Below are 226,971 nucleotides of genomic sequence, written 5' to 3'. Positions count from 1 at the left end.
CCGCTCGTGACGACGACCCGACCGCGCGGGGTCCCGGCCGCCGCGGTCACGACGACCACGATCCGCGGGCGGCGCGCGTGGGTCCGTTCCTTCGGAAGCCGGGCCCGGGTGCTGGTCGCGATCTTCGCGACGCGCAAGGATGCTGCTGGTCGCCTGGCCGGCGAGGTAGTCCTGGTGGTGCGCCGTGACCCGCACGGTGATCCGGCGGCCGGCGTCGTCCCGACCCAGCTCGTACGTCGGCGCGGTGGCCGCCGCGACGGGCCGGCCGTTGCGGAGCCACTGGTAGGAGACGTCGTCGGGTTCGGGCGACCAGGCGCCGGGCGTCGCCGTGAGCGTCTGGCCGACGTCCGGCGTACCGGTGATCTCCGGAGGTGCCTGGTTGTCGATGACGGGTGCCTGGCCCGCGTCCTCGCAGTTGGTGAGCAGCTGGTCGTGGACCGCGCGGCGCTTCGCGTCGTCGAGGGACTGGAAGGCGGCGAACTCCAGGTACCAGGCACCCATTCCCACGCCGGCGTCCGCGGCGGTCGCCATCGACCCGCCGTTGAGGGTGAACTGCCAGCCGTAGGCCGCGGGGGAGTCGTGCAGGCCGGACATGTAGCAGTACCAGCTGGCCGCGGTGTCCCGGGACTCTCCGGGGGTCGGGCACACCGGGTCGTCCGGGCCCAGGCCGTGATCCTCGAGGACGATGCGGGTCCCGTAGGTGCTGGTCAGCTCGTTGAGGAGGGTGCGCTCGTCCTCCCACGACGCCGCGTAGATGCCGTCGTCCGGGTCCCAGGGGCCTGGACGATGTACTGCCACCTCGTGTGACCGGCGATCGAGATCCGGGTGGTGTCGAAGAGGTCCATCATCGCGCTGGTCGAGCGGCGCAGGCAGGTCTCGTGGCCCGCCTTGGTGTAGTTCGCCGCCCAGAGGCGGTCGATGGACGCGGTGTCGGCGCCGAGGATGAACGGCTCGGAGTAGATGGTCGTGCACTCGCTGTTGGCGATCTCGACGACCTGCGGGTTGTCCTCGTACCTCGCCGCGACCGCCTCCATCAGGTTCACGTAGTGACCGTGGAAGGCATCGGTCCAGAAGCGCGGCGCGCAGCCGGTGTTGCCGTTCGGTGAGTTCGGCTCGATGAGGACACAGCCGCCCGACACGTCCTTGACCCACTGCGGGCTGTGGATGCCGGCCATGATCCGGAGCCGGAACTGGACGTCGTCGTGGGCAGCGAGCACCCCGTCGATCGACGAGAAGTTGAAGACGCCGGGCGCGGTCTCGATGCTGTTCCACGGCAACCGGAGGGAAGCGAAGTCGGCGTACGGCACCGTCGCCAGCGACCGCGGCTGGGTGACGACCAGGCCGCGCAGCGCCGGCTTGAGGACGGTCGCGGGGTCCGCGGAGTGGTCGCCGTCGTGCGCCTGGCTCGCGGGAAGGACAGTGCCGAGCAGGGCGACCTGGAGAACCAGCGCAACGGCCGAGCTCAGGGCGACGTGCAGCAACGGCAAGCGCCGCTCCGCTCGCGTAACACGCACCGTGACCCCCCCGCCACTGGCCGGCCAGACTCGCGCCTGGCATCTACTTGGTTCCCGGTCGGCGGCTGGAGCGGCGCCCACTGAGGTATCAGGTCCGGTACCGTCTCACAGCCGGGTGCCGAGGCCAACGGGTCGATCGGACATTTGGGCGTAGTCCGGCGCGGTGTCCGTCGTCAGGGAACAGGCCTGTGGTAGCAGCGTTTGTGCTGGTCAGACGCCGATCGGGTGCCAGACCGTCTTGATCTCGAGGAAGTCGGTGAGCCGGTCGATGCCGGGCGTGGCCAGCCAGTCGGGCTCGGTCGCAGGTGCCCGGCGGACGCGTTTGAGGTTGTCGGCGGCGGCGCGCTCGAGGTCGGTCGCGAGCTCGGGGTCGGTGACGCCGGTCAGGTCGATGGCGTTGACGTCCATGTGCGACGCCAGCCACGGGGCGACCTCGGACACCGTGCCGGTCAGGATGTTGACCACGCCGCCCGGCACGTCGGATGCGTCGAGGACCTCCGCCAGGGTGATCGCGGTGAGCGGGTGGGCCTCGCTGGCGAGCACCACGGCGGTGTTGCCGGTGACGATCACCGGCGCCAGCACGCTCACGAGCCCGAGCAACGGACCGCGCGGCGCGACGACGGCGACGACGCCGGTCGGCTCGGGCGAGGAGAGGTTGAAGAACGGGCCGGACACCGGGTTGGCGTTGCCGACGACCTGGCCGATCTTGTCGGCCCAGCCGGCGTACCAGACCAGTCGGTCGACGGCCGCCTCGACGTACGTCCGCGCCTTGGCGGCGGTGACGCCTTCGGTGCGGACGAGCTCGGCGACGAACTGGTCGCCTCGTGAGTCCAGCACCTCGGCGATCCGGTAGAGGATCTGGCCGCGGTTGTACGGCGTCCGCCCCGCCCAGCCCGGGACCGCCTTGCGCGCGGCGACGACCGCGTCGCGGGCGTCCTTCCGCGAGGCGAGCGACGCGTTGGCGAGGAACTTGCCCTTCGCGTCGTTGACCACGAACGAGCGACCGGACTCCGACCGCGGGAACGCTCCGCCGATGTAGAGCTTGTAGGTCTTGCGGACGTCGACCCTTGACGCAGCCATCACGCACCAGCCTTCAGGTAGGAGGCGAGGCCCTGGCGGCCACCCTCGCGGCCGTAGCCGGACTCCTTGTAGCCGCCGAACGGGCTGGCGGGGTCGAACTTGTTGAACGTGTTGGCCCACACGACGCCGGCCTTCAGCCGGTCGGCCATGAACAGGATCCGCGACCCCTTCTCGGTCCACACGCCGGCGGAGAGGCCGTACGGCGTGTTGTTGGCCTTCTCGACGGCCTCGGCCGGCGTGCGGAACGTCAGCACCGACAGCACCGGCCCGAAGATCTCCTCGCGCGCGATCCGGTGGGCCTGCGAGACGCCGGTGAAGACGGTCGGCGGGAACCAGAATCCCGACGACGGGAGCTCGCACGGCGGCGACCAGCGCTCGGCGCCCTCGTCCTCGCCGATCTCGGCCAGCGCACGGATCCGGGCCAGCTGCTCGGCGGAGTTGATGGCGCCGATGTCGGTGTTCTTGTCGAGCGGGTCGCCGATCCGCAGGGTCCCCATCCGGCGCTTCAGCTTCGCCATCACCTCGTCGGCGACCGACTCCTGCAGCAGCAGCCGCGAGCCCGCACAGCAGACGTGGCCCTGGTTGAAGAAGATGCCGCTGACGATGCCCTCGACCGCCTGGTCGATCGGCGCGTCGTCGAACAGGATGTTGGCGGCCTTGCCGCCGAGCTCGAGGGTGGCCTTCTTGTCGGTGCCGGCGATGGCCCGCGCGATCGCCTTGCCGACGTCGGTCGAGCCGGTGAAGGCGACCTTGTCGACGTCGGGGTGGGACACCAGCGCCTGGCCGGTGCCGCCGGCGCCGGTGACGATGTTGACGACACCCGGCGGCAGGTCTGCCTGCTGGCAGATCTCGGCGAACAGCAGCGCGGTCAGAGGCGTGGTCTCGGCCGGCTTGAGGACCACGGTGTTGCCGCAGGCCAGCGCGGGCGCGATCTTCCACGCGAGCATCAGCAGCGGGAAGTTCCAGGGGATCACCTGACCGGCGACGCCGTGCGGCTGCGGATTGGCGCCGAGGCCTGCGTGCTCCAGCTTGTCGGCCCAGCCTGCGTGGTAGAAGAAGTGCGCCGCCACGATGGGTACGTCGACGTCGCGGCTCTCCTTGATCGGCTTGCCGTTGTCGATCGACTCGAGGACCGCGAGCTCACGGCTGCGCTCCTGGATGATCCGGGCGATGCGGAAGAGGTACTTGGCGCGCTCCTTGCCAGGCATCCGGGACCAGCCGCGGAACGCCTTTCGGGCGGCCTTGACCGCGCGGTCGACGTCGGCGTCGTCGGCCTCGGCGATCTCGGCGAGGGTCTCCTCGGTCGCGGGGTTGACCGTCTTGAAGGAGTGGCCGTGACCGTCGACGAACTCTCCGTCGATGAAGAGGCCGTAGGACGGCTTGATGTCGACGATGGCCCGCGACTCGGGGGCCGGTGCGTACTCGAAGTTCATCGTCAGTCCAAGGTGAAGTAGTCGGGACCGCTGTAGCGGCCGGTGGCGATCTTGGTGCGCTGCATCAGCAGGTCGTTGAGCAGGGTCGATGCTCCGAACCGGAACCAGTCCGGCGTCAGCCAGTCCGGACCGGCCACCTCGTTGACCATCACGAGGTACTTGATCGCGTCCTTCGCCGTACGGATGCCGCCGGCGGGCTTGACGCCGATCTGGACGCCGGTCGCCTCGCGGAAGTCGCGGACGGCCTCCAGCATCACCAGCGTGACCGGCAGGGTCGCCGCGGGCTGGACCTTGCCGGTGGAGGTCTTGATGAAGTCGGTGCCCGCGAGCATCGCCAACCAGGAGGCGCGGCGCACGTTGTCGTAGGTCTGCAGCTCCCCGGTCTCGAAGATCACCTTGAGGTGGGCGTGGCTGCCGTCGGCGCGCTGGCAGGCTTCCTTGACCGCGACGATCTCGTCGTAGACCTGGAGGTAGTGGCCGGCCAGGAACGCGCCCCGGTCGATGACCATGTCGATCTCGTCGGCACCGGCCGCGACCGCGTCGCGGGTGTCGGCGAGCTTGATCTCCATCGAGGCCCGGCCGCTCGGGAAGGCCGTCGCCACAGCGGCGACGTTGACCTGGTGGCCGACGACCTCCTTGACGCTCCCGACCAGGTCGCCGTAGACGCAGACCGCGGCCACCGACGGGCAGGTCGGGTCGGCCGGGTCGGGCCGCAACGCCTTGTTGGCGAGCGCGCGGACCTTGCCCGGGGTGTCCTGGCCCTCGAGCGTCGTCAGGTCGACCATCGTGATCGCCAGCTCGAGCGCGTGCGCCTTCGCCGTGGTCTTGATCGAGCGGGTCCCGAGCGAGGCTGCCCGGGCCTCGGCGCCGACCTGGTCGACACCCGGGAGGCCGTGCAGGAAGCGGCGCAGCGAGGCCTCGCTGGCGGTGACGTCGGCGTACGCCCCGATCCCCGGGGACGACGCCGAACCCTGGGCCGTGGAGGCGGTGGCTGGCATTCCCCCAGCATAGGGTTGCGAGGTTGCACGGAACGAACCCGACGAGAAACCTTCAAGGAGCGACGTGGCCGAGCAGGAAGTTGAGCGGTTCACGGTCTGGGGCAGCCGGATCATCGGCGGCGTCGGGCTCGCCGTGGTCGCCGTGGTGCTCGTGCTCGGAGTGGCCGGGGTAGGCGATCCCTACCACCCCGCGGCGTACCCGGTCTGCGGACTGGTCGCCCTCCTGATCTGGGTCATGCTGATCCGGCCGGCGGTGTCCGTTGCCGACGGCCGACTGGTGCTCCGCAACCCGATCAGCTCGGTGCGGATCCCGCTCGCGTCCATCGAGCACCTCGTCGTCCGCCAGTGGCTCGCGGTCCGCGCGGGTGAACGTCGCTTCACCAGCTCCGGCATCGGCCGCAGCTACCGGCAGGGCATGCGGGACGATCAGCGCGGCAACGTCACCGGCGTCGAGATCGCCAGCCTGTCGTACGGCGCCATCGTCGAGCGCCGACTCCAGAAGCTGGCCGAGGACGCCCGGACCCGCGAAGGCGTCGAGCAGTACTCGGACGAGCAGATGGCGCTGGCGGCCGACGTACGACGCGAGTGGGCGTGGCCCGAGATCGGCCTGGGGGCCGCGCTCGTGCTCGCGCTCGTCGTCACGCTGCTCGTCTGAGCTAGAGGCCGGCGGCCGCCGCGAAGTCCGTCTTCATCGCGGCCAGCGTCGCCGCCGCGGTGGCCCGCGCCGCGTCCACGCCGCCGTCGCTGACCGGCACCACGACCTCGAGGTAGCACTTGAGCTTCGGCTCGGTGCCGCTCGGCCGGACGATCACCCGGGCGCCGTCGGCGAGGTAGTAGCGCAGGCCGTCGGTCGGGGGCAGGTCGCCGATGCCCTCGCTGAGGTCCTCAGCGCGCTCGATCGCGAGCCCGCCCAGCGATGCCGGCGGCGTCCCGCGCAGCCGGGCCATCGCAGCGGCGATCTCACCGAGGTCGGTCACCCGCACGGAGACCTGGTCGGTCGCGTGCAGGCCGTGCGCGATCGCGATGTCGTCGAGCAGGTCCGGCAGCGTCCGGCCGGCCGCCTTGGCCTCGGCGGCGAGCTCGCAGAGCAGCAGCAGTGCCGAGACGCCGTCCTTGTCGGCGACATGCTCCGGGTCGACGCAGTAGCCGAGGGCCTCCTCGTAGCCGAACGCCAGCCCCGGCAGCCGGCCGATCCACTTGAAGCCGGTGAGCGTCTCGACGTACGTCTGGCCGGCGGCGGCGGCCAGCTTGCCGAGCAGCGACGACGACACGATCGAGGTCGCGTAGGTGCCGCGCCTGCCGCGCTTGAGCAGGTGGGAGGCGAGCAGTGCGCCGACCTCGTCGCCGCGTAGCATCCGCCAGCCGTCCGGCCCGGGGACGGCCGCGGCACACCGGTCGGCGTCAGGGTCGTTGGCGACAACCAGGTCGGCGCCCGACCGCTCGGCGAGCGCGATCGCGAGGTCCATCGCCCCCGGCTCCTCCGGGTTGGGGAAGGAGACGGTCGGGAAGTCGGCGTCGGGCTGCTCCTGCGCCTCGACCACCTGCGGTGTGGTGAAGCCGGCCGTCTCCAGGACCTGGACGACCGAGGTGCCGCCGACGCCGTGCAGCGGTGTGTAGACGACGTCGAGGTCGCGAGGCCCGTCGTTCGCGAGCCCCGCCGCGGTGTCGAGGTAGGAGTCGATGATGTCCTCACCGAGCACCCGGCCCTTGGTGGTCCCGATCGGCTCCCGCGGCACCGACGCAAGGGTGCCGATGGCGGCGATCCGGGCCGCGATCTCCATGTCGGCCGGCGGCACGATCTGGCTGCCGTCGCCGAGGAAGACCTTGTAGCCGTTGTCCTGCGGCGGGTTGTGGCTGGCGGTGACCATCACGCCGGCGACGCAGCCGAGCTCCCGGATCGCGTAGGCGAGCAGCGGTGTCGGCAGCGGCCGGGGGAGCAGGAGTGGAGTGAGACCGGCGCCGCTCATCACCTCGGCGGTGTCCTGGGCGAACACGTCGGAGTTGTGGCGGGCGTCGTACCCGATCACGACCGTGCTGCCCGCGGGGACTCCCTTGTCGCAGAGGTACGACGCCAGCCCGGCCGCTGCCCTGATCACCACGATCCGGTTCATCCGGTTCGGTCCGGCGCCGAGCGCGCCGCGAAGGCCGGCGGTCCCGAACTCGAGGGTGCCGCGGAAGCGGTCAGCGAGGTCGGCGACCGCATTGGCGGGGGCTCCGTCCTCGACCCGGGCGACGAGCTCCATCAGCTCCACGCGGGTCCGGTCGTCGGGATCCTCGCCCAGCCAGCTGTGGGCGCGGGCGAGGAGGACGTCGACGTCAGGCGTGGCCATGCACGGCACGTTAGTGCCATCTTCTTTGGTCGATCGCACAGACATCGGCCGAAACCCTGCGGGACCGAGCCCGCCTGCCTAGATTGCAGGGTGAGGTGAGGACATTGTCGAGACGCAAGACGCTGGCCGCTGCCCTGTGCTGGCTACCGGTGGCGGGCATGATCGTGGCGCTCTTCGTCGCGCCGAGCAGCACCGGCGCAGCCAGCATCGCGTCGCTCAACGTGACGCCGGGCAGCGGCGTCTACGGGGGGCAGCAGCTGACCTTCTCCGGAGTGGTGGGCCCGGGCGGCCAGGCGATCTGGCTGCAACGGCGCGGTGAGGCAGGAGCGGCATGGGCCGACGTACCGGACTCCATCCCGCAGCCGTGGACGACCAGTTCCGACGGCAGGTTCCGGTTCACCTTCCACGCCCCGGCGATGAACACCGTCCAGTTCCGCGTCGTGAGCCGCACCGCGGAGACGCCGGCGCACACCTTCAGCGCGGAGCACCAGGAAGCGGACCTCCTCGTCCGCGAGCTCCAACCGCCCTCCGTGGTCTGGCCGACGCAGACAGTGATCGAGCCGCTCCCGCGGGGGTTCGCGGTCAAGGGCGAGCCTTACCAGGTCCGGGTCGACACGGTGAACCGGGCCAACGACGACAAGAAGCCGGTGCTGCTGGGTAGGGCAGTCCGGCTCGAGCTCCGGCAGCCGGACAACTCGTGGGCGGTGAAGGGACAGGGGTCCCTCGACCGGTCCGGATACGCAGACTTCGGCAGCGCCCTCGTGCCTGGCGATGGCGTCTACCGGGCCGTCCTCGGCGACTGGACGGCGAACGGCGACAACGTCGGCTGGTTCCCCTCGCTGCCGTTCTACTTCAGGATCGTCGACCGGCCGCTGGAGGTCACGGATCTCAGGGCAGTCCCGACGCCGAGCTCGGTGACGCTGACCTGGAAGCTGCCGCAGGACTCGAACCGCCAGGGGATCGTGGTCGTTCGCGGCGGCGGCGGTGACTACGTGCCGACGTGGGCGGCGCCCGGACGGTTCGTGATCAACACGCTCGGCGGCTCGAGGACGGGCTACGTCGACAGCTCCGGCATCTTGCCGAACAGGATCTACCGCTACGCGGTCTACACGGTGAGCGAGGACGGCGTGTACAGCAAGGTCGCAGCGCGCACCGACGTACGCACCCCGGACGCTCAGCGAGGTGCGCTGTGAAGACCCTTCTCACGACCGGCTTCGGCCTCCGCCTCGCCGCCCTCGCGACTGCGCTGCTGGTCGGGCCGGCCGCGCTCGCGCCCGGCACCGCCGAGGCACCAGCCACCAGCGCGCTGGCGGGTGAGGGCACGACGGCGGCCCAGCGCTACGGGTGGCGCGTCATGCAGTGGGACTACGCCTGGGAGTTCGGCGAGGACCTCGACAGTCCGGCCTACCGGGGCGCGAACATCCGCGGCGGCAAGTGGCTGGACTACAGCACCGGCACCGGGCGGGCGGTGAAGTCCGGTGGCGGCATCGAGTTCCACACCGGTGAGCGCTACGACCGCACGCCGGACTTCGGCGTCACCCGACTGACACTCAGCGGCAAGGCCGAGTCGCGCGGTCGCTGGGAGCTGAAGGAGCGCACCCGGCTGGCGGAGCGCGGCGGACCCGACTTCGAGTTCGTCGTCGAGCTCGTCCCCGAGGGCACCGCGCCGGACGAGTGCCCGGACTACCGGCTGACCGTCGGCCGCAGCGCGCTGGGTGGCGGCAGCGTCCGGATCGGCGTCAATGTCGGCGCGCGGGCCTGGACCAAGACCCTGACCGGCTACGGGCGGACCGGCGTCACGCCGCGGCTCTACGCCGTCCAGATCACGCGGGGGCGGATCACGTGGTTCCTCGACAGCCGCGCCGTGGCATCGACTACGGCCGCGGCCGCGATCCCGAAGGTTCCGCTGACCCTGCGGATGAGCGTCGTGGGCTCGGGCACCACCGACCGGGACAAGGCGGACGTCCTCATCGACTGGGTGCGCAACTACGACCTGACCAAGGGGTTGCGGGCCCCGACCGGACAGAGCCTCATCACGGGGTCGCCCGGCCCCTGCTGAGTCGCTGCGGCGGGCATCATGGGTGTGTGCTGGCGTCGTACTCCTTCTCCGCGTCGTGGTTGACCCCGGCGCCGGTCGCCGCGGTGGCCGACACCGTCCTCGACCTCGAGCGCTACCCGGAGTGGTGGCCGCAGGTGCGGGCGGTGGCGAAGCTGGGCCCGGACACCGCACGGGTGCTGTGCCGGTCGGCGCTCCCCTACACGCTCGACCTGGTCCTCGACGCGGTCTCGCGTGAGGCGCCGGTGCTCGAGGTGGCCGTGAGCGGCGACCTCGACGGATGGGTGCGGTGGACGCTGACGCCGGTCGACGGCGACACCCGCACCGACTTCGCCCAGGAGGTCGTCGTGACAGGCGCGCTCGCGGTGTCGTCGTACGTCGCCCGTCCGCTGCTGACCTGGAACCACCACCGGATGATGCGCGGCTGCGAGCAGGGCCTGCGCGACCGGCTCAGCGTGGGGCGTTAGCGCCGGCCCGGGCCCGCTGCTTCTCGACGAACCGGGTGCCGGACCGGAGGATGAACGCCGGCGACAGCCGGCCGAGGCGCCACGCGATCCGGGCCTGCACGGGCTCGACCACCATCGCCCGGTTCGCGGCGACCGCCGCCAGCACCTTGCGGGCCAGGTGGTCCGGGTCGACCGGCCGCTTGATGCCCTGGCCCTTGAGGAAGTAGTCGCGTCCCCTGACCGGTCCCAGCTCGCCCTTGTCGAGGATCGGCGTGTCGACCGCTGCCGGGCAGACGACGGTGACGCCCACGTGTCGGGAGGCAGCCTCGGTGCGCAGCGCGAGGGACAGCCCGACCACGGCGTGCTTGGTCATGACGTACGACGTCAGCAGCCCGGCCGCCATCAGACCACCCATCGATGCCGTGTTGACGATGTGCCCGCCGCCCTGGGCGATCATCTGCGGATACACCGCGTGCACCCCGTGCACGACGCCGCGGAGGTTGACGTCGATGATCGCGTTCCACTGGTCGAGGGTCAGGTCCTCGGTGTCGCCGAGCAGGCTGATCCCGGCGTTGTTGAACATCAGGTCGATCCGGCCGTGGTCGGCCACGACGTCGTCCACGGCTGCCCGCACCTCGGCGGCCGAGGTGACGTCCACCCGCCGCGCGACCGCCGTACCGGGGCCCACGGCCGCGGCCGCCACGGACGACGCCGCGTCGAGGTCGAGGTCGGCGCAGACGACGTACGCGCCCTCGGCGACCAGCGCCCGGACGAGGGCCGCTCCGATTCCCGACCCGCCGCCGGTGACGATGGCGGTCGTCACGCCGTCGGCGTCGAGGTCGGCCACCACCACGCGGTGCCCCGCCGCCGCGAGCACGGCGGCCGTCGCCGCCCCGATGCCGGACGCTCCGCCGACGACCACGCACACCTGGGGATCCGCCACGGTTTTCCTCCACTCGTTTGTTGACACCCGTCTGGGTCTGTTGACACGTGTCAAATGGGTCCCTAACGTGACGCCCATCACCGGGCGGTGTCAAGGAGGAATGTGATGAGCGGTCCCACCGTCGCCGTGATCGGCGCAGGCATCAGCGGTCTGACGATGAGCAAGATGCTGAGCGACTACGGCCTCGACTTCACGACGTACGAGGCGTCCGACCGGATCGGCGGCAACTGGGCCTTCGGCAACCCCAACGGCCACAGCAGCGCCTACCGCTCGCTGCACATCGACACCTCGAAGCACCAGCTGTCCTTCAAGGACTACCCCATGCCCGACGACTACCCGGACTTCCCGCACCACACCCAGGTCAAGGAGTACCTCGAGGGCTACGCCGCCGCGTTCGACCTCAACGCCCGCATCGAGTTCGAGAACGGGGTGCTGTCCGCCGAGCGGCTGCCCGACGGGGGGTGGCGGCTGGAGACCGGGCGCACCGGCACCCGGTACGCCGACGTCCTGGTCGTCGCCAACGGCCACCACTGGGACCCGCGCTTCGCCGACAAGCCCGGCGAGTTCACCGGCCTGACGATGCACTCGCACCACTACATCGACCCTCAGGACCCGCACGACCTCACCGGCAAGCGGATCCTGATCATCGGCATCGGCAACAGCGCCGCGGACATCGCGGTCGAGCTGTCCAGCCGGACCCTGCGGAACGAGGTCGTGCTCTCGACCCGCTCCAGCGCCTGGATCGTCCCGAAGTACTTCGGCGGCAAGCCGGCCGACAAGTACTACCGGACCTCGCCGTACGTCCCCTACGCGTGGCAGCGGAAGCTCGTGCAGATCATGCAGCCGCTCACCGCCGGCCGCCCCGAGGACTACGGGCTGCCGACGCCCAACCACAAGTTCTTCGAGGCGCACCCGACCCAGTCCGTCGAGCTGCCGCTCCGGCTCGGCTCCGGTGACCTCCGGGCGAAGGGCGACATCGAGCGGTTCGACGGCCGGACGGTCCACTTCGCCGACGGCACCGCGGAGGACTTCGACGTCGTCCTGCACGCGACGGGCTACAACATCACGTTCCCGTTCTTCGACCCCGCGTTCCTGAGCGCGCCGGAGAACCACCTCCGCCTCTTCAAGCGGATCTTCAAGCCCGGCCTCGACGACCTCGCGTTCGTCGGCTTCGCGCAGGCCACGCCGACGCTCTTCCCGTTCGTGGAGTGCCAGACCCGGCTGGTCGCGGCCTGGCTGGTCGGGCAGTACTCCCCGCCGGACGTCAGCCGGATGGAGGAGGTGATCACCGCCGACGAGCAGAAGTACACCGCGCACATGGTCCAACGGCCGCGGCACACCCAGCAGCTCGACTACTTCCTCTACGAGCACGACCTGCGGGCGCGGGAGATCCCGGCCGGCCGGAAGCGCGCAGCGGCCGGCGGCCCGACCGCGCCGAGCGGCCGGACGCCCGACTCCGTGCCGGCCGGAGCAATCCGGTGAGCGACGAGCGCCCATGGGCGCGCCTGGTCGACCGGCGCAGCGTCAATCGCGGCGACGTGCGGCGCGCGGGCCTGCTGCGCGCGTTCGACGAGCTGCTCCGCGAGCAGACGCTGGAGGAGGTCAACGTCGCCGAAGTCTCGCGGCGGGCGGGGGTCACCCGGTCGGCGTTCTACTTCTACTTCGAGAGCAAGGCCGCGGCGGTGATGGCCCTCATGGCCGAGCTGTACGACGACGCGTCCGATGCCACCGACCTGCTGGTCAAGGCGGAGGGTGATCGGGAGCCCCGGATCCGCCGCGTCATCACCACCCTGTTCGACTCCGTCGAGCGGACGCCGCACACCTACCGGGCGCTGCTGGAGGCGCGTGCCACCAGCACGAGCGTCCGGGAGATCTGGGAGGCGGGGCGTGCCGACTTCGCGGGGATGGTCGCGGAGATGATCACCCGGGAGCGGGCGGCCGGCAACGCGCCGGACGGTCCCGATCCCGCCGCACTGGCCGCGGTGCTGCTCGACCTCAACGACCACGCGGTCGAGCGCCACGCGCTCGGCACCGGCCCGGCGCGCGAGCGGCACATCGACGCGCTGACCCACGTCTGGCTGCAGAGCATCTACGGCACCGACGGGGGCACCCCTTGAGCACGACCTCGGCCTTCACCTTCCTCTCCGGCGGCGTCAGCTGCGCGGCCACGCACTACCGCGCGACGTCGGACGCGGGTCTCGACGGCGACGGTCGGGGGAGCGCCGGCCGCCCGGTCGTCGTACTCGCGCACGGCCTGGCGGGCACCCAGGACTCCGGCCTCGCGCCGTTCGCCGAGGCGTTCGCCGCGGCGGGCCTGGACGCCGTGACCTTCGACTACCGCGGGTTCGGCGCCAGCGCGGGCGAGCCCCGGCAGACCGTGTCGGTCGCCGGCCAGGTCGCCGACCTCGCAGCGGCCGTCGACGCGGCCAAGGCGCTCGACGGGGTCGACCCGGCACGGGTCGTGCTCTGGGGCATCTCGCTCGGCGGCGGGCACGTCGTCAGCGTGGCGGCCGATCGCGCGGACGTCGCCGCCGTGGTCTCGGTCGTGCCGCTCGTCGACGGGATCGCGGCGGCGCGGCTCGCCGTACGCCACCACCGGCCGGCCCAGCTGCTCGCCGCGACCGGCCGCGGCATGGTCAGCGCCGCCCGCCGTCGTACGGGCCGGGGTCAGGTCCTGGTGCCCGTGGTCGCCCGACCCGGGGAGGTCGGCGCCCTGACCCTGCCCGGCGCCTACGAGGACTACCTCTCGATCGCCGGGCCGACCTGGCGCAACGAGGTCGCTGCCGAGGTGACGATGGAGCTCGGCGGACGGGCCCCGGCCAAGGACGCAGCGCGGATCAGGGTGCCGTGGCTGGTGCAGATCGCCGACGCCGACCGGAGCGCGCCACCGCACGCCGCCGCCAAGGCGGCCTCCGCCGGCCGCGCGGAGGTCCGCCACTACCCGGCCGACCACTTCGACCTCTTCCCCGGCAAGCCGTGGCACGACGCCGCGGTGCGCCACGCCGTCGCGTTCCTCACCCGTCACCTGTCCCTGGAGCTCGCCCGTGCCTGAGTCCGCCAATCCGGAGACCGTCCGCGACCTGCTGCTCGCCCATGCGGCGAGCGGCGACGTCGGCCTCGCGTTCGAGGACCGCACCTGGACCTGGCAGGAGTACGTCGCCGCCGGTGCCGCACGGGCCCACGTGCTCCGCGGGCTGCTCGACGCGGACCGCCCGCCCCACGTGGGTGTCCTGATGGAGAACACGCCCGAGATGGCGATGGCCGTGGCGGCCGGCGCCATCGGGGGGCACGTCACGGCGGGGATCAACGCGACCCGTCGCGGGGCGGGCCTGGCCGCCGACATCGCCCGTGCGGACTGTCAGGTCCTGCTCACCGACAGCGAGCACCGGCCGCTGCTCGACGGCCTCGACCTCGGCATCCGGGTCATCGACACCGACGGCGACCAGTGGCGGGAGATGGTCGCCGCGGCACCGCGAGCCACGGACGGGTTCCCTGACGTCGGGACGTTCGACACGTTCATGCTGATCTTCACCTCGGGCACGAGCGGCGACCCGAAGGCGGTCCAGGTGTCGCACTTCATGGTGCTCGTCGCCGGCACCATGCTCGCCGAACGGTTCTCGCTCACGGCCGATGACGTCTGCTACTGCGCCATGCCGCTCTTCCACAGCAACGCGATCGCGGCGGGCTTCGGGCCGGCCGTGGCGGCGGGTGCCACCCTGGCGCTGGCCCGGCGGTTCAGCGCGAGCTCGTTCCTCGATGACGTGCGGAGGTTCGGCGCGACGTACCTCAACTACGTCGGCAAGCCGCTCGCCTACGTGCTGGCCACGCCCGAGCAGCCCGACGATGCGGACAACCCGCTCCGGGTCGCGTTCGGCAACGAGGCGTCCGACCGTGACATCGCTGAGTTCGGCCGCCGGTTCGGGTGCGTCGTGTGGGACGGCTTCGGGTCGACGGAGAACGCCGTCATCGTGACCCGGGTGCCGGAGACCCCGCCCGGGTCGATCGGTCAGCCGATGGACGGAGTCGCCGTCTACGACCGGGCGACGATGACCGAGTGCCCGCGCGCCGTCTTCGACGAGACCGGTCGCGTCGCGAACCTCGACGACTGCGTCGGCGAGCTGGTCAACACGACGGGAGGCGGGTTCTTCGCCGGCTACTACAACGACGAGGCGGCGACCCAGGAGCGGATGGCGGGTGGGCTGTACTGGTCCGGGGACCTCGCCTACCGGGACGACGACGGGTTCGTCTACCTCGCCGGCCGCACCTCCGACTGGCTCAGGGTGGACGGCGAGAACCTCGCCACCGCCCCGATCGAACGGTTGCTGCTGCGGCACGACGCGATCAGCCAGGTCGCCGTGTACGGCGTCCCCGACCCGCAGGTCGGCGACCAGGTCATGGCGGCGGTCGTGCTCCGGGACGACGCGTCGCTGGGACCCGAGGAGCTCGCGGACTTCCTGGCAGCACAACCGGACCTCGGGTCGAAGGCCTGGCCGCGGTTCGTGCGGATCGCCCGCGCGCTGCCGAGCACGGCGACGAACAAGGTGCTCAAGAGGGAGCTGGCCGCGGAGGCGACTGACACCACGGATCCGGTGTGGGTGCGCGGCGAGCGGGACCGCGGCTACGGGGTCATGACACCTTCCGTGCTGTGACGAACATTGCACCGAGGTAGCGATTGACGAGAACCGCCCGGAACGGCTGGGATCGTCGGATAACTTCAGCGCGTGGGAGGCGTCGGGAGGGTCGGAGGGACCAAGGGCGTCGTCATCTTGGCGACGCTCGTTGTCATCGCGGTGCTGACCACCGCTCTCGCCGGGGCCCGCGATCCGAGCGCGTCGGCGGCCCGGACAGGGTCCGAGGCACTCGGCCGGCCGAACGTCGTCCTCATCCTCACCGACGACATGCGGGCCGACGAGCTCCGCTACCTGCCGAAGACGCGGCGACTGCTCGTCGACCAGGGCGTCCGCTTCACCAACGCGCTCTCACCGCACCCGATGTGCTGCCCGGCGCGGGCCGAGCTGGTCACCGGGCAGTACGGCCAGAACAACGGGGTGCGGCACAACACCGGCCGTTGGGGCGGCGCCAAGCGGCTGCGCAACATCGACGACAACGTCGGTCGGTGGCTGCAGGTGGCGGGCTACCGGACGTCGTACCACGGGAAGTTCCTGAACGGCTACGAGCGCCTCCGCCCCCGGCGCAAGCCGGCGGGGTGGAACATCTGGGACACCCAGCTGGGCGGCATCTACTCGTACTCGTGGGCGCGCTTCTTCAACCGTGACCAGGTCCGCCACGAGTACCCCACGCTGACGATGACCAAGCGCACCAACGCCGCGCTCGACCGCTTCGCTGACACGCGGGCGCCGTTCTTCACGGTCGTCAACCACGTGGCGCCGCACGTGACGCTGTCCCGGCCGTGGAGGCCGCGGTGGCAGGCCAAGTACGACGACGCCTACCGCCGCGTGCGACCGCCCTCGTTCCGCTCCCCGTCGTTCAACGAGCAGCGGATCGGCGACCTCCCGCGTGGCCTCCGGGGCCCGAAGGTCGACCCGACCCGCGTCCGGAACCTGTTCCGCGCGCGGGTCCGGTCGCTCCGCTCGGTCGACGACGCGGTGGCCGCCACGGTGCGCCGGCTGCAGCGGCTCGGGGAGCTCGACAACACCTACGTGATCTTCACGTCCGACAACGGCTACGCCCTGGGCGAGCACCGGCTGTCGTCGAAGAACTACCTGTTCGACGAGATCCTCGAGGTGCCGATGGTGATCCGCGGCCCGGGCTTCGCGCCGGGCACGGTCGACAGGACCCCGGTCACGCTCGTCGACCTGATCGCGACGTTCGTGGACTGGGCGGGCGCGACGCCCGGCCACCCTCTCGACGGCACCAGCATCGAGCGGCTCCGTGACGACGGGCGGCGCCTGGCGCGCGACACGATCCTGATCCAGACGGGCGACCAGATCGCCGACTCCACCCCTGGGTGGGACTACCGCGGGGTCACCACCCCGCGCTACCTGTTCGGCTACCGCGCGGGCAAGACCGGCACCGGCATCCTGTTCGACCGTGAGCGCGACCCCCACGCCCTGCGCAACCGGTTCTGGGACCGCGACTACCGAGCGATCCGGCGCGAGCTGACCGCCCGAACCCGGATCCTGTCGCGCTGCGCCGGGGCCAGGTGCAACCGGGTCTCCGGCCCCCTTCCCCCGCCCCGCTGACCCGCGAAGTGTCAGCGTTGGTCGCGCGAAGTGTCAGGGTTGGTCGCGCGAAGTGTCCGTCTTGGCTGTTCGAGGTGTGACGCCTCGGCAGACCAACCGTGACACTTCGGCTGACCAACCCTGACACTTCGGCGGGATTCAGCTGGCGCGGTTCATGGCCCGGACGCCGATCCAGAGGCCGAGGACGCCGACGATGACGGAGCCGGCCAGACCGGCGGCGATGGTGTCCATCGGGTAGTCACCGGCGAAGAGTGCGCGCTCGGCGTCGACGATGTAGCGCAGCGGGTTGAGGTCGGCGGCGGTCTGCAGCCAGCCCGGGGCGCCGTCGAGGGGGAGCAGGACGCCGGCGAGCAGGAGGAGCGGGAAGATCGCCGTCTGCTGCACGGTCCAGAACACCCAGGCCTGGTCCTTCGCGGCCACGGCGAGCGCCAGGCTGAGCGCGCCGAGCCCGACGCTGAAGGGCACCAGCACCACGATGCCGCCCACGATGCCGACGACGTGCACGTCGAACGCGAAGGGCGCCACCGCGAGCACGATCACCAGGGTCTGGAGCACGAGCGGCACCATCTCCCGCAGCGACTTGCCGATCAGCAGCGCCGAGCGGCGGACCGGCGAGACGAGCAGTCGCTCGAACGAGCCGCTCACGATCTCCTCGCTGAGGTTCGCACCGGTGAAGGAGGCGCTCATCAACGCCGTCATCGACACGATCCCCGGTACGAACCACTGCAGCGCCGAGCCGGTCGGGGTCTCGGGAAGGAGCGGCGCGAACAGCGCGAGGAACACCAGCGGCTGGACCATCGCGAACAGGACCGAGGCCGGGTTGCGGAGCACCGGCATCAGCTCGCGGGCGAACACGTTGCCGATGTCGGCCACGATGCCGACCGGTGAGGCGGCGACCGCCGTACGACGAACCGACGCGGCGGGCGCTGCGTCGCGGACCTGGGTGATCTCGATGGTCATGCTGCTGCTCCTTCGTTCTGGTCGCCGGCGATGTCGGCGGCGTCGACCGCACTGGCGGTCTCGTTGGACTCACGCAGGCTGCGACCGGTGAGGTTGAGGAAGACGTCGTCGAGCGTCGGCCCGACGACCTCGAGTCGGGTGACCGGCGTCCCGGCCGCCGCGAGGTCCGCGACCAGGCCGGGAGCAGCGTCCCTGCCGAACGGCGCGCGGACGCTGACCACGGTGTCGGTGACCGTGACGTGCGCACCGGGGATCCGGTCGGCGCCGGCGGCCCCGGCCATCGCGTGGGCGGCGGAGCCGAACTCCAGCGACACCAGGTCGCCGAGCGAGGACTTCAGCGCAGCCGCGGTGTCGTCGGCGATCGTCCGGCCGTGGTCGATCACGATGACCCGACCCGCGAGCGCGTCCGCCTCCTCCAGGTAGTGCGTCGTCAGCACGATCGTGGTGCCGAGCTTGGCGTTGAGGCGCCGCACCTGCTCCTGCAGGTTCACCCGGTTCTGCGGGTCGAGCCCGGTGGACGGCTCGTCCAGGAACAGGATCGCCGGCTCCTGCACGAGGCCGATCGCCACGTCGAGCCGCCGCCGCTGGCCGCCGGACAGCCGGGACACGGGCCGGTCGGCGTGCTCGGTGAGGTCGAAGGCGTCGAGCAGCTCGTCGGTCCGGGACCGGGCGTCGCGCCGGGACAGGCCATGGGCGCGGGCCTGGCTGAAGAGCTCGTCGCGACCGCGGTACTGGTGACCGGCGGCGTTGCCCTGACCGACGTACCCGATCGAGCGCCGGACGGCAGCGCGGTCGCGGGTGACGTCGTACCCGGCGACCTCGGCGGTGCCGGCCGTCGGCGCGATCAGCGTCGTCAGCATCCGCAGGGTCGTGGACTTGCCGGCCCCGTTGGGACCGAGGAACGCGACCAGCTCGCCGGGCGCGATCTCGAGGTCGAGACCGCGCCCGGCCTCGATCGTCTGCTTGTTCCGCGTGTAGTGGCGGGTGAGTCCGACGGTCCGGATCACCGGCTTCTTCTCGTGGTTTCTCATGACCCCTACGCTAGGAATCATTGAGGTCAGTTATTGACCGCAATGAGAATCAAGGTGGAGACATGAGCACGAGTGCCCGGATGCTGCGGCTGCTGTCCCTCCTCCAGACCCACCGGTTCTGGTCGGGCGGGGAGCTGTCCGAGCGGCTCGAGGTGAGCCCGCGAACCTTGCGCCGCGACGTCGACCGGCTGCGCGACCTCGGGTACGACGTCGACGCGGTGCGCGGGGTCGCCGGCGGCTACCAGCTCCGGGCCGGGTCGAACCTGCCGCCGCTGCTCCTCGAGGACGAGGAGGCGGTGGCGATCGCCGTCGGGCTGCGCTCGACCGCGGGTGGCCACGTCGGCGGCCTCGAGGAGACGTCGGTCCAGGCGCTGACCAAGGTGATCGCACTCATGCCGCCGCGGCTGCGCCGCCGGATGGACGCCCTCAAGACCCAGACCGACGCGCTGCCCTGGTCGGGTGGTCCGGTCATCGACGCCGGCGTGCTGACGGGTCTCGCCCAGGCCTGCCGCGACGACGAGCTCGTGGCCTTCGACTACGCCGCAGCCGACGGTACGGCGACCGGCCGGCGGGTCGAGCCGCACCGCCTGGTCAACCTCGGCCGGCGCTGGTACCTCGTGGCGTACGACCGCGACCGGCAGGACTGGCGGACCTTCCGGGTCGACCGGGTCCGCGGCACCCCCCAGCTGACCGGGCAGCGCTTCCGGCAGCGGGAGCTGCACGGAGGCGACGCCATCGCCTTCGTCAAGACCGGCCTGCGGTCACAGCCGCAGCGGCACCAGGTGCGGGTCCGGCTGGCCGCCCCCGCCGACCAGGTCGAGGCGCTGATGGGCCGGTGGGGCAGCGTCGAGCCGATCTCCGACGGTGACGAAGGGGAGTGCCGGATGACGCTCAACACCGACACCCTCGACTGGCCGGTGATGATCCTGGCGAACCTCGACTGCGCCTTCACGGTCGAGGGACCCGCCGAGCTGGGGGAGCTCCTCGAGCGGGTCGGCCGGCGCTTCGTCAGATCCGCGGCACCACGCGGGTGAGCAGCTCGCCCATCCGGGTGGCGGCCGAGCGTCCCGCATCGAGGACCTCGGCGTGGTCGAGCGGCGCGCCGCTCATCCCGGCAGCCAGGTTGGTGACGAGGCTGATCCCGAGGATCTCCATCCCGGCCTCGCGGGCGGCGATCGCCTCGAGGGTGGTGCTCATCCCGGCGAGGTGACCGCCGATGGCGCGCACCATGCCGATCTCGGCCGGGGTCTCGTAGTGCGGTCCGGGGAACTGCACGTAGACGCCCTCGTCGAGGCTCGGGTCGATCTCCTTGCACACGGCGCGCAGCCGGGCGGAGTACAGGTCGGTGAGGTCGACGAAGTTCGCGCCGAAGAGCGGGGAGGCGCCGGTGAGGTTGATGTGGTCGCTGATCAGCACCGGCGTTCCCGGCGTCCACGTCTCCTTGAGGCCACCGCACCCGTTGGTGAGCACGATCGCGCGGCACCCGGCCGCGGCCGCCGTACGAACGCCGTGGACGACGGCGGCGACGCCACGCCCCTCGTAGTAGTGCGTGCGGCTGAGGAACACCAGAAGGCGGCACTCGCCCCCTGCGCTTGACGTGACGACCGAGCGGACCTTGCCGGAGTGGCCGGCGACCGCAGCCGCGCTGAAGCCGGGCAGGTCGGTCACGTCGATCTCGGCCGTCGTCTCGCCGAGCATGTCCGCCGCCGGGAGCCAACCCGATCCGAGGACCAGGGCGATGTCGTGCCGGGCGACGCCGGTCAGCTCCGCGAGGCGGACGGCCGCCTGTTGGGCGAGGTCGTACGGCGAGGGCTCGTCGGTCACGAACGGTGACTCTAGATGATCACCACTCGGCGATCAGCGCCAGCGGGACGTAGCCGTGCCGGACCCGCTGCGGGTGGTTGCCGACCTGCAGGAACGCGAGCTCCTCACCGGTCTCCGTGTCCAGCACCGCGACCGCGTCGCTCTCGCTCAGCGAGATCCAGCAGGTGTCCCGGAGACCCTCGGTCGTCCAGTACGGCTTCCCGTAGTCGTGGCCGGTCGTCGTCTCGTCGTAGTACGTCGCCTGCCCGGTGCCGATGTCGACGAGGGCGGCGTAGTCGTCCATCGTGCCGGCGACGCACAGCGTCTCGCCGTCGCGGTCGATCGACAGCCCGTGGTGGGCCGAGTCGTTGACGTAGAGGTCGCGCGGCATCGTCGGCACCCGGTTGTCCAGGTTGACGATCCCGAGCACCCGGCCGGTGGTCGGCTCGGGAACGCCCTGGAGCGTGTAGTCGGTCGTCCCGTTGATGTCGGGAGCCTGGGTGTCGAACTTGACGTAGCCGTGGAAGAACGAGACCTGGAAGTAGAGGAAGCGGGAGCCGGGTGCGATCGCCATCGGGCGCACCGCGCTGCTCATGTGCGGGAAGCCCGCCTCCTCGAGCTCGTGCCCGATCTCCCAGCGCTTGACGATCTTGAAGTCCGAGGAGCGCACGACCTGGAACCACCGGTCGCCCTTGATCGGGTCACCCAGCGGGTCGAACAGGGCGTCGAGCTCCTCCGTGCCGTCGCCAGGCGTGTAGACCCGGCCGATCGAGGCGTGGAAGATCTGGCCGCCCGACCGCGTGTAGTTGCTCTCGTGCGGGGTCTCGCCGGAGGGGAAGACCCGCAGTCGATCGCCCATCTTGACCGGGGTGCCGTCCGCCAGCGTCTGGTCGACCATGGCGTACTCGATGACCTGGCGGGACGTCGAGTCCGAGACCAGGAGCCGCAGCCCGTCGGGGGAGAGACCCATGTGGTCGGTGCGGAAGCCGTCCATCTGCTGCTCCCGGACGATGGCGCCGGGGAGGCCCAGGCTCGCCCGTCGGATGTTGACCCAGACGACGTCGGCGAAGCTGGGGCGGGACACGGCGAGGAACCGGCCGTCGCGCGTCGTGAACATGTCGTCGACGAACTGGTCGTGCCCTTCGCCCGGCCCGACCCGGATCGCGAGGAAGAGCGCGAGCTTGACCGGATTCAGCTGGATGTCCCTGATCTCCTGGGCCCGGTCCGGGATCAGGTTGATGCCACGTTTCAGCACCTTGAGCGAGCGAGCGTCGACGACGCTGGCGGTGCCGTCCCAGTTGTTGCCGACCCACATCACGTCGCGCAGGCCCGGGGCGCTCGCGGCGACGGCGCCACGGGGAGGAGCGAGGTCGGCGGTCGGTGCGGGCGCAGCAGGTGCGCTCTGCGCTGGTACGACGAACGCGGCGATCGCGGCGGCGAGGGCGCAACCGGCGGTGGCGAGGCGGTGGGTCAGGGGCACGCGTGCCCAACGATCCGCGACCGGTGAGGGTCACGGCCTTCAGGTCGGGTGACCTAGAGACCCGACGAGCGACACGGCCGGCGGCGGAGCGCAGCCACGTAGTCATCGGGCGCGTCGGCCGCCTCGGCAGCGTCGGCGAGCACTCCGAGGTACGACGCCGAGGGCAGGCCGCCCTCGTAGGCGTCGAGCACGTAGGTCCAGGCGACGACCGAGCCGGTGAGCGTCGCGACCCGGACCTTCGTCTTCCGGTAGAGCCCGGAGTCCGCCGACTCCCACTCGTCGAGGACGGGCTCGTCCTGCAGGCTCACGTCGTACAGCGCGACGAAGACCTGCTCGAGCGGGTCCTGCACGATCGTCGCGAGCGCGCCGTCCCAGCCGTGCTCCTCGCCGCCGAAGGTCAGCCGCCAGCCGGTGAGCCAGCCCGTTGTCTGGAGCGGGGAGTGGGGACACCGCTCGCCCATGCGGATCGGGTCGAGGTTCGTCCCGTAGGCGGCGTACGACGTCACGGGCACAGGCTAGAGCGGCACCCGTCAGTAGCTGAGCAGCAGGTCGTTGTTAGGGGTGGCGACCGAGCACAGGATCACGATGCAGGTCCGCTCGGTGCCGCTGATCTTGTCCTTCGTGGTGTTGGCGAGGACCGCCGCCGAGACGGCGCTCGGCGAGGCGCTCGGGTGGGTCGTGAGGTACTGAGCGGCGACCCCGACCACGTGGGGTGTGGCCATCGAGGTCCCGCTGATCGTGTTGGATCCGTTGTTCAGCCAGGCCGACGTGATGTCGACGCCGGGCGCGAACAGGTCGACGCAGCTGCCCTTGTTGGAGAACGAGGCGCGAGCGTCGTTCCGGTCGCTGGCCGCCACGGTGAGCGCCTCGGCCGTGCGGGCCGGGGACCGGCGGCAGGCGTCGGCGTTCTCGTTGCCCGCGGCAACTGCCATCGTCACGCCGTCAGCGATGACCCGACGGACCGCGCTGTCCAGCGTCGCCGAGGCGCTGCCGCCCAGGCTCATGTTCGCCACCGCGGGCGCGCCGGCCTGGTGGTGGCCGACGATCCAGTCGAGCCCCGCGATCACGCCGGCGGTGCTGCCGGAGCCGCCGCAGCCGAGGACGCGCACCGCGATCAGGTGAACGCTCTTGGCCACTCCGTACGCCGACCCGCCGATGGTGCCGGCCACGTGCGTGCCGTGTCCGTTGCAGTCCGTCGCGTTCGTGTCGCCGTCGACGGTGTCGATCCCGCTGGACGCGCGACTGCCGAAGTCCGGGTGGGTCGTCTGGATCCCCGTGTCGACCACGTAGGCGTCCACGCCCGCGCCGGTCGGCCCGTAGGTGTAGGAGTTGTCGAGCGGCAGGTTGCGCTGGTCGATCCGGTCGAGGCCCCAGCTCGGCGTCGGTGCCTGGGTGTCGCTGATGCGGACGCCGCGGTCGAGCTCGACACGCTGCACGCGGGCATCGCCGCGGAGCAGGGCGACGAGGGCCTCCGGCACGGAGGCGGCGAAGCCGTTGATGGCGTGCCGGTAGACGTGGGTGACCTCTCCGCGGCCGCCGAGGATGGCGCGCGCCGCCGATCCGGGGTCGGCCGACGGCGCCAGCGTGACGATCACGTTGACCGCCGGTGCGGCGTTGGCCGGCGGGGCGGGAGTGGCGACCAGGCCGGCGACCACGAGCGCGCAGGCGAGAAGCAGGGGACGAACTCGAGACACGGGAGCGCTCCTTCGAGAAGTGCCGGCGGCCCGGGGACGTCGCCGACTCTCCTGCGCACTCTGCCTCGCAACCGCGGGGAGCACAAGCGCCGGGGCGCCCACTACGCTGGCGCCCGTGACCCACTTCGATGTCCTCGTTCTCGGTGCCGGCCCTGGTGGCTACGTCGCCGCCATCCGCGCAGCCCAGCTCGGCAAGTCCGTCGCCGTGGTGGAGGAGAAGTACTGGGGCGGTGTCTGCCTCAACGTGGGCTGCATCCCCTCGAAGGCGCTGCTCCGCAATGCCGAGATCGCGCACATCATCACCCACGAGAAGGCCACGTTCGGCATCTCCGGTGACGCGACGATGGACTTCGGCACCACCCACGCGCGCAGCCGCAAGGTGGCCGATGCCAGCGCCAAGGGCGTGCACTACCTGATGAAGAAGAACAAGATCACCGAGATCGACGGCTGGGGCACGCTCACCGGCCCGAAGGCGATCGACGTGGCCAAGAACGGCCAGACCTCGTCGTACACCTTCGACAACCTGATCATCGGCACGGGCGCGACGGTGCGCCTGGTCCCGGGCGTCACGCTGAGCGAGAACGTGGTGACCTACGAGGAGCAGATCCTCACCGACCAGCTGCCGTCGTCGGTCATCATCGGCGGCTCCGGTGCGATCGGCGTCGAGTTCGCCTACGTGCTGAAGAACTTCGGGGTCGACGTCACCATCGTCGAGTTCCTCGACCGGATGGTCCCCACCGAGGACGCCGACGTCTCGAAGGAGCTCTCCCGCCAGTACAAGAAGCTCGGCGTCAACGTGCTCCTCTCGACCGCGGTCAAGAGCGTCGAGGACACCGGCTCGGGGGTGAAGGTCACCGTCGCGCCGGCCGGGGGTGGCGAGGAGGAGGTCCTGTCCGCCGACAAGTTCCTCGCTGCGTTCGGGTTCGCCCCGCGCGTCGAGGGCTACGGCCTCGAGGCCGCCGGCGTCAAGCTGACCGACCGGGGCGCGATCGAGGTCGACGCCCGCGGCCGCACCAACGTCGACGGCGTCTACGCGATCGGCGACTGCACCGGCAAGCTGATGCTGGCGCACACCGCCGAGGCGATGGGCGTGGTCGCCGCCGAGACGATCGCCGGCGCCGAGACCATGGAGATCAACTTCGACATGATCCCGCGGGCGACCTTCTGCCAGCCCCAGATCGCGTCGTTCGGCTACTCCGAGCAGCAGGCCAAGGACAAGGGCTACGACGTCAAGACGTCCTCGTTCCCCTTCTCCGCCAACGGCAAGGCCCGGGGCATGGCCGAGGGGGTCGGCTTCGTGAAGATCGTCGCCGACGCCGAGCACAACGAGATCCTCGGGGCGCACATGATCGGGCCCGAGGTCACCGAGCTGCTGCCGGCGCTCACCCTCGCGCAGCAGTGGGACCTCACGGCCGACGAGGTCGCGCGGAACGTCTTCGCGCACCCGACCCTGTCGGAGGCCATGAAGGAAGCGATCGAGGGCATCGCCGGCCACATGATCAACCTGTAGGCGGCCGCCGGGTGGCCGGCGCCCTCGGCCTCCGCCTGCTGCAACAATGACCGCCATGTCTCGCGTGGTGATCATCGGCGGCGGTCCCGGCGGCTACGAGTCGGCACTGGTCGCCGCACAGCTGGGGGCCGAGGTGACCGTCGTCGACACCGACGGCGTGGGTGGCTCGGCGGTGCTCACCGACTGCGTCCCGAGCAAGACCCTGATCGCGACCGCCGAGCTGATGACCGACATGGCGGAGGCCGCCGAGCTCGGCATCGAGTCGCGCGACCACCAGGGCGACCTCAGCACGACGCTCGAGGTCGACCTGGCGAAGGTCAACGCCCGGGTCAAGCGCCTCGCGGCCGACCAGTCCGCCGACATCGCGAGTCGGCTCGAGCGCGACGGGGTGCGCGTCGTCCGCGGGCGCGGGCGCCTCGACGGCTCCGGCGGCGTGACCGCGGAGCTCGCCGACGGCGGCACGGAGACACTGGCGGCTGACGCGGTCCTCGTCGCCACCGGCGCCGCTCCCCGCACGCTGCCGAGCGCCGTGCCGGACGGTGAGCGGATCCTGACCTGGGAGCAGGTCTACGACCTCACCGAGGTGCCCAGCGAGCTGATCGTGGTCGGCTCCGGCGTGACGGGCGCCGAGTTCGCCAGCGCCTACCTCGCCCTCGGGATCCCGGTGACCCTGGTGTCGTCCCGCGACCGGGTGCTGCCCGGCGAGGACGCCGACGCCGCCCAGGTGCTCGAGGACGTCCTCACCCGCCGAGGGATGAAGGTGTTGGGGCAGTCGCGGATGGAGTCGGTGACCCGCGCCGGCGACGTCGTGACCGTCCGGCTCACCGACGGCCGCGAGGTGCAGGGCTCGCACTGCATCCTGGCGCTCGGCTCGATCCCCAACACGGCCGGGCTCGGCCTGGAGGACGCCGGCGTGATCACCGACGACGGCGGCTTCGTCAAGGTCGACCGGGTGTCGCGTACGTCGGCCCGCGGCGTGTACGCCGCCGGCGACTGCACCGGCGTTCTCATGCTGGCCTCGGTCGCGGCGATGCAGGGGCGGATCGCCATGTGGCACTTCCTCGGGGATGCGGTGGCGCCCCTCGACCTCAAGCAGGTCTCGTCGAACGTCTTCACCGCCCCCGAGATCGCCACCGTCGGCTGGTCCCAGCGCGCCATCGACGCCGGCGAGATCCAGGCCGAGACGGTGATGCTCCCGCTGAGCGGCAACCCGCGCGCCAAGATGCAGGGCGTGCAGGACGGCTTCGTGAAGCTCTTCTGCCGGCCCGGCACCGGCATCGTCGTCGGTGGAGTCGTGGTCGGGCCGCGCGCCAGCGAGCTGATCCACCCGGTGTCGCTGGCCGTCGCGGAGTCGATCACGGCCGACCAGCTCGCCCAGGCCTTCACGGTGTACCCCTCGATGAGCGGCTCGGTCGCCGAGGCGGCGCGTCGGCTCCATCACTTCTAGAGCCCGCCGACTTTCTGAAAGGCTCGGTGAGTTGAAAGGATGGCAGCCATGCGCGTGCATCTCGGTTGCGACCACGCCGGTCTCGAGCTCAAGAGCCACCTCACGGGATGGCTCACCGAGCACGGGTACGAGCCGGTCGACCACGGACCCTTCGTGTACGACGCTGTCGACGACTACCCCGTCTTCTGCCTGCGGGCGGCCGAGGGGGTGGCGGCGGACCGCGCGGCGGGACTCGACAGCCTCGGCGTCGTGATCGGCGGCTCGGGCAACGGCGAGCAGATCGCCGCCAACAAGGTCAAGGGGATCCGGGCCGCGCTCGCCTGGTCGGAGGACACCGCGTCCCTGGCTCGCGAGCACAACGATGCCTGGGTCGTCGCGGTCGGTGGCCGGATGCACACCCTCGACGAGATGACCCGGCTGGTCGAGGTCTTCCTCACCACCCCGTTCCCCGGCGACGAGCGGCACGTGCGGCGGATCGGCCAGATGGCCGACTACGAGACCACCGGCGAGCTGCCACCGCTCCCCGCCTCGGCCCAGCTGGCCCCTTCCGGGCCGGCCGACGATGCCTGAGGGCCACACCCTCCACCGGTTGGCCAACGAGCTCACCGAGGTGTTCGGTGACCAGCAGGTGCGGGTCGGCAGCCCCCAGGGGCGGTTCGCGGACGCTGCAGCCCAGCTCGACGGCACCGAGCTCCGCGACGCCGAGGCCTGGGGCAAGCACCTCTTCATCGGCTTCGGCGACGACCGGTTCATCCACGTCCACCTGGGCCTCTACGGCACGTTCGACGTGCACGACCTGGTGACCGAGGTCCCGCCCCCGGTCGGGCAGGTCCGGTTGCGCCTGGTCCGGGCGGACGGCAAGGCGTACGCCGACCTCCGCGGCGCCACCACCTGCTCGCTCGTCACCGCGGCCGAGCGGGACGCCGTGGTCGCCCGGACCGGTCCCGACCCGCTCCGTCCGGACGCCGACCCCGCCGCGGCGTGGGCGCGCATCCGGCGCAGCTCCGCCCCGATCGGCACCCTGCTGATGGACCAGACCGTTCTTGCCGGTGTCGGCAACGTCTACCGCGCCGAGCTGCTGTTCCGGCACCGGATCCACCCCCTGCGCCCCGGCCGGACGCTCCGGCCGGGCCAGTGGCAGGCGATGTGGGACGACCTCGTCGTGCTGATGGCCGAGGGCGTGCGCACCGGCACCATCGACACCGTCCGCCCCGAGCACACGCCCGAGGAGATGGGCCGGCCCCCACGGGACGACGACCACGGGGGAGAGGTCTACGTCTATCGCCGTACCGGCCAGCCGTGCCACGTCTGCGGGCGCGCGGTCCGCACCACCGTCCTCGGCGGCCGCAACCTGTTCTGGTGCACCCGCTGCCAGCCGATCTTCCGCTCGAGGGCGTCACGATGAACACGCGGAGGACGTTCCGGACGCTGAACACCGAGCTTTGGATCCTGGTCGCGCTCGCGGCGGTCTCGGTGGCCATCGTCGTCGGGGTCGGCATGTATCCGATGAACGTGCCGTTCACCGCGCTCAGCGTGCCGCTGGTGCTCGGCGCCCTGCTCCTGGGGCCGCGGCCGATGGTGTGGCTGCTCGTCTTCCTCATCGTGCTGCTCGTCATCGCCCAGATGCAGCAGCCGACCAGCACCCCGCGCCTGATCGCGGCGATGGTCGTCCTGATCGCGTTGTGCTTCGTCGCGCTGATCATCAACCTCCGGCGCAGCTCGCTCGGCATCGGCCTGCGCCGGGGAGAGTCGATGCTGGTCGACCTGCGCGACCGGATCCTGGCGCAGGCCACGATCCCGAAGCTGCCGCACAGCTGGCTGGTGGAGTCGGCCCTGTCCTCCGCCGGCGGATCGCCGTTCGCCGGCGACTTCGTCGTCGCCACCAAGCGGGCCGACGGGCGGCGGCTCGAAGTCGCCGTCGTCGACGTGTCCGGCAAGGGCGAGGCGGCGGGCACCCGGGCGCTGCAGCTCTCGGGGGCGATGGGAGGCCTGATCGGTGCGCTGCCGCCGTCCGAGTTCCTCCCCGCCGCCAACGACTACCTCCTCCAGCGCGACTGGGAGGAGGGGTTCGCCACCGCCGTGCACCTCTCGCTCGACCTGGTCACCGGCGAGTACGAGGTTCGCACCGCCGGGCACCCGCCCCCGGTCCATCGTCTTGCCGGGTCCGGCCGCTGGCACGCGATCCGCAGCGAGGGACCGGTGCTCGGTCTCATCGACGGGGTCTCGTACGACCCGGTCCGGGGCCGGCTCACGTCGGGAGACGTGCTGCTCCTCTACACCGACGGCATGGTCGAGGAACCGCGCCGCGACATCGACCTCGGCATCGACGAGATGCTGGGCGTCGCCGAGCACCTCTTCCGCAACTCCTTCGACGGACTCGCGGAAAGGCTGGTCGCCAAGGTCGGCTCGCGCGACGACGACCGGGCGCTGCTGCTGGTCCACCGCCGCTGACCGCGTCCACGAGGCTCGCTCGGTTGGGGCCGGGGGACTGCCGTGTGGCACCATGACACCCGCGTTTGCACGCGTGCGGATGTAGCTCAATGGTAGAGCCCCAGTCTTCCAAACTGGCTACGCGGGTTCGATTCCCGTCATCCGCTCCAAGGAGCCTCCGACGACCCGTCGGATGCCTCTTGGCGGGGCGTAGCGTAGTGGCTAGCGCGCCTGCTTTGGGAGCAGGAGATCGCAGGTTCGAGTCCTGTCGCCCCGACGCATCAATAGACATCCATGAAGGAGAACAAGCCTGTGAAGAGCGCCGTCGAGACCTTGAGCCCGACCAGGGCCAAGCTGACCGTCGAGGTGCCCTTCGAGGAGCTCAAGCCGAGCCTCGACGCGGCGTACCAGAAGATCGCCCAGCAGATCAACATCCCCGGATTCCGCCGTGGCAAGGTGCCGCCCGCGATCATCGAGCGCCAGTTCCCCGGCGCCGCGCGTGAAGAGGCACTCAACGACATCCTCGGCACCAAGTACGTCGAGGCCCTGCAGGAGAACGACCTCGTGCCGCTGGCGCAGCCCGAGGTCGAGGTCGTCAAGTACGACGACGACGGCCCCCTCGAGTTCACGGCCGAGGTCGACATCAAGCCTGAGATCACGCTGCCCGACACCGACGGTCTCGAGGCGTCGGTCGACGACGTCGAGGTGACCGACGAGGACGTCACCGAGCAGGTCGACGCGCTGCGTGGCCGGTTCGCCACCCTCATCGACGTGGAGCGTCCCGCACAGGACGGCGACTTCGTCGTCATCGACCTCAAGGCGACCAAGGACGGCGAAGCCGTCGAGGGCGCCGAGATCTCCGGATTCTCCTACCAGGTCGGCCGCGGCGGCATGATCGACGGCCTCGACGACGCGCTGGTCGGCGTCTCCGCCGGCGAGGAGAAGGTCTTCACCACCCAGCTCGTCAATGGCGACCTGGTCGGCGAGGACGTCGAGGTGGCGGTGACCGTCAGCCAGGTCCAGGAGCAGGAGCTCCCGGAGCTCGACGACGACTTCGCCCAGATGGCCTCGGAGTTCGACACCTTCGCCGAGCTCGAGGCCGACGTCCGCGAGCGGCTCGGCCGTGGCAAGCGGCTCGAGCAGGCCGCGGCCGCCCGTGACGCCGTGCTCGAGGCGCTGCTGGAGAAGGTCGAGATCCCGCTGCCCGAGTCGATCGTCACCGAGGAGCTCAACGCTCGTCGCCAGAGCGTGGAGCAGCAGCTCTCCTACGCCGGGATGACCCTGGACGCCTACCTCGAGGAGGAGGGCCAGACCCAGGAGGAGTTCGAGGCCGACCTCGACCGCCGGGTCCGCGACTCGGTCGCTGCGCAGTTCCTGCTCGACGAGATCGCCGACAAGGGCGAGATCGGCGTCGACCAGGGCGAGCTCACCGAGCACATGGTGCGGCGCGCGCAGCAGTCCGGCCAGGACCCGCAGGAGTTCGTCAACCACATGCTCGAGCACAACCACGTGCCCGACATGGTGCAGGAGATCCGCCGCGGCAAGGCGCTCGCCCAGCTGGTCGAGAGCGCGGTCGTCAAGGACGCGTCCGGCAATGCCGTCGAGCTGAAGAACCTGCGCCCCGACGGCACGATCGGCGACCCCGAGGCCGAGGTCGAGGTCGACGTGACCGAGGTGCCCGCCGACGACGCGGAGCCCGCGAACCAGGAGTGACGCGCCGGCACCGGCGTCCTAGTGCACAGGTGTTCACTGACGTACTAGGATGCCGGCCATGCCGGACACCGCACCACCCCCCGCCCCGGGCGCCTCGGTCATCGACGCGCTCGCTCTCCTCACCGCGGTGACCGACGAGCTCGTCGTCGGCTCGGCCCGCGACACCCACGAGGCGATCGCACGCCGCGTGCACGCGGTCGCCCGGCTGGGTCTGGGCTCTGCCGCTGACCCGGTCGAGTCGATCCACCGCGGTGTCGCCGGAGCCGTCTACGGCGGGCTCGGGCTGGCCCTGCGCAAGAGCAGCTCCGGCCTCGACAAGCTGGCCGGCACCGGGGTCGGGCCGCGCCTCGAGGACGGCGCCCGCGGCCGATTCGTCTCCTCCGCGGTCAACGGTCTGATCGGCGACGAGCTGCTCCGCGAGCGACCGCAGCTCGCGATCCCGATGGCGGTGCGGGTCCACGGCCGTGACGTGGACCCGGCTCCTGCCGAGCTCGCTGCCGCCTTCCCGGAGGCGACCGGTCGCCTGGTGGTCTTCCTCCACGGCCTGTGCGAGAACGAGTCCTACTGGAACCTGCACCGCGAGCGCACCGGCACGACGTACGGCGAAGCGCTCGCCGCCCGCGGTTGGACACCGGTCTACCTCCGCGCCAACACCGGCCTGCCGATCCGCGAGAACGGCGTCGCGCTCGCGGCGCTGCTGAGCGCCGTGGTGGCGTCGTGGCCGGTCGAGGTCGACCGGATCGCCCTGGTGGGTCACTCGATGGGTGGCCTGATCATGCGGGCGGGCCTCAACGTGCTCGCGCTGCAGTCGGTCGCCGAGCCTGGGGAGACCCCCTGGGCCGACCGCGTCACCGACGTGGTCACGCTCTGCTCGCCCCACCGTGGCGCCCCCATCGCGTGGGGCATCGGCCACGGCAGCCGGCTGCTCGGCCTGCTCCCCGAGACCTCGGCGTTCGGCCGGATCCTCGACAAGCGCTCCGAGGGCGTCCGGGACCTCGTGGACGGGTACGTCGACGAGCTGCCGCCCCTGAAGGAGGCCCGCTACCGCCTGGTCGCGGCCACGGTGACCCAGTCGGCGCGGCACCCGGTCGGGTCCGTCGTCGGCGACTACCTGGTGCGACCGCGGTCAGCGGTGGGTCGCGACCGGCGGGGGTCCGAGCTCTTCCCCGACGCGGAGACGCTGCACGTCGGCCGGACGGACCACTTCGGGGTCCTCAACCACCCCGAGGTGCTGGCAGCCCTCGAGGGCTGGCTCGCCTGACGCCGCAGAACGACGCGCCGGCGGCCAGCGGCTGCCCGCAGCTCCCGCAGAATCTCGACGTCATCGGCCCCATCTCGAACGGTTCGAGCGCGAGGTTAACGGGTCTGCCACCATCGGGGGGTGACGGAAGCCAGCGCCGACCGCGAGCTGCGCGCGGAAGCAATCATCGGAGCAACGCCGGAGCGGGTCTGGGACCTCCTGACCGACTTCGCCCAGATGGCCGAGTGGAGTCCCGAGATGGTGCGGATGGTGCCGCTCAAGCGCGGTGGGCTCCGGGTCGGGCAGTGGTACCTCGGCATCAACCGCCGGAAGGCCGTGGTGTGGCCGACCCGGTCGGTCGTCGCCGCGGTCGACCCCGGCCGCCGGCTGGTGTGGGACACGAAGTCGAGCGGCGCGCAGTGGATCTGGGAGCTCGAGCCGGCCGAGGGCGGCACCCGGGTCGTGCACCGCCGGCCCGTGCCCGCCAAGATCACCTTGATGAGCAAGGCGTTCGCGCCGGCGTTCCTCGGCGGCAACGTCGAGCACGCCGACGAGCTCGAGCGGGGAATGGCGCGCACGGTCGCCGGCCTGCAGGCCGCCGCCGAGCGCTGAGGGGCGCTCGCCGCAGGAATCTGCTGTCGGCGAACAGGGCCTGAGATCCCGTGGCTCAGGGGCTCTCGTTGGCTAGTGTCGCCATCGTGACTCAGATTCCCAGCGGCCCCGCGATGAACGGCGCGCCCGGACTCAACCTGCTCGACGACAACATCTACAGCCGGCTGCTCCGCGAGCGGATCGTGTTCCTCGGCTCCGAGGTCCGCGACCAGAACGCCAACGCGATCTGCGCCCAGCTGCTCCTGCTGTCGGCAGAGGACCCCGAGGCGGACATCTTCCTCCACATCAACTCGCCCGGTGGCTCGGTCGACGCGGGGATGGCGATCTACGACACCATGAACTACATCCCCAACGACGTCGCCACCGTCGGCATGGGGCTGGCGGCGTCGATGGGCCAGTTCCTGCTCTGCGCGGGCACGAGGGGCAAGCGCTACGCGCTGCCGCACGCGCGGATCATGATGCACCAGCCGTCGTCCGGCATGGGCGGCTCGGCCTCGGACATCAAGATCCAGGCCCAGCAGTCGCTGCACATCAAGAAGGTGCTGCTCGAGCTGATCTCGCAGCACACCGGCCAGACCGTCGAGCAGGTGACCACGGACGCCGACCGCGACCGCTGGTTCACCGCCACCGAAGCGCTCGAGTACGGACTGGTCGACCAGGTGGTCAAGAGCGCTCGCGAGGCCGCCGACCAGGGACGCCCGGCCCACTCGACGAAGGACTGAAAGCTGATGAACTACTACATCCCGCAGTGGGAAGAGCGGACGTCCTACGGCTTCCGTCGGATCGACCCCTACGCGAAGCTGTTCGAGGACCGCATCATCTACCTCGGCACGCCGATCTCCGACGATGTCGCCAACGCGGTCATCGCGCAGCTGCTGTGCCTGCAGTCGATGAACCCCGACCAGGACATCAGCATCTACATCAACAGCCCCGGTGGCTCCTTCACCGCGCTGACCGCGATCTACGACACGATCCAGTTCATCAAGCCCGACGTGCAGACGGTCTGCATCGGCCAGGCGGCCTCGGCGGCGGCGATCCTGCTCGCGGCCGGCACCCGCGGCAAGCGCCTGGCGCTGCCCAACTGCCGGATCCTCATCCACCAGCCCTACACCGAGGGCACCTTCGGCCAGACCTCCGACATCGAGATCCAGGCCAACGAGATCCTGCGGATGCGGGAGCTGCTCGAGAAGATGATCAGCGACCACAGCAACAAGTCCGCCGAAGAAGTCAGCATCGACATCGAGCGCGACAAGATCCTCACTGCGGAGCAGGCGATCGAGTACGGTCTCATCGACTCGGTGCTCGCCTCGCTCAAGAGCACCCCTGCGATCACCTGAGGCCCACCATGACCTGTCCGACCCGCCCCACCGTGTCCACTCCCCTCGAGGGGGCACCAGGGAGTACGGTCGAGGAAGTTCGTATGACTGTGAGGAGTACCGCCCGTGGCACGCATCGGTGACGGAGGCGACCTGCTCAAGTGCTCTTTCTGCGGAAAGAGCCAGAAGCAGGTCAAGAAGCTGATCGCGGGGCCAGGCGTCTACATCTGCGACGAGTGCATCGACCTCTGCAACGAGATCATCGAGGAGGAGCTCAACGAGGGCACCGAGGTGGGCCTCGATGAGCTGCCGAAGCCGAAGGAGATCTTCGACTTCCTCAACTCCTACGTGATCGGCCAGGAGCAGGCGAAGAAGTCGCTCGCGGTCGCGGTCTACAACCACTACAAGCGGGTCCAGGCGGGCGTGCAGCCCGGCATCGGCTCCGACGGCAAGGGCAAGCACAGCAAGGACGAGGTGGTCGAGGTCGCCAAGTCCAACATCCTCGTCGTCGGCCCGACGGGCTGCGGCAAGACCTACCTTGCGCAGACGCTGGCGCGGATGCTCAACGTGCCGTTCGCGATCGCCGACGCCACCGCCCTGACCGAGGCCGGCTACGTCGGCGAGGACGTCGAGAACATCCTGCTCAAGCTGATCCAGGCCGCCGACTACGACGTCAAGAAGGCTGAGACCGGGATCATCTACATCGACGAGATCGACAAGGTGGCTCGCAAGGCGGAGAACCCGTCGATCACCCGCGACGTCTCCGGTGAGGGCGTGCAGCAGGCGCTGCTGAAGATCATCGAGGGCACCACCGCCTCGGTCCCGCCGCAGGGCGGCCGCAAGCACCCGCACCAGGAGTTCATCCAGATCGACACGACGAACATCCTGTTCGTCGTGGGCGGTGCCTTCGCCGGTCTCGAGCACATCATCGAGCAGCGGGTCGGCAAGAAGACCCTGGGCTTCACCGCCGACGTCCGGGGCAAGGAGGAGCGCGAGGCCGAGGACCTGCTCGCGCTGGTCCGGCCCGAGGACCTGACCAAGTTCGGTCTGATCCCCGAGTTCATCGGCCGGCTCCCGCTCATCGCGAGCGTCACCAAGCTCGACCGCGAGGCGCTGGTGCAGATCCTCACCGAGCCGCGCAACGCGCTGGTGAAGCAGTACCACAAGCTCTTCGAGCTCGACGGCGTCGACCTCGAGTTCACCCCGGACGCGATCGCCGGCATCGCCGACAAGGCCATGGAGCGCGGCACCGGCGCCCGCGGGCTGCGCGCCATCATCGAGGAGGTCCTCCTCCACGTGATGTACGACGTGCCCTCCCGCGGCGACGTCGAGAAGGTGATCGTGACCCGCGAGACCGTCGACGACGACGTGCCGCCGACGCTGGTGCTCCGCGAGTCCAAGCCGAAGAAGAAGTCCGCCTAGCCAGGCTGAGCAGCAGCGTCGGCGCAGGTCAGGCGCGCCGCGGGTTCGTCACGGCCAGGCGGGCGGCGACCACCGGGATGATGACGGCCGCGGCGACGAGGTGCCCCACGCCGAGCGCGAGCTCGGTGCTCACGGCCGCGTCGGCCACCGGCGCGACCGGGACCAAGGAGACGGCGACCAGCGTCCAGGTAGTCCGCTGCCACGTGCGCCGCGGGCTCTTCGCCCATCGGGCGAAGGCCGGCGCCAGCACGACGGCGACCGCGCCGAGCATCGCGACGGCGCCGACGAACCCGCCGCCCGGGATGTCCTCCCGCGGCGAGCTGCCGTCGCCGATCAGGAACTCGACGCCGGCCGCGCGCGCGACCCAGGCGTAGGCCTCGGTCACGACGGCTCCGGCGATCACGGCGCCGGCGGCGACGAGCCAGACCGGGACGCGGGAGAGGTACGGCGTCGCCGCGGGGCGGGTCGTGGCGGGACGGGCGATGGGGGTGGTGGTCATCTCGGTGCCTTTCGTGAAGGTTCACGAGCGGTCGATCGACCGCCCTTCACCCTCACCACGAACGCGCTCGGGCGATTTCGACAGCAAACGTCAGGTCGATGCTGCGCCGTCTTCCCGGGTTTCGCGTCGTGCCGGACGGCCGCCGCCGTACGCTCTCGGAACAGACGGCCGGAAGGCTCGGTAGCAGCGATGACAGGACTCGCGAACGACTCGGGGCTTTCGGTGGCTTCCGGCGTGCGTTCACGCCGCGACCTCGTCCGCTACCTCGTCGCCCTCGTCCTCGTCGCGGTCGCCTACTACGTGGGTGCGCGGGTGGGGCTGACCCTGTCGCTGGTCGAGCGCAACGTGACGCCGCTGTGGCCACCCACGGGCATCGCCGTGGCCGCGTTCCTGGTTCTGGGCCGGTCGTTGTGGCCCGGCGTCGCCGTGGCTGCCTTCGCGGTGAACCTGCCGATCAGCGAAGGAGCGCTTGCGGCCGCGGTCACGGCTGCCGGGAACACCCTCGCGCCCCTGGCGGCGGTCGTGCTTCTCAGCAGGGTCGGCTTCCGTCGGCAGCTGGACCGCCGGGAGGATGCTCTGGCCATCGTCTTCCTGGGCGCCTTGGCGAGCACCCTCATCAGCGCCACGATCGGCGCGGGAACGCTCGTGGTCTCCGGAGCGATCCACTCCGACCGGCTCGTCAACGCCTGGGCGGTGTGGTGGACCGGAGATGCGATGGGAGTCCTGACGGTCGCTCCGTTCCTGTTGTGCCTGCCTCTCTTCAAGGAGCTTCCGGCGTGGTCGCCCGCGCGTTGGCTCGAGGCGGTGACCATCCTCGCCGTGGCTGGAGCGACGATCACGTGGGCCGCGCAGTCCGACCTGCGTTCGCTCTACCTGCTCCCGCCGATCGTGGGCTGGGCCGCGTGGCGCCTCCAGCTGCGCGGGGCCGCTCCGACCGCCCTCGCGGTGTCCCTGGTCGCCACGTGGTCGGCGACCCAGGCCGACGGATGGTTCGCGAGCCAGTCGGTGTTCGAGCGGATGTTCACCCTCCAGACCTTCAATGCCTGCATCGCCCTCTCCTCGTTCTACCTCGCAGCCCTCGTCAGCGAGCGGAACCGGACGGCGGCCGAGCTGGAATCGGCAGCTGTCGAGCTCGAGGACAGGGTCGATCGGCGTACTGCCGAGCTGTCCGCCGCCAACGCGCGGCTCCTCGAGGAGATGCAGGAGCGATTCGAGGCAGAGAAGCAGCTGAGCCAGGAAGAGGCGCGGACCCGCCGCGGGCGCGAGATCGCCGAGATCCTGCAGAGGAGCCTGCTCCCGGACCGGCTGCCGCAGATCCCGGAGGTTGCCCTGGCGGCCCGGTACGAGCCGGCCACCGCCGACGTCGAGGTCGGAGGCGACTGGTACGACGTCATCCGGCTTCGCGACGGACTCGTCGGCCTTGCCATCGGTGACGTCGCCGGCCACGGCCTCACAGCGGCCGCGACGATGGGGCAGGTGCGGATGGCGCTGCGCGCGTACGCCGTACAGGACCCCTCGCCGGTCTCCGTGATGAGCGGCGTCAACCGGCTCGTCTCGCACCTCTCGATGCCGGAGATGGTGACGCTGGTCTACCTGGTGTTCGATCCGGCCACCCGGACCCTGTGCTTCACCAACGCCGGACATCCGCCTCCTCTGCTCTTCGGCGGCGGGGAGAGCAGGTACCTGGAGGACGGACTCGCGCCCCCGCTGGGGGTCATGGCGGAGGCGGAGTTCCAGGAGCACAAGCAGGACATGTGGGTCGGATCGACCTTGCTGCTCTACACCGACGGGCTCGTCGAGCGCCGCCACGAGTCGATCCAACGCGGACTCGATCGGCTGGCGACGGAGGCGATCGGGCACGAAGACGCGGACGTCGACGAACTGTGCGACGCCATCCTGTCGTCGCTCATCGAGACGGATCACGTCGGTGACGACATCGCGCTCCTCGCCATGCGTCCCTGACCCCAGGGCGCGCCCGTGCGGTCGCGTAGTCGTCAGGCCATCTCGGGGACGTGCAGGTGCGCGTAGGCGAGGTCGTACTCGTGCACCTCGACGATCGTGCCGCTCGCCTCGCTGGCCGCCCGGCTCCGCATCTCGTCGGCCGCCTCACGGCTTGCTTCCATCGCGGCGCGGCTCTCCCAGACCGTGGTGGCGCAGCCGAGGCCCGTCGACCGGTTCATCAGCAGGCTGGCGCTGCAGAATCCCGCGGTCTGCTCGAGCTGGGGGAGGAGCGCGGTCCGGAACGTCTCCGTCAGGGTGTCGAGGTCACCCTCCACCCAGCTGACGCGGCAGCACTCGCCGTGCTGGCTGCGGTGCATCAGGGCGATCTCCCACTCGTCGACCTGCATGGACGCGCCGAGGATGTCCCGGCCGCGGTCGCGGATCGGGCGGAGCGGCTCGTCGCTGGCGCGCATGGCCTCCTCGCTCTCCCACGAGCTGGTGGCGATGCAGTCCCCGGTCTCGCGGTCGACCAGCATCGACAGACCGCGACAACCCTCGATCTTGGCGAGCGCGGGCCCGGCCTCGTTCTCGACGTACTTGATGCCCGCGTCGATGTTGTCGGGCTTTCCGTGGAATGTGGTGGAACGTGCGTACACGGCCCACTCCTCTCTGGGATGGGGCAGTGCCCGGTCCGGCACCGCCGGTAGTTCCCTGCTTACTCCCCATCGCGCGAGGAAGCCATAGCTCCTGGTATCAACCTGCCCCGCCGCGGACTCCTCCTTGTGCAAGCCAAGGCGCAGCGAGCGAAGGGGCACGACCATGGGAGTCCGGAAGAACGCGAAATTCCTCGCGGCAGCGGAGCGGGAGGCGTTCGTCCAGGCATGCGTCCTGGTCAGGGCCGAGATCGTGAACCCGGGCGCGCCGCCCGCGGAGCAGTACAGCCGCTGGGACGAGATGACGGCGCTCCACCGGATGATCCAGAACGCCTTCTCACCGCTCGGGACCGGCATCAACTTCGGCCACGGCGGCCTCGGGTCCTACAGCTTCCTCAGCTGGCACCGGTACTTCCTGCTGCACGTCGAGCGCTTGCTCCAGTCCAAGGTGCCGGGCGTGATGATCCCGTACTGGGACTGGACGGACCCGTCGCCGCTGATGACCGACACGTTCCTCGGGCCGAACGGCGACACCACGGGCATCATCCGGCGGGGCTACTTCGCCGCGACGGCACCGGGAGTGGACGCGAACACGACGCCGGCCCCTTCCTGGTGGCCGGTCGGCCTCGACGGCTGGCACCTGCCGGCGACTTACGACATCAGCGGCGGCCACTGGGTCGGGCCCCTCCGGCGCCGGGTGAGCACCGTGCTCGGCGACCTGCCGTCGGCCGTCGACGTCCGGGACACGCTGGCCCGTACGACGTACTCGGCCTTCCAGCGCACGCTGGAGAACGGCAACGGGCTCGTCTCGGGCAACCAGATGCACAACGAGATGCACGGCTGGATCGGGGGCAGCGGCAGCGCGGGCACGGGCCACATGAGCCACCCGGACGCGTCGCCGCACGACCCGCTCTTCTACCTGCACCACTGCAACATCGACCGGCTCTGGGCGATGTGGCAGGCCGATGGTCACGCCAACGAGTACCCCACCTCGGGCGGGCGGGTCAGCCATCACCGCGACGACCTCATGTATCCGTGGACCGGCGGCGAGCCCGGGTTCGGCACCAACCTCACCATCGGCAGCATCGCGATGCCGGACTTCACGGCGCTCGGCCCGCAGCGCAACGTCGACACCCTCGACCACCGTGCCCTCGGCTACACCTACGACACGATGCCGATCGTCGGGATCGAGCTCGACCGCAGCGGCAGCATGGCTGGTGTCACGCCCGACCCGATGACGACCAGCGCGCCGCCCGTGACCAAGTGGGTGGCGGCGACCCGAGGTGTGTCCGCGTTCCTGCAGGACTGCGAGGTGGCGCGCGACAGCGGCGTCGCCTACGTGACGGCGGGCGTGCGGACCTTCCGCTCGCTGGCGGGCAACGCCTTCGAGCCGGTGTTCGCGCCGGCGCCGTACGGCCTGGTGAAGGGCGGTACGCCGATCAGCCGCTCCACGTTCGACGCGCAGGTGTCGCTGCTGAGCCCGGGTGGTGGCACCCCGCTGGCGGACGCGCTCACCGACGGCTCCGCCGAGCTCGTCGAGCCGCCGGCGCCGCGGGTGGCTGACGAGCGGCGCTACCTGAGCCTGCTCACCGACGGCATGCTGACGAGTGGGTCGCCGCTGGCGTCGATCCCGGACGGGAGCCTCGCGGGCACGGTGGTGTTCGCGATGGGCTTCGGCACCGGGCTGGACGTCGACTACCCGACGCTGGCCGAGCTCACCACGAAGGGCGACACGGCCGGCTTCGACCAGGTCTTCCACGGTGAGAACGCCGGCACGATCGACAAGTTCTACAGCAACTCGGTCGCCCGTGCGATCGGCTTCACGCCGATCATCGATCCCGTCCTCGAGCTGTTCGAGGGGGAGCACTCGCACTTCACCTTCGCGGTCACCTCGGCCGACGACGCGCTGCTGCTGACCGCGCAGGGCATGGACTTCGACGACGAGAGCTGGAGCTACCACGTGATCGGCCCCGACGGCGGCACGATCTACGGCGACGCTTCCCACCGGCACCACGGCGGCACCGGCCACGGTGGCCCGCGCCCCGACGCCGTGGCCGCGCGAAGCGACGGCCGGCTGACGCTCATGGTGCAGCGCGACAACGCGGCCCGCTCCGCTTGGGTGGGCACCTGGCAGGTGATGGTCGGCTACCGCGACCGCGACATGGACGGCATGGTCATGGTCGGCGTCGGCGACCTGATCCTGCCGGTGGCGGCCGGCCCGGTCCGTGGTCCGCGGTGGGCGCGGCTGCTCGAGGAGCGCGCGGTGGTCGGCACTCGACGGATCTCGACCGACGACCTCCGGGCGAACCTCGCGGTGCCCACCCTCAGCACCAACCGGTCCGAGGGCTCGGCCTGCTCGGTGGTGATCAACGTCTACGCCCAGACCCGGCTGGGGCTCGAGCTGGTCGCCGGTCGTCCGGTCGTGCCGGCGGGGGAGAAGGCCGTGTTCGAGCTGGGTGGTCCGGTCGGGTCGTTCACCGTGGACGCCGCGATCGGCCGGCTGGTGAGCCCGGTGGTCGACCTCGCCGCCGGGGTCCGTGACCTCGACCTGAGTGAGCTCGGCCGCGAGGTCCGGCTGTCGGAGAAGCTGCGCGACGGCGAGCTCGACTTCGGCCGGGTGCTGGCCGAGCTGGAGGGCAGGCACCCGGACCTGGCGGCCGTGCGCGACGAGCAGGTCAAGCTCGTGACGCACGACGGTGGCGCGCCGCACGTGCACGTCCACGGCACCGAGGTCCCCGGCGCCTACCACCTGGGCCTGTACATCACCGGGCGCTACTTCCCGGAGGGTGCGGCGGCCGACGAGGACGGACACGGCGGACACGGTGGTCACGGCGAGACGGCAGTGCTCCCGGACGCCGACGCCAGCGGCGGAGAGCCGTTCACCCGGGTCGTGACCTCGTCGCTGGCGGTGGTCTCGCCGTAGTCGAGGCGGGCGGCCCTACTGAGCCGCCTGCTCCGCGATCTCGGCGGCGACGGACAGCTCGGTCGCGTCCTCGTCGACCGTGAAGACCAGGTCGCCGGTGACCTTGCCGGCTGCCCGGAGGTCCGCTGTCGCCATCTCGGCGTTCGCCACGAGCCGCCCGGGGCCGGTGATCTCGACCCGGTCGAGCTCGGTCCGCATCGAGACCTTGGCCTGCGACTTCGCGCCCCGGATGCCGGCCAGCGCCGCGGCGATCGCGTCGACGGCGGTGCCGTCGGCCGCGGCGGCCGACCCCAGCTCGCCGGCCGTCGGCCACGCCGCCCGGTGCACCGAGCCCTCCTGCCACCACGACCAGACCTCCTCGGTCACGTAGGGCAGGAACGGCGCGAGCAGCCGCAGCTGGACGTGGAGGGCGAGCGCCAGTGTGGCCCGGGCCGATGCGGACGCGTCGCTGCCGCCGGCGTACGCCCGCTCCTTGACCAGCTCGAGGTAGTCGTCGCAGAACTCCCAGAAGAACTTCTCGGTGACCTCGAGCGCCGTCGTGTAGTCGTAGGCGTCGAACGCGTCGGTCGCTCTGCCGACCACGGTGGCGAGCCGCCCGAGCAGCGCGGCGTCGACCTGCTCGCCGACGAGCGCGGGACTGAACGTCGTTGCGCCGACGCTGCCGAGCACGAACTTCGACGCGTTGAGGACCTTCATCGCCAGCCGGCGGCCGACCTTCATCTGGGTCTCGTCGAACGGCGAGTCCAGGCCGGGGCGGGCGATGGCGGCACGCCAGCGGACCGCGTCGGCGCCGTACTTGTCGAGGATGTCGTTGGGGACCACGACGTTGCCCTTGGACTTCGACATCTTCTTGCGGTCCGGGTCGACGATGAAGCCGGAGATCATCGCGTGCGACCACGGCGCGGTGTCGTTCTCGAAGTGGGCGCGGACGACCCGGCTGAACAGCCAGGTGCGGATGATGTCGTGGGCGTGGGTGCAGAGGTCCATCGGGAACACCCGCTCCCAGAGGTCCTCGTCGTCGACCCACCCGCCGGCGATGTGCGGGGTGAGCGAGGACGTCGCCCAGGTGTCCATGATGTCGGGGTCGCCGATGAAGCCACCGGGCTTGCCGCGCTGGTCCTCGGTGTAGCCGGCCGGCACGTCGGTCGACGGGTCGACGGGCAGCTCCGCCTCGGTGGGGACCAGGAGCCCGGCGTAGTCGGGGTCGCCCTCACCGTCGAGCGGGTACCAGACCGGGAACGGGATGCCGAAGAACCGCTGCCGCGAGATCAGCCAGTCGCCGTTGAGGCCCCCGACCCAGTTGTCGAACCGGTGTCGCATGTGCGGCGGCAGCCACTCGATCTCCGCACCGCGCGCGATCATCTGCTCGCGGATCTTGGCGTCGCGGCCGCCGTTGCTGATGTACCACTGGCGGGTGGAGACGATCTCGAGCGGCTTGTCGCCCTTCTCGTAGAAGTTCGCCATCCGCTGCGTGGGAGTCGGGTCGCCGTCGAGGTCGCCGGACTCGCGCAGCTTGGTGACCATCGCCTCCCGGGCGGAGAAGACGGTCTTGCCGGCGAGATCGGCGTACGCCGTCGCGGCCTGCTCGCTCGACAGCCACTCGGGCGTGTCGCGGTGGAGGCGGCCGTCGCGGCCGATCACGGTGCGGACCGGCAGCTGCAGCTCGCGCCACCACTGGACGTCGGTGAGGTCACCGAAGGTGCAGCACATGGCGATGCCGGCGCCCTTGTCCATCTCGGCGGCGGCGTGGGCGAGCACGGGGATCTCGACGCCGAAGATCGGCGAGGTGACCGTGGTGCCGAACAGCCCCTGGTAGCGCTCGTCGTCGGGGTGGGCGATCAGCGCGACGGCGCTGGCGATCAGCTCGGGCCGGGTGGTCTCGATGTGGACCGGCGCCCCGTCAGGCTGGTGGAACGCGACCCGGTGGTAGTGCCCCGCATAGTCGCGCGCCTCGAGCTCGGCCTGCGCGACCGCGGTCTGGAAGGTGACGTCCCAGAGCGTCGGCGCCTCCTGCAGGTAGGCCTCGCCGCGGGCGAGGTTGCGCAGGAAGGCGCGCTGGCTCACGGCCTGCGCGCGGCTGCCGATCGTCGTGTAGGTCGTGTCCCAGTCGACGGAGAGCCCGAGCGTGCGCCAGAGCGACTCGAAGACCAGCTCGTCCTGCTCGACGAGCTGCTCGCACAGCGCGACGAAGTTGGGGCGGCTGATCGGGATCTGGCGCTTGGGGTCGGGCTTCTCCGGCGGGGTGAAGTCCGGGTCGTAGGGGAGCGACGGGTCACACCGGACGCCGAAGTAGTTCTGCACCCGGCGCTCGGTCGGCAGGCCGTTGTCGTCCCAGCCCATCGGGTAGAAGACGGACTTGCCGGTCATCCGCCGGTAGCGGGCGATCAGGTCGGTGTGGGTGTAGGAGAAGACGTGGCCGACGTGGAGGCTGCCGCTGACGGTCGGCGGCGGCGTGTCGATGGAGTAGACGTTGTCCCGCGGCTGGCTGCGGTCGAACGCGTACGTCGCGTCCGTCTTCCACCGCTCGGCCCACTTCTCCTCGAGGCCCTCGAGCGCGGGCCGGTCCGGTACCGCGACCGCACCGGGGTCGGTGCTGGTCGGTTCTGCGGCCTGCTCGTGGATCTCGGTCATAGCCCACAAGCCTAGGGTGACCTGGGGTTTTCGCTGAATTGAGTTCTCTGTGACGCGCGTCGCGAGGTTGGCGCGCGACGTAGGGTCGCCGGATGACCTCGACCCGGATCCGCGCGCTCCTCGCCGGCGCGCTCTCCCTCGCCGTCGTCACGTTCCCGACCCCGCCCTCGGCCCCGGCCGAGGCGGCGCTCGCCGGCCCGTCGTCGGTCACGCTCGAGGGTCGCGGCTACGGCCACGGCCGCGGGATGTCGCAGTACGGCGCCCAGGGTGCGGCGTCCGAGCACGACCGCACCCACCGCCAGATCCTGCGCTTCTACTACCCCGGGCTCGCGTTCGGTACCGCGCCCGGTGTGATCCGGGTGCAGATCTCGGGCGACACCTCCGACGACGTGGTCATCGACGACAGGCGGCGGCTGTCGGTCCGCCAGGTGGCGACGGGTGACTCCTGGGCACTGCGGCAGGACGGCGCGAAGAGGTGGCGGCTGACCGCCGCCGTCGGCGGTGCGACCCGCGTCTCCGTCCTCACCGACCGGTGGCGATCGGTGCGGACCGTGCCGGGCGAGGCCGAGCTCAGGGCCGCACGCGGTGCCCTCGCCCTGGTCACCCCGTCCGGGGTGACCCGCTACCAGGGTGCGCTCCGCTCGACGGTCGTCGACGGGGGACGGGACACGGTCAACGTGGTGCGCCTCGAGGCCTACCTGCGCGGCGTCGTACCGCGGGAGGTGCCGGCACTGTGGCCCCCGGAGGCGGTCAAGGCACAAGCGGTCGCGGCGCGGACCTACGCCGCTTTCCACCGGGCGGACTCGCAGGGAGATCCCTACGACCTGTGCGACACCACCTCCTGCCAGGTGTACGGCGGGCTCGACGACCGTCACCCGGCCAGCGACGCCGCGATCCGGGCCACCGCCGGCGAGGTGCTGCTGGCCGCCGGGACGCCGGCTTTCACCGAGTTCTCGTCCAGCAACGGCGGGTGGACCGTCGCAGGTTCCGTGCCCTACCAGGTCGCGAAGCAGGACGACTGGGATCCCGTGAACGCGTGGCGCACCACGCTCCGCGCGACCACGATCGAGAACGCCTACCCGGCGATCGGCGACTTCCAACGGCTCCGGATCCTGCGCCGCGACGGCAACGGCACGTGGAACGGCCGGGTGCTCAGGATCCGGATCGTCGGCAGCAACGCCACGCCAGCGGTCGACGGTGACGACTTCCGCAGCGTCTTCGGGCTCAGGTCGACCTGGTTCCGGGTGGTCTAGGCCGAATCCGGCGCTGTTCTCACAGTCTGGACGCCGGTGACGCGCTCCGACTCCGCTCGTTGGAGTGGTCATGCGGAAGATCTTTGCTCTCGCCCTGGCGGTCCCGGTGCTGGCGGCTCCCTCGACCCTGCTCGCGACCCCCGCAGCGGCGGTCGAGTCCTGCCAGGGCCGGACGGCGACGATCGTCGGCACGGACGGTGACGACGATCTCCGCGGCACGCTGCTCGCGGACGTGGTGGTCCTGGGGCCGGGCGACGACGTGTTCCACGCCCGCGGTGGCGACGACGTCGTCTGCGGCGGCGGTGGGAAGGACCGGGTCTTCGGCGGCGAGGGTGGGGACGCGCTCGACGGCGGTGGTGGAGCCGACAACCTCCGGGGCGAGGCCGGGGACGACCAGGTGCGGGGCGGACCCGGCGACGACATCCTGCGTGGAGGCGCCGACAACGACCTGGTGCGCGCCGCGGGTGGGGCCGACCTGGTGCTCGAGGCTGCCGGCGACGACCAGGTCACCGGCGGCACCGGCAAGGACACGCTCAGCTACCAGGAGTCGGCCACGGCGATCACCACCGACTGGGGGAGCGGCTTCGTCGACGGTGCCGGCCACGACTCGGTCGGTCACGTCGAGTCGCTGCTGGGCAGCACGCTCGCCGACGTCCTCCGCGGCTCCGCGGCCGCCGACAGGCTCGCCGGCGGTGGTGGGGCCGACCAGGTCTTCGGGTTCGGCGGCGCCGACCTCCTCCGGGTGTCCTCGGGCGAGGCACGGGGCGGCGTCGGCAACGACACCTTCGTGGTGGTCCGCACCGGCACCGCGCTCGGCGAGGGTGGCAACGACCGGTTCGTGATGCGCAGTGGCACCTCCCGCGGCGGAGTCGGCCGTGACCTGTTCCAGGTGTTGGCCAAGGGCGGTGGCACGGCCGACGGTGGACGTGCGGCCGACGTGCTGTCGTTCGAGGAGGTGCTGCGTGGCGTGACCGCCAGCCTCACCACCGGCACCGCGACCTGGGGTGATCGACTGGTGCGGTTCGATCGCGTCGAGGTGCTGTTCGGCTCACGCAGGGGCGACCGTCTGACCGGCACCGCCCGCGGCGACTACCTGAAGGGCCTGGGCGGCGACGACCTCCTCCGCGGGCTCGGCGGCAACGACCTGCTCGTGGGCGACCGAGGCTTCGACCGTGGCGAGGGCGGGCCGGGTGGCGACGTCTGCGTCACCGAGGTCCAGGTGGCCTGCGAGGCATAAGGTCTCGACCGCCGGAGACCTACTCCAGCACGAGCACCAGGTCGCCGCCCTCGACCGGGCGGGTGCCGGTGAACCCGAGCCGGGCGACCTTGCCGGCCCGCGGTGCGGTGATCGAGGCCTCCATCTTCATCGCCTCGATCGTCGCCACGGTGGCGCCGGCCTCGACCTCGTCGCCCTCGGCGACGACCACCGTGACCGCGCCCTGGTAGGGCGCCGCGACGTGGTCGGGGTTGCCCGGGTCGGCCTTCTCGGCGCCCGCCGCGTCGGCGGTGATGCTGAGGTCGCGAACGGGGATCGGGCGGAGCTGGCCGTTCATCCGGCACAGCACGGTCCGGTAGCCGCGCTCGTCGGGCTCGCCGATCGCCTCGAGCCCGAGCAGCAGCCGGCGTCCCTCCTCGAGGTCGAACGCGTGCTCCTCGCCGACCCGGAGGCCGTAGAGGTACTCGAGCGTGGGGAGGATGGAGACGTCGCCGTACGTCGTCTGCGCGGCGTCGAACTCCTTGGTCGGGCCCGGGAACAGCAGCCGGTTGAGGGTGTGCCGGCGGTCGCCCGAGGTCCCCGAGGACACAGTGAGGCTGTGGCGATCCTGTTCCGACAGCTCCGCCGCCGGCGGGGTCCACTCGCGGCCCTCGAGCGCCTTCGTGCGGAACGGCTCGGGCCAGCCGCCCGGCGGATCGCCGAGCTCGCCGTGGAGGAACCCGATGACCGAGGCCGGGATGTCGAAGCTGCCGGGGTCGTCGGCGAACTCGGCAGGGTCGGCTCCGAGCCCGACGAGGGCGAGCGCCAGGTCGCCGATCACCTTCGAGGACGGGGTGACCTTGGGGACGTTGCCGAGGATGTCGTTGGCGGCGGCGTACATGTCCTCGACCTGCTCGAAGCGCTCACCGAGCCCGAGCGCGATCGCCTGCTGCCGCAGGTTGGAGAGCTGGCCGCCGGGGATCTCGTGCCGGTAGACCCGGCCGGTGGGGGAGGCGAGGCCCGACTCGAAGGGCGCGTAGACCCGGCGCACGGCCTCCCAGTAGGGCTCCAGGGCGCTGACGGCGCCGATGTCGAGGCCGGTCTCGCGGTCGGAGTGGTCGGTCGCCGCGACCAGCGCGGTGAGTGAGGGCTGCGAGGTCGTGCCCGACATCGAGGCGGCGGCCGCGTCGACCGCGTCCACTCCGGCGTCGATCGCCGCGAGGAGGGTGGCGAGCTGGCCGCCGGGGGTGTCGTGGGTGTGCAGGTGGACGGGCAGGTCGAACCGCTCCCGCAGTGCGGTCACCAGTCGGCGGGCGGCGGGTGCGCGGAGCAGGCCGGCCATGTCCTTGATCGCCAGCACGTGGGCGCCGGCGTCGACGATCTGCTCGGCCAGCCGCAGGTAGTAGTCGAGGGTGTAGAGCTTCTCGCCGGGGTCGGAGAGGTCTCCGGTGTAGCACAGCGCGACCTCGGCGACCGCGGTCGTGGTCGAGCGGACCGCGTCGATCGCGGGCCGCATCTGCTCGACGTCGTTGAGGGCGTCGAAGATCCGGAACACGTCGATCCCGGTCGCGGCCGCCTCGTCGACGAAAGCGGTGGTCACCTCGGTCGGGTACGGCGTGTAGCCGACGGTGTTGCGCCCCCGCAGCAGCATCTGCAGGCAGATGTTCGGCATCGCCTGCCGCAGCCGCGCGAGCCGGTCCCACGGGTCCTCGGACAGGAACCGCAGCGCGACGTCGTAGGTCGCACCGCCCCAGCACTCGACCGACCACAGCTGCGGCGTCATCCGGGCGACGTGGCCGGCCGCGCCGAGCAGGTCGATCGTGCGGACCCGGGTGGCCAGCAGGCTCTGGTGGGCGTCGCGGAACGTCGTGTCGGTGACCGCGACCTCCTTCTGCTCCCTCAGCCGTCGTGCGAACTCCTCCGGTCCGAACCTGAGCAGCTGCTGCCGGGTGCCGTCGGGTGCGTGCGCCTCCAGCGACAGCGGCGGCAGCTTGGTGACCGGTTCGAGGGTGACGGGCGGCTCGCCGTACGGCTTGTTGACCGTCGTCTCGGCCAGGTAGCGCAGCAGCTGTCCGCCCTGGTCGACGGACTTGCGGGCCACCAGCAGCTGGGGGTGGGTGTCGATGAAGGACGTGGTCACCCCGCCGGCGGTGAAGTCGGGGTCGCGGAGCACCGCCTGCAGGAACCCGAGGTTCGTCCGGACGCCGCGGATCCGGAACTCCGCGACGGCGCGCTGCGCCTTCTGCACCGCCTCGTCGAAGGTCCGGCCGCGGCAGGTCAGCTTGGCCAGCATCGAGTCGAAGTGCGGGCTGACCTCCGCGCCGTTGTACGTCGTACCGCCGTCGAGCCGGACGCCCGGGCCGCCGGGTGAGCGGTACGTCGTGATCTTGCCGGTGTCCGGACGGAACCCGTTGGCGGGGTCCTCGGTGGTGATCCGGCACTGCAGGGCTGCGCCGCGGAGCCGGATCGAGTCCTGGGTGAGGCCGAGGTCGGCGAGCGTCTCGCCGGCCGCGATCCGCAGCTGGGACTGGACCAGGTCGACGTCGGTGACCTCCTCGGTCACCGTGTGCTCCACCTGGATCCGCGGGTTCATCTCGATGAAGACGTAGTTGCCCTGCGGGTCGAGCAGGAACTCCACCGTGCCGGCGTTGCGGTAGCCGATCGCGCGGGCGAACCGTACGGCGTCCGCGCAGATCCGCTCGCGCAGCTCCGGGTCGAGGTGCGGGGCGGGTGCGATCTCCACGACCTTCTGGTGGCGCCGCTGGACCGAGCAGTCACGCTCGAACAGGTGGATCACCTCACCGGTGTGATCGGCGAGGATCTGCACCTCGATGTGGCGCGGGTCGACGACGGCCTGCTCGACGAAGACGGTCGCGTCGCCGAACGCAGCCTCGCCCTCGCGCATGCAGGCCTCGATCGCCTCCCGCAGCTTCGCCTTGTCGTCGACCCGGCGCATGCCGCGCCCGCCGCCGCCCGCGACCGCCTTGACGAACACCGGGAACGGCAGTGCCGAGGCCGCCTCGACCAGTGAGTCGACGTCCGTCGAGGGGTCGACGCCGGCCAGCGTCGGCACACCCGCCTCCCTGGCGGCCGCGATCGCCCGCGCCTTGTTGCCGGTCAGCTCCAGCACGGTCGACGGCGGTCCGACGAACGTGATCCCCGCATTGACGCAGGCCTCGGCGAGGTTCGGGTTCTCCGAGAGGAACCCGTAGCCGGGGTAGACCGCGTCCGCGCCGGCCCGCACCGCGACCTCGACGATCGCCTCGGGGTCGAGGTAGTTGCGGACCGGGTGGCCGCGCTCGCCGATCTCGTACGCCTCGTCCGCGCGCAGCCGGTGCTCGGACCAGCGGTCCTCGTAGGGGAAGACGGCGACGGTGCCGGCGCCCATCTCGTAGGCCGCGCGAAAGGCCCGGATCGCGATCTCGCCCCGGTTGGCCACCAGCACCTTCGAGAACATGACGGCCAGCCTAGGGGCTCGCGACAGGCGCGTTCCGTGGGACAAGTCGTACCAATGGTGTCCGGCGTTGCGGTCGTTCCCCGCCCCACGGCCGCCGTAGGCTCAGATGCCGAGGAGGGACGATGCGCGGACGCGCGATGCTTGCGGCGGTGGTGGCACTGCTGGGACTGGCGGTGCTGGCCGCGCTGTTCGGCATCTCCCGCGACGGCGACGGGCCGGGCGCCGAGCTCGCGGTCGCCGGCGCCACCTGCGACGGCCGGCGCGCCACGATCGTCGGCACCGACCGCAACGACACCCTCGCCGGGACGTCCGGCGTCGACGTGATCGTCGCGAGGGGCGGGAACGACCTGGTGCGGGGCTACGGCGGGGACGACGTCGTGTGCGGTGGCCCGGGCAACGACCGGCTCCTGACCGGCGTGGGCGACGACGTCGCGATCGGCGGTCTCGGCGACGACGCCGTCACCAGCCCGTCCGGGGCGGACCGCGTCGTCGGCGGGGTGGGCGACGAGACCGTCGACGTGCGCACAGCTGCGGGTGCGCCCGTCACCCTGATCGGCGACGAGGGCCTCGACCTGCTGACCCTGACCGTCAGCGGCACCCAGCCGGTGCTGATGGACCAGGCCGAGCAGCTGCTGATCCTCGGCCCCGAGCCCGCGAACGAGCCCGGTGCGTTCGGTGGGTGGGAGCTGGTCTGGCTGAAGGGCGACCATTCCTGGACCTACGTCGGCACCGACGCCAGCGACAGCGTGATCGCGATCAACGGCAGCCTGAGCGCATCGACGTACGGCGGCAACGACGTCGTGTCGGCCGGCGACGGCGACGACATCATCAACGGCGGCGACGGCCGCCGTGACGTCGCCGCCGTGATCGGCGGTCTCAACAGCTGCGCCGAGACCGAGTGGGGCGACTGCGACCCGTCCGTCCCGCCGCCCGGGCTCTCCGCGGTGCGGCTTCAGCCGGGCAGCGCAGCCCGGGCGGCGAGAACCGCGGCGTAGATCCCGGGGTCGAGAGCGGCGCCCTCGCGTCGCCCGCGCTCAGAGCTCCTGCGTCCGCCACCAGTCGACGGTCGCCTGGACCGCGGTGTCGAAGGCCGTCGGCTTCAGCCCGAGTCGCTCCTCGCTGCGGCTGGAGTCGAGGTCGAAGGGTGCGGTGAGCTGAAAGCTCATCTCGGCCAGCTCCCGGGTGTCGCCGTGGACCAGCCCGATCAGGCGCAGCAGTCCCGCGGGGATGGTCCCGACCTTCGGCACCGGCACCCCGGCTGCGTGCGCGAACGCCTCGATCAGCTGGCGCTGGGTGACCGGCGCCGCGGTCGGCGCGTGCAGCACCGAGCCCCACAGCGCCGGGTCCGCCGCGGCTCGGATCATCGCAGCGGCGAGGTCGGGAACGTAGGTGAAGGAGTGCGGCTGGTCCAGGCTGCCCACGACCCGCATCGTCCGGCCGGCCAGGATCGTGGGCACCATCCGGTCGCCGGCGTGGGCGGTCCGGACCAGCGGCCCGAAGAAGTCGGACGCGGCGACGCTGACGGTCGGTGTTGTGGAGGCGGCCCGGCCACGGAGCAGCTCGGTCCGCACACCGGGCTTGCCGATGGTCGCGTTGCGGGGGAGGTCCTCCGTGATCGTGCCGTCGACGACGCCGTACGCGTAGAGGCTCTCGGGGAAGACGACGACCGCGCCGGCCCGGCCGGCGGCCTCGAGGATCGCCTGCTCGGCTGGCAGCAGCTCGGCCCGCCACGTGGCGGCGGCGTACCGCGAGCCGTGGATGCAGTGGTGGACGGCGACCGCGTCGGCGAACGCCTCGGCCAGGCTGTCGACCTTCGAGACGTCGGCCTTCCGGCGCTCGACCAGCGGGTGCTCGGGTCCGCTGCCGGAGCGGGTGAGGATCCGCACGCGGTGGCCCTGGTCGGCGAGCTGGAGAGCGACGGTGGTGCCGACGGGGCCGGCGCCGGTGACGACGTGGAGCTGGTTCATGGGGGTCCTTCCAGAGGTTCGAGTGAATGGAGAGCAGTGCTCTCGAATTGAGGAAAGCACCTCGGCGCACGGAGAGCAAGAGCAGTGCTCACTTTTGCGGCAACTGTTCACTCCTGTGGCATGATGCCGACATGGCAGGCACCCCGCGACAGCGCGCTCGCGCGCAGACCATGGACGACATCACCCGGATCGGCCGGCTGCACCTGGCCGCGTACGGCGCCGCGGCGCTGTCGCTCCGCGCGGTGGCCCGCGACCTGGGCGTCGTGTCGTCGGCGGTGTACCGCTACGTCAAGAGCCGGGACGAGCTGTTGACCCTCCTCGTCGTCAACGGGTACGACGAGCTCGGCGATGCTGTCGACGCCGCGCTGGCCGACGTTCCGGAGGATCGCTACTTCGACCGGTTCGCCACCTATGGCCGCGCGATCCGACGCTGGGCGTTGGCCGAGCCGGCGACGTACGCCCTGCTCTACGGTGCGCCGGTGCCGGGCTACCACGCGCCTGCTGAGCAGACGACCGACCCCGGCACCCGGCTGGTCCGACTGCTCCTCGGCATCGCTGCCGACGCGCTCGCGGCCGGCGCGCTGGTCGTCCCGGCCGAGGACGGGCCGATGACGGCCGGCCTCGCGGCCGGGATGGAGGGAGTGCGCGACCAGTTCGGGGTGGCCCTGCCCGACCCGGTGATCGCGCGCGGGGTGCTGGGCTGGGCGGGCGTGTTCGGCTGCGTCAGCTTCGAGGTGTTCGGTCAGTACGGGCCGGACGGGCTCGGTGACCCCGAGGCGCTCTTCGAGCGGCATCTTCTCGTGCTGGCCGACGATCTCGGTCTCGCTCCGCCACCAGCCGACGGCTAGGCGGTGAACTGGGCGACGAGCGCGGGTGTCACCTCGGCGGCGACTGCGACCGCACGTGACTGCGGGATGTCGAGGGCCTCGACCTTGCCGCGCCCGCCGGCCGTCGTCGCTGCGAGCGTGGTGAGGCCGGCCCGCCGCTGGAACCAGGTGTCCTGGAACGTCCAGCCGATCACGTGGGCGTCGGCGAGCGCGTCCCGGCTCCGGAGCAACGATCCCGAGCGGGTGACGACGTGGCCGTCGACGCGCGCGTGGCCGAGGGAGCGGGTGCGGTCGAAGGCGAGCGCCACCGCCACCCCGAGCACGACCGCAGGCACGGCCAGGACCCAGACCGGGGCCCCGGCCACGACGAGGCCGACAGGTACGGCGGCCAGCGCCGCCGCCGGCCCGAGCGCGCGGACCCAGCGGCGTCGTACGGCGGCCGGTCCGTGGCTGGTCAGCGGAGCCATGAGCGGCAGGTCCGACCCGAGGACGGCGGCACCCGCGCGCCGCACGACGTCGTCCGGCGCCGGCGGCACCAGCACCTGCGATCCGCGCTGGGCGCCGCCGAGCCCGGTGACGATCGCGGTGAGCCTCGCGCCCCGGGCCAACCGGAGCCCCGGGGGCTCGGCCACGGAGACGCCGGCCAGGCGGTCGACGTCGATCGAGGTCTCGCGGGTGGTGAGGAGGCCGCGGCTCACGTGCCAGGTGTCCGCCTGGCGGCGCAGCGTGAACCGCCAGTTGGTGACGAGGTAGCCGATCACGGTCAGGACGAGGACGAGGACGCCGATCCCGACGACGGCCGCGAGCACTGCCGTCGTCGCCTCGCCGGCGAGATCCTCGGCGACCACGTCCACCTGGATGTCGACCTCGTTGAGCAGCTGCGCTCCGGCACCCAGGAGACCGCCGAGGATCGCGATCCCCGCGCTGGTGAACGGCGCGAACCGGAGCCACCCCGGCTCGTACTGCGCGACCGGTGGCGCAACGTCGACCGCATCCTCGGGGGTGGGGGACCGCTCCGCGAGGAGCACCCGGCGGAGGTCCTGCCCCTGGGCGGCCGTCAGCCCGTCGAGCTTCAGCTCGTCGCTGTCGCCGCCGACGCCGCCGGTGCCGATCGTCAGGGTGGTCAGCCCGACCATGCGGTGGATGACCGGAGCGGCGATGTCGACGGTGCGCACCCGGTCGATCGGCGCGGAGAGTCGCTGCCGGTTGAGCAGACCGCGTCGCAGCTCGACCCGGCCCTCGGCGACGCGGTAGCTGGTCGTCAGGTAGCGGACCACGCCGAGCACGAGGGGAGCGAGGATCGCGACGACGGCAACGAACGGTCCGCCGCCCTGGGTCGCCCCGAAGATGGCGGTCGCGGCGAGAGGTACGACGTACTTGCGGAGCTCGTCGATCGGGTGCACGAGCAGCATCCGTGGATCCAGGCGCAGCCACGGCCCGTCGGTCACGTGGCGTCGCCTCCGGCGGCCTCGGCGCTCCGGGTGAGGCGCTCGGAGAGCTGGAGGGCGAGGTCGTGGTCGAGCCCCTCGACCTGGAGGGCACCGGCGGCCGACGCCGTCGTCACGGTCAGCGTGGCCAGCCCGAACAGCCGGTCCAGGGGGCCTTGCGCGAGGTCCACGGTCTGCACGCGGGACATCGGGGCGATCCGGCGCTCGCGTGCCCACCAGCCGCGCTGGGTGTAGACGGCCGTCTCGGTGATCTCCCAGCGGTGCACGAGGTAGCGCCACTGCGGTACGACGACGGTGTACGCCGCCGCCAGCAGGGCCGCGGCGAGCACGACCCACCAGCGGGCGTCGCACTCACGCCACGCGACAGCGGCCACGACCAGTCCGATCACGACGACGCCGCCGCTGATGGCGCACTGCAGGCGCCACAGGGTCCGAGCTTTCGGGCTGACCTGGTGCACGGGGTCGCGAAGCTCGGTCACGCGACCGAACCTAGACGACGGGTGGCTGGCTCAGCCCTTGAGCTCGCAGATGACTTCGCCGTTGCCGATGGTCTCGCCGACCGCGGCCTTGAGGCCGGTCACGGTGCCGGCCTTGTGGGCCTTGAGGGGCTGCTCCATCTTCATGGCCTCGATGACGACGACGACGTCGCCCTCGGCGACCTCCTGGCCCTCCTCGACCGCGATCTTGACGATGGTGCCCTGCATCGGGCTGGTGACGGAGTCTCCGGACGCGGCGGCTCCGGCCTTCTTGCCGCCGGCGCGCTTGGGCTTCTTCGCGGTCGCACCGCCGGCCGCGAGGCCACCGAGCCCGGCCGGGATGACGACCTCGAGCCGCCGGCCGCCGACCTCGACCACGACCGTCTGCCGCTCGTCGGGCTCCCCAAGAGCAGAGCCCTCGCCGCCCTTGTTGTCATACGGCGTGATCTGGTTGTCGAAGTCGGTCTCGATCCAGGTGGTGTAGACGGTGAAGTCGCCCTCGCCGGAGGGGTTGGAGGCGCCGACCCAGGCCGGGTCGTTGACGATGACCTCGTGGAACGTGATCGCGGTGGGCATGCCGTCGACCTCGAACTCCGACAGGGCGCGACGCGAGCGCTCGATGGCCTGCGTGCGGTCCTTGCCGGTGACGATCAGCTTGGCGACGAGGGAGTCGAAGGCGCCGGGAATGGTCTCGCCGTTCTCGTAGCCACCGTCGAGCCGGACGCCGGGGCCGGCCGGCGGGTTCCACCTGGTCAGCGTGCCGGGGGCCGGCATGAAGTTGTTGCCGCCGTCCTCGGCGTTGATGCGGAACTCGATGGAGTGGCCGCGGATCTCGGGGTCGTCGTAGCCGAGCTCCTCGCCGGCCGCGATCCGGAACATCTCGCGGACCAGGTCGATGCCGGTGACCTCCTCGGAGACACAGTGCTCGACCTGGAGCCGGGTGTTGACCTCGAGGAAGGAGATGGTGCCGTCGGCGGCGACCAGGAACTCGCAGGTGCCGGCGCCGACGTAGCCGGCCTCCTTGAGGATCGCCTTGGAGGAGTCGTAGAGGCGCTTGACCTGGTCGTCGGTGAGGAACGGCGCGGGCGCCTCCTCGACCAGCTTCTGGTGGCGGCGCTGAAGGGAGCAGTCGCGGGTGGAGACGACGACGACGTTGCCGTGCTGGTCGGCCAGGCACTGGGTCTCGACGTGGCGCGGGCGGTCCAGGAACTTCTCCACCAGGCACTCGCCGCGACCGAAGGCGCTGATCGCCTCACGGACGGCCGACTCGTAGAGGTCGGGGATCTCCTCGAGCGTGCGGGCGACCTTCAGACCGCGACCGCCGCCGCCGAAGACGGCCTTGATGGCGACGGGCAGGCCGTGCTCCTTGGCGAAGCCGACGATCTCGTCGGCGTCCTTGACCGCGTCCTTGAGGCCTGGGGCGAGCGGGGCGCCGGCCGCGAGGGCGATCTGCTTGGCCTTCGCCTTGTCGCCGAGGCCCTCGATGGCCTCGGGGGAGGGGCCGATCCAGATCAGCCCGGCGTCGATCACGGCCTGGGCGAACTCGGCGTTCTCGGCGAGGAAGCCGTAGCCCGGGTGCACCGAGTCGGCGCCGGACTCCTTGGCCGCGGCCAGGATCTTGTCGATCACCAGGTAGGAGTCGCCCGGGGTGGCGCCGTTGAGCGAGTAGGCCTCGTCGGCAAGCCGCACGAACAGCGCGTCCCGGTCGGGCTCGGCGTAGACCGCGACGGAGCCGATCCCGGCATCCTTGCAAGCGCGGATCACCCGGACCGCGATCTCACCACGGTTGGCGATCAGGACCTTCTGCAACGGCTTGGACTCGGGCACGCGACTCTCCTCGTCGTCTGGAACGTCCGGCAGTCTAGGGCGCGCCGGTCCGGCCGCCGCACGGGGCGTTCAGATCTGGGCAGGCGCGGGCCGGCGCGGTTCGGTTGTGGCAGCGCCCGGCGAGCAGTAGACACAGGCCATGGAGATCGCAGTCCTCGGCACCGGCATGGTCGGCCGGGCTCTCGCCGCCCGCTTCGCCGAACTGGCCCACGACGTCACGGTCGGCACCCGTGACCCTGCCACCACGAGCGTCAAGCCGGAGTACGCCGCCTGGGCGGTCGAGAACCCGGCCGTCCGGCTGGCGACCTTCGCCGACGCCGCCGCCACGGCCGATGTGGTGGTCAACGCCACCAGCGGCACGGTCACGCTCGAGGTGCTCGGTCAGGCCGGCGACGGGAAGGTCCTGCTCGACGTGTCGAACGGGCTGGACTTCTCCCGCGGGTTCCCGCCGCTGATCACCGCCCCGCAGGACGACTCGATCGCCGAGCAGGTCCAGCGTGCGTTCCCGGCTGCGCGAGTGGTGAAGTCGCTCAACACGATGACCGCCGAGCTGATGGCCCACCCCGACCGGCTGCCCGATCCCGGGACCGTCTTCGTCTCGGGTGATGACGCCGACGCCAAGGCGACCGTGACCTACCTGCTCACTGAGCTCGGCCACACCGACGTCCTCGACCTGGGCGACGTGTCGACGGCGCGCGGCGTCGAGTGGTTGATGCCGGCGTGGCTCCGGCTGATGGGGGCGGTGGGTTCGCCGATGTTCAACTGGAAGGTCGTCCGCTGACCTTCGGTGGTCGACGAGGTTGCGCAGCGACTGCCTCGAGACCGGTTAACAAACGTTAACCTCGCGGGTTACGATGCCCGCATGACGTCGTTCGAGCTGTCCCGTGAGCACGAGGAGTTCCGCCGTACCGTCCGCGACTTCGCGGAGGCCGCGATCGCGCCGTACGTCGCGCAGTGGGACAAGGACCACCACTTCCCCACGGAGGTCGTGCAGCAGATGGGCGACCTCGGCCTGTTCGGGCTCGTCGCGCCGGAGGAGTACGGCGGCGCCGGGCTCACGCCCGAGGACGGTCCCTTCACCTCGCTCTGCCTCGCCATCGAGGAGCTGGGCCGGGTCGACCAGTCGATGGGCATCACCCTCGAGGCGGGTGTCGGTCTCGGCATCAACCCGATCCTCAGCTACGGCACGCCTGCGCAGAAGCAGACCTGGCTGCCCGACCTGGTGAGCGGCCGGCGGCTCGCCGGGTTCGGCCTCACCGAGCCGGGCGCCGGATCCGACGCCGGCGCGACGCGCACCAAGGCCGTCCTCGACGATGACGAGTGGGTCGTCAACGGCAGCAAGCAGTTCATCACCAACTCCGGCTCGGAGCTGACCTCCCTGGTGACCGTGACCGCGCGGACCGGGGTCTCGACAAGCTCGACCGGCGAGCAGAGGCTCGAGATCTCGGCGATCATCGTCCCCGCCGGGACCCCCGGGTTCACCGCGGAGCCGGCCTACGACAAGCTCGGCTGGCACATCTCCGACACCCACCCGTTGACGTTCGCGGACTGTCGGGTGCCGGCCGACCACCTGCTGGGGGAGCGCGGCCGGGGCTTCGCCCAGTTCCTCGCGATCCTCGACGACGGCCGGGTCGCCATCGCCGCCCTCGCTGTCGGCCTGATCCAGGCCTGCGTCGACCTCTGCGTCGAGTACGCCGGCGAGCGCCAGACCTTCGGCGGCCCCATCGGCCGCAAGCAGGGGGTCGCCTTCCAGATCGCCGACCTCGAGGTGATGCTCCACGCCTCGCGGCTGCTGACCTACAAGGCGGCCGCGATGAAGGACGCCATGGACACCCCCGGTGGGCCGAGCACGAAGCAGTTCAAGCACGCGGCCGCGATCGCCAAGCTCTACTCGACCGAGTCCGCTGTCACGGCCACCCGGATCGCGACCCAGGTCTTCGGCGGCTACGGCTTCATGGAGGAGTACGCCGTCGCGCGCTTCTACCGCGACGCCAAGATCCTCGAGATCGGCGAGGGGACGTCCGAGGTGCAGCGGATGCTGATCGCCCGGGGCCTGGGCCTGCCCGTCGAGTAAAGACGGATTTCGGTCCGCGAACGAACCGGATCGCCCACCATCGCGTTGAGGGGTTACCACAACGCGGCAGGGGGTGACCGATGAGCAACGACGAGGACTTCGCCGAGTTCGTCGGTGCCCGCTGGACGTCGCTCTACCGGCTCGCCTACCTGTTGGCGGCGTCACCGACCGGTGCCGAGGACCTGCTGCAGACGACGCTCGAGAAGGCGTACGTGAGCTGGGGACGGATCGGCAGGATGGACCACCCCGAGGCCTACGTGCGTCGGATGCTGGCCAACACCCTGGTGTCGAGCCGGCGGAGGGCCTGGATCGGCGAGCAGCCGACCCGCGACCTGCCCGAGGTCCCGCGGGAGTCGGACGAGGGCTCGGTCCTCGACCGCTCCCTGCTCTGGCCGCTGGTGTGCGCCCTCCCTGCGCGCCAACGGGCCGTCATCGTCCTGCGCTACTACGAGGACCTGAGCGAGGCGGAGATCGCCGGCGCGCTCGGCTGCGCGCCGGGAACCGTGAAGTCACAGTCGTCGTCGGCGATGAAGGCGCTCCGACGGGCCTTGGCCGCGTCGGGCGTCGGGGAGGAAGTGGGCGAGTCATGGACCTAGAACACGAACTCAGAGCAGTGCTCAGCCAGGAGGCAGAGATGACCAACGCAACACGCCCCGACCTGGACGGCCTGATCAGCGGCGGGCAGGGCCGCCGTCGCCGCCGCAACCTCACCGTGCTCGGCGGAGCGGCCGCCGCGGTCGTGCTGGTGGGCGGTGGGATTTTCGGCATCACCCAGCTCGGCTCGGACGACGACGACATCCCGCCCGCGGAGGACCCGTCGGTGGCGGAGACGAGCGACGCCCCGGTCGACGAAGGGCCACCGCCGTACGTCGACCGGAACGGTCTTCCCCTCGAGCCCGGCACCTACCGCAAGACCGTCGGTTTCAACGACACTCGCGATATCCAGGCCGACCTGACCTTCGGCGACGGCTGGGACGCGAGCGGCGACCCGTTCACCGGGACGACCGACAGAGATTGGGCCGTGCTGGCGATCTACCAGCTCGAGTCCCTCCCCGGCGAGAGCGCGTGCGTGGCCGTTCGTTCCGGGGCCGAGCCGTGGGGCCAGCCCGGCCGCCCGGCCGGGGAGACCACCCAGGAGGTGGCGCGCCAGCTGACCACGCTGCCCGGCGCCACGGTCCTGGAGCCGCCGGAGCGGGGCGAGGCCTTCGGATACCCGGCCCACCACCTGCAGGTGCGGATCGTCGACTCCTGCGACGACGTCTACGTCGTGGCGAACGCGACCGACGGCGGCCACGGCATCTCCTACTACCAGAGCCTCAACCAGCGCGACCGGGTGGTCGTGATCGACTTCCAGGTCGTCGATGTCGACGGCACCCCGATCGTGGTCGAGCTGGTCCATCACCGCGAGGCAACGCAGGAAACCGTGGCCCGGGCGACTGCCGTCCGGGACTCGATCACCTTCGTCCTGGCGGAGTAGCCCGCGAGCGGAGCGTCGTACCTGAACTTCCGGCCCCTCTTTCGCGCGAAAGGGGGCCGGAAGTTCAGGTACGACGCGCGCCCGGCGACCAGAGCTCGGTCCAGGAGTGGCCGAGCTCGATCACCAGGTCGCGGAGCAACGGGAGGCTGACGCCGACCACGTTGTGGTGGTCGCCGTCGATGCCGGTGACGAACGCGCCGCCCAGGCCGTCGACGGTGAACGCGCCGGCGACGTGGAGCGGCTCGCCGGTCGCGACGTACGCGTCGATCTCCTCGTCGGTCACCTCGGCGAAGTAGACGGTGGTCGACGCGGTCGCGGCGGCGACCTGTCCCGTGGCGGTGTCGCGCAGGCAGTGTCCGGTGTAGAGGACGCCGGACCGCCCGCGCATCGATTGCCAGCGACGTACGGCGTCGGTCGCGTCGTCGGGCTTGCCGAGGGCCTCGCCGTCGAGCTCGAGCACGGAGTCACAACCGAGCACCAGCGCGCCCTCGGGCACGCCGTCGCGGCCCGCGACCGCGGCGCACTTGAGCTCGGCCAGCTGCAGCGCCATCTCGAACGGCGGCAGCCCGTCGGCCTGCGACTCGTCCACACCGGAGATGATCACCGTGGGGTCGAGGCCAGCGTTGCGGAGCGTGGTCAGCCGGGCGGGGGAGGCGGACGCGAGCACGAGGTTCGGCACGCCCCGAACATTAACCACCGACGGCATGCAACCCGACGGGGCACTCACGGGTCGTACGGGTGGAAAGCAGTCCGGAGGAGGTGCCATGGGCGGGGAGTCGGAAGATCCGATCCAGCGCTGTTTCGATGCGTCGTACCGGCGCCTCGTCGGCCAGCTGTACGGCGTCTGCGGCGACCTCTCGGAAGCCGAGGACGTCGTCGCCGAGGCGTTTGCGAAGGCAGTGAGCCGGCGTCGTACCTTCGAGCGCCTCGACAACCCCGAGGCCTGGCTGCGAACGGTCGCGGTGAACGTCGCCCGGTCCCGTCACCGCCGCCGGGTCGTCGGTGAGCGACTCCTCGGCCGCACCGCTCAACCCGACGCGGTGCACCAGCCGGACCTGAGCGACGACCGGATGCAGGTGGTCGCTGCGCTCAGAACGCTGCCGGACCACCAGCGCGAGACGCTCGCGCTCCACTACCTGGCCGACCTGCCGGTCGCCGAGGTCGCCGCCACGCTGGGGGTGCCCGAAGGCACAGTGAAAGCCCGGCTCAGCCGGGGGCGCACGGCCCTCGCGGCCGCACTCGGGCACGACGGCTCGGACGTACTGGGAGGTTCCCATGCATGACATCGCACAGGCAGCCGCCGACGCCGCGCAGGTGCCGAGCTTCGACGAGGTCCTGCGCAAGGGCCAGCGCCGCCGCAACGTCCGCAACGGCCTGACGGCCGGTGGGGCCGCCCTCGCCGTCGCCTCGATCATCGGGATCGGCCAGCTCGTCGGCACCGACGCCGACAAGGAGCCGGAGCCTGCGCCGAGCCCGCCATCGACGGTGATCGAGGACCCGCCGGCGGGCGAGGGGCCCGAGCGGATCGTCGACCACCCGAACGCCGTGGTCGGCGACGCGGCGGTCTCCGAGAGTGGTGCGACCGCGGTGTTCTGGCGGGTGGTCAATCGCGAGCAGTGGGGCTTGGCGGTCAGCGGCGACGGCTTCGTCACCCGCAGCCTGGCGCAGCTCCCGATCCCCGGGTACGTCGTCGCGGCCGGCGACCGGTTCGTCCTCAGCGACCAGACTCAGTCGAGGGTGTGGGTCGCCGGTCTGGACGGTGAGTGGACCCGGGTCGAGGTCTCCGGCTCAGACGCGCCCGTCGCCGACGGCGAGGTACCGGTGTCGACCAGCGACGGCTTGGTCGCCGTCGACCCTGACCGTGCTCGTGCGCACCCGGTCGACGCGCCGGAGCAGGCGTTCCGGATCGACGCCTACGGCGGGCGGCTGACCGCGATCACCAGCGTCCACCACGACTCCGGGACGCAGACCGCGACCTATCACTGGTCGGACGACGGCGGCGCGTCCTGGCACACGACGTCGTTCGACGCCGACTACATGTGGATCCCGCAGGTCGTCCCCTCGGCAGCCGGCACCGAGCACGCGATCGCGATGGTCTCGGACGGCGCGACCATCGGGCCGCTGGCGGGCGTCCTGACCATGCCCGCCGACGGCGGCAGCTTCGCCGAGACGGAGTACGACGGCGAGCTGGCCTCATTCTCCGGGGTGTGGACCGTGGATGGGGAGATCCGGTTCCTCGGCGACCTCTGGGGCGACGGCAGCGGCCCGCCGCGGGAGTCCGGTGTCTACCGCTGGGCCGACGGGCAGCTGGAGCGGATCCCCTCGTCCGCGCCCGAGGTGACGGATGTCGACGACTCGACGCTGATGGACGTGGTCGACACGGCCGGCGGGCCGACCCTGCTCATCGCGGTCGACAAGCGCCTCTTCGAGTCGACCGACGGCGGCGGGACGTGGGAGGAGCTCGCCGCCCGCTGACCCGGACGACTCAGCCGCGGACGACCTCGACCCCGAGCCAGGTCGCGAGCTGGTCGATCTCGGCGTCGACCGCGTCACCGATCGCGGGCTCCCAGGGGAAGTCCTCGTGCACGGCGAACACCCGCAGCACGTGGGCCTTGCGGTCGACCTTGGCGTCGAGCTTCCCGACGAGGCGGTCGCCGTGGAGGATCGGCAGCGCGAAGTAGCCCCACCGCCGCTTCGCTGCCGGCTTGTACATCTCCAGGACGTACTCGAAGTCGAAGAGGTCGAGTGCCCGCTCGCGGTCGTAGACGAGCCGGTCGTACGGCGACAGCAGCGCGGTCCGCGGCTCGAACGGCTCGTCCATCGCGGCCAGCGCGTCGGCGTCGACCCGCCACTCGCCGGCGATCCTGTCGACCACACAGCTCTCACCCAGCCCGGCGGCGCCGATCTCCTCGCCCTGGACCTTCGAGGTCGGCCGGGCGATCCCGAGCGAGGTGAGCCGTCGCGCGTCGAGCATGGCCCGGGCCTCGTCGTACGCCGGGACCTCCAGGTCCGCCGGGTAGACCCGCTCGGGGACGTCCCAGGTGCGGAACTTCCCGCGCCGGCCGCTGATCGCCACGTCGCCCGTGCGGCAGAGCAGCTCGAGCATCCGGTCGACGTTCTTGTCGTTGGTCCACCCCGAGGACTGCCACGGCACCTGCGACGTGTCGGGGATCTCGGCAGCGGTGAGCGGTCCCTCGGCCGCGAGCAGCCCGACGACGTCGGCGCGGAAGCCGGCGTTGGCGTCGAGCCAGTCGAACAAGCTGGAGTGCATCCGGTCCTCGGCGGTGGCCAGCACCAGCCCGATGTCGTCCATCGGTCGCACGTAGGAGGAGTGCTCGACGAGCGAACGCTCCTCCTCGATCGCGAACCGCAGGTCGGAGTGGTCGTAGGCGTCGCCGAGTCGCGACCAGGAGACGAGGTCGACGTTCGGCGCGATGGCCGCCGTCGGGTCGATCTGGAGCAGGGTGAGGTGGTCGACCGTCGCCACCAGCGACGCCGGCCGGTAGGCGTCGAGCAGCTGCGCGCGGACCGCGATCCGGCGCGCCTGCTCGCGATCGAGCGTGATCACGACCAGCTCACAGCCGGCCGAGGGCCGCCTTCAGCGGGTCGAGGCCGATCGAGCCGAGGTTGAGGGCCGCGGTGTGGAACTCCTTGAGGTCGAACGCGTCGCCCTTCCGCATCTTGACCTCGTCGCGCGCCTGCAGCCAGATCCGCTCGCCGACCTTGTACGACGGCGCCTGGCCTGGCCAGCCGAGGTAGCGGTTGACCTCGAAGCCGAGCTGCCCGTCCTCCATCCGCGAGTGGGCACGCATGAACTCGAAGACCTTCTCGCCGTCCCAGACCTCGCCCGGCCGCCAGCCGTACGGGTTGTCCGCGGGGATGGTCAGGCCGAGGTGGACGCCGATGTCGACGATCACCCGTGCCGCCCGGAAGCCCTGCATGTCGAGGAAGCCGAGCCGGTCGCCCGGATCCTCGAAGTAGCCGAGCTCGTCCATCAGCCGCTCGGAGTAGAGAGCCCAGCCCTCGCCGTGGCCGCTGATCCAGCACAGCAGCCGCTGCCAGCGGTTGAGCAGGTCGGCGCGGTGCACGACCTGGGCGCACTGGAGGTGGTGGCCCGGCACGCCCTCGTGGAAGACCGTGGTGGTCTCGCGCCACTTCGAGTAGATCTCGTGGTCGTCGGTGAACGAGAACCACATCGTGCCGGGTCGGGAGAAGTCCTCGGACGGCGGCGTGTACCAAGCCCCGCCGTCGTTGATCGGCGCCACCTTGCACGCGATCGTGCGGATCGGCTCGGCGATGTCGAAGTGGACGCCGTCGAAGCTGGCCAGGATGCCGTCGGCCCGCTCCTGCATCCACGCCTCGAACGCCTCGCGGCTACCGCAGTCGCGCGCCGGGTCGGCGTCGAGGGCCTTGACCGCGTCGTCGACGGATCCGCCGGCCACGATCCGCTGCGCGGTCGTGGCCATGTCGTCCTCGATCCGCTTGAGCTCCTCCCAGCCCCAGGCGTAGGTCTCCTCGAGGTCGACATCGGCGCCGAGGAAGTAGCGGGACTCGAGCGCGTACTGCTCACGGCCGACCCCGTCGACCTCGCGCCCCTGCGGCGCCAGCTCCGTCTCGGCGAACCGCCCGAAGTCGGCGTACGACGCCGTGGCCGCCGCCGCGACCGACGTCAGCCGGTCCCGCAGCCCGTCGGGGGCCTCGGCGACGAGGTTGCCGAAGTAGTCGCCGGACGCGCCCTCCTGGCCGGTCCAGCCGCGGATCTGGCTCGCCACCTCGACGTACTGCCGGCGCGCGGACACCCGGCCCGCGGCGGCCTCGGCCTCGAGCGTCTCGCGGTAGCCGGCGACGGCGTCCGGGATCGCGGCCAGCCGGTCGCCGATGGTCTGCCAGTCTTCCGTGGTGGCGGTCGGCATCAGGTCGAACACCTCGCGCACCGCGTGGATGCCGCTGCTGATCACCGAGAACGCCGAGCGCTCGAAGCCGGCGTCCGCCTTCTCCACCTCCAGCCCGACCCGCTCGAGGAACGCCTCCTGGGCGACCCGCTCGCGCTCGTCGCTGGGTTGGATCGCAGCCACGTCGGCCAGCGAACGGCGGTTCAGCTCCTCCCGCGCGTCGAAGCCGGCGGGCGACAGGTCGGGCAGCCGGTCGTCATGGCCGGCGATGCCCGCGAAGGTCGCGGTGAGCGGGTCGAGGGCGACGACATCCTCGACGTACTGATCGGTCCGAGCGTCGACAGGTCGGGTCATGGCGCGACCCTAGATCCCGGCACCGACGGCCCGCACCCGGGATGGGTGATGCAGGTGATGCGTCGTTGGTGATGCTAGAATCATCACATGCGCACGACGGTCAACATCCACGACGGTCTCCTCGAGACCATCAAGCAGCGCGCCAAGCGCGAGGGCAAGACGCTCGGCGACCTCATCGAGGAGGCGCTGCAGCGCTACCTGGCGTCTGCGGCACCGGATCCCGCGCCCGGTGTTCCCTTGGCGATCTACGACGGGCCGCTCGGGGTGAAGCCTGGGATCGACCTGCGGACCAACGCGGGCTTGTACGACGTGATGTACGACGAAGAGGACGATCTCGCGAGGAGGATGGCGCGCGGTGAATATCCCTGACGTCAATGTCCTGATCGCCATCTTTCGGCCAGACCATGCACACCATGATCGGGCGGTCGAATGGTGGGAGGATGCCGGGCTCGGCGATTCCCTCACCGTCCCGGACGTTGTCTGGAGCGGCTTCGTGAGGACGGCGACCAACCCGCGTGCGTGGGAATCGCCGGCGACGCACGAACAGGTCTGGGCCTTCGTCCGGTCCGTCATGGACCAGCCGACGTATGCCCGCTACCTCGACGCGTTCGACACCATGGGTCACTTCGAGCGCCTGTGCCGTGACGTCGGAGCAATCGGCAACCTGGTCAGTGACGCTTACATCGCGGCCTGTGCCACTTCGCTCGGGGCGCAGGTGGTGACGTTTGATCGCGACTACCGCAGGTTCGACGGAGTGCGCGTCCTCGAACTGTCCGCCTGAAGCCGACTCAGGCGGCGCGGTGCCGGCGGGCGCCGAGCAGCAGCGCCGCCGCGGTGGCGGCTTCGAGCGCGATGAAGCCGGCCATCTTCGGGCTCGGTGCGCCTTCGAAGACCGACGACGCCGCGCGCCCGGCCGCCATGCCGGCGGTGGCCAGCCCGATGGCGGTCCCGGAGGCGGGGGACGCGACCAGGCTCGCGGCGAACGCGAGCGGGAGGCCGCCGTACACGGCGCGGATCTCGGTGCGGGAGTCGGCGTTCGGTGCGGTGCTGCCGATCACCGCGGGCACGACTCCGGGCTTGAGGAACGAGACGAGACCGAGGCCGGCGTACCCGGCCGCTCCGATGGCGATGAGTCGGTTCATGACCCCATCGTGGCCGTCGGATGCGTCCACGGCATCCGACCGTGGGCGGAACCTGGAGCTACGCCGAGCCGGCGACCGCGCCGGCGTAGCGGTCGGCCAGCACCCGCAGGTGGTCGACCAGCGCCGACGGTGACTCGACGGTGAAGTCGATGCCGAGCATGCCGATCCAGACGGCCACCACCTCGAGGCTGTCGCCGCCGGTCACCAGGACGCTGCGGCCCTCGGGGAGTGCCTCGACGGTGCCGACAGCGGGGTTGATCCGCGCGATCACCTCCTCGGCCGGCGCGTCGATGACGAGCCGCGCGTGCACCGCCCAGCCGGTGCGCGCGACCTCGCGGACGACGAACTCGGTCAGGTCCCCGGGGAAGTCCGTCGGCCGGAACCCCCGGCCGCCGGGCGTGCGGAGGGTGAGCCAGTCGACCCGGTACGGCGCCCAGGTGGCGGTCGCCGGATCGCGGCCGACGACGTACCACCGCCGCTGCCACGCCACCAGCCGGTAGGGCTCGATCTCGACCCGCTCCTCGTCCCGGTAGAAGGCCCGGAGTCCGCGGTGGTCGCGGATCGCCGCGGCGATCTCGGTGAGCACCGCCGGATCGACCTCGGGGTCCTCGACGTTGGAGTCGGTGTTGACGGGGCCGGCGCTGGTGGCGTCCCGGAGGGCGGCGAGCTGGCGGCGCAACCGGTCGGGGAGCACGTGCTCGAGCTTGGCCAGCGCCCGGCCGCCGCTCTCCTCGAAGCCCGCGACCCCGGTGACGGTGCGCAGGCCGACCGCGACGGCGACGGCCTCCTCGTCGTCGAGCAGCAGCGGTGGGAGCTTGGCACCGACGCCGAGCCGGTAATGGCCGGTACGGCCCCGGGTCGCGTCGACCGGGTAGCCGAGCTCGCGGAGCCGGGCGATGTCGTTGCGCACCGTGCGGTCGGTGACGCCGAGCCGTCCGGCGAGCTCGGGACCGGTCCAGTCGACCCGTGCCTGCATCAGGCCCAGCAGCTCCAGCAGCCGTCCGGAAGTTTTCTTCACAGGGCTGTTTTATCAGGAACGAACCCTTCCGCAATGGCTCATAACGTCGTCCTCATCAGCAGGAACCACACCGAGAGGCAGAACGATGACCGAGCAGATCACCCCCTTCACCATCGACGTCCCGCAGGCCGACCTCGACGACCTGCGCGAGCGGCTGGAGCGCACCCGCTTCGCGCCGGCGGTCCCCGGCGACTCGTGGGACTACGGCACGCCGGAGTCCTACCTGCGCGAGATGGTCGAGCAGTGGAAGAGCTTCGACTGGCGCGCCGTCGAGGCCCGGGTCAACGAGCACCCCGGCTTCATCACCGAGGTCGACGGCCAGCGGATCCACTTCCTCCACGTCCGCTCGCAGGTCGAGGACGCCACCCCGCTGCTGCTGGCCCACACCTACCCGGGCTCGCTGCTCGACTTCCTCGAGATGATCGACCCGCTGGTGAACCCGGAGGCCCACGGCGGCAGCGCCGCCGACGCGTTCCATGTCGTCGTCCCGTCGATGCCCGGCTTCGGCTGGTCCACGCCGGTCGCCGACACCGGCTGGACGATGGCGCGGGTCGCCGCGGCGTACGACGTGCTCATGCGCCGGCTCGGCTACTCGTCGTACGGCATCCACGGCAGTGACGGCGGCGCCCTGGTCGGCCGTGAGCTGGCGGTCCTCAACCCGGAGGGCTTCCTCGGCGCCCACGTGCTGCACCTCTTCTCGTTCCCGTCGGGCGACCCGAGCGAGTTCGAGGGGTTCGGGCCGAAGGAGTACGCCGCGCTCGAGCACATGCAGTGGTTCCAGTCGGTCGGTGGCTACAACCAGATGAACGGCACCCGCCCGCAGACCGTCGCGGCCGGCCTCGCCGACTCGCCGGTCGGGGTGCTGGCCTACAGCGAGCTGTTCGAGAGCTTCGGCAACGGCACCAGCCTGGTGCGGCCCGAGCAGGTGCTGGCGCAGGCAACGCTCTACTGGCTGACCAACACCTACGGCTCCGCCGCCCGGTACCACTACGAGGAGCAGCACTCCGGCGCCGAGCCGGTCGTGAGCCAGGGGCGGCTCGGGGTGGCGGTCTTCAAGGACGACTTCCAGACGATCCGGTCCCTCGCCGAGCGCGACAACGCCAACATCGACCACTGGTCGGAGTTCCCGCGCGGCGGCCACTTCGCCGCGATGGAGGTTCCCCAGGACGTCGTGTCCGACCTGAGGGTGTTCTTCGCCTGATCTCGTCTGAGAATCGCCGAGTCGGCGCATCTGAGGATGCGCCGACTCGGCCTCGTCTGGCGTCCGAGATGCGTCGACTCGGGCGGGCCGCAGAAATGTCCGGCCGGCTATCTCGGTGTTGCCGCCACTACCTGGGTGCTGTGACCCGTCATAGCACCGTGGTTGCGGACGTGGTGCCGAGGGAGCGCCACGAACACTGAGTTACAGCACTGCTCAGCGGCCGCCGCGGGCGCTGGCCTGCCAGGCGCCGCGGTAGTGCACGTGGGTCCCACGCATCCGCCGCGCGGGGGAGGCCCACTCCGAGCGGGGCTTCTCCGGCGCCGGGGCGCCGCCGCCCATCGCGGCGAACACGGCGACCACGGCGGCGACCTGCTCGGGCGTCGCGTCCGGGGTGATCACGCGCAGCATCGGCGGGGCCGGGCTCTCGACGGGCTCGACCACCGAGTCGGCGGGCGTCTCGTCACTCACAGCGGGATGTTCCCGTGCTTCTTCGGCGGCAGCGTCTCGCGCTTGGTCTTCAGCAGCCGCAGGGCGCGGACGATCTCGACCCGGGTCTCGTGCGGCATGATCACGGCGTCGACGTACCCACGCTCGGCGGCGATGTAGGGGTTCGCCAGGTGGGTCTCGTACTCGTCGATCAGCTCGGCCCGACGCGCCTCCACGTCGCCGCCCTCGGCCTCGACGGCGGCCAGCGTGCGACGGTGGATGATGTTGGCCGCGCCCTGGGAGCCCATGACCGCGATCTGGCCGGTCGGCCAGGACAGGTTGAGGTCGGCGCCGAGGTGCTTGGAGCCCATCACGTCGTACGCGCCGCCGTAGGCCTTGCGGGTGATGATCGTGACCAGCGGGACGGTGGCCTCGGCGTAGGCGTAGATCAGCTTCGCGCCACGGCGGATGATGCCGTTCCACTCCTGGTCGGTGCCCGGCAGGAACCCGGGCACGTCGACGAAGGTGATCACCGGGACGTTGAACGCGTCGCAGGTGCGCACGAACCGCGCGGCCTTCTCCGAGGCGTCGATGTCGAGGGTGCCGGCGAACTGCATCGGCTGGTTGGCCACGATGCCCACCGAGCGGCCCTCGACCCGGCCGAAGCCGACGATGATGTTCGGCGCGAACAGCGGCTGCACCTCGAGGAACTCGTCGTCGTCGAGCACGGTCGTGATGACGTCGTGCATGTCGTAGGGCTGGTTCGGGCTGTCCGGGATCAGCGTGTCGAGCGCCAGGTCCTCCTCGGAGATTTCAACGGCGTCCGCGGCTGAGTAATCGGGGTCGTACGCCGGCGCCTCCTCCATGTTGTTCTGGGGGAGGTAGCCGATCAGCGCCTTGACGTACTCGAGCGCGTCCTCCTCGTCGGTGCCCATGTAGTGGGCGTTGCCCGACTTGGTGTTGTGCGTGCGCGCACCGCCGAGGTCCTCCATCGAGACGTCCTCGCCGGTGACCGTCTTGATGACGTCGGGTCCGGTGATGAACATCGCCGAGGTCTGGTCGACCATGACCGTGAAGTCGGTGACCGCGGGGGAGTAGACGTGGCCGCCCGCGCAGTTGCCCATGATCAGGCTGATCTGCGGGATCACGCCGGAGGCGTGGACGTTGCGGCGGAAGATCTCGCCGTACAGGCCCAGGGAGACGACGCCCTCCTGGATCCGCGCGCCGGCGCCCTCGTTGATGCCGATGATCGGGCAGCCGGTCTTGATGGCCAGGTCCATGACCTTGGTGATCTTCTCGCCGTAGACCTCGCCCAGCGAGCCGCCGAAGATGGTGAAGTCCTGGCTGAACACGCACACCTGGCGGCCGTCGATGGTGCCGTATCCGGTGATCACGCCGTCGCCGTACGGACGGTTCTTCTCCAGCCCGAACGCGACCGAGCGGTGGCGGGCCAGCTCGTCGAGCTCGACGAACGAGCCCTCGTCGAACAGCATCTCGATCCGCTCACGCGCGGTCTGACGACCCTTCGCGTGCTGCTTCTCGATCGCCTTCTCCCCGGCGGCGTGCACCGCCTCGTCGAGCCGGCGCTCGAGGTCGGCGAGCTTGCCCGCCGTCGTGTGGATGTCGGGCAGCTCTAGCCCTGAACTCGGAATGCTGGTGGGTTCGGCAGTCACGGTCGTTGGCCTCCTTGACGTTCGAGTGGAAGGGTAGTGGCCGTGACCGGTGACTCGGACCTGCGCCCACCCCTCGACGCTCACGTGCTCGCTGACGAGCTCGCGCTGACGCCCGATCTGGCTCTGGAGCTGCTCCCTGAGAGCCCGTCCACCAACCAGGTCGCCGCCGACCGTGCCCGCGCCGGCGCGGCCGACGGCCTGCTGGTGGTCGCCGACCACCAGACGGCCGGGCGCGGCCGCCTCGACCGCACCTGGGAGACGCCGGCCGGCGCGGCCATCACGTTCTCCCTGGTCCTGCGGCCGACGGTGCCGGCGACGTCCTGGCCGTGGCTCCCGCTGCTGACCGGGCACACCGTGTCGAAGGCGCTCGCGTCGTTCGGCTACGAGACCCGGGTGAAGTGGCCCAACGACGTGCTCATCGACGGACGGAAGGTCGCCGGCATCCTCGTCGAGCGGATCGAGACCGACAGCGGCCCGGCGGCGGTCGTCGGGGTCGGCATCAACGTGTCCACCGCGGCCGACGAGCTGCCCGTCCCCACGGCGACCTCGCTCGCCGTCGCCCACCCGGACCTGACCCCGACCCGGGAGGGCGTGCTGCTCGGCGTCGTGGCCGCCGTCCGCGAGGGCTACGACGCCTGGCAGTTCGGCGGCGCGGAGGCGGCGGCGCGGCTCGCGTCGTCGTACGTCGCCCACTGTGCGACTGTCGGCCAGGACGTGCGCGTCGACCTCCCCGGAGGTACGTCGATCTCCGGTCGCGCCGTGGACGTCGACATCGACGGCCGGCTGGTCGTGGAGACCGCCGACGGCGTCGAGAAGGTCGGCGCCGGCGACGTGGTGCACGTCGTTCCCGAATGACCGCCGCGGTGGGATGATCCTCCCGTGGCCATCTCAGAGAAGCTGCTCAACCCCGGCGAGAAGCTGTTCATCTCGTGCCGTCAGCACCCCAAGGCGCTGTTCGGCCCGATCCTGGCCCTCGTGGTGTTCCTCGCGATCGGCGTGGGGGCCCAGGTGGCCCTGGGCGATGGGGACGCGGCGACCTGGGGGAAGCGGATCGTCTGGGTGCTGTGCGCGATCGGGATCCTCTGGTTCACGGTCCGGCCGTTCCTCAACTGGTTCACGACCGTCCACGGCGTGACCGACCGGCGGCTGATCACCCGCCGCGGCATCATCACGCGGCGCGGCCACGACATCCCGCTCGCCCGGATCAGCGACCTGCAGATGGAGATCAACCTCATCGACCGCCCGTTCGGCTGCGGCACCCTGGTGATCACCGACGCGTCGACCTTCGGCGAGGTGCGCCTCAACGACATCCCGCACGTCGAGGCGACCCAGCGCCAGATCAACGAGCTGCTGCACGCCATCCACGGCGGCGCCGGTCACCGGCGCGCCGACGAAGGTGTCTGACCAGACGCTCCCGGGAGGCGCTGACCACGAGCGCACACTCCTCGGACACGACCTGACGCTGACCGCGGCCGACGTGGCCGCGCGCGCAGGTCTGTCCGTCCGACAGGCCCGGCGGCTGTGGCGCACCCTCGGCTTCCCCGAGCGCGGTGACGAGCGGGCCTTCAGCGAGGCCGACGTCGAGGCGATCTCTGCGGTCGCCGACATGGTGTCCGACGGGCTCGTCGACTTCGACCTGGCGCTCAACGTCGTGCGGGGCGCCGGGTTGAGCATGGCGCGGCTGGCGGACTGGGAGGTCGGGGCGCTGATCCAGCCGATCGAGGAGATGTTCGCAGACACGGTCGGTCCGGGAGCCACGCCGACCGAGGCCGCCCGCTGGGCGCTGGAGAAGTACGGCGACCGCTTCGAGACGGTGTTGCTCTACGCCTGGCGCAGCCACCTGGCCGCCGCGGTCGCCCGGATCGAGTCGATGCGCGCGATCGACGCCGATCCCCACACCACCGACCTGACCGTCGGCTTCGCCGACATCGTGGGATTCACGGCGCTGTCCAACGAGCTGACCCGCGAGAAGATCGGCGACCTGGTCGAGGTGTTCGAGGCCCGGTGCGGCGACGTCATCGCGGCCAACGGGGGCCGGCTCATCAAGAGCCTCGGCGACGCCGTGCTGTTCGTGAACGAGGACGCCCTCGGAGCGTTCGCGACCGCCGAGGGCATCATCAAGGTGATCGGCCGCGACAAGCGGATGCCCGACGTACGGATCGGGCTCGCGACCGGGTCCGTCGTGATGCGGCTCGGCGACGTCTTCGGACCTCCGGTCAACCTCGCCTCGCGGCTGACCCAGGTGGCCCGCCGCAACCGGGTGATCATCGACCACGACACCGCCGGCCGGCTGCCGTCCGACCAGGTCGAGACCCGGCCGCTGCCCGCGCGGCCGATGCGCGGATTCGGCGTGATGGAGCCGCTCACCGTCCGCCGCGTCTGACCTGGAACGCCTGTTACTGGGGTTGATTACGCAAGAAACCCGGATCCCAATTGCAAAAGTTTTCGGGATCCCCCACGCGCGGGTGCGCTGATTCCTACCTTGAGGCTGTGTTCGAGGTGCAGGATGTGCGGCTCGACCCGGCGAGTCGTCGCGCGTGGCGAGGGGGCCGGGAGATCCAGCTGTCCCGCAAGGAGTTCGACCTCGTCCACGCACTGATCGCCCGGGCGGGGTCGGTGGTGACCCGCGACGAGCTGATGCGGGAAGTCTGGAACGCCACCTTCTGGACCTCGTCCAAGACGATCGACGTCCACCTCGGGTGGGTACGCCGCAAGCTCGGCGACGACACCCGTCACCCCACCCTGATCACGACGGTGCGGGGCCAGGGCCTCCGGTTCGAGACCGGAGCGACCGTCAAGCTCTAGCGCGAACCGCGCTCGATAGGGTGCGGGCGTGCCCGATCCCGCTCCTCGCATCGCCGTCATCGGTGGCGGCCAGCTGGCCCGGATGATGGCGCAGCCGGCGATCGCCCTCGGCGTACCGCTCCGGCTCCTGGCCGAGGCCGACGGCGTCTCCGCGGCCCAGGTCATCCCCGACCAGCTCGTCGGCGACTACCGCGACCTGCCGACGCTCCAGCAGGTGACCGACGGCTGCGCCGTGGTCACGTTCGACCACGAGCACGTGCCGACCGAGCACCTGCACGCTCTCGAGGGCGCCGGGGTGGCCTGCCGGCCGGGCCCCGAGGCGCTGGTGCACGCGCAGGACAAGATCGTCATGCGCGAGGCGATGGAGCGGCTCGGTGCCCCGCAGCCGCGCTGGGCGGTCGTCTCGGCGGCGGCGGAGGTCGAGGAGTTCGGCCTGCCGTGCGTCCTCAAGGTCAGCCGCGGCGGGTACGACGGCAAGGGCGTCTGGGTCGTCCGCACCTCCGCCGACATCGCCGAGCCGCTCGCGGCCGCCGAGGGCGCCGGGGTCCGCGTCCTGGCCGAGGAGCTGGTCGACTTCCGGCGCGAGCTCGCAGCGCTGGTCGTGCGTGCGCCGAGCGGCCAGGCGGCGGCGTACCCCGTCGTCGCCTCGACCCAGCTCGACGGCATCTGCCACGAGGTGATCGCCCCCGCTCCCGACCTCGACCCGGCCCGCGCCGCGGAAGCCCAACAGCTCGCCCTCCGCGTCGCCGGGGAGCTCGGCGTCACCGGGATCCTTGCGGTGGAGCTGTTCGAGACCGGCGACGGCCGCATCCTGGTCAACGAGCTCGCGATGCGACCGCACAACACCGGCCACTGGTCGCAGGACGGCGCCGTCACCTCGCAGTTCGAGAACCACCTGCGCGCCGTCCTCGACCTCCCGCTCGGTTCGCCGGCGGCGCGCGCCCGGTGGACGGTGATGGTCAACATCCTCGGTTCGCCGCGTCCCGATGTCGGCCACCTGTACGACGGCTACCCCCACGCCCTCGCCCGCGACCCGCAGCTCCGCGTGCACCTCTACGGCAAGGAGCTGCGGCCCGGCCGCAAGGTCGGCCACGTCAACGCCTACGGCGACGACCTGGCCGACGTGCTCGAGCGGGCTCGCCATGCGGCAGCCTGGTTCCGCGGGGACCTGGGCAACGACAGCGACTGACTCCGCTCCCACTAGGCTCCTGCGGGTGAGTGCGCGCGTGGGCATCGTGATGGGTTCCGACTCCGACTGGCCGGTGATGCGGGCTGCGGCCGAGGCGCTGGCGGAGTTCGACATCGCCTACGAGGCCGACGTGGTCTCCGCGCACCGGATGCCCGAGGAGATGCTCGACTACGGCAAGACCGCCGCTGCTCGGGGCCTCGAGGTGATCATCGCCGGCGCCGGGGGAGCGGCCCACCTGCCCGGGATGCTGGCCTCGGTGACGCCTCTTCCGGTGATCGGCGTTCCGGTGCCCTTGAAGTACCTCGACGGCATGGACTCGCTCCTCTCGATCGTGCAGATGCCCGCGGGCGTGCCGGTCGCCGCGGTCGCGGTGGGTGGTGCCCGCAACGCCGGGCTGCTCGCCGTACGCATCCTCGCCGCAGGCGACTCGGCCCTGCAGGAGCGGATGACCGCCTTCCAGGCCTCCCTCAAGGCCGCCGCCCAGGCCAAGGGCGCCGCCGTCCGCGGCGCCACGCTGCCCCCGGTCATCGAGTAGGGAAGCAGCGCCGCCCTCCGGGCGTTGACCCGACATGAGCGAACCGTGGAAGGACCGGGCCACCATCGACCGGATGCTCGACGAGGGCGAGACCTGGGCGGTCGTCGGTCTCGGCGGCAACCCGTGGCGGACGGCGTACTCCATCGCGCAGGAGCTCCAGCAGCGCGGCAAGCGGATCGTCCCGATCCACCCGAGTGCCGACGGAAACCTCACGGTGCTCGGTGAGCTGGCCTACCAGACCCTCGCCGACGTCCCGTTCCCGATCGACGTGGTCGACGTCTTCCGGCGGTCCGAGGCGGCGGGGGAGTTCGCCGACCAGGCCGTGGCGGTCGGTGCCAAGGGCGTGTGGTTCCAGATGGGCGTCGTCGACGAGGCCGCGTTCCGCCGTACGACGGAGGCCGGTGTGCCGATGGTGATGGACGTCTGCCCGTCGCAGCAGTGGTTCTACCGGGAGCGCGCCGCCCGCGCGTGAGGTCCCTCACAGCCCCCGCCTAGCGGGCTCTCCCGGAATCGCCAGAAATCAGTAGGACTTCCTACTATCTCGGGCGTGGACAACCCCGACTTCGAGTACTACGGCCTCTCCGAGGAGCACCAGGCGATCCGCGAGGCAGTGCGCGCGATCTGCGACGCGAAGGTGGCGCCGTACGCCACGGACGTCGACGAGCACGCCCGCTACCCCCAGGAGGCGCACGACGCGCTGCTGGCGGCGGACTTCCACGCACCCCACGTCCCCGAGGAGTACGGCGGCGCCGGAGCCGACGCGCTGGCGACGGTGATCGTGATCGAGGAGATCGCGCGCGCCTGCGTGTCGTCGTCCCTGATCCCCGCGGTCAACAAGCTGGGCTCGCTGCCGGTGCAGATCGGCGGCTCGGAGGAGCTCAAGCAGAAGTACCTCGGTGCGCTGGCCCGCGGCGAGGGCGGGTTCTCGTACTGCCTCTCCGAGCCGGACGCCGGCTCCGACGCGGTCAACCAGAAGACCCGCGCCGTCCGCGACGGCGACGACTGGGTGCTCAACGGCGTCAAGCGGTGGATCTCCAACGCGGGCGTCTCGGAGTACTACACCGTGCTCGCGCAGACCGACCCGGAGAAGCGGTCGAAGGGCATCAGCGCGTTCGTCGTCGAGAGGTCCGACGAGGGCGTGTCCTTCGGAGCGCCGGAGAAGAAGCTCGGCATCAAGGGCTCCCCGACCCTCGAGGTCTACCTCGACAACGTCCGGATCCCCGGCGACCGGATCATCGGCGAGGTCGGCCAGGGGTTCGAGCTCGCGATGAAGACCCTCGACCACACCCGGGTCACGATCGCCGCGCAGGCCGTCGGTGTCGCCCAGGGCGCGCTCGACTACGCACTCGGCTACGCCAAGGAGCGCCAGCAGTTCGGCCGTCCGATCGCCGACAACCAGGGCCTGCAGTTCCTACTCGCCGACATGGGCATGAAGGTCGAGGCCGCGCGCCAGCTGACCTACGCCGCCGCCGGCCGCTCCGAGCGCGGCGACAAGGACCTGACCTTCTTCGGCGCCTCCGCCAAGTGCTTCGCCTCGGACGTCGCGATGCAGGTGACCACCGACGCGGTCCAGGTGCTCGGCGGCTACGGCTACACCCGCGACTACCCGGTCGAGCGGATGATGCGCGACGCCAAGATCACCCAGATCTACGAGGGCACCAACCAGGTCCAGCGGATCGTGATGGCGCGCCAGCTCCTGACCGGGATCCAGTCCGAGATCTGATCTGACAAGGTGGCGCGCATGACGCCGCTCGAACGGGTCCAGCGCCGGCTGGCCCGGCTCTCGCTCGACCCGCTGCCGGCCCCGGCGTCCCTCGTGCCGGGGCACGGCGTACCGATCAAGGGCAAGCGGATCCTCGTCACCGGCGCCTCGTCCGGCGTCGGCCGGGCCGCGGGCGTCATGCTCGCCCTCGAGGGCGCCAAGGTGCTCGCGGTCGCGAGGCGGGCCGACGAGCTCGAGGCGCTCGAGACGGAGATCGCCGCCAGGGGCGGGACGGCGTACTCCCTGCCCTGCGACCTCACCGACAGCGATGCCATCGACGCGCTCACCGACGACGTGATCGCCCGCTTCGGCGGCGTCGACGTGCTGGTCAACAACGCCGGCCACTCGATCCGCCGGTCGGCCGCGGACACGGTCGAGCGCCCGTCCGACCACGACCGGCTGATGCGGCTCAACTACCACGCGCCCGTGCGGCTCACCCTCAACCTGCTGGAGTCGATGCGCGCCCAAGGTGGCGGCCAGGTCATCAACTCCTCGACGTGGGGCGTCCCCGGCGGGCTGATGCCGATGTTCACCGCCTACCACGCGTCGAAGGCCGCGCTCGCCGCGTTCGCCCGCAGCCTGCAGGCGGAGGAGCGGCGGCACGGCATCGTGATCACGTCGCTGCACTTCCCGCTGATGCGGACGCCGATGATCGCGCCGACGGCGGCGTACGGCGTCCGCGCGGCGCTCGATCCCGACGACGCGGCGCGATGGGTGGTGCACGCCGTACGCCACCGCCCGACGGCGATGACGCCTGCCTACGCCACCCTGCTGGCTGCCGTCGGCCTGGTGTCCCCGAGACTTGTCGAGCGACTCGTGAACGCGGCACGCCCGTAAGAGGTACAAAGGAGAGGCGGCCGCGTGACCGAGCGCGGCTCGGAGCGTTGGGCCGGGCAGAGGCCGACAACGGAGGGCAGCACCATCACCCAGATCGAGGAAGCGGCGACGTCGGAACCCGACGTCGAGCGGCAGCGTGTCCGCCGCCGCCGACCGCAGAAGAAGAAGGCGCCCCGCTGGCTCACCCTGAGCGGCTACGGGATGGTCGTCGCCGGTCTCGCCGTGCTGGCATGGGTCGCCTGGCAGTTCTGGGGCACCAACTGGGTGTCCGACCGGCGCCAGGAAGCGGTCGCCGCGGACCTGCAGGACGGCTGGGCCGAGGGCAACGACTCCGTCACCACCGACTTCGGCCGTGCGGAGGCGATCCTCCACGTGCCGCGCTGGGGCAAGGACTACGCGGTCCCCGTGCTGGCCGGTTCGTCCGACGAGGTGCTGGCAGCCGGCATCGGCCACATGGAGGACACCGCCGACCCGGGAGAGCTGGGCAACTACGTCCTGGCCGGGCACCGCGTGACCCACGGCGAGCCCTTCGCCGACTTCCCGGAGCTCGAGGAGGGCGACCTCGTCCACGTCGAGACCCGGACGGCGACCTACACCTACAAGCTGGACTTCGACGGCACCGACCTCGAGGTGCCTTTCACCGAGGACTGGGTCATCCAGCCGTTCCCGAAGAACCCCGACGGCGGTGTGCAGCCGCCCGACGACGTCGGGCAACGGCTGATCACCCTCGTCAGCTGCGCCGAGATCTTCCACACCGACCTGCGGTCCGTCGTGTTCGGTCATCTCGTGGAGAAGGTGGAGGTCGACCGGTGATATCGCATCTGAAAACCAGGTCGGGGTCGGCCCCGGAGCCGGATGGGGAAGTCCCGCGCCTCGAGATGGGGACCGCGACTTTGCACCTTCCGTCGCGGGGATCCACCCCCCATGACTATGATTTGTTGAAATTCTCGATCGCCGGGGGTGACCTGTCCCGCATTGGGACGTTGAGCCGGGTGAACAAAGGGGCTGATATGCGCGGATCGGTTGTTCTCGCCGGTGCCATTCTCGGGGCCGTTTCTCTCGTTGGTGTGCCCGCTCACGCGGCCGCCACGGCTCCCGACCCCTACTCGGGGAAGATCGAGACGGACTGCAACATCGACGTTCCCGCAGTTGTCGAGCCCGGCAAGCGGGTCGTCATCAGGATCTCGGTCTCGGCGAACAGCCCGACCCCGCCCAAGGGCAAGGTCGACCTCGCGATCAAGACCAGGCCCGGCGGCAACGTCGTGTGGGACAAGACGGTCAAGTACAACGGCGGCACCAAGACCGTCGTCGGGCCGGTGCTCGAGACGGGCCAGGACTACACCGTCACCTCCCGCTTCCGCCCGAGCGACGACACCTTCGCCCGGTGTCACGCCAGCGCCGCGTTCGCGGTCGACTCGGCCGGCGGCAACAACCCCGACGGTGACGACGACAACGGGCCCGGTGGGCTGCTGCCCGACACGGGCGGCCCGGCACTGCTGTGGCTGCTGCTCGGTGTCGGTCTGGTCGGCGGCGGATCGGCGACGGTCGTCTACGCCCGTCGGCGCAGCGCACCGGCACCTGCCTGAGCGGACACCCGATGCCCTCGCTGCGCTGCCCATGTGACGTCACGATCCGTGGCGCGGACGACGACGAGCTGGTCGAGAAGGTTCAGGAGCACCTCGCGGCCGAGCACCCGGGTCGGGAGTACTCCCGCGAGGAGATCCTGTTCATGGCGATGTGAGCCTCCGGCTCCACATCACCAGGCTCACGCCGGATAGATCCGCGGCAGCTCGGTCGCCTTGCCCTTGAACTCCGGCGACCGCTTCTCCAGGAACGCCGCGACGCCTTCCTTGCCGTCGGCGATCGACGTGTAGAACATCGCGAGCGAGTCCGACAGGTGCGCCTCGAGCGGGTGCTCGGCAGCGCTGTTGCGGTAGAGCATCTGCTTGGCGAGGCCGAGCGCGGTGGGGGACCGGTCGACCACGAACGAGCGCGCCAGGTCGAGTGCCGCCGGCAGCAGCTCGTCGGGCTCGTGCAGGCTGCGGACCAGCCGTCCGGCGTGGGCCTGCTCGGCGGTGAGGATGTCGGCGGAGTAGACCCACTCGAGTGCCTGCTGGATGCCGACGATCCGGGGCAGGAACCACGTCGAGCACGCCTCCGGCACGATGCCGAGCCGGCCGAACACGAAGCCGATCCTCGCATTGGTCGAGGCCAGCCGGATGTCCATCGCCAGCGTCATCGTGGCGCCGATGCCGACAGCGGCGCCGTTGATCGCGCCGATGACCGGCTTGGGGAGGGCGTGGATCGCCAGCGTCACCTTGCCGCCGGTGTCGCGGACACCCTCGGCGTACGGCGGCTCGTCGTACTGCTGGCGGAAGTCCTCGGGCGTCGGTGCGAGCGACTCGTCCAGCCCGAACACGTTGCCCTCGGCCGACAGGTCCATCCCCGCGCAGAACGCGCGGCCGGAGCCGGTCACCACGACCGCGCGCACGGCGTCGTCACGCGCGTCGGTCAGGAAGACCTGCTCGAGCTCGCGGGCCATGGTGAGGTCGAACGCGTTGAGCGCGTCCGGCCGGTCGAGGGTGAGTACGGCGACGCCGTCCTCGTCGACATCCCAGTCGAGCGTCTCGTACGTCGTCATTCTGCTACTCCTGCCGCGGTGCACTGCTTCTTGGTGATGTCGTCGGTGCGATCCTCGATGATCGCGTCGAACAGCGGGTCGGCGCGGTCGCGGTCGATGGTGTTCGCGGAGCCGTCGGTGACCGGCATCGTGCAGGTCAGCCCGCCGTCGCCGATCCCGCCGATCGCCAGCGCCCACCGACCGACGTCGGTCTGGCCGGTGCCCTCGCCGAACGCGAAGAAGTCCGGGATCGCGCTGTTGAGCCGCCACCACCGGATCGGGTTGATGACCGACCAGGGTGACAGCACCTTGTCGCCGATCGCGGCGATCACCTCGCGCTGCCGGCCGACCCGGTCCAGGTCGCCCCGAGTGGTGGCTCGGGTCCGGGCGTAGGCGAGCGCGACCTCGCCGTCGGCCTCCTGGCAACCCTTCTTCTTCAGGTCGAGACCGGCCTTGGGGTCCTTGATCTTCTCCTTCGGGCAGATCTCGATGCCGCCGACGGCGTCGACCACGCCGGCCACGCCACCGAGCCCGATCTCGACGTACTCGTCGATCCGGATGCCGGTCTCCTGCTCCAGCGCCGCGACCAGCCTGGTCGGGTCGCCGGGGTCCCACAGGCCGTTGATCTTGTTGCCGTCGATGATCCAGTCGCGGGGGAAGGAGACCATCACGTCGGGGCCGCCGGAGCCGGTGTGCAGCATGATGATGGTGTCGGCCAGGGAGCTCTCCGGGTTGCCGGTGTTGTACTTCTTCCGCTCCTCCTCGGTGAGCCCGGCGCGGGAGTCGTTGCCGACCATGAGGTACGTCGTGCCGGGCTGGTCGTCCGGCCGGTCGCCGTCCGGCTCGAACGCGATCTTGTCGACCTTCGTCCAGGTGAAGAACGGCACCGCGACGACATAGACCAGCCAGAGCAGGATCAGGACGAGCACCAGCGTGATCCAGGTGCGCGGCCGCGACCACCGGCTGCGGCTGCCACCGCCGGACGTCGGCGGTCGACGGCCGGTCGAGGCCGCCGAGACCGGCGGCTGGTACGGCGGTGCGGGGGCGGCCGGCGAGGGCCGCTGGGCGGGTTCCGGGCGGGCGGCCGGTGGCCGGGGCTGGGCGGGCAGCATCCGGGTCGGCTCGGGCCTGTTCTCGGCGGGCGGCGGGGGCTGCCGCGGGGTCGGCCGGGTGGGCGGGGGTGTCCCCGCCGGACGGTCGCCGTACATCCAGTCGAAGTCGCGGTCGTCGCCGCCGGCTCCGGCCGGCGGGCCGCTTGGGCGCTCTGCCATGGGGCACGACGCTACCGTCCTGCTGTGACGACTACGTTCGAGGCCCGCACGCCCAGCTATTCGCGGATCGAGCTCGCGACCGTGAGCGCCCGTGCACAGGCCAACCTGCTCGGCAACATCCACGGCGGCGAGATCGTGAAGGTCGCCGACTCCGCGGCGGGTGTCGTCGCCCAGCGCCACAGCGGCGGCCCGGCGGTGACGGCGGCCCTGGACGAGATGGCGTTCCTGGAGCCGGTACGGGTCGGCGACATCGTCCGGACGTTCGCCCAGATCAACTGGGCCGGCCGCTCGTCGATGGAGATCGGGGTCCGGGTCGAGACCCAGCCCTGGGACGACGCAACCACCGAGAGCCGGCACGTGGCGTCGGCGTACTTCGTCTTCGTCGCGATCGACGCGGCCGGGTCCGCCCGGCCGGTTCCGCCCCTGCAGCCGGAGACGGAGGACGACGAGCGGCGGATGCGGGAGGCCGACATCCGGCGCGCGCACCGGCTGGCGAGCCGGGCCGCGATCGAGGCCGGCCGGTCAGGACTCTGACGCCCCGGCCACCTCGGTGAGCACCGCCGCGACCGCGTCGACGGAGGCGGGGTGCGGGGGAGCGCCGTACGTCGTCACCTGGATCCTGCGGGCCGCGCCCGGGACGGGAAGCCGGACGACGTCGGGGTTGCGGTGGGCGCGCAGGGCGAGGCCGGGGAGCACCGTGACGCCGAGGCCGCTGGCCACCAGTGACTGGACGGCGACGTAGTCGTCGCTGGCGTACGCGATCCGGGGCTCGAAGCCGGCCTTCGAGCACAGGGCGAGCAGCTCGCTGCGGCAGCGTTCGCAGCCGGTCACCCACCGGGTGTCGGCGAACCGCGCCAGGTCCACCGGTCCGGCGCCGGGGTCGAGGCTGCCCGGCGCGACCAGGTAGAGCGCGTCCTCGTGCACGGTCACCGCAGTGACGCCGTCCGGCTCGGCCTGGCCGGGGTAGGCGAAGGTCAGCGCGATGTCGGCGGTGCCGGCGCGCAGCATCGCCGCCGCTTCAGGGGGCTCGGCCTCGATCAGGTCGAGGCCGAGACCCGGGTGCCGCTCGACGAGGAGGGCGACCGCGGCCGGCACCAGCGTGGCTGCCGCGGAGGGGAACGCGGCCAGCCGGACCTGCCCGGCCTGCAGGCTGGTCGACGCCGTCAGCTCGGCCTCGGCACGGGCCAGGAGGGCCAGGATCTCCTCGCCACGGCGGGCGAGCCGCTCGCCATCGGGGGTGAGCCGCAGACCGCGGCCGACCCGCTGGAGCAGCACGCTGCCGGTCTCGACCTCGAGCCGGCGGAGGTGGTGGGAGATCGTCGGCTGGCCGTAGTGCAGCTGGGCTGCAGCCGCCGAGACGGTGCCGGTGCGGCGCAGGGCCACGAGGGCCTCGAGGCGGCGGACGTCGATCATGGCTCCACGGTAGCCGTTATATCGATGTTGTCGATGATTTAGCGTGAAACGAACTATTGGACCGATGACTGGTTCCCGGGCGAGACTGGAGCCATGGAGACCATCGAGGACCAGGCCCTGACGTTCGCGGGGATCGAGACGGCGGGCGAGATCGTCGCGCGCGAGCTCGGCACGACCCCGCTCGTCGGTCACCCGCTCCTCGACCGGTTCGCCGGCACCGAGATCCTCGTCAAGCACGAGCACGTGCTCCCGACCGGGTCGTTCAAGGTGCGCGGAGGTGTCTATCTCGCCGCCCGGCTGACCGACGACGAACGGGCAACCGGCCTGGTCACCTGCTCGACCGGCAACCACGCGCAGTCGGTGGCCTACGCCGCGCGGATCGCCCGATGCCACGCCACGGTCGTGATGCCGTCCTCGGCGCCCCAGGTCAAGCGCGACGCGGTCGCCGCGCTGGGTGCGACGGTCGTGAGCCACGGCGACTGTCTCGGCGACGCTGCCGCGCACGCGCGCTCGCTGGCGACCGGCCCCGGCGCGCCGTCGTACGTCGACACCACGGACCCGCGGATCGTCCTCGGCCACGCGACGGCGTACCTCGAGCTGTTCCGGCAGGCGCCCGGCCTCGATGCCGTCTTCGTCCCCATCGGCAGCGGCACGGGCGCCGTCGGCGCCTGCCTGGTGCGCGACGTGCTGGCGCCCGCGTGCCGGGTGATCGGCGTCCAGTCGGCCGCCGCGCCCGCGGCCTGGCGGTCGTGGCGCTCGGGCGCGGTCGAGACCGCCCCCTCCGCCACCCGGGCGTCCGGGCTCGCGACGTCGAGCGGCTATCCGGCCACGCTCCCGCACCTGCGCGCGGGGCTCCAGGACTTCGTGCTCGTGTCCGACGACGCGATCGACGCGGCCGCCCGGCTGCTCGCCTCCCACGCCCACACCCTCGCCGAGGGTGCCGGTGCCGCAGCCCTGGCCGGACTCCTCGCCACCGACGCCCGGCCCGGTCGCGTCGCGGTGATGTGCACCGGTGGCAACGCCTCTGCCGACGAGATCGCCCGCCTCGCAGCCGCCTGAGCTGCGTCGTACCTGAAGTTCCGGCCCTGAATTCGCCCCAGAAGGGGCCGGAAGTTCAGGTACGACGAGCGCGGCGCGTCGCGCACCGTGTGACAGGTGTGACTGGTGATACTGAGCGGGTCACTGCTCACTTCCCCGGCAGGAGAGACACCGCGCATGGCCGACCTCACCGCGCCGTCCCGGCTTCACGGCCAGACGAGCGTCGCCGAGCGTGCCGCTCGCGTCCGGTTCCGCCGGGCGCTGGCGCTGATGGCGATGACGCTCGTCGCCCCCGGGTCGGCCCAGCTGGTCGCGGGCAACCAGAAGATCGGCCGGATCGCGCTGCGGATCTGGCTGGCGTCGCTCGTGGTCGGGGGCGTCGTCCTCCTCGCGGTCCTGCTCGACCGGCGCATCGCGTTCCGCCTCGCGACCAATGCCGACCTGCTGCTCGTGCTCTGGGCGGCCCTGCTCGCCGGCGCGATCGGCTGGGCGGCGCTGTTCATCGACGCCTGGCGGATCGGCCGGCCGCTCAGCCTGCGCCTGCAGCACCGCCGCGCCGCTGTCGGCCTCAACGGCCTGCTGTGCTTCTCCGTCGCCGGCGTCATGCTCTTCAGCGCCCACCTCGTCTCCGTCCACCGCGACTGGGTGATCGCCGTCTTCGGTGACGGCGAGGTCACCGAGGCCCACGACGGGCGCTACAACGTCCTGCTGCTCGGCGGGGACTCCGGTGCCGGCCGCTGGGGCCTGCGACCGGACTCGATGACCGTCGCCTCCATCGACGCCGACACCGGGCGGACCGTGCTGATCGGGCTGCCGCGCAACATGGCGAGCTTCCCGTTCGAGGAGGGCTCGGTCATGGCCGACGAGTTCCCCGACGGGTTCGACTGCGACGGGTGCTACCTCAACGGGGTGAGCACCTGGGCCGAGGACCACACCGACCTGTTCGGCGACTCCAAGACCCCTGGCGTCGACGCCACCGTGATGGCGATCGAGGGCATCACCGGCCTGGAGATCAACTACTGGGCGATGGTCAACCTGTCGGGCTTCAAGCAGCTGGTCGACGCGGTCGGCGGCGTGACGGTCAACGTCCGCGAGGCGATCCCCGTCGGCGGCCTCGGTGACGACGTCACCGGCTACATCGACCCGGGTACCCAGAAGCTCAACGGCTTCGAGGCGCTCTGGTTCGCCCGTGCCCGCGAGGGCTCCGACGACTACTCGCGGATGGCGCGCCAGAAGTGCGTGATGAACGCGATGCTCCAGCAGCTCAGCCCCGAGACCGTGCTGCGGAACTTCGAGGACCTCACCAAGGCCTCGAGCGAGATGTTCTCGACGAACCTTCCTGCCTCCGAGGCCAGCCGCTTCATCGACCTCGCGCTCAAGGCGCGCGACCAGAAGATGTCGACGCTGTCGTTGGTGCCGCCGCTGGTCAACACCGGCGACCCCGACGTCGACCTGATCCACGACAAGGTCGCCGAGGCCATCGACCGGGCCGAGGGCGACGCCCCGCCGGCGAAGAAGCGCAAGAAGAATCCCGACTCCGTCACCGGCGGCTCGATCGGCTCCCTCAGCGAGGGCTACGCCGCCAACCAGGCCGACGACCTCGGCCAGGCCTGCTGATCGCCCGCGAAGGCCTGCGGAGGTTCGCTCGGGAGACCGTCACGAGCCCAGAGCGGCGACCACGGCGTCGTACGTCGCCCGGTCGGGTGCGCTGACCAGGCCGCCTCCGAGGCCCTGCGCCGCGAACGGCTGACCGTCGTTGCCGCCGATCCAGCCCCCGGACTCCTGCACGAGCAGGGAGCCGGGCAGGTGGTCCCACGGCTTGCTGTGGTTGTAGACCAGCGCCCGGGCGTCGCCCGCGATCAGGTGCGGGTAGTCGACGCCGCAGCACGCCCAGGTGAGCTCCAGCCTGCCGAGGCCGGGCAGCTCGCGGCCGACCCAGGCCCGGCGGGCGGTGCGGTACGGCGGCTGGTGGTTGTCGCTCGCCGGCACGGCCATGGTGAGGCGGCGCCCGTTGAGGTAGGCGCCCGCGCCGCGCTCCGCGACGTACGCCGCGTCGTGCTGCGGCTGCCAGATCCAGCCGCGCACCACCACGCCGTCCCGGACCTCGCCGATCATCACGGCGTGGTCGGGCGAGCCGTTCACGAAGTTCTTGGTGCCGTCGACAGGGTCGACGGTGAAGGCGTGCGGGGCCGCGTTGAAGCGGTCGAGCAGCGCCGGGTCCTGGGCGTGGGCCTCCTCACCGAGCACCACGGCGTCCGGGTAGGCCGCCCTCAGCGCGGCCGTGATCAGCACCTCGGACTCGTGGTCGGCGACGGTGACCAGGTCGCCCGGGTTCTTCTCCGTGATCTGGTGGTCCTGGAGCGCCCGGAACCGCGGATTGATGACCTGCTCCGCGACGTCCTGCATGAGGCTGAGCACGGAGTCGGTGTCCACACGGCCACGCTAGCGGTGGTGGTGGCAGAACCCGCAGTCACCGACACGTAGGGTTGCCGCCGTGCGGATCGTGGCGGTGGTGGTGACCTACAACCGCCTGCGGTTGCTGCAGCGCCTGGTCGCTCGCCTGCAGGACGTCGCCGGGCTGGCGGAGGTCCTGGTCGTCGACAACGCCTCCACCGACGGCACGGGGGAGTGGCTGACCGGCTCGGGTGTCGACCATCGGACGCTGGACCGCAACAGGGGTGGCGCCGGGGGCTTCCACAACGGCCTCAAGCTCGCGGTCGAGGAGCGCGGCGCCGACCTGGTCTGGCTGATGGACGACGACGGGCTCCCCGACCCCGGCTGTCTCGACCGGCTGCTGGCGGAGACCGATCTCGACTTCTGGGGGCCGCTCGTCGTCGACGAGGAGGAGCCCGGACGGCTGGTCTTCCCGATCCGGCTCCCGGGCGGCACCCGGGTCGTCCACGACGTGGCGTCAGCCCGGGCAGCCGCCGTCGCCGGCCGGCTCGCCGACATCGTCATCCCGTTCAACGGGGTGCTGGTCACCCGCGAGCTCGTCGAGCGGATCGGCTACCCCCGGGCGGAGTTCTTCATCTGGGGCGACGACCACGAGTACCGACTCCGTGCCGAGGCCGCCGGCGCCCGGATCGCGACCGTCGTCGACGCCGTCGTCCACCACCCGTCCGTCGGGGACCTGGGGACGCCGATGATGTTCGGGCGGACGACGTACAACCACACGCCGAGCGACCTCAAGCACTACTGCATGGCCCGCAACAACACGCTGAACCTCCGCGCCTACCGCGGCTGGGTGCACGTCCTGCTGTTCTGGCTGAAGACGATCTGGTTCTACCTCGTCACCAAGCCGCAGCCGCGCCGGATCGGGATGAGCGCCCGGGCGGCGTACGCCGGGCTCCGCGGGGACTTCTCAGGCCACGAGAGGTACCTGTCGTGACCGAGACCGTCGCCGTGGTCGTCGTGACCTACAACCGCGCCGACCTGCTCGAGCGGATGCTCGCCGGCCTCAACGCGATGGACCGCCGGCCCGACTGCGTCGTCGTGATCAACAACGCGAGCACCGACCACACCCGCGAGGTGCTGGAGCGCGCTGCCAATCCCGACCTGGTCGCGATCCACACCACCGACAACCTCGGCGGGGCCGGCGGCTTCCACCTGGGCCTGAGGACGGCGTACGACAAGGGCTTCGACGCGATGTGGCTGATGGACGACGACGTCGTCCCCGCGCCCGACTGCCTGCGCCGGCTGCTGGAGGTGGACAGCAGCTGCCTGACGGCGGTCCGGGAGGACCTGTCCGGCGCGCTGGTCGAGAAGGCGGCGGTGCGGTTCGACCTCCGTAACCCGCTGGCGATCCGCCCCAAGAAGGCCAGCGTCGACTCCACCTACCCGGACCGGGCGAGCATGCCGGCGACGGTCCCCGTCGACAACGTCTCGTTCGAGGGCTTCCTGGTCCGGCGCGAGGTGATCGACGCGATCGGGTTGCCGGACCCGTCGTACTTCATCTTCTACGACGACGTGGACTTCGCGATCCGCGCGCGACGCGCCGGCTACCAGATCCTCGCCGTCCGCGACGCCGTGCTCGTGCGCCAGCTCGCCTTCGACCAGCAGCACGACCTGGCCGGCTGGAAGGGCTACTACATGTACCGCAACCTGTTCGCGGTGCACTTCCGGTACGGCGAGAACGTGCTGGTCAGGCTCAAGCCGTGGCTGATCGCGCTCGCGGTGGTGCTGCTCAGTCCGCTGCGGGGTGGTCGGGCAGAGGCGCGGAACGTGTCACGAGCGCTTCGGGATGCGCGGGGGATGAGGACTCTTCCGGGTCCGCCGGGTTGAGCCGGACCCGCCAGCCGTCGCGGTTGCCGGTCGCGATGCCGGCGACCCACACGGCGAACGCGCCGAGTGCGATCCCGCCGATCACGTCGACCACGTAGTGCCAGCCGAGGTAGACCGTCGACAACACGGTCAGGCCCAGGAAGACCCACCCCACGACCTGGATCCAGCGGGGGAGGCCGATCAGCCTCACGACCAGGCAGATCGTCATCATGATGCCGACGTGGAGCGACGCGAACGCCGCGACCGTCTGCAGCGTGTCCGCGGCCCACGGATCGGCCATGACGGCCACCCGATCCGTCCACAGGCCCTCTTGGAGCGTGCTGTTGAAGGTGTGGGGCAGGTCGGCGAACTGGCTCGGCTGCGCGTAGATCGGGCCCAGCGACGGCAACAGCAGGTAGAGCACAGCGCCGAGGCACCAGTCCACGGCGACCGCGGTGACGTACCAGGAGCCGGCGCTCGTGTGCCGGGTCCACACCAGCGCGATCGCGATCGACGTCGGGATGAGCACGATCCAGATGACGTAGACCGCCGACATCAGGTGCGCCATCAGGTCGGTCCCGAACCAGGCGTGCAGGACCGCGGCGGGGTCGTGGCCGGCGAACAGGAAGCGGTCGACGTCGGCCATCGTGTCGTCCCAGTCGGCGCCGTTCACGAACGGCGCCATGCTCTTGATGTTCCGGAACGTCGCGTAGGTGAGGTACCACGCGATCACGCCGTTGATCGCGAACCACCAGTGCGAGGCCGGCCACCGCTCCGCGACGACCTCCCGCCACAGCCCGCCGAGGGCCCGGGGCGACCACGCCGACCGCAGCCGGGCGCGATGCGCGATCCTCGGCAGGATGTCGACCAGGATCGTGCCGAACACGATCAGCGGCATCCGGATGTAGCTGGGCAGGATGTCGTCGTCGGGATCGCGGAGGGGGAGGTCCTCGACCACGGCCAGAACGAGCATGACTGCGGCCATGGCCGCGCCGATCGCCCAGGCGAGCCAGAACTGGCGCGCCGCTTGGAGGGCACCGACGTACCGGTTGTTCACTCCGACAGGATAATTCGATCACGCCAGCGAATTCGGGAGGCCCTGCCTCCACGGTAGAGTCCGCGATCGTGTCCACCCCTGATCTGCTCGTCGTCGGCTCCGGTTTCTTCGGTCTCACCATCGCTGAGCGCTGTGCCACAGAGCTCGACCTCAAGGTGCTCGTGCTCGAGCGGCGCTACCACCTCGGCGGCAACGCCTACAGCGAGTTCGAGCCCGAGACGGGCATCGAGGTCCACAAGTACGGCACCCACCTGTTCCACACGTCGAACGAGCGGGTGTGGGAGTACGTCAACCGGTTCACCAAGTTCACGAGCTACCAGCACCGGGTCTTCGGCAAGTACCAGGGACAGGTCTACTCGCTGCCGATGAACCTGGCCCTGATCAACTCCTTCTTCGGCAAGAGCCACACCCCCGACGAGGCGCGTGCCCTCATCGCCGAGCAGGCGAGCGAGATCGACACCAAGGACGCCAAGAACCTCGAGGAGAAGGCGATCAGCCTGATCGGACGCCCGCTCTACGAGGCGTTCATCAAGGGCTACACCGCCAAGCAGTGGCAGACCGACCCGAAGGAGCTGAGCGCGGACATCATCACGCGCCTCCCGGTCCGCTACAACTTCGACAACCGCTACTTCAACGACAAGTACGAGGGCCTCCCGGTCGACGGCTACACCGCCTGGCTGGAGCGGATGGCGGACCACCCGAACATCGAGGTCCGGGTCGACACCGACTTCTTCGACGTGGCCGACGAGTACAAGGGCAAGGTCCCGATCGTCTACACCGGCCCGGTCGACGAGTACTTCGGCAACAGCGAGGGCCGCCTGTCCTGGCGCACCGTCGACCTCGAGGCCGAGGTCGTCGACGTCGACGACTACCAGGGCACCGGCGTCGTCAACGCCAACGACCCCGACGTCCCGTTCACCCGCGTGCTCGAGTTCAAGCACCTGCACCCCGAGCGCACCTACCTCCCGGGCAAGTCGGTCGTGGTCCACGAGTACAGCCGCTTCGCTGAGGACGACGACGAGCCGTACTACCCGATCAACACCGCCGAGGACCGCGAGAAGCTGCTGAAGTACCGCGACCTCGCCAAGAAGGAGCCGATGGTCCTCTTCGGCGGCCGGCTCGGCACCTACAAGTACCTCGACATGCACATGGCGATCGGCTCGGCCCTGTCGATGTACGACAACAAGATCAAGCCGCACTTCGCCGAGGGCGCACCGTTTGCCAGCGGTGGCGTCGACCCCGACAACGACTGAGTACGACGCGCGCTGCGCGCGGCGCGCGGCTGTGCAGCGCCGCTACTCCACGAAGGGCGCTTCGCCGGAGAGCGTCACGTCGGCGTAGATCATCGGGTGGTCGGACACCCGGTTGACCAGGCCACCGTCCATCCGGACGTAGTTGGAGAAACCCACGCCGGGGATGGACCCGAAGATCCAGTCGATGCCGTGGTTGGCGGGCAGCCGGCACGGGGAGCTGGTCCCGCCGTTGGCCGCCTGCGCGTTGGCCCCGGCGGTGACCCGGCAGAAGGCTTCCGCCTTCTCGTTGAAGTCACCCATCAGGAAGGTCGGGATGCCGAGCTGGTTCGTCGACTGCGGCTCCTGGAGATCGTTCATCAGCGCGATCTCCTTCTGGGTCGCGACGTCACGCCAGTGCTGCGCCGGCCCACGGGTGCTCGCGGGGTTGTGGATGTTGATGAACCAGGCGAGCCGGCCGGTCTCCTTGTGCTTCAGCAGCACGTAGGGCATCGGCACCAGGTTGCCGTGGAAGTAGGGGATCGGGATGGTGTGGCCCTCGACGAGCTCCCAGACACCGGCGTTCCAGGCGATGGAGTTGCGCACTCCCTTGCTGCCGACCTGCAGACCGGGGTAGACGCCCCAGCCGCCGCCGGTGATCCGGCCGAACGTGGCGTGCTGGGTCTTCTCGTACTCCTGGAGGCCGACCACGCTGACGTTGTTGCCGCGGATCAGCTGGACGGTCCAGCCCATGCGCGAGGTGCCGCCGGCGTACCCGGGCTTGTTGCCGCCGGGGCCGGTGTGCGAGGCGCCGAGCACGTTGAAGCTGGCGATCCGGAAGGAGGCCGGGTCGGCGGCGAGGCCGTCGGCGGCGAGCTGCACCCGGTTGCGCAGGTTGCGCGACCGGAGCCGGTCGCGCAGCTTGTCGTCCTTCTTGGGCTTGTCCTTGTTCTTGTGACGCGGCGAGGTCTCGGGGGGCGCCTCGCTGTCGTCGGACGCAGTGATCGACGGCGGCGCTGTCGGCGTGGTGTCGTCGGTGGCCGTCGTCTGGTTGTTGGCCACCGCGAACCGGCCGACGGTGAGCAGTGCCGCGACCAGCACGATGATGGCGAGAACGGGGAGCAGGCGTGCGCGACGCGGTAGTTCGTGCTTGCCCACTTCTCCCGGCTTCCCTCCCGTGACACCGCGTCCCGCGGCGTAGTGACCAACCTTACTCGACGCGATGGGCTACGGCTGGATGCCGCGCGTTCCCGGAACGTCGTGCGCCACGCCCGGCCCACCGACCCCACGAGTCCCAAGGTAAAGGGTTATCCTGCAACGCGAACGGGGTTCCGCGAACCCGACCTGCCTGCCGTCTAGCCCGGGGAGATCCGTGCGCCGCGTATCGCTGCTGCTGGTAACCGTTCTGTCAGTCTCGTTCCTTCTCGTCCCCGCGTCAGCGATGGGCCCCCGGGGTGGAGCGGTGTTCAACGTCCCGGAGCCGTACGGCGACGACGTCGCCAACTTCCGGATCGTGAAGAAGGTCGAGCACGCGATCCGCAACACCGTCCGGACCCGGCGGCACCGGCACCCGGTCATCCACATCTCGACGTACCTCTTGGACCGCCCGACGACCGTCAAGACGCTGATCGCGGCCTGCCGGCGCGGCGTCCAGGTCCGGGTGATCCTCGACGAGGACATCGAGAGCCGGCCGTCGCGAAAGCTGATCACGGCGCTCAACGCGGACAACGTCAGCGGGCCCCGCGACGACCCGCGTGCGGGCAAGTGCAACCGCCCGCTTCCCCCGAGCCACGGCGGCCTCCGGGTCGAGCCCGGGGCCACCGAGGACACCCAGCTCGAGGTCTTCACCCCCCGGGAGGCCTACCGGAGCGTCGAGGCGCCCAAGCGCGACTCGGTGACCTGGGGCCGGGACGGGAGCTACGTCAAGAGGTGCAACGGCAGCTGCCGCGGCAAGGGCGGCAACATGCACAGCAAGTTCTACCTCTTCTCACGCACGAAGAGCACCCACCACATGGTCATGGTCAGCTCGTCCAACCTCAACCGCGGCGGCGCCGAGCTCGGCTGGAACGACATGTACGTCGTCAAGGGCCGCCGGACGCTCTACCGCGGCTTCAAGGCGATGCACCGGCTGATGACGGACGACGTCCGGGCCGGCGGCGACAAGGTGCAGGTCAAGTCCGGGCCGTACATCGCCCGGTTCTTCCCGATGCGCAACGCCAGCAAGGCGACCGACCCGACGCTGCGCGACCTGAAGAAGATCCGGTGCCGCAGCGCGTTCGGCCGCACCCAGATCCACATCTCGATGTTCTACTGGAAGGGCAAGCGCGGCTCCTACCTCCTCGACAAGATCGCCGACCTGGCCCGCAACGGCTGTGAGGTCCGGATCGTCTACGGAGCGCCCTCGCGGCTGCTGGCGGAGCGGATGCGCAACCTCGCGCGTCGTCACGTGATCGACCTGTGGGACAGCCGTTGGGACTACAACGACGACGGCTGGAGCGAGGTCCGCACCCACGCCAAGTACGTCCTGGTGAAGGGCACGGTCGGGACCGACCGTCGCGCCTACCGGGTGTGGACGGGGTCGCAGAACTGGGTGGCCGGGTCGCTGTCGCGCAGCGACGAGACCACGCTCAACGTCGGCCTGCGGTCGGCGTACCGCAGCTATCTGAACAACTGGGACGCGATCCGCGACCACTCGCGCCGGCTGCCGTACAGCATGTACCGCTGAGCGGAGGGTCCGCCGGAACCTGCGTCCTGGGGCACTAGAGTTCGTGGGGAGATGAGCATGTCCGATTCCCCCGACTCGGCCCACCGGGTGGTGCTGCACGTCGGCACTCCGAAGAGCGGCACCACGTTCCTGCAGCGGGCGCTGTGGCGCCATCGCGAGGAGCTCGACGCGGTGGGTGTCACGTGTGCCGGCCAGCGGCACTTCGAGATGTTCCACGCGGCGATCGAGCTGCGGGAGTCGCACGCGTTCTGGGGCCGGACCGCCGAGGAGCTGGAGGGCACCTGGCAGCGGCTCTGCGACGGCGCCCGCGCCTATCCGGGGACCACGATCATGAGCCATGAGCTCCTCGGAGCCGCCAAGCGCGAGCAGGTCGACGCCGGGATGGCTGCGCTGGAGGGCCTCGACGTGCACCTGGTGGTCACGGCGCGCGATCTCGCCCGCCAGGTGGCGTCGGACTGGCAGGAGCGGGTCAAGAACGGCAACCCTGTGACGTTCGAGGCGTTCTGCGCCAACGTCGGCCTGGAGCGGCAGAACGGCTTCTGGCGCAACCAGCACCTGATCGGGATCTTCGACCGGTGGGCGCGCACGCTGCCGCCGGAGAACGTGCACCTGGTCGTCGGCCCCCCGCCGGGCTCGGGGCCCGACGTGCTCTGGCGGCGGTTCGGGGACGCCGTCGGGTTCGACGCCGGCGCCTTCGACCCGACGACCGAGGAGCCGACGGCCAACAAGACCCTGGGCGCGGTCCAGGTGGCGGTCCTGCGCCGCGTCAACGAGGTCCTCGACGGTCGCATCCAGCAGCCGGCCTACAGCCAGGTCGTCAAGCGGGTCTTCGCGCAGTCGATCCTGGCGGGCCAGTCGTCCGCCCCGGCACAGTGCCCGTCCGACCTCGTCGCCCGGCTGGCGGAGATCGCGACCCGCCAGAACGGCCGGATCACCGACCGCGGCTACCAGGTCCACGGCGACCTGGACGAGCTGGTGCCGCAGCCCGTCCCCGGACCGTGGACGGACCCGGACGCGGTCGACCCCGAGCTCGAGACCGCGGCGGCGGTCGCGGCGATCGCGGAGCTGCTCGTCGAGCGCGCCGAGCCGGCCCCCGACCCCGGTCTGGTGCCGACCGCCCGGCGCGTCGGTGGGCGGGTACGTCGTCGGCTCGCCCGGCTCCGCGACTAGTCTCGGCGAGTGATGGCGATCCACGACCCGCGGCCCCGGGTGTTCCTCCACGTCGGCAGCCCGAAGACGGGCACCACGTTCCTCCAGGACGTGCTGTGGTCACAGCGGGAGACCGCGCGGGAGCAGGGCCTGCTGCTGCCGGGCGAGCGGTTCCACGACCACTTCCTGGCCACGCTGGACGTCCGCGGGCTCGCGGAGGACCCGATCTATCCCGAGCGCGCCCGCGGCATGTGGGACCGGCTGGCCGAGGAGGCCGTCGCGTCGGACGGCAACGTGCTGATCTCCCACGAGCTGTTCGCCGGTGCGACCGCGGAGCAGGCGCGGCGCGCCGTCGCGGCGCTCGCCGACCGGGCCGAGGTGCACGTCGTCGTCACGGCGCGCGACCACGTCCGGCAGATCGCCGCCGAGTGGCAGGAGCACGTCAAGCACCGCTCGGCCGCGACGTTCGCGCGCTTCGTCCAGGAGGTCCGGGACGACCACGCCCGCACCAGCTGGTTCTGGCAGGTGCAGGACTATGCCGGCGTCCTCGAGCGGTGGGGTGTCGGGTTGCCACCGGAGCACCTGCACCTGGTGACCGTGCCTCCCTCCGGCGCGGACCCGACGACGCTGTGGGACCGCTTCGCGCGGGTCATCGGCGTCGATCCGGCTGCCTTCGACACCGAGCTGGAACGCTCGAACAGCTCGCTCGGCGCCGAGCAGGCGGAGCTGCTCCGCCGCGTCAACGTCGAGCTCGGCGATCGGCTGCCGCTCCCCGGTCCCTATCCGCTCGTCGTCAAGAACGTGCTCGCCCACCGGATCCTCGAGTCGCGCGGTGGCACCCGGCTGTCGCTGAGCGCGGAGGACCAGAAGTACGCCGCCGACGAGTCGCGCGCGATCGCGGACCGGCTGGCCGCTGCCGGCGTCGACGTCGTCGGGGACCTCGCGGACCTTGTCCCGACGCCGGTCACCGCCGAGGCGCCCGAGGAGGACCCGTACGCCGTACCTCCTGACGCTGCGTTGCTGGCAGAGAGTGTGGCGACGATCGCCGACCTGTTGGTGGTCCTCAACGAGCGCCGCGCCGCCGTGCAGCGGGCCGACGACCTGACCGCGACGGCGCAGGAGAAGCCGGTGCGGTTCGCGCTGGTGCACGCGAGCGAGCAGCGTCCGCTGCTGCGCAAGCTGCGCGGTGCCTACCGCGCCGCCAAGGAGCGCCGCTCCGACTCCTGAGACCGGTCCGATCCGGTCCGTTCGACCCGTCCCGCCTGGCCCGGACGGGCTACAGGCGTGCACCAAAGAGACCCCTGTGACGCCAGGGGGCTTGCGTGATCGGAGTAACTGGTGTGAAACTCGCAGCCTGACACAGATGTCGTCGCGAATCCGGTTGCGACACGCCGATCAGGAGGAAATCTCCCGTGTGGAATCCCCGACGTCCGCAATCCGCACGTCTCGGCGCCCTCGTCGCCATCGGCGCACTGGCTCTCGGGCTGGTGCCGTCCGCCGGAGCGAGCCCCGACCGCACCGCCTCGGCGGCGGCCGCTCCCACGGCGAGCACGGTGCGGATCGCGAGCTTCAACACCGCGGCCACCTCGACCACCCGCAAGGGGTTCCGGGACGTCAAGAACCTCCTCGCGGAGGGGGTGGACATCGTCGCGCTCCAGGAGATGTCGAGCTGGGCGCGGCGCGAGCGGGTGCGGAAGCGGCTCCTCGACTGCGAGACCTGTACGTGGGACGGGTGGATCCCCGTGCCGGCCGTGCCGGGTGGGCAGCCGATCCTGTGGCGCTCCGACAAGTTCACGTTCCTCGGCCGCGACTGGATCCAGGTCGCGCCGGAGACCTTCGTCGGTGACAAGGGCGCGGGCCCGGCGACGACGCACGCGAAGTACGTCGTCCGCCTGCGGCTGCTGGACAACGCCACCGGTCGCACGATCTGGGTCCTGAACAACCACTTCGTTCCCACCGTCCAGGGCGAGAACGGCGGTCGCAACGACAACCGTCGACGGATCCGGCTCTACGCCCGGCACATGGCGGGACTCCAGGCGGTCATCGACAAGATCCACGCCGAGGAGGGTGGCGGCCTGGTGTTCGTGACCGGCGACTTCAACGTGAACTACCGCAACGACAAGGTCGCCCAGGACCCGATCTTCCCGTACGCCGCGCTCGGCACCCGTGGGTTCCGGTCGAGCTTCTACGAGCTGGGGGAGCCCGGCACCGGCACCCACGTGCTCCACAACGGCTTCGACATGCGGCTCATCGACTACGTCAGCTTCAAGCCGACCCGGCGTGTGATCGCCACCGGGCAGCGGATCGTGACCGGGCTGAACTCCGACCACCGGCCGCTGATCGTCAGCTTCAAGGTCAACGGCCGCGGCTGCTGGGTGCGCGGCAGGCCGATCTGCTGATGCCTTAGCGGGTCGAGTGGTTCCGGACGGTGGTGAAGTACCGCACGTACCTGCGCCACAGGCGCGCGCTGCGGACGTTGAGCGTGTTCTCGTCACCCCTGGTCAGCGAGCCGTTGGACCAGTTCGCGGTGCCGGTCCAGACGCCGTGGTAGCGCCGGTTCGTGCCGTAGGTCCCGCGGACTGCGACCGCCTTCATGTGGGTGCGGGTGTTGACGTACCCGTCCATGTCGGTGTCGATGCGGCTGTCCCAGAACTCGATCAGGCCGGCGCGCCGCGCGTCGCGCATCCTTCGCCCGAGGCCACGATCGACGGCGCCGATGATGATCTTGACCTTGCAGCCGTCGCGGGCGAGGTTTCGGATCTTGTCCCAGAGGTAGTTGCCGCGGTGGCCGTTCCACCAGAACTGCTGGATGTGCAGTGAGGTCCGGCCGAGATCGCTGGAGCACCTGATCTTGCGCAGGTCCTGCAGGAGAGGGTCCCGGTCCTTGCCGCCGACGATCGGGAAGATCCGCGTCGTGTAGGGACCGTCCGTGAGCTCGAGCAGGTCGGGACCGGCGCGCTTCTGGGCGGTCATCAGCCGGTGGACCTGCACCAGGAAGTCGAAGGTCTTCGGCCGGCCCTTCATCACGACCAGGTCGTTCCACCCGAGCTTGGCGCCGCCGCCGTTCAGGTTGGACGACGACACCATGACGACGTTGTTCGCGGACCCGCTGCTCGACATGGCGTAGATCTTGGAGTGCATGTTCGCGTCGGATGCGCCGCGGCAGGAGCCTGAGCACTTCAGGACGTAACTGCCGTCGGCACCCCACGTGACCTGCTGGCCGGTCGGCCGGCGAAGGCTCCGCCGGGTCTGCCGGGCCGTCATCAGGGGGATCCCCTCGCCGCGCTGGCGAAGGCCGTCGTGCTGGGCGGGGAGCGCCCGGTTGCAGCGCCCGGCGCGGGGGTCGTTGTCGGCGATGCCGTCGCGGTCGCCGTCCCGGACGTTGTCGGCGTTGAGCGCAGTGACGAGCTTGCGGAGCGGTCGCGAGGCCACCTTGCGGTTGATGATCACGCGGACCGACACACCGCGGCGGCAGGCGTTGATCAAGGCGTTCGCGCTCACGTCGCGGTCGAAGAGGTAGCCGGTCACCAAGATGACGGGGTGGGGGTCCCGCCTCGTCCTCCGGACGTGCCGGAAGGCCTCCTCGACCTTCCGGACGATCCGGGTGTTCTCCGCGCTGGAGCCCCACGGGTTCGGCACGTTGAAGGTCACGCCGCCGCTGGGCTCGTAGCCGCTGGCAGACCACGGCGCCAGCGTCAACGCCGGCAGGATCACCAGCAGTGCTGCGGCTCGGCGCATGTGCGGCATGCTAGTCCGCTGGATCCTTCGGACTGGCCGCTTCGACGAGTTCTCCGCGCGAGCCGCGAACAGCCGATCTGCTGGTGAGGCCGACGACCCGCCCCTGCTAGGTTGGCTGACGTGTCGCAGGGGAGCGAGAACGACAAGCAACCGACCATCCATCTGGTGTCGACGGCCGGGCATCCTAACTTCGGCGACGAGTTCATCGCCGCCTCCTGGCTGAGGTTCCTGGCCGAACGGCAGCCGGACACCGACGTGGTGCTCGACTGCCCGGATCCCGGCATGGCGGCCTTCCTGTTCGAGGGCCTGCACCCCCGGTTGAAGCTCACCAACCTGCTGTGGCGGGTGAGCTGGCTGACGATGGACGCCGATCCCGACGAGGGTGATGCGACCGTCGACCGGGTGGTCCGCGACCTCGGCAGCCCGCTCTTCGACTACGGGCTGCTCGAGCTGCGCCGCGCCACCACCGTGCACCTCGTCGGTGGCGGCCACATCACCTCCAACTGGTTGCACCACGGCCGGCTGGTGCGCGCCGCGCGGCGCCTTGCCGAGGTGGCGGACGCCCAGTTCGTGGCGACCGGCCTCGGCCTGATGCCGGCGATCGATCCCGAGCGGATCCGTGACGACCTCGCGGCCGCCGACCACGCCACCGTCCGCGACAGCGCCAGCGCGGAGATGGCCGGCGTCGAGCTCGGCGTCAACGACGCGTTCCTCGGCCTGTCGTCGATCCCCGGCCACGGCGAGCGACCGGACCCGACCGGGCAGCCCGGCGACGTGTGGATCAGCCTGCAGTGCGACCTGGCCGAGCCCGAGGTCTTCGAGGCGACTGTCGCGGGTGTGCGGGCGATGATCGAGAGCGGACGGTTCGAGGGGCGTACGATCCGCTACCTCGAGTCGATCCCCGGCACCGACCGGGACCGCCGGGCCTACGACCTGCTCGCGGACCTGATCCCCGAGGAGAACTTCATGTCGTTCGTGCGGCTGTGGCACGAGGGCTTCCCGGGCCGCCCGCTGCAGACCTGGATCACGACCCGCTACCACTTCCACCAGCTCGCGGCGGCGGTCGGCGCCGACGGCATCGCGATCGAGATCGACGACGACTACTACCGCACGAAGCACGAGTCGCTCGCCGAGCTCGGCACCGGCTTCGCGATCGCGCCGGTCGGGTTCGACAAGCTGCCCGAGCCGGCCAGTGACCCCGAGTTCCGGCTCAAGGCCGGCCGGCTGCACCGGGCCAAGCTCGACGAGGCCGAGGCGATCTACCCGCGGAGGCGGGCACCGCAGCCGGCGGCGGCCGCTCCTGCGCCGGTCGCACCGGCACCCCCGGCGCGGTCCAAGGGCGTCTTCGGCCGCCGCTGACCGGTGATTCCTGCAGCTCGCCAGCTCACGACCAGGCCGCGACGATCCGGCAGACGTGGGGGTCCTCGGTCCGGAACGGCGCCAACCCGGTGCCGGCCTCCTGGTGGACCACCCGTCCGCCGTGCGCCTCGATCTCGGCGACGACGGTGGCCGGGTCGAGGTAGCGCCGCCCGGCCTGCTTGAACACGTGCGGTCGCCCGCGGTCCTGGTCGGTCCGGAACTCCAGGAACAGGTGGCCGCCGCCCCGCAGCGCCATCGAGGCGAGCCGCCACAGGTTCTCGCGGCCCAGGTCCTCCAGGGCGTGGAGCACGAACCGGGCGTACAGGTCGGTGGGGGTGTCGAGGCGGCTCAACCGGACGCCGAGCCCCAGCACCTCGCGCGCGTCGTACAGGTTGATGACCTCGAACGAAAGCGGCAGTGAGTCCGACGCCCGTCGCTGCGCGCGCAGCATCGCGCCGATCGTGTAGTCGACGGCGGTGACGGTGCGGCCGGTGCGCTTCGCGAACCACCGGGCGTCACGGGCGTTGCCAGCTCCGATGTCGTAGAGCGGGCGGTCGCTCGGGTAGTGCTCGGCGACCCACTTGGCGAACGACGACGGCTTGGTCGGCAGCGATCCCTTGTGCGCGCCGTAGAAGGTGTCCCACTGCTTGCGATGGGTCCGGAGGCCCCCGAACCAGCCGCCGATCCGGCGCGACAGCCACCGCGGGGTCTCGTAGCGGAAGGAGGGGTCGGGCGTGCGCCAGCCCTCGCCGTACGTCGCCGCGAGCAGCGCCTCGTAGTCTGCGGGTGCCGGCACCTGCCGGCCGAGCAGCTCGACCGTGGTGAGCGGCAGGATCGTCTCCGGCGGGAGCCGGAAGCCGGTGTCCTGCGGGATGTAGAGGACGCCCTCGACCCAGTGCGCCGTGAAGACGTCGACGAACCGGGTGGAGTCGTCCGACAGGCGGATCCGCACGTTGAGCCGGGCGCCGGAGCCGCGCCGGACCGACCAGCCCTCGGCGAGCAGGACCCGCTCGATCTTGTAGGCCTCGCGGATCACGTCGACCGGGTAGGGGTGCTGGCTGATGTAGGCGATGTCGAGGTCGTTGTCGTGGCCGATCAGCTGGCCGTTGCGGACCGCGCCCAGCAGGGTGCCGTAGGCGATGAACGTCGGCACCCCGGCCTTGTCGCGCAGGTCGGCGATCAGGAGCTCGACCTGGTCCATCAGCTCGTCGAGGGTGTCGGTGCCCTCGGTCGACAGCGGCCGGACCAGCTTGCCGTACTTGTCGATGATCAACGGGCTGCCGGTGCGGTCGACGACGTCCACCCGCTGGTCGGCCGCCCCCTTGAAGACGTGGTGGGAGGTGGCGACCACGGTGCCGGTGAGGTGCTCGCGGAGCACGACGTCCGCCTGGCCGACCAGGTGGCGGCCGAGCGACGCGGGCCAGCGCGCGACCAGGCCCCCGCGGCCCGGCTTGGTGTCGTTCTGCGGCTGGAGCGACCAGACGTGCCGGTCGTTCAGCAAGACGTCGTACGTCGACTCGGGGTCCAGGTCCGCGGGCAGCACCAGCCGGGCGTCGTGGACCCGCAGTGTCGCGGTCTCGGCGGTCTCGGTCTCGCTCGGCTCGGTCACTTCCGCAGCGCCCTCTTGATCCGCCGGGCCGCGGCGCGTGCGCCGCCGACCGGTTGGTGCCGCGCCTTGCGGCGCAGCTCGGCCCGGAGCTTGTCGCGCTCCATCGTCAGGTCGCGAACGTCGCGGATCATCTGCTCGATCGCGCGGGCGGCGACGTCGACGATCTCCTGGTCCGGCACGTCGCTCGGGTGAGTGCCGTCCGGGGACGCCGTGGAGAGCAGGTCGTCGAGATCGCCGATCACCGGGAACCCCTGCTCCTGGATCCAGTCCCTGGCCGCCCGCGAGCGGGTGGCCAGCTCGGCCACGTGGTGCGGCCGTGGTCCGAACCGCTCGCCGCGCTGCGGCACCAGCACCTCGTGCCCGAAGTACTTCCGCACCCAGCGGTGCCGCACGGTGCCCACCTCGAGCGGGCCGGTGAGGTGCGGCTTGACCCGCTCCAGGAGCGCGGCCTGGGCCGCGCCGAGGGACTCGTTGGCATAGCTCACGTCCAGGTCGAACCTGGAGTCGTCGATGCCGATGGCCTCCTTCCACCGCTCCCAGAGCAGGCCGCGCGGGGCTCCCGGGGGCGGCACGGTGACCACGGTGATCCGGTCGGCCGGCACGGCCTGCGTCCAGTTGCCGAGCACGCGCGGGATGTCCTGCGACTGCCAGCTCCACCCGCCGCGCAGCTTGCCGGCGAGCGCCTTGTCCATGAACTCGTCGAAGCCGAGGTCGGAGTTCATCTTGAGTGCTTCCTGCCACACGGCCGGGAACTGCAGCACGTAGGAGCGGACCGTCACCACGAGCCGCACCTCGGCCGGCGCCAGCGCGGCGACCGCCGCCTGGGCCTGCTCTGCGGTCGCCATGCTGAAGAACTCGTGGGAGACCATCCCGTCGCCGTCCCAGGCGGCGAGCTTGCCGACCAGCCGGTCCCAGATGCCCGCGTTGCGCCCCATCCGCGCCGGCGACGCGCCCCGCACCTCCTGGGAGGCGTGGTAGTGGTCCATCCGGCTGGTGCCCGGGTAGAGGAACCCCTGCCGGCGCAGCGCGCGGCGGTTCTCCCACATCGTCGTCTGGAGGAACGTGGTGCCGGTCTTGGGCAGCCCGATGTGGAGATGGACGGTGCGTGCCATCAGCTGTCTGTCCTGTCCGGGGTCACGGGGTGAGCGTGTGCGCGTCGAGGAAGGCCTGGACCTTCTCCTCGTCGCGCAGGGTCAGCGGCACGAGCAGCTCCTCGACCACGTCGAGCAGCTCGGCCACCCGCCGGTTGAGGCGGCGGGCCTCCTGCACCTCGGCCTCCAGCTCACTCACCCGCTCACGGAGGGCGGCGACCTCCTGTCGGGTCGAGCCCGGAGCCACCCGCCCGATCTTGCGTCCGGCGTCGCGCAGTCGGTCGTTCATGCCGGGCAGGATAGCCTTGCCCGTCGCCCTCGCAGGTGCGGGGGACTCGCGTTCTTGAAGGGATCCACTGTGATCGGGATGGTGTTGGCGGCCGGAGCCGGCCGAAGGCTGCGGCCGTACACGGACACGCTGCCGAAGGCGCTCGTGCCGGTGCGGGACGGCGCAGACGGGGGAGACACGATCCTCGACATCGCGCTCGGCAACCTGGCGGCGGTCGACCTGCGCGACGTGCTGATCGTCGTCGGCTACGCCGCGGGCGCGGTGGAGGAGCGGCAGGCCGCGCTCGAGAAGCGGTACGGCGTCCGGATCACGCTCGTCCACAACGACAAGGCCGAGATCTGGAACAACGCCTACTCGATGTGGCTCGCCTGCGACCACATGAGCGACGGCGTGCTCATGGTCAACGGCGACACGGTGCACCCGGTGTCGGTCGAGGAGACGCTGCTCAAGCACCGCGGTCCCGACGTGCTCCTCGCCATCGACGCCGAGAAGCAGCTCGCCGACGAGGAGATGAAGGTCCAGGTCTCGGACGACGGCGCGCTGACCCGGATCACCAAGCTGATGGACCCCGCGACGGCGTACGGCGAGTACATCGGCGCGACCCTGATCGAGCCGGCCGCCGTCCCGCAGCTCGCGGACGCGCTGAAGACGACCTTCGAGCGGGACCCGGACCTCTACTACGAGGACGGCTACCAGGAGATGGTCGACCGGGGGCTGCGGATCGACATCGCGCCGCTGCCGTCGGGCACGTCGTGGGTCGAGGTCGACAACCACGAGGACCTGGCGAAGGCCAGGGAGATCGCATGCCGCTACTAGCGCGGATGCTGGCGAGCCCGCTCCACCTCGACATCCGGGCGGGCGCCGTCGACAACCTCGCCGCGCTGCTGCACGAGCGCGCGATCACCAGCGGCGGCACGGTCATGGTCGCCGTCGGCTCCGGCCAGGGCGCCGAGATCTGGGAGCGGGTCCAGTCGTCGCTGCCGAACGCCACCGTCTTCCAGGTGGAGGAGGGCAGCCTGAGCTCGGCCGGCGACCTCCAGGAAGCACTCGGCCAGCAGGGGTACGACGCCGTCGTCGGCATCGGTGGCGGCAAGACCATCGACGTCGCGAAGTACGCCGCCACCCGCGCCGCGCTCCCGATGGTCGCGGTCGCCACCAACCTCGCGCACGACGGCATCTGCTCGCCGGTCGCGTCGCTCGAGCACCCCCACGGCAAGGGCTCGTACGGCGTCGCGCTGCCCCTCGCCGTCGTCGTCGACCTCGACTACGTCCGCAACGCGCCGCCCGCGATGGTGCGCGGCGGCATCGGCGACGCGGTCAGCAACCTGTCCGCGATCGAGGACTGGCTGCTCGCCCAGCGCGAGCGCGACGAGAGCGTCGACGGCCTCGCGCTGGCGTTCGCCCGGACGGCAGGCGAGGCGATCCTGCACCGCACGGACTCGATCGACGACGACGGGTTCCTCATCGCGCTCGCCGAGGCCCTGGTGCTGTCGGGCATGGCGATGTCGGTGGCCGGCACCTCGCGGCCGTGCAGCGGCGCGTGCCACGAGATCATCCACGCGATCGACCAGCTCTACCCGGGGGTCTCCAACCACGGCGAGCTCGCCGGCATCGGCGCGCTCTTCGCGACCTTCCTCCGCGGCGACGACGCCCGGTTCGTCCAGATCGCCGACTGCCTCACCCGGCACGGGCTCGCGGTGTCGCCGGAGCAGATCGGGCTCACCGAGGAGCAGTTCGTCGCCGCCGTACTGGCCGCTCCGGGCACCCGGCCGGACCGCTACACGATCCTCGAGCACCTCGCGCTGGACGAGGAGCAGGTCCGCGAACGAGTGGCCGCGTTCGTCAGTCGCCTGGGTCGGGCTGTGGAGACGACGGCCGCACCCTGAGCGCTGCGACCTCGGTGCCGAGCGGCATCGCCTTCCGCACCAGCCCGATGATCTCGGTCAGGGCGAGCCCGACCTCGGGGGTCCGGTCGCGCAGCTGCCGCTCGAGCACCGCACGTCGGTCGAGGCCGGCGTCGTCGGGGTCGTCGTCCCCGTCGTCCTGCCCGTCGTGCCCGTCGTGCTCGTCGTGGTCGTCGTGCTCGTGCTCGTCGTGGTCGTCGTCGTCCGCGGACGGCGCGCCGGCGTCGTGCTCCTGCTCCTCGCGGAGTGTCGCGATCGTGGTCTCCAGCTCCCCGATCGCCCGCTCGAGGCCGGTGCGTGCCCAGGCCGCGGCGAACAGCAGCTCCTCGTCGGTCGGCATGGCGAGTTCGACGGGCACGTCCTTTCCGGGCGGCTCGACGGGAAGGTCGTCGAGGCTGCCGACGAGGTCGACGCCGCTGGTCGAGACCGCCTGACGGATCCGGTCGTTCCACCGGGCGGAGAGGTTGCGACCGGGCCGGTTCAGGGTGACCTTGCGCTCCTGGTCGGCGCGTTCGCCGAGGATGTCGCGGGCGAGGAGCGCCTTCATGGTGCGCAGGTACTCCGTGCGGGTGATCGGGCCGAGCTCGATGTTGAGCAGCCGCATCAGCTCGCTCGAGGGCAGGCCGAGCGAGGCGTTGCTCTCGACGGACCGCTCGCGGCACCGCGACGGGTCGATGCCGATGACCCCGGCGAACCGCTTCCAGAGCAGGTCCGGGTCGGAGCTGTGCATCGGGACCGTGACCACGTGGAAGCGGTCGGCGCCGACGAGCGGCACCCACGTGTCGATCATCCGCGGGACGCCCATCGACCGGTCCACCATCCGCTCGGGCCGGCTCGACGGCGGGCCGTCCTTCTCGACGGACTGCCGCAGTCCCCAGATCAGCCGGCGCAGCGGCACCTCGGCACCGTTGCGGCAGTTGGTCTGCCACTGGGACCGGAGGACGGAGGCCGTGTCGCGAACGGTCAGGACGACATGCACCTCGGCGTCGCCGAGCGAGGCGATGATCCGCTCCGCGGCCGGCGGCTTGGCCCAGCAGAGGAACTCCATCGACAGCACCGTGGCCCGGCCGCGGTGCGCGAGCATCTCCTCGGCGAGCCGGTCCCACCGGCCTCCGGCGGCGCGGACGAGGTCGGTCTTCGGCGCCGAGCTGAGGGCGTCGTGGGTGGCGAGCACGACGTCGCGCCAGCTGCGCCCGGGCAGCAGGAAGCCCTGCTCGGTGAGCTCCTCGCGGTTGGCGGCCATAAGCCGCTGGAGGTACGTCGTGCCCGTGCTCGGTCCACCGATGTGGAGGTAGACGGGTGCGGGCCTGTCGCTTCGATCGCGGTCCAGCCGTCGCAGGGCCATGCGCCGGACATTAGCCGCTGCGTCCGAACGACCACCAAGCGGGTGGGTGGCTCAGCGGCGGCCGCGGCCGCGCGCCCGCCGCGCCTCGGTGAGGTCGACGCCCGCGACCTCCCGGATCATGGCTGCCAGCTCGTCGACGGCGCCGTCGAAGTCCGTCGGGGTCGACGCTGCCGGCGTCGCACCGAGCCCGAGCAGGCCGGCGCGCGCGGTCTCGGCCGCAGCCAGGAGCTCGGCAGGTGAGGGACGGTGGGCGTCCTCGGCGTCGGGCGGCGGCGCGACGGGCAGGTCGTCGAGGTCGCCGATGACCGCGACACCGGCGCTGGTGACGGCGTCGCGCACCAGTCCGTTCCACGCCGCGGCCACCTCGCGGCCGCGGCGGTCGAGCCGGACCGGCGGCTCGCTCCCGGCCCGGGTCTCCAGGTCGGGTGCCACCACGGCCCGGATCACCTGCTCGCTCCCGGCCGGGGCGGTGCCGGCGAGCACCACGTTGATCAGCCGCAGCAGCTCGCAGGAGGGGTGGCCGAGCGAGGGGTTGCGTCGTACGTCGGGATCGACCGCGAGGTCCGAGTCGATGCCGGTGGCCTCGGCGAACCGCCGCCACAGCAGGAGCGGGTCGGCCCCCGACCGGGGCACCGTCACGACCCGGACCCGGTCGCGGCCGACCGCTCCGGTCCAGACGTCGAGCATCTGCGACACGCCCTGGGTACGACGGAAAAGCCGCGCAGCGCGGTTGTCCCTGCCTTCGTCGAGCCAGGCGCCGATGCCCCGCGCGAACCGGGGCCAGGGGAGCGTGGTGCCGTTGCGGCACGTGGTCTGCCACTGCGCGGGCATCGTGCGCGCGGCGTCGCGGACGGTGAGGACGACGTCCACCTCGACGCCCGCGAGGGCGTCGAGCAGGCGCCGCGCCTGGGACGGGTCGAGGAAGCTCAGGAACTCCCAGGACACGACCGACCCGCGTCCGTCGTACTCCTGGACCTCGCGGAGGAACCGGCCGGCGACCCGGTCCCGCCGGGTGGTCGCGTCGGGGCCGGGCGTGCCGTCGAGCACGCCACGCAGCGCAAGCGCCTGGTCCCGCGGCACGCGGAAACCGTGCTCGGCGAGGGCCGTCCGGTGGTCGGCCAGGAGCTGCTGGAGGAACGTGGTCCCGGTCTTCATCGCGCCGATGTGGAGCACGATCCGGGGGGCTCCCGAGCCGGAATGTGACGCATTCGGCACCGGCGCAGGCTAGCAGGGGATTCACGGTCAGCCACCGCTGCGCTGATACCTTGATCTTCGTCCATCTTGCCTTTCGTCGAAGGAACTCAGCCCACGTGAGCGAAGCTGCCAACGCCACCTCTCCGTCGCCCGTCGACGAGGGATTCCGGGTCGTGCAACGGCTGGTCCTCCCCGATGACCAGGAGCTCGACGTCCAGTCGCTCTACGTCAGCGGGGTCACCAGCTTCTCCTCCGGCAACGACTCGATGTCGCGCCAGTCCGGCGGCGACTACGAGAACGTCGAGGAGGAGACCGAGGAGGACGGCGAGGAGGGCGGCTCCGAGGGCGGCGCCGGCATGTCCGGCTTCGGCCGGATCACCGACGGCGCCGGGGTGGCGGTCGACCCGCAGCGCCGGGTCACGCTCGGCACCTACTTCAACGCGTTCCCGGCCAGCTACTGGCGGCGGTGGACCGAGTTCACCTCGGTCCGGCTCACCACGCAGCTGCGCGGCCACGGGTCGATCATCGTCTACCGCTCGACCGCGAAGGGCCACGTGGTCCGCGCCGACTCCTACCGGATCGACAACGACCAGACCGAGACGGTCACCTTCGAGCTGCCGCTCAAGCCGTTCATCGACGGCGGCTGGTACTGGTTCGACCTCGAGGGTGGCCACAACGAGCTCGTGCTCGAGGACGCCAGCTGGGGGTTCGAGACCGATCGCGTCCGCACCGGCCGGATCACGATCGGCATCACCACGTTCAACCGCCCCGACTTCTGCGTCCCGCAGCTGCTCAACCTGGCGTCCAACCCCGATGTGCTCGACATCATCGACGAGATCGTCGTCGTCGACCAGGGCACCAACAAGGTCGTCGACGACCCGGGCTACGAAGCGGCGGCCGCCGGCCTCGGCAGCAAGCTGCGGATCATCGAGCAGCCCAACCTCGGCGGGTCCGGCGGGTTCTCCCGGTCGATGAACGAGGCCACCTCGATGGGCGCCTCGGACTACGTCCTGCTCCTCGACGACGACGTCGTCTGCGAGCTCGAGGGCATCCTGCGCGCCGTGGCGTTCGCCGACCTGGTGAAGACGCCGTCGCTGGTCGGTGGCCAGATGTTCAGCCTCTACGACCGCTCGGTCATGCACGCCTACGGTGAGGCGATCGCGAAGTACCGCTGGTTCTGGGGCCCGGTCGCGCCCAGCGTGCACGGCCACGACTTCTCCAAGAAGTCGCTCCGCAACACGTCCTGGATGCACCGGCGGATCGACGTCGACTACAACGGCTGGTGGATGTGCCTCATCCCCACCCAGGTCATCCGCGAGATCGGCCTCTCCCTGCCGATGTTCATCAAGTGGGACGACGCCGAGTTCGGGCTCCGCGCCGGTGCGGCCGGCTACCCGACCGTCACGCTGCCCGGCGTCGCCGTCTGGCACGTGCCGTGGACCGAGAAGGACGACACGCTCGACTGGCAGGCCTACTTCCACGAGCGCAACCGGCTCGTGTCCGGCCTCCTGCACTCGCCGTACCCGCACGGCGGCAAGCTGGTCCGCGAGTCCCTCGAGAACCACACCAAGCGCCTGATGTCGATGCAGTACGGCACGGGCGAGACGATCCTGCTCGCGCTCCAGGACGTCCTCGACGGCCCCGACCGCATGCACCACGACATCCTGCACCGGCTGCAGGAGGTCCGTGCGCTGCGCGACGAGTACGACGACGGCCAGGCCGAGCCCGAGCTGGACGCCTTCCCGTCCCCCCGGCGCAAGAAGCCGCCGAAGCGGGGCAAGGGGATCCCGGTGCCGTCCACCACGGTCGGCAAGGCGAAGATGGCCGCGATGGGCCTGGTCCGCCAGGCGCTCCCGACCCGCGAGCTGGCGGGAGAGCACCCCGAGGGGATCGTGCCCCACGTCGACCAGCGGTGGTACCGGCTGGCGCACTTCGACTCGGCGATCGTCTCGTCCGCCGACGGTGTCGCGGCTTCGTGGTACCGCCGTGACCCTGCCCAGTTCCGTGACCAGATGACGCGCTCGCTCAAGATGCACGCCAAGCTCTACCGCGAGTGGGACGAGCTGGCCGAGCGGTGGCGCTCGGCGCTGCCCGAGCTGACCTCGCCCGAGCGCTGGAAGCTGACCTTCGAAGGCATCGACGACGAATGAGACTGGGCGCTCGGCGTCGAGCGGTGGGCAAGCACGCGGGGGAGCGGGTCAGGCGCCGTCGCCGACCTCCGCAGATCGCGCCGCAGGTCTCGAGGCCGCCGTACGGCGACCCCGATGCACCGCCGTTCCCGACGGTCGTCGCCGATCCGGCTGCTGAGTCCGCACCCGGACCCGTCCAGGTCGAGATCCCGGTCGCGGCGCCGCCTCCTTCGCCTCCGCCGCCACCGGCCGCAGTTGCGCCGGCTCGGCCGGTCTACTCCGAGCCAGCCTTCGCTCCCCAGCCCGAACGGCTTTCGCGGCGTTCGCGGCGCCGCCTGAGGCGGGAGGCGAAGCGTGCCGCGAAGGCGCGCCGCGCCCACGAGAAGGCACTCGGGCTGGATGGGCCGGTGCCGGTCGCCCCCGCGCCGGAGCCGGCTCCCGCCCCGGAGCTACCTCCCGCCCCGGAGCCAGCCCCTGTCTGGGAGCCACCGCCCCTTCCCGAGCCGGCCCCCGCCCCGGAGCCACCCTCCGTCTGGGAACCAGCCCCCGGTCCGAACTCAGCCCCCCGCCCGGAGCCGGCCCACGCCTCATCGGCGGTGGCGGTTGCGACGCCCGTCGAGGCCGAACCCGAGGTCGGACCCGCCCTCGAGTCGGACGCCGACCTCACGCCGCAGGAGCGCCGTCGGGCCCGACGTGAGCGGCGCCTCGCCCACCAGGCCGAGCTTGCGGCGAAAGCCCAGGTCGCCCGGGCCGCCCACGCGGCCGCGATCGCGGGCGTCCCCCTGAGGCCGCCGACCGCCGACAACGGCCTGCCCGCGGTCTTCAAGAAGCGCTATCTGCTCAAGCTGCTGGTGAAGCGGGAGATCAGTGCCCGCTACCAGGCGTCGTTCCTCGGCCTGCTGTGGTCCTACATCGGGCCGGCCTGCCAGTTCTTCGTCTACTGGTTCGTGATGGGCGAGATCCTCAGCCTCCACGACCAGGTCGAGAACTTCGGCATCCACATCTTCTGCGGCCTGATCCTGGTGCACTTCTTCACCGAGACGTTCGGAGCCGGCACCCGATCGATCGTGGGCAACAAGGCGATCGTGATGAAGCTGCCGATGCCGCGGGAGATGTTCCCCGTGGCCTCCATGCTGGTGTCGCTGTTCCACGTCATCCCACAGCTGGTCATCCTGGTCATTGCGTGCCTCGCGTACGGCTGGGTGCCCGACGCGGTCGGCATGGCCGCGTTCGGCCTCAGCATGTTCATCGCGATGCTGCTCGGCACCGGCTGTGCGCTGCTCTTCAGCGCCGCGAACGTGTACTTCCGCGACTTCGGCAAGCTGGTGAGCATCATGCAGATGTTCATCCGGTTCAGCGTCCCGATGATCTACCCGTACAGCCTGGTCGACGACCGGTTCGGTGAGGGGGCGAAGTACTACCTCTTCAACCCGCTCGCAGACTGCGTGCTCCTGGTGCAGCGCGGGTTCTGGGTGGGGACCACCAAAGACCCCGCGACAACGGCTGAGACGGACCTGCCGCCGGACCTGTTCATGTGGGGATTCATCATGGTCGGTGTCGGGTTCGTGGTGCTCGTGATCGGCCAGCTCGTTTTCAGCAAGCTCGACAACCGGATCCCGGAGCGCCTCTGATGACCACCTCGATCGTGGTCGACGACGCGACCAAGACGTTCAACCTCCGCTTCCACCGGACACTGAAGCAGGTGTCCATGGCCAAGATCCGCGGCCAGGAGACCAGCACCGACTTCAAGGCCATCGACGGCGTCTCGTTCACCGTCGAACAGGGGGAGTCGATCGGCCTGATGGGCCTCAACGGCTCGGGCAAGAGCACCCTGCTGAAGATGATCAGCGGCGTCATGAAACCCGACACTGGCACTGTGCTGACCAGGGGCCGGATCGCCGGCCTGATCGCCACCGGTGCGGGCTTCCACCAGCAGCTGACCGGCCGCGAGAACCTGTACCTCAACGCCGCGATCCTCGGTATGAGCGAGAAGGAGACCAACCGGAAGTTCGACGACATCGTCGAGTTCGCCGGCCTCGGTCACCGTCTCGACACCCAGGTCGGGCACTACTCCTCGGGTCAGAACGCCAGGCTCGGCTTCTCGATCGCGGTCCACGTGGACTCCGACATCTTCCTCGCCGACGAGGCGCTCGCCGTCGGCGACAAGCCGTTCAAGCGCAAGTGCCTGGAGAGGCTGGAGGAGGTCCGCGCCAGCGGGCGCACCATCTTCTACGTCAGCCATGCCGCCGGCCAGGTCCGCCGGATGTGCGACCGCGTCCTCGTCCTCGAGGAGGGCCGGCTGGTCTTCGACGGGGGAGTCGAGGAAGGCATCCACTTCCTCCACTACGACGGCGACGACGAGGAAGAGCTCGCCGACGAAGAGACCGGCGACGACATCTAGGATTTGCCCGAGCGTGTCGCTCCTTCGTCGCGCCACGCTGCCGGGCTCGCAGTTGTCGTAGGCGGACCCAACGGCTGCTTGGAGGCTCACCGGCCGGCATCGCGAAAGCGCTGCTGGGCTCGGCTCCGGTCGCTCGTTCCTCGCTCCCTCCGCCTCGCCTGCCGCGTTTTCGCGACTGGCCGGCAGCGGGGGGTGGGAGGCCGAGCGTGTCGGACACGGCCGGCGGGCGCACCACGCCACGCGCAGAAGCGTCACCTGCAGGCCGTTCAGCGCCCAGCCGGGGACGACTTGACAAATCTCGAAACCGTCGGCGTGTCGGCTGGTAATTACACGTTTGTAGTTACTCAGAAACTCTTCCCAGCCTCTGTGACGCATGTGAAAGTTGCTACCCGTGTGACTCCTTCCCCGCACACTGATGGAGCAGATTCACCATGCTTGCGAGCCCGAACCCGAGCCCCGAGGACGCGGTCGAGACCGACGATCGTGCCCTCCGCACGCGTACGGCTCGGCGCAACCGGTTCGTGACCGCGTGCCAGCAGCTGTTGGCGCTCGGCCTCGTGCTGGCCGCGCTGACGCCGGCCGCGCGCACGATCACGATGGACGTCCGGCCGGCGTCTCCGGTCGACGCCCGTACCCAATCCGGCGCCCGCCTCCAGGCCGCGACGGCGCCCGCGACGGTGCCCACCGCGGCGGTCACCCCGGACGTCGCGGAGTACAGCCTGACCGCGCCCGAGGGCGCCCGACTGGCGCCCGGCGCACTCCGCGCGACCAGCCGTCGTACGACGACCGGCGGCCAGGAGCTGACCAGCGATGCGGTTCCCGTGCTCGGGTACGGCGCCGTCGGCGTGACCTGGCAGCACGGGCTCGAGGTGTCCGACGACGCGCTCGCGGTCGAGGCCCGCACCTTCCAGGACGGGGCGTGGTCGGACTGGACGGACGTGCCCTACCACGACGAGCACGCACCCGACCCCGACAGCAGGGAGGGGCGGCACGCCCGCCCGGGCACCGCGCCACTGCTGGTCGGCGAGGTCGACCAGGTCCAGGTCCGGGTCGCGACCGACGCAGCCGCGCCGGCGGACCTGAAGCTCGCCGTCATCGACCCGGGCGAGGCGACGACGACCGCCCGGGAGCTGCCCGAGATCGACACCGACACCCTCGACGGCGACGACGCCACGGGGACCTCCACGACGAGCGAGGGCGAGCTCGGGCTGCGGGCGGCGGTCACCGCTCCGAAGCCGAAGATCTTCTCCCGCGCGCAGTGGGGCGCCGACGAACGGCTGCGGGACGCGCCGTCACTGCACTACTACGAGGTGCACGCCGGGTTCGTGCACCACACGGTCAACGCCAACGGCTACACCCGCGACCAGGTGCCGTCGATCCTCCGCGGCATCTACGCCTACCACACGCAGTCGCAGGGCTGGAGCGACGTCGGCTACAACTTCCTCGTCGACCGGTTCGGCCGGATCTGGGAGGGCCGCTACGGCGGCGTGGACCGCCCCGTCGTCGGCGCCCACACGCTGGGCTACAACGACAACGCGTTCGCGATGTCCGCGATCGGCAACTTCGAGACCGCGCGGCCGAGCCGGGCCATGGTGCGGGCGTACGGCGCGCTCTTCGCGTGGAAGCTCTCGCTCCACGGCGTCGACGCCGGCGACCCCCGTCAGTACGTCACGTCCAAGTACTTCAAGGCGATCAACGGCCACCGGGACGCCGGCTCGACCGCCTGTCCCGGCACCTACCTCTACAACCGGATCGACCGGATCCGCACCCTGGCTCGTGAGGCTCAGCAGGGGTGGGACGGCCGCGACCTCGAGTCCTCGCTGGTCGGCAGCGACCGGCCGGACCTGGTGCTCCGCCGGGCGACCGACGGCATGGTCTTCGTCCGCCCGATCGTGCCGACCGACACCGGCTACAAGCTCGGCGCGAAGGTGTCGACCGGGTTGGTCCTCCCCGCGGCGGACAGGATCCTCAAGGCCGGCGACTGGGATCTCGACGGGCGGGGTGACCTCATCGTCAAGCAGGACGGCGTGCTCTCGCTCTACCGCGGGCTGGGGTCCGGCACGTTCGCCGCACCCACGCAGCTCGCCACCGGGTTCCGTCGGGTCACCAAGCTCGCAGCGGTCGGGGACTTCACCGGCGACGGCAAGCCCGACCTGATGGGCCAGCCCGCCGGCGGCTCGATGCAGATCTACCCGGGCAACGGCGCCAGGGGCCTGCGGAAGCCGTTCGCGGCGTACTCGCCGATCCGGGGCCGGAAGCAGATCCCGATCGGACGTTGGAACGGCGACGGTGCACCCGACAGCCTGATCCGGACCCGTACCGGGCTGGTCCTCTACTACGGCAACGGCCCGGGTGGGTTCACCCGTCACAAGTCCCTGTCGCTCCCGATCGGCGGCTACGACTGGCTGGTCGGCGTCGACGACGTCGAGCTGACCGGGCACAGCGACCTGATCGCCCGTACGGCGAGCAGCGGCCAGCTGTGGGTCATCCCCGGCAGCGTGGGCGGCTTCCGGACGCCGGTCGCGATCGCGGGAGACACCGGGGAGTACGACATGGTCGGTTGATGCCCTGCATCAGATGGGCCTCGGATGAGGTGCCTGGCACTCAGGCGGGGAAGCGGTCGGTGGCGTGCTCGGCGACGTGGATCGCCTCGAGCCGCTCCGGTCCGGCCCGGGTGACCAGGACGAGAGAGCCGCCCTTCGCGAGCGGCTCCGTGAAGGTCGCGAGCTCCGGTGGGGAAGCCGGACTCGCGGCCACCAGGAGGCGGCCGTTGCCGGTGACGAGAGTCCCGGCGGCGGCCGCTTCCCACATCTCCTGCTGGGAGAGCCGGACACCGGACCGGTCGACCGCAGGATCGTCCTCCGTCGGCGGGTCCCAGGGTGTGAACGCGTCGGGCTGCGACCAGATCTCGACGCCGACGTCGTGAACGCCCGGTGGCACGGGCGCGGCGAACCGCACGCCGAGCGGCAGCAACGAGCAGGCGAGCACCACGCGATCGGCGGCGTCCCCCGCCCACCGGTCGAGGAGGTCCGGTCCGCACACGACCGCGGTGGGGTCGTCTGCGTCGGTCACCACCAGGCCGGCGCTCCACGCGGCTCCGAGGAACACCGGGGTGAGCCAGTGCGGCGGCAGGTCGACGCGCAGCGTGTCGCCCCGCTCGAGCCCGAGCTCGTCGACCAGGAGGGAGCCGGCCTTCGCGACCCAGTTGGCGTACGTCGTCACGGACAGCTCGACCCGCTCGCCCGTCGCGTCGTCGTAGAACGTGACGAGTGGACGGCCGGGCTCGCCGCGCAGGCGGCCGGCGAGCACTGCAGCGAACGTGGAGGCGGACACGGTGCCGAGGATAGGCCGCAGCCTTCGGGCCCCACCGCGCGGTCGGTCCGCGATGGCGGTCGTCTAGTGTGGCCGAGGTCTGCGACACGAGCATCTGGGGGTATTTGACGTGGTTGACGGCGAGATCGACGCGTTCTGGGCGGTGGTTCCGGCCGGCGGTGCCGGCACCCGCCTCTGGCCTCTCTCACGGTCGTCGTCCCCTAAATTCCTCCACGACCTGACGGGCCAGGGGCGCACGCTGCTCGAGCAGACGCACGACCGGCTGGCCCCGCTGGTGGACGACCGGTTCCTCATCGTGACCGGCCGCGCGCACGAGCAGGCCGTCCGCGCGCAGCTCACGAAGCTCGGACCGGAGTCCGTGATCGCCGAGCCGTCCCCGCGCGACTCGATGGCCGCGATCGGGCTCGCCGCGGCGATCCTCGAGCGCCGGGCGAGCGAGACCGGCGAGGACGTCGTGATGGGCTCGTTCGCCGCCGATCACGTGATCGCCGACCAGGCCGCGTTCCGCCGTACGGTCGCACAGGCGGTCGCGGCGGCGCGCGAGGACTGGCTGGTCACGATCGGCATCGAGCCGACCTTCCCGAGCTCGGCGTTCGGCTACATCCGCCAGGGGAACGGCCTGCCGGGGCACGAGCAGGCGCGGGTCGTCGAGGCCTTCGTCGAGAAGCCGTCGGTGAGCGTGGCCGAGGAGTACCTCGCGACAGGTCAGTACCGCTGGAACGCCGGGATGTTCGTCGTCCGGCCCGGAGTCCTGCTCGACCTGCTCGCCGACCAGAGCCCCGACTTCGCCGCTGCCCTCCGCGAGCTCGCCGGCGCTCCCGAGCGGCTCGACGAGCGGTGGCCCGGCCTGCCGAAGGTCGCCATCGACCATGCAGTCGCCGAACCCGCCGCGGCGGCAGGCCGGGTGGCCACGGTGCCGGGCAGCTTCGGCTGGGACGACGTCGGCGACTTCGACTCGCTGGCCGGGCTGCTCGGCGACGCGGAGAAGTGCACGGTCCTCGGCGACCCGGACCTGGTCCTGTCGCGCCAGTCGACCGGGCTGGTGGTGCCCGGTTCCGGCCGCGTGATCGCCGTGCTCGGCCTCGACGACGTCGTCGTCATCGACACTCCCGACGGACTGCTCGTCGCGTCGCGCGAGGCAGCGCAGGACGTGAAGTCCGTCGTCGCCGAGCTCAAGGAGCAGGGGCGCCCCGAGCTGACCTGACTACTGGCCGGTGTAGCCGCCGTACGGCTCCGGGGCGTCGTAGTAGGGGTAGTCCTTCATGAACTGCTCGAGTGCCTCGCCGCTGGGCTCGGAGCAGTACTGCCAGACGCCCTCGGACTTGCCGGTCGCCTGGTCCGCACTCCAGTGCGTGAAGGCGATGTGCTGACCGTCGGGGAAGTCCTCGCCGTCGTCGCTGGTCCACGGCACGGCCTTGAACGAGAGCCGGTTGTTGGTGTCGCTGTCGTCGAGGCGGTCGGCGATCGCCTTGATCTCGCCGATGGTCGACGCGTCGTCGGCGGCCTCCTCGTCGTACCAGAGGATGGTGAAGCCGTGCTCGAGGTTGTGCACCAGCGTCTCGATCTCGGGGCGCGAGTCCTCGGTGTAGAAGCGGTCCTCGATGGTGTCCGGCTGGTCCCAGTGCGGACCGAAGGCGGGGGGCGCCTCCGGGTAGGTCAGCTGCTCGCCCTCCCGGTGGTCCGACTGGCCCTCGGCCGCCTTGGTGGTGACCTCGCCGCACGAGGAGGCCGGGCCGCCGATGTCGGCGAGCGCCTCGTCGTCGTACTTCTTCTGCTCGATCCAGGTGCGGATCGGGTTGAAGGCGGCGACGCCGACGATGACGACCGCGGCGACGATGCAGATGCCCACGATCATGAAGCCCTGACGCTTCTCGGCGCTCTTCTGCTTGCGCCGGATGTCGTCGATGACCTTCTGGCGGTCCGACTTCTCGGACTTGGTGGTCTTGGCCACGGTGCGGGTTACCTCGATGTCGTGGGGCGGGTCGCGGTGAGTCTACGGACTCACCACTGACAAGCGGAGATCGGTGCCGTCGGGCACCGGGTCGACGGTCCAGCCGTGGACGAACGCAAGGATCTCGATGAGCTCGGGCTGGTCGCCGGCACACCGTACGACGTCGCCGGCCGCCCGGGCGTCGACACCGAACCAGGTGAGCAGCTCGACCAGCTCGTCGGACGTGACCGGCGCACCGAACGGAGCCGCGTCCGCCGGGTGCCGGACCAGGGCCCGCAGCACGGCCTCGCGCGCGCCGTACCCGAACAGGTCGCCGCCGTCGGGGCGGATCAGCGCCCCTGCGCCGGGACCGTCGTCGCCCGGATCCAGCACCAGGTCGGCGCGGCCGCGGACCACGGCGAACGGGCGGCCGCCGAGCTTGCCCTGCGCCAGCTCGGCGACCGACGCGATCTCGTCGGCCACGGCGGGGGCGGTCACGGCGAGCTCGTTGCCGTGCTCGTCGAGCCGGCCCTCGAAGGACTCGAGGACGACGACGCCGGCGGCACCGACCGCGATGTCGGTCTGGCCCTCGCGCCAGGCGCGGCCGGCGGTGTCGGTGACGATCACGCCGACGTTGCGGCCGGTGCGCTCGGCGATGGCGGCCCGCAGCCGGGCGGCGGAGGCGTCCGGGTCAAGCGGCAGGAGTACGACGGCGCCGCGAGCGACGTTCGACGCGTCGACCCCGGCCGCGGCCATCGTGAGCCCCAGCCGGTTGCGCACGATCCGGGTGGCACCACGGCGGGCGACCGAGCGGACCGTCTCGGCGGTGATCCACTCCTCGCGGTCACCGTCGACGACCCGCCCCTCGGCCTTGCTCACCACCTTGCTGGTGACGACGACGATGTCGCCGTCGGCGAGATCGACCACCGGTAGCAGGAGCGCGGCGAGGTCGTCGCCCTCCCGCACCTCCGGCACCCCGTCGGGTGCGGTGACCGTCAGCATCAGCCCGCGACCAGCTCGATCGCGGCGGCGGCCATGGCGGCGGTGGCGTCGTGGTCGGTCATCATCAGCGGTACGGCGGCGCACCGGATCCCGGCCTCCTCGAGCGCCGCGACCTCGCCGGCGTCGCGCTCGTCGACCAGCCAGCCGTCGAGGACGCCGCCGGCGCTGCGTGCTCCGTAGTGCCGGCCGACGCCGGCCGCGCTCACCTCGACCCCGATGGTCGCGAGCAGCTGCTCCGCCATGCCGCGCACGTGGCTCCCGCCGACGATGGGGGAGAGGCCGACGACCGGCGCCGCGGTCGTGCGCAGGGCGTCCCGCACGCCGGGGACGCCGAGGATGGTGCCGACGGAGACCACCGGGTTGGACGGCGGCAGCACGACCAGGTCGGCACCGGCGATCGCGTCCAGGACGCCGGGGCCGGGCGAGGAGTCGTCGAGCCCGACGACCACGATGGTCTCGGCGGCGACCTCGGCGCGCAGCCGCACCCAGTACTCCTGGAAGTGCACGACGCGGCGGCCGCTCGGTGACGCCGGGTCGGCGACGGCCACGTGGGTCTCGACCCGCTCGTCGGTCATCGGGAGCAGCCGCACCCGGTCGCCCCACACCGGCTCCAGCCACCGCTTGCAGAGCGCGTCGGTCACCTGCGACAGCGCGTAGCCGGCGTCGATCAGCTGGGTGCGCACCAGGTGGGTGGCGATGTCCCGGTCGCCGAGCCCGAACCAGGTGGGCTCCACGCCGTACGCCGCGAGCTCCTCCTTCGCGCTCCAGGTCTCGTCGCGCCGTCCCCAGCCGCGGCCCGGGTCGATGCCGTCGCCCAGCGTGTACATCACCGTGTCGAGATCGGGGCAGACCTTGAGGCCGTGGATCCACCAGTCGTCGGCGGTATTGGCCACGACGGTGACCTCTGCGTCGGCGTCGACTCCCGGCAGCGTGCCGGCCGTGATCCCGTGCAGCAGGCCCCGGAGGAACCGTGCCCCGCCCATGCCTCCCGACAGCACCGTCAGCTTCTTCATGGGCTCAACTCTGCCGGTTGGGCGGCCCCGCCCCGCCGCGGGGGCGGAGAGCGACCGTGATAACGGCTTGCGTATAGCAGATTCGGGCTTGACTACGTGGGTATGACATGCGTGTAATTCCACTAGTGTCGTTAACGGCACATGGGGGTCGAAAGGGGCGGAACGGTGAGAGAACTATTCCTGGTCGAGGATGTGGACACCGAGGACCTGGGGTGGCAGGAACGCGCGCTGTGCGCGCAGACCGACCCCGAGGCATTTTTTCCGGAGAAGGGCGGGTCGACGCGCGAGGCCAAGAAGGTCTGCCAGACCTGCGAGGTCCGGGTCGAGTGCCTGGAGGCGGCGCTCATGCAGGACGAGCGCTTCGGCATCTGGGGCGGCCTGTCCGAGCGTGAGCGACGCAAGCTGAAGAAGAGAGCGGTATAACCGCACAGCGGCTCGCATTCGGAGCGCTGGCCCTGCGCCACTAGGCTCGCTCCTCGTGTCCGATGTCGCGGTGGTGCTCGTCAGCCACGACGGCGCGTCGTGGCTGCCGGCAGTGCTCGACGGGATCCGGGCACAGACCGCGCCGATCGCGGGCGTCCTCGCGGTCGACACCGGCAGCAAGGACGGCAGCGCCGACCTGATCGAGTCCGCACTCTCTGCCGACCCGGCGCTTCCCGTCGGCGTCCTGCGCGAGAGCGGCCGTACGTCGTACCCGCAGGCCGTGGCGCTGGCGACCGCGGCGTTGCAGGAGCACGGCCTCGACCCCGAGTGGGTCTGGCTGCTGCACGACGACAGCAACCCGGCGCCCGACGCGCTCGAGCAGCTGCTCGCGGCCGCCTTCGCCCGGCCCGAGGCCGACTTCCTCGGTCCCAAGCTCCGGGAGTGGCCGTCGCTGAAGCGGCTGCTCGAGGTGGGCGTCACCGTCAGCGCGACCGGGCGACGGGAGACCGGCCTCGAGCGCGGTGAGTACGACCAGGGCCAGCACGACCGCGTCCGCGAGGTGCTGGCGGTCAACAGCGCCGGCCTCCTCGTCCGGCGTACGGCGCTCGAGGAGCTCGGCGGCTTCGACGAGCACCTGCCGATGTTCGGCAACGACATCGACCTCGGCTGGCGCGCGGCCGCGGCCGGCCGCACGACGCTGGTGGTGCCGAAGGCCGTGGTCTTCCACGCCGAGGCCGCGCACCGCGGCATCCGACGGACGCCGCTCACCGGTCGCCACACCCACTACCAGGAGCGCCGGGCGGCCCTGTTCACGCTGCTCGCCAACTGTCGCGGCAGGGCGCTGCCGTTCCAGGCGGTGCGCCTGGCGCTCGGCTCGGTGCTGCGGATGCTCGGCTTCCTCGTGGTCCGGTCGGTCGGGGAGGCGCTCGATGAGCTCGCTGCGGTCGTCTCGGTCTACAGCCGGCCCGGCCCGCTGCTCGAGGCCCGCAGGCAGCGACGGCAACGCCAGTCCGCGCCCCCCGACCATGATCGGGTCACGCGACTCCTCGCCCCGTGGTGGTTGCCCTATCGCCACGGCCTCGACCTCGTCAGCGACCTCGCCGCCGCCGCCAGCAACCAGGCGGCCGACGTCGCCGAGCGGCGCCGCGCCGCGGCCGCCGAGCGCGATCCGTCGCCGCCGGTGGCCCGCCACAAGACCGACGACGACGAGGACTTCGAGGACACCGGGCTGGTCGCCCGCTTCCTCACCGACCCGGTCGCGGTCGCGCTCGCGGTGGCCGCCCTCGCGTTCGTGATCGGCGCGCGGGACGCGTTCGGCGCGGTCAGCGGAGGTGCGCTGTCGCCGGTCCCTGATGGCGCCGGCGACTGGTGGGCCCTCCACTACGAGAGCTGGCACCCGATCGGCTTCGGCAGCGCGGTGCCCGCGCCGCCGTACGTCCTGCCGCTCGCGCTCGCCGCCACCCTCCTCGGCACCGTCACCACCATGACCGTGCTGCTCGTCGCCGCGGCGCCGCTGGCGCTGTGGGGCGCGTGGCGGTTCCTGCGGGTGATCGGGCGACTCATCAGCCGGTACGGCGCCCCGCGGTGGCTCCTGCTCTGGGGCGCGACCAGCTATGCGCTGGTCCCGCTCGTCGCCGGCGCGTGGGGTGGTGGCCGCTGGGGCGTCGTGGTCGCCGCCGCTGTGCTGCCGTGGCTCGCGCACGCCGCCCTCGGCTTCGCCGAGCCCGAGGCGGCGCGGCGCTGGCGCGCGGCCTGGCGGACCGGCTTCCTGCTGACCCTGCTCACCGCCGTCGCGCCGGTGACCTGGTGGCTCTGTGCGGTTCTCGGCGCGGTCGTGGTCGCCACATCGGCCGTGGTGGTGCGGAGCGCGATCCGCGACCGGTCCGTGTGGGGCCCGCCCGCGACCGCGCTCGGCGTGCCGGCCGTGCTCCTCGCGCCCTGGTGGCTGCCGGCCGTGTGGGAGGGCGCGGGCGGTGGCCTGTTCCTGGACGTGGGTCGCTGGCCGACGGCTCCGACCGACGGTCTCGACGTGCTGGTGGGCCGGTTCGGCGAGCTCGGAGCGCCGTGGTGGCTCGGCCTGGTGCTCCCGGTGCTCGCGCTGCTCGCCCTGGTCCCGCGGCCGACCCGGATCGGTGTCGTGCTGTGCTGGCTGGTCGCCGCCGTCGCCGCCGTGGTGGCGGTGCCGCTCGGCCTCACCACGGTCGACGTCTACGGCGCCGCGACGCAGCAGCCCGGCCTCGGCCCGGTGCTGCTCGTCGTCCACGGCGCCTGGATCACCGCCGCGCTCCTCGGCGCGATGGCGCTCACCGAGCGCTCGCCGTCGCCGGTCGTGCTCCCGCGGGTCGCGCAGGCGGCCACCGCGGTGGTCGGCCTGGTCGCCGCGGCGGTGCCGGTCGCCGGACTGGTCTGGTTCGCCGGATGGGGTGGCGACGAGCTGCAGTCGCACCCCGAGAGCGGCATTCCGGTCTACATGTCGCAGCAGGCCCAGAAGGCCCCCGAGTACGGCATCCTCGTCGTCCGCGGAAGCGTCGCGGACGGTCTCACCTACCAGGTCGAGCGGGGCGACGGCCCGACCCTGGGCGAGGACGAGATCGCCGCCCTGACCGACGAGGACGCGGACGCGACCACGCTGGTCGGTGACCTCGCAACGGCTCCCGCACCGGAGGCCGTCGACGCCCTCACCGAGCGGGGCATCCGCTACGTCGTGCAGCCGGCACCGGCCGACGGCGCGGTCGCGACCCGACTCGACGCCACCGCCGGCCTGGAGCGGGCCAGTGCGGAGGATCCGACGACCCGTGCCTGGCAGGTGCTCCGCGAGCCGGAGCCCACGTCGGCCGAGGGACCGCGCTCGTGGGCGCGGATCCTGCTGCTGGTGCTCCAGGCGGTCGCGATCCCCGTGGTCGTGGTGCTCGGACTCCCGACGATGCGCAGGAGCAGGCCCAGGAGCATGGAATGAGCGACCAGAGCGACCAGCAGGGGACCGGCCGCCGGGCCGACCGCGCCGGGGCGACGGCGCCGGGACGGCGCGGCATCGTGCAACGGCACAAGGTGGATGTGCTCGTCGTACTCGGCATCGTGCTGCCGTCCGTCGTCGCCGCCGCCTTCGCCGTGATCGACGGCGACGAGTCGCAGACCTGGCCGGCGGCGCCCCCGTCGGCAGCGCCGCTCAGTGACGCGTCCGTGGTCTGCGCCGCAGCGGCGAGCAGCACGGCGGGCGACGTGGTGCTGTCGCGGGTGCCGAAGGTGAAGGGCGGCAGGGTGGCGGTGGACGTCGCCGAGGGCGACGGCGCCGTGCTCGCCGAGCGCAGGCCGGTCGACGTCCGGCCGGGCGAGCTGACCTCCGTCGCGACCGACGGCGACGTGGTGGCCACCGGCCAGGACGATGCGGCGCCCGGCCTGGTGGCGGGCCGCACCGGCGCGGCCCGTGCCGCGGCCGAGTGCCGTGCCCCGACCTTCGACGAGTGGTACGTCGGGATCGGTGCGGCCGCGAAGCAGTCCTCGGTGATCGAGCTGGTCAACCCCGACGACGGCCCCGCCGTCGTCGAGATCGCGATCTACGGCCGGCCCGGGCTGGTCGAGGAGGACGACCTGCACGGGATCCGGGTCCCCGGGCACCAGGTGATGAGGATCGACCTCTCACGGGTCGCGCCGCGGCGCGGCACGCTCGCCGCGCACCTGACCGTGGTGCGCGGCCGGGTCGCCACGACCGTGCGGCACACCTACGACCCCCTCGGCCGGAGCGCGCCGCGGGTCGACTTCCTGCCCGCCCAGGCGCGGCCCGCGACCGAGAACCTGCTGCTCGGGGTGCCCGCCGACGCCGCCGGCCACGTGTCCCTCTTCAACCCCGGCGAGGACGAGGTCCGCGCGACGGTGCGGGTCGTCTCCGACAGGGCGGTCTTCACCCCGGCCGGCCTCGACGACGTCCGGATCCCCGGAGGCACGGTGCGACAGGTTCCGCTGTCGCAGGTGCTGACCAGGGAGGCGGCCGGCGGGGCGCTCGGCCTGGAGGTGGTGTCGGCGCAGCCTCTCGTCGCGTCCGTGCGCGTGCTCGGCGAGGACCTCGGGCTGATCGCGCCGTCCACCGAGGTCGGCGAGGGTCAGCCGACGACGGTCGTCGTGCCGGCCGGGCCGAAGTCGTTGGTCCTCGCCGGCGCGATCCGTGCCGGTGTGGTCGAGGTGACGGCGACCGACGCGCGGGGCAGGGTGCTGCTCGACGGGAAGCGGACCGAGATCGGCGCCGACCGCGGGCACAGCCTGAAGATCCCGGACGCAGCGGTCCTGGTCACCGTCGAGGCGAGGAACACCCCGATCGTCGGCTCGGTCGTGCTCACGGGTGACCGCGTCGCCGTACTGCGGTTGCGGCCCGCAGAGACCACCGCCCAGATCCCTGTCGTCCGCCCGGAGTAGGGGGAGTAGACGCCATGCCGTGGACCTGGGACCTGCTCCGTCCCGCGCTGGAGAAGCTGGAGCTTCCCGACGGGCAGTACGTCGTCGGCCTGTCCGGCGCGTTGCTCGCCAACGAGTCGCTGGAGGTCGTCGACGAGGTCGAGCTGCTGGTCACCGACGACCTCTACGAGGACCTGGAGCGGTGGGGCTGGATCCGGGACCAGGGTCACGGCGGGCTGGTGTGCCCCTCGGAGGACGACCTGTTCGTCCGTGCGGGCGACGTGGGCGACGCCTACCGGGCGACGATCGCGGAGCTCGTCAGGGAGGCGTGGCACCAGGACGGGATCCCGCTGGTCTCGATGGTGCAGGTCGAGCCGAGGTCGGCGCAGGCGGTCGTCGACGGGACGACCACGGGGGTGGCCGATGACCACGCCCGGTACCTGGCGTGGACGTGGGAGCGGGTGCGGGCCACGCTGACCGACCTCGACCTCCCCGACGGTGAGTACGTCGTCGGCCTGTCCGGCGCGATGCTCGCCAACGAGTCGGTGGAGGCCGCCGAGGAGGTCGTGCTGCTCGTGACCGACGCGCTCTACGAGCAGCTCGCCCAGCGGGGCTGGGTCCCGGACGAGAACTACGGGCTTGAGTGTCCCACCGACGCCGACCTGTTCGTCCGCACCGGCGACGTGAGCGACACCTATCGCGCCGCGATCCCGGACCTGGTCGCTGACGGCTGGCGTCAGGACGGCATCCCCGTCGTCTCCATGATGCAGATCGATCCCCGTGCGGTGCGGTCGTTCCTCGGCCGCTAGCGACCAAGGATCGCTAGTCGAGGTCGTCGGGGTAGCGGGGGTCGACGTCGGACGGCGGGATCCCGAGCAGCTCGGCCACCTGCTCCACCACGACGGTGAGCACCATCGCCTCGAGCTCGGCGCGATCGCTGGCCCGGTGCTCCAGCGGCCGGCGGAAGACGACGAGCCGGGTCGGGACGGCGCCGGACCCGCGGACCAGTGAGGACAGGGGCACCGACCCGGCTTCCCAGTCGTCGGGCAGCTGAGGGGTGTCCTCGACGGCGTACTCCACCAGGCCGAGGCGGTCCGACCACCGTTCGTCGATGGCGGTGACGACGTCGAGCACCATCCGGTCGAAGGACTCGCCCTGGTTCCACGGCCGGGGCGGCCGGCCCCAGCCAGGGTGCCCGAGCGCCGCGGGGCCGCGGAGACCGCGGCCGCGCCGGTCACGCCGGGAACGCGGTGCCGGTCGGGAGTCCTCCACGAGCCGCGAGCCTATCCGCCGCGGTGCCCCCGACGGGGTACCGTCTGCCGCGTGAGTCTCGCCCGGCGCTGTTCGCGCACCGCCTGCGCCCGCCACGCGGTCGCGACGCTCACCTACGTCTACGTCGACCAGACCGCCGTCCTCGGCCCGCTGGCGACGTACGCCGAGCCGCACGCCTACGACCTCTGCGACCTCCACAGCGAGCGCCTGTCGGCACCCCGCGGGTGGGAGGTCCTGCGGCTGTCCCTGGACCAGGCGGTGCCCGGCCCGACCGAGGACGACCTGCTGGCGCTCGCGGACGCCGTCCGCGAGGCCGCACGCCCGATGACACCGCGTCCGGCCGCCGTGCTGGACGCCTCCCAGGAGACCGGCCGCGAGGTCACGCGCCGCGGTCACCTGCGGGTCCTGACGAACGACTGACCAACCCCGAGCGCGTCCCGAGGGAGCGCCGTGTCGGCGAGCGAGCCGATCCACTAGGTTTGCGGTCATGTCGACGACCCCGACGACCCTGCTTGACAACGTCAACGCGGTCTTCAAGGCCTACGACGTCCGCGGGACGGTGCCGGACCAGCTCGACGAGGACTTCGCCCGGACCGCCGGCCAGGCCTATGTCAAGGTGCTGGGAGTGACGTCGATGGTGATCGGCTACGACATGCGGCCGAGCTCGCCCGGCCTCGCCGGCGCGTTCGCCGACGGCGCGACCAGCGCCGGCGCCGACGTCACCATGATCGGCCTCGCGTCCACCGACCAGCTCTACTTCGCGTCCGGCCACCTCGGGCTGCCCGGCGCCATGTTCACGGCGAGCCACAACCCGGCGCAGTACAACGGGATCAAGATGTGCCGTGCCCACGCGCAGCCGGTCGGCCTCGAGAGCGGGCTCGCCGAGATCCGCGACCTCGTGGTCAAGGGCCCGGCGGTGACGGCGACGCGGAGCGGGTCGATCTCCAGCCACGACGTCCTCCAGGCGTACGCCGCCCACCTGCTCGCGCTCGCCCCCGTCGCCGGCCGCAAGCTGAAGGTCGTCGTCGACGCCGGCAACGGCATGGCCGGTCACACCGCGCCCGCCGTCTTCGAGCGGCTCGCCGACCAGGTCGAGCTGGTCCCGATGTACTTCGAGCTCGACGGCACCTTCCCCAACCACGAGGCCAACCCGATCGACGAGGCCAACCTGGTCGACCTGCAGCAGCGGGTCCTGGCGGAGAAGGCCGACATCGGGCTCGCCTTCGACGGCGACGCGGACCGCTGCTTCCTCGTCGACGAGCGCGGGCGGGCGGTGTCGCCGTCCACGCTGACCGCGCTGATCGCGGCCCGCGAGCTCGCCAAGGAGCCGGGCTCGACGATCATCCACAACCTGATCACGAGCCGCGCGGTGCCCGAGATCGTCGCCGAGCTCGGCGGCAAGCCGGTCCGCACGCGCGTGGGTCACTCGTTCATCAAGGCGACGATGGCCGAGACCGACGCGATCTTCGGCGGCGAGCACAGCGGTCACTTCTACTTCCGCGACTTCTGGCGCGCGGACTCCGGGATGCTCGCCGCGCTGCACGCACTGGCGGCGCTCGCCGGGACCGACCAGCCGCTGTCGGCCCTGCTCGCGGAGTACGAGCGCTACCCGATGAGCGGCGAGATCAACACCGAGGTCACCGACCAGCTGGCGGTGCTCGCCGAGCTGGACGCGACGTACGGCGACCGCGATGACGTCGAGGTGGACCACCTCGACGGCCTCAGCGTGGTCGCTGCCGACTGGGCGTTCAACGTGCGGGCGTCCAACACCGAGCCGCTGCTGCGTCTCAATGCCGAGGGGAAGGACTCCACCACCATGGCCGCGATCCGCGACGAGGTGCTCACGATCATCAGGGGTGGGCGATGAGCGCCGAGGGTGTCGGTGTGGCGCCGGAGCTGCTCGCGATCATCGTCTGCCCGGCCTGTCACGGCGACCTCGCGCTCGCCGAGGGTGACCAGCCCGAGCTCGTCTGCCAGGGCTGTGGCCTGGCTTATCCGGTCCGCGACGGCATCCCGGTGCTTCTCGTGGACGAGGCCCGTTCCACGCGCTGATCCGAGCTGACATGAGGGCTGTCCGATGACCTGGTTCGACGAGTCCCGTCTCGACGACGAGATCGCGCTCGGTAGCGCCGACCTCCGGCTGCGCACCCTGGCCGAGTCCGGCGCGCGGATCCGCCGCGAGGCCGGCGCCGCCACCGACGCGATCGCCGAGGCGGTCGGCCGGGCCTCGGACGCCCGGCCGCGGGCCGTGATCGCAGCCGGCCCCGACTCCCGCCTGCTGCGTGCCGTGCTGGAGCCGTGGTGCCCGGTGCCGTTCGTCGCCTGGCCGTCGGCCGGCCTGCCCGGCTGGGCCGGCAGCCTCGACCTGGTGGTCGTGCTGGCACCCGACGGCTCGGACACCGGCACCGCCTCTGCGGTCGCCGAGGCGGCCCGCCGGGGCTGCCAGGTGGTGGTGGCTTGCCCGGCCGAGTCGACCGTCGCCCAGCACGCCGCCGGTCGCTGGACCACGATCCTCCCGACGAGCACCGGTGACCAGCTCGCGACCGCCGTCGCCATGCTGTCGTTCCTGCACCAGGTCGATCTCGGACCCTCGTCCGACCCGGACGCCGTTGCCGAGGCGCTCGACACCGTCGCGATCGACTGCTCACCGGAGCGGGACATCTCGATCAATCCCGCGAAGATGCTCGCCATCGCGCTCGCCGACGCAGCCCCGGTCGTCTGGGGCGGGTCGGTGCTCGCCGCGCGGGCCGCGCGGAGGGTCGCCGAGTCGATCCGTCGTACGTCGGGCCGGGCCGCGGTCGCCGGCGACGCCGAGCACCTGCTGCCGGTCATCGAGGCGGCCCGCCCGCGCAACGTCTTCGCCGACCCGTACGCCGACGGCGGGCGCCAGGGGAGCGAGCGACGCCCCGTCCTGCTGGTCCTCGACGACGGCGCCGAGGACCCGGTCGTCCACGACCACCGCCGCCGCCTCGAGGAGGCGGCCCGGGCCCGTGACGTCCGTGTGGTGTCGGTCACCACCGAGGCCGACGGCGAGGTCGCCCGCTACGCCTCCCTGCTGCTCAACGGCACCTACGCCGCGGAGTACCTCCGCCTCGGGCTCGTCGAGGACTGACCCTCCCGGTCTGTCAGACGATTTGGCTGGACCTCGCCGACCCGGGTACCAAGGAGGGGATGCCCTCCCCCCAACGGATCGCTCGGGACCCGTGGCTGGACAACGCCAAGATGGCCCTGGTCACGCTGGTCGTGATCGGCCATGCCTGGGAGCTGTTGCCGCCGGACGAGCTCAACAGCCGGATGTACGACTTCCTCTACGCGTGGCACATGCCGGCCTTCGTGTTCATCGCCGGCTACCTGACCCGGACGTTCGACTACTCGCCCGAGCGCCTGTGGCAGCTGGTCCGCACCGTCGTCGTGCCGTACGTCGTCTTCGAGTGCCTCTTGGCGCTCTTCCGGCTCCACGTCGGAGGGGAGCGGCTCGAGGACCTCTTCACCGACCCGCACTGGCCGCTGTGGTTCCTCGCGGCGCTCGCGTGCTGGCGACTGCTCACGCCGCTGTTCCTCGCCCTGCCGGCCGTCCTCGCCGTGCTGGTCGCCGTGCTGGTGAGCCTGGCCGCCGGCACGATGGACGCCGACACGGTCCGCTTCCTCGATCTCGCCCGGGTGCTCGGGTTCCTTCCGTTCTTCGTGCTGGGCCTGCACACGACGTCCGACCGCCTCGAGCTGCTCCGGGGTCCCGCGGTCCGCTGGCAGGCCGGTGCCGTGCTCGGGGGCGTGTGGCTGCTGAGCGCGCGCTCCGACGACCTGGCCGGCACCCAGTGGCTCTACTACTCGGTGCCGTACGCCGACCTCGGCGCGACCGACACCGAGGGCGCCCTCACCCGGCTCGGCGTGCTCGCGGTCGGTGGGGCGGCCGGGCTGGCGTTCCTCGCCCTCGTCCCTCGGGTCGACGGCTGGTTCACCCGGATGGGGTCCGCGACGCTCGTCGTCTACCTCTGTCACGGCTTCGTCGTCCTGGGACTCGGGTATGCCGGGTTCGACGACTGGGCCGCCCAGCATCCCGCCCAGGCGCTGCCGGTCACCGTCGTCGTCGGCGCCCTGCTGGCGATCGGCCTCGCCGCCCGTCCGGTCGCTCGCCGGCTCGAGCTGGTCGTCGACCCGTTCGGGCACGCCGAGCAGCAGGTGCAACAGGCGGTCGAGCTGACGGTCGTCGCGCAGGACCCCGGTACCCTTCCGGCCATGCAGAACCAGATGGCCGCCCGATGAGCGCCGGTCTCTTCGGGCTTCTCGACGACGTCGCCGCGATCGCGAAGCTGGCCGCGGCGTCGGTCGACGACGTGGGCGCGGCGGCCGGTCGCGCGACGACGAAGGCGGCCGGCGTGGTCGTCGACGACACGGCGGTGACGCCCCAGTACGTCCACGGCATCGCCGCGGAGCGTGAGCTGCCGATCGTCAAGCGGATCGCGATCGGCTCGATCCGCAACAAGCTGCTGATCATCCTCCCGGCCGCGCTCGCGCTCAGCCAGTGGCTGCCGGACCTGCTGCCGATCATCTTGATGATCGGCGGCACCTTCCTTGCCTACGAGGGCGCGCACAAGGTCTGGGGCATGGTCGCGGGGCACCACGACCACGACATCCCGGTCTCCGAGATCAGCCCCGAGGCGGAGAAGGAGATGGTCGCCGGCGCTGTCCGGACCGACCTGATCCTCTCGGCTGAGATCATGGTGATCGCGCTCGACGAGGTGGCGGACGAGAGCTTCTGGTCGCGGCTGGCGATCCTGGTGGTCGTCGCGTTCGTGATCACGATCGCGGTGTACGGCGTCGTCGCCCTCATCGTGAAGATGGACGACGCCGGCCTCCTGCTGACCCAGCGGCCGTCGGCGTTCGCGCAGCGGTTCGGTCACGGCCTGGTGGCCGCGATGCCGAAGCTGCTGGCGGTCATCTCGGTCGTCGGCACCGTCGCGATGCTCTGGGTCGGTGGGCACATCCTGCTCGTCAACCTGGCGGAGGTCGGCTGGTGGCACGCGCCGTACGACTGGGTCCACCACCTCGAGGAGGACGTCCACCACGCGGTCGACGTGGCCGTGCTCGGACCGACGCTCGCGTGGTCGGTCAACACCTTCTTCTCCGCGGTGGCGGGGCTCCTCGTCGGTGCGGTCGTCGTGGCCGTGATCCAGCTGCTGCCGTTCGGACACGGCGGTGAGCACGCGGAGCCGGACGCCGTCGAGCGACCGGTCAAGCAGGACGACAGCCACCCGGACCAGTGAGTTCGACCAAGGATTCCCCGGGCGTCACACACCGCTTGTAGGGTGGGCGGCGTCCTGTGCGGGAGATCCCGACGAAGCGCAGATGCGCCGCAGAGACCGCCTCCGGACGTCATCGAGGAAGAACTTTCATGGACTACAAGGTTGCTGACCTGAGCCTGGCCGACTACGGCCGCAAGGAGCTCTCGCTCGCCGAGCACGAGATGCCGGGCCTGATGGAGATGCGGGCGCGCTACGGCGACTCCAAGCCCCTGGCCGGGGCGCGTATCGCGGGCTCGCTGCACATGACCATCCAGACCGGTGTGCTCATCGAGACGCTGGTCGCGCTCGGCGCCGACGTGCGCTGGGCCACCTGCAACATCTTCTCCACGCAGGACCACGCTGCTGCGGCCGTCGTCGTCGGCCCTCCCAGCAGCGGAGGCTCCGTCGACAATCCTCAGGGCACGCCGGTGTTCGCGTGGAAGGGCGAGACCCTCGGCGAGTACTGGGACGAGGCCGAGAAGGTCTTCGACTTCAAGGACGAGGCCGGCAACCTGATCGGCCCGAACATGCTGCTCGACGACGGCGGCGACATCACCATGCTCCTCCACAAGGGCGTGGAGTTCGAGAAGGCCGGTGCGGTCCCCGGCCAGGACTCGACCGACAACGAGGAGTACAAGGAGGTCCTGCGCGTCCTGGCCCGTTCGCTCGAGAACAACCCGACGCACTGGACCAACATCGCCAACTCCATCTTGGGCGTCACCGAGGAGACCACCACCGGTGTGCTGCGTCTCTACGACCGGTTCAAGGAGGGCTCGCTCCTCTTCCCGGCCATCAACGTCAACGACTCCGTCACGAAGTCGAAGTTCGACAACAAGTACGGCTGCCGCCACTCGCTCATCGACGGCATCAACCGTGGCACCGACGTGATGATCGGCGGCAAGGTCGCGGTCGTCTGCGGCTACGGCGACGTGGGCAAGGGCTCCGCCGAGTCGCTCCGCGGCCAGGGTGCGCGCGTGATCATCACCGAGATCGACCCGATCTGCGCGCTGCAGGCGGCCATGGACGGCTACGAGGTCAAGCGCCTCGAGTCTGTCGTCGAGACCGCCGACATCTTCATCACGACCACCGGCAACTTCAACATCATCGGGGTCGAGCACTTCAAGAAGATGAAGCACCAGGCGATCGTCGGCAACATCGGCCACTTCGACAACGAGATCGACATGGCCGGCCTGGCCAAGATCCCGGGCATCGTCAAGGACGAGATCAAGCCGCAGGTCCACCAGTGGATCTTCGAGGATGGCAAGAAGATCATCGTGCTGTCCGAGGGCCGCCTGCTGAACCTCGGCAACGCGACCGGCCACCCGTCGTTCGTGATGTCGAACTCCTTCACCAACCAGGTGCTCGCCCAGGTCGAGCTCTACACCAAGACCGACGAGTACCCGGTGGGCGTCTACGTCCTGCCCAAGCACCTCGACGAGGAGGTCGCTCGCCTGCACCTCGACGCCCTCGGCGTCGAGCTGACCGAGCTGACCCAGGAGCAGGCCGACTACCTCGGCGTGCCGGTCGAGGGCCCGTACAAGTCGGACCACTACCGCTACTGAGTCGGATTGCGCGAGCCGCGCACGCGGTTGACGTAGATACCACGACAGGCTGCTTGGCGGCTTGCGGTTGCGTCGGAGCCCCGCACCCCTCACCGGGTGCGGGGCTTCGCGCGTCCTGCCGCCTACGATGAGCCCATGAGTCAGATCGGTGCGTCGTCGTACGCGACGAAGGGTCGCGTTCTCGTCGTCGACGACGACGCCCCGCTCGCAGAGATGCTGGGCATCGTGCTGCGCCAGGAAGGGTTCGACAGCCAGGTCTGCGGCCGCGGAGACGCGGCCCTCGCGGCCTTCCGCGACTACCGGCCCGACGTGGTGCTGCTGGACCTGATGCTGCCCGGCCGCGACGGCATCGACGTCTGCAAGGAGATCCGCGCCGAGTCCGGCGTACCGATCGTCATGCTCACCGCCAAGGGCGACACCGTCGACGTCGTCGTCGGGCTCGAGTCCGGTGCCGACGACTACGTCGTCAAGCCGTTCAAGCCGAAGGAGCTCATCGCCCGGATCCGGGCGCGGGTACGCCGCACCGACAACGTGGCGTCCGAGACGCTCACCCTCAAGGACCTCACCATCGATGTTGCGGGACACAGCGTCACCCGCGACGGGGACGAGATCCCGCTGACGCCGCTGGAGTTCGACCTGCTGCTGTGCCTGGCACGCCGGCCGTGGCAGGTCTTCACCCGCCAGGTGCTGCTGGAGGAAGTGTGGGGCTACCACCACGCCGCCGACACCCGGTTGGTCAACGTGCACGTCCAGCGCCTGCGCTCCAAGGTCGAGCACGACCCCGAGCACCCCGAGATCGTCCTGACCGTCCGCGGCGTCGGCTACAAGGCCGGCAGCTAGGCATGTTCTTCCTCGTGGAGGCGTAGTGGCCCTGAGGATCACGGTTCCCCTCGGGCTCCGAAGGGCGCTCACCTTCTGGCGGCGCTCGATCCAGGCCCGGGTGGTCGTCAGCACCCTGGTGATGTCGGCGATCGTGATCAGCGCGGTCGGGTGGTTCCTGCTCCAGCAGACCCGCGACGGCCTGCTCCGGCACCGGGTGGACGTCGTGGTCGGAGAGGTCGAGGCCGAGGTGGCGGCCGCCCGCGACCGGCTCTCGGCGGCCTCGGGCGCCGAGGACAACGCGAGCGTCCAGCGGGCCGACCTGATCGACCCGATCATCCTGGAGGGGGAGAGCCGCGGCTACGGCGTCGTGCTCGGCGGCCCGGCGGACAGTGAGACCAGGCTGTCGGACGGTGGTGCCTACCGCACGACCGGGCTCGCCGTGTCCAGCGTGCCGCGGCGGCTGCAGGCGCACTTCGAGGACGCCAACCGGTCGACGGCGTGGACCTACACCGAGATCGTGCGCACGCTCCCGGACGGCAGCACCGTGTCCGAGCCGGGCGTCGTCGTGGGCTCGCAGGTGCAGCTTCCGGCCGACGGCCAGACCTACACGATCTACTTCCTCTTCCCGCTGACCGAGGAGGAGGAGACGCTCGACCTGGTCACCCGGGCGCTGCTCACCGCTGCCGGGCTGTTGCTCGTGCTGGTCGCCGGCATCACCTGGCTGGTGACCCGGCAGGTGGTGACGCCGGTGCGGATGGCCCGCCGGGTGGCGGAGCGGCTCGCGGCCGGGCGGCTGCAGGAGCGGCTCCGCGTCACCGGCGAGGACGACCTCGCCCGGCTCGCCCACTCGTTCAACCAGATGGCGTCCAACCTCCAGCGCCAGATCCGGCAGCTCGAGGAGCTGAGCTGGGTGCAGCGACGGTTCGTCTCCGACGTGTCGCACGAGCTCCGCACGCCGCTGACCACCGTGCGGATGGCCGGTGACGTGCTGCACGATGCCCGCCGCGACTTCGACCCCGCGACGGCGCGCGCCGCCGAGCTCCTGCAGGCCGAGCTCGACCGCTTCGAGACGCTCCTGGTCGACCTCCTCGAGATCAGCCGGTTCGACGCCGGTGCGGCGCTCCTCGACGTCGAGGACATCAACCTCCTCGACATCGCCCACCGCGTGGTCGACGCCGCCCGGCCGCTCGCCGACCAGCGCGGCGTCCTCGTCGTCGTCGAGCAGCCCGCCCAGCCGGTGCGGGCCCAGGTCGACCCACGCCGCGTGGAGCGGATCCTGCGCAACCTCGTCACCAATGCGATCGACCACGCCTTCCCCGACGACCTGGACCGGCCGATCGTCGTACGGATGGCTGCTGACGAGCACGCCGCTGCGGTGACGGTCCGCGACCGCGGGGTCGGGCTGGCGCCGGGGGAGTCCGCGATGGTCTTCAACCGGTTCTGGCGCTCCGACCCGGCCCGCGCGCGCAGCAGTGGCGGCACCGGTCTCGGCCTCGCGATCTCCCTCGAGGACGCCCACCTCCACGGCGGCTGGCTCCAGGCGTGGGGCCGCCCTGGGGACGGTGCCCAGTTCCGGCTCACCCTGCCGCGGATCGCCGGCACCGCCCTGCGCCACAGCCCGTTGCCGCTCGCGCCGGTCGACGAGGCCGACGCGGACGCCGGACCGGACGACGACACTCCGGCGCCGAACCCGGGCCGGGAGCCCAGCCGGGGAGTGCCGTCATGAACGGGGCTCGGCCGCTGGCGCTCGCGCTCGTCCTGGCGACCCTCCTCACCGGCTGCGTCGGGCTCCCGAGCGAGGGGCCCGTCGTCGAGGCCGAGGTCGCCGGCGAGCGCAACGAGGACCAGGTGTCGTCGTTCGACCCGCGGCCGCCCCAGCCGGGCGACTCCCGGCTCGAGATCGTCAACGGGTTCCTCGACGCGATGATGGGCTGGCCGATCGCGACCAGCGTCGCGAAGGAGTACCTCACCGACGACGCGGCCGAGGAGTGGAGCCCGGACGCGACCGTGATCTACGGGGAGCTCGCGCCGCCGCGCGAGGACGGCAGCTCGGTCACCATCCGGATGCGGGACGCGACGCTGCTCGACGACTCCGGGAGCTGGCGTGGGGCCCTGCCGCCGGGTCGCAGCACGCTGCGCTACCAGCTGACCATCGAGGACGGCGAGTTCCGGATCCTCGACCCGATGGACGCTCTCGTCGTGCGCTCGACCTGGTTCGACGAGCGCTACCAACAGGCCTCGCTCTACTACTTCGACCCGGCGGCCCAGGTGCTGGTGCCCGAGCCGGTGTTCGTGCCGGTGGGGGAGACGTTCGCGACCAACCTGGCGGGTGCCCTCCTCGCCGGTCCGCCGTCCCGGCTGCACGGCGTCGTACGGACGTTCATCCCGGCCGGTCTCAGCGTCGGGCTCTCCGTGCCGGTCATCGACGGCATCGCCACGCTCGACCTCCAGGGCAACGCGCCACGGACGTCGGCCGCCTCGGCCGAGCTCATCTTGGCCCAGCTCGCCGCCACGCTCGCCCAGGAGCCGTCGATCAAGGCGCTGCGGGTGACGATCGGCGGTGAGGAGGTCGAGCCACCCGGGGCGGCGACCGAGTACGACGTGGGGTCTGCCGCGGCGTACGACCCCGCGGCTACCGGCTCCGCAGGCGTCCTCTACGGCCTGCGGCGGGGCCGGGTCGTGTCCGGCTCGGTCGACGACCTCCGGGTCGTGGACGGCCCGCTCGGCCGCAAGCGCAACCGGTTCGACTCCGTCGCAGTGGCGCCCGTCGGCGACCGGGTGGCTGCCGTCAGCGCGAACCGACGGCGAGTCGTCGTCGCGCGGCTCCGGTCTCCCGGCCGCAGATCGGCGGTCCGGACGCTCGTTCCCGACGGGACCGACGTCGCCCAGCCCTCCTGGGACGCGTCCGGGCGGCTGTGGATCCTCGAGCGCGGGCCGGAGGGCGCGCGGGTGCTGGTCTCGGACGACGGGGTCGGCGTCCGCCCGGTGCGCGTGCCCGGAGTGAGCCACACCGACGCCCGACGGATCCTCGTCTCCCGCGACGGCACCCGGCTGGTCGCCCTCGTCAATCGGCCCGGCGGCGACCGGATCGTCACCGCCCGGGTCGTGCTCGGCCTCGACGGACAGGTCGACCGGGTTGTCGACTCCTCGGTCATCCGGACGCTCCCCGGCCGGCACCCCATCGACCTCGCGTGGACCGCAGCCGCACAGATCTCGGTGCTCTCGCCCGCGGGAGAGCTGTTCGAGGTCGAGACCTTCGCCGTCGACGGCGCGACCGTCGGGGTGGACACCCTCTCGACGATGGTGGCCGGGAAGGTTCTCGGGCTCGCCGGCGAGCCCTATCCGGAGACGCCGGTGTACGCCGTGACGCGTGAGGCGATCATCGACATCCGCACCTGCGCGAACCTGAGTGCCTGCGGCGAGCGGCTCGACGCGACCCGGGTCCTCGACGTCGACTACGCGGGCTGAACTCCACAGGCCGCGAGGCGTCGGTTGTCCGCCGTACGCCGGTCTGGTCGGATCGTCGAGGTGATCCTGGTGAGCACGCTCCTCGACGCGGGCGCGGACCTGCTGCTCGGCTCGGCCTGCGTCGGCTGCGCCGAGCCCGGCCGGGTCCTCTGCGCGGTCTGCCGCGGCGGGCTGCCGAGGTCCGCCACGCTGGCGTGGCCGACCCCGGCTCCGGTCGGGTTGGCACCGCCCTTCGCCACCGGCCCCTACGACGCGACCCTCCGGTCGATGGTCGTCGGGCACAAGGAGCACCGCCTGCTGGGCCTGACCGGACCGCTCGGCGACCTGCTGGCCACCTCCGTGCTCGCCGCGACGGAGTCGGGCGGGGTCGGCAGTGCCGCGCCGCTGCTCCTCGTCCCGGTACCGTCGCGGCCTTCCGCTGTCCGCGCCCGCGGCCACGACCCGACCCTGGCCATGACCCGCCGCGCCGCGCGGACCCTCGGTGCGGCCGCCGACCGGCAGGTCACCGTCGGCCGACTGCTGCGCACCCGCCCCGGGGTGGCCGACCAGGCCGGGCTCGACGCCGAGGGACGGCGCGCGAACCTCGCGGGGTCGATGGCCAGCCCCGCGCGCGCCGTACGACGCCACTCCGGCAGTCGTGCCCACGTCCTGATCTGCGACGACGTGATCACGACCGGTGCCACCGCGCGCGAGGCGCAGCGCGCGCTCGAAGCCGCCGGAATCGTCGTCCTCGGGGTCGCCGCCGTCGCGGCGACCGTCCGACGCCACCGCCCGAGGGACCAAGGGTTGGAATAATCGCTGAACCCTTTCAAGCCCTTCGATGACCGACTAACGTCTCATCATGGAGTCCGCCCGGGTCCGTGGTTGCGTCGTCGGGACGCCGCGGGTCACTCCGGGCGCCCCACGACAAGCCGAGGCCAGTCGCAGGCGAAACGGTCCACGTAAGTCGACGCACGCGTCGACGATCACGGTGCGGCTTAGTCGTAAGTCCTGCCCCTCGCCGGCCACCAGATGTGGCCGAACGCGGGAGAGGGTCGCAGTGGCACCAAGCCGCAACGCCCCAGCAGGCGGGTGTGGGGACGAAAACCAGGTCGGCCGGGCGGACTCCTTGGACCCTGCGCGCTTCTCCGCGCCTTGATCGTCCGCGCCCAGGGCGCGGAACAGCTGAATACATGTCCCATCACCAACCATTTGGAGGTATCTGATGGACGTCGTGGTCACCGGACGGCACTGCGAGATCTCGGACCGCTTTCGCGGACACGCAGCCGAAAAGCTGGCGAGGTTGGAGAAGCACGATCATCGGATCATCCGGGTCCACGTCGAGGTCGACTCCGAACCCAATCCGCGCCAGCACGACCATGCCGTCCACGTCGAGCTCACGGCGTTCTCCAAGGGCCCGGTGATCCGCGCCGAGGCAGCCGCCGACGACAAGATGGCCGCGCTGGACCTCGCGCTGGACAAGATGGCCGCCCAGATGCGGCGAGCGGCGGACCGCCGCCGCGTCCACCGCGGACGCCGGGCACCGGTGTCGGTCGGTCAGGCCCTCGCCGGTCTGCCGGTGGCCGGCCTGACGTCGGAGAGCGCGACCGTGGAGACGATCGACACCGTCGAGGAGCGCCAGGTGGGACCGATCGCGGTGACCGGCGACGGCCCGCTGGTCGTGCGGGAGAAGACCCACCCTGCGAGCCCGATGACGCTCGACCAGGCGCTCTACGAGATGGAGCTCGTGGGCCACGACTTCTACCTGTACGTCGACAAGGAGAGCGAGCGGCCGGCGGTCGTCTACCGGCGCAAGGGCTACGACTACGGCGTGATCTCGCTCGACCTCGGGTCCTAGCGGATACCCCGCAGAGGCTCACGGGGCCGGGGGCGCGGGCCTTTCGGAGCCGGTGCGTGCCATGATGCTCGGGTGGGAGACGAGCCAGTACGCGTTCTCGTGGTCGACGACCATGAGCTGTTCCGTCGTGGCCTGACCATGTTGCTCGGCGTCGAGTCGGGCATCGAGGTCGTCGGCGAGGCGAGCGACGGCAGCGAGGGCACCGCGCTCGCGGTGAGCACCGCACCCGACGTGGTGCTCCTCGACGTCCGGATGCCGAAGCAGTCCGGCATCGAGGCGTGCGTGGCGATCAAGGCGGCGTCGCCGACCACGAAGATCGTCATGCTCACGGTCTCCGACGAGGAGGCCGACCTCTACGAGGCCGTCAAGAACGGCGCCTCGGGCTACCTGCTCAAGGACTCCTCGATCGAGGAGGTCGCCCAGGGCATCCGCGTCGTGGCCGAGGGCCAGTCGCTGATCAGCCCGTCGATGGCGGCCAAGCTCATCGACGAGTTCAAGACGATGTCGCGCCCGGACCGGTCGACGGGACCGGCACTGAAGCTGACCGAGCGCGAGCTCGACGTGCTCCGCCTGGTCGCCAAGGGCCTCAGCAACCGCGACGTCGCGCACCGCCTGGCGATCAGCGAGAACACGGTCAAGAACCACGTGCGCAACATGCTGGAGAAGCTGCAGCTGCACTCGCGCATGGAGGCGGTCATGTACGCCGTACGGGAGAAGCTCGTCGAGCTCGAGTAGCCGCGAAGTGTCAAGGTTGGCTCCTCGAGGTGTCGATCTTGGCTGCACGAAGTGTCGAGGTTGTTCCGTCGAACACTGAAACTTCGAGCGACCAGCACTGACACTTCGCGCGACCAGGAGTGACACTTCGAGCGACCAGCACTGACACTTCGCGGGGGTGTCGGCGGCGCTGCCTAGGGTGAGCGTCGTGCAGTCGCTCTCCCTCGCGCAGGCCCGCCGGATCGCGCTCGCCGCGCAGGGGTTCGCCGACAAGCGGCACGAGGTGCCGACGATGCGCACCTTCCAGCGCACGCTGGCGCGCACGGGCGTCCTCCAGGTCGACTCGGTCAACGTGCTGCAGCGCGCCCACTACATGCCGCTCTACTCGCGGATGGGGCCGTACGACGTCGACCTGCTGCGGCGGGCGTCCGAGGGGCGGCCACGACGGGTCGTGGAGTACTGGGCTCACGTGCAGGCCTTCATGCCGGTCGAGCGCTGGCCGGTGATGCGGTTCCGGATGGCCCACTACGCCGACCGCGAGTTCAAGTGGTGGCCGGGCATCGAGCCGATGCTCCGCCAGCAGGTGCTCAAGGAGGTCGAGAGCCGCGGGCCGCTCACCGCCCGCGACCTCGACGACGGCACCCCGCGCGTGAAGGGCAACTGGGGCTGGAACTGGTCGGCGGCGCGCAAGGCGCTCGACCTGCTCTACATGACCGGCGAGCTCGCCATCGCCGGCCGCAACGGCCAGTTCGAGGTGCGCTACGACCTGCCCGAGCGCGTGCTGCCACCGGAGGTGCTGGCCGCGCCGGCACTGACGGAGGACGAGGCGGTCCTCGAGCTGGTACGGCGGGCCGCCCGCTCCCACGGCGTCGCCAGCGCCAACTGCCTGGCCGACTACTACCGGATCAAGGTCGCCCCCGCCCGGGCCGCGGCCGAGGAGCTGGTGGCCGCGGGCGAGCTCGAGCGGGTGAGCGTCGAAGGCTGGCGCCGCCCGGCGTACCTCCACCGCGACGCGCGGCTGCCCCGCCGGGTCGGGGCCCGTGCGTTGCTGAGCCCGTTCGACCCGGTGGTGTGGGAGCGCGACCGCAGCGAGGCGCTCTTCGACTTCCACTACCGGATCGAGATCTACACCCCGGCCGCGAAGCGTGTGCACGGCTACTACGTGCTGCCGTTCCTCCTCGGGGACCGGGTCGTCGCGCGGGTCGACCTCAAGGCCGACCGCGCGACGGGCGTGCTGCTCGTGAAGGGGGCGTACGCCGAACCGGCCGCACCACCCGGGACCGCGGCCGAGCTGGCGGCCGAGCTGTGGCAACTCGCGGGCTGGCTGGGGCTCGACGACGTGGTCGTCGCGCCCCGGGGTGACCTCGCGCCGGCGCTGGCCGCAGAGGTCGACGCAGGGGAAGCAGTGGCGTCAGGATGACCCCATGACCACCTCCTTCGTCACCTGCCCGCTCTGCGAGGCCACCTGCGGCTTGGCCATCAAGCACGAGGGCGGGCAGGTGCTCGGGATCCGCGGCGACAAGGACGACGTGTTCTCCGGGGGGTACCTCTGCCCGAAGGGCACGTCGCTGGGGGCGCTGGACGCCGATCCCGACCGGATCCGCACGCCCCTGGTCAAGCGGGACGGCGAGTTCCACGAGGCGACCTGGGACGAGGCCTTCGCCCTGATCGACGCCCGGTTGCCGGCGCTGCGCGAGACGCACGGCCCCGACACGGTCGCCGTCTACTTCGGCAACCCGTCGGCGCACAATCTCTCCGGCGCGCTCTACCTGCGGGTGCTCGCGAAGGCGCTCGCCACCCGGAACGTCTACTCGGCCGGCACGGTCGACCAGGTCCCGAAGACGTTCGTCGGTGGCTATCTGTACGGCGACGCAGCGACGATCCCCGTCGCCGACCTCGACCGGACCGACCACCTGCTGATCCTCGGCGCCAACCCGCTGGTCTCCAACGGCAGCCTGATGACCGCGCCGGACATGCGCGGCAAGCTCGCCGCGATCCGCAAGCGCGGCGGCAAGGTCGTGGTGATCGACCCGGCACGGACCCGGACCGCCGAACGTGCCGACGAGCACCACCCGATCACGCCCGGGACCGACGCCTTCCTGCTCTTCGCGATGCTCCACGTGATCCTGGAGGAGGGGCTCGAGCGCGTCGACGGGTTGGCGCCCCACCTGGCCGGGCTCGACGAGGTGAGGGTGCTCGCGAAGCCGTTCTCACCCGAGACCGTCGCGGAGCGCACCGGCATCGCGGCCGACGAGATCCGGCGCCTCGCTTCCGAGCTCGCCGCGGCCGAGCGCGCCGCGGTCTACGGGCGGATGGGGACGACGACCGTCGAGTTCGGCACGCTGGCGAGCTGGCTGGTCGACGTCCTCAACATCGTCACCGGCAACCTCGACCGGCCGGGCGGCGTGATGTTCCCGAAGGCGGCCGCCGGCCAGCCCAACACCCGCCCGCGCGACGCGCGCCGCCCGTTCCGCCACGGGCGCTGGCACAGCAGGGTCCGGGAGCTGCCCGAGGTGATGGGTGAGCTGCCGGTCGCGACCCTGGCCGACGAGATCCTCACCCCCGGCAACGGGCAGGTCCGCGCGCTGGTGACCGTGATGGGCAACCCTTGCGTGAGCACGCCGCGGGCGGGCCGGCTTGACGAGGCGCTCGAGCGCCTCGACTTCATGGTCAGCTTCGACGTGTACCTCAACGAGACGACCCGGCACGCCGACGTGATCCTGCCGGGCCCGACCCCGCTGGAGCGGGACCACTACGACCTGCTGCTCTACCAGTACGCCGTGCGCAACGTGGCCAACTGGACGCCGGCCGTGGTCCAGACCGACGTGCCCCAGGAGTGGGAGACGATGCTCCGCCTGGTCGGCGTCCTCCAGGGCATGGGTCCGGACGCCGACGTCGCCGCGCTCGACGCTGCGCTGGCCGACGGCATCGCCCGGCTGAACGGAGTCGCGGTCACCGAAGGGCTTGCCGGACCACGCCGGCTGCTCGACGTACTCCTGAAGGCCGGGCCGTACGACGTCACCCTGGCCGACCTCGAGGCGGCGCCGCACGGTCTCGATCTCGGCCCGCTCCAGCCCCGCCTGCCCGAGGTGCTGTCGACGGCGAGCGGCCTGGTGGAGCTGGCGCCGGCGGCGATCGTCGACGACGTGCCCCGGCTGGTCGCCGCCCTCGACCGGCCCGCGGCCCCAGGAATGGTCCTGATCGGACGGCGACACCTGCGCTCCAACAACTCCTGGATGCACAACCTCGAGCCGCTGGCCGGCGGCGGCAACGACTGCTCGGCCCACGTCCACCCCGACGACGCTGCCCGGCTCGGGCTCGTCGACGGCGGCGCCTGCACGATGACCTCACGGGTCGGTGCGATCACGCTCCCCGTCGTGGTGACCGACCGGATCCGTCCCGGCGTGGTCAGCGTTCCCCACGGCTGGGGTCACGACGTCGACGGCACCCGGACCGAGGTCGCCGCCCGGCGACCCGGCGTCAACAGCAACGTCCTCACCGACGACACCGTCCTCGACGTCCCCACGGGGACCGGGGTGCTCAACGGCATCCCGGTCGAGCTGCTGCCGTGAGTGCGGATGACTGAGGCCGAGGAGTCTGAGCGGATCTGGGGTGGAACGACCCTCGCGGAACGCAAGCGCGACCGTCGCACCAAGCTGCTGCAGGCCGGGGTGAGGCTGATCGCCGCTGGTGGGGGACAGGCCGTCACGGTGCGCGCGGTGTGTCGCGAGGCGTCACTCACCTCGCGCTACTTCTACGAGCACTTCGGCGACCGCGACGACTTCACCGTCGCGGTCTTCCAGACACTGGCCGACGAGTGCCAGGAGGCGATCCGGGAGGCCGTGTCCCGCTCGTCGGGCGCACCCCGGGCTGTCGCCGCGGCCGCCGTCGACGCCGTCGTCGGCGTGGCCATCGACAGCCCGGACGCGGGCAGGGTGCTGTTCGTGGCTCCGACGACCGATCCCGTGCTCTTCGCGGCGCGCGACCGGTTCTTCCCCGTCATGGCGGACATGATCGCCGACCAGTTCCCCGATCGGGACGATGTCGACGTACGGCGGCTCAAGTCGGCCAGTCTCGTCGGAGCCCTGAGCCACGTCTTCTTCCTCTACGTCGGCGGGTCGCTGGACGTCCCGCGCGACGTCTTCGTCGAGCACTGTGTCGACCTGCTGCTGACCGTTGCCGCGATGCGCGCGTAGCCGTCCCGTCGGCCGGCCAGGTGCGGTGTTCGTCACGTTGCGACCACGGCCGTCGCGAAGTGACTACAGTAGTAGTCACTTGCCCACGGCCAATGGAGGTCCGCATGAGTGCCCTGCCCGCAGAACCCACCCACGCGATGGAGCCGGTTGTCGACATCGACATGCGGGACTACTGGGACGGCATCACGGGCTTCTATGCCGGCAGCGCCAACGTCGCCCTCCAGATGCTGGGCGCTCCGGGAGTCGCGTACGGCGTCATGGAGTCCAAGGTCGAGGGCGGGCGGGTCGATCGGCACCCGTTCAAGCGCGCCCGGACGACGCTGACCTACCTCGCCGTGGCCGTCCTCGGCACCGAGGACGATCGCGCGGCGTACCGCGATGCGGTCAACGGGGCGCACCGTCAGGTGCGGTCGACGAAGGACAGCCCGGTCAGGTACAACGCGTTCGACCGCGACCTGCAGCTGTGGGTGGCGGCCTGCCTGTACTTCGGCTGGGCCGACACGTACGAGCGCCTGCACGGCCCGCTCGACGACGACACTGCGGAGGCGATCTACCAGGAGCTCGCCGTTCTGGGCACGACGCTCCAGGTGCCGCGCGAGATGTGGCCTGCCACGCGGGCTGCGTTCGAGGAGTACTTCCAGGGGCGGCTGGCGGACGCGGACATCGACGGCCCCACGGCCGACTACGTCCGGATGCTGATCGGCTTCGACATGACGCCGTGGTGGTTCAGGCCGGCGGGCGTGTTGCTCGGCTTCATGAACACCGGCTACACGCCGCCGGTGCTGCGCGAGAAGCTCGGTCTCGAGTGGTCCGACCGCAACCAGCGCATCTTCGACGCGGTCAACCGGGCGACCGGTATGGTCTACCGCCGATTGCCGCGCCCGGTACGGAACGCACCGTTCAACCTGCTCCTCGTGGGCCTGCGCCGACGGATGAGGAGTGGGCGCGCTCTCGTGTGAGCGGCCGAACGCCATGGGGGTCTTCGATTCCGCTGCCTCGGTCCTGAGACGGCTCGGTCCCGTCGGAGAGGTGCCTGCTCGCGCGGTCGAGCTCTACGGGCACGGGCTGCTCGGGGCCGAGCGCGCGCTGTGGGCAGTAGTCCGCTCGCGGATGGACCAGGTGGGTCCGCCGGTGCGAGAGATCGAGGCGCCGAAGCCGAAGCCGGCGCCGCCGCCCGACAGGTCGCCGCAGCAGATGATGTCCGCGCTCCTCCGGGAGTCGCTCGGCCAGAACGCGACCAGCAGCGAGCGTGAGTACCTCGTCGCCGTACTCCGGCAGCTGCTACCGGACGAGGCGCGGATCATCGCGGCCCTCGCCGACGGGCCGCCGGCGCCCACCGTGAGCGTGTACCGCCGCGGCAGCAGCGACCTGCTGCTCGACAACGCCTCTCTGATCGGCCGTACGGCGGCCGTCACCCTGCCGAGTCGCACCACCCGGTACGTGGCCCACCTGCTGCACCTCGGACTGGTCGAGCTCGGGCCGGAGGACAAGACGAACAACGTCGGCTACGAGCTGGTCCTCGCGGACCGGCTGGTGCGCCCCGCGCTCAAGGACGGTGCCATGGGCAAGCTCCCGGCCCGGGTCGAACGCAGGACGCTGCGGCTCAGCGACCACGGCCGCGCGCTGTGGGAGGCCACCCGGCCCGACGAGGGGACGTCATGATCGCCGCCGTGGTCAACACGCCGACGCAGGCCTGGGACGTCTTCATCGACCACCCGTTCGTACTCCTGCTGATGCCGGTGGTCAGCGCGTTCATCGGCTGGATCACCAAGGTCGTCGCGATCGAGATGGCGTTCCGTCCCACCGAGTTCATGGGCGTCGGCGTGCTGGGCTGGCAGGGCCAGCTCCCCCGCAGGGCCGCGAAGTTCGGCGCCGAGGCCGCGGACATCATCCTCGACAACGTCGTCGACCCGCGGGAGATGGTCGACCGCCTCGACCCGCACCGGGTCGCGACCGAGTGCGACGACATCATGCTCGACGCCATCAACGCCGTCGCCCGCGACATCCTCGGCCCCCGGTGGGACCAGGTCCCTCAACGGGCGAAGGCACTCGCCATCGCGCGGGCCCGGTCGCGGGCACCGCAGATGGTCGAGAACCTGCTCCAGCAGGCCAAGGACAACATCGACGAGCTCTTCAACGTCAGCTACATCGTCACGTCGGAGCTGATCAAGGACAAGGCGCTCCTCGTCGAGCTGGTCCGCGGGCCGATGGCGCCGATCATGACGTTCATGAAGCGGTTCGGCGCCGTCTTCGGGTTCGTGGTCGGCGCGATCCAGATGGTGGTGTTCGCCTTCACCGAGAGCCACATCGTGATCCCGATCGCCGGACTGATCGTCGGACTCGTCTCGGACTGGATCGCGCTCCGGATGATGTTCGACCCGAAGGAGCCGAAGCGCTACCTCGGGGTCTTCAAGTGGCAGGGGCTGGCGTTCGCCGAGCGCGACCACTTCATCAAGGAGTACGCCAAGGTCGCGGCCGAGAAGGTGCTCGGTCCCGAGCTGATCATGCGAGCGCTGCTCGACGGTCCGCTGGCCGACCGACTCTTCGCGCTTGTCCATCAGGAGGTCGAGGACGCGATCGACGCCGAGCTCGGCATCCTCGAGCCACTCGTTCCCGCCGCGATCGGCAGCAGGAGGTACGACACCCTTCGGCGCTCGGTCGTGACCGAGGCGCAGGGCCGGGTCCGTGGGGCGTCCGAGCGGTTGGGCCCTTACATCATCGAGGCGCTCGACGTGGAACGCACGGTCGAGGAGTCGCTGGGAGCGCTCTCGAACCAGGCGCTCGAGGACATGCTGCGGCCGGTGTTCAAGGACGACGAGTGGCTCGTCGTCGCCGTGGGCGGAGGCCTTGGATTCGCCGTCGGAGAGCTTCAAGTGCTCCTGCTGACGGAGCTTGCCGGACTCTGACGTAGTCCGGCCGGAACGGTCAGTCCCGGAGCAGCCGGTTGGCGATCGCGTGCTGGTGCACCTCGGTCGGCCCGTCGTACAAGCGGAACGCCCGGACGTCCCGGAAGAACCCGGCGACCGGGGTCTCGTCGCTGATGCCCATGCCGCCGAGGACCTGGACGCACCGGTCGGCGACCTGGAACAGCTCCTCCGAGACCATCGCCTTGGTCATCGAGCTCTCGTGGCGCCCCCGGTGGCCCTGGTCGAGGATCCAGCAGGCCCACCAGATCATCAGCCGGCACTTCTGGATCGCGATCTCGTTGTCGGCAAGCATGAAGCCGACCCCCTGGTGCTGGCCGATCGGCTTGCCGAACGCGGTGCGCCGCTTGGCGTAGTCGACGGCGATCGACTGGGCGCGCACCGCGCCGCCGAGCCAGCGCATGCAGTGCGTGAGCCGGGCCGGTGCCAGCCGGAGCTGGGCGTAGCGGAAGGCCTCTCCCTCCTCGCCGAGCAGTGCCGACGCCGGCAGGTGCAGGTCGTCGAACAGGACGACGCAGTGCCCCTCGACGTAGTTGCGGTCCATCGTGTCCATGGTCCGCTCGATGACGATGCCGGGAGCGTCGCCGTGGCACAGGAACAGCGTCGCGCCGGCGCCTTCGAGGTCGGCCATGATGATCCAGGTCCGGGCGCCGTTGGCGCCGGTGATCAGCCACTTGCGGCCGTTGATGACGTAGCCGTCACCATCGCGTACGGCGGTGGTCGCGAGCTGCCGCGGGTCGGAGCCGGCGCCGTCCGGCTCGGTCATGGCGAAGACCGAGCGCTGGTGCCCCTCGACGACCGGGCGCAGGAACTGCATGGCCTGCTCGGCGTTGGCGATCTTGCTGAGCAGGAACATGTTGCCCTCGTCGGGCGCCGCGCAGTTGAGTGCGACCGGACCCAGGGCCGACCAGCCGGCTGCCTCGAACAGGATCGCCTGCTCGAGGTGGGTCGGCGCGGTGCCGCCGTCCCGCGGCGCCTGGAACGTCAGCAGCCCGGCTTCGCGGGCCAGCCCGACGAGCTCGGTGCGCAGGTCCTCGGTCGGGCCGTGCGGCGTCACCCGGGGATCCGTCTCGTAGGCCACCACCTTCTCCTCGACGAAGGCGCGCACCTGGTCGCGGCGGGCGGCAAGGTCGGCGGGGATCTCGAAGTCGATCATGGTTGGCCTCTCGATTGAGCACGGTTCAGTTGTGCTGGATCAGCTCGTGGGCGCGTTCGAGGAGTCGCCGGGTGGTCAGGTGGAGGCGGTCGCCGATCTCCTGGGGCGCGAGCCCCGCGAGCGCGCGGGCATGACTGCCCTCGAGGACGATGCCGAGCTTGAAGCAGGCGAGGACGACGTACCAGTCGATCGCCGAGAGGTCCCGGGTGCTGCGCTCGGCGTACCGCTGCACCAGCTCGTCGCGGGTGGCGAGCCCCTCGGCGCGGGTCAGCGGGCCGGCGAACTCCTCGGGTGCTCCGGGCAGGTCCCAGGTGGCGAGCAGCCAGCCCAGGTCGAGCAGCGGGTCGCCGATGGTGCACATCTCCCAGTCGACGACCGCGACGACGTCCGGGCCGTCGGGGGCGAACATCACGTTGGCCGCGTGGTAGTCGCCGTGCAGGATGCCGGGCCGCCAGTCGGTGGGGCGGTGCGCGTCCAACCACGCAGCGACCTCGTCGACGGGGCCGATGTCCGGGCCGGGGTAGTCCGGGAAGGCGTCGTACGACGCGAGCTCGGCCAGCCACCGCGGTACCTGCCGCTCGAGGAAGCCCTCCGGCTTGCCGAAGTCGCCGAGCCCGACCGCGACGTGGTCGACCTCGGCGAGGGTCGCGAGCGCGTCGACCAGCCGCAGGCCCATCTCGTGCCGGATCGCGGCGTCCGCCTCGTGCAGCGCCGGGAGCGCGATGCTCGCGTTGAACCCGTCGACCGGCTCCATCAGGTAGAAGACCGCGTCGCCGAGCACGGACTCGTCGTCGCAGGCGGCGATCAATGCCGGGTGGGGAACAGCGGTGCCGCCGAGGCTGCGGAGCACCCGGCACTCGCGCCGGATCACGTCGTTGCTGCGGGGCCGCAGGTGCTCCGGACCGCGCCGGAGGACGTACGTCCGGCCGGAGCGCTCGAAGCGCAGCATGATGTTCTGGGTGCCGCCGGAGATGGGGGAGACAGCCGTCAGCGGCCCGCTTCCGAGGCCGCGTCCATCCATCCAGTGCTCGACCGCCTGGGCGTCGATCACTCCTTCGACCGCACGCGCCGGACGCCGTCGCGCGCCATCGCGATGGGCGAGGTCAGCAGCTGGACGGACTCCATCGTCTTCGCGAGGTCCGCCATCTCCAGCGCGACCTCGTCGACCCTGGTGAGGGTCTGGTCGACGTCGAGCACGGTCTTGATCCGGCTTCCCAGGGTGCGCTTCACGTCGTCACTCACTTCTCGCTCAGACCATCGGCCGGCCGAGCCGGCGGCGGATCTCCAGGTTCCACATCATCGCGTTCATGGGGAACACGCGGAAGACGTGCGGCAACGGTCGGGAGATCGTGCCGAGGGTCCGCAGCAGCCGGTCGTGCCGCTGCTGGTCGCGCCCGTCCCAGGACAGGCCGAGCTGGTCGCGCACCGGCTCCGGCAGGAAGCCGGTGTTGAGCCACTGGTGCAGCGGCCCGAGCATCCGGTCGAGCGGCACCGGCAGGATGTCCATCCGCATCAGCCCGCGCTGGTAGTCGCCGACCCGCTGGTCGATGTCGACCCTGGCGATCCCTTCCTCCCAGTAGGCCCAGAAGTCCTCGGGCGTGCGGTGCCACATCTCCTGCGGGACCTGGAGGGTGGTGCCGATGCGGGCGCCGGCGCGCAGCACGATCGCCTCCTCCTCCCGGGTCATCGGGCCGTGCATCCGGGTGAACGCGTCGACGGTCCCGTAGTAGATGCAGCTGGCCACCCAGAGCTGGAGCTCGCGGTTGAACGCGTTGTACTTCACCGGGCTGTCGGGCGTGGAGCGCACCTGCCGGTGCTGCTCGTTGATCGCCTGTCGGTAGGCGAGGCGCTGGGTGTGGTTGCCGAGCAGCGCGATGCCGAGGTAGCCGACCGTGGTCCGGAACCGCTTGAACGGGTGCTTGGTCACCTTCCCGCTGTCGACCCGGCTCTCCACGACGCCGTAGCCGACCTCCGGCCAGCCGAGCTGCAGCGCCACGTTGGCCGGGCCGGCGATGAAGACGACGATCCCGTCCATCTTGCGGCGCAGCAGCGCGAGCTCCTCCGCGCGCTCGGCCTTCCGGGCGGCGCGGATGAAGTCGGCGGAGTCGTCGCCGACCGTGGGGTCAGGGACGAGGTCGTGCTTGCGCAGCGGTTCGGCTCCCATGGTGGCTCCTCCGTCAGGCGTAGAGCGAGTCGATCTCGGCGGCGTACTTCTCGGCGATCGGCTTGCGCTTGAGCTTCATCGTCGGGGTCAGCTCGTCACCACCCGGCTCCCACGGCGACGGCAGGAGCGCGAACTTCTTGATCTGCTCGACCCGGGCGAGCTTCTCGTTGGCCTGGTCGATGCCGGCCTGGATGAGCGCCTTGACCGTCTCGTCCTGGGCCAGGACGGCGGGGGAGGAGTCCGCGAGGCCGACCTTGGCGCCGTACGCCGCGCAGGCGTCCGGGTCGAGCGTCAGCAGCGCGGTGACGTACGGCCGGTCGTCGCCGATGGCGACCACGCTGAGCACCAGCGGGCACGCGACCTTGACCGCGCCCTCGATGTTCTGCGGCGACATGTTCTTGCCGGCCGCGTTGATGATGAGCTCCTTCTTGCGGTCGACGATCTTGACGTAGCCGTCGTCGTCGATCGTGGCGATGTCGCCGGTGTGCATCCAGCCGTCGCTGTCGATGGCCTCGGCCGTGCGCTCGGGGTCGTTGCGGTAGCCCCGCATGACCAGCGGGCCCCGCACCAGCAGCTCGCCGTCGTCGGCGAGCGAGATCTCGGAGCCGCCGGGCACGACCTTGCCGACGGTGCCGATCCGGATGCCGTCCGGCGGGTTCATGGTGACGACGGCCGAGGTCTCGGACATGCCCCAGACCTCGAGGACGGGGATGCCGATGCCCAGCATGAACGCCAGTGCGTCCGGGGCGATGGCCGAGGCGCCGGTGGCGGCCACCCGCACCCGGTCCAGGCCCATCTTCTCCCGCAGCTTGCTCAGCACCAGCCGGTCGGCGATGCCGTGCTGCAGCCTGAGGGCGAGCGGCACCGGCTTCTGCTCCGACCGGAGCCAGGCCACCTTCGTGCCGGTCGCGATCGCCCAGCCTGCGATCTTGCGCTTCTTCTCGTCGGGCTCCGCGGCCAGCGCCGCTTCGATGCCGGCCTTGACCTTGTACCAGACGGCCGGGACGGCGCCGAAGAACGTCGGGCGGACGCTGGGGAGCGTCGGCACCAGCTGCTTCGGGTCGGCGACCGTGGTGATCTGGATCCCGTAGCGCAGGTTGTTGTAGTGCGCGCCCCAGCGGTTGGCGATGTGCGCGTCGGGGAGGTAGGACACGAGCTTGTCCTCGTGCGACAGCGGGAAGTAGCCCTCGAGGGCGTCCATCTCGGCCATCAGGTTGGCGTGGGTGAGCTCGACGCCCTTCGGCGGCCCGGTGGTCCCGGAGGTGTAGATGAGGGTCAGCACGTCGGACGCCTCGACCGCCTGCCAGGCGGCGTCGAAGTCGTACGACGGGTCGCCGCTCGCCTCCAGCTCCTCGAGCGTCATCGCGCCCTCGGCGGGGCCGTCGACGACGACGAAGTGCTCGACCTGGCCGTCGGTGTTGGCGAGCCTCAGCTTCTCGAGGAACTGCTGCTCGGTGATCACGACCTTGTTGCCGGCATTGCCGAACAGGTAGGCGATCTGGTCGACCGCGAGGGTGTTGTAGATCGAGAACGGAGTCGCGCCCGTGTGCAGCACGCCGGTGTCGGCGACGTGGAACTCGGGCCGGTTCGTGAGCATCAGCGCGACGGTGTCGCCGCGTCGTACGCCGAGCCCGGCGAGGCCGGCGGCCACCTTGCGCACGCGGTCGGCGTACTGCGACCAGGTGATGGAGACGCTGTCGTCGGGAGTGCGGAGGGCGACGGCGTCGGGATGGGTGGAGGCCGTCCGTTGGAAGGCAGCGCAGAGGGTGCGGTTGTCAGTAGCCACACCCGGCAAACTACTCGCGTGAACCGTTTCTGACAACGGGTGGTGTCCGAACTGTGGGCGGCCCGCTGGCGCCACGGACGGGGAGGGCGGATGGTAGGCCCATGATCCAGGAACGGCCGTTCGACATCCGCGACCACATCCCGGGCCCGGCCGGCTTCCTCGGCTCGGCCGCGAACGTGATCATGCAGCTCGGCTGGCGCGAGGTCGGCTACGGCGTGGTCGAGAGCTCGGTCGACAGCGGCAACGTGATGCTGCATCCCTGGAAGCGGCTCCGCACCACCATCAGCTACCTCGTCGTCGCGCTCTTCGGCAACGAGGCCGACCGCGCGGCGTACCGCGAAGCCGTCAACCGCTCCCACGTTCCGGTGCGGTCCGGTCCCGACAGCCCGGTGAAGTACAACGCCTTCGACCCGGCGCTGCAGCTGTGGGTGGCGGCCTGCCTCTACAGGGGCGTCCGCGACATGCGGCTCGCCTACCTCGGGCCGATGACCGAGGCGGAGGAGGAGGACCTCTACGCCTACTGCAGCCGGCTCGGTACGACGCTGCAGGTGTCGGCCGACCAGTGGCCGGCCGACCGGGAGGCGTTCGAGAAGTACTGGGCAGAGGGGGTCGCCCGGGTGCGGTACGACGAGCCGGTGCGCCAGCACCTGCTGGCGATCGTGGACCTGGAGATGATCCCGCGCTGGATGCGGTGGGGGAACAGTGCCCTCAACCGGTTCGCGACGGTGGGCTTCCTCCCGCCGGAGTTCCGTGAGGCGATGGGGCTGACCTGGACCGAGGCCGACCAGCGCCGCTTCGACCGGATGAACCGGGTGCTGCGGTTCGGCTCGCGGTTGCTGCCGCGGTGGGTGCGGGTGCTGCCGATCCGGCTGCAGCTGGCCGAGGTCCGGTTCCGGATCCGGCGTGGCTGGCGGCTGACCTAGTCGCTGTCGAGGGTCATCTGGCGCACCGACGAGGCCAGCAGCGCTCCGACCATGTCGCTGAGCTCGCTGCTGGACACGGCCAGGTCGCCGTTGAGTGCCGCGTCGGTCACCTCGAGGGCGCCGCCGACGGCGTACAGCAGGGCGATCCGGCCGCGCGGCGAGTCCACGGCTTCCCCGAGCTCCTTGCCGAGGTAGGTGCGCATCGCGTCGGCGTAGGCGATCACGATCCTGCGCCGGGCGTCCGTGAGCCCCTCGGTGCCGGAGGAGACCACCAGCATCGCGCGGGCCTTGCGGGGGTCGGTCTCGAAGACCGAGTAGGCCCCCTCGAACGCGGTGCGACAGGCGTCGTGGAGCTCGGTGGGGGAGTGCTCCGCCAGCGCTGCCGCGCCCTCGAGCGCGATCTCGTCGGCGATCTGCTGGAGCAGCGCGAGCTGCAGCTCGTTGAGGTTGGCGAAGCTCTCGTAGAAGTACCGCTGGGTGAGCTTCGCCCGAGCGCACACCCCGCGCACGCTGATGTCCGCGTCGTCGCCGCCCATCAGCTCGAGCGCGGCCTCCAGGAGGGCAGCACGCCGCCGCTCCCGCCGTACGTCGGCGGTGACGCCGCGGTACGGACGCTGGATCGACACACGGCCGACCCTAAGGGACGGGACGGTCAGTATGACTTGGGGAGTCCGAGCATCGAGGTTCCGATGTGGGCCAGGACCAGCTGCTCGGCGACCGGGATGTTCTTCCCGATCCGGGCGTCGCGGAGCCAGCGCTCGACAGGGAACTCCTTGGAGTAGGCCATGCCGCCGAGCGTCTGGAACGCCTGGTCGGCGGCCTCCCAGGCCACTTGCGCGCCGGTCAGCTTGGCCACGTTGGCCTCGTTGCCGCATGGCAGGCCCTGGTCGAAGAGCCAGGCCGCCTTGTAGGTCATCAGCCGGCCGAGCTCGGTCTTGGCCTTGATCTGCGCGAGCGGGAACTGGATGCCCTGGTTGGCACCGATCGGCCGGCCGAAGACCACCCGCTCGGTGGCGTACTTCGCGGCATAGGCGAGCGCCGCATCCGCACCGCCGACACCACCGGCTGCCGCCAGGATCCGCTCCGGGTTCAGCACGTCCCACAGCACCATGAACCCCGCGTCGACCTCGCCGATGACGTTGCGGGCGGGCACCCGGACGTCGTCGAAGAAGACCTGGCTGGAGTACAGGATGTTGCTGCCCATCTTCGGGATCGGGTCGTAGGAGAGCGTGCCGGCGGCCAGCGCCTCCTTGACGTCGATCAGGAACAGGGTGAAGCCGTTGTAGCGGGGCTTCGCCTCGGCGGCGGGGATGGTGCGCGTGACAGCGACCATCCAGTCGGCGTTCTCGACGTTGGAGATCCAGACCTTCTGGCCCTTGATCAAGAAGTCGTCCCCGTCCCGCCGGGCCGACGTCGTGATCTCGATGGCGTTGCTGCCGGCGTCGGGCTCGGTCAGCGCGAAGCAGAACTGGACGTCGCCGGACGCGATGCCGGGCAGGATGTCCTTCTTCTGCTGGTCCGTGCCGTGGCGCACGAGCGTCGTCGCGCCGAAGCCGGGCGTGGTGACGTAGAAGAAGCTGCCGGCGCCCCCGCCGGAGGCGCAGAGCGTCTCGTTGGCGATCGCCACCTCGAGCAGGCCCTGCCCGCCGCCGCCGTACTCCTCGGGGATGTTGAGGCCGAACCAGCCACCCCTGCCGAGGTCGCTGAAGACCTCGGTCGGGAAGCGGTGCGCCTCCTCGCACTCGGACCAGTAGGCGTGGTCGTACTTGGCGGCCACCGCTCGCACGCCGTCCTGTACGGCGAGCGCGGTCTCGGGCAGGTTGAAGTCCATTAGAGCCCCAGGCTCCTTCCGATGATTTCCTTCTGGATCTCGGTCGTGCCGCCGTAGATGGTCGAGATCCGGCTGTCGAGGTAGGCCCGCGCGATCGGGTACTCGAGCATGTAGCCGTAGCCCCCGTGGAGCTGGACGCCCTGGTTGGCCATCTTCACCTGGAGCTCGGTGGCCCAGTACTTGGCCTGCGATGCCTCGACCGCGTCGAGGGTGCCGGCGACGTGCTTGCGGACGCACTCGTCGACGAAGACCCGGGTGATCTTGGCCTCGGTCGCCATCTCCGCGATCAGGAACCGGTTGTGCTGGAACTTGCCGATCGGCTTGCCGAAGGCCTCGCGGGTCTTCGCGTAGTCGAGGCACATCTCGACGATCGCCTCGCACGCGGCCGCGGCCTGGGCCGCGATGATCAGCCGCTCCTGCGGCAGGTTCATCATCAGCGAGATGAAGCCGCTGCCCTCGGGACCGAGCAGGTTCTCCTTGGGCACCCGGACGTCGGTGAAGCTCAGCTCGGCGGTGTCCTGGCCGTGCAGGCCGATCTTCTCGAGGTTGCGGCCGCGCTCGAAGCCCTCCATGCCGCGCTCGACGACGAGCAGGCTGATGCCCTGGTGGCCGGCCTCGGGGTTCGTCCGCGCGACGACGATCACCAGGTCGGCGTGGATGCCGTTGCTGATGAAGGTCTTCGACCCGTTGAGCAGGTAGTGGTCACCTTGGTCGACGGCGGTGGTCCGGACGCCCTGGAGGTCCGATCCGGCGCCCGGCTCGGTCATCGCGATCGCGGTGATGATCTCGCCGGTGACACAGCCCGGGAGCCAGCGCTGCTTCTGCTCGTCGGTCCCCAGCGAGATCAGGTACGGGACGATGATGTCGGTGTGGACGGAGAAGCCGGGGCCGTTCGCGCCCGCCCGGGTCTGCTCCTCCGACAGCACGACGTTGAACCGGAAGTCGTCGATGCCGGGGCCGCCGTACTCCTCGGGGACGTCGAAGCACAGCAGTCCCGCCTCGCCGGCCTTCAGCCACAGCTCGCGCGGGACGATGCCGTCGCGGTCCCACTGCTCGTTGTTGGGGACGACCTCCTTCGCGTAGAAGGTCCGCACGGAGTCGCGGAAGTCCTCGTGCTCGGGAAGGAAGAGCTCGCGCATGGTGAGGGGGTCCTGTCGTAGGGGTCGGCAATTGCGACAGTCGGAAAGTCCAACTACTGTGACAGTAGCACTGTCACAATGCAATGTGACGGGGACAACGAGCGGGGAGAGCGTGTCGATCGAGACGACGTCCGACCAGTCGGCGGGGCTGACGGTCGACGAGCTGGCGGCGGCGACCGGGATGACGGTCCGGACGGTCCGCTACTACGCGGGCCTCGGACTCATCCCACCGCCCGAGCGGCGGGGGCGGCAGGCCTTCTACTCCGACGTCCACGCCGCACGCCTCAAGCTGGTCCGGGCCCTCCAGGACCACGGGCTGAGCCTCACGTCGATCGAGGACTACCTGGCGCGGTTCCCTGCCGACGGCGACGCCGACGAGCTCGCCGTCCGCGCGCTGGCGCTCACGACCTGGTCGGCCCAGCCGCCGGAGCGGATGAGTCGCGCGGGGCTCGACCGCCGCGCCGGCCGCCCGCTCGACGCGGCCTCGCTCGACGTGCTCCTGGCGCTCGGCGTCGTCGAGCAGGACGGCGACGAGTTCGAGCTGCAGCCCGGGTTCGACGCAGCCGTGAAGCTCCTGACGCTGGACATCAGCGTCGACGGGATCGTGGCCGCCGGCCTGGCGGTCCGGCGGCACACGGAGGCGCTGGCCGAGGAGCTGACCGAGGTCTTCGCCCGTCAGGTGATCGGGCCCTACCGGGCCCAGGAGCACCACACGCCCGAGGAGGCGGAGGCGTTCCGGTCAACGATCGTCCAGCTGCGCCAGCTCACCTTGGAAGCCGTCGTCTCCGGCTTCCAGCGCGCGTCCAACCAGGTGATCAACCGCTCGCTGCGTGGCGAGTGAGTCCGCGACCTGATGGCAACGCAACAGGGCCAGTCGCGGGCGTCCAGCCGGAGCGGTACCTTCCGACCTGTGGTCTCGCTCTTCAACCCGCTCGGTCTCGTGGTGCCCACCACCCGCACGATCGTGAGGATCAGCGCCCAGGTGGCGACCTGGGCCGAGCGACAGGCGCTCGGCGCTCTCCGAGCCCGCCTGGACGTCGCTGCTCCGGCCCGGCCGCCGCTCGCGATCGCTCCCGGTGGCGAGGGCACCGCCGCCGAGCCGCTGCGGGCGAAGATGGACCGGCTGCTGGACCGGGCGCTGGAGCAGAGCACCAGCACCGGTCGGCAGGAGCTCTTCGGCAAGATCATCGACCAGCTCGTCCCGGACGAGGCCCGGATCATCGGCGCGCTCTCGGACGGCTCGGTCTCGCCGATGCTGCACGTGTACGCCCGGACCATCAGCGGGGGAGGTGGTGATCCCATCCTCGAGAACGCGTCCCTGGTCGGGAAGATGGCCAACGTCTCGCTGCCGCAGATGACTCCGGTCTACGTCGGCCACCTGCTGTCGCTCGGGCTGCTCGAGACCGGCCCCGAGGACAACCAGCTCAAGGACGAGTACCAGATCCTCGGCGCCGACTCCGCCGTCCTCCGTGCCCTCAAGAAGGGCAAGCGGGGCCCGATGGAGGCGAAGGTCGAGAAGTACACGATCCGGCTCTCCGTGCTGGGCCGCGACCTCTGGGCCGCGGCGACCGCGGGCGAGCTCGGATGATCCTGCTTCTGCCCCTGGTCCAGACCTGGGCGGAGATCCGGGACGACTTCTCGGCGAACTGGATCGTCTACGCCACGATGCCGATCGTCGCGGCCCTCATCGGCTACACGACCAAGCTGCTGGCACTGCAGATGATGTACCGCCCGCTGGAGTACCGGGGGATCGGACCGCTCGGCTGGCAGGGCCTGGTGCCGCGGCGCGCCGGCAAGGTCGCCGCCACGACGATCGAGCTGTTGACCGAGAACCTGCTCAGGCCGGAGGAGCTCCTCGAGAAGATCGACGCGGTCGAAGCGGTCGAGGAGCTGCGGGAGCCGTTGACGGCGGCCATCGACGTCGTCGTGAAGGACCTCGCCGAGCAGCTCCGGCCGGGCCTGTGGGACTCGCTGCCCGAGGCGGGGCGGCGCGCGATCAAGGCGCGCGTCCACCGCGAGGCCCCGAAGATCGTCGACAACATCCTCAGCGAGATGCGCGCCGACCTCGGCCAGTTCCTCGACATGCAGTTCCTCGCCGTGACGATCCTGGTGAAGAACAAGGAGCAGCTCAACGACCTGATCAAGTCGGTCGCGTCGGACGCGATGGCGTTCGTACGTCGCAGCGGGGTCGTCTTCGGCTTCGCCATCGGCTTCGTCCAGCTCGCCTGCTGGGCCTACTTCCACAACCCCTGGATCATGCCTGCGTTCGGCTTCCTCGTCGGTTTCGTCAGCGACTGGGTCGCGTTGAACATGCTGTTCCGGCCGCTGGAGCAGAAGCGGTTCCTCGGCATCTTCCCGTTCCAGGGGGTGCTGCACGCGAAGCGGGACAAGATCACCCGGGGCTACGCCAAGATCCTGGCCCAGGACATCTTCGCCCCCGACGTGATCTTCGAGGCGGTCCTGAACGGACCGACCGCGGACCGGCTGTTCTCGACGATCGAGCGGGAGATCTCGAGGTCGATCGACGCGCAGGCCGGCATCGCGCAGCCGCTGGTGCGGCTCGCCGTCGGCACCCAGCGCTACCGGGCGGCCAAGGACGCGATCGTGGCGCGCGTCATCGAGCTCTTCCCCGAGACCATGTCGCAGGCTCAGGGCTACGCCGAGCGCACCTTCGATGTCGAGAACCTGATCATCGACAAGATGAGCCAGCTCACCAGCGAGCAGTACGAGTCGATCATGCGGCCGGTGTTCAAGGACGACGAGTGGCTGATGATCTCCGTCGGTGCCGTCCTCGGTGGCATCGTCGGCGAGATCCAGGTGCTCGTCATCGAGCACTACGCCGCGTGACCTGCAGGCTGGTGCGGCAGGATCAGCCGACCAGGCGGGTCGGGTCCTCGGCCTCGCGCCGCCAGGCCTGACGGGCCTGCGGAAGCAGGCGTGCCTGCAGCGGGAGCCGGCCGAACGTGTGCTGGATGCCGGCGCCGATCGCGCGCAGCCTCAGCTCCTCGGCGGCGCTCCAGTCGAGCCCCATCCGGTCCCGCAGCTCGGCTGGGAAGGTGCCGCGCAGCACCCAGGCCATGGCGTCGAACTGCGTGTCGGAGAGCGGGCGCCACAGCAGCTCGGGCAGGTACCTGGTCGGGGACGGACCGAAGATGCCGCGCTTGGTGCGGTTGAAGGTCGAGCGGGCGATGGCGTTCGGCTCCAGCACGTCGGACACCATGTGGTCCCAGTAGGCCCGGAACTCCGCGTAGGTCGTGGGCGTGCCCGTCGCGGACACGCCGTAGAGGGAGTACCACTGCCGCGACTCCTGGAACAGGCGCTCCTTGGCACCGCCCGACAGCGGCTTACCGAAGTGCTCCCGCAGCGCGATCTGCATCTCGAAGAAGGTCGCGTGCGGCCAGTAGAAGACGTCCGGGTTGAGGGCGCTGTAGCGGTTGCCGTCGGGAAGGACGCCGACCAGCGGCTTGTGGTAGTCGCGGACCCTCGCCGCGGTCGCCCGGGCATCCGCGTCGTAGACCACGCCGAGGATCTGCGGGAGTGAGCGCAGGATCCGCTTCATCGGGCCCTGGAAGTACGTCGAGTCGTGTTCCCGGAGCGCCTGGTTGATCGCCGGGTGCATGGTCTGGAGCAGGCCGGCGCGCATCCCGACGAGCATCATCCGCTGATCGCCGAACAGCCGCCAGGTGAGGGAGTCCGGGCCCAGCGGCACGCCGGGCAGCACCCGGAAGTCGTCGTACGTCATCTCACGCCAGGGGACGCAGGGTCACGGGGAAGTCGTCGGTCGGCATGACGAGCGAGGTGTGGTCCCACTCGATCTCGTAGTCCGCGGGGATCTCGAACTGGTACGTCGTCAGCATCGTGTGGAGCAGCGCCTTGACCTCGTTGGTGCCGAACGCCATCCCGATGCACTTGTGCGCGCCGCCGCCGAAGGGCACGAAGCCGTAGCGGTGCGCCTTGTGCTCGTTGCGGGGCTCGGCGTGGCGGAGCGGGTCGAACTCGTTGGCGTTGACCCAGTGGTCACCGATCGAGTGGACCGCTCCTGGACCGACGACCACGATGGTGCCCTTGGGGACGAACCGTCCCGCGAGCTCGGTGTCCTCGGTCGCCCGCCGCACCAGTGCCGGCACCGGCGCGACCAGGCGCATCGCCTCCTTGAACACCAGGTCCAGGGTCGCCAGGCTGTCGAGCTCGTCGATCGTCGGGGTCGAGGTGCCCAGCGCGAGCGACTCGGCACGGGCCTTGTCCTGCCACTCCGGGAACTTGGCGAAGTAGTAGGCCATGGCCGTCGCGGTGATGGTCGAGGTGTCGTGGGCGGCCATCATCAGGAAGATCATGTGGCTGACGATGTCGTCGTCGGTGAACTTCATGCCGTCGTCGGTCTCGACGTGGCACAGCGCGGCGAACAGGTCGTCGTCGTCCGACGCCCGCTTGGCCGGGATCTGCGAGCGGAAGTACGCATCGAGGACCTTGCGCCCCTGCAGGCCCTTGTTCCACCGGGTCGGCAGCAGCGGCAACGGCGTCCGGATCAGCCCGGTGCCGGCGCGGACGGCGTCGATGAACGCCTGCGTCAGCCCGTGGGTTTCGTCGTTCGGCTCGGTGCCCATGAAGATCTCGGTCGCGACGTCCAGGGACAGCGACTTGACCGCGGGATACATCAGCATCGGCTCGTCGGTCGGCCAAGTGGGGACGACGCGGCCGATGATGCGCTCGATGCGGCCCTGGTAGGCCTCGAGACGTGGACGGGTGAACGCCTCCTGCATGATCCGCCGGTGCAGCAGGTGCTCCTGGCCGTCGAGCAGCATCAGGCCACGGGTGAAGAAGGGGCCGATGAAGTACTCCCACCCGGACTGCGAGTAGACCTTGCCCTTGTTCTGCAGGACCTCCTGCACGGCGTCCGGACCGATCACCATCGCTACCTTGGTGCCGAAGGCGCGGACCCAGAAGACGTCGCCGTACTTCTCGTACATCTCGGGGCTCGAGTCCCAGCCCTCGCGGATCATCTCCAGGGTCTTGCCGACCACCGGGAGCCCGAGCTCGCCCATCACCGGCTTCAGCTGGCTCCCGGCCGGAGGCTCGGCGAGCGCGACCGGGGCCGTGCCGATCCGCTCGCCGGCGGCCGTGAGCAGCCCGTCGCCGGGGAAGTGGAGGAGCGTCGGCTTCGTGATCCTCATTGCGGGTCCTTCCCCGTTGCCCGGGCTTCGTACGACGACCGCTCCGGCCTGTCGAGTGCGTCCATGAACACGTGGTCGGCTCCCATCTTCTTGCCGATCCACTGGCCGACGCTGAACGGCAGCAGCCGGGTGATGTTGAACAGCGGCCGGGCCGACGCGGGCACGAAGACCTCGAGCCGCGGCTTCAGCACGGCGGCGACGATCGCGTCCGCCACCAACTCCGGCGTGATCGCCCGGAACGCCGGCATGTCCTCGACGCCGGCGGTCAGCTCGGTGCGGGTGATCCCCGGCATCACGATCGAGAAGTCCAGCCCCTGCGGGTGCAGCTCGGCGTAGGCGCCCTCGGTGTACTGGATGACCGCTGCCTTCGAGGCACTGTAGGTCGCGCTGCCCGCGATGCCGGCCTTGCCGGCGGTCGAGGCGACGTTGATGATGTGGCCGTGCCCGCGCGGAAGCATCCGGCGGGCCGCCTCCCGGGTGCCGTGGATCATGGCGCGGGTGTTGATGGCGAAGATCCGGTCGATGGTGGCGTCGTCCTCGTCGAGGAGGCAGGACAGCGGCATCACGCCGGCGTTGTTGATGTAGACGTCGATCGGGCCGAGGTTCGACTCGACCGTGTCCATGAAGGCCGCGACGCTGCCGGCCGACGTGACGTCGAGGGGGAGCGCCAGGGTGTCGCCGCCGATCCGCTCCGCGGTCGCTTTCGCGATGTCGAGGTCGATGTCGCCGATCGCGACGCGTGCCCCCTCCCGGGTGAGGGCTGCGGCCGTGGCCGCGCCGATGCCCCGTCCGGCGCCGGTGATGGCGACGACCCGTCCCTTGAGTTGCTCGGCGGATTCAGACAAGGGGACCTCCACACTGAGGTGATAGAAACTGCATCGGAATCTATCATTGGGCCGCTTCCGCGGCTAGGGTCTGCGACATGAACCTCGAGGACCCGGCGACGGTGCGGATCCTCGAGGCCGCCTACGCGGTCGTCGCCGAGGGCGGCGTCCGCCGGACGACGATGAACCAGATCGCCGACGCGGCGGGGCTCGGGGTCGCCACCGTCTATCGCCGGTTCCCGCGGAAGATGGAGCTGGTCCGGGCGCTGCTGCTGCACGAGGCGGTCAAGGTGGTCCGGGTCGTGGACGCGGCCCTCGCGGACGAGACGACGATCGAGGGCCAAGCGGCCGCGGGCTTCACGGCCTTCGCACACACCGTCGCAGACCGCCAGCTCCTGGTCCGGCTGCTCCGCGGCGACAGCGACTACGACGGAGGGGCTGTGCCCCCGGGCGAGCTGGTCGACCAGATCATGGTGATGGTCCGTGACTACCTGGCGGGCTGGATCCGCGACCTGCAGGCCGAGGGCCGCTACCTCGGTGTGGATGCCGACATCGTGGCCGAGATCCAGGCCCGGCTCGCGTTGAGCCTGGTGCTGGCGCCGGAAGGCCGGATCCCGATGCACGACGACGTCGCGACCCGCGCCTTCGCGACGCGCTACCTGGTGCCCCTGCTGGGCGGTGAGAGCGACTGATCGGCTCCAGGGCTTAGCACCTGTCCGGTTCCCTGTAGATTGGCGCGCATGTCAGCCGACGGCGTCACCGATCGACGGGACCGCATCCTGCGTGCGGCGTCGCGGCACTTCGCGAGCAACCACTACGACAAGGTCTCGACCGTCGCGATCGCCAACGAGGCGGGCGTCAACCGAGGTTGGCTCTATCACGAGTTCGGCTCCAAGCGGGACCTCTACCTCGCCGTGATGAACCGGACCGTCCGGACTCCGACGCTGCCGTCACTGAGCGGGCTGGTGGCGTCGGACGACCTCGGCGCAGCCGCCGACAAGGTGGTCGCCCGGTGGTTGGACGAGGTGGACTCCCACCGGGAGTCCTACCTGGCGCTGCACCGGGTGCACACCGGCTCGCACAGCGACCCGGTGATCCGGGGGATCCTGCGGGAGATGCACGAGGGCACGATCGACAGCGTCCTGGCGACGGCGATGAGCGACCCGGCCGCGGCGCCACCGGCCGCCCGCGCGGTGGTCGCCTGCTTCGGTGAGTTCGCGTACCAGGCCCTGTGGGAGTGGCTCGAGTCGGGCCGGCTCGACCGCAGCCGGGTCCAGACCGTGCTGTCCCACGCGTTGGTCAGCCTGATCGAGCTGGTGCCCGAGGTCGTCGGGTGAGCCGTACGACGGGCCGGGCGGGCGCCGTACTGGTTGCCTCGGTCCTGATGGTCGCCGGCCTGACGGCCTGCGGCGACGACGACTCCTCGGAGGGCCTCCCCGCCCTCGAGGACGCGGAGAAGGGCGAGCGGGTCGATGTCGACGACTTCGTCGACGCGATCGAGGCGAGCTTCGTCGACGGGGCCTCGGCCCAGGTCGCCTTCGACGTCCAGGGGCCGACCCGGCTCCGCGGTCGCGGTGTCGTCGAGTACGACGCGGACGGGATGAACGTCGACGTCCGGATCACCGACTGGCAGGTCGAGGGTGGCTGGATCAGCCTCCGCACCGTCGGCGGTGCCGCCTACATGTTGGTCCCCGAGTCCCGGGGACTGTGGGTCGACATCGGTGCCGACGACGCGGGGCTGGCCGACTCGGTGATGCAGGAGGCCGATCCCCGCAGCCAGATCGACCTGCTCCGCGAAGCGATCACCGAGGTGCGCTACAACGGCGACGATGTCGTCGGCGGCGTGCCGGCCCGCCGCTACCAGGTGCAGACCGAGTCCGCAGCGGACCCGACCGAGTGGGCCGGGGGCCCCGACGTCACCGAGTTCTGGTTCGACGAGTCCGGTCGGCTGCTCCGCCGCGCCAACGACCTGGACACCGGCGGTGCGCAGTTCACCTGGGTCGACTGGGACGCGGCCGCCGACATCGTGCCGCCGCCGGCCGCGCGGGTCATCACCCTCAAGGAGCTGGAGCGGCTCCGCCGACAGGCCGGCTGACGAGCCTGGACCGCCGGTTGGGATCAATCGGTGACGCCCCTCACGGGCGGGGCCGACTTCGGCTATGGTTCCGGATTGCGTGACCATTAGCACCTGTTAAGCGTTGGGATTAGCACCTGTTCGAACGAGGCACTCCAGGGGGCCGTTGTCGTGTGGTTCGAGAGCAAGAGCTCGATGTCGTGGCGAGCGCGGTAGCCGGCGCTCGCGGCGTGGTCGACATCCTCGTCGACCACGCGAAGACGGGGGTCAACACCGCGGGTGAGATCGTCGTACTGGCCTGGGACGCGACCGTCGCAGCATCCACCGGCATCGTGCGCGGCCAGTTCTCGTGGGACGAGTTCTTCCTCCAGGCGTGGTTCATGACGCGGGTGTCACTCCTGCCGACGGTTCTCGTGTCGATCCCGTTCGGGGTGATCGTCTCGGTCCAGGTCGGCGGCGTCGCCAGCCAGATCGGCGCCAACTCCTTCATCGGCGCCGTCAACGCCATCGGTGTGATGCGGCAGGCGGCACCGTTGGTCGCGGCGATCATGATCGCCGGCGTCGTCGGCGCGGCCGTGACCGCCGACCTGGGCGCCCGCACCGTCCGCGAGGAGATCGACGCGCTGATGGTGATGGGCATCTCGCCGGTCCAGCGGCTGGTCGCCCCCCGCCTGGTCGCAGCGGTGATCGTGGGCGTGTGCCTGAGCGCCGTGGTCGCGACCACCGCGATCATGACCGGCTACGCGCTCGTGGTCGGCTCCGGGGCGGTCAGCTCCGGCACCTACCTGGGGGCGTTCATCTCGTTCGGCCAGAGCCTCGACCTGGTCATGGCGGTGCTCAAGTCGGCGATCTTCGGGTTCATCGCGGTCATGGTCGCCGCCCACAAGGGGCTCCACGCCCGGGGCGGCCCCAAGGGCGTGGCGGACGCGGTCAACCAGTCCGTGGTGCTCAGCGTCATCCTGCTCGCACTCGTCAACGTCGGCATCACCCAGATCTACGTGATGCTCGTCCCGCAGAGGCTCGTCTGATGGCGACGGCGGGCAACCTCGGCAGCGGCCGGCTCGGTCGCGTGGTCGGCGACCAGGTCATCGGTGTCATCGACGGCCTGATGAGCGTGCTCGCCCGGCTGGGCTCGTTCGGCGCCTTCGCCGTCAAGGCGGTCGGCTCGATCCCCGTCACGCTCAAGCGCTATCCGAGCGAGTACCTGCGCCAGCTGACCGACATCGCCTGGGGCACCGGCGCGCTCCTGATCGGCGGCGGCACGATCGGCATCATGGTGCTGCTCTCGGTGGCGGCCGGCACCTCGCTCGGCATCGAGGGCTTCAGCGGCCTCGAGCTGTTGAGCCTCGGTCCGCTGACCGGTGCCATCAACGCCGGCGTCAGCACCCGCGAGCTCGCCCCCCTGATCGCCTCCCTCGCACTCGCCACCCAGGTCGGCTGTCGGTTCACCTCGCAGCTGGGGTCGATGAAGCTGCACGAGGAGATCGACGCGCTCAGCGTGATGGCGGTCCCGCCGATGCAGTACCTCGTCGCCACCCGGGTCGCGGCCACGATGACGGCGATCCTGCCGCTCTACTTCATCGGCCTGATCGGCTCGTGGATCGCGTCCAGATCGGTGGTCACCATCCTGTTCGGTCAGTCCGGTGGCACCTACGACCACTACTTCGGCCAGTTCCTGTCCGGGCGCGACCTGATGATCTCGACCCTCAAGATCCTCGTGTTCACGCTGGTGGTGGCGCTGATCCACTGCTGGTACGGGATGAACGCCGCGGGTGGCCCGGCCGGCGTCGGCGAGGCGACCGGCCGCGCGATCCGCGCCAGCATCGTCAGCGTGATCGTGCTGAGCATGCTGTTCACGCTGTTCTTCTACGGCACCGACCCCGGCATCAGGATCTCGGGTTAGCCATGGCGATCTTCAGGTCCAGCCACGGTGAGCCCACCCGGAGCCAGCTGGCGATCCAGGGGGTGGCCGTCCTTGCCGTCTTCCTGCTGCTCCTCGGTGCGATGACCCTCAAGCTCAACGGCGTGTTCTCCGACGCCGTGCCCGTCACGGCCGAGCTCCGGTCGGCCGGCGGCGCGATCCGCGGCGGCGTCGACGTCAAGATGCGCGGCATGGTCGTCGGCAAGGTGACCTCCGTCGAGGGCGACGCCCGGCAGGTGCGCCTCGACCTCGAGATCGACAAGGACCAGGTCGACCAGATCCCGAGCGGCGTGCGCGCCCGGGTGCTCCCGGCGTCGGTCTTCGGCACGTCGTACGTCGACCTGGTGCTGCCGCCCGGCGAGGAGCGCGGCGACCCGCTCGAGGCCGACGCCATCATCCTCCAGGACGAGTCGCAGGGCACGCTCGAGCTCCAGAGCGCGCTCGACAGCATCGACACCCTGGTCGACGCGCTCGGTCCGGCCGAGCTCGCCACCGCGCTGCACACCCTGTCGACGGTGCTCGACGGGCGCGGCGACGACCTCGGGGTCGCCTTCGACACCCTCAGCCGATACACGACGCGGTTCGCGCCGATGATCCCGCGCCTCCGCGAGGACCTGCGGCTGCTCGCGGTCAACCTCGACGCGGTCGCGCGCAACGCCCCCGAGCTGCTGGATGCCACGGACGACGCGCTGGTGACCCTCGGCAACCTGGTCGACCGGCGCGACAAGATCACCGCTCTGCTCGATGGCGGCCTCACGCTCGTGCAGGACACGCACGACTTCCTGCTCGAGCACGAGCGCGACTACCTCCGCGCGCTGTCGCTGTCCGTCACGTTGGTCGACACCCTCAACGACGAGCGCGACGGCGTCCGCAACACCTTGCTGGCCACCGGCGAGGTCTCGACCAAGCTGCTGTCGGTGCTCGAGGACGGCTACGCGCGGGTCGAGGGCTACATCTTCAGCAACGGTCCCGACGACTACACGCGGGCCGACTGCCCGCGCTACGGCTCACGGCAGGGGGGCAACTGTGGTTAACGCGCCCAAGCTCCGGGTCAAGGCGGTCTACGTCAAGGTCATCGCGTTCTTCTCGATCTCGGCACTGCTGCTGGTCCTGCTGGCCAACACCATGGCCGACGAGGTCGACGGGGAGAACCGGGAGTTCTCCGCCGAGTTCGCCAACGTTAGCGGGCTCCGGCTCGGTGACGACGTTCGCGTGGCCGGCGTCCAGGTCGGCAAGATCACCGGGATCGAGGTCGACGAGGAGACCCGACGCACGGCGATGGTGACGTTCACGCTGAGCTCCGACCAGCCCCTGCTGTCCAACTCGACGCTGGTGATGCGCTACCAGAACCTGCTCGGGCAGCGCTACGTGTCGCTGGTCCAGCCGGCCAAGCGCGGCTCCGAGATGTCCGAGGGCGACACGGTCCCGATCGAGCGCACCAGCCCCGGCTTCGACCTGACCGCCCTGCTCAACGGCTTCCGTCCGCTGTTCGACGTGCTCGAGCCCGACGACGTCAACAAGCTCTCCGAGTCGGTGATCAAGGTCCTCCAGGGCGAGGGCGGCACGGTCGCCGACCTGCTCGGCCAGACCGCCCAGCTGACCGACTACCTCGCCGACCGCGACGACCTGTTCGCCGAGGTGATGGACGGGTTGACCCCCGTCCTCGTCGACCTGGCCGGCCAGGGTGACGAGCTGCGGGGGACCATCCGCCAGCTGACCGCGTTCATGTCCGGGCTGGCCCGGCACCGCAAGGAGTTCGGCCGCACGATCGACGACATCTCCCAGGTGATCGACACCAGCGAGACCTTCCTGCGCAACGTCCGCGGCCCGCTGAGCGCCGATGTGGAGAAGGCCAAGGCCCTGCTCGACATGTACGCCTCGGAGGAGGAGCGGTTCGCCGGGGCGATCGACGGCTTCGGGGCCCTGATGGGCACGCTCTCGCGGGTGCTGTCCTACCGCAACGCGCTGACCTTCTACTTCTGCGACCTCGATCTCGACCTCGGCGCTCTCACGGTCAGGACCTCGACCCTCCCCGGCGGCTACTCGGAGGTGTGCCGATGAGGATGCTCCTCAACCGTGACCAGCCCTTCCGGATCGGCATCGCTGCCTTCGTCGCGCTGGGCGTGTTCGGCGCCGCCGTACTGGTGATCAGCGTGATCCCGTTCGGCGCCCACACCTACCGGGCGGAGTTCAGCCACACGGCCGGGCTCCGGGCCAAGGAGGGCGTCCAGATCGCCGGCGTCGAGGTCGGCGAGGTGCGCAGCGTGAAGGTCGACGGCAACCACGTGGTGGTGGAGTTCACGGTCAGCGACGACATCGAGCTCGGTTCGCAGACGCGGGCCGAGGTGAAGGTCGGCACCCTGCTCGGCACCCACTACCTCGCGATCACCCCGCGGGGGGAGGGCGACCTGTCCGACGACACGATCCCGATCGCCCACACGAGCGTCCCGTTCAACCTGCAGGACGTGATCGACGAGGGCACGAAGGCCGTCAACCAGATCGACGCCGTCAAGATCAGCCAGGCGCTGAGCGTCGTCGCCGACACGCTCCGGGCAGCCGGGCCGCGCCTGAAGCCCGCCTTCAACGGCATCGCCCGGCTCTCGAGGGTCATCACCCAGCGCGACGGACAGATCGCCGAGCTGCTGGAGGCGTCGCGGTTGATCTCCGACCAGCTGTCCGACGGCACGTCCGACCTGGTGCAGCTGATGGAGCAGTCCAACCTCGTGATCGGCGAGCTGGTCCGGAGGCGCGAGGCGATCCGGGACCTGTTGCGGGACATCACGTCGATCACGGCGTCGATCAACGGGATCCTCGACGACAACGAGGACGACCTGCGACCGATGCTGCAGGACCTCGAGTCCGTGGTCGGGGTGCTGACCGCCCGTGACGAGGAGCTGCGCGAGGCACTGCACAACCTGGCGGTCACGTCGCGCTACTTCGCCAACGCCACCGGCGACGGGCCGTTCGCGAACCTCCTCTTCAAGGAGAACGTCCCTGACAAGGTCCGCTGCGGCCCGGTGGGGGGATGCTGAGATGAGACGGACCTTCGTCGCAGGTGCTTGCCTGCTGCTGCTCGGGTCGGTCGGCGGTTGTGCGCCGCTGGGAGACGGTGGCGACCTCGAGATCACCGTCGTCTTCGAGGAGGCCGCGGGGCTGTACGTCGGCAACGACGTCGGCGTCATGGGCGTCCCGGTCGGCAGGATCACCAAGATGGAGCCGAAGGGCGACGTCGTCGAGGTCACCCTGGAGGTCACCGACGACAACATCACGATCCCCGCTGACGCCGCGGCGGTCGTGGTCTCGCGCTCGGCGGCGACCGACCGGTACGTCGAGCTCACGCCGGTCTACGACGGCGGGGAGGAGATGGCGTCCGGCGCCACGATCCCGTTGGAGCGCACCCGCACCCCGGTCGACTTCGACGAGGTCCTGGCCTCGCTCTCCGACCTCGCGGCTTCCCTGACCAAGACGCCGAACGTCACCAACGGGCTCCGCGAGGTGCTCCAGGTGACGGCGGCCGCGTTCAGCGGCAACAGTGACGAGCTGCGGGGAGCCGTCAACGGCCTCGCCAACCTGGTGGACACCGTGCACGGTCAGCGCGACAACATCTTCGCCACCATGGCCTCGCTCGACCGACTGGCGCGTGGCCTGGTCGACAACGAGGAGCTGGTCCGCACCTTCGTCCGCAACCTGGGCGGCGCCATCGAGCTCCTCAACTCCGAGCGCGGCACGATCGCGGACGTGCTCCAGGGCGTGTCCACCACCGTCGACCGGATCACCCGGTTCAGCAAGGAGAACCGCGGGACGGTGAAGGCGAGCCTCGTCGATGTGCAGACGCTGATCAGCAACCTGATGGAGAGCCGCCGCGACCTCGCGGAGACCATCGAGGTGCTGCCGTTGGCCACCGCGAACGTCGCCAACACGGCCGGCCCGGACGGGCACGTCTGGGTGCGAGGTGCCCCGGCCCAGCTGCTGGGCCTGGCTCCGTTGTTCGAGCAGATCTGCCAGCTGCTCGGGCCCGTGTGCAACCTGGGGACGTTCCCCGATCTCTCCGAGCTGCTCGGCAACCTGCTCGGCGGCCGCCAGCAGGGAGCGAACCCGTGAGGCCCCGGGGCCTGCGGGCACTGGCGGTCGTCGGCCTGGCGATCGGGGTGGCGGGCTGCTCGACGGGCTACAAGGACCTGCCGCTCCCGGGATCGGGCGTGGGCGGTGACACCTATCAGGTCTCGGCCGTGTTCGACCAGGCGCTCAACCTGGCGCAAGGCGCACAGGTGAAGGTCAACGGAGTGTCCGTCGGCCGGGTCCAGGCGGTCGAGGCGGAGGACTTCAAGGCTGAGGTCACGATGGAGATCAAGGAGTCCGTGGAGATCCCGCGCGACTCCTCCGCGCGACTCCGCTACGACACCCCGCTCGGCGAGCTGTTCGTCCAGGTCACCCCGGGCAGGTCACCCGACAACCTCGGCGACGACGACCAGTTCGCCCTGCGCAAGACGACGACGGCACCCTCGGTGGAGGACGCGCTGGCTGCGGCGTCCACCCTGATCAACGGCGGTCGCCTCGGGGAGCTGCAGGTGATCGCCGAGGAGCTCAACGCGACGCTCGGCGGCCGCGAGGACGAGATCAGGATGAGCTTGCGCCGGGTCACCAGCTTCCTGCGGGCGGCGAACGGCAGCCGTGGGGACATCACCCGGACCCTGGTCGCGCTGCGGGACGTCTCCCAGGCGCTCGATGCCCGACGAGGCACGATCCGGCGCGCGCTCCGCGAGGTCGGGCCTGCGTTCGAGGCCCTGGGCAGGGACACCGACAAGGTCGTCGCGCTCCTCACCGGTGCCGAGGACCTCGCCCGTACGGCGAAGCGGCTGGTCCTCGAGGTCGACGACCCGCTGCTGGCCATCCTGCAGGACCTCGGGCCCGTCGCCGACGCCGTCCTCTCGACCCGCTCGCAGCTCCGGCCCGGCCTGGAGGCGCTGATCGCAGTCGCCAACCAGATCGTGATGACCGTGCCCGGCGAGACGCTGCCGCTGCGAGCTCTGCTCCACATCGACGAGACCCAGCTCAACTTCCTGGGACCCGTCACCGGCCTGCAGCGGCCCGCCAACGACCGCGCCGAGGACGCCGGCAGGGACCGGCAACCGCTGCTCCCGGGACTCGAGCTGCTGGGCGGGGGACGTCGATGACGCGCAGGAACATCTTCAGCATCACCGGCATCGTCACGTCGATGGTGCTCTGCCTGCTCTACCTGTTCGGGGTCGCGCTGAGGACGCCCCTCACCGAGCGTCCGGTGATCGTGACGGTCGAGCTGCCCCGCAGCGGTGGTCTCTACGAGGGGTCCGAGGTCACCTACCGCGGCGTCCGCGTGGGCAAGGTGACCGATCTCGAGCTCACCGAGATCGGCATCGAGGCGAAGGTACGCCTCGACGCGTCGGCCGACGTACCGGTCGATGCCCGCCCCAAGGTGAGGAGCCTGTCGCCCGTGGGCGAGCAGTACATCGACTTCCAGCCCACCGCCGACGGGGAGCCGTACCTCGAGAGCGGGGACACGATCGTGGGCCGGGCCGGCGACCTGCCCACCACCCTGGCCACGACGGCGATCAACCTCAACAACCTGATCGAGCAGATCGACGCGAAGGCGCTCCGCACCGTCCTCACCGAGACCGCCAACGGGCTCAAGGGGACGGAGGACGACCTGCAGCGGATGGTGGTGCAGGGTGCGTCCCTCCTCGACGAGTTCGACGCCCGCTGGAAGATGACGCAGCGGCTGCTCGACAACGGCGACCGGCTGCTCCGGCTCGGAGCCGACCTGGTCCCGGAGTTCGACTCCATCACCCGCAACACCTCGGTGTTCACCGCGTGGCTGCGCACGATCGACCCGGTGCTCGTCCGGCTGCTCGATCGGGCTCCCGGACAGATCGAGGAGCTGCGCCGGCTGGTCCGCGACGTCGACGACATCCTGGCCGACTACCTCGATCCCTACATCACGCTGGCCGACTTCGCGGCTGCCCGCGACCCGCACCTGCGGGCGCTGCTCCGGGACTACCCCCGTGGCTTCCGGGCGCTCTCGGGCGCGATCCATGGCGGCGCCGTCCACCTGAACGGCTTCTTCGAGCACTTCGAGTACTGCGGCTACGGCCACGTCGAGCGCAGCCCGCGGGAGACCGAGCGGCACCCCTTGCAAGACGGCGGTCACTGCCCGAAGAGTGCGCCCGCCTCCCAGCGCGGCGCGCAGTGGGCGCCCGGACCACTACGGTGAAAGCGATGACGAACGACGTGGACCAACCCGCCGAGACCGACACCGACACCGACGCTGCGGCCGAGACCAAGGCCGAAGCCGGGACGTCGCGCAGCCTCCGCTGGCCGATCGCGTGCGCGGCGTTGGCGATCCTCCTGGTCGCTTCCCTGGTCGGGTGCTTCCTGCTGTGGCAGGACCGGTCCGACCGCGAGGACCTCGCCGACGCCGAGTCGGCAGCCACCGAGGAGGCGGAACGGATCGTCGTCGCCTGGTTGACCTACGACTACCGCACCTACCAGGACGACATGACCTGGGTGATCACGAGCGGCACCGACAAGTTCCAGGAGGAGTACTCCCCGGAGGCGCTCGAGGGACTCGAGAAGAAGCTGATCGGGCCGGGCAAGCTCGTGAGCCGCGGTCGCGTCGTCGACTCCGCCGCCACGGTCGAGGACGTCGACACGGTGAAGGTCCTGGTCTTCACCGATCAGACCCTCGTTGACAAGGAGATCCGCCGCGAGGGAGGCGAACCGCTCCACGCCCGCAGCGGTGTCGAGCTGACCATGGTCCGCGAGGGGAATGCGTGGCTGGTCGACGAGATGGTCCAGCTGCAGTTCCAGTGATCACCCGTGGGTAGAGTCCCCGCCGTGACTCAACGCACCCTCGTCCTGATCAAGCCCGACGCCGTTCGCCGTGGTCTCGTGGGCAACGTGCTCGCGCGGTTCGAGGCCAAGGGCCTCACCATCGTCGCGCTCGAGCAGCGCCTGATCGACGCCACCCAGGCCGACGCGCACTACCACGAGCACGTCGAGAAGGGCTTCTACCCGCCCCTGCGCGACTTCGTCACCAGCGGCCCGCTCGTCGCGCTGGTCCTCGAGGGCGACGAGGCGATCGAGGTCGTCCGCGCGATCAACGGCGCCACCGACGGCCGCAAGGCCGCCCCCGGCACCATCCGCGGCGACCTGTCGCTCTCCAACCGCGAGAACCTGGTCCACGGCTCCGACTCCCCGGAGTCCGCCGAGCGCGAGATCGCGCTCTGGTTCCCTTCGCTCGTCCCTGCCTGATTCACACGAGTCACATCGGCACCACCTATCACGGCGTGTTTCCGCTGTGACAGGTGGCCGGTTACCTACGCTCACAGGCGGGGGATCCCGGATCGTGCGCACGGGGTCCACCCCCGGCGTACCGCCTGTGCGGGGTGCACCGGCTTCCCCGTCGCGCACGGCTGGGCCTGACTGACCGACGTCGGACCCGAGTACGTCTGCGAGGGCAAACGTTGAGGGCGAACAGCATCATCGGCCGGGACCTGGCCGTTGACCTCGGCACCGCCAACACGCTGGTCTACGTACGGCGCCGCGGGGTGCTGCTCGACGAGCCCAGCGTGGTCGCGCTCAACGACTCGACCGGCGACGTGATCGCCGTCGGGCACGAGGCGAAGGCGATGATGGGCCGCACCCCTGACAACATCACCGCGCTGCGCCCGCTCCGCGACGGCGTCATCGCCGACTTCGAGGCGACCGAGCAGATGCTCCGTCACTTCATCGCGCGGGTGCACAAGCGCCGCTACTTCGCGAAGCCGCGGATGGTGATCTGCGTCCCGAGCGCGATCACTCCGGTCGAGCAGCGCGCCGTCAAGGAGGCCGGCTACCAGGCCGGCGCGCGGCGCGTGTACGTCGTCGAGGAGCCCATGGCCGCCGCGATCGGCGCCGGTCTCCCCGTCCACGAGCCCACCGGCAACATGGTGGTCGACGTCGGCGGCGGTACGACGGAGGTCGCCGTGATCTCGCTCGGCGGGATCGTCACCAGCCTCAGCATCCGGACCGCCGGCGACGAGCTCGACGCCGCGATCGTCGCGTGGATGAAGAAGGAGCACGGCCTCATGCTCGGCGAACGCACCGCCGAGGAGGTCAAGATCACCCTCGGCAACGCCTTCCCGTCGGGTGGTGAGCCCGAGGGCGAGGTCCGGGGCCGCGACCTGGTCACCGGCCTGCCGCGCACCGTCACCGTGACGTCCGCCGACATCCGGAAGGCGCTCGACGAGCCGCTGCACGCGATCGTCGACGCCGTCCGCGTCACCCTCGACCAGACCCCGCCGGAGCTCGCCGGCGACATCATGGACCGCGGCATCGTCCTCACCGGCGGCGGCGCCCTGCTCAAGGGCCTCGACGAGCGGATCCGTCACGAGACCGGGATGCCCGTCCACGTCGCCGAGGACCCCCTCGTCTCGGTCGCGCTCGGCGCGGGCCGGTGCGTCGAGGAGTTCGAGGCGCTGCAGCAGGTCCTGATCACGAACCCCCGGCGCTTCTGATGTCGCTCGACACCCGGCCCCCGCGCCAGCGTCCGGCCCGCCAGGTCGCCACGCAGCGGGAGCGCGACGAGGCGCGCGGGCTGCCGTCGCGCTCGCTGCTCGTCGCCCTGGTGCTGGCGTGTGTCGCGCTGATGGTGGTCGACAGCACCAGCGGCGAGGAGTCGCCCGTCGCGCCGGTCCGGCGGGTTGTCGGCGAGGTGCTCGGCCCCGCCCAGGCGGGTGCCGCCACCGTGCTCGAGCCGATCGTCGCCCTGCCCGACGCGTTCCACACCAATGCGGACCTCCGCCACGACCTCGCCGAGGCGGAGGCCCTCAACGACCAGTACGAGCAGGAGCTCCTCAAGAACCCGTACGACGCCAACCGGCTGGCCGAGTGGGAAGGCCTCGCGGGCCAGGGCAACGACAACGGCTACCTGCTCGCGCCGGCCCGGGTGATCGGCTACGGGTCCGCCCAGTCCTTCTCCAGCACCGTCACCATCGACGCCGGCACGGATGCCGGCCTCCGCCCGGACCTGACCGTCCTCAACCCGGACGGCCTGGTCGGCCGGATCATCGAGGTCACCAGCCACACCGCCACCGTCCTCCTCGTCATCGATCCCGAGTCCACCGTCGGTGGCCGGGTCGGCGACAACATGGAGAACGGCTTCGTCGCCGGTCGGGGTGGGCTCGCCGACGGCGACCCGCTCGAGCTGCGACTGCTCGACAACACCGTCGTGCCGGAGAAAGGCCAGACGGTCGTGACCTGGGGGAGCGAGGGGGGCGCGCCGTACGTCGCAGGCGTGCCGATCGGCGAGGTCGCGAAGGTCTACGAGGACCTGCGCGCGGGCACCTATCGCGCCGTCCTCGAGCCGTACGTCGACTTCACCAACCTCGACCGCGTCGGCGTCGTCGTCCCGACCGGCGGAGAAGGCGTGATCGAACCGGGAGCATTCGAATGAGGGGCACCCCGCGGCTGGTCGCCGCCCTCCTGACCATCGTCGCCGCCCTGCTGCTGCAGGTCACGGTCTTCCCGCACCTCGCCTGGAACGGCGTGGTGCCCGACCTGGTGCTGCTCGCCGTCGTCGGCGCCGCGCTGGTCACCGACCCCCGGTTCGCCACCCTGCTCGGCTTCGGGGCCGGGCTCCTGCTCGACCTCGCCCCGCCCGCCGACCACGTCGCCGGGCGGTGGGCCCTGTCGCTGCTCGTGGTCGGCTACGTCGTGGGCCGGCTCGCGCACGACCATCAATCCGCCCAGTCCGCGCAGTCCGGGCAGGCAGGCGGCGGGCGACCGCCGTACCCGCTGATGCTCGCGGCCGGTGCCGGCGGCGCCTTCATCGGCACGTCCGTCTTCGCCCTCTCCGGGACGCTGCTGCGCGACCCGGTCGTCGGCGTGGGCGACATGCTCGAGGTGGTGCTCGCCGCGGTGGCGTACGACGTCCTCGTGGCGCTCGTCGTCCTCCCCGTGACCGTCTGGCTCTTCACCCGGGAGCCGGGCGCGAAGCACGGCCAGGTCACCCCCCGCGCATCCTGGCGGACGCCTGTCTGATGTCGGCGTCCACCAGCAGCTCCTCGCACCGCAGTCGGCTGCGGCTGATCGTGATCCAGGCGCTCGCCTTCTCGTTGCTGGCGACCCTCGCCGGGCGCCTGTACTACCTGCAGGTGGTGACGGGGGAGGAGTACCAGGGCAAGGCCGCGTCCCAGTCGGTGCGCGACATCGTCGTGCAGCCCGAGCGCGGCCTCATCGTGGACGCGATGGGCCGGCCGCTCGTCACCAACCGGCTCACCTGGGTCGCCTCCATCGACCGCACCCTGCTCGGCCGGATGGAGCCGCGGGTGCGCCGTGCGCTGCTCAAGCGGATCAGCCGGGTGATCGACGTGGAGCCGCGCCAGATCGCGCGCAAGCTGGCGCTCTGCGGCACCGAGGGTGCGAAGGAGGGCGTGTGCTGGAACGGGTCGCCGTACCAGCCGGTCCCCGTCGCCCAGGACCTCGACGACGCCACCGCGCTGCGCATCAACGAGCAGCCGGAGGACTTCCCCGGCGTGGTCGTGGTGCAGCAGAGCGTGCGTGACTATCCGCAGCCCTACGGCATCAACGCCGCCCACCTGCTCGGCTACCTGAGCCCGATCACGAAGGACGAGCTGGAGGAGGCCGAGGTCGGCGGCGACACGTCGGTCAACGGCGCCTCGGTGGTCGGCCGCGCCGGCGTCGAGAAGGAGTACGACGCGTGGTTGCGCGGGCAGCCCGGCTACCAGCGGGTCAAGGTCAACGCCAACGGCGAGGTGATCGGCGAGGAGGGGGACATCCAGTCGCAGCCCGGTGACACCCTCGTGACGTCGATCGACGCGAAGGTCCAGGGCATCGTCGAGCGCCAGCTCAACCAGATGATCACCACGGCCCGCTCGACGATCGACCCCGTGACCGGGCGGCTGTTCGAGGCCGACTCGGGGGCCGCGGTCGTGATGGAGGCGGACACCGGCCGGGTCATCGCCATGGCCAGCCAGCCGACGTACGACCCCGCGATCTGGGCCGGAGGCATCACCCAGAAGCAGCTCAAGCGCCTCTACTCCGAGGCCGCCGGCACGCCGCTGCTCGGGCGGGCCCTGCAGGGACAGTTCGCGCCCGGGTCGACGTGGAAGCCGTTCATGACCGCGGGAGCCCTGACCCACGGCTACGGCACCGACACCCGTCTCAACTGCTCGTCGGCGTTCCGCGTCGGCAACCGTGACTTCAAGAACTACGAGTCGGGCGCCTACGGCTACATCTCCTTCGCCGACGCGCTCAAGGTCTCGTGCAACACCTTCTTCTACCGGATCGGGTACGACTACTGGCAGCGCTTCGGCTCCGACGTCGCCGACGTCGACGCCAAGGACCCGCTGGTCGAGCAGGCTCTCGACTTCGGCTTCGGCAGCGCGACGCGCATCGACATCCCCGGTGAGTCCTCCGGCCGGATCGCCGACCGGGAGTGGAAGCGTGACTACTACCGCTCGATGAAGGACTACTACTGCGGAATATCATCAAGGCCGCAGGACGCTCCGCAGAACAAGGGAATCAGCGACTTCGTCTACAAGTTCGCCTACGAGTTCTGCGTCGAGGGCTACGCCTACCGCGCCGGTGACGCCGTGAACTTCGCAATCGGCCAGGGCGACACGATCGTGACGCCGCTGCAGCTGGCGCGTGCGTACGCCGCGATCGGCAACGGCGGCATCCTCTGGGAGCCGCGGGTCGGCAAGGCGATCGTGTCGCCGGACGGCGAGGTCATCCGCGAGATCGCACCGTCGAAGGGCGGCGAGGTCGGCGTCCCCGACGCGGTGCTGCACTACATCGACGAGGCGCTCAAGAACGTCAGCCGCGAGGGCACGCTGGCCTGGAAGCTCGGCGGCTTCCCGTTGGACGACGTGCAGATCCGGGCGAAGACCGGCTCCGCGGAGGTCTACGGCAAGCAGTCGACCGGCTGGGTCGCGTCGTACAACGAGGACTACGTCGTGGTCATGATGATCAGCCAGGGCGGCACCGGCTCGGGCTCGACCGGTGACGGCATCCGCAAGATCTGGGAGTCCTTGTACGGCATCGAGGGGGAGACCGTCCGCCCCGACAAGGCAGCCATCCCCGGCACCGTGCCGCCCGAGCGGCTGCCGATCTTCGCCCGCGACGGCTCGATCCTGCCGCCGGCACGCTTGGAGGACTGACATGGCAACGGTCGTCGGCACCCGTACGTCGGCGCGGTCGCGCCGGGTCGCCAGCACCAGCTGGCTGCGCTGGCGTGACCTCGACCTCGCGCTGCTCGTCGCCGTCGTGCTGCTCGGCATGCTCGGCTGCGTGCTCGTGTGGTCGGCGACGGTCAACCGCGACGACCTCACCGGTGGCGACCCCAAGGCGTTCCTGGCCAAGCAGATCGTCAACCTCGGCATCGGCATCGGGCTGATGGTGGTCGTGGCCGCGACCGACCACCGCTGGGTCCGGATCCTCGCCCCGATCGGCTACGCCATGGCCGTCGTCGGCCTGGTGCTCGTGCTGGTCATGGGCACGACCATCAACGGCTCGCGGTCCTGGCTGATGATCGGCGGGCTGTCCCTTCAGCCGTCCGAGCTCGCCAAGCTGGCCGTGGTCGTCGGCATGGCGCTCGTCGTCGCCGAGCGGAGCGAGGGTCGGTGGCGCGACCGGGTCGGGACGATCGACGTGCTCCTGATGCTCGCCGTCGCCGCGCTCCCCGCCGTGCTGATCCTCACCCAGCCCGACCTCGGCACCATGCTCGTGCTCAGCGCGACCGTCTTCGGCGTGGTCGCCGCCTCCGGCGCGCACCGCCGCTGGCTCGCCGTGCTTGCCGGATCGGGTGTGCTGGTGGCGGTGTTCGCGGTGGCGACCGGCTTCCTCGAGCAGTACCAGGTCGACCGCTTCCTCGCGTTCACCGACCCCGGACGTGACCCGCGGGGGGCGGGCTACAACGTCGAGCAGGCGCGGATCGCGGTCGGCAACGGCGGCCTGTTCGGTCAGGGCCTGTTCGACGGCTCGCAGACGAGCTCCGGGTTCGTGCCCGAGCAGCACACGGACTTCGTGTTCACCGTCGCCGGCGAGGAGCTGGGCCTGGTCGGCGCCGCCTTCGTGATCGCGTTGCTCGGCATCGTGATCTGGCGGGCGCTGATGATCGCCTCCCGCAGCGACGACGTCTTCGGTCGGATCGCCGCGGCCGGCATCGCCTGCTGGTTCGGCTTCCAGGCCTTTCAGAACATCGGGATGTGCGTCGGCATCATGCCCGTCACCGGCGTACCGCTTCCGTTCGTGTCGTACGGCGGCTCGTCGATGTTCGCCGGGATGCTCGCGGTCGGGCTGCTGCAGAACATCCACCTGCGCACCATCTCCGCACCCGCGTCGCGGATGCAGCCGGCCAAGCGGGTGCTGGTCCGGGGCTGAACCGCGGGGTCAGGCCACGGCGGCCACGCCGGGCAAGGTGGCCGCGTCGAGCCCCCGCTGGACGGACTCGTGGTCGACCTGGTGAGCGTCGGCGGCGATCACGCGCACATCGGGGACTCCGATGAAGCCGAGGACGGCGCGCAGGTACGGGGTGTTGAAGTCGAGGTCGCTCCCGACGCGGGTGGATCCGGACGCCGTCACGATCCAGGCTCGCCGTGCCGGGACCAGTCCGACCGGACCATGCTCGCCGAAGCGGAACGTCCTGCCGGCGCGCAGCACCTGGTCCACCCAGGCCTTCAGCGCGGCAGGGATCCCGAAGTTGTAGACCGGAGCGACCAGGACCACCTCGTCGGCGGCGAGGAGCTCGACGACGAGCTCGTCCGAGTGGGCCAACGCCGTACGGTCGCCGTCAGCGAACGCGGCCTCGACCCAGGAGCCGGTGACGAGCGGGAGGCCCTCGGTGGCAGCGCGTCGGACGACCTGGTCGTCGGGACCCGCAAGGTGCTCGACGAGGACGTCGGCGAGCCGCCGGGTCACCGACGCCGCGTGGTCCGCGCCGGAGTCCACGCGAAGGATCGTGCGCTTCATGACGGGCTCCGTTCCGTGCAGGAGAGGGGTGACCCCAGGTTGGCCGTGCCGACTGGCCCGCCGCCACCGGGCTAACCCTGAACTGAGGGCGCCGTAGAGACAATGGGCCCATGGATCGCAGCGCTGTCACGCAATGGGTTGCCGGCTATGAACGGCTCTGGCGCACACCAGGGACCGGCGGGCTGGCGGACCTGTTCCTGCCGGACGCTACCTACCTTCCGTCGCCCTGGGCCCAACCCCTTGAGGGTCTGGACGCGATCGCGCGGTTCTGGGATGCCGAGCGTGACGGCGCCGACGAGGCGTTCACCATGTCGAGCGATGTCGTGGCGGTCGAGGGAGAGACTGCCGTCGTCCGGGTCGTCGTCGAGTACGGCGCTCCCGACAGCTCGCCTTGGCGCGACCTGTGGGTCCTGCGATTCGGTGAGGACGGTCGCTGCTCCTCGTTCGAGGAGTGGCCCTTCGCGCCGGGCCAGCCCGACGGGCACTAGTCAGCCGGAGCGAGACTCAGAATCTCCGCCCAATCCGACTGCCAGGGCGGACCTGACCGCTTCAGCGTCGGCGTCCAGGAGGGCTCGCTCCCGCTTCTCCCAGGCGGCATTGATCGAGAAGCCTTCCCCGGCGTAGCGCGGGATCACGTGCAGGTGGAAGTGGAAGACCTCCTGGAACGCGACCTCGCCGTCAGCGACGAAGACGTTGATCCCTTCGCAGCGCAGGCCCGAGCGCCGGAGCGCCCGTGCCATCCGGTGGCCGACGGACCACACGTGAGCGCTGGTCGCCTCATCGAGGTCCTCGAAGCCCACCGCGTGCTCGCGAGGAACGACGAGAAGGTGTCCGGGCGTGACCGGGTTGAGGTCCATGAACACGACAGCGGTGCTGTCTTCGTAGACCACGCTGGCTTGGGCTTGCCGCGCCACGATGGCGCAGAAGATGCAAGCGCCTACCTCTGACCCCGGTGCCTCAGCCATGGGCGTGATCGTTTCAGGAGAGGCGCACACACGCTACCGAGCAGTCGACTTGTCCCTGGACATGCCGATGGCCCCGCCGGTCGAACCAGGTGGCGGGGTGTCGGGGCTCGGTGGCTACTCGTCGGGTGGGTCGGCCGTGTCTGCCGGCGGTTCGGTCGGCTGGGTGGTGCCGGGTCGGGGGGTGAGGTCGGAGGTGCCGGTGGGGTCGACCAGGTACAGGCCGCTGGGCAGGGTCCACAGGTAGGTGCCGGGTGAGAGGGTCCGGCAGGTCGCGAGTCCTGAGGTCTTGTACCGGTGGTGGCCGCGGCACTTCGGGTTGAGGTTGCATCGACAGGTTGGTCCGCCCTGGGTGTGGGGGATGTTGTGGTCGAGGTCGCAGCGTTCGGCGGGCCTGGTGCAGTAGGGGTAGGTGCAGTGGTGGTCGGCCAGGGTGACCTGGCGGCGGATCCGGTCGGGGATCTCGTAGGAGTCGACCGGCTGGTGGCCGTTGAGGTCGATCACGGGCCGCACGAGCACGCTGGTGCCCGGGGTGCCCATCCATTCCTTGACCTGCTCCGGTGAGATCGGGGTGCGGGTGTTGGCGAACCGCCCGACCGCGCCGTCGGCCGTGTGGCCGCCGGTGTCGTTGAGGTGGACGATCAGCTCGACCCTGCGGCCGGGGACGGTGCGGGTGATCTCCCCGGTGTCGGGGTCGACGATCTGGAGGTCGAGGGCGAGGTCGTGGCGGGCGATCTCCCCGAGCGCGGTCGCGCGGCGGACGTCGAGGGAGTCCTCGCAGCCGAGCTGGCCGAGCAGATTGGCGCGGCGGGCGACGGCGGCTTCGAGGTCGAGGGCGTCGGCGATGTCGAGGGTGGCGGTGACCTCCGCGGTGCCGTCGAACCCGACCTGGTCGAGGTCGATGTCGACGTGCCGGGTCTCCTGGGCCGCCGTGCGCTTCTCCTCGGCCGCGGCCGGGTCGTAGCGGACCAGGGCTTCCTCGACCAGCCGGTCGATCTGCGCCCAGCTGACGCCGTGGGCGATGGGTGCGAGCTGCCGGTCCACGAACCCAGCGGCTTGTTCGGGGAGGGGTGCGGGTGGTGTCGGCGATCCGCAGTGCCTTCCACACCTCCAGCACCCGGGCCCAGGTCTGGGGGAGCCGGTAGGCCAGCTCCACCACCTGACCCACGTAGGAGCGGCCGGAGTCCAGCGACCGGCCCAGCAGCGCGGAGAGCTCCATCACCGCGAAGTCGCTGATCAGCGGGGCGCCGGGGCCGGCGACCGGGAGCCCGGTGTCCAGACCCCGCTCGGTGATCGTCGAAGCGTCGCCTTCGTCGGCGACGACGTGCTCGCCGGCCCACTCGGCGATCCGACGGATCTTGGAGAGCTCGTGCTCGGTGATCGCGGTCTGGTCGTCACGGATCTCGGCCAGCAGCTCCCGCGACCGCCAGACCGGCGCGCCCTCGACGGCCTCGTCCGCCACCGGGGCGGAGAGGCCGAAGAGGGGTGCGGTCCCGAGATCCATACTGAACATTCAACACCTGACCCCCGACACACCGAAACGCTCAGAACCCGCCTGTGGACGGGCGATTCACACTTCCCGGCCTGTGGACCACAAGTGGCTCGCCGGGGTGCCAGGGCCTTGGTTTCGAGGCTCGGCGCTGGCGCGCCTCGCACCTCAACCAGCGGCCCGCCGTACTCCTCGGACCTCTGCCAAGCGAGCACCTCAGCCCCGAAGCCCGGGCAGGGCCGGGGGTCCGCGCCCGCCTGATCGGTGGTCACGACAATCCAGCGAGCCGATACAGGACCAGGCTTCTCAGCTGGCCTTCTTGGCCGCCGCCTTCTTCTTGGCGGCGGTCTTCTTCGCCGGAGCCTTCTTCGCAGCCTTCTTGGCGGGGGCCTTCTTGGCCGACTCCTTCGGCTTCTCCTCGGTCTCCTCGGTCTCCTCGCCGCGCGCGGTCTTGGCCGCCTCGACAGAGCGCTGGAGCGCGGCGAGCAGGTCGACGACCTCGCCGCCGGTCTTCGTCGACGTGGGAGTACGGCGGACCTCGCCGCCCTCGATCTTCGCCTTGACGACGGCTTCGACGGCCGCGGCGTAGTCGTCCTCGAACTCCTCGGGCTCGAAGTCGCCGGCGAGGGTCTCGACGAGCATGTGCGCCATCTTGACCTCGGAGTCCTTGATCTCGCCGGTCTCGACCTTGAAGTCGGGCGTGCGGATCTCGTCGGGCCACATCATCGTCTGCATGACGATGACGTCGCCGCGCACGCGCAGGACAGCCGTGGTCGTCCGCTGCCGCAGCGCGACGGTGACGACCGCCATCCGGTCGGCGTCGAGCAGCGCCTGGCGCAGCAGGGCGTAGGGCTTGGCGCCGGTCGCCTCGGGCTCGAGGTAGTAGGACTTCTCGAAGAGCATCGGGTCGATCTGGTCACTGGGGACGAACTTCTCGACGGCGATCTCACGCGACGACGTCGACGGCAGCTCCGCCAGGTCGTCCTCGGTGAGGATGACCATCTCGCCGTCCTCGGTCTCGTAGCCCTTCGCGATGTCGGCGTACGGCACTTCCTCGCCGTCGATCGAGCACACCCGCTGGTACTTGATCCGGCCGCCGTCCTTGGCGTGCACCTGCCGGAAGGACACGTCGTGGCTCTCGGTGGCCGAGTAGAGCTTCACCGGCACGCTCACGAGGCCGAACGAGACGGCCCCTTTCCAGATCGCACGCATGTCCCCAGCGTACGGCCCCGCACCGACCTGGGACCATGATCGCGTGCCAGCGCCGACCAACGAGCAGACCGTGGGCGTCGTCGGCGGCGGCATCCTCGGCCTCGCCGTGGCCCGCGAGCTGACCCGGCGCCGCCCCGGCACCAAGGTCGTCGTCCTCGAGAAGGAGGACCGCCTGGCCGCCCATCAGACCGGCCACAACTCGGGGGTCGTGCACGCCGGGATCTACTACCGCCCGGGCAGTCTCAAGGCCGAGCTGTGCGCGCGCGGCCGGGCCCTGATCCGCGACTACTGCCTCGAGCACGACCTCCCGTACGTCGAGTGCGGCAAGCTCGTCGTCGCGGTCGACCCCGCCGAGATGGGCCGGTTCGACCTCCTTGAGCGCACCGCCACGGAGAACGGCGTCCCGGGCCTGCGCCGGATCGGCCCCGACGAGATCCGGGACATCGAGCCGCACGCGACCGGCATCGCGGCGCTGCACTCGCCCCGCACGGCGATCACCGACTACCCGGCGATCACCCGGCAGCTCGCGAAGGAGGTCGAGGAGGCCGGCGGCGCCGTACTCCTCTCCACGACCGTCACCGGTGTCACCGCGCGTGGCACCCGCCGCGAGATCGTCACGACGACCGGGAACCACACCGTCGACCACGTCGTCGTCTGCGCCGGCCTCCAAGCCGACCGCCTCGGCCGCCTGGTCGACGGACAGCAGGAGCCGCGGATCGTGCCGTTCCGCGGCGAGTACCTCACCGTCACCGGTCCCAAGCGCGACCTCGTGCGGGGCATGGTCTACCCGGTACCGGACCCGCGCTACCCGTTCCTCGGCGTGCACTTCACCCGCCGGGTCGGCGGCGGTCTGGAGATCGGGCCGAACGCGGTGCTGGCCCTGGACAGGGAGGGGTACGGCGTCCGCCCCCACCTGAACCTCAAGGACGCGGCCGCCACCCTGGCCCATCCCGGCTTCTGGCGGATGGCGCGCACGCACTGGCGCACCGGTGTCCGGGAGGTGCGCGGCTCCGCGTCGAAACGCGCCTACCTGCGGGCCGCCCAGCGGTACGTGCCCGAGATCGGTCCGGCCGACGTGACCCGCGCGGGCGCGGGGGTCCGCGCCCAGGCGGTGGCTCGCGACGGGTCGCTCCTCGACGACTTCGCGATCGTCAGCGGCGGCGGCGTGACCAGCGTGCGCAACGCCCCCTCGCCCGCGGCCACGTCCAGCCTCGCGATCGCCGCGTATGTCGTGGACCGCATCAGCGCCGACTGACCGGCATGATGGGCCTCGTGCCTCTCCTGCCGATGCTCGCCACCGCCGGCAGCCACGTGCCGACCGGCGACGACTGGTGCCACGAGGTGAAGTGGGACGGCGTCCGCGCGTTGGCGACGGTGGACGCTTCGACCGGCGCGGGCGTGCGGCTCACCAGCCGCAACGGCAACGACATCACGGGCGCCTGGCCCGAGCTGACCACACCACCGCCCCGTCGCGACCTGGTCGTGGACGGCGAGATCATCGCCCTCAACGAGCGCGGGCTCCCCGACTTCCGGGTGCTGGCCGAGCGGATCCACGTGCGGAAGGCGACGGCGGTCGCGCGGCTCGCCGAGCGGGTGCCCGCGACGTTCATGGTGTTCGACCTGCTCCGTGACGGCGGCGAGGACGTCACCGGCCGACCGCTCACCGAGCGCCGCGAACGGCTCGCCGCCCTCGACCTCGCGGGCACCGGCTGGCAGGTGCCCAGCACGTACGACGACGGCGCGATGCTCTTCGACGCGACCCGGGCCCAGGGGCTCGAGGGGATCGTCAGCAAGCGGCTGGACTCCCGCTACCGACCGGGGGAGCGGACCCAGCACTGGCTGAAGTTCGCGCACCGCCACCGGGCGTCGTACGTCGTCGGTGGCTGGCGGCCGCAGACCGGCGGCACCCACCTGGCGGCCCTGTTGGTGGGCGAGCCGACGGCCGGCGGCCTCGCCTATCGCGGAAGGGTCGGCAGCGGGATCGGTCCCAAGCAGTCCAAGCTGCTGACCCAGCTGGTGGCGGGCCTGGCCCGGAGCAGCAGCCCCTTCGTAGACGAGGTCCCGAAGGTCGACGCGCAGGGCACGAACTGGCTGGAGCCCGTCCTCGTCGTCGACATCGACACCCACGGCCTCGGCTACGAGCGGCTCCGGCAGCCGTCGTACCAGGGCCTGCGCAGCGATCTCGCACCCGACGACCTGGGGAACGCCGATGACTGAGGTCCACGTCGACGTCGAGGGTCGCACCCTCAAGCTGAGCAACCTGGAGAAGGTGCTCTACCCGGCCACCGGCACCACGAAGGGCGAGGTGCTCGACTACTACGCGCGGATCGCGCCGGTGCTGCTCCCGCATCTCGCCGGCCGGCCGGTCACCCGGATCCGCTGGCCGCACGGGGTCCAGACGATGAGCTTCTTCGAGAAGAACGTGCCGGCCGGCACCCCGTCGTGGGTGCGCACGGCGGAAGTGCCGACGACCGGCTCCCGCGGCCCCAGCCGCCACGGCGACACCCTGGTGTTCCCGATCGTCGAGGACCTGGCCACGCTGATGTGGATGGTCAACCTCGCGGCGCTCGAGCTGCATGTCCACCAGTGGACGATCGACGACTCGGACGAGCCGCTGGGCGCGGACCGCTTGGTCGTCGACCTCGACCCCGGGGAGCCTGCCGGGCTGCACGAGTGCTGCCAGGTCGCCCTCAAGGCCAGGGACGCCCTCGCCGCCCGTGGCCTGGACGCCCGCCCCGTCACCAGCGGCAGCAAGGGCCTCCACCTGTATGCAGACCTGTCCTCCTACCTTCCTTCGGAGGAGGTCACCGGCGTGGCGAAGGAGGTCGCCGAGGAGCTCGCCGCCGCCCACTCGTCACTGATCACGGCGACGATGACGAAGGCCCGGCGGCGGGGCAAGGTCTTCATCGACTGGTCCCAGAACGCGGGCTCGAAGACCACGATCTCGCCGTACTCCCTGCGCGGACGCGACCGGCCGACCGTCGCCACTCCCATCACCTGGGAGGAGGTCGAGGCCGGCGCCGAGGACGAGCTCGGGCTCGACCAGTTCGGGATGGCCGACGTGCTCGACCGGATCGAGGAGTACGGCGACCTGTTCGCCGCTCTCGAACAGGACTGAGCGCCGAGGCGTGAAATGCGCCTGCGGAGCAGGCGCGATGGCGCTTTTGGCGCCTCCAGTCAGTCGGCGGGCCAGGCGTGGAGATCGAGCTCCTCGTCCACGGACATCTCAGCCGGGACGAGGGCACCCGGTGGCGGGTCGGTCGTCCACCGGCGAGGTGTGACACCTCCGAGGGCGCGCTCACGGGCCGACCGCATCCTGGCGATCTGCACCTCTGGCCCGTCGCCCGCCACCACCTCGAACGGTTCGAGACCGTGCGAGCGAAAGAGCTCGGCGCGCCCCACGTCCGAACGGTGTCGGGCTCGGCCGCGGTGGAATGCGCCGTTGTACTCGCCGACCACGCCCGTCTCCATGTCCAGCAGGTCGGGACGACCGAGGATCTGCCCGCTCGGGGCATAGACGATCCGGTTGCACGCCGGCTCCGGCCAGCCGGCGTCAAGCACCCAGACGAGCCGCATTCGTGTCTCCTGTGGGGACAGGCTGTGCTCACTTGCGAGCGCCAGGGCGCTCAGCACCAGCGCGCGAGCACGGGGATGGCGCTCTGCGTAGGAACGGATTCTGGCCAACGAGGTGATCCTTGCCGCGCAAGCCATGTCGATGACGACGACGGCCTCGCGCAGGTCGTCGACGCGGGCGATCTCGTCGACCACCGCGCGCTCCACGCCGACGCAGCGGACCCCTTGGACGACCCACAAGCGGTGGCCGGCGAGGCTCGCCCTGGAGGTGATGCTGTCGGCGGTGTCAGCCAGGTGGTGCGGGCTCACCAGGGGCACGGGCATCGTGGTGCGGCCGTCAGGGGCGAGGCCGTCGAAGAACGCGGCGCCATAGAGCCGCAGCGCCGCCCACCCCGTGACGGCCCCGACAGCGTCGACCCGCATCGACTGTTCCAGGATTCGTTGTTCGACGACGTCTCTATTGGTGTCGGCGGGAACGTGGAAGCCGTGGGTCGTCTGGCGCCAGCGTCCGCGCCTGGCCTGGTGGCGAGTGGGTCCTGCCGCTCCGGTCGGATCGAGGCGTACGGGCACCACCAGCCCGCGCGCCGGAGGGCAGCGGGGTCGCCATTTGTCGTCGTCCATGCACGTGGACGTCCCCCGGGGACCGATCGGTGGAAACGTCCGCCCTCGGCGCCTGTGGAAAGGCGCGAAATGCGCCTCCGGGGCAGGTGCGAAGGCGCATTTGGCGCCTCGTTGTCCTAGCTCAGCCGGCGGCGCATGCCGTAGACGTCGAACTCGTTGACGGCGCCCGAGTCGGCCTCGCTCAGGGAGCCGCCGTCGACCTCGTCGAGCGTGGCGTCGATGAGCAGCTGGAACTCCGGCGACGGTGCCGTGACCCGGATCGCCGTGGTGTCGATGCGCCAGCCGTCGCGGCCGAGCTCGTTGAGCACGGCGATCAGGGTCGTGTTCTTCTCGGCGACGATCCCCTCGAACCCGTCGGCCGCCTCGATCAGGAAGACCGGCCGCGCGACGGAGAGCGTGGTGTTGTCGTACAGCGGCACCCAGAGGCGCGCGTACTCGTACGACAGTGTGCTCATGACACCAGTCTAGATCCGCCGACGGACAGGAGCGCCAGGGTTTCGCGCGGTCAGGCGGAGCGCAGGTGTCGGACGGCGGTCGGGTCGACCACGTTGGCGCGCATGTCGACCATCGCGCCGAGCACCGCACCGGTCCCGACGATCGGAGGGCCGTCGACCACGTCCGCCACGATCGCGGTGACGTTGTCGCGGCTGCCGCCGTCGAGTGCCGCCTGGATCAGGTTGGTCGCCGCCAGCCGGGGCGAGGGCACCGTGAGGATCATCGCGAGCGCCGCCTCGTGCAGCACGTCGCTCACCCCGTCGCTGCAGAGGAGCAGCCGGTCACCGGGACGCAGGTCCAGCCACAGCAGGTCCGGCGTCGGCGTGCTCGTCGCGTCGATGGCCTGGAGCACGACGTTGCGGTGCGGCGACGCCGCCGCCTCGGCGGGAGTGATCCGGCCGGCGTCGACCATCGCCTGCACCATCGTGTGGTCGTGGCTGAGCTGGGTGAAGCCGCCGTCGCGCAGCAGGTAGGCGCGGGAGTCGCCGATGTGGGCGAGCGCGGTGCGGACGCCGTCGGTGAGGATCGCGGTCAGCGTCGTCGCCATGCCGAGCCGGCGCGGATCGGTGCCTACGCCGAGCACGAGCTGGTCGTGCGCCTCCTCGGCTGCGGCCGCGAGCAGCCGGAGCGGGTCGTAGCCGGGATTGGCGAGCGCGCGGGCGCTGACGACGTACGACGTCGTGGCCGAGGCCACCTCGCCGGCGGCGGCGCCGCCGACCCCGTCGGCGACGCACAGCAGGTAGGGGCCGGCGAACCCGGCGTCCTCGTTGTTGTCCCGGACCCGACCGGTGTCGCTCTCAGCAGCGAAACGGAACTGCAGCATGACCCTCACCTCTTCACGGGCACGCTTCCCGTGTTGCCTGAGGAACGCCTGGGAGCCGGCGATGAGTTCCCTAGGAGCGGAAGCCGACCTGTCCGGCCACGCTGCGGCCGATGTGCACGTAGGCGAGCTTGTCGGCCGGTACGACGGTGCGCTGGCCCTTCGAGTCGGTGAGCACCACCACGCCGCCCTTGGCGATCGCGTCGGTCACCAGCTTCTCGATCGCGTCGGAACTCTCGTCGGTCTCGACAGTCAGCTCACGGGCGGCGTTCTGCACGCCGATCTTGACCTCCACTGAGGCTCCTTCATCTTGCTTGAGGCGAATACTGACGAGCCTAGTCGGTGAGCGGATAGCCCCGGATGCCGCGCCAGGCCAGGCCCGACACGAGGGCCACGGCCTCCTCGCGCTCGAGGCCACCGGAGTCGGTGAGCCAGAACCGCGCGCTGACCTGGCCCATGCCGACCAGGGAGACCGCGAGCAGCCGGGACGCGGCGGCGGGAAGCCCGGTGTCCTCGTTGATCACCTCGGCGATCAGGTCGGCGCACTCGATCGTCACCCGGTCGACGTGGTCGCGGACGGCCGGCTCGCTGGTGAGGTCGGACTCGAAGACCAGGCGGAACGCGCCGGCGTCGTGCGCGACGTAGCCGTAGAAAGCGTCCATCGCCGCAGCCACGCGCTGCTTGTTGTCGTTGGTCGACTCCAGGGCGGCGCGGCAGTTGGCGATGATCGCGTCGCAGGCGTCGTCGAGGAGCGCGAGGTAGAGCTCGAGCTTGCCCGGGAAGTGCTGGTAGAGCACCGGTTTCGACACCCCGGCGCGCTCGGCGATGTCGTCCATCGCGGCCGCGTGATAGCCCTGAGCGACGAAAACCTCGAGGGCGGACGCAAGCAGCTGGGCGCGGCGCTCACGGCGCGGCAACCGGATCCCACGCGGACGGCGGGGGTCCTCGACGTCGTACGACCTGCTGACCACGCCGTGAGCCTACTCCCGAGTACGGCGACGGCGGGGAGGGGCCGGGTCCGGATGACGGGACGTGTCGGGGACGGTCAGGGTGGGAGAGGGACCATGGATGGACCGGGAACACGAGCATCGACGCCGCTGTTATCCCCTGACGGCCTCCGAACGGCGGCCACCCGAAGACATCCGACGAGGAGCACACCGTGAGCTTTCCGCCGCTGGTCGAGCCGGCCGCCGAGCTGACCATCGACGAGGTCCGCCGCTACAGCCGCCACCTGATCATCCCGGACGTGGGCATGGCCGGGCAGAAGCGGCTCAAGAACGCCAAGGTGCTGGTCATCGGTGCCGGCGGGCTCGGCTCGCCCGCCCTGCTCTACCTGGCCGCGGCCGGCGTCGGCACCCTCGGCATCGCCGAGTTCGACACCGTCGACGAGTCGAACCTGCAGCGCCAGGTCATCCACGGCGTCAGCGACATCGACAAGCCGAAGGGCCAGTCGGCCAAGGAGTCGATCGCGGAGATCAACCCCTACGTCAACGTGATCCTCCACGAGGAGCGCCTCGACAACGACAACGTCTTCGAGATCTTCCGGGGCTACGACCTGATCGTCGACGGCACCGACAACTTCGCGACGCGCTACATGGTCAACGACGCGGCGTACTTCCTCGGGATCCCCTACGTCTGGGGCTCGATCTACCGCTTCGACGGCCAGGCCTCGGTGTTCGCGCCGACCATGGCCGAGGACGCTCCCTGCTACCGCTGCCTCTACCCCGAGCCCCCGCCGCCGGGCATGGTCCCGAGCTGCGCCGAGGGCGGCGTGCTGGGCGTCCTGTGCGCCAGCATCGGCTCGATCCAGGTCAACGAGGCGATCAAGTTGCTCGCCGGCATCGGCGAGCCGCTCGTCGGCCGGCTGATGATCTACGACGCCCTGGAGATGGAGTACCGCAAGCTGAAGGTCCGCAAGGACCCCAACTGCGCGCTCTGCGGCGACAACCCGTCGGTCACCGGGCTCATCGACTACGACTACTTCTGCGGCGCGATCTCCGACGAGGCCGCCGACGCCGCCGCGGACTCGACGATCTCGGTCGTCCAGCTCGAGCACATGCTCAAGGAGCGCGAGGAGGGCAGCCGCGACTTCGTCCTCGTCGACGTCCGTGAGCCGGTCGAGTACGAGATCAACAAGGTCCCGGGCTCGGTGCTGATCCCCAAGAACGAGTTCCTCAACGGCTCCGCCCTCGAGCAGCTGCCGGCCGACAAGCAGGTCGTCATGTACTGCAAGACCGGCGTGCGGTCGGCGGAGACGCTCGCGATCGTCAAGGGAGCCGGGTACGCCGACGCCGTCCACGTGGGCGGCGGTGTCGTGGCCTGGGTCAACCAGATCGACCCGAGCCAGCCGGCGTACTGAACGCGCTCCTGAACGGTCGCCCGTAACCGCGTCTAGACCTGCTCGTTGAGCGAAGGGAGAGCGGTTCTCGGGTGACCGGGACCGCAACCCGATTCTTTGGAGCGTTTGCCGCACCGAGGGAGCACCTGAGGGCCCCGTCGCACAGCGACGGGGTCCTCGGCGCGTCTGCTGTCCGTCGCGGATGCTTCGATGGTCCGGTGGACCCGGAGGAGTACGTCGAGCGCGTGCTGTCGTGCGTCGAGCTGGTCCCGCCGGGCCGGGTCACGACGTACGGCGCCATCGCTGCTGTCGTGGGCGGCGGACCGCGTCAGGTCGGCTCGGTGATGGCGAACCACGGGGGCCCGGTGCCGTGGTGGCGGGTGGTGCGGGCCGACGGCACCCTGCCGCCGAGCCACGGCGACGAGGCCCGGGCGCGCTACGCCGACGAGGGCACGCCGTGCAACGGGACGGGCCGGGTCCAGATGCGCGAGGCATTCTGGGACCCGGCCCGGCCAGAGGAATGAGGGTTCAGGCTGTCGATCAGCCGAGAGCGGCGACAGCCGCGTCGAAGTCGGGGTCGGTCGCGATCTCCGGGACCAGCTGCGTGTAGATCACGTTGCCGTCCTCGTCGATGACGACGATCGACCGGGCGAGCAGCCCGGCCCACTTGCCGTCGGTCAGGGTCACGCCGTAGTCGTCGCCGAAGCTCGAGCGGAAGCCCGACGCGGTCGTGACGTTCTCGATGCCCTCGGCGCCGCAGAAGCTCGCGAGGGCGAACGGCAGGTCGTTGGAGACGCAGATGACCGTCGTGTTGTCCAGCCCGGCGGCGAGCTCGTTGAACTTCCGCACGCTGCCGGAGCAGATGCCAGTCGCGATGCTCGGGAAGATGTTGAGGATCGTCCGGGTGCCGCCCGGCAGCTTCACGGCGCTGAAGTCGTTTCCGACCAGCTCGAACGACGGGGCGGGGGAGCCGACTGCCGGCAGCTCGCCGGCGGTGGTGACGGGGTTGCCCCCGAGTGCAGTGGTAGCCATGCGCCCATTCCTAGCAGGTCGCTGCCGCGTCACCGGAGGCGGCCGAGCAGCCCGACCGCGTTGCGGATCTCGAGCAGTCGTCGCTCCCAGGTGATGCCGACCGTGGTCAGCAGCGCGCCGGCCAGGCCGATCCACACCCACTGCGGCACGTCGCCGGCGTACGGTCCGATCTCTCGCAGCACGACGATCGCGCCGACGACCGAGCCGACCATCAGGGGCGCGCTCCATCGGAGCGCGGCGCCGGCGATCGTGAGCACCAGGCAGGCCCCGCCGAGGAACAGCGCCCGCAGCGATACCGGATCGTCGAGCACCCACAGCAGGGACGGCACGGTGCCGAGCAGCAGCCCGGGGAGCAGGGCGGCCTCGGTCCCGGCGTCCGGCTTGCGCTGCAGGTGGATCAGGCCGAGCAGGGTCAGGTCGGCCGCGATCGGCAGCGTGTAGGGCTCCGGGGCGGTGACACCGCGGTCGCCGAACCAGACCCACGACGCCAGGGCGAACACCGGGACGGCTGCCCACGCGAGCTCGCGGCGGGACTCGTGGATCAGCGCGGAGGCGGACAGCAGAGCGCCGAGCACGACCAGGTGCAGCGCCAGCGAGCCGCCGGCGTCGTCGGCCGCGAAGATCGCCGGCGGCACCGCGACCAGCGCGACCAGGACGGCCGGGACCTCGACCTGCAGCCGGGGGCGGGCGATGGCCAGCACACCCAGGAGGAGCAGGAGCGGTACGCCGAGCCATCGAGCGTCGACGTCGTTGGCCAGGCCGGCGGTCCAGACGAGGGCCGCGAGCGCGGGGGACAGCGTCACGGCGGCGACCCCGCGCAGCTCGGTGGTGCGACCCACGAAGTGGGCGATCATCGCCATCCCGAGCAGGATCCCCGAGGCGACGGCGACGATCGGCGTGCTCGGGAGGGCGAGCACGATGCCGGTCGCGCCGATCCCGAGGGCGACCAGGCCGAACGACGTCTGCCGGGTCCCGTCGGCGACGAGGCCGAGGACCAGGCTGCCGATGGCGACCACGCCGAGCGCGGCGACGACGAGCGCCAGCGCGACGTCGTACGACGCCAGGGTGGCGACCGCCGCGACGCCACCGACGACCGCGCCGGTCTGCCACCACGGGGCGCTCCGGCCGTCGGCGCGCTGGGGGACGAGGAGCGCGAGGAGGGCGAGCGGCACCAGCACCGACGGGACGGTCAGCAGCGGCTCGGTGGCCGGGTCCGGCTCGCGCAGGACGACCCCGAACGGGCTGTCGGGGCCGACCTCGGCGATCCGGGCGAGGACGACGATCCCGGCGACCGCGTCGAAGCCGAGCAGTGCCAGCGAGCCGATGGCGGCCGGTGCGAGCGCGACCGTGCGCAGCGTCGTCGGGAGGAGGCGGTACGCCGCGACCCACGCGGCCGTGACGGCGAGCGTGACCGCGCCGGCGATCCGGGCCGACTCGTCGACCGCCGGGGCGACCAGCGCGATCGTGACGAGCAGGGCTCCGACGGACGCGCCGCCGACGGTGAGGTCGCGGCGCTTCAGGACCAGCCCGGGGGCCAGCAGGGTCGCGGCGGAGGCGACGAGGGACCACCCCGCACCGTCGATCCACAGCCCGGCGGTCGTCGGGTCCGCGAAGGCGTGGCCGACGCCGAGCAGGGCGGTCGCGCTCCACACCACGGCGGTGGCGATGCCGACGCTCCAGGCCCGGACCGGCAGCGCGGTGCGCGACAGCCAGGTCACGACCGCACCGAGGACGACGAGTGCGTGGCCGCTGACCAGCGGGTGGTCCATGGCGGCGAGCAGGCCGCCCCAGGCGATCAGGTAGCCGACGCCCACGAAGACCTGCGGCGCGACCAGGCGGGGACCGTCACCGAAGCGGGGGAGCGCCATGCCGGTGCCGCCGAGCGCCATCACGGCGCCACCGGTGGCCACGGCCCAGCCGGTCGAGGAGTCACCGAACCAGCCGGCCGCGTGGGCGCCGATCACGTCGAGGCCCAGCATGCCGAGGGCGACGACGCTCATGGACTCGGCGGCGATGCGCAGCTCGAACCGGTTGAGCAGCAGCGAGCCGCCGGTCGCGGCAGCGGTCAGCGTGAGCAGCACCGCGGTGCGGCCGCCGACCCCGATGTCGTCCCAGGCAACGGCGAGGAAGCCGATGGCGGCCGCGAGGAGGCAGAACGCGCCGAGGCCGAGCAGGATCTTCGGGATGATCGCCACGCCCAGGCCGCTGCGCGGAGGCGTGGGGTACGGCGCCGCAGGGCCGGCCGGCTTCGCGGCGGGCGGGGGAGGCGGCACGGGTGCTGCGGGGCGCGGGGGCACGGGTGCGGCGGGCGCTGCGGGGGCCGCGGGGCGGGTGGGTGCGGTGGCGACCGGTCCGGGCGGCACCAGGCCGGTCGTCGTACGGGCTGCCGACGGCACGGTGGCCCCGTTGCTGAGCGACCGGAGCCGGTCGACCAGCGTGTCGGCGTGCTGCAGCGTCGAGAAGAGCTCGATCGCGAGAGCGTGGCGCACCGGCAGCGAGCAGGTGGGGCAGCTGCGGACCCCGTGGGGGAGGTCCGAGCGGCAATCGGGGCACAGGTCCGGGTCGGCATAGCGCATGTCATCCATCTCCCCACGAATCGTCCGAGGTGCCCATCGCGGCGCTACTCGACCTCGGCTGAGTACCCGTACTCAGCGCGGTCGGGTGCCGCCTCATCATCCACAGGCATACCCACAGTTTGTGGATGAAGCGCCGGTGGTCTGTGGACCATCCCGGGGGTACCTGTGGACGACACGCCGGAACCACGAAACTGGTCGAAGTTCCTGGCACGAAACCCTTGCGCGGCCTGGGGATCGCGGCATAGAACTGCTCTCACGTTCTCCTCCGGGAGAGCGGGATCAGCCGGAAGGCGAGGATCCACACGGCAGACGATCCCTCACGGGAACGCGCGCCGCACGGACCGGGTGACGAGGTCCGTGGGAACCTGGCAGACCGGCCGGATCGATCGGGAGCGTCACCAGTACCGATCAACCGAAGGGCCCTTGCGACTCATACTCACAAGGGCCCTTCACCAATTTGGTGCCGCTCGATTCGGTGGACCCGCTAGTAACCCCTAGCGTCCTAGCCGTGCTCTACCAGGCCCTCCACACCGTCGTCCCTCCGGCCGCGAAGGCCGTGTGGCGGCCGACCGTGCGCGGTCTCCACCACGTGCCGGCCACCGGCCCGGTGATCCTGGCCAGCAACCACCTGAGCTTCGCCGACTCGATGGTGATCCCGATCGTGGTGCCGCGGAAGGTGGTCTTCCTGGCCAAGTCCGACTACTTCACCGGCAGTGGGGTGAAGGGTGCGATGTCGAGGGTGTGGTTCGAGGGCCTGGGCATGCTGCCCGTGGACCGCGACGACTCGGCAGCCGCGATGAGCTCGCTCCAGACCGCGCTCGACGTGCTCGCCCGCGGCGAGGCGTTCGGGATCTATCCCGAGGGCACCCGGTCCCGCGACGGCCGGCTCTACCGCGGCCGCACCGGCGTTGCCCACCTCGCCCTCACCTCGGGCGCGCCGGTCGTCCCCGTAGGCCTGGTCGGCACCGAGAAGCTGCAGCCGGTCGGGTCGCGACTGCCACGGCTGGCCAGGGTGACGGTCTCCTTCGGGGAGGCGATCACCGTCACCGACGAGTACGACGGCGTCGCGTCCGGCCGCGCGCGCCGCGACCTCACCGACCGGATCATGAGCGCCATCGGCGACCTCACCGGACAGGTCGAGGCCGGCGTCTACAACGACCGGCCGGTCGTCGCCGAGTAGCCCGTCGGGCGCCCTCGTCGTTCCCCTTGTGGTCGGCGTCGGAGCGGCGCACGATGGAAGGTGCAGCCAGCGCATCGAACCAGTGAGGTGAGGTCGATGGGGAGCACCGACGTCTTGAGCCGGACCGTCCAGCGCACGCACGACGCGCTGGCCGATGAGCTGGAGGTGCTGCGCACGCAGTTCGGTCCACCCGGCGAGCACGAGGAGCTGGACGGCCCGCACCGGGGCTACCCGCCGATCGACGAGTTCGTGACGACCGCGAGCCGCCACCTGCACGCCGTCAACGAGGTGCTCTTGCCGTCGGCCCGCAAGGAGCTGCCGGACGGCAAGGAGCTCACCCACCACTACCTCGACTCCATGAAGGTGCTCGAGGTCGTGCTCTCGCACGTGAAGGCGCACGAGTACGGCTCGGTCTACGAGAAGCGGATCGCCTGGCCGTCGGTGTGGTCGGAGGTCGGCACCGCCCTCGAGGCGCTGCGGGCGCGTGAGGAGGAGCTCGCCGAGCGACTCACCGACCGGCTCGACGACGGCGACGTCGACGCCCTCGTGGAGCGCCTCGACGAGGCGGAGCCGGGTGAGCCGTCGCGGCCGCACCCGTACCTCCCGCACCACGGCTTCATGGGGTCGATCGCCCGCGGCGTCGCCAAGCGCACCGACCGCGCCTGGGACCACGCCGAGGGCCGGCCGCTGACGTGGCCGAGCCGCGGAAAGAAGAAGCGGCCGGGCCTGATGGGGCAGTACCTGATGGGCGATCCGCGGTTCGATCCCGACAAGCCCGAGGACAAGTCGACCTGAGCTCGGCGTGCGTCGTACGAGATGATCGGCGCATGCGCCCGCCGCTCGCCGACGTCCTCGACCTCGCGCCGCACCCGGAAGGCGGCTGGTACCGGCAGACCTGGGTCTCGCCGGAGACGGTCGCGCTGCCCGACGGACGGATGCGGCCGACCGCGACCTTGATCTACTTCCTGCTGCCGGCCGGTGAGTCGTCGGCCTGGCACCGGGTGAAGTCGGACGAGATCTGGCTCGCGCACTCCGGCACGGTCATCGTCCAGCTCGGCGGCTCCGGGGCCGCGCCTGCCGACGAGTTGACCACCGTGGTGGTCGACGCCGAGCAGCCGCAGGGCCTGGTCCCGGCGGGGGTGTGGCAGCGGACCGTTCCCGCCGCCGAGGACGCCCTCGTGAGCTGCCTGGTCTCGCCCGGCTTCGACTTCGCGGACTTCGAGCTCGCCTGAGCCCTTGATCTGTCGGGCCCGGATGGTTGGGTGTGCGGTGTCATGACCGCTGCCCCCACGACGACCAGGTTCCATCTCGCCCCGCCGCGCGCCGCCGCACCGGCGCCCGAGCTCGACGAGCACCAGCAGCGCGTCGTCGACCACCCCGGCGGGCCGCTGCTCGTGCTCGCCGGCCCCGGCACCGGCAAGACGACGACGATGGTCGAGGCGATCGTCGACCGGATCGAGCGGCGCGGCGCCGACCCCGACTCGGTGCTGGCGCTGACCTTCTCCCGCAAGGCGGCCGAGCAGCTGCGTGACCAGGTGACCGCACGGCTCGGCCGGACGACGGCCACCCAGCTGAGCGCGACGTTCCACTCCTTCGCCTACGGCCTCGTCCGACGGTTCGCGCCGGCCGGGCTCTACGAGGGGCCGCTGCGGCTGCTCTCCGCGCCGGAGCAGGACGTGGTCCTCCGCGAGCTGCTCACCGACCACCCCGAGTCCGTCGTGTGGCCCGACCGGCTGCGCCATGCGCTCGGCACGCGCGGCTTCGCGCGCGAGGTGCACGCCGTGCTCGCCCGGGCTCGGGAGAAGGGGCTCGACGGCGCCGACCTGCGCCGGCTCGGCGAGGCCGAGCACATCGAGGAGTACGTCGCCGCGGGGTTGTTCCTGGAGCAGTACCTCGACTCCCTCGACAGCCAGGGCGCCACCGATTACGCCGACCTGATCCGGCGGGCCCGGATCGAGGCCGAGGTGCACCGCGACGAGCTGCGGGCGCAGTACCACCACGTGTTCGTCGACGAGTACCAGGACACCGACCCCGGCCAGGTCGCCCTGCTCCGGGCGATCGCCGGCGAGGGACGCGACCTGGTGGTGGTCGGCGACCCGCACCAGTCGATCTACGGCTTCCGCGGGGCGGAGGTGCGGGGGATCCTCGAGTTCCCGACGTCGTTCCCGGCCGACGACGGGTCCCCGGCCCCCGTCGTCGCGCTCCGGACCACCCGGCGGTTCGGGCCGCGGGTGCTGACGGCTGCCCAGCGGGTCGCCGGACGGATCGGCCTGCCGGGTTCGATCGACCCGGCGGCGCGCGAGGCGTTCCTGTCGCCCGTCGCCGTGGGTGGCGCGGGTGGGGACCGGGTCACGGTGCGGACGTTCGACACCGAGCGGGCCGAGGCGGAGCACCTGGCCGACCTGCTCCGTCGCGCCCACCTCGAGGGCGGCATCGCGTGGCACGACATGGCCGTCCTGGTGCGGTCCGGACGCGGCAGCATCCCGCCGCTGCGGCGGGCGCTGGGCGCGGCCGGGGTGCCGGTCGAGGTGGCCAGCGACGAGCTGCCTCTCGTGCGCGACCCCGCCGTGCTGCCGCTGATCGAAGCGCTGCGCGCGGTCGTTCACCTCCACAAGGACCCTGACGTCGATGTCGGCAGCATCGACGTGGTCGACGCCGGGCGGGCCGAGGCGCTGCTCACCGGTCCGCTGGGGGGTCTCGACGCCGGCGACGTACGACGCCTCGCCCGCCTGCTCCGCAACCGCGAGAAGGACCGCGCCCAGGCCGAGGGCGGGACGCCCCGGTCGTCGGCGACGCTGGTGCGGCTCGCCGTGGTCGACGCATCCCTGCTCGACGGGATCGCCGGTCCCGAGGCCGACCGGGCGCGGGCGCTGGCCCGCCTGCTCGCCTCCGCCCGCGAACGGCTCGACGCGGGCGCCGGCGCCGAGGACCTGCTGTGGCAGCTCTGGTCCGGCACCTCGTGGCCCCAGCGGCTGCGCCGCGGGGTCGACGCCGGGGGCGGCGCGGCGCGCCGCGCCCACCGCGACCTCGATGCGGTGTGCGCGCTCTTCGACATCGCCGCCCGCGCGGCCGAGCGCCGCGAGCACCTCGGCGTGACGCCGTTCCTCGAGAGCCTCGTGCAGCAGGAGATCCCCGCCGACACACTCGCCGACCGCGGCGTGCGGGGGAGCGCCGTACGCCTCCTCACCGCGCACCGGAGCAAGGGCCTGGAGTGGCGGCTGGTCGTCGTCGCCCACGCGCAGGCCGAGGGGTGGCCCGACCTGCGCCGGCGGGCGACCCTGCTGCGCGCGGACCAGATCGGCGAGGGTCGCGTCGTTCCCGCGGTGACGTCCCGCGAGCTGCTGATGGAGGAGCGACGCCTGTTCTACGTCGCGTGCACCCGCGCGCGGGAGCAGCTGTTCGTCACCGCGGTGAAGTCTCCCGACGACGAGGGCGAGCAGCCGTCCCGCTTCCTCGACGAGCTCGGCCTCGACATCGGCCACGTCGTCGGCCGGCCGCGACGGCCGCTGTCGTTGCCCGGCCTGGTGGCCGAGCTGCGCCGTACCGTCGCGGACCCGGCCTCCGACGAGGCGCTCCGCGCGGCGGCCGCGAGCCGGCTCGCGCGGCTGGCCGGTGAGACCACCCACGACGGTCACCGGCGCCTGGTGCCCGCCGCCGACCCCGGCACCTGGTGGGGCACCCGCGCCGCGTCGCGGTCGGCGACGCCGATCCGCGACGCCGACGGCCCGGTCCCGGTGTCGGCGAGCATGCTCGAGGGGCTCGCGACCTGTCCGACGCAGTGGTTCCTCTCCCGCGAGGCCGGCGGCGTCGCGCGCGCCCACCAGTCCGCCAACGTCGGTGAGCTCGTCCACGCACTGGCCGAGCGGGTGGCCTCGGGCGACGCGCCCGCCGACCCCGATGCGCTGCTCGCGCTCGTCGACGAGGTCTGGGACCGGCTCGACTTCCGGACGCCCTGGTCGAAGCAGCGAGAGCACGACCGGGTCCGGGCGGCGCTCGAACGGTTCGTCGAGTGGCACGAGGCCAACCCGCGGGAGGTGGTCGGGCTCGAGACCGACTTCTCGACCGTCGTCGAGCTCGGCGACGGCGAGCGGGTCCGGCTCAACGGCGCTGCCGACCGGATCGAGCTCGACCTCGACGGCCGGGTGGTCGTGGTCGACCTCAAGACCGGACGCTCGAAGCCGAGCGACCCGGCGGTCAAGGCCCACGTGCAGCTCGCGCTCTACCAGTACGCCGTCGACCACGGCGCGCTCGACCCGCCCGACGAGGACCGGACGCCGTTGCGGGCCGGCGGCGCCGAGCTGGTCCAGCTCGGCCTGACCGACGGCAAGGACGGCGCCACCGTCCAGCAGCAGCCGGCGCACGACGAGGACGGGTCGGAGCGCGACGAGCTCCGCGTGCGGCTGGCGCGAGCGGCCGGCCTGGTCCGCGACGAGACGTTCCCGGCGATTCCCGGGCAGCACTGCCGGTCGTGCACGTTCGTGCCGCTGTGCCCGGCGAAGAGCAGCGGTTCGGTGGTGGCCCAGTGAGTGCACCAGTGAGCGAGCCGGCGGCCTTCCCCGCGATCCGCATCGACACGCCCGCCGACCTGCAGGCGGCGATGCAGGCGAAGTTCCCGCCGAGCCCCGAGCAGTGGGCGGCGATCTCGGCGCCACTGCGGCCGGCCGTGGTGATCGCCGGCGCCGGCTCCGGCAAGACCACGCTGATGGCCGCGCGCGTGGTCTACCTGGTGCTGACCGGGCAGGTGCGGCCCGACCAGGTGCTGGGGCTGACGTTCACCACGAAGGCGGCCGCGGAGCTGCGCCACCGGATCCGGACCGCGCTCCAGGACGCGGGTGCGCTCGACCTGATGGGCGTGGACGACCAGGGCGACGAGGTGCTCGAGCCGACCGTGTCGACGTACAACGCGTACGCCGCGGGCCTGCTCGTCGACCACGGCCTCCGGATCGGGCACGAGCCCGACACCCGGGTGATCACCGACGCCGCGCGCTACCAGCTCGGCGCCCGGGCGATCGACCGGTTCACGGGCGAGATCGAGCTGCTGACCGACCACCCCGAGACCGCGATCCAGAACCTGCTGGCACTCGACTCCGCGATGAGCGAGCACCTGGTGACGCCGGAGCGGGTGCTGGTGCACGACGCCGAGGCACGGCGTGGGTTCGAGCGGGCGCGGGACGAGGAGCTGGCCGGCAAGGCCCGCAAGACGTACGTCGACAAGGTCGAGGGCGCCCTGTCCGCCATCACCCGGCGCGCCGAGCTGCTGCAGCTGGTGGCGGCGTACCGGCGGCTGAAGCGCGACCTCGGGCTGATGGACTTCTCCGACCAGATCGAGCTCGGCGCCCGGTTGGCGGCCGAGCGACCCGAGGTGGGCGAGATCGAGGGGGGCAGGTTCAAGGTCGTGCTGCTCGACGAGTACCAGGACACCTCGGTCGCGCAGGCGATCATGCTGTCGCGGCTGTTCGGCCACGGCCACGCGGTCACCGCGGTCGGCGACCCCAACCAGGCGATCTACGGCTGGCGCGGAGCGTCGGTGTCGAACATCCTCAACTTCCCGGAGACGTTCCCGGCGGCGGAGGGGCGCGTGGCGTCGTACCCCCTCACCATCAACCGGCGCTCGGAACGCCGGATCCTCGACGTGGCCAACGAGCTCGCGAACCCGCTCTACGAGGCGCTCGAGCAGCGCGGGGTCGGTGTGGCGCGGCTGCGGGCACCCGCCGACGCGGGGGCGGGCGAGGTCACGGCGCGGGTCTTCGAGACGCAGCGCGAGGAGCTCGCGTGGCTGCCCGGCGCGGTGCGCGAGGTGTGGAACGGGGAGCAGGGCGACTGGGCCCGGATCGGCGTCCTGACCCGCGACAACGCGCACGCCGCCGATGTCTTCGACGCACTGACGGCGGCCGGGATCCCCGTCGAGATCGTGGGTCTGTCCGGACTGCTGCGGCTGCCCGAGATCGCGGAGGTCGTGGCCGTCCTGCGGCTGCTCCACGACGTCACCGACAACGCAGCGATGCTCACCCTGCTCGGCGGCCCACGCTGGGCGATCGGGCCGCGTGACCTGCGCCTCCTGGGGCGGAGGGCAGCCGAGCTCACCGGGCGGCGGGGGCGCGGCGAGCGGTTCGACTCGCTCGGCGACCATCTGGTCGCGATCGCCGACGGCATCGACCCGGCCGAGATCCCGTGTCTCGACGACGCGCTCGCCGACCCGGGGGAGGGCGACTTCTCGGTGGAGGCGCGCGAGCGGTTCGCCCTGCTCCACGGCGAGCTGCGGGTGCTGCGGGCCGCGGTCGGCGAGCCGCTGCTCGACCTGGTCCGGCGGATCATCGACACCACCGGCGTCGACGTCGAGCTGTCGTCGGCGGTCAGCCCGGCGGCGGCTGCGCGTCGCGACAACCTCGACCTCTTCGTGAAGGCCGTCGCGGACTTCCGCGCGGTCGACGGCGACGTGACCCTGCCGGCGCTGCTGGCCTACCTGACCGCTGAGGACGACCAGGGCAACGGGCTCGACGTCGCCACCCCGTCCGAGGCCGACTCGGTGAAGCTGCTGACCGTGCACCGGTCGAAGGGGCTGGAGTGGGACTCGGTCTTCTGCGTGGGCGTGTGCGAGTCCCGGTTCCCGTCGTCGCAGGGACGGCCGCTGTGGACCTCGTCGCCGTCCGTGCTGCCGGCGCCGCTCCGCGGCGATGCCGACGACCTGCCGCAGCTGCGCGGCTTCGACAAGGCCGCGCTCGACGACTACCGCCGGCGGGCCAACGACCACGAAGCGGCGGAGGAGCTGCGACTGGGCTACGTCGCGTTCACCCGGGCCGCGCGCCGGCTGTCGGTCACCTCGTTCCTGTGGGGGCCGCGGCAGCGCCCCTTCGGCCCGTCCGCCTACCAGGAGGTGGTGCGGGAGCTGATGTCCGACTGGGGCGTCGCCCCCGAGCAGTGGTTGGCGAAGCCGGAGAAGGGCGACCCCAACCCGTACGCCGACGAGGACCCCTCCGCTCCCTGGCCGGTCGCGGGCGTGGGCGAGGAGGCCCGACTGCGCCTGGCGGCAGCGGAGCTGGTCCGCGCGGCCGACCCGGACGGGCCCGACCCCGAGCTCGACCTGGTTGCGACTGCGCGCGTCGCCGACTGGGACGCCGAGATCGACCGGCTCCTCGCGGAAGCCCGCCAGGACCGCAGCGGTGAGGTCGTCGTACCCCGGCCGGAGGCGTTGTCCGCCACCGCGCTCGCTCGGCTGCGCGACGACGCCGAGGGCTTCGCAGCCGACCTGGCCCGGCCGATGCCCCGGCAGCCGTCTCCGTCGGCGCGGTTCGGCACCCGCTTCCACGCGTGGGTCGAGGCGCGCTTCGGTCAGCAGGGCCTCTTCGACCCCGATGAGCTCTCCGGTCGCGCCGACGCCGGTATCGAGGACGAGGCCGACCTGAAGGAGCTGATCGCGACCTTCGAGGCGGGCCCGTTCGGGAGCCGGGTGCCGTTCGCCGTCGAGGCGCCGTTCGCCCTGGTGCTCGCGGGCCAGGTCGTCCGCGGCCGGATCGACGCCGTCTACGACGAGGGCGACGATCGCTACCTGGTGGTGGACTGGAAGACCAACGCCCGCCAGACCGCCGACCCGCTCCAGCTCGCGCTCTACCGCCTCGCCTGGGCCGAGCTGCGGGGCGTCCCTGTCGAGCAGGTGCGCGCGGCGTTCTACTACGTCAGGTCAGGTGAGCTGGTCGTGCCCGACGGGCTGCCCGGGCGGGATGAGGTCGAGCGGCTGATCCAGGGGCCAGAACCTGACTGACCCGTCAGTCAGGCCCGCACGACCCTCATCTCCGGCGGCGACGCAAGCGTCTGGCCGACGACGCAGTAGCGCTCGGTGGCCCGGGCGAGGCGCTCGAGGGCGGCGTCGTCGGCGTCGGTGTCGACGGCCAGCGTCACCACGATGTCCTGGACGCCGATCGGCGCGGAGCGGTCGACGCCGAGGGTGCCGCGCGCGTCCCACCAGCCGTCGGCGGCGAGGGCGGCGGAGCGGATCTCGACCCCGATCGCGGTGGCGACGGCACGAAGGGTCACGCCGGCGCAGGCCAGCAGCGCCTCGAGGAGCAGGTCCGCCGAGCACGCGTCCTGCCCGTCGCCGCCCGCGGCGGGATGCAGGCCCGCGCGCACCGGCCCGGCGAAGCCGTCGACGGTGGCCGTGACGCCGAGGTCGCGGTAGTCGCCGCGGGCCGCGGTCGGCGTACGCGCGGACCCGGGGTCGGCCTTGTACTTCTCCTTGACCGGGGCCTGCGCGGCCCGCAACGTCGCAGCGTCCATGGCTCATCATGACGCGCTGGTCAACGGCCTGGGGTGGATGCTTAGGCTCGGCCCGTGGACTTCGCGCACCTCGCCCTCGCCCGCGACCCGCACGACCGGCTCGGCCTGCGCCGTACGGACGACGGCTGGCTCGACGAGCGCTGGGCGGACCCGGGGGGCCGGGTGCTCGTGGTGTCCGGCACCCGGGTCCGGCCGCGCGACGGCGGGCTGGAGTGGCTGCCGACGGCCGACGCGCCGGACGGCGTACGTGTCCTGCTCGGCGACCGCGACGGCACGACCTGGTGGGCGGTCATCGTCGACGCAGCGTTGGCGAAGGCGGAGGAGGGCCAGTGGTTCCCGTTGCGGGGGCTGTTGCCGTTCTTGAGCGGTGACGCCATCAGTACGGCGCCGCTCGTGTTCCACGCGCTCGGCCTGGCGGAGTGGCACTGGGCGACCCGCTTCTGTCCGCGCTGCGGGGGCGGTCTGGTGCCGCGGGCGGCCGGCCACGAGCTGGTCTGCGAGCAGTGCGGCAAGCCGCAGTTCCCGCGTACGGACCCGGCGGTGATCATGCTGGTAGCGGCGGGAGACCCGGGCAGCGACGACGAGCGGTGCCTGCTCGGCCGCGGGCCGCAGTGGCCGGAGGGACGGTTCTCGACGCTGGCCGGCTTCTGCGAGCCGGGGGAGACGCTCGAGGACGCGGTCCGGCGCGAGGTGCTCGAGGAGACCGGGGTGGTCGTCGGCGAGGTGACCTACTTCGGCAACCAGCCGTGGCCGCTGCCCAGCAGCCTGATGCTCGGCTTCCTCGGCCGCGCCGTGACCGAGCAGATCAGCCTCGACGACTCCGAGGTCGTGGAAGCGCGCTGGCTGACCCGCGCCCAGATGCGCGAGGAGGCCGAGGCGGGCACGCTGGTGCTCCCCGGCGGGGTGTCGATCAGTCGCTCACTCGTCGAGCACTGGTACGGCGGACCGCTGCCGGGCAGCTGGTGACCGGTACGGCGACCGGACCGGTCAGCCGACCAGGGCGGCGATCTTGCCCTTGACCTGGGCGACCGACGGGTTGGTGAGCGCCGTACCGTCGTCGAAGACCAGGGTCGGGACCGTCTGGTTGCCGTGGTTGGCGGCCTCGACGATCGCGATGGCTTCCGGGTGCTGCTCGATGTCGACGACCTCGTAGGTGATGCCCTCACGGTCGAGCTGGCCCTTCAGGCGTCGGCAGTAGCCGCACCAGGGGGTCGTGTACATCGTGAACGAGCTCATCGGGAAGTGTCGCCTCCGCGGTCTAGGGTCGCAGGACACGTCGGGGTACCTTCCCGGCCGGTCCGTTCGTACACGCGCAACCTTGATCCCCTGAGGAGTTGTTCCCGATCGTGACGAGTCTCACGTCACAGGCAGAGGCGCTGCTGAGCGCGCTCGACCCCGAGCAGCGCCAGGTCGCCGAGGCGCTGCGCGGGCCGGTGCGGGTCCTGGCCGGCGCCGGCACTGGCAAGACCCGGGCCATCACCCACCGGATCGCCCACGGCGTGCTCACCGGCGTCTACGCGCCGACCGAGGTCCTCGCGGTCACGTTCACGACCCGGGCCGCCGGCGAGCTCCGGCAGCGCCTGCGTCAGCTCGGGGCGCCGGCCGTGCAGGCGCGCACGTTCCACAGCGCGGCGCTCCGGCAGCTGCGCTACTTCTGGCCCCACGTCCACGGCACGGAGCTGCCGACCCTCACCGAGTCCAAGCTGGGGATGCTGGCCGCCGCGACGAGGCGGCTCGGGATCCGGGCCGACCAGGCGTTGCTGCGGGACCTCGCGTCCGAGATCGAGTGGGCCAAGGTGAGCAACGTCGGCCCGGACGACTACCCGCTCATCGCCGCGCGGCACGGCCGCAGCGTGTCCGACCAGCCGCCCGAGACCGTCAGCAAGGTCTTCGCCGGCTACGAGGACGTCAAGCGCGAGCAGCACCGGATGGACATGGAGGACGTGCTGCTCTTCACCGCCGGCGTGCTGGCATCCGACGAGCGGGTCGCGGCCCAGGTGCGGCGGCAGTACAAGTGGTTCGTCGTCGACGAGTTCCAGGACGTCTCGCCCCTCCAGTCGGCACTGCTCGACCTCTGGCTCGGCGGCCGCAACGAGCTCTGCGTGGTGGGCGACCCGGCCCAGACGATCTACTCCTTCGCGGGCGCGGATGCGACGTACCTCCTCGACTTCCCGAAGCGCTACCCCGGCACCACCTCGATCGAGCTGGTCCGCAACTACCGCTCCACGCCCCAGGTTGTCGTCGCCGCCAACACCCTGCTGGCCGGCAGCCCGAGCGCCGGCGTCGAGCTCCGCTCGCAGCAGCCGGCCGGCGCGGCGGTGCGGTTCGGCGGCCATCCCGACGAGGTCGCCGAGGCGTCCTACGTCGCCGACCAGATCGCCGCACTGCAGCGGCGCGGCACCGCGCCCGGGCAGATCGCGGTGCTGTTCCGGATCAACGCCCAGTCCGAGCACTTCGAGGACGCGCTCAGCGACCGCGGCATCCCGTACGTCGTCCGCGGCGCCGCCCGATTCTTCGAGCGGCCGGAGGTGCGCGAGGCCGTCGTCCGGCTGCGCGGGGCGGCACGCTCGGGCGAGACGGCCGACGTGCCCTGGCTCGAGGCGGTGCACGGGGTGCTCGGTGGCATGGGCTGGAGCGCCGAGCCGCCGACCGGCCGCGGCCAGGTGCGGGACCGGTGGGAGTCGTGGCAGGCCCTGGTCACGCAGGCCGACGAGTTCGCGGCCGAGCACGAGGGAGGTGACCTCGTGGCGTTCGTCGAGGACCTCGACCGCCGGGCCGCCGAGCAGCACGCGCCGGCCGCCGACGGCGTGACCCTCGCGACGTTCCACGCAGCCAAGGGCCTGGAGTGGGATGCCGTGTTCTGCACCGGCGTGCAGGACGGCACGGTGCCGATCACCTACGCCGACCGCGACGCGACGGTCGAGGAGGAGCGCCGGCTGCTCTACGTCGGCATGACCCGGGCCCGCACCGACCTCTCTGTCACCTGGGCGGCCGCCCGCAACCCCGGCCAGGCCGCGCGCCGGCAGCCCTCCCGGTTCCTCACGCCGCTGCTGCCCGAGGGTGAGCGGGCGCCGTCCGGTGGCCGCACCCGCAGCAAGGTCGCCCGGTGCCGCGAGTGCAGCCAGCCACTCGGCACCGCCGCGGAGAAGAAGCGGGGGAGGTGCGCCAGCCATCCGGTGCGCTACGACGAGGACCTCTTCGAGCGGCTCAAGGCGTGGCGGCTGGAGCGGGCCCGCGACGACGAGGTGCCGGCGTACGTCGTCTTCACCGACGCCACCCTCGAGCTGATCGCCGAGCACAAGCCGGGCAACGAGACCGCGCTGCGGGCCATCAACGGAGTCGGCCCCAACAAGATCGACAAGTACGGCGAGGACGTGCTCGCGCTGGTCGCAGCCCCGTCCTGAGCGGCCCGTTCGCACCGGTCCAGACCACTCCGAAAGAAAATCTCGAAATAGTCATAAAATGGTTTGCTCATTACATCGAAGCCCGGCTAGCGTATCCCTCACGTACTGACCGACCCGCGCACAAGGGCCCTGACAAAGCCCGCGCCCAACGCACCTGAGGAGGTGGCCACAGTGGAGAACAACATGCGATTCAGCACCGTAGCGCCGGCAATGCCGTCCACGCTCACGCTCCTGTGCGCCACCCCGGCCACCGATCTCCGGACGTACGACGTCCGGAGCGACGTGCGTTTCGGCACGGCGCAGGGTGCTGCCCAGTCCATTTGGGCGAAGCGCGTGCGCGTGACCGCACCGACCACCGGCATGGGACACGTCGGCTTTGCTGCCGGCACTGTCCCGGGTTCTTGGACCTGGAGCCCACCGACCTGATTCCACAAGACTCAGCTCGGCAGCCTCCAGGCCGCGGAACCCGAAACCGGGATCCGCGGCCTTCGTGTTTCTCAGACCAACTTCTGAGCTCACGAAAGCCGTTGACCCGGATCCGATGAAACGACCAACGCGATCAGGTCAGAGACGAGGAGGTGAAAGATGACGACCAGCATTCTCGAGCCGACGCTGAGCAACCTGCACGACGAGGCAGAGCTTGTCGCCGAGCTCGACGCCGACCGACTGCCGTGCCGGGTGAACGACCCGGAGCTGTGGTTCGCGGAGTCCCCCAGCGACGTGGAGTTCGCCAAGACGCTGTGCCAGGACTGCCCCGTCCAGGCGATGTGCCTGACCGGAGCGCTCGAGCGGCGTGAGCCCTGGGGTGTCTGGGGCGGTGAGCTCTTCCTGCAGGGAGTAGTGATCCCCCGCAAGCGGCCCCGCGGCCGGCCCCGCAAGGACGCCACCGCGGCGTAACCGGCATCCACCCTCCGAACCGGAATCAACTCTCAATCCAATGACACAGACTTTGAACTGGAGCAATCAGATGAATCTCATGAACGAAGACCTGGCACGCGCGCATATGCACGCGCGCCTGGGAGAGGCGCAGCAGCTGCGCGAGGCCAAGCTGGCCCGCGCCCGTCGCCTCAGCCGCAAGGCTGAGCGCGCAGCGCAGCAGGCACGCCTCGCCCTTGCTCGCGCTCTCTGACGAGAGGCAGAAACCTCGGAGGACCTCCTCCGGGCCACCTGATCGCGGGTGACAAAGAAGGGGCCGGAGCACGACGTAACCCGTCGGGCTCCGGCCCCGCTGTATTTTTGCCAGCGTGCCGGTGACCTGTGACTTCTGCGGCCGCGTCGCTCCGGGCGACGACGTGCCGCTGACCTGGAGCACCTCGGTCGAGCGGGGCCGGACCCGCCGCTACTGCGAGGACTGCTCGCGCGCGAACCTCCGCTCGATGGAGGGGAAGCTCGACAGCGACTACTGGTGACGGGACGCGCGCCCCCGCGCCGTGAGCGCGACCGGCACGGCCAGCAGGCACAGTACGGCGGTCGCGGCGACTGACGGTCCGAACGAGCCGCCGGCGGCGATGATGCCGACCGCGAGCGACCCGATCCCGGTGCCGGTGTCGAAACCGATGTTCCAGGCCGCGCTCGCCTGGTTGCTGTGCCGCTCCGGGACCGCGGCGAAGGCCGCGACGAGGGTGAGGTTCTGCAGGCCGCCGTAGCTGACGCCGACGAGTGCCATCGCGGCCGGCACCAACAACCCGCGGGGCGCGTCCGGGTCGCCGATGGCCCACGCGATCACGCCGAGGGCGACGGTCGCCAGCAGGAGCAGCGGCGCGAGGAACGGCCGTACGCCGTACCGGTCGGCCGGTGCGCCGAAGCACCATCGGCTGACCGCCGCCGCCCCGGTGAGCGCCAGCAGGCTGACGAGGGACGTCGTGGGATCGATGCCGAACTGCGGGGTGAACGTGATGAGGGCGCCGCCCGCCGTGGTGATCACCATCAGGACGACGATCGCGCTGACCAGGGGTCGCGGGATGCCGCGGGCGCCCCATGCCGGCTGCGCGTGGGGGACCGGGTCCGCTGCGGCGCGGTCGAGCAGCCGCCCCAGCCGTGCGGCGGGGACGATCGCCGCCAGCGGACAGGCCGCGGCGAGCAGGACGGGCGTGAAGCCGACGTGCTCGGCGAGCCAGGGGCTCAGCGGCACGAGCGCGAGCTGGGGCGCCGCGATCGCCAGGCCGTAGGCACCGACGGCGCGGCCCCGCGACGCCGGCGCGACCAGCTGGGCCACGGCGGCGGCGCCGCAGACGGTGAGGACCCCGAAGCCGACCCCGCGCACGGCCGAGAGCGCCAGCACGACCGTCAGGTCGTTGCTCAGCGGATGGAGGAGGGCGGGCGCGCCGAGCAGACCCAGGCCGACGACGAGGGTCGTGCGCCAGCCGATGCGGCGCAGGGCGGCGGGCACGACGGTCTGCGTCATCACGGTGACGAGCATCAGTACGGCGTTGACGGTGCCGACGCCCGCAGCGCCGGCGCCGCCCTGAGCGGCCCAGAGCGGCGCGGTCGGCAGCAGGATCCCGAACCCGGCGAAACCGAGGCCGGTCATCGTGAGCAGCAGCCGGAAGCCGGGCGCGGTCCACACCTCGGGGGAGGCGGGCGCCGTCCTCGGCCTGGTCAGCAGCTCAGCAGTCACGACGAAACGGTATACCAAAGTGGCATGCCGTCATGAATCGGCGGCGGGAGGATTCAGGCGTCCCAGGAGTGGCTGTAGCCCAGTGTCAGATGGCCCTCGACGAGGGCGTCCACCCGCTCGGCGTCGCGGTCGGCGATGGCGTCGTAGAGCGCCTCGTGCTCGCGCGCGATGCCGACCAGGTCGTCGTGCTGGGCCAGCAGCCACCGCATCCGGCTGCGGATGGTGCGCTGGAGCTCGTTGAGCAGCTCGTTGGCCGCCATCGCGGTGACCACCTCGTGGAAGTCGGCAGCGGCGCGGCGCGCGGCGACGGCGTCGCAGGCCCGGGCGGCGCGGAGCTCGGCGTCCACGGTGCCACGGAGCAGCTGGAGGCCCTCGCGGGTCCGACGTTCGACGGCGAGCCGGAACGCGAGCCGCTCGAACGCGGCCCGCACCTCGTGCAGGTCGGCGACGTCGGCCGCGGTGAACTCCCGGACGATCGCCCAGCTGCGTGGCCGTGGGGTCACCAGACCCTCGGTGACGAGCTGCCGGAGGGCGTCGCGGACCGGGATCCGACTCACGCCGAGCTCGCCGGCGAGCTCCCGCTCGACGAGCCGGCTGCCCGGTGCGCGGAGGCCGTCGAGGATCTCGTCCCGGAGCTGCCGGGTGACGCGCTCCGACTCGGAGGCGAAGCCCTGCGGTTCGGTCATGCTGCCTCCCGGGACCTGGATCGGCCGATTCGGTATACCAGCATCGCACGTCATCGTCGTTGGAGACTCAGGGCAGGTCGAACAACAGGTCCCAGGCGCAGCCGCAGTGTGGGTGCCGCAGCCAGCGCACCACTCGCGGGGCGTCCGTGGGACCGAGGTCGACCGTGGTCGACCAGGTGCTCGGCTCGTCGCCCTCGAGGTAGCGGCAGAGGTCGCGGACCGCCCAGGCCAGGGCGAGCCGGTCGAGCACCGGGTCCGTCGGCTCGGTGCCGTCCGCCGCGCGCGCGGCCTGCTCCACCAGGAACGGCCGCCGCGGGTCCAGCTCGGCCTCGTGCGCGTCGACGCAGCGCAGGCAGGCGGTGCGCCCCGGCTCGACGAAGGGGCCGACCCGGCGACCCTCCGCTCCGCCACTCACCAGGAGGTGGGGCGCGCCCGACCGGACCAGGGGGTCGATGCTCTCCCGGACGCTCGGCCCGGTGGTCACGACCAGCCACACCGACGGGGAGGTGTCATCCACCGTGACGCCGGCCGGCCCCAGCAGGTCGGCCAGGATCGCTCGCGCGGGTCCGGGGCAGCGGAGACCGATCCGGTGACCGGCGCGAGCGGCGAGACGCCGTACGCCGTCGGCGCCGAACTGGGCCTGCGTGGCCACCACCTCGGGCTGGGCCGGACCGGTCGCCGCGGGGAACGCCAGTCCCGCCGCCACCAGGGTGTCGAGGGCCCGCGCCGCGACGGGCGTCAGGTCACCCGGGGCCCGGCCTTCGCGGAGGGCGTCGAGCAGAGCCCTCACCTCAGGCGCGTCGGGCACCCGCGCTGCGAGTGGCGGGTCCAGCCCGACCTGGAGGGTGCCCGCGTCGCGTCGTACCACCGCCACGCCGGGCCGCAGCAGCAGCTCGACCGCCGGGGCGGGAGACGTCGATACGGGCGACATGCGAGGAGGCTGGCACGGATGTGCCACTGGCGGCGCCGGCTATCCACAGGCCCCGGACGTGGCTGCGGGCGGCGCCACCGTGAGGTGGGCCGCCCGCTGCGGTTGTCTGAGGTGTGCTCAGGCCTTGCCGAGGATGCGGTTCAGGTTGGTCGAACACACGGGGCAAACGGCCTTGGCCATCCGCGTGCCCTTGTCGTTGACCTTGACCTCACCGGTCGCCTCGCGCTTCTCCTTGCACTTCACGCAGTAGAACTCACCGCTCCAGGTCTCCGCCATGACGGCCTCCTTGTTCTCGTTCATCTTCGGTCGTCGCGACGGGAGGGTCAGGGGAAGCCCGCCGGGGTCCGCGGCATGCGACCGTGAAACCTCCCTGACCCTACGGCACGCCCCGCAGCAGTCGCAGTAGCGTGCCCGGTATGTCTGAAATCAGTACCTTGAGCCATCTGCGGCTCGAGCGGCCCGCTCCCGGGGTCGCGATGCTCGTCCTGGACCTTCCCGAGATGCGCAACGCGATGAGCGACGAGATGACCGAGTCCTGGGTCCGGGCCGTGGACCAGCTGGCCGGAGACACCTCCGTGCGGGCCGTCGTGGTGACCGGCGAGGGGACCGCTTTCTGCTCGGGCGGCAACACGTCGTGGATCGCCGGTGAGCCGGACGCCACGGTCGACCGGCTGCGGTCGCGGATGCTCCCGTTCTATCGCGCCTGGCTGTCGATCCGCCGGCTCGAGGTACCGACCATCGCGGCGATCAACGGGCCCGCGATCGGAGCCGGGCTGGCGATGGCGCTGGCCTGCGACATCCGGTACGCCGCGCGCGGTGCCCGGATGGGGGTGCCCTTCGTGCGCCTCGGGCTGCACCCGGGGATGGCGACGACGTACCTGCTCCCGGAAGTCGTCGGGCCCGCGGTCGCGCGCGACCTGCTGCTCACCGGCCGCTTGGTCGACGCCGACGAGGCGCTCGGACTCGGGCTGGTGTCGCGGGTGCTCGACCCGGACGGCTTCCGCGACCTGGTCGTCGCGACGGCCGCGGAGATCGCAGCGACTGCGCCGATCGCGACCAAGCTGACCAAGCTCGCGCTGCTGCGCGGGCACGCGAGCCTCGAGTCGTGCCTGGAGTGGGAGGCGCTCGCGCAGCCGGTCACGCTGGCGACGGCCGACCTGCAGGAGGGCATCCGGGCCGCGCAGGAGAAGCGGGCGCCGGCGTTCGAGGGGCGCTGACCGCGCCACCTCGCCGTGACATGAGGAGACCCCCGGTTCGCGTCGCGCCGCTTGCCTTCCCCTTGCGAACGGCGGTGGCGACCCGGGGGCCCCATCTGCCGGCAACGCTAGGGAGCCGGGGATGCCCGGTCAATCCACCGACCCCCACACCTGTGGACAACGCTGTGGATGAACCTGTGGATGGAGGCGAACGCCCGTGGAGAGCCGTGGGAGAGGGAGGGTTGGCCTGTGGATGAGCTGGGGAAAGGACACCGCTCGCGGGCGCCGTACGAGCGGGTGACCAGCAACGATGTCGTCCACTGCTCCTCCACCGGCTGTGGACAAAACATTTCTTCGGCTGATTTTCCCGGGCGGGGCCGGACTGAGAAGGTGACCGGATGAGCGCTGCAGGCGACCCGTACGACGGCAGCCCGGTCGCCGCGCTGCGCCGGATCGCGTTCCTGCTCGAGCGGGGGCGCGCCGACACCTTCAAGGTGCAGGCCTACCGCAAGGCGGCCGCCGCGATCCTGCCGCTCCCGGACGACGAGGTGGCCCGCCGCGCCGACGACGGCACCCTGACCGACCTGCCCGGCGTCGGGAGCAGCACGGCGCGCGTGATCGCCGATGCCGTCCAGGGGCGGATGCCGGCCAGGCTGGCCGAGGCCGAGGAGCAGTACGGCGCGCTCCCGGCAACGGGCGGCGAGAAGCTCCGGGCCGCCCTGCGGGGCGACCTCCACTCCCACTCCGACTGGTCCGACGGCGGCTCGCCCATCGAGGAGATGGCGATGACGGCGATGGAGCTCGGTCACGACTACCTCGTGCTCACCGACCACTCGCCGCGCCTCACGATCGCGCGCGGGCTGAGCGCCGAGCGCCTCGCGCGCCAGCTCGAGGTGGTCGACGCGGTCAACACGCACCTGGCGGCGCTCTCCGGGGCAGATCCGTCTGGCCAGTTCAGGCTGCTCAAGGGCATCGAGGTCGACATCCTCGACGACGGCGGGCTCGACCAGACCGAGGAGATGCTGAGCCAGCTGGACGTGCGCGTCGCGAGCGTCCACTCGAAGCTGAAGATGGACCCCGAGCCGATGACCAGGCGGATGGTCGCGGCGATCCGCAACCCGTGGATGAACGTCCTCGGCCACTGCACCGGCCGGCTGGTCACCGGCAACCGCGGCATCCGCCCCCAGTCGCGCTTCGACGCCCGGGCGGTCTTCGAGGCGTGCGCCGAGCACGGCGTGGCGGTCGAGATCAACTCACGCCCCGAGCGCCGGGACCCGCCGACCGAGCTGCTGGAGCTCGCGCGCGACATCGGCTGCCTCTTCTCGATCGACAGCGATGCCCACGCGCCCGGCCAGCTCGACTTCCTGGTGCTGGGCTGTGAGCGGGCCGAAGCCGTCGGGATCGAACCGGACCGGATCGTCAACACCTGGCCCGTCGAGAAGTTGCTGAGCTGGGCGGGCGGTAACGTCAGTACATGAGCGAGCCGACGCCGCAGGTCGAGGTGCGCCGCTCGGGGCGGCGGCGCCGGACCGTGTCGGCGTACGTCGAGGACGACCGGATCGTCGTCCTCGTGCCCGACAACCTGTCGAAGGCCGAGGAGCGCGACTGGGTCCGCAAGATGGTGGCGCGGCTCCAGCGGCGCGAGCAGCGCAGCCGTCGTACCGACGAGGACCTGATGCGGCGCGCGTGCGAGCTCAACGACCGCTACCTCGGTGGGATCGCCGAGCCGCAGTCGGTGAAGTGGGTCGCCAACCAGCGGTCACGCTGGGGGTCGTGCACGCCGGGGGACCGCGCCATCCGGCTCAGTGAGCGGCTGCAGAAGATGCCCGACTGGGTCGTCGACTACGTGCTGATGCACGAGCTCGCGCACCTTCTCGAGCCCGGACACAGCGATGCGTTCTGGGGCTGGGTCGGGCACTACCCGCACACCGAGAAGGCCAAGGGCTACCTGCTCGGCTGGTCGGAGGCGGCGCGGCTCGACCCGCCGCCCGGCACGGACGCGGCGATGCCCGGCGACGCCGACTGAGATGCAGGCTCCTCAGTCGACGAGCGAGCGTGCGATCCCGACCAGGTCGACCATGCCGGGCTCCAGCTCGGGGAGCGCATCGACCGGCCACCAGCGAACGTCCAGCGACTCGTCGCTGACGACCTCGCGCGCGGTCGGCGGCGCGATCGCGACGTAGCGGACGTCGAGGTGCCGGACCTCTCCACGCGGGTCGCAGAACGGCACCGGGTGGACGTCGAGCTGGGCAGGCGCCGCCACCAGCCGCAGGTCGGCGATCCCGGACTCCTCGCGGGCCTCGCGGGCCGCGACCTCTGCGAGGGTCGGGTCGCCGGGCTCGGCATGACCGCCGAACGCGAACCAGCGCCGCGCCTTCCTGTGCAGGTTGAGCAGCACCCGCTCGCCGGCGCTGTCGATGACCAGCGCGCCCGCGGTGATGTGGTCGGGGTACGACGAGCGCCACATGCCGTCGCCCACGCCCTCCAGGTGCGCGACGAACCGGGCTCGCAGCGCCTCCTGTGCTGCGTCGGGCGCGCTCCAGTCGCGCAGCGTCGCCAGCGCGTCAGCGTGGAGCGTCACTCGCCGTCGGGGGAGTCGGGGCCGTCGGGAGCGTCGGTGGCGCCGGCGTCGGGAGAGCCGCCCTCGCTCTCGAGCAGCTTGCGCAGCTCTGCGTCGAACGCGTCCTCGGTGAGGTCCGCCGGCGGGGTGGCGTCGGCGCGGAAGGACAGCGGGTCGTCGAGGTCGGCCGCGGTCGGCAGCAGGTCCGGGTGCATCCACACGCCGTCGCGCGCCTCCGCGCCCGACCGGGTCCGCAGGCCGCCCCACAGGGTGGAGGCGTCCCGCAGCCGGCGGGGCCGCAGCTCCAGACCCACGAGCGCGGCGAACGTCTGCTCGGCCGGACCACCGGCGGCGCGCCGGCGTCGTACGGCCTCGCGGAGCTTGGCCGCCGTCGGCATCCGCTCCTCCGTCGCCTGCCCGACGACCTCGTCGACCCAGCCCTCGACCAGTGCCAGCGCGATCTCGAGCCGGCCCAGCGCGGACTCCTGCTGGGGCGAGACCGGCGGCTCGAACAGGCCGCCCTCGAGGAGCCCCTGCATCGACTCGGGGTCCATCGGGTTGATGCTGCCCATCTGCTCCTGGATGCGCTCCTGCATCTGCTGCACGTTGAGCTCGAGGCCCTGCGCGTAGTCGGTCACCGCACCCAGCAGGTGCTCCCGCAGCCACGGCACGTGCCCGAAGAGACGCTGGTGCGCGGCCTCGCGCAGCGCGAGATAGAGGAGTACGTCGTCCTCGGACACGTCGAGCCCCTCGGCGAACTCCCGGACGTTGCTCATCACCAGCGCGGCCTTGCCGGGCGCGCCGAGGGGGAGCCCGATGTCGGAGGCGGTGAGCACCTCGCCGGCCAGGCCGCCGAGGCCCTGCCCGATCTGCGACGCGAGCATCCCGCCCATGGCCTGGCCGATGATGCCGAGCAGCGGGCCCGCCGACGCCTGCATCTCCTGCGGCAGGGCGCTGCCGATGCCGCTGACCGACTTGGCGGCGACCGGCTCGATGAGCACCTTCCACACCGGGCGCGTCTCGACGACCCAGTCCGCGCGGCTCCACGCCGCGGTCGAGGTCACGCCGGAGGGGAACTCGGTGGCCACGTCGAGCCAGTGGTCGGCGAGCTGCACGGAGTCGGCGACCCGGTCGTGGTCGCGCTGGCCGGGGGAGGGATCCGGCTGTTGCGCGACCGACGACCGGGCCAGGTCGTCGACGACCTTCCAGTTCAGGGGACCTTCGTGCGGCTCCATCATCGCCTTGAACTGGCTGATGATCTGGTTGAAGTCCATCCCGCCGGCGCCGCCGATGCCGGCCATGCCGCTGAGCGGGCCTCCGGGGGCGAAGAACTGCTCGAACGGCGTGCCCTTGAACGGGTTCGGCTGCTCAGGGTCGGGGTCGTTGGCCATGCCCCCAAAGTACTCTGCCGGTGTGAGCAATTCCGTCCGCCTGGTCGCGATCCAGGACACACCCCTGTCCGTCGACGACGTGCTGAAGAGCCTCGACGACGAGGCGTCGGGTGGGCTGGTGGTGTTCGTCGGGCGGGTCCGCGACCACGACCACGGGAAGGGCGTGACCGGCTTGTCCTACTCCGCCCACCCGTCGGCGCTCGACCGGCTGCACGAGGTGTGCGCCCGGGTCGCGGAGGAGTACGACGTCACCGGGGTCGCCGCCGTGCACCGGGTCGGGGACCTCGCGATCGGCGACCTCGCGGTCGTGGTCGCGACGACCGCCGGCCACCGCGGCAGCTCCTTCGAGGCGAGCCGGGCGCTCATCGACACCCTCAAGGCCGAGGTGCCGATCTGGAAGCACCAGATCTTCACCGACGGCACCGAAGAGTGGGTCGGCGCGCCGTAACGGAGCCGCCGCGGCGTCGACGTACTCTCGGCTGGTGGAGATCCTCTTCTGGCTGGTACCGGCCGGCGTCGTCACGCTCGTGACGATGCTGTGGGTCGGCTGGTGGGGGCGCGAGGGCCGCGGCGAGGTCGACCGCGAGACCGCCGCACGCCGGCTGGGGGAGGCCCTGGGCCGGGAGCGGAAGGTGCGCCCCGGCTACGCCGTGGACCGCCGTACGCCGGACCGCAGCACCGGTGTCGCGCTGCGCCCGTCGAAGATGCGGCCCACCGTCATCCCGTCGGTCGGGGAGCCGACGGAGCCCTCGGCCGGTCGCGACCGGCGCGCCTCCTAAAGGCTGCTCCGGGCGGCCCGGGGTCCGACCTTGGGACTCGGTCCCGTTGGCCTTGGCGCTGGGTGAGAAGGTAACGCCATGACCCAGCGCTGGATCGCGTTCGCCTTCGCAGCGCCGCTGACGCTCCTCCTGCTCCTCATGGCGGCGTTGGTTCCGCTGCCGTACTCCGTCTACAGCCCTGGCCCGACGTTCGACGTGCTGGCGAAGGACGGCAACGAGGCGGAGATCATCCAGGTCGACGGTCACGAGACGTTCCGCGACGACGGCGAGATCCGGTTCACCACCGTCCAGACGTCCCCGCGCGGGAAGAAGCTGCCGCTCCTCGCGGCGCTCGGTGACTGGCTCGACAGCGACAAGGCCGTTGTCCCGTACGAGATCGCGCACCCGAAGAACCAGACCGCCGAGGACGAGAAGATCCAGGGCGAGATCTCGATGATCGGCTCGCAGGACAACGCGATCGCGGCGGCGATGCGGGAGCTGGGCTACGAGGTCCCGGCGGTCATCCAGGTGGCCCACGTCGACGAGGGCACCCCCGCGTTCAAGAAGCTCCGGGTCCGCGACAAGATCCTCGAGGTCGACGGCGTCAAGCTCAAGGACGGCCAACAGCTCGTCGACGCGGTCCAGGAGCACGGGCCCGGCGACCCGGTCGTCCTGAGCATCGAGCGCGGCCGGCGGGAGCGGCTCACGGTCGAGATCGAGCCCAGGAAGGATCCCGAGGACGGCCGGATGCGGATCGGCATCATCCCCGGGGTCGGCTACGACTTCCCGTTCGACGTCTCGATCAAGGTGGACTCCGGGATCGGCGGACCGAGCGCCGGCCTGATGTTCGCCCTCGCGATCTACGACACCCTCACGCCCGGCTCACTGACCGACGGCGAGGTCATCGCCGGCACCGGCGAGCTCTTCGAGGACGGCATCGTCGGTCCGATCGGCGGGATCGAGCAGAAGATCGCCGCTGCCGAGGATGACGCGGCCGAGCTGTTCTTCGTGCCTGAGGCCAACTGCTCCGACGTGGCGGACCTCGACCCGGACCTGACCATGGTCAAGGCCACGGACATGCACCAGGCGCTCGGGGCTCTCGAGGACTGGGCCGACGACCGCGACGCCGACCTGCCGAGCTGCTGAACGGGGCGACGATGGACTTCGAGCTCGAGATCGACCCGGCCCTGGCGGCCGCCGTACTGGAGATCGAGAAGCACCAGGCCGGCACCGGCTGGGACCAGCCGGCGCGGCTCTACGCCCTCGTCGACACTGCCGACCTGGTCGCGCACGAGCCGGCCCTGGCCGCGATGCTGGGCCTCGACGAGCCGCGCGAGCGCGGGTCGCTGACGCCGATCGAGCAGGAGGAGCTGTCCGCCGACCAGGAGCTGGAGGAGCTGCTCCCGACGATCAGCTGGCCGGCCTCGGTGGTCGGCTGCGCGGCCGTCGTCGAGCGGCTGGTGCTGCCGCCGGCCGCGGACGGCCAGATCCCGGACGACCCGGCGGAGGCGGCGGAGTTCGCCCGCGAGCACCCCGACCGGCAGGAGGTCCGGATCGTGGCGGGCGTGACCCGGCACGAGGCGTCGTACTGCGCCGTACGACTGCGGGCCCATGACGACGACGCGTCGGTCATGGGGGGAGCGGAGCTGGTTCCCAGCCTGCTCACCCTGCTGCGCGCCACACTGGACGACGAGTCTGAGGAATCAGAGGAGACACCGTGAGTGATCTGTTCGACGACGAGCCTGGAAACGTCGACACCCGGCGGTCGGGCGGGCGCGCCCGCGCACTGGTGATCACCGGTGTCGTGCTGGTGGTGGCGTTCTTCCTGCTGACGACGTTCGCGTCGATCTACACCGACCGGCTCTGGTACTCCGAGGTCGGCTACAGCCAGGTCTTCAACACGATGCTGTGGACCCGGATCGGCCTGTTCCTCGTGTTCGGCGTGTTCATGGGCGCGTCCGTCGCGGTCAACATGTACCTCGCCTACCGGTTCCGGCCGCTGTTCCGGATCCCGGGTGGCGACGGCAGCGTCGACCGCTACCGCGACGCGGTCACCCCGATCCGCACCTGGCTGCTCGCCGGCGTGGCGACCGTGGTCGGCCTGTTCGCCGGTACGTCGGCCATCGGCCACTGGCGCTCCTACCTGCTGTGGCGGCACGCGCAGCCGTTCGAGCAGACGGACCCGTACTTCGACAAGGACATCAGCTTCTACGTCTTCAGCCTGCCGTGGTGGCACTACGTCGTCGACTTCGTGATGGCCGCCGCGATCGTCGCGGTGCTCGCCACCGCCGTCGTCCACTACCTGTACGGCGGCATCCGGCTGCAGGTGCAGCACGACCGCCTGTCGGGCGCGGCGCAGGTGCAGTTCTCCGTGCTGCTCGGCATCTTCGTGCTCGCCAAGGGAGTCGACTACTACCTCGACCGGTTCGACCTGGTGACGAACGACAACAACCTCTTCACCGGGATGAACTACACCGGCGAGAACGCGCTGCTGCCGGCCCGCAACATCTTGATGGGCGTCGCCCTGATCTGTGCGCTGCTCTTCTTCCTCAACGTGTGGCGCCGTACCTGGCAGCTGCCGACGGTCGGACTCGCCCTGCTCGTCCTCTCCGCCATCCTGCTCGGCATGATCTGGCCGGCGATCGTCCAGAACTTCCAGGTCAAGCCGACCGAGGCGGACAAGGAGGCGCCGTACATCCAGAAGAACATCGATGCCACCCGCGACGCCTACGACATCGCCTACGTGGATGGTGAGCCCTACACCGGGATCCCGGTCGACGCACCGGACGAGGGCACGTCGACCGCCGAGCGGACCCGGCTGTTGCGGGCGCTCGACGCACAGCTGCTGCAGGTGCCGGTCGTCGACCCGAAGCAGGTGCGCGAGACGTTCGAGCAGCGCCAACAGGCGTTCGCCTACTACTCGGTCGCCCCGGTCCTCGACGTCGACCGCTACGAGATCGACGGTGAGGACACCCCGTTGGTGCTGGGCGTCCGCGAGCTCGACCAGGAGGGCATCAACCCCGACGACCGCAACTGGTCGAACCTGCACACCGTCTACACCCACGGCGAGGGCATCATCGCTGCCTACGCCAACCGGATCTCCAGCAACGACGCCAACGGCAAGATGGTGTGGGCCGAGGGCATCGAGAGCGACAACGCGCTGTCGGAGATCGAGGAGTTCGAGGAGCGCATCTACTACGGCGAGCAGAGCCCGTCGTACTCCATCGTCGGCAAGGCCGAGGAGGACGACCCCGACGTCGAGCTCGGCCTGACCCTTCCGGCCGACGCGGTCTCGGAGGAGGAGGCCGAGGAGGAGGAGACGACGTACGACGGCGAGGGCGGCGTCGAGATCGGCAGCACCCTCCGGCAGCTGATGTACGCCGTGAAGTTCGGCGAGCCGAATTTCCTGCTGTCCGGACGGGTCAACGGCAACTCCCAGGTCCTCTACAACCGTGAGCCCGTGGCGCGCGTCGAGAAGGTCGCGCCGTGGCTCACCGTCGACAGCGACCCCTACCCGGCCGTCGTCGACGGGAAGATCCAGTGGATCATCGACGGCTACACGACGACGGACCGCTACCCCAACGCCCAGCGCGAGTCGTTCGACTCGATGATCGACGACTCGCTGCAGCAGGACACCGGCCTGCAGACGATCCCGACCGACGAGATCAACTACATGCGGTCGGCGGTCAAGGCGACGGTCGACGCGTACGACGGCACGGTCACCCTCTACGCCTGGGACGAGGAGGACCCGATCCTCAAGACCTGGATGAGCGCCTTCCCGGACACCGTTCAGCCGAAGTCCGAGATCCCGACCGCGCTGATGGAGCACCTTCGCTACCCCGAGGACCTGTTCAAGGTGCAGCGCTACCAGCTGGCCCGGTACCACGTGACCAACGCGGACGACTTCTACCAAGGCAGCGACCGGTGGGAGGTCCCGGCCGACCCGGTGTCGACGAGCAGCAAGCAGCCGCCGTACCGCGTCTTCGCGAACAACGGCTCTGGCGATAGCCAGTGGTCGCTCACGTCGGTCTTCGTGCCGCGCGGCAAGCAGAACCTGGCGTCGTACGTCTCGCTCGACTCCGACGCGACGACGTCGAACGGCGAGCTCAACCCGGACTTCGGGAAGCTCAAGCTGCTCGAGCTCTCCGACCCCAACGCACCGGGTCCCGGCACGATCTACAACGAGATGAGCCAGAACGACGAGGTCCTGGAGTCGCTGCAGGAGTTCCGGGTCTCGGGCTCGACGCCGCCGGTCTTCGGCAACCTGTTGACCCTGCCGGTGTCCGACGGGCTGATCTACATCCAGCCGGTGTACGCCGTGAAGGCGCAGGGTGAGTCGAGCTTCCCGATCCTTCAGTACGTCATCACGTCGTACGCCGGCAGCGTCGGCATCGGCGAGAACCTCGCGGCGTCGCTCGCCGACTCGCTCTCCCTCGCTGCGGACACCGGCACCGATCCGCCGGACGGCAACGGCGACGGCCAGGGCAACAACAACGGTGGTCCGGACGGCCCGAAGCAGAGCATCGACGACCAGATCGCCGAGCAGCTGCGGCTGGCCGACGAGGCTTTCCAGGATGCCGACGCCGCCCAGCGGGCGGGTGACACGGCCGAGTGGGCAGCGCAGATCGAGAAGGCCGAGCGCCACTTCGGCAACGCACTCGCGCTGATCGAGGAACGGGATGCGGAAGCAGCTCCCGACGACGAGCCGACGGACGAGTCGACCGCCTCACCCACCGACGAGGCCACCCCCGAGGAGGAGTGACCCGGATCGCTCCCTACCGATTTGGAGTGCTTTCGCCCCATGCCGTAACGTTGGGTTCACCGACGCGGGGTGGAGCAGCTCGGTAGCTCGCTGGGCTCATAACCCAGAGGTCGCAGGTTCAAATCCTGCCCCCGCTACAAAGAGAAACACCAGGTCAGAGGCGGTTTTCGGAGAGATCCGGGAGCCGCCTCTGATCCATTTCAGACAGACTTGGCAGCAACTTGGCAGCAGAGGTCGCCACGAGTTCAGGCGTGGATCGGTGCGGATCTCCGTGGACGGCCGGGGATTTCTGCCCCACGGGGTCCTCCGCGTTTTGCCGATCACCCGGTCCAGGGCGAGGGCGTCCAGCCGCGCCATGTGATCAGTGGTCGGGCTGAGTGGTCGGGTCTCGCGGGCAGGACGCTCCAGAGGTCGGTCGCGGCGAACACGACGTCTGGTCAGCCGCGGATGAGATAGCCGACGTAGTCGCCGGTCACGTCCATGAGCAGCTTGCGGCCGGGTGGTCGATGTCGAGGAGCATCGCGTCGTCGCCGCACACGACGCGGGTGGCCGACACAATCGCGTCGTCGTCGAAGGCCGCCTCGTCCACGGCGGCGTACCCCGGTCGGCCCTCGCCGCCAACGTACGCAGTCCTGGAAAACCCGATCCGTGGACGAGTCTCGTGATCGGCCACCGGCGAGATCTGTCGTCGAAAGCGGTGAGCGCAACGCTTCGGCGCCCATCTTGGCGATCTGGACGAGATCAGCTCACCGGTGTCCGATCCTGTCCGTGCGCCGTTGCCTATCTCTAAGGAACGCGCGACTGCCGTCGCGGACGAGAGGAGCCGACATGGAAGCATTGCTGTTGAGGGTTCCGGAGGCTGCCGCCCGACTTGGCGTGAGCCGAGCGAAGCTCTATGAGCTCATCGCTTCGGGCGCGCTGCCGGCGGTCAAGATTGACGGGTGCCGAAGGGTGAGGACGGACGACCTTCGCGCGTACGTCGAAGGGCTGGCGCCGAGTCAGTGACGGGCTCGAGTGGTTTCGTCAAGCCACGCCGCTGTCGGAGCGATCGGTGCAACCGCCTTTCGGATGGCACCGTGAGCTCGCAATGGGGAACTACGCGGCGGGATCCCGCAGTCCGCGGCCCGACGGCCCGTTGTACGCCGATCTCAGTCCATCCGCCCGGTCTCTCGGGCCCACCGCTCGATGTCGACGGACTCCCAGACCGGTCCGGCCGCCAGGCGGGCGACGGGACGCGGAAAGTCCTCGCGCTGGGCCAACTGGCCCACCCGCGGCCGGCTGACGCCGAGAAACTCGGCGACCTCCGCGGTGCCCATCAGGTGGTGCGTCACGGCGAGAACCCTATGGGGTTGACATCGCGAAGGGCCAGCGAGAGACTCGCCAGGAAGGCCCTTCAAGATGTGAAGGGCGGCCCCGGCTGGTGCGCGAACACCGGCCGGGACCTAGGACCGAGTGCACTGGAGGCACCCAGACCATGCGCCCATCTTCCACGCCGCGACCCCCCGCGATCCAGGCGACCCCGACATACTCCCGCTCGCCGTCCTCGATCAGGGAGTACCGCAGGCCGCGCAATCACCTCTTCCCACTCGAGGACTACCGCGCGGCGATCGCATCCGGCGGGACAGTTCGGTCCTACTGCGGAATCCTCGAGAATGTCCTAGGAGGCGATCCGGACGGAGTCGAGGAGGCCAGCGAAGCGAGTTCCGATGACTGCGCGACCTGTGTTGACCTCTGGCACGGTCGCAAGTGGGTGCGGCTGTGAACGGCGACCGCGCCGGTGATCGGCATCGCGTGCGCCAGCGGAACCGTGCACTGTGCTGCGACTGCGGAGAAGTCAGAACGGTGGCGCAGTCGTATCGCGGAAAGAAGCCCGCTGACGCCCGGACAACGGAGGCGGACGCGCCTCCGTGGTGCGCCTGGCTGCGGTGTGCGCACTGCGGCGCTGTCACCCTGCACGCCGTGATCGCCGATTGCCGGTCTCAGCGGTGGGGGAGCGAGGGGTGCGACAGGGAACGCCATAACCGCGTCACGGATCAGCTCCGGCGACGGGTTGAACGTCGACTCATCGCGCTCGCCGCCGACGGCGTCGCCGTCGTGCGCACGACATCTACCCATGACATGTACGTCGACGACGCAACCGTCGAGGTCCTCCAGTACGACGACGGACGCGGAATCCAGATCCGCATCTGCTCCACAGCCACCCCAGAGCAGCTGCTCCATGGGCTCGAGGCTGCAGAAGACGTCGTCGACGAACCAACGAGGCTCGGTGACTGGAAGAACACGGCCGTTGGCCGGTGGCGCGGGCTCTCACTACGGACCTGAACTAGGAACTGGTGGCCACGCGCATCGGCGGCGATGTGACGCAGGCGAACGCGAGCGAAGGCGCCGCGGCCGGACAAGTCTCAGTCGGCGAGCCGGAGATCTTCGCGCTCCTCCGGCGGCCCGGTCAGCGCGTTTCGGCCCGACGAGCCTGACCGGTCAGGAGTCCGGCTCGAAGCACGATCGCGTACGTGGGCGAGTTTGAGCGCAGCCGGGGTGCCGCTTTCGGCCGCCTCGACAAGACCTTCTAGATACTCGAAGTACATTGCCTGCACCTCGTGGGCACAGAAGTCGGTCTCGAACCTGTGGTAGATCGCGTGGTAGGACCTACCCATTTCGGTGGGACGCGCGGACCTGCGGAGCGCGCGTCAGGAGTCAGAGGCGGGAGTACGTCGCGTTCACGCTCGCGCAGGTGTACCACCACCCGGTGAGCGACTAAGGCGCTACGGAAGTGTGACGAACTGACTCAGGAACTCGCGAGCCGGGCCGGTGTCGATCCGGACGTAGAACCCGTACGACTGGCAGAGGCTACCGGTTGCAGATGCCTGTGCCTGTACAGCGACGAACTCGCCCACGACGGTCTCCCCGTGGAATATCGGCCCGCCGGAGTCTCCGAAGCAGCCGCCTCCGCCGCCTTGGGCGTCGTTGGGGTTGGTCCGGACGAAGATCAAGGTGTCCGTCAGCTTCATCAGGGGAACCGTGGTGGTCCGACGCTTGCCGTCGAAAAGCAGTTCCTTGCCCAGCGGTGGTTCGATGTCCCGGTCGGACCCGTAGCCCACGATCGTGAAGAGCTGGTTGCTCCCGCCTGTCGTGAAGGGTTCGAGAACATTCTCTGAGGGGAGCGGTGCTGGGGTGATATCGGGGGCTTCCTCCAGTTCCACCACGGCAACGTCGAACCGCTGCAAGGTCTGGAACGACTTCTGGCCCTGAGTGAAGGCGTCGAAGCTGAAGTTCGGATGCGGGTGCGCCTCGCCCTGGATCAGTTCAGGGAGGCCCCCGGAGAACGGGTCCGGGTCGAAGGTGACGAAGAAGGTGTCCAGCCCGGGGAACTCCACACAGTGGGCGGCCGTCAGCACGATCGTTGGCGAGATAAGCGTTCCGGAGCAGGCCACGGCCACCTGGCACCCTTCGCTGCACCCGATGATCAGTCCCACGTTCGGATGCCTGTTGCCGTCGAGCTCACCGCCGATGATCGCGTCGCTCCGGGCGGGAACCAGAAGACTCAGCGCCGCCGCCACACACAGTGTGGTCAGCACCGCCGTCGCGCGGAGACGAGTGAGAACGGCCCTACTGACATGGGCTGGCTCCGGCGCGTCGGAGGCGCGGGACCATTCGCGTTCGGGGTCGTATTGGTCGTAGGCATCCTTCGCAATGCGAATGTTCTTCTCGGACATGATGTCCTCCTGGCTTGATCGATGCACTCTTGATCGTTGACGACCGGCGTGCGCGCGGCATCGGTAGGACCTACCCATTTCGGGGGACGGCGCGGACCTGCAGAGCGTGCGTCAGGAGTCAGTGGCGGGGAGGAGGTCGTGCGCCAAGGCGAAGAGCGCCGCGGCCGAGCGGCTGGTGAACTGGAGCTGCTCGGCGATCTCCCGGAAGCCGAACCCTTAGCGACAGCAAGGATGCTTGTCAGGGGCGTGAGAGAGACACCGGGTCCCGATAGACCCGTCCTGTGACGTCTCCCGGGACAGGGTCCCAGTACGAACCGCGTCTATGTGGGCGATAGGACGCATCCTCGAGCCTAAGGCCGGACGTCTGAACCCGGCGTCATCGCGCCGGACCGGCCGGAGCGGGTCCCGCAGGCGGCGCGTCGTGGCTGGGACGGGGGGTGAGGGTCGCGGGAGCGAGCCGCTGTTCGGCGGCGTGGCTACGGGATTGGGGATGGCGAATGGCCGCCTTCTTGCGGGCTTCGTCGTTGATCTCGTCGATGCGAGCTTGGACGTAGGCCGTGCGGTTGCGGTCGCGCTCGATGCTCTCGGTGACGGTCTGATGCTCGAGGATGCCGGGTGCGAGATGGAGCCGGCTGCGGAGCCGCTCGAAGTCGTCGAGCCAGTGTTCGGTGCCGCGGGAGCCGAGCACGCGGGCGGTCTGGTGGATGAGCTTCTGCCGGACGTCGGTGTCGGACCAATGTCCGGCGGTGCGGAGCAGGTGGTCGATGATCGCGTCGCCGAGGGGGGACCGGTTGTCGACGGCGGCGGTGATCGCGTCAGCACCTTGGGTCTCGAAGAGCTTGGCCGGGTCCAGGCCGTCGGGCAGGTCGAGGTGGGTCGGGTCGAGGTCGGCGGCGGTGAGGTGCCAGAACGCCTTCTGAGCCGACTTCCACCCAGCGGGGTCGGAGTCTGTGGCCACGGCGATCCGGTCGCGGCCGTTGACGAGGTCGATGTTGGTGCGCAGCAGCCTGATCTGGTTGATGGTGAGCGCGGTTCCCATAGGCGCGATGCCGACGGCGGCGCCGCCGCTGCCGAGGGTGATGGCCAGAGCGTCCATGGGACCTTCGACGATGACCGGGAGCGCGCCGTTGGCGAGGAGGTCTCGGGCTTCGGCGTACCCGAAGAGCGCCTCGCCCTTGGTGAAGACGGGGGTGGTGCGGGTGTTGAGGTACTTCGGTCCGGCGTAGTCGTTGTCGGTCTTTGTGGGGTTGCGGCGGCCGA

The 226,971-nt window shown here is 71.1% G+C and carries 217 protein-coding genes and 3 tRNA genes (2 of these 220 running past the window's edge); 141 read left to right on the top strand and 79 right to left on the bottom strand.

Going from position 1 to position 226,971, the window contains the following annotated elements; all coding sequences use genetic code 11:
- From D0Z08_RS32865 to deoC, 5 genes are all read right to left on the bottom strand, one after another.
- Window positions 1–798, bottom strand: partial view of a hypothetical protein gene (locus D0Z08_RS32865; protein ID WP_245993567.1) — the start only. Its footprint begins 825 nt before the window's first position; the window shows 798 of its 1,623 coding nt (coding positions 1–798); its start codon is at window positions 796–798; the stop codon falls past the left edge of the window.
- Window positions 708–1,487, bottom strand: a complete 780-nt coding sequence (locus tag D0Z08_RS02815; RefSeq protein ID WP_182481107.1) for a beta-galactosidase — start codon at window positions 1,485–1,487, stop codon at window positions 708–710. Before D0Z08_RS02815 ends, D0Z08_RS32865 begins: the two co-directional genes overlap by 91 nt.
- Before the next feature lie 237 nt (window positions 1,488–1,724).
- Window positions 1,725–2,594, bottom strand: a complete 870-nt coding sequence (locus D0Z08_RS02810; protein WP_118922384.1) for an aldehyde dehydrogenase family protein — start codon at window positions 2,592–2,594, stop codon at window positions 1,725–1,727.
- Entirely contained in the window at window positions 2,594–4,027 is a 1,434-nt protein-coding gene (locus D0Z08_RS02805) for an aldehyde dehydrogenase family protein (RefSeq protein WP_118922382.1), read from the bottom strand. The genes D0Z08_RS02810 and D0Z08_RS02805 overlap by 1 nt, the downstream gene beginning before the upstream one ends.
- 2 nt (window positions 4,028–4,029) lie before the next feature.
- Complete coding sequence (gene deoC / locus D0Z08_RS02800; protein ID WP_118922381.1) at window positions 4,030–5,025, bottom strand: deoxyribose-phosphate aldolase; 996 nt, start codon at window positions 5,023–5,025, stop codon at window positions 4,030–4,032.
- Between the two features lie 64 nt (window positions 5,026–5,089).
- Between deoC and D0Z08_RS02795 the strand changes: the two genes are divergently transcribed.
- Window positions 5,090–5,680, top strand: coding sequence for a hypothetical protein (locus D0Z08_RS02795; protein ID WP_118922379.1), 591 nt, complete (start codon window positions 5,090–5,092; stop codon window positions 5,678–5,680).
- Between the two features lies 1 nt (window position 5,681).
- On the opposite strand, the gene D0Z08_RS02790 is transcribed toward D0Z08_RS02795, so the two are convergent.
- On the bottom strand, window positions 5,682–7,355 hold the full coding sequence (locus tag D0Z08_RS02790; RefSeq protein WP_118922377.1) for a phospho-sugar mutase: 1,674 nt from the start codon (window positions 7,353–7,355) through the stop codon (window positions 5,682–5,684).
- 104 nt (window positions 7,356–7,459) lie between these two features.
- Between D0Z08_RS02790 and D0Z08_RS02785 the strand changes: the two genes are divergently transcribed.
- From D0Z08_RS02785 to D0Z08_RS02775, 3 genes are read left to right on the top strand one after another with little or no spacing between them, the layout of a single operon-like run.
- Complete coding sequence (locus D0Z08_RS02785; RefSeq protein ID WP_147381294.1) at window positions 7,460–8,548, top strand: hypothetical protein; 1,089 nt, start codon at window positions 7,460–7,462, stop codon at window positions 8,546–8,548.
- Window positions 8,545–9,414 (top strand): hypothetical protein, encoded by an 870-nt coding sequence (locus D0Z08_RS02780; protein WP_118922373.1) that lies wholly within the window; start codon window positions 8,545–8,547, stop codon window positions 9,412–9,414. The genes D0Z08_RS02785 and D0Z08_RS02780 overlap by 4 nt, the downstream gene beginning before the upstream one ends.
- Window positions 9,415–9,440: 26 nt before the next feature.
- Window positions 9,441–9,878 carry an SRPBCC family protein gene (locus D0Z08_RS02775; protein WP_118922371.1) on the top strand — a complete coding sequence of 146 codons (438 nt, stop codon included), beginning with the start codon at window positions 9,441–9,443 and terminating at the stop codon, window positions 9,876–9,878.
- Here the strand turns inward: D0Z08_RS02775 and D0Z08_RS02770 are convergent.
- Window positions 9,862–10,800 (bottom strand): SDR family oxidoreductase, encoded by a 939-nt coding sequence (locus D0Z08_RS02770; RefSeq protein ID WP_220453989.1) that lies wholly within the window; start codon window positions 10,798–10,800, stop codon window positions 9,862–9,864. The two genes, D0Z08_RS02775 and D0Z08_RS02770, sit on opposite strands and share 17 nt — an antisense overlap.
- Window positions 10,801–10,905: 105 nt before the next feature.
- On the opposite strand from D0Z08_RS02770, the gene D0Z08_RS02765 reads away from it, so the two are divergent.
- The 5 genes from D0Z08_RS02765 (at window position 10,906) to D0Z08_RS02745 (ending at window position 17,003) form a co-directional block, all read left to right on the top strand.
- The gene (locus tag D0Z08_RS02765; protein ID WP_118922367.1) at window positions 10,906–12,282 is read left to right on the top strand and encodes a flavin-containing monooxygenase; all 1,377 of its coding nucleotides are present in this window, start codon (window positions 10,906–10,908) and stop codon (window positions 12,280–12,282) included.
- Window positions 12,279–12,917, top strand: coding sequence for a TetR/AcrR family transcriptional regulator (locus D0Z08_RS02760; RefSeq protein ID WP_118922365.1), 639 nt, complete (start codon window positions 12,279–12,281; stop codon window positions 12,915–12,917). The genes D0Z08_RS02765 and D0Z08_RS02760 overlap by 4 nt, the downstream gene beginning before the upstream one ends.
- Window positions 12,914–13,852, top strand: a complete 939-nt coding sequence (locus D0Z08_RS02755) for an alpha/beta fold hydrolase (protein WP_118922363.1) — start codon at window positions 12,914–12,916, stop codon at window positions 13,850–13,852. Before D0Z08_RS02760 ends, D0Z08_RS02755 begins: the two co-directional genes overlap by 4 nt.
- Window positions 13,845–15,449: a fatty-acid--CoA ligase FadD1 gene (gene fadD1, locus D0Z08_RS02750; protein WP_118922361.1), complete on the top strand. Its 1,605-nt coding sequence runs from the start codon at window positions 13,845–13,847 to the stop codon at window positions 15,447–15,449. Before D0Z08_RS02755 ends, fadD1 begins: the two co-directional genes overlap by 8 nt.
- Before the next feature lie 72 nt (window positions 15,450–15,521).
- Window positions 15,522–17,003, top strand: a complete 1,482-nt coding sequence (locus D0Z08_RS02745) for a sulfatase family protein (protein ID WP_118922359.1) — start codon at window positions 15,522–15,524, stop codon at window positions 17,001–17,003.
- A gap of 138 nt (window positions 17,004–17,141) precedes the next feature.
- On the opposite strand, the gene D0Z08_RS02740 is transcribed toward D0Z08_RS02745, so the two are convergent.
- Together D0Z08_RS02740 and D0Z08_RS02735 are read right to left on the bottom strand one after the other, a co-directional pair.
- Window positions 17,142–17,963: an ABC transporter permease gene (locus D0Z08_RS02740; protein WP_118922357.1), complete on the bottom strand. Its 822-nt coding sequence runs from the start codon at window positions 17,961–17,963 to the stop codon at window positions 17,142–17,144.
- Window positions 17,960–18,994, bottom strand: coding sequence for an ABC transporter ATP-binding protein (locus tag D0Z08_RS02735; protein ID WP_245993566.1), 1,035 nt, complete (start codon window positions 18,992–18,994; stop codon window positions 17,960–17,962). The genes D0Z08_RS02740 and D0Z08_RS02735 overlap by 4 nt, the downstream gene beginning before the upstream one ends.
- A gap of 62 nt (window positions 18,995–19,056) precedes the next feature.
- Between D0Z08_RS02735 and D0Z08_RS02730 the strand changes: the two genes are divergently transcribed.
- On the top strand, window positions 19,057–20,028 hold the full coding sequence (locus D0Z08_RS02730) for a helix-turn-helix transcriptional regulator (protein WP_220453988.1): 972 nt from the start codon (window positions 19,057–19,059) through the stop codon (window positions 20,026–20,028).
- Here D0Z08_RS02730 and D0Z08_RS02725 read toward each other — a convergent pair.
- Genes D0Z08_RS02725 through D0Z08_RS02710 form a run of 4 tightly spaced genes read right to left on the bottom strand, consistent with a single transcriptional unit; the run spans window position 20,003 to window position 23,971 of the window.
- Window positions 20,003–20,818 carry a purine-nucleoside phosphorylase gene (locus tag D0Z08_RS02725; protein WP_118922353.1) on the bottom strand — a complete coding sequence of 272 codons (816 nt, stop codon included), beginning with the start codon at window positions 20,816–20,818 and terminating at the stop codon, window positions 20,003–20,005. The genes D0Z08_RS02730 and D0Z08_RS02725 overlap by 26 nt on opposite strands.
- Window positions 20,819–20,837: 19 nt before the next feature.
- Window positions 20,838–22,277 carry a beta-propeller fold lactonase family protein gene (locus D0Z08_RS02720; protein WP_220453987.1) on the bottom strand — a complete coding sequence of 480 codons (1,440 nt, stop codon included), beginning with the start codon at window positions 22,275–22,277 and terminating at the stop codon, window positions 20,838–20,840.
- A 53-nt stretch (window positions 22,278–22,330) separates the two neighbouring features.
- Window positions 22,331–22,783, bottom strand: a complete 453-nt coding sequence (locus D0Z08_RS02715; RefSeq protein WP_118922759.1) for a gamma-glutamylcyclotransferase family protein — start codon at window positions 22,781–22,783, stop codon at window positions 22,331–22,333.
- A gap of 24 nt (window positions 22,784–22,807) precedes the next feature.
- Complete coding sequence (locus D0Z08_RS02710) at window positions 22,808–23,971, bottom strand: S8 family peptidase (RefSeq protein WP_182481106.1); 1,164 nt, start codon at window positions 23,969–23,971, stop codon at window positions 22,808–22,810.
- Window positions 23,972–24,086: 115 nt separating this feature from the next.
- Here D0Z08_RS02710 and lpdA point away from each other — a divergent pair, with 115 nt between their 5' ends.
- The 13 genes from lpdA to clpX all read left to right on the top strand — a co-directional run bounded on the left by lpdA (window position 24,087) and on the right by clpX (window position 35,661).
- Window positions 24,087–25,481 carry a dihydrolipoyl dehydrogenase gene (gene lpdA, locus D0Z08_RS02705; protein WP_118922351.1) on the top strand — a complete coding sequence of 465 codons (1,395 nt, stop codon included), beginning with the start codon at window positions 24,087–24,089 and terminating at the stop codon, window positions 25,479–25,481.
- 55 nt (window positions 25,482–25,536) lie between these two features.
- Window positions 25,537–26,928, top strand: a complete 1,392-nt coding sequence (locus D0Z08_RS02700; protein ID WP_220453986.1) for an NAD(P)H-quinone dehydrogenase — start codon at window positions 25,537–25,539, stop codon at window positions 26,926–26,928.
- Window positions 26,929–26,976: 48 nt separating this feature from the next.
- Window positions 26,977–27,498: a ribose-5-phosphate isomerase gene (locus D0Z08_RS02695; RefSeq protein WP_118922347.1), complete on the top strand. Its 522-nt coding sequence runs from the start codon at window positions 26,977–26,979 to the stop codon at window positions 27,496–27,498.
- Window positions 27,491–28,333 (top strand): Fpg/Nei family DNA glycosylase, encoded by an 843-nt coding sequence (locus D0Z08_RS02690; protein WP_118922345.1) that lies wholly within the window; start codon window positions 27,491–27,493, stop codon window positions 28,331–28,333. The genes D0Z08_RS02695 and D0Z08_RS02690 overlap by 8 nt, the downstream gene beginning before the upstream one ends.
- Window positions 28,330–29,379 carry a PP2C family protein-serine/threonine phosphatase gene (locus tag D0Z08_RS02685; RefSeq protein ID WP_118922755.1) on the top strand — a complete coding sequence of 350 codons (1,050 nt, stop codon included), beginning with the start codon at window positions 28,330–28,332 and terminating at the stop codon, window positions 29,377–29,379. Before D0Z08_RS02690 ends, D0Z08_RS02685 begins: the two co-directional genes overlap by 4 nt.
- A gap of 75 nt (window positions 29,380–29,454) precedes the next feature.
- Window positions 29,455–29,528: transfer RNA gene (locus tag D0Z08_RS02680), tRNA-Gly, on the top strand.
- Between the two features lie 34 nt (window positions 29,529–29,562).
- A tRNA-Pro gene (locus tag D0Z08_RS02675) sits at window positions 29,563–29,635 on the top strand.
- A 35-nt stretch (window positions 29,636–29,670) separates the two neighbouring features.
- The gene (gene tig, locus D0Z08_RS02670; protein WP_118922753.1) at window positions 29,671–31,071 is read left to right on the top strand and encodes a trigger factor; all 1,401 of its coding nucleotides are present in this window, start codon (window positions 29,671–29,673) and stop codon (window positions 31,069–31,071) included.
- A gap of 58 nt (window positions 31,072–31,129) precedes the next feature.
- A complete protein-coding gene (locus D0Z08_RS02665; protein ID WP_182481105.1) occupies window positions 31,130–32,332 on the top strand; it encodes an esterase/lipase family protein in 1,203 nt (400 codons plus the stop codon).
- 120 nt (window positions 32,333–32,452) lie between these two features.
- Window positions 32,453–32,923, top strand: coding sequence for an SRPBCC family protein (locus D0Z08_RS02660; protein ID WP_118922341.1), 471 nt, complete (start codon window positions 32,453–32,455; stop codon window positions 32,921–32,923).
- Between the two features lie 113 nt (window positions 32,924–33,036).
- Window positions 33,037–33,645 (top strand): ATP-dependent Clp protease proteolytic subunit, encoded by a 609-nt coding sequence (locus D0Z08_RS02655; RefSeq protein WP_118922339.1) that lies wholly within the window; start codon window positions 33,037–33,039, stop codon window positions 33,643–33,645.
- Between the two features lie 6 nt (window positions 33,646–33,651).
- Window positions 33,652–34,260: an ATP-dependent Clp protease proteolytic subunit gene (locus D0Z08_RS02650; RefSeq protein WP_118922337.1), complete on the top strand. Its 609-nt coding sequence runs from the start codon at window positions 33,652–33,654 to the stop codon at window positions 34,258–34,260.
- A 105-nt stretch (window positions 34,261–34,365) separates the two neighbouring features.
- A complete protein-coding gene (gene clpX / locus D0Z08_RS02645; protein WP_118922335.1) occupies window positions 34,366–35,661 on the top strand; it encodes an ATP-dependent Clp protease ATP-binding subunit ClpX in 1,296 nt (431 codons plus the stop codon).
- A gap of 28 nt (window positions 35,662–35,689) precedes the next feature.
- On the opposite strand, the gene D0Z08_RS02640 is transcribed toward clpX, so the two are convergent.
- Complete coding sequence (locus D0Z08_RS02640) at window positions 35,690–36,160, bottom strand: DUF6069 family protein (RefSeq protein ID WP_118922333.1); 471 nt, start codon at window positions 36,158–36,160, stop codon at window positions 35,690–35,692.
- A 234-nt stretch (window positions 36,161–36,394) separates the two neighbouring features.
- Here D0Z08_RS02640 and D0Z08_RS02635 point away from each other — a divergent pair, with 234 nt between their 5' ends.
- Complete coding sequence (locus D0Z08_RS02635; protein WP_220453985.1) at window positions 36,395–38,122, top strand: SpoIIE family protein phosphatase; 1,728 nt, start codon at window positions 36,395–36,397, stop codon at window positions 38,120–38,122.
- 32 nt (window positions 38,123–38,154) lie between these two features.
- Here the strand turns inward: D0Z08_RS02635 and D0Z08_RS02630 are convergent, their stop codons facing one another.
- A complete protein-coding gene (locus tag D0Z08_RS02630) occupies window positions 38,155–38,757 on the bottom strand; it encodes an antibiotic biosynthesis monooxygenase family protein (protein ID WP_118922329.1) in 603 nt (200 codons plus the stop codon).
- 163 nt (window positions 38,758–38,920) lie between these two features.
- On the opposite strand from D0Z08_RS02630, the gene D0Z08_RS02625 reads away from it, so the two are divergent.
- A complete protein-coding gene (locus D0Z08_RS02625) occupies window positions 38,921–41,677 on the top strand; it encodes a tyrosinase family protein (RefSeq protein ID WP_118922327.1) in 2,757 nt (918 codons plus the stop codon).
- A gap of 15 nt (window positions 41,678–41,692) precedes the next feature.
- Here D0Z08_RS02625 and valS read toward each other — a convergent pair whose 3' ends face one another.
- A complete protein-coding gene (valS, locus tag D0Z08_RS02620; protein ID WP_118922325.1) occupies window positions 41,693–44,308 on the bottom strand; it encodes a valine--tRNA ligase in 2,616 nt (871 codons plus the stop codon).
- A 92-nt stretch (window positions 44,309–44,400) separates the two neighbouring features.
- Here valS and D0Z08_RS02615 point away from each other — a divergent pair, with 92 nt between their 5' ends.
- Both D0Z08_RS02615 and D0Z08_RS02610 read left to right on the top strand, forming a co-directional pair.
- Window positions 44,401–45,561 carry a SpoIID/LytB domain-containing protein gene (locus tag D0Z08_RS02615; RefSeq protein WP_118922323.1) on the top strand — a complete coding sequence of 387 codons (1,161 nt, stop codon included), beginning with the start codon at window positions 44,401–44,403 and terminating at the stop codon, window positions 45,559–45,561.
- A gap of 70 nt (window positions 45,562–45,631) precedes the next feature.
- Window positions 45,632–46,798, top strand: a complete 1,167-nt coding sequence (locus D0Z08_RS02610; protein ID WP_118922321.1) for a calcium-binding protein — start codon at window positions 45,632–45,634, stop codon at window positions 46,796–46,798.
- Window positions 46,799–46,817: 19 nt separating this feature from the next.
- Here the strand turns inward: D0Z08_RS02610 and D0Z08_RS02605 are convergent, their stop codons facing one another.
- Entirely contained in the window at window positions 46,818–50,213 is a 3,396-nt protein-coding gene (locus D0Z08_RS02605) for a pyruvate carboxylase (RefSeq protein ID WP_118922319.1), read from the bottom strand.
- A 122-nt stretch (window positions 50,214–50,335) separates the two neighbouring features.
- Here D0Z08_RS02605 and D0Z08_RS02600 point away from each other — a divergent pair, with 122 nt between their 5' ends.
- Window positions 50,336–51,208 (top strand): calcium-binding protein, encoded by an 873-nt coding sequence (locus tag D0Z08_RS02600; protein WP_118922317.1) that lies wholly within the window; start codon window positions 50,336–50,338, stop codon window positions 51,206–51,208.
- A 39-nt stretch (window positions 51,209–51,247) separates the two neighbouring features.
- Here D0Z08_RS02600 and D0Z08_RS02595 read toward each other — a convergent pair whose 3' ends face one another.
- Complete coding sequence (locus D0Z08_RS02595; protein WP_118922315.1) at window positions 51,248–52,180, bottom strand: NAD-dependent epimerase/dehydratase family protein; 933 nt, start codon at window positions 52,178–52,180, stop codon at window positions 51,248–51,250.
- A 131-nt stretch (window positions 52,181–52,311) separates the two neighbouring features.
- On the opposite strand from D0Z08_RS02595, the gene D0Z08_RS02590 reads away from it, so the two are divergent.
- Window positions 52,312–53,028 carry a TetR/AcrR family transcriptional regulator gene (locus tag D0Z08_RS02590; RefSeq protein ID WP_118922313.1) on the top strand — a complete coding sequence of 239 codons (717 nt, stop codon included), beginning with the start codon at window positions 52,312–52,314 and terminating at the stop codon, window positions 53,026–53,028.
- Here D0Z08_RS02590 and D0Z08_RS02585 read toward each other — a convergent pair.
- The 3 genes from D0Z08_RS02585 to D0Z08_RS02575 are packed head-to-tail and all read right to left on the bottom strand — an operon-like array spanning window position 53,025 to window position 56,758.
- On the bottom strand, window positions 53,025–54,455 hold the full coding sequence (locus tag D0Z08_RS02585) for a PH domain-containing protein (protein ID WP_118922311.1): 1,431 nt from the start codon (window positions 54,453–54,455) through the stop codon (window positions 53,025–53,027). The genes D0Z08_RS02590 and D0Z08_RS02585 overlap by 4 nt on opposite strands.
- On the bottom strand, window positions 54,452–54,934 hold the full coding sequence (locus D0Z08_RS02580) for a PH domain-containing protein (protein WP_118922309.1): 483 nt from the start codon (window positions 54,932–54,934) through the stop codon (window positions 54,452–54,454). The genes D0Z08_RS02585 and D0Z08_RS02580 overlap by 4 nt, the downstream gene beginning before the upstream one ends.
- Before the next feature lie 30 nt (window positions 54,935–54,964).
- The gene (locus D0Z08_RS02575) at window positions 54,965–56,758 is read right to left on the bottom strand and encodes an acetyl/propionyl/methylcrotonyl-CoA carboxylase subunit alpha (protein WP_118922307.1); all 1,794 of its coding nucleotides are present in this window, start codon (window positions 56,756–56,758) and stop codon (window positions 54,965–54,967) included.
- A gap of 139 nt (window positions 56,759–56,897) precedes the next feature.
- Here D0Z08_RS02575 and D0Z08_RS02570 point away from each other — a divergent pair, with 139 nt between their 5' ends.
- The 4 genes from D0Z08_RS02570 to D0Z08_RS02555 all read left to right on the top strand — a co-directional run bounded on the left by D0Z08_RS02570 (window position 56,898) and on the right by D0Z08_RS02555 (window position 60,309).
- Complete coding sequence (locus D0Z08_RS02570) at window positions 56,898–57,539, top strand: NADPH-dependent F420 reductase (RefSeq protein ID WP_118922305.1); 642 nt, start codon at window positions 56,898–56,900, stop codon at window positions 57,537–57,539.
- A gap of 81 nt (window positions 57,540–57,620) precedes the next feature.
- A complete protein-coding gene (locus tag D0Z08_RS02565; RefSeq protein ID WP_118922303.1) occupies window positions 57,621–58,832 on the top strand; it encodes an acyl-CoA dehydrogenase family protein in 1,212 nt (403 codons plus the stop codon).
- An 80-nt stretch (window positions 58,833–58,912) separates the two neighbouring features.
- The gene (locus tag D0Z08_RS02560; protein WP_118922301.1) at window positions 58,913–59,428 is read left to right on the top strand and encodes a SigE family RNA polymerase sigma factor; all 516 of its coding nucleotides are present in this window, start codon (window positions 58,913–58,915) and stop codon (window positions 59,426–59,428) included.
- Window positions 59,429–59,466: 38 nt separating this feature from the next.
- Entirely contained in the window at window positions 59,467–60,309 is an 843-nt protein-coding gene (locus tag D0Z08_RS02555; RefSeq protein WP_147381293.1) for a hypothetical protein, read from the top strand.
- A gap of 64 nt (window positions 60,310–60,373) precedes the next feature.
- On the opposite strand, the gene D0Z08_RS02550 is transcribed toward D0Z08_RS02555, so the two are convergent.
- Window positions 60,374–60,988: a Maf family protein gene (locus D0Z08_RS02550; protein ID WP_245993564.1), complete on the bottom strand. Its 615-nt coding sequence runs from the start codon at window positions 60,986–60,988 to the stop codon at window positions 60,374–60,376.
- Between the two features lie 85 nt (window positions 60,989–61,073).
- Here D0Z08_RS02550 and D0Z08_RS02545 point away from each other — a divergent pair, with 85 nt between their 5' ends.
- A complete protein-coding gene (locus D0Z08_RS02545; RefSeq protein WP_118922295.1) occupies window positions 61,074–61,592 on the top strand; it encodes an RNA polymerase sigma factor in 519 nt (172 codons plus the stop codon).
- A complete protein-coding gene (locus tag D0Z08_RS02540; RefSeq protein WP_118922293.1) occupies window positions 61,585–62,784 on the top strand; it encodes a hypothetical protein in 1,200 nt (399 codons plus the stop codon). Before D0Z08_RS02545 ends, D0Z08_RS02540 begins: the two co-directional genes overlap by 8 nt.
- Window positions 62,785–62,794: 10 nt before the next feature.
- On the opposite strand, the gene D0Z08_RS02535 is transcribed toward D0Z08_RS02540, so the two are convergent.
- Both D0Z08_RS02535 and D0Z08_RS02530 read right to left on the bottom strand, forming a co-directional pair.
- Complete coding sequence (locus D0Z08_RS02535) at window positions 62,795–63,877, bottom strand: DNA glycosylase AlkZ-like family protein (RefSeq protein ID WP_245993562.1); 1,083 nt, start codon at window positions 63,875–63,877, stop codon at window positions 62,795–62,797.
- 7 nt (window positions 63,878–63,884) lie between these two features.
- Window positions 63,885–65,555, bottom strand: a complete 1,671-nt coding sequence (locus D0Z08_RS02530; protein ID WP_118922289.1) for a DUF885 domain-containing protein — start codon at window positions 65,553–65,555, stop codon at window positions 63,885–63,887.
- An 87-nt stretch (window positions 65,556–65,642) separates the two neighbouring features.
- Here D0Z08_RS02530 and D0Z08_RS02525 point away from each other — a divergent pair, with 87 nt between their 5' ends.
- Entirely contained in the window at window positions 65,643–65,924 is a 282-nt protein-coding gene (locus D0Z08_RS02525; protein WP_118922288.1) for a ribbon-helix-helix domain-containing protein, read from the top strand.
- Window positions 65,911–66,336 (top strand): TA system VapC family ribonuclease toxin, encoded by a 426-nt coding sequence (locus D0Z08_RS02520; RefSeq protein WP_182481104.1) that lies wholly within the window; start codon window positions 65,911–65,913, stop codon window positions 66,334–66,336. The genes D0Z08_RS02525 and D0Z08_RS02520 overlap by 14 nt, the downstream gene beginning before the upstream one ends.
- A 7-nt stretch (window positions 66,337–66,343) precedes the next feature.
- On the opposite strand, the gene D0Z08_RS02515 is transcribed toward D0Z08_RS02520, so the two are convergent.
- The gene (locus tag D0Z08_RS02515; RefSeq protein ID WP_118922284.1) at window positions 66,344–66,697 is read right to left on the bottom strand and encodes a DUF4345 family protein; all 354 of its coding nucleotides are present in this window, start codon (window positions 66,695–66,697) and stop codon (window positions 66,344–66,346) included.
- A 58-nt stretch (window positions 66,698–66,755) separates the two neighbouring features.
- Window positions 66,756–67,715, bottom strand: a complete 960-nt coding sequence (locus tag D0Z08_RS02510) for a helix-turn-helix transcriptional regulator (protein WP_118922282.1) — start codon at window positions 67,713–67,715, stop codon at window positions 66,756–66,758.
- Window positions 67,716–67,800: 85 nt separating this feature from the next.
- Here D0Z08_RS02510 and D0Z08_RS02505 point away from each other — a divergent pair, with 85 nt between their 5' ends.
- Window positions 67,801–68,916 (top strand): epoxide hydrolase family protein, encoded by a 1,116-nt coding sequence (locus tag D0Z08_RS02505; protein ID WP_118922280.1) that lies wholly within the window; start codon window positions 67,801–67,803, stop codon window positions 68,914–68,916.
- A gap of 213 nt (window positions 68,917–69,129) precedes the next feature.
- Here D0Z08_RS02505 and D0Z08_RS02500 read toward each other — a convergent pair whose 3' ends face one another.
- Both D0Z08_RS02500 and D0Z08_RS02495 read right to left on the bottom strand, forming a co-directional pair.
- Window positions 69,130–69,384 (bottom strand): acyl-CoA carboxylase epsilon subunit, encoded by a 255-nt coding sequence (locus D0Z08_RS02500; protein ID WP_118922278.1) that lies wholly within the window; start codon window positions 69,382–69,384, stop codon window positions 69,130–69,132.
- Complete coding sequence (locus tag D0Z08_RS02495; protein ID WP_425454037.1) at window positions 69,381–70,973, bottom strand: acyl-CoA carboxylase subunit beta; 1,593 nt, start codon at window positions 70,971–70,973, stop codon at window positions 69,381–69,383. The genes D0Z08_RS02500 and D0Z08_RS02495 overlap by 4 nt, the downstream gene beginning before the upstream one ends.
- Before the next feature lie 84 nt (window positions 70,974–71,057).
- On the opposite strand from D0Z08_RS02495, the gene D0Z08_RS02490 reads away from it, so the two are divergent.
- The 12 genes from D0Z08_RS02490 to D0Z08_RS02435 all read left to right on the top strand — a co-directional run bounded on the left by D0Z08_RS02490 (window position 71,058) and on the right by D0Z08_RS02435 (window position 79,884).
- Window positions 71,058–71,870 carry a biotin--[acetyl-CoA-carboxylase] ligase gene (locus D0Z08_RS02490; protein ID WP_118922751.1) on the top strand — a complete coding sequence of 271 codons (813 nt, stop codon included), beginning with the start codon at window positions 71,058–71,060 and terminating at the stop codon, window positions 71,868–71,870.
- 24 nt (window positions 71,871–71,894) lie between these two features.
- Entirely contained in the window at window positions 71,895–72,419 is a 525-nt protein-coding gene (locus D0Z08_RS02485; RefSeq protein WP_118922274.1) for a PH domain-containing protein, read from the top strand.
- Entirely contained in the window at window positions 72,412–73,398 is a 987-nt protein-coding gene (locus tag D0Z08_RS02480) for an adenylate/guanylate cyclase domain-containing protein (RefSeq protein WP_118922272.1), read from the top strand. The genes D0Z08_RS02485 and D0Z08_RS02480 overlap by 8 nt, the downstream gene beginning before the upstream one ends.
- A gap of 107 nt (window positions 73,399–73,505) precedes the next feature.
- A complete protein-coding gene (locus D0Z08_RS02475; RefSeq protein ID WP_118922270.1) occupies window positions 73,506–73,820 on the top strand; it encodes a winged helix-turn-helix domain-containing protein in 315 nt (104 codons plus the stop codon).
- A 28-nt stretch (window positions 73,821–73,848) separates the two neighbouring features.
- A complete protein-coding gene (locus D0Z08_RS02470; RefSeq protein WP_118922268.1) occupies window positions 73,849–75,009 on the top strand; it encodes a 5-(carboxyamino)imidazole ribonucleotide synthase in 1,161 nt (386 codons plus the stop codon).
- A 25-nt stretch (window positions 75,010–75,034) separates the two neighbouring features.
- Entirely contained in the window at window positions 75,035–75,544 is a 510-nt protein-coding gene (gene purE, locus D0Z08_RS02465) for a 5-(carboxyamino)imidazole ribonucleotide mutase (protein WP_245993560.1), read from the top strand.
- A 34-nt stretch (window positions 75,545–75,578) separates the two neighbouring features.
- Window positions 75,579–76,016, top strand: coding sequence for a CoA-binding protein (locus D0Z08_RS02460; protein WP_118922264.1), 438 nt, complete (start codon window positions 75,579–75,581; stop codon window positions 76,014–76,016).
- A gap of 75 nt (window positions 76,017–76,091) precedes the next feature.
- Window positions 76,092–77,267, top strand: a complete 1,176-nt coding sequence (locus D0Z08_RS02455) for an acyl-CoA dehydrogenase family protein (protein WP_220453984.1) — start codon at window positions 76,092–76,094, stop codon at window positions 77,265–77,267.
- Between the two features lie 18 nt (window positions 77,268–77,285).
- Window positions 77,286–78,143, top strand: coding sequence for an SDR family NAD(P)-dependent oxidoreductase (locus D0Z08_RS02450; protein ID WP_118922260.1), 858 nt, complete (start codon window positions 77,286–77,288; stop codon window positions 78,141–78,143).
- Between the two features lie 24 nt (window positions 78,144–78,167).
- Window positions 78,168–78,956: a class E sortase gene (locus D0Z08_RS02445; RefSeq protein ID WP_245993558.1), complete on the top strand. Its 789-nt coding sequence runs from the start codon at window positions 78,168–78,170 to the stop codon at window positions 78,954–78,956.
- A 254-nt stretch (window positions 78,957–79,210) separates the two neighbouring features.
- A complete protein-coding gene (locus D0Z08_RS02440) occupies window positions 79,211–79,729 on the top strand; it encodes a hypothetical protein (RefSeq protein ID WP_118922258.1) in 519 nt (172 codons plus the stop codon).
- 11 nt (window positions 79,730–79,740) lie between these two features.
- Window positions 79,741–79,884: a DUF1059 domain-containing protein gene (locus tag D0Z08_RS02435; protein ID WP_118922256.1), complete on the top strand. Its 144-nt coding sequence runs from the start codon at window positions 79,741–79,743 to the stop codon at window positions 79,882–79,884.
- Between the two features lie 24 nt (window positions 79,885–79,908).
- Here the strand turns inward: D0Z08_RS02435 and D0Z08_RS02430 are convergent, their stop codons facing one another.
- Both D0Z08_RS02430 and D0Z08_RS02425 read right to left on the bottom strand, forming a co-directional pair.
- Complete coding sequence (locus D0Z08_RS02430; RefSeq protein ID WP_118922254.1) at window positions 79,909–80,784, bottom strand: crotonase/enoyl-CoA hydratase family protein; 876 nt, start codon at window positions 80,782–80,784, stop codon at window positions 79,909–79,911.
- A complete protein-coding gene (locus D0Z08_RS02425) occupies window positions 80,781–82,034 on the bottom strand; it encodes an LCP family protein (RefSeq protein ID WP_118922252.1) in 1,254 nt (417 codons plus the stop codon). Before D0Z08_RS02425 ends, D0Z08_RS02430 begins: the two co-directional genes overlap by 4 nt.
- Window positions 82,035–82,058: 24 nt before the next feature.
- On the opposite strand from D0Z08_RS02425, the gene D0Z08_RS02420 reads away from it, so the two are divergent.
- Window positions 82,059–82,568: an acyl-CoA thioesterase gene (locus D0Z08_RS02420; protein WP_118922250.1), complete on the top strand. Its 510-nt coding sequence runs from the start codon at window positions 82,059–82,061 to the stop codon at window positions 82,566–82,568.
- On the opposite strand, the gene D0Z08_RS02415 is transcribed toward D0Z08_RS02420, so the two are convergent.
- Window positions 82,557–83,447 (bottom strand): LysR family transcriptional regulator, encoded by an 891-nt coding sequence (locus tag D0Z08_RS02415; RefSeq protein ID WP_118922248.1) that lies wholly within the window; start codon window positions 83,445–83,447, stop codon window positions 82,557–82,559. The two genes, D0Z08_RS02420 and D0Z08_RS02415, sit on opposite strands and share 12 nt — an antisense overlap.
- A 93-nt stretch (window positions 83,448–83,540) precedes the next feature.
- Between D0Z08_RS02415 and D0Z08_RS02410 the strand changes: the two genes are divergently transcribed.
- Together D0Z08_RS02410 and D0Z08_RS02405 are read left to right on the top strand one after the other, a co-directional pair.
- Window positions 83,541–84,506, top strand: coding sequence for a threonine ammonia-lyase (locus tag D0Z08_RS02410; protein WP_118922246.1), 966 nt, complete (start codon window positions 83,541–83,543; stop codon window positions 84,504–84,506).
- Between the two features lie 156 nt (window positions 84,507–84,662).
- Complete coding sequence (locus D0Z08_RS02405) at window positions 84,663–86,102, top strand: LCP family protein (RefSeq protein WP_118922244.1); 1,440 nt, start codon at window positions 84,663–84,665, stop codon at window positions 86,100–86,102.
- 39 nt (window positions 86,103–86,141) lie between these two features.
- On the opposite strand, the gene D0Z08_RS02400 is transcribed toward D0Z08_RS02405, so the two are convergent.
- Window positions 86,142–86,918, bottom strand: a complete 777-nt coding sequence (locus D0Z08_RS02400) for an inositol monophosphatase family protein (RefSeq protein ID WP_220453983.1) — start codon at window positions 86,916–86,918, stop codon at window positions 86,142–86,144.
- Between the two features lie 61 nt (window positions 86,919–86,979).
- Between D0Z08_RS02400 and D0Z08_RS02395 the strand changes: the two genes are divergently transcribed.
- A complete protein-coding gene (locus D0Z08_RS02395) occupies window positions 86,980–87,873 on the top strand; it encodes a glycosyltransferase family 2 protein (RefSeq protein WP_118922242.1) in 894 nt (297 codons plus the stop codon).
- A complete protein-coding gene (locus D0Z08_RS02390; RefSeq protein ID WP_118922240.1) occupies window positions 87,870–88,766 on the top strand; it encodes a glycosyltransferase family 2 protein in 897 nt (298 codons plus the stop codon). Before D0Z08_RS02395 ends, D0Z08_RS02390 begins: the two co-directional genes overlap by 4 nt.
- Here D0Z08_RS02390 and D0Z08_RS02385 read toward each other — a convergent pair.
- Entirely contained in the window at window positions 88,669–89,802 is a 1,134-nt protein-coding gene (locus D0Z08_RS02385) for a phosphatase PAP2 family protein (protein ID WP_118922238.1), read from the bottom strand. The two genes, D0Z08_RS02390 and D0Z08_RS02385, sit on opposite strands and share 98 nt — an antisense overlap.
- A 68-nt stretch (window positions 89,803–89,870) precedes the next feature.
- On the opposite strand from D0Z08_RS02385, the gene glf reads away from it, so the two are divergent.
- Window positions 89,871–91,055, top strand: coding sequence for a UDP-galactopyranose mutase (gene glf, locus D0Z08_RS02380; RefSeq protein WP_220453982.1), 1,185 nt, complete (start codon window positions 89,871–89,873; stop codon window positions 91,053–91,055).
- Between the two features lie 42 nt (window positions 91,056–91,097).
- On the opposite strand, the gene D0Z08_RS02375 is transcribed toward glf, so the two are convergent.
- Complete coding sequence (locus D0Z08_RS02375) at window positions 91,098–92,189, bottom strand: endonuclease/exonuclease/phosphatase family protein (RefSeq protein WP_118922234.1); 1,092 nt, start codon at window positions 92,187–92,189, stop codon at window positions 91,098–91,100.
- A gap of 304 nt (window positions 92,190–92,493) precedes the next feature.
- Between D0Z08_RS02375 and D0Z08_RS02370 the strand changes: the two genes are divergently transcribed.
- The 4 genes from D0Z08_RS02370 (at window position 92,494) to D0Z08_RS02355 (ending at window position 97,304) form a co-directional block, all read left to right on the top strand.
- Entirely contained in the window at window positions 92,494–93,756 is a 1,263-nt protein-coding gene (locus D0Z08_RS02370; RefSeq protein WP_182481103.1) for a phospholipase D-like domain-containing protein, read from the top strand.
- A gap of 57 nt (window positions 93,757–93,813) precedes the next feature.
- Entirely contained in the window at window positions 93,814–94,926 is a 1,113-nt protein-coding gene (locus tag D0Z08_RS02365; RefSeq protein WP_118922230.1) for a hypothetical protein, read from the top strand.
- Between the two features lie 9 nt (window positions 94,927–94,935).
- Window positions 94,936–96,132 carry a hypothetical protein gene (locus D0Z08_RS02360; RefSeq protein ID WP_147381291.1) on the top strand — a complete coding sequence of 399 codons (1,197 nt, stop codon included), beginning with the start codon at window positions 94,936–94,938 and terminating at the stop codon, window positions 96,130–96,132.
- 185 nt (window positions 96,133–96,317) lie between these two features.
- Entirely contained in the window at window positions 96,318–97,304 is a 987-nt protein-coding gene (locus tag D0Z08_RS02355) for an endonuclease/exonuclease/phosphatase family protein (protein WP_182481102.1), read from the top strand.
- Window positions 97,305–97,308: 4 nt separating this feature from the next.
- On the opposite strand, the gene D0Z08_RS02350 is transcribed toward D0Z08_RS02355, so the two are convergent.
- Window positions 97,309–98,643 (bottom strand): phospholipase D-like domain-containing protein, encoded by a 1,335-nt coding sequence (locus D0Z08_RS02350; protein ID WP_182481101.1) that lies wholly within the window; start codon window positions 98,641–98,643, stop codon window positions 97,309–97,311.
- A gap of 120 nt (window positions 98,644–98,763) precedes the next feature.
- Here D0Z08_RS02350 and D0Z08_RS02345 point away from each other — a divergent pair, with 120 nt between their 5' ends.
- A complete protein-coding gene (locus D0Z08_RS02345; RefSeq protein WP_182481100.1) occupies window positions 98,764–100,002 on the top strand; it encodes a polysaccharide pyruvyl transferase family protein in 1,239 nt (412 codons plus the stop codon).
- Window positions 100,003–100,027: 25 nt separating this feature from the next.
- Here the strand turns inward: D0Z08_RS02345 and D0Z08_RS02340 are convergent, their stop codons facing one another.
- Genes D0Z08_RS02340 through D0Z08_RS02330 form a run of 3 tightly spaced genes read right to left on the bottom strand, consistent with a single transcriptional unit; the run spans window position 100,028 to window position 102,991 of the window.
- On the bottom strand, window positions 100,028–101,611 hold the full coding sequence (locus D0Z08_RS02340) for a class I SAM-dependent methyltransferase (RefSeq protein WP_118922220.1): 1,584 nt from the start codon (window positions 101,609–101,611) through the stop codon (window positions 100,028–100,030).
- Window positions 101,608–102,723 carry a hypothetical protein gene (locus D0Z08_RS02335; protein WP_118922218.1) on the bottom strand — a complete coding sequence of 372 codons (1,116 nt, stop codon included), beginning with the start codon at window positions 102,721–102,723 and terminating at the stop codon, window positions 101,608–101,610. Before D0Z08_RS02335 ends, D0Z08_RS02340 begins: the two co-directional genes overlap by 4 nt.
- A gap of 22 nt (window positions 102,724–102,745) precedes the next feature.
- Window positions 102,746–102,991 carry a DUF6752 domain-containing protein gene (locus D0Z08_RS02330; RefSeq protein ID WP_245993557.1) on the bottom strand — a complete coding sequence of 82 codons (246 nt, stop codon included), beginning with the start codon at window positions 102,989–102,991 and terminating at the stop codon, window positions 102,746–102,748.
- 78 nt (window positions 102,992–103,069) lie between these two features.
- On the opposite strand from D0Z08_RS02330, the gene D0Z08_RS02325 reads away from it, so the two are divergent.
- Both D0Z08_RS02325 and D0Z08_RS02320 read left to right on the top strand, forming a co-directional pair.
- Window positions 103,070–103,807, top strand: a complete 738-nt coding sequence (locus D0Z08_RS02325) for a phosphocholine cytidylyltransferase family protein (RefSeq protein WP_245993555.1) — start codon at window positions 103,070–103,072, stop codon at window positions 103,805–103,807.
- Entirely contained in the window at window positions 103,795–104,877 is a 1,083-nt protein-coding gene (locus D0Z08_RS02320; RefSeq protein ID WP_220453981.1) for an iron-containing alcohol dehydrogenase family protein, read from the top strand. Before D0Z08_RS02325 ends, D0Z08_RS02320 begins: the two co-directional genes overlap by 13 nt.
- Here D0Z08_RS02320 and D0Z08_RS02315 read toward each other — a convergent pair.
- Window positions 104,834–106,240, bottom strand: a complete 1,407-nt coding sequence (locus tag D0Z08_RS02315) for a hypothetical protein (RefSeq protein ID WP_118922212.1) — start codon at window positions 106,238–106,240, stop codon at window positions 104,834–104,836. The genes D0Z08_RS02320 and D0Z08_RS02315 overlap by 44 nt on opposite strands.
- A gap of 51 nt (window positions 106,241–106,291) precedes the next feature.
- The gene (locus D0Z08_RS02310; RefSeq protein ID WP_147381290.1) at window positions 106,292–107,455 is read right to left on the bottom strand and encodes a hypothetical protein; all 1,164 of its coding nucleotides are present in this window, start codon (window positions 107,453–107,455) and stop codon (window positions 106,292–106,294) included.
- Between the two features lie 95 nt (window positions 107,456–107,550).
- Here D0Z08_RS02310 and D0Z08_RS02305 point away from each other — a divergent pair, with 95 nt between their 5' ends.
- From D0Z08_RS02305 to D0Z08_RS02285, 4 genes are all read left to right on the top strand, one after another.
- Window positions 107,551–109,584, top strand: a complete 2,034-nt coding sequence (locus D0Z08_RS02305; protein WP_118922208.1) for a glycosyltransferase — start codon at window positions 107,551–107,553, stop codon at window positions 109,582–109,584.
- Window positions 109,585–110,159: 575 nt separating this feature from the next.
- Entirely contained in the window at window positions 110,160–111,194 is a 1,035-nt protein-coding gene (locus D0Z08_RS32860) for an ABC transporter permease (protein ID WP_245993552.1), read from the top strand.
- On the top strand, window positions 111,194–111,964 hold the full coding sequence (locus D0Z08_RS02290; protein ID WP_118922204.1) for an ABC transporter ATP-binding protein: 771 nt from the start codon (window positions 111,194–111,196) through the stop codon (window positions 111,962–111,964). Before D0Z08_RS32860 ends, D0Z08_RS02290 begins: the two co-directional genes overlap by 1 nt.
- Before the next feature lie 431 nt (window positions 111,965–112,395).
- Window positions 112,396–114,528, top strand: coding sequence for an FG-GAP-like repeat-containing protein (locus D0Z08_RS02285; protein ID WP_118922202.1), 2,133 nt, complete (start codon window positions 112,396–112,398; stop codon window positions 114,526–114,528).
- A gap of 40 nt (window positions 114,529–114,568) precedes the next feature.
- On the opposite strand, the gene D0Z08_RS02280 is transcribed toward D0Z08_RS02285, so the two are convergent.
- A complete protein-coding gene (locus D0Z08_RS02280) occupies window positions 114,569–115,297 on the bottom strand; it encodes a TIGR03089 family protein (protein ID WP_118922200.1) in 729 nt (242 codons plus the stop codon).
- Between the two features lie 109 nt (window positions 115,298–115,406).
- On the opposite strand from D0Z08_RS02280, the gene D0Z08_RS02275 reads away from it, so the two are divergent.
- Window positions 115,407–116,501, top strand: a complete 1,095-nt coding sequence (locus tag D0Z08_RS02275) for a mannose-1-phosphate guanylyltransferase (RefSeq protein ID WP_118922198.1) — start codon at window positions 115,407–115,409, stop codon at window positions 116,499–116,501.
- Here the strand turns inward: D0Z08_RS02275 and D0Z08_RS02270 are convergent, their stop codons facing one another.
- From D0Z08_RS02270 to cofD, 3 genes are read right to left on the bottom strand one after another with little or no spacing between them, the layout of a single operon-like run.
- Entirely contained in the window at window positions 116,502–117,248 is a 747-nt protein-coding gene (locus tag D0Z08_RS02270) for a DUF3105 domain-containing protein (RefSeq protein WP_245993549.1), read from the bottom strand.
- Window positions 117,249–117,290: 42 nt separating this feature from the next.
- The gene (locus D0Z08_RS02265) at window positions 117,291–118,229 is read right to left on the bottom strand and encodes a coenzyme F420-0:L-glutamate ligase (protein ID WP_118922196.1); all 939 of its coding nucleotides are present in this window, start codon (window positions 118,227–118,229) and stop codon (window positions 117,291–117,293) included.
- Entirely contained in the window at window positions 118,229–119,242 is a 1,014-nt protein-coding gene (gene cofD, locus D0Z08_RS02260) for a 2-phospho-L-lactate transferase (RefSeq protein WP_118922194.1), read from the bottom strand. The genes D0Z08_RS02265 and cofD overlap by 1 nt, the downstream gene beginning before the upstream one ends.
- A gap of 165 nt (window positions 119,243–119,407) precedes the next feature.
- On the opposite strand from cofD, the gene D0Z08_RS02255 reads away from it, so the two are divergent.
- From D0Z08_RS02255 to D0Z08_RS02240, 4 genes are read left to right on the top strand one after another with little or no spacing between them, the layout of a single operon-like run.
- Window positions 119,408–119,665 (top strand): WhiB family transcriptional regulator, encoded by a 258-nt coding sequence (locus tag D0Z08_RS02255; protein WP_182481099.1) that lies wholly within the window; start codon window positions 119,408–119,410, stop codon window positions 119,663–119,665.
- Between the two features lie 55 nt (window positions 119,666–119,720).
- Window positions 119,721–122,621 (top strand): glycosyltransferase family 2 protein, encoded by a 2,901-nt coding sequence (locus D0Z08_RS02250; RefSeq protein ID WP_118922190.1) that lies wholly within the window; start codon window positions 119,721–119,723, stop codon window positions 122,619–122,621.
- Window positions 122,618–124,072 (top strand): DUF5719 family protein, encoded by a 1,455-nt coding sequence (locus D0Z08_RS02245; protein ID WP_118922188.1) that lies wholly within the window; start codon window positions 122,618–122,620, stop codon window positions 124,070–124,072. Before D0Z08_RS02250 ends, D0Z08_RS02245 begins: the two co-directional genes overlap by 4 nt.
- Before the next feature lie 14 nt (window positions 124,073–124,086).
- Window positions 124,087–124,860, top strand: coding sequence for a hypothetical protein (locus D0Z08_RS02240; protein WP_118922186.1), 774 nt, complete (start codon window positions 124,087–124,089; stop codon window positions 124,858–124,860).
- A 13-nt stretch (window positions 124,861–124,873) separates the two neighbouring features.
- On the opposite strand, the gene D0Z08_RS02235 is transcribed toward D0Z08_RS02240, so the two are convergent.
- A complete protein-coding gene (locus tag D0Z08_RS02235; protein WP_118922184.1) occupies window positions 124,874–125,323 on the bottom strand; it encodes a metallopeptidase family protein in 450 nt (149 codons plus the stop codon).
- Window positions 125,324–125,374: 51 nt separating this feature from the next.
- On the opposite strand from D0Z08_RS02235, the gene D0Z08_RS02230 reads away from it, so the two are divergent.
- From D0Z08_RS02230 to D0Z08_RS02140, 19 genes are all read left to right on the top strand, one after another.
- Entirely contained in the window at window positions 125,375–125,743 is a 369-nt protein-coding gene (locus D0Z08_RS02230; RefSeq protein WP_118922182.1) for a DUF3499 domain-containing protein, read from the top strand.
- A 67-nt stretch (window positions 125,744–125,810) separates the two neighbouring features.
- The gene (locus D0Z08_RS02225) at window positions 125,811–127,190 is read left to right on the top strand and encodes a phosphomannomutase/phosphoglucomutase (RefSeq protein WP_182481098.1); all 1,380 of its coding nucleotides are present in this window, start codon (window positions 125,811–125,813) and stop codon (window positions 127,188–127,190) included.
- Window positions 127,187–127,375, top strand: a complete 189-nt coding sequence (locus D0Z08_RS02220) for a Trm112 family protein (RefSeq protein WP_118922180.1) — start codon at window positions 127,187–127,189, stop codon at window positions 127,373–127,375. Before D0Z08_RS02225 ends, D0Z08_RS02220 begins: the two co-directional genes overlap by 4 nt.
- Window positions 127,376–127,400: 25 nt before the next feature.
- Window positions 127,401–128,435 carry an SIS domain-containing protein gene (locus D0Z08_RS02215; RefSeq protein WP_118922178.1) on the top strand — a complete coding sequence of 345 codons (1,035 nt, stop codon included), beginning with the start codon at window positions 127,401–127,403 and terminating at the stop codon, window positions 128,433–128,435.
- Window positions 128,436–128,494: 59 nt separating this feature from the next.
- Window positions 128,495–129,586: an acyltransferase family protein gene (locus tag D0Z08_RS02210; RefSeq protein ID WP_118922176.1), complete on the top strand. Its 1,092-nt coding sequence runs from the start codon at window positions 128,495–128,497 to the stop codon at window positions 129,584–129,586.
- A complete protein-coding gene (locus D0Z08_RS02205; RefSeq protein WP_118922174.1) occupies window positions 129,583–130,587 on the top strand; it encodes a DUF808 domain-containing protein in 1,005 nt (334 codons plus the stop codon). The genes D0Z08_RS02210 and D0Z08_RS02205 overlap by 4 nt, the downstream gene beginning before the upstream one ends.
- 128 nt (window positions 130,588–130,715) lie before the next feature.
- Complete coding sequence (gene ahcY / locus D0Z08_RS02200; RefSeq protein WP_118922172.1) at window positions 130,716–132,167, top strand: adenosylhomocysteinase; 1,452 nt, start codon at window positions 130,716–130,718, stop codon at window positions 132,165–132,167.
- Window positions 132,168–132,302: 135 nt separating this feature from the next.
- On the top strand, window positions 132,303–133,007 hold the full coding sequence (gene mtrA, locus D0Z08_RS02195; RefSeq protein ID WP_118922170.1) for an MtrAB system response regulator MtrA: 705 nt from the start codon (window positions 132,303–132,305) through the stop codon (window positions 133,005–133,007).
- A 25-nt stretch (window positions 133,008–133,032) separates the two neighbouring features.
- Entirely contained in the window at window positions 133,033–134,715 is a 1,683-nt protein-coding gene (gene mtrB, locus D0Z08_RS02190) for an MtrAB system histidine kinase MtrB (protein WP_245993546.1), read from the top strand.
- Window positions 134,712–136,457: an LpqB family beta-propeller domain-containing protein gene (locus D0Z08_RS02185; protein WP_118922168.1), complete on the top strand. Its 1,746-nt coding sequence runs from the start codon at window positions 134,712–134,714 to the stop codon at window positions 136,455–136,457. Before mtrB ends, D0Z08_RS02185 begins: the two co-directional genes overlap by 4 nt.
- Window positions 136,458–136,526: 69 nt before the next feature.
- A complete protein-coding gene (locus tag D0Z08_RS02180; protein ID WP_245993541.1) occupies window positions 136,527–137,252 on the top strand; it encodes a ComF family protein in 726 nt (241 codons plus the stop codon).
- 409 nt (window positions 137,253–137,661) lie between these two features.
- Window positions 137,662–138,294, top strand: coding sequence for a ribosome hibernation-promoting factor, HPF/YfiA family (hpf, locus tag D0Z08_RS02175; protein ID WP_118922166.1), 633 nt, complete (start codon window positions 137,662–137,664; stop codon window positions 138,292–138,294).
- Window positions 138,295–138,366: 72 nt separating this feature from the next.
- A complete protein-coding gene (locus D0Z08_RS02170) occupies window positions 138,367–139,029 on the top strand; it encodes a response regulator (protein WP_245993538.1) in 663 nt (220 codons plus the stop codon).
- 187 nt (window positions 139,030–139,216) lie between these two features.
- A complete protein-coding gene (locus D0Z08_RS02165) occupies window positions 139,217–140,428 on the top strand; it encodes a winged helix-turn-helix domain-containing protein (RefSeq protein ID WP_118922733.1) in 1,212 nt (403 codons plus the stop codon).
- Window positions 140,429–140,432: 4 nt separating this feature from the next.
- Entirely contained in the window at window positions 140,433–142,580 is a 2,148-nt protein-coding gene (locus D0Z08_RS02160) for a molybdopterin-dependent oxidoreductase (protein ID WP_118922162.1), read from the top strand.
- Window positions 142,581–142,586: 6 nt separating this feature from the next.
- On the top strand, window positions 142,587–143,204 hold the full coding sequence (locus D0Z08_RS02155; RefSeq protein ID WP_147381288.1) for a TetR/AcrR family transcriptional regulator: 618 nt from the start codon (window positions 142,587–142,589) through the stop codon (window positions 143,202–143,204).
- Window positions 143,205–143,308: 104 nt separating this feature from the next.
- Window positions 143,309–144,163: an oxygenase MpaB family protein gene (locus D0Z08_RS02150; RefSeq protein ID WP_220453979.1), complete on the top strand. Its 855-nt coding sequence runs from the start codon at window positions 143,309–143,311 to the stop codon at window positions 144,161–144,163.
- Between the two features lie 70 nt (window positions 144,164–144,233).
- A complete protein-coding gene (locus D0Z08_RS02145; RefSeq protein ID WP_182481097.1) occupies window positions 144,234–144,866 on the top strand; it encodes an Abi-alpha family protein in 633 nt (210 codons plus the stop codon).
- Entirely contained in the window at window positions 144,863–146,110 is a 1,248-nt protein-coding gene (locus D0Z08_RS02140; RefSeq protein ID WP_118922155.1) for a DUF445 domain-containing protein, read from the top strand. The genes D0Z08_RS02145 and D0Z08_RS02140 overlap by 4 nt, the downstream gene beginning before the upstream one ends.
- A gap of 19 nt (window positions 146,111–146,129) precedes the next feature.
- Here D0Z08_RS02140 and D0Z08_RS02135 read toward each other — a convergent pair whose 3' ends face one another.
- The 5 genes from D0Z08_RS02135 to D0Z08_RS02115 are packed head-to-tail and all read right to left on the bottom strand — an operon-like array spanning window position 146,130 to window position 151,234.
- Window positions 146,130–147,284 (bottom strand): acyl-CoA dehydrogenase family protein, encoded by a 1,155-nt coding sequence (locus D0Z08_RS02135; protein WP_118922153.1) that lies wholly within the window; start codon window positions 147,282–147,284, stop codon window positions 146,130–146,132.
- Window positions 147,285–147,309: 25 nt separating this feature from the next.
- Window positions 147,310–148,335, bottom strand: coding sequence for a phosphotransferase family protein (locus tag D0Z08_RS02130; protein ID WP_245993536.1), 1,026 nt, complete (start codon window positions 148,333–148,335; stop codon window positions 147,310–147,312).
- Window positions 148,332–148,526 carry a hypothetical protein gene (locus D0Z08_RS02125; protein ID WP_118922151.1) on the bottom strand — a complete coding sequence of 65 codons (195 nt, stop codon included), beginning with the start codon at window positions 148,524–148,526 and terminating at the stop codon, window positions 148,332–148,334. Before D0Z08_RS02125 ends, D0Z08_RS02130 begins: the two co-directional genes overlap by 4 nt.
- A 7-nt stretch (window positions 148,527–148,533) precedes the next feature.
- On the bottom strand, window positions 148,534–149,448 hold the full coding sequence (locus D0Z08_RS02120) for an oxygenase MpaB family protein (RefSeq protein WP_220453978.1): 915 nt from the start codon (window positions 149,446–149,448) through the stop codon (window positions 148,534–148,536).
- 13 nt (window positions 149,449–149,461) lie between these two features.
- Window positions 149,462–151,234 (bottom strand): AMP-dependent synthetase/ligase, encoded by a 1,773-nt coding sequence (locus tag D0Z08_RS02115; RefSeq protein ID WP_220453977.1) that lies wholly within the window; start codon window positions 151,232–151,234, stop codon window positions 149,462–149,464.
- 101 nt (window positions 151,235–151,335) lie between these two features.
- Between D0Z08_RS02115 and D0Z08_RS02110 the strand changes: the two genes are divergently transcribed.
- Window positions 151,336–152,157, top strand: a complete 822-nt coding sequence (locus D0Z08_RS02110; RefSeq protein ID WP_118922147.1) for an oxygenase MpaB family protein — start codon at window positions 151,336–151,338, stop codon at window positions 152,155–152,157.
- Here the strand turns inward: D0Z08_RS02110 and D0Z08_RS02105 are convergent.
- Genes D0Z08_RS02105 through D0Z08_RS02095 form a run of 3 tightly spaced genes read right to left on the bottom strand, consistent with a single transcriptional unit; the run spans window position 152,154 to window position 155,127 of the window.
- Entirely contained in the window at window positions 152,154–152,783 is a 630-nt protein-coding gene (locus D0Z08_RS02105; RefSeq protein WP_118922145.1) for a TetR/AcrR family transcriptional regulator, read from the bottom strand. The two genes, D0Z08_RS02110 and D0Z08_RS02105, sit on opposite strands and share 4 nt — an antisense overlap.
- 26 nt (window positions 152,784–152,809) lie before the next feature.
- Complete coding sequence (locus D0Z08_RS02100) at window positions 152,810–153,988, bottom strand: acyl-CoA dehydrogenase family protein (protein ID WP_118922143.1); 1,179 nt, start codon at window positions 153,986–153,988, stop codon at window positions 152,810–152,812.
- Complete coding sequence (locus tag D0Z08_RS02095; protein ID WP_118922142.1) at window positions 153,988–155,127, bottom strand: acyl-CoA dehydrogenase family protein; 1,140 nt, start codon at window positions 155,125–155,127, stop codon at window positions 153,988–153,990. Before D0Z08_RS02095 ends, D0Z08_RS02100 begins: the two co-directional genes overlap by 1 nt.
- Before the next feature lie 112 nt (window positions 155,128–155,239).
- Between D0Z08_RS02095 and D0Z08_RS02090 the strand changes: the two genes are divergently transcribed.
- The 3 genes from D0Z08_RS02090 to D0Z08_RS02080 all read left to right on the top strand — a co-directional run bounded on the left by D0Z08_RS02090 (window position 155,240) and on the right by D0Z08_RS02080 (window position 157,974).
- Complete coding sequence (locus D0Z08_RS02090) at window positions 155,240–155,968, top strand: MerR family transcriptional regulator (protein ID WP_182481096.1); 729 nt, start codon at window positions 155,240–155,242, stop codon at window positions 155,966–155,968.
- A 69-nt stretch (window positions 155,969–156,037) separates the two neighbouring features.
- A complete protein-coding gene (locus D0Z08_RS02085) occupies window positions 156,038–156,715 on the top strand; it encodes an Abi-alpha family protein (protein ID WP_220453976.1) in 678 nt (225 codons plus the stop codon).
- The gene (locus tag D0Z08_RS02080) at window positions 156,712–157,974 is read left to right on the top strand and encodes a DUF445 domain-containing protein (RefSeq protein WP_118922136.1); all 1,263 of its coding nucleotides are present in this window, start codon (window positions 156,712–156,714) and stop codon (window positions 157,972–157,974) included. Before D0Z08_RS02085 ends, D0Z08_RS02080 begins: the two co-directional genes overlap by 4 nt.
- A gap of 22 nt (window positions 157,975–157,996) precedes the next feature.
- Here the strand turns inward: D0Z08_RS02080 and D0Z08_RS02075 are convergent, their stop codons facing one another.
- The 3 genes from D0Z08_RS02075 to D0Z08_RS02065 are packed head-to-tail and all read right to left on the bottom strand — an operon-like array spanning window position 157,997 to window position 161,143.
- Window positions 157,997–158,869: an oxygenase MpaB family protein gene (locus D0Z08_RS02075; protein WP_118922134.1), complete on the bottom strand. Its 873-nt coding sequence runs from the start codon at window positions 158,867–158,869 to the stop codon at window positions 157,997–157,999.
- A 1-nt stretch (window position 158,870) separates the two neighbouring features.
- Complete coding sequence (locus D0Z08_RS02070; protein WP_118922132.1) at window positions 158,871–160,298, bottom strand: cytochrome P450; 1,428 nt, start codon at window positions 160,296–160,298, stop codon at window positions 158,871–158,873.
- Entirely contained in the window at window positions 160,295–161,143 is an 849-nt protein-coding gene (locus D0Z08_RS02065) for an SDR family oxidoreductase (protein ID WP_118922727.1), read from the bottom strand. The genes D0Z08_RS02070 and D0Z08_RS02065 overlap by 4 nt, the downstream gene beginning before the upstream one ends.
- A 77-nt stretch (window positions 161,144–161,220) precedes the next feature.
- On the opposite strand from D0Z08_RS02065, the gene D0Z08_RS02060 reads away from it, so the two are divergent.
- The 18 genes from D0Z08_RS02060 to rodA all read left to right on the top strand — a co-directional run bounded on the left by D0Z08_RS02060 (window position 161,221) and on the right by rodA (window position 178,536).
- Window positions 161,221–161,814, top strand: coding sequence for a TetR/AcrR family transcriptional regulator (locus D0Z08_RS02060; RefSeq protein WP_118922130.1), 594 nt, complete (start codon window positions 161,221–161,223; stop codon window positions 161,812–161,814).
- Window positions 161,815–161,862: 48 nt separating this feature from the next.
- Entirely contained in the window at window positions 161,863–162,459 is a 597-nt protein-coding gene (locus D0Z08_RS02055) for a TetR/AcrR family transcriptional regulator (RefSeq protein ID WP_118922128.1), read from the top strand.
- Window positions 162,456–163,217 (top strand): hypothetical protein, encoded by a 762-nt coding sequence (locus D0Z08_RS02050; protein ID WP_118922126.1) that lies wholly within the window; start codon window positions 162,456–162,458, stop codon window positions 163,215–163,217. The genes D0Z08_RS02055 and D0Z08_RS02050 overlap by 4 nt, the downstream gene beginning before the upstream one ends.
- Before the next feature lie 152 nt (window positions 163,218–163,369).
- On the top strand, window positions 163,370–164,224 hold the full coding sequence (locus tag D0Z08_RS02045) for an MlaE family ABC transporter permease (protein WP_245993529.1): 855 nt from the start codon (window positions 163,370–163,372) through the stop codon (window positions 164,222–164,224).
- Complete coding sequence (locus tag D0Z08_RS02040; protein WP_245993525.1) at window positions 164,224–165,099, top strand: MlaE family ABC transporter permease; 876 nt, start codon at window positions 164,224–164,226, stop codon at window positions 165,097–165,099. The genes D0Z08_RS02045 and D0Z08_RS02040 overlap by 1 nt, the downstream gene beginning before the upstream one ends.
- 2 nt (window positions 165,100–165,101) lie before the next feature.
- Window positions 165,102–166,151 (top strand): MCE family protein, encoded by a 1,050-nt coding sequence (locus D0Z08_RS02035; protein WP_118922122.1) that lies wholly within the window; start codon window positions 165,102–165,104, stop codon window positions 166,149–166,151.
- The gene (locus D0Z08_RS02030; protein WP_182481095.1) at window positions 166,144–167,178 is read left to right on the top strand and encodes an MCE family protein; all 1,035 of its coding nucleotides are present in this window, start codon (window positions 166,144–166,146) and stop codon (window positions 167,176–167,178) included. Before D0Z08_RS02035 ends, D0Z08_RS02030 begins: the two co-directional genes overlap by 8 nt.
- Window positions 167,175–168,149: an MCE family protein gene (locus D0Z08_RS02025; protein WP_147381286.1), complete on the top strand. Its 975-nt coding sequence runs from the start codon at window positions 167,175–167,177 to the stop codon at window positions 168,147–168,149. The genes D0Z08_RS02030 and D0Z08_RS02025 overlap by 4 nt, the downstream gene beginning before the upstream one ends.
- Before the next feature lies 1 nt (window position 168,150).
- Window positions 168,151–169,218 (top strand): MCE family protein, encoded by a 1,068-nt coding sequence (locus D0Z08_RS02020; RefSeq protein WP_118922116.1) that lies wholly within the window; start codon window positions 168,151–168,153, stop codon window positions 169,216–169,218.
- Entirely contained in the window at window positions 169,215–170,291 is a 1,077-nt protein-coding gene (locus D0Z08_RS02015) for an MCE family protein (RefSeq protein ID WP_182481094.1), read from the top strand. The genes D0Z08_RS02020 and D0Z08_RS02015 overlap by 4 nt, the downstream gene beginning before the upstream one ends.
- A complete protein-coding gene (locus D0Z08_RS02010; RefSeq protein ID WP_118922112.1) occupies window positions 170,288–171,364 on the top strand; it encodes an MlaD family protein in 1,077 nt (358 codons plus the stop codon). The genes D0Z08_RS02015 and D0Z08_RS02010 overlap by 4 nt, the downstream gene beginning before the upstream one ends.
- Window positions 171,365–171,369: 5 nt before the next feature.
- The gene (locus D0Z08_RS02005) at window positions 171,370–171,963 is read left to right on the top strand and encodes a hypothetical protein (RefSeq protein ID WP_118922111.1); all 594 of its coding nucleotides are present in this window, start codon (window positions 171,370–171,372) and stop codon (window positions 171,961–171,963) included.
- Between the two features lie 24 nt (window positions 171,964–171,987).
- Window positions 171,988–172,404, top strand: coding sequence for a nucleoside-diphosphate kinase (ndk, locus tag D0Z08_RS02000; RefSeq protein ID WP_118922109.1), 417 nt, complete (start codon window positions 171,988–171,990; stop codon window positions 172,402–172,404).
- A 212-nt stretch (window positions 172,405–172,616) separates the two neighbouring features.
- The gene (locus D0Z08_RS01995) at window positions 172,617–173,648 is read left to right on the top strand and encodes a rod shape-determining protein (RefSeq protein WP_281271696.1); all 1,032 of its coding nucleotides are present in this window, start codon (window positions 172,617–172,619) and stop codon (window positions 173,646–173,648) included.
- Window positions 173,648–174,586: a rod shape-determining protein MreC gene (gene mreC / locus D0Z08_RS01990; RefSeq protein ID WP_118922107.1), complete on the top strand. Its 939-nt coding sequence runs from the start codon at window positions 173,648–173,650 to the stop codon at window positions 174,584–174,586. The genes D0Z08_RS01995 and mreC overlap by 1 nt, the downstream gene beginning before the upstream one ends.
- Window positions 174,583–175,173: a rod shape-determining protein MreD gene (gene mreD, locus D0Z08_RS01985; protein ID WP_118922105.1), complete on the top strand. Its 591-nt coding sequence runs from the start codon at window positions 174,583–174,585 to the stop codon at window positions 175,171–175,173. Before mreC ends, mreD begins: the two co-directional genes overlap by 4 nt.
- The gene (gene mrdA, locus D0Z08_RS01980; RefSeq protein ID WP_118922103.1) at window positions 175,173–177,314 is read left to right on the top strand and encodes a penicillin-binding protein 2; all 2,142 of its coding nucleotides are present in this window, start codon (window positions 175,173–175,175) and stop codon (window positions 177,312–177,314) included. The genes mreD and mrdA overlap by 1 nt, the downstream gene beginning before the upstream one ends.
- A gap of 1 nt (window position 177,315) precedes the next feature.
- Window positions 177,316–178,536, top strand: a complete 1,221-nt coding sequence (rodA, locus tag D0Z08_RS01975) for a rod shape-determining protein RodA (RefSeq protein WP_118922101.1) — start codon at window positions 177,316–177,318, stop codon at window positions 178,534–178,536.
- Window positions 178,537–178,545: 9 nt separating this feature from the next.
- On the opposite strand, the gene D0Z08_RS01970 is transcribed toward rodA, so the two are convergent.
- Window positions 178,546–179,124, bottom strand: a complete 579-nt coding sequence (locus tag D0Z08_RS01970; protein ID WP_118922099.1) for an FMN-dependent NADH-azoreductase — start codon at window positions 179,122–179,124, stop codon at window positions 178,546–178,548.
- Between the two features lie 110 nt (window positions 179,125–179,234).
- On the opposite strand from D0Z08_RS01970, the gene D0Z08_RS01965 reads away from it, so the two are divergent.
- Complete coding sequence (locus D0Z08_RS01965; RefSeq protein WP_118922097.1) at window positions 179,235–179,612, top strand: YybH family protein; 378 nt, start codon at window positions 179,235–179,237, stop codon at window positions 179,610–179,612.
- Here D0Z08_RS01965 and D0Z08_RS01960 read toward each other — a convergent pair whose 3' ends face one another.
- The 3 genes from D0Z08_RS01960 to ku all read right to left on the bottom strand — a co-directional run bounded on the left by D0Z08_RS01960 (window position 179,613) and on the right by ku (window position 182,787).
- The gene (locus D0Z08_RS01960; protein ID WP_118922095.1) at window positions 179,613–180,089 is read right to left on the bottom strand and encodes an HIT family protein; all 477 of its coding nucleotides are present in this window, start codon (window positions 180,087–180,089) and stop codon (window positions 179,613–179,615) included. It abuts the gene before it with no gap.
- Window positions 180,090–180,203: 114 nt separating this feature from the next.
- Window positions 180,204–181,130: an HNH endonuclease signature motif containing protein gene (locus tag D0Z08_RS01955; protein ID WP_118922093.1), complete on the bottom strand. Its 927-nt coding sequence runs from the start codon at window positions 181,128–181,130 to the stop codon at window positions 180,204–180,206.
- A 751-nt stretch (window positions 181,131–181,881) separates the two neighbouring features.
- Window positions 181,882–182,787, bottom strand: a complete 906-nt coding sequence (gene ku / locus D0Z08_RS01950) for a non-homologous end joining protein Ku (protein WP_118922091.1) — start codon at window positions 182,785–182,787, stop codon at window positions 181,882–181,884.
- A 43-nt stretch (window positions 182,788–182,830) separates the two neighbouring features.
- Here ku and lhgO point away from each other — a divergent pair, with 43 nt between their 5' ends.
- From lhgO to ligD (D0Z08_RS01935), 3 genes are read left to right on the top strand one after another with little or no spacing between them, the layout of a single operon-like run.
- A complete protein-coding gene (gene lhgO / locus D0Z08_RS01945; protein WP_245993523.1) occupies window positions 182,831–184,042 on the top strand; it encodes an L-2-hydroxyglutarate oxidase in 1,212 nt (403 codons plus the stop codon).
- Window positions 184,043–184,059: 17 nt separating this feature from the next.
- On the top strand, window positions 184,060–185,004 hold the full coding sequence (gene ligD / locus D0Z08_RS01940; RefSeq protein ID WP_425454034.1) for a non-homologous end-joining DNA ligase: 945 nt from the start codon (window positions 184,060–184,062) through the stop codon (window positions 185,002–185,004).
- Window positions 184,997–185,905 carry a non-homologous end-joining DNA ligase gene (ligD, locus tag D0Z08_RS01935; protein WP_118922085.1) on the top strand — a complete coding sequence of 303 codons (909 nt, stop codon included), beginning with the start codon at window positions 184,997–184,999 and terminating at the stop codon, window positions 185,903–185,905. The genes ligD (D0Z08_RS01940) and ligD (D0Z08_RS01935) overlap by 8 nt, the downstream gene beginning before the upstream one ends.
- Before the next feature lie 59 nt (window positions 185,906–185,964).
- On the opposite strand, the gene D0Z08_RS01930 is transcribed toward ligD (D0Z08_RS01935), so the two are convergent.
- From D0Z08_RS01930 to D0Z08_RS01910, 5 genes are all read right to left on the bottom strand, one after another.
- On the bottom strand, window positions 185,965–186,783 hold the full coding sequence (locus D0Z08_RS01930) for a hypothetical protein (RefSeq protein ID WP_118922083.1): 819 nt from the start codon (window positions 186,781–186,783) through the stop codon (window positions 185,965–185,967).
- A 314-nt stretch (window positions 186,784–187,097) separates the two neighbouring features.
- On the bottom strand, window positions 187,098–187,436 hold the full coding sequence (locus D0Z08_RS01925) for a hypothetical protein (RefSeq protein ID WP_118922081.1): 339 nt from the start codon (window positions 187,434–187,436) through the stop codon (window positions 187,098–187,100).
- A gap of 50 nt (window positions 187,437–187,486) precedes the next feature.
- Window positions 187,487–188,299: a PP2C family protein-serine/threonine phosphatase gene (locus D0Z08_RS01920; protein WP_118922079.1), complete on the bottom strand. Its 813-nt coding sequence runs from the start codon at window positions 188,297–188,299 to the stop codon at window positions 187,487–187,489.
- 70 nt (window positions 188,300–188,369) lie between these two features.
- On the bottom strand, window positions 188,370–188,591 hold the full coding sequence (locus D0Z08_RS01915; protein WP_118922077.1) for a DUF3107 domain-containing protein: 222 nt from the start codon (window positions 188,589–188,591) through the stop codon (window positions 188,370–188,372).
- A gap of 40 nt (window positions 188,592–188,631) precedes the next feature.
- The gene (locus tag D0Z08_RS01910; RefSeq protein ID WP_118922075.1) at window positions 188,632–189,267 is read right to left on the bottom strand and encodes a TetR/AcrR family transcriptional regulator; all 636 of its coding nucleotides are present in this window, start codon (window positions 189,265–189,267) and stop codon (window positions 188,632–188,634) included.
- Between the two features lie 188 nt (window positions 189,268–189,455).
- On the opposite strand from D0Z08_RS01910, the gene moeZ reads away from it, so the two are divergent.
- On the top strand, window positions 189,456–190,655 hold the full coding sequence (gene moeZ, locus D0Z08_RS01905) for an adenylyltransferase/sulfurtransferase MoeZ (protein ID WP_118922073.1): 1,200 nt from the start codon (window positions 189,456–189,458) through the stop codon (window positions 190,653–190,655).
- 197 nt (window positions 190,656–190,852) lie between these two features.
- A complete protein-coding gene (locus D0Z08_RS01900) occupies window positions 190,853–191,158 on the top strand; it encodes an MGMT family protein (protein ID WP_182481093.1) in 306 nt (101 codons plus the stop codon).
- A 16-nt stretch (window positions 191,159–191,174) separates the two neighbouring features.
- Here D0Z08_RS01900 and tpx read toward each other — a convergent pair whose 3' ends face one another.
- Together tpx and D0Z08_RS01890 are read right to left on the bottom strand one after the other, a co-directional pair.
- Window positions 191,175–191,666: a thiol peroxidase gene (gene tpx / locus D0Z08_RS01895; protein ID WP_118922071.1), complete on the bottom strand. Its 492-nt coding sequence runs from the start codon at window positions 191,664–191,666 to the stop codon at window positions 191,175–191,177.
- Between the two features lie 29 nt (window positions 191,667–191,695).
- Window positions 191,696–194,251: an SCO7613 C-terminal domain-containing membrane protein gene (locus tag D0Z08_RS01890; protein ID WP_118922069.1), complete on the bottom strand. Its 2,556-nt coding sequence runs from the start codon at window positions 194,249–194,251 to the stop codon at window positions 191,696–191,698.
- Window positions 194,252–194,750: 499 nt separating this feature from the next.
- Between D0Z08_RS01890 and D0Z08_RS01885 the strand changes: the two genes are divergently transcribed.
- From D0Z08_RS01885 to D0Z08_RS01865, 5 genes are all read left to right on the top strand, one after another.
- Window positions 194,751–195,422 carry a lysophospholipid acyltransferase family protein gene (locus D0Z08_RS01885; RefSeq protein WP_118922067.1) on the top strand — a complete coding sequence of 224 codons (672 nt, stop codon included), beginning with the start codon at window positions 194,751–194,753 and terminating at the stop codon, window positions 195,420–195,422.
- 96 nt (window positions 195,423–195,518) lie between these two features.
- Complete coding sequence (locus tag D0Z08_RS01880; RefSeq protein WP_118922065.1) at window positions 195,519–196,217, top strand: hypothetical protein; 699 nt, start codon at window positions 195,519–195,521, stop codon at window positions 196,215–196,217.
- A 32-nt stretch (window positions 196,218–196,249) separates the two neighbouring features.
- The gene (locus D0Z08_RS01875) at window positions 196,250–196,654 is read left to right on the top strand and encodes a cupin domain-containing protein (protein ID WP_118922063.1); all 405 of its coding nucleotides are present in this window, start codon (window positions 196,250–196,252) and stop codon (window positions 196,652–196,654) included.
- A 42-nt stretch (window positions 196,655–196,696) separates the two neighbouring features.
- Entirely contained in the window at window positions 196,697–199,948 is a 3,252-nt protein-coding gene (locus D0Z08_RS01870) for an ATP-dependent helicase (protein ID WP_118922061.1), read from the top strand.
- Entirely contained in the window at window positions 199,945–203,181 is a 3,237-nt protein-coding gene (locus D0Z08_RS01865) for an ATP-dependent helicase (protein WP_245993519.1), read from the top strand. Before D0Z08_RS01870 ends, D0Z08_RS01865 begins: the two co-directional genes overlap by 4 nt.
- Before the next feature lie 8 nt (window positions 203,182–203,189).
- Here the strand turns inward: D0Z08_RS01865 and D0Z08_RS01860 are convergent, their stop codons facing one another.
- The gene (locus D0Z08_RS01860; RefSeq protein WP_118922059.1) at window positions 203,190–203,693 is read right to left on the bottom strand and encodes an OsmC family protein; all 504 of its coding nucleotides are present in this window, start codon (window positions 203,691–203,693) and stop codon (window positions 203,190–203,192) included.
- A gap of 54 nt (window positions 203,694–203,747) precedes the next feature.
- Here D0Z08_RS01860 and nudC point away from each other — a divergent pair, with 54 nt between their 5' ends.
- Complete coding sequence (gene nudC / locus D0Z08_RS01855; RefSeq protein ID WP_118922057.1) at window positions 203,748–204,659, top strand: NAD(+) diphosphatase; 912 nt, start codon at window positions 203,748–203,750, stop codon at window positions 204,657–204,659.
- Window positions 204,660–204,680: 21 nt separating this feature from the next.
- Here nudC and D0Z08_RS01850 read toward each other — a convergent pair whose 3' ends face one another.
- Complete coding sequence (locus D0Z08_RS01850) at window positions 204,681–204,929, bottom strand: mycoredoxin (protein WP_118922055.1); 249 nt, start codon at window positions 204,927–204,929, stop codon at window positions 204,681–204,683.
- 110 nt (window positions 204,930–205,039) lie between these two features.
- Between D0Z08_RS01850 and D0Z08_RS01845 the strand changes: the two genes are divergently transcribed.
- The 5 genes from D0Z08_RS01845 to D0Z08_RS31870 all read left to right on the top strand — a co-directional run bounded on the left by D0Z08_RS01845 (window position 205,040) and on the right by D0Z08_RS31870 (window position 208,506).
- Complete coding sequence (locus D0Z08_RS01845; RefSeq protein ID WP_118922717.1) at window positions 205,040–207,097, top strand: ATP-dependent helicase; 2,058 nt, start codon at window positions 205,040–205,042, stop codon at window positions 207,095–207,097.
- Window positions 207,098–207,280: 183 nt separating this feature from the next.
- Window positions 207,281–207,523: a hypothetical protein gene (locus tag D0Z08_RS31605; RefSeq protein ID WP_147381285.1), complete on the top strand. Its 243-nt coding sequence runs from the start codon at window positions 207,281–207,283 to the stop codon at window positions 207,521–207,523.
- A gap of 159 nt (window positions 207,524–207,682) precedes the next feature.
- Window positions 207,683–207,994, top strand: coding sequence for a WhiB family transcriptional regulator (locus D0Z08_RS01835; protein ID WP_118922051.1), 312 nt, complete (start codon window positions 207,683–207,685; stop codon window positions 207,992–207,994).
- A gap of 70 nt (window positions 207,995–208,064) precedes the next feature.
- Window positions 208,065–208,226, top strand: coding sequence for a hypothetical protein (locus tag D0Z08_RS01830; RefSeq protein ID WP_245993516.1), 162 nt, complete (start codon window positions 208,065–208,067; stop codon window positions 208,224–208,226).
- A gap of 115 nt (window positions 208,227–208,341) precedes the next feature.
- Window positions 208,342–208,506 carry a hypothetical protein gene (locus tag D0Z08_RS31870; RefSeq protein ID WP_182481092.1) on the top strand — a complete coding sequence of 55 codons (165 nt, stop codon included), beginning with the start codon at window positions 208,342–208,344 and terminating at the stop codon, window positions 208,504–208,506.
- Here the strand turns inward: D0Z08_RS31870 and D0Z08_RS01825 are convergent.
- The 4 genes from D0Z08_RS01825 to D0Z08_RS01810 all read right to left on the bottom strand — a co-directional run bounded on the left by D0Z08_RS01825 (window position 208,497) and on the right by D0Z08_RS01810 (window position 211,607).
- Window positions 208,497–209,714 carry an MFS transporter gene (locus tag D0Z08_RS01825; protein ID WP_220453975.1) on the bottom strand — a complete coding sequence of 406 codons (1,218 nt, stop codon included), beginning with the start codon at window positions 209,712–209,714 and terminating at the stop codon, window positions 208,497–208,499. The genes D0Z08_RS31870 and D0Z08_RS01825 overlap by 10 nt on opposite strands.
- 53 nt (window positions 209,715–209,767) lie before the next feature.
- On the bottom strand, window positions 209,768–210,400 hold the full coding sequence (locus tag D0Z08_RS01820; RefSeq protein WP_118922047.1) for a GntR family transcriptional regulator: 633 nt from the start codon (window positions 210,398–210,400) through the stop codon (window positions 209,768–209,770).
- A gap of 67 nt (window positions 210,401–210,467) precedes the next feature.
- Window positions 210,468–211,331, bottom strand: a complete 864-nt coding sequence (locus D0Z08_RS01815; RefSeq protein ID WP_118922045.1) for a hypothetical protein — start codon at window positions 211,329–211,331, stop codon at window positions 210,468–210,470.
- A 117-nt stretch (window positions 211,332–211,448) separates the two neighbouring features.
- On the bottom strand, window positions 211,449–211,607 hold the full coding sequence (locus tag D0Z08_RS01810; protein WP_220454011.1) for a DUF5679 domain-containing protein: 159 nt from the start codon (window positions 211,605–211,607) through the stop codon (window positions 211,449–211,451).
- A 140-nt stretch (window positions 211,608–211,747) separates the two neighbouring features.
- On the opposite strand from D0Z08_RS01810, the gene D0Z08_RS01805 reads away from it, so the two are divergent.
- The 3 genes from D0Z08_RS01805 (at window position 211,748) to D0Z08_RS01795 (ending at window position 214,553) form a co-directional block, all read left to right on the top strand.
- Complete coding sequence (locus D0Z08_RS01805) at window positions 211,748–212,548, top strand: enoyl-CoA hydratase/isomerase family protein (RefSeq protein WP_118922041.1); 801 nt, start codon at window positions 211,748–211,750, stop codon at window positions 212,546–212,548.
- A 377-nt stretch (window positions 212,549–212,925) separates the two neighbouring features.
- Window positions 212,926–214,005: a PHP domain-containing protein gene (locus tag D0Z08_RS01800; RefSeq protein ID WP_118922039.1), complete on the top strand. Its 1,080-nt coding sequence runs from the start codon at window positions 212,926–212,928 to the stop codon at window positions 214,003–214,005.
- Window positions 214,002–214,553, top strand: a complete 552-nt coding sequence (locus D0Z08_RS01795) for a M48 metallopeptidase family protein (protein ID WP_118922037.1) — start codon at window positions 214,002–214,004, stop codon at window positions 214,551–214,553. The genes D0Z08_RS01800 and D0Z08_RS01795 overlap by 4 nt, the downstream gene beginning before the upstream one ends.
- Before the next feature lie 12 nt (window positions 214,554–214,565).
- Here D0Z08_RS01795 and D0Z08_RS01790 read toward each other — a convergent pair whose 3' ends face one another.
- Both D0Z08_RS01790 and D0Z08_RS01785 read right to left on the bottom strand, forming a co-directional pair.
- Window positions 214,566–215,108 carry an NUDIX hydrolase gene (locus tag D0Z08_RS01790; protein WP_118922035.1) on the bottom strand — a complete coding sequence of 181 codons (543 nt, stop codon included), beginning with the start codon at window positions 215,106–215,108 and terminating at the stop codon, window positions 214,566–214,568.
- Complete coding sequence (locus D0Z08_RS01785; protein ID WP_118922033.1) at window positions 215,105–216,478, bottom strand: zinc-dependent metalloprotease; 1,374 nt, start codon at window positions 216,476–216,478, stop codon at window positions 215,105–215,107. Before D0Z08_RS01785 ends, D0Z08_RS01790 begins: the two co-directional genes overlap by 4 nt.
- Before the next feature lie 22 nt (window positions 216,479–216,500).
- On the opposite strand from D0Z08_RS01785, the gene D0Z08_RS01780 reads away from it, so the two are divergent.
- The 7 genes from D0Z08_RS01780 (at window position 216,501) to D0Z08_RS33635 (ending at window position 223,003) form a co-directional block, all read left to right on the top strand.
- Complete coding sequence (locus tag D0Z08_RS01780) at window positions 216,501–216,926, top strand: molybdenum cofactor biosynthesis protein MoaE (RefSeq protein ID WP_245993512.1); 426 nt, start codon at window positions 216,501–216,503, stop codon at window positions 216,924–216,926.
- Window positions 216,927–216,960: 34 nt separating this feature from the next.
- Window positions 216,961–217,257, top strand: coding sequence for a hypothetical protein (locus D0Z08_RS01775; RefSeq protein WP_118922029.1), 297 nt, complete (start codon window positions 216,961–216,963; stop codon window positions 217,255–217,257).
- Window positions 217,258–217,335: 78 nt separating this feature from the next.
- Window positions 217,336–218,382 carry a YlbL family protein gene (locus D0Z08_RS01770; RefSeq protein WP_118922027.1) on the top strand — a complete coding sequence of 349 codons (1,047 nt, stop codon included), beginning with the start codon at window positions 217,336–217,338 and terminating at the stop codon, window positions 218,380–218,382.
- An 11-nt stretch (window positions 218,383–218,393) separates the two neighbouring features.
- Window positions 218,394–218,957: a PPA1309 family protein gene (locus D0Z08_RS01765; RefSeq protein ID WP_118922025.1), complete on the top strand. Its 564-nt coding sequence runs from the start codon at window positions 218,394–218,396 to the stop codon at window positions 218,955–218,957.
- Window positions 218,954–221,998, top strand: a complete 3,045-nt coding sequence (locus tag D0Z08_RS01760; RefSeq protein WP_118922023.1) for a UPF0182 family membrane protein — start codon at window positions 218,954–218,956, stop codon at window positions 221,996–221,998. Before D0Z08_RS01765 ends, D0Z08_RS01760 begins: the two co-directional genes overlap by 4 nt.
- A 63-nt stretch (window positions 221,999–222,061) precedes the next feature.
- Window positions 222,062–222,135: transfer RNA gene (locus D0Z08_RS01755), tRNA-Met, on the top strand.
- A 691-nt stretch (window positions 222,136–222,826) separates the two neighbouring features.
- Window positions 222,827–223,003 carry a helix-turn-helix domain-containing protein gene (locus tag D0Z08_RS33635; RefSeq protein WP_118922021.1) on the top strand — a complete coding sequence of 59 codons (177 nt, stop codon included), beginning with the start codon at window positions 222,827–222,829 and terminating at the stop codon, window positions 223,001–223,003.
- Window positions 223,004–223,146: 143 nt separating this feature from the next.
- Here the strand turns inward: D0Z08_RS33635 and D0Z08_RS01745 are convergent, their stop codons facing one another.
- A complete protein-coding gene (locus D0Z08_RS01745; protein ID WP_245993509.1) occupies window positions 223,147–223,329 on the bottom strand; it encodes a helix-turn-helix transcriptional regulator in 183 nt (60 codons plus the stop codon).
- 628 nt (window positions 223,330–223,957) lie between these two features.
- On the opposite strand from D0Z08_RS01745, the gene D0Z08_RS31600 reads away from it, so the two are divergent.
- Window positions 223,958–224,320, top strand: coding sequence for a hypothetical protein (locus D0Z08_RS31600; RefSeq protein ID WP_147381284.1), 363 nt, complete (start codon window positions 223,958–223,960; stop codon window positions 224,318–224,320).
- A gap of 80 nt (window positions 224,321–224,400) precedes the next feature.
- On the opposite strand, the gene D0Z08_RS01735 is transcribed toward D0Z08_RS31600, so the two are convergent.
- The 3 genes from D0Z08_RS01735 to D0Z08_RS01725 all read right to left on the bottom strand — a co-directional run.
- Complete coding sequence (locus D0Z08_RS01735) at window positions 224,401–224,583, bottom strand: hypothetical protein (protein WP_147381283.1); 183 nt, start codon at window positions 224,581–224,583, stop codon at window positions 224,401–224,403.
- A gap of 177 nt (window positions 224,584–224,760) precedes the next feature.
- Window positions 224,761–225,711, bottom strand: a complete 951-nt coding sequence (locus tag D0Z08_RS01730) for a trypsin-like serine protease (protein WP_182481091.1) — start codon at window positions 225,709–225,711, stop codon at window positions 224,761–224,763.
- A 376-nt stretch (window positions 225,712–226,087) separates the two neighbouring features.
- Window positions 226,088–226,971 carry the final stretch of an AAA family ATPase gene (locus tag D0Z08_RS01725; protein WP_245993505.1) on the bottom strand. It continues 4,423 nt past the right edge of the window, so the window shows 884 of its 5,307 coding nt (coding positions 4,424–5,307); its start codon lies off the right edge, out of view; it ends in the stop codon at window positions 226,088–226,090.

Source organism: Nocardioides immobilis (assembly GCF_003515065.1).
GTDB lineage: Bacteria > Actinomycetota > Actinomycetes > Propionibacteriales > Nocardioidaceae > Nocardioides > Nocardioides immobilis.
Note: the sequence above shows the minus strand (reverse complement) of the source record. Positions and strands in the feature narration are given on the sequence as shown.

What these genes read in the sequence shown, in the direction of transcription:
- D0Z08_RS02075 (WP_118922134.1), bottom strand. Translation starts at nt 158,869, where the DNA reads ATGACGTACGACGACTTCCGGGTGCTGCCCGGCGTGCCGCTGGGCCCG.
- D0Z08_RS01880 (WP_118922065.1), top strand. Translation starts at nt 195,519, where the DNA reads ATGGGGAGCACCGACGTCTTGAGCCGGACCGTCCAGCGCACGCACGAC.
- D0Z08_RS02735 (WP_245993566.1), bottom strand. Translation starts at nt 18,994, where the DNA reads ATGAGAAACCACGAGAAGAAGCCGGTGATCCGGACCGTCGGACTCACC.
- mreD (WP_118922105.1), top strand. Translation starts at nt 174,583, where the DNA reads ATGAGGGGCACCCCGCGGCTGGTCGCCGCCCTCCTGACCATCGTCGCC.
- D0Z08_RS02405 (WP_118922244.1), top strand. Translation starts at nt 84,663, where the DNA reads ATGGCCGACCTCACCGCGCCGTCCCGGCTTCACGGCCAGACGAGCGTC.
- D0Z08_RS02110 (WP_118922147.1), top strand. Translation starts at nt 151,336, where the DNA reads ATGATCCAGGAACGGCCGTTCGACATCCGCGACCACATCCCGGGCCCG.
- D0Z08_RS01810 (WP_220454011.1), bottom strand. Translation starts at nt 211,607, where the DNA reads ATGGCGGAGACCTGGAGCGGTGAGTTCTACTGCGTGAAGTGCAAGGAG.
- D0Z08_RS02805 (WP_118922382.1), bottom strand. Translation starts at nt 4,027, where the DNA reads ATGAACTTCGAGTACGCACCGGCCCCCGAGTCGCGGGCCATCGTCGAC.
- D0Z08_RS02415 (WP_118922248.1), bottom strand. Translation starts at nt 83,447, where the DNA reads ATGATCGACGTCCGCCGCCTCGAGGCCCTCGTGGCCCTGCGCCGCACC.
- D0Z08_RS02225 (WP_182481098.1), top strand. Translation starts at nt 125,811, where the DNA reads ATGTCGACGACCCCGACGACCCTGCTTGACAACGTCAACGCGGTCTTC.
- deoC (WP_118922381.1), bottom strand. Translation starts at nt 5,025, where the DNA reads ATGCCAGCCACCGCCTCCACGGCCCAGGGTTCGGCGTCGTCCCCGGGG.
- D0Z08_RS02640 (WP_118922333.1), bottom strand. Translation starts at nt 36,160, where the DNA reads ATGACCACCACCCCCATCGCCCGTCCCGCCACGACCCGCCCCGCGGCG.
- D0Z08_RS02695 (WP_118922347.1), top strand. Translation starts at nt 26,977, where the DNA reads ATGCGCGTGCATCTCGGTTGCGACCACGCCGGTCTCGAGCTCAAGAGC.
- D0Z08_RS01970 (WP_118922099.1), bottom strand. Translation starts at nt 179,124, where the DNA reads ATGAAGCGCACGATCCTTCGCGTGGACTCCGGCGCGGACCACGCGGCG.
- D0Z08_RS02740 (WP_118922357.1), bottom strand. Translation starts at nt 17,963, where the DNA reads ATGACCATCGAGATCACCCAGGTCCGCGACGCAGCGCCCGCCGCGTCG.
- ligD (WP_118922085.1), top strand. Translation starts at nt 184,997, where the DNA reads ATGACTGAGGTCCACGTCGACGTCGAGGGTCGCACCCTCAAGCTGAGC.
- hpf (WP_118922166.1), top strand. Translation starts at nt 137,662, where the DNA reads ATGGACGTCGTGGTCACCGGACGGCACTGCGAGATCTCGGACCGCTTT.
- ku (WP_118922091.1), bottom strand. Translation starts at nt 182,787, where the DNA reads ATGCGTGCGATCTGGAAAGGGGCCGTCTCGTTCGGCCTCGTGAGCGTG.
- D0Z08_RS02545 (WP_118922295.1), top strand. Translation starts at nt 61,074, where the DNA reads ATGGGCGGGGAGTCGGAAGATCCGATCCAGCGCTGTTTCGATGCGTCG.
- D0Z08_RS02140 (WP_118922155.1), top strand. Translation starts at nt 144,863, where the DNA reads ATGATCGCCGCCGTGGTCAACACGCCGACGCAGGCCTGGGACGTCTTC.
- D0Z08_RS02335 (WP_118922218.1), bottom strand. Translation starts at nt 102,723, where the DNA reads ATGGCACGCACCGTCCATCTCCACATCGGGCTGCCCAAGACCGGCACC.
- D0Z08_RS01925 (WP_118922081.1), bottom strand. Translation starts at nt 187,436, where the DNA reads ATGAGCACACTGTCGTACGAGTACGCGCGCCTCTGGGTGCCGCTGTAC.
- D0Z08_RS01965 (WP_118922097.1), top strand. Translation starts at nt 179,235, where the DNA reads ATGGATCGCAGCGCTGTCACGCAATGGGTTGCCGGCTATGAACGGCTC.
- D0Z08_RS02010 (WP_118922112.1), top strand. Translation starts at nt 170,288, where the DNA reads ATGACGCGCAGGAACATCTTCAGCATCACCGGCATCGTCACGTCGATG.
- ahcY (WP_118922172.1), top strand. Translation starts at nt 130,716, where the DNA reads ATGGACTACAAGGTTGCTGACCTGAGCCTGGCCGACTACGGCCGCAAG.
- D0Z08_RS02600 (WP_118922317.1), top strand. Translation starts at nt 50,336, where the DNA reads ATGCGCGGACGCGCGATGCTTGCGGCGGTGGTGGCACTGCTGGGACTG.
- D0Z08_RS01765 (WP_118922025.1), top strand. Translation starts at nt 218,394, where the DNA reads ATGGACTTCGAGCTCGAGATCGACCCGGCCCTGGCGGCCGCCGTACTG.
- D0Z08_RS01920 (WP_118922079.1), bottom strand. Translation starts at nt 188,299, where the DNA reads ATGCTGCAGTTCCGTTTCGCTGCTGAGAGCGACACCGGTCGGGTCCGG.
- mreC (WP_118922107.1), top strand. Translation starts at nt 173,648, where the DNA reads ATGTCGCTCGACACCCGGCCCCCGCGCCAGCGTCCGGCCCGCCAGGTC.
- D0Z08_RS02610 (WP_118922321.1), top strand. Translation starts at nt 45,632, where the DNA reads ATGCGGAAGATCTTTGCTCTCGCCCTGGCGGTCCCGGTGCTGGCGGCT.
- D0Z08_RS02765 (WP_118922367.1), top strand. Translation starts at nt 10,906, where the DNA reads ATGAGCGGTCCCACCGTCGCCGTGATCGGCGCAGGCATCAGCGGTCTG.
- D0Z08_RS02330 (WP_245993557.1), bottom strand. Translation starts at nt 102,991, where the DNA reads ATGAACGACCGACTGCGCGACGCCGGACGCAAGATCGGGCGGGTGGCT.
- D0Z08_RS02080 (WP_118922136.1), top strand. Translation starts at nt 156,712, where the DNA reads ATGATCCTGCTTCTGCCCCTGGTCCAGACCTGGGCGGAGATCCGGGAC.
- D0Z08_RS02605 (WP_118922319.1), bottom strand. Translation starts at nt 50,213, where the DNA reads ATGTTCTCGAAGGTGCTGGTGGCCAACCGGGGCGAGATCGCGATCCGG.
- mtrA (WP_118922170.1), top strand. Translation starts at nt 132,303, where the DNA reads ATGAGTCAGATCGGTGCGTCGTCGTACGCGACGAAGGGTCGCGTTCTC.
- D0Z08_RS02055 (WP_118922128.1), top strand. Translation starts at nt 161,863, where the DNA reads ATGTCAGCCGACGGCGTCACCGATCGACGGGACCGCATCCTGCGTGCG.
- mrdA (WP_118922103.1), top strand. Translation starts at nt 175,173, where the DNA reads ATGTCGGCGTCCACCAGCAGCTCCTCGCACCGCAGTCGGCTGCGGCTG.
- D0Z08_RS02265 (WP_118922196.1), bottom strand. Translation starts at nt 118,229, where the DNA reads ATGCTGACGGTCACCGCACCCGACGGGGTGCCGGAGGTGCGGGAGGGC.
- D0Z08_RS01735 (WP_147381283.1), bottom strand. Translation starts at nt 224,583, where the DNA reads ATGTACTTCGAGTATCTAGAAGGTCTTGTCGAGGCGGCCGAAAGCGGC.
- D0Z08_RS01875 (WP_118922063.1), top strand. Translation starts at nt 196,250, where the DNA reads ATGCGCCCGCCGCTCGCCGACGTCCTCGACCTCGCGCCGCACCCGGAA.
- D0Z08_RS01795 (WP_118922037.1), top strand. Translation starts at nt 214,002, where the DNA reads ATGAGCGAGCCGACGCCGCAGGTCGAGGTGCGCCGCTCGGGGCGGCGG.
- D0Z08_RS02665 (WP_182481105.1), top strand. Translation starts at nt 31,130, where the DNA reads ATGCCGGACACCGCACCACCCCCCGCCCCGGGCGCCTCGGTCATCGAC.
- D0Z08_RS02565 (WP_118922303.1), top strand. Translation starts at nt 57,621, where the DNA reads ATGACGTCGTTCGAGCTGTCCCGTGAGCACGAGGAGTTCCGCCGTACC.
- tpx (WP_118922071.1), bottom strand. Translation starts at nt 191,666, where the DNA reads ATGGCTACCACTGCACTCGGGGGCAACCCCGTCACCACCGCCGGCGAG.
- D0Z08_RS02245 (WP_118922188.1), top strand. Translation starts at nt 122,618, where the DNA reads ATGAGCGACCAGAGCGACCAGCAGGGGACCGGCCGCCGGGCCGACCGC.
- D0Z08_RS01785 (WP_118922033.1), bottom strand. Translation starts at nt 216,478, where the DNA reads ATGGCCAACGACCCCGACCCTGAGCAGCCGAACCCGTTCAAGGGCACG.
- D0Z08_RS02655 (WP_118922339.1), top strand. Translation starts at nt 33,037, where the DNA reads ATGAACGGCGCGCCCGGACTCAACCTGCTCGACGACAACATCTACAGC.
- D0Z08_RS02040 (WP_245993525.1), top strand. Translation starts at nt 164,224, where the DNA reads ATGGCGACGGCGGGCAACCTCGGCAGCGGCCGGCTCGGTCGCGTGGTC.
- D0Z08_RS02035 (WP_118922122.1), top strand. Translation starts at nt 165,102, where the DNA reads ATGGCGATCTTCAGGTCCAGCCACGGTGAGCCCACCCGGAGCCAGCTG.
- D0Z08_RS02005 (WP_118922111.1), top strand. Translation starts at nt 171,370, where the DNA reads ATGACGAACGACGTGGACCAACCCGCCGAGACCGACACCGACACCGAC.
- D0Z08_RS02100 (WP_118922143.1), bottom strand. Translation starts at nt 153,988, where the DNA reads ATGGACTTCAACCTGCCCGAGACCGCGCTCGCCGTACAGGACGGCGTG.
- D0Z08_RS02315 (WP_118922212.1), bottom strand. Translation starts at nt 106,240, where the DNA reads ATGGCCCTGCGACGGCTGGACCGCGATCGAAGCGACAGGCCCGCACCC.
- D0Z08_RS02460 (WP_118922264.1), top strand. Translation starts at nt 75,579, where the DNA reads ATGAGCGAACCGTGGAAGGACCGGGCCACCATCGACCGGATGCTCGAC.
- D0Z08_RS02185 (WP_118922168.1), top strand. Translation starts at nt 134,712, where the DNA reads ATGAACGGGGCTCGGCCGCTGGCGCTCGCGCTCGTCCTGGCGACCCTC.
- D0Z08_RS02060 (WP_118922130.1), top strand. Translation starts at nt 161,221, where the DNA reads ATGAACCTCGAGGACCCGGCGACGGTGCGGATCCTCGAGGCCGCCTAC.
- D0Z08_RS02155 (WP_147381288.1), top strand. Translation starts at nt 142,587, where the DNA reads ATGACTGAGGCCGAGGAGTCTGAGCGGATCTGGGGTGGAACGACCCTC.
- D0Z08_RS02700 (WP_220453986.1), top strand. Translation starts at nt 25,537, where the DNA reads ATGTCTCGCGTGGTGATCATCGGCGGCGGTCCCGGCGGCTACGAGTCG.
- D0Z08_RS02560 (WP_118922301.1), top strand. Translation starts at nt 58,913, where the DNA reads ATGAGCAACGACGAGGACTTCGCCGAGTTCGTCGGTGCCCGCTGGACG.
- D0Z08_RS01850 (WP_118922055.1), bottom strand. Translation starts at nt 204,929, where the DNA reads ATGAGCTCGTTCACGATGTACACGACCCCCTGGTGCGGCTACTGCCGA.
- D0Z08_RS02025 (WP_147381286.1), top strand. Translation starts at nt 167,175, where the DNA reads ATGAGGATGCTCCTCAACCGTGACCAGCCCTTCCGGATCGGCATCGCT.
- D0Z08_RS02595 (WP_118922315.1), bottom strand. Translation starts at nt 52,180, where the DNA reads ATGAACCAGCTCCACGTCGTCACCGGCGCCGGCCCCGTCGGCACCACC.
- D0Z08_RS02625 (WP_118922327.1), top strand. Translation starts at nt 38,921, where the DNA reads ATGGGAGTCCGGAAGAACGCGAAATTCCTCGCGGCAGCGGAGCGGGAG.
- D0Z08_RS02450 (WP_118922260.1), top strand. Translation starts at nt 77,286, where the DNA reads ATGACGCCGCTCGAACGGGTCCAGCGCCGGCTGGCCCGGCTCTCGCTC.
- D0Z08_RS02555 (WP_147381293.1), top strand. Translation starts at nt 59,467, where the DNA reads ATGACCAACGCAACACGCCCCGACCTGGACGGCCTGATCAGCGGCGGG.
- D0Z08_RS02020 (WP_118922116.1), top strand. Translation starts at nt 168,151, where the DNA reads ATGAGACGGACCTTCGTCGCAGGTGCTTGCCTGCTGCTGCTCGGGTCG.
- D0Z08_RS02210 (WP_118922176.1), top strand. Translation starts at nt 128,495, where the DNA reads ATGCCCTCCCCCCAACGGATCGCTCGGGACCCGTGGCTGGACAACGCC.
- cofD (WP_118922194.1), bottom strand. Translation starts at nt 119,242, where the DNA reads ATGAAGAAGCTGACGGTGCTGTCGGGAGGCATGGGCGGGGCACGGTTC.
- D0Z08_RS01770 (WP_118922027.1), top strand. Translation starts at nt 217,336, where the DNA reads ATGACCCAGCGCTGGATCGCGTTCGCCTTCGCAGCGCCGCTGACGCTC.
- D0Z08_RS02650 (WP_118922337.1), top strand. Translation starts at nt 33,652, where the DNA reads ATGAACTACTACATCCCGCAGTGGGAAGAGCGGACGTCCTACGGCTTC.
- D0Z08_RS02590 (WP_118922313.1), top strand. Translation starts at nt 52,312, where the DNA reads ATGGCAGGCACCCCGCGACAGCGCGCTCGCGCGCAGACCATGGACGAC.
- D0Z08_RS01830 (WP_245993516.1), top strand. Translation starts at nt 208,065, where the DNA reads ATGAATCTCATGAACGAAGACCTGGCACGCGCGCATATGCACGCGCGC.
- D0Z08_RS02290 (WP_118922204.1), top strand. Translation starts at nt 111,194, where the DNA reads ATGACCACCTCGATCGTGGTCGACGACGCGACCAAGACGTTCAACCTC.
- D0Z08_RS01960 (WP_118922095.1), bottom strand. Translation starts at nt 180,089, where the DNA reads ATGGCTGAGGCACCGGGGTCAGAGGTAGGCGCTTGCATCTTCTGCGCC.
- D0Z08_RS02690 (WP_118922345.1), top strand. Translation starts at nt 27,491, where the DNA reads ATGCCTGAGGGCCACACCCTCCACCGGTTGGCCAACGAGCTCACCGAG.
- D0Z08_RS02365 (WP_118922230.1), top strand. Translation starts at nt 93,814, where the DNA reads ATGTCCGATTCCCCCGACTCGGCCCACCGGGTGGTGCTGCACGTCGGC.
- D0Z08_RS02730 (WP_220453988.1), top strand. Translation starts at nt 19,057, where the DNA reads ATGAGCACGAGTGCCCGGATGCTGCGGCTGCTGTCCCTCCTCCAGACC.
- D0Z08_RS01805 (WP_118922041.1), top strand. Translation starts at nt 211,748, where the DNA reads ATGTCTGAAATCAGTACCTTGAGCCATCTGCGGCTCGAGCGGCCCGCT.
- D0Z08_RS02810 (WP_118922384.1), bottom strand. Translation starts at nt 2,594, where the DNA reads ATGGCTGCGTCAAGGGTCGACGTCCGCAAGACCTACAAGCTCTACATC.
- D0Z08_RS02350 (WP_182481101.1), bottom strand. Translation starts at nt 98,643, where the DNA reads ATGCGCCGAGCCGCAGCACTGCTGGTGATCCTGCCGGCGTTGACGCTG.
- D0Z08_RS02515 (WP_118922284.1), bottom strand. Translation starts at nt 66,697, where the DNA reads ATGAACCGACTCATCGCCATCGGAGCGGCCGGGTACGCCGGCCTCGGT.
- D0Z08_RS02120 (WP_220453978.1), bottom strand. Translation starts at nt 149,448, where the DNA reads ATGGGAGCCGAACCGCTGCGCAAGCACGACCTCGTCCCTGACCCCACG.
- D0Z08_RS33635 (WP_118922021.1), top strand. Translation starts at nt 222,827, where the DNA reads ATGGAAGCATTGCTGTTGAGGGTTCCGGAGGCTGCCGCCCGACTTGGC.
- D0Z08_RS02070 (WP_118922132.1), bottom strand. Translation starts at nt 160,298, where the DNA reads ATGAGGATCACGAAGCCGACGCTCCTCCACTTCCCCGGCGACGGGCTG.
- D0Z08_RS01800 (WP_118922039.1), top strand. Translation starts at nt 212,926, where the DNA reads ATGAGCGCTGCAGGCGACCCGTACGACGGCAGCCCGGTCGCCGCGCTG.
- D0Z08_RS02505 (WP_118922280.1), top strand. Translation starts at nt 67,801, where the DNA reads ATGACCGAGCAGATCACCCCCTTCACCATCGACGTCCCGCAGGCCGAC.
- D0Z08_RS02425 (WP_118922252.1), bottom strand. Translation starts at nt 82,034, where the DNA reads ATGGCAGAGCGCCCAAGCGGCCCGCCGGCCGGAGCCGGCGGCGACGAC.
- D0Z08_RS01820 (WP_118922047.1), bottom strand. Translation starts at nt 210,400, where the DNA reads ATGACCGAACCGCAGGGCTTCGCCTCCGAGTCGGAGCGCGTCACCCGG.
- D0Z08_RS01890 (WP_118922069.1), bottom strand. Translation starts at nt 194,251, where the DNA reads ATGGATGACATGCGCTATGCCGACCCGGACCTGTGCCCCGATTGCCGC.
- D0Z08_RS02685 (WP_118922755.1), top strand. Translation starts at nt 28,330, where the DNA reads ATGAACACGCGGAGGACGTTCCGGACGCTGAACACCGAGCTTTGGATC.
- D0Z08_RS02240 (WP_118922186.1), top strand. Translation starts at nt 124,087, where the DNA reads ATGCCGTGGACCTGGGACCTGCTCCGTCCCGCGCTGGAGAAGCTGGAG.
- D0Z08_RS02530 (WP_118922289.1), bottom strand. Translation starts at nt 65,555, where the DNA reads ATGACCCGACCTGTCGACGCTCGGACCGATCAGTACGTCGAGGATGTC.
- D0Z08_RS02215 (WP_118922178.1), top strand. Translation starts at nt 127,401, where the DNA reads ATGACCTGGTTCGACGAGTCCCGTCTCGACGACGAGATCGCGCTCGGT.
- D0Z08_RS02540 (WP_118922293.1), top strand. Translation starts at nt 61,585, where the DNA reads ATGCATGACATCGCACAGGCAGCCGCCGACGCCGCGCAGGTGCCGAGC.
- D0Z08_RS02790 (WP_118922377.1), bottom strand. Translation starts at nt 7,355, where the DNA reads ATGGCCACGCCTGACGTCGACGTCCTCCTCGCCCGCGCCCACAGCTGG.
- D0Z08_RS02160 (WP_118922162.1), top strand. Translation starts at nt 140,433, where the DNA reads ATGACCACCTCCTTCGTCACCTGCCCGCTCTGCGAGGCCACCTGCGGC.
- D0Z08_RS01730 (WP_182481091.1), bottom strand. Translation starts at nt 225,711, where the DNA reads ATGTCCGAGAAGAACATTCGCATTGCGAAGGATGCCTACGACCAATAC.
- D0Z08_RS02325 (WP_245993555.1), top strand. Translation starts at nt 103,070, where the DNA reads ATGGTGTTGGCGGCCGGAGCCGGCCGAAGGCTGCGGCCGTACACGGAC.
- D0Z08_RS02435 (WP_118922256.1), top strand. Translation starts at nt 79,741, where the DNA reads ATGCCCTCGCTGCGCTGCCCATGTGACGTCACGATCCGTGGCGCGGAC.
- rodA (WP_118922101.1), top strand. Translation starts at nt 177,316, where the DNA reads ATGGCAACGGTCGTCGGCACCCGTACGTCGGCGCGGTCGCGCCGGGTC.
- D0Z08_RS01835 (WP_118922051.1), top strand. Translation starts at nt 207,683, where the DNA reads ATGACGACCAGCATTCTCGAGCCGACGCTGAGCAACCTGCACGACGAG.
- D0Z08_RS01815 (WP_118922045.1), bottom strand. Translation starts at nt 211,331, where the DNA reads ATGTCGCCCGTATCGACGTCTCCCGCCCCGGCGGTCGAGCTGCTGCTG.
- D0Z08_RS02135 (WP_118922153.1), bottom strand. Translation starts at nt 147,284, where the DNA reads ATGATCGACTTCGAGATCCCCGCCGACCTTGCCGCCCGCCGCGACCAG.
- D0Z08_RS02615 (WP_118922323.1), top strand. Translation starts at nt 44,401, where the DNA reads ATGACCTCGACCCGGATCCGCGCGCTCCTCGCCGGCGCGCTCTCCCTC.
- D0Z08_RS02410 (WP_118922246.1), top strand. Translation starts at nt 83,541, where the DNA reads ATGGAGACCATCGAGGACCAGGCCCTGACGTTCGCGGGGATCGAGACG.
- D0Z08_RS02570 (WP_118922305.1), top strand. Translation starts at nt 56,898, where the DNA reads ATGGAGATCGCAGTCCTCGGCACCGGCATGGTCGGCCGGGCTCTCGCC.
- D0Z08_RS31605 (WP_147381285.1), top strand. Translation starts at nt 207,281, where the DNA reads ATGCGATTCAGCACCGTAGCGCCGGCAATGCCGTCCACGCTCACGCTC.
- D0Z08_RS01860 (WP_118922059.1), bottom strand. Translation starts at nt 203,693, where the DNA reads ATGGACGCTGCGACGTTGCGGGCCGCGCAGGCCCCGGTCAAGGAGAAG.
- valS (WP_118922325.1), bottom strand. Translation starts at nt 44,308, where the DNA reads ATGACCGAGATCCACGAGCAGGCCGCAGAACCGACCAGCACCGACCCC.
- D0Z08_RS02150 (WP_220453979.1), top strand. Translation starts at nt 143,309, where the DNA reads ATGAGTGCCCTGCCCGCAGAACCCACCCACGCGATGGAGCCGGTTGTC.
- D0Z08_RS01930 (WP_118922083.1), bottom strand. Translation starts at nt 186,783, where the DNA reads ATGCGGGTCGACGCTGTCGGGGCCGTCACGGGGTGGGCGGCGCTGCGG.
- D0Z08_RS02095 (WP_118922142.1), bottom strand. Translation starts at nt 155,127, where the DNA reads ATGCGCGAGCTCTTCCTTCCCGAGCACGAGGACTTCCGCGACTCCGTG.
- D0Z08_RS02430 (WP_118922254.1), bottom strand. Translation starts at nt 80,784, where the DNA reads ATGACGACGTACGAGACGCTCGACTGGGATGTCGACGAGGACGGCGTC.
- D0Z08_RS02205 (WP_118922174.1), top strand. Translation starts at nt 129,583, where the DNA reads ATGAGCGCCGGTCTCTTCGGGCTTCTCGACGACGTCGCCGCGATCGCG.
- D0Z08_RS02285 (WP_118922202.1), top strand. Translation starts at nt 112,396, where the DNA reads ATGCTTGCGAGCCCGAACCCGAGCCCCGAGGACGCGGTCGAGACCGAC.
- D0Z08_RS02525 (WP_118922288.1), top strand. Translation starts at nt 65,643, where the DNA reads ATGCGCACGACGGTCAACATCCACGACGGTCTCCTCGAGACCATCAAG.
- D0Z08_RS02220 (WP_118922180.1), top strand. Translation starts at nt 127,187, where the DNA reads ATGAGCGCCGAGGGTGTCGGTGTGGCGCCGGAGCTGCTCGCGATCATC.
- D0Z08_RS01870 (WP_118922061.1), top strand. Translation starts at nt 196,697, where the DNA reads ATGACCGCTGCCCCCACGACGACCAGGTTCCATCTCGCCCCGCCGCGC.
- D0Z08_RS02320 (WP_220453981.1), top strand. Translation starts at nt 103,795, where the DNA reads ATGCCGCTACTAGCGCGGATGCTGGCGAGCCCGCTCCACCTCGACATC.